Consider the following 230,686-nt stretch of genomic DNA (forward strand, 5'->3'; position numbering starts at 1 on the left):
GGGACGCCCCGTAGTCTATGGTCAGTTGTTTGGTAAACAGGACTGACTGTTTGGCAGCAGTCCACTGCTTGGCCCGTGGCGGGGCGTTATAACTGGTCGCGCCCAGATAGGCAGCAATGACCGCCGGATCCTGTTGAATCTGTAGTGGTTCACCCAGAGCGATCGGTTTACCGGCATCCAGCACCAGCACCTGATCACTGACACCCATCACCAGTTTCATATCATGCTCAACCAGAATGACCGCAATACCAAATCCGGCGATGGTCTTGATTAATCCGGCTAACTTGTCTGTATCCTCACGGCTCAGACCTGCCGCTGGCTCATCCAGCAACAAAACCCACGGACAGGTGGCCAGCGAACGCGCTATCTCGACCAGACGACGGTCGACATGGGGTAAGTCCTGCGCGGGAGTATTGATGGCCCCCTGATAACCGACCAGTGCCAGCAGATTCAGCGCCAGTTCACGCTGTCCTGGCTGCCGGGCGTAAAACGGATGGCCGATACTGCCTTGCTGCATCGCCGCCAACAGATTTTCCAGTACTGACATATCATCAAACAACTGGCTGGTCTGATAGGTGCGTGAAATGCCGCAGCGGGCGATACTATGAGCATTAAGGCCAACAAGCTCTTCATTCAGGCTGACCCTGCCCTGATCCGGGGTATAAAAACCACTAATCATATTCAGCACCGTGGTTTTACCCGCCCCGTTAGGGCCGATAATACTGGTCACTTTGCCAAGCGGCGCTTCAAAACTGACCCCTTGCGCTGCGACCACACCACCAAAAGTAATACCGATATTGTCGACCTTTAGTGCACTGAGGCCGTTATCCGCACGATCGTAAAACGTCGCAATCAGATGCCGGTTGACCGATTTGGGCGGTAACTCAATGCTCGTTTTACGCAATCGTGTGGTCATTTCGCCGATCAGGCCGCGCGGAGCGCCCCACAGCACGGCGAGCAGCAATACCGCAAAAATCAGCAGGCGGTATTCCGCCAGCGGCGCCAGCAGCTCAGGCAATAAAACTACCACTGTTGCTCCCAGAACCGGTCCCCATAATGTGCCTGTTCCGCCCAGGATCACCACCAGCACAAACAAAATCGACTGAGTAAACGGAAACGTGCTTGGGCTGATGTACATCATCAGTGGCGGGATCATTGCACCGGCAAGCCCCGCAAACGCCGCTGATAAAGCAAAAGCCAGGGTTTGTGTATGCAGTGGATTAAATCCGAGTGAACGCGCTGCAACCGGACTCGATTTTACCGCACGCATTGCTTTGCCCCAGCCACTGTAATAGACCTGCTGATACATAATTAGCGCCGCGCCGAGGCTCATCATACCGATAAGCGCAAGCAGACGTTCCGGTTCCAATTCGCCCAATTCCGGCATCGGGATCCCCATCAACCCATTGGCACCACCAGTTACGTCACGCCACTCCATCAAGCCGTGATGGACGACGAAAGAGAAGGCGATGGTCACCATTGCCAGATAAGGCCCGCTAACCCGCATGGCCGGGATAGCCAACAGACCACCCACGGCGCCGCACACCAGCGCGGCAGCCACAACGGCCAGCCCGAAAGGAACGCCATTCAACAGCAACAACCCGCTGACATAAGCGCCAATCGCATAAAAAGCGATATGGCCAAAACTTATCTGGCCACTCATCCCCATCAGGATGTTAAGACCAACGCCAACCAGTGCCGTGATAGCACAGAGGGTAAACACCAGTAACGAATAACTGTCGAGCAGAAAACAGAGCACGGAACCTGCCAGGGTAAAAAGCGTAATCCACAACCAGGATTTTGACTGAGTGATACTCATACTTTCACCTCCTGTCCTTTAACGAACAGGCCATTAGGTTTGACCGCTAATGCCAATATGACCAGGGAGAAGGTAATGATCTGAGTGAACGCGGAGCCAAAATAAACGGTGACTATCGCCTCCGCTAAACCAAAAATCAGCCCGGCACTGAACACGCCGGACGCACTGGTGATACCCCCCAGAATGGCGACCGCAAAGGCTTTGAGTCCGAACAGCGTGCCCATATCCGAATGCACCGCAAACAGTGGCGCGATCAGAATACCGGCGATCGCAGCGAGCACCGTCGACATGGCAAAACTGACTGCGACAACACGACTGACATTGATGCCCATCAGACGGGCCGAATCCGGATTCTGTACACAGGCCAGCAGCACCTTTCCTAAACGGGTACGACGCACCAGCATTGCCAGTAACAGCGCGATAATCACACCGACTACGGGAATCATGACCTGCAGTGCATACACTCCGCTGCCGAACAAGTCGACACTGGTGGTAGCAAATTCGTTGCTAAACTGACGCGGCTCTTTACCGAAAGTAAACAACACCGCATTATCGATTAAGATCCCTCCCGCAACCGTTGCCATCAGCCAGGCATCAGAGCCTTTATTGGCAAACGGGCGTACCAGAAAGCGCTCTATCGCTAAGCCATATAACGCACTGAGCAGCAAAGTGACACAGAAGGCAACCCAGTAAGGCATGCCCCACGTGATGCAAAAAGAGTAAGCCAGCACCGCCCCGAGCATCATGGCACTGCCCTGGGAGAAATTAACGGTTTTGCTGACGATATAAGTAATATGAAACCCGAGGGCAAGGAGAGCATACATGCTCCCCAGACCCAGCCCGGTAATAATGGCAGCGGTTAACATGATGTAACGCTCTCCTATCCGTATTGACTGACCAAATATTTGTATTGACTGACTACCGTTCAGTGCGAGTTACTGAACCGGTACGATTTGGTCATTGACGAAATGAGTGAAAACATAATCTTTGGCACCTATCGCATCATGTTGGGTTTCGGTGAAAGGCCGTTTAAAATCTTTAATCAAGCCCTGATAATCATCGATACGATAGAAACCGTCACGAATGGCACTGCCTTGAGTAGAACCTGCATTTTGTATCGCCAGCGCGGTCAAATGCATCGCATCGTACGCATTGGCAATGCCCACGGCCGGTGTCACATCAGCCACACTTTTGATTTCTGGGAATTTCGCCTGCAATTTGCCAAACACTTCACCGCCTTTCCCCGATTGAGTATCGGTAAACGTAAAGGTCTGAATAAAATGCACCCGATCCGCCGTCGGTCCGGCCAGCTCACCAAACCGGCCGCCCGCCGGCCCCCAGTGAGAAACAACAGGTACATCCCACCCCATACGCTCGAGTGATTTCACCACTTGTGCTGAAGGTGCTACGTTAGCCACCATCAGCAAGGTATCGGTGCCTTTTTCTTTCAGCCGGGTGAGTTGTGGCACTAAGTCAACATCACCAGACTCAATACGTTCTATCCCGCTGTATTCCAGACCGCGCGCCAGCAATGCCTTGCGGAATCCCTTCTCGTTTGACTCTCCCCAAGGGTTATTAATCAGCAACATACCCGGCTTTTTCATGGCATAGTTGTCAATGCCATATTGCACCAGCGCTTCATCAACCACTTCATCCACCGCCGAAACACGGAATACATAATTTTCTTTGGCGCCATTCTGGGTGATAGGCGTACCCGCCGCCCAAACCCCCATAAACGGCATTTTCATTCGGTTAGCAACGGGCACGATGGCAAGGGAAACCGGCGTATCCAAACCGCCAAACAGCACAGCGACATCTTCTTTTTGAATCAGCTCGCGGGCTGCCAGCAACCCTTTCGACGGATTACTTTCATCATCACGCCGCACCAGTTCCAGCGGGCGCCCCAACACCCCGCCCGCCTGATTAATTTCATCAATAGCGATCACCAAACCTCGGGTAATCGCTTCACCCGATTTGGCAGACTGGCCTGACAGCGCCGCGACCAATCCGACCTTGATCGGTTCGGCAGCATATGCAGCCAACGTACTCATGGACAGTGCTGCCGTGACACCCATCGAAAGTCCGTGTTTAACCAGTTTGTTGATTGTTGAACGTTTCATAAGATCCCTCTTTTCATTAATTGCTAGCCATTGCATAATTATTGCTAGCAATTTGAGTGCCAGACGAAAAGTACCGAATTTCGTGGAATTTGCCAAGAAATCTGCACAAAAAAGATCCAAATCAGATTCGTTTGCACCATTAATAACCAACCAAGGAGAGACGCCATGTCAGAAACAGACAAAGCAGTAGAAATCGTCAGCCAGTTTTTGGAGGCCTCAATGAAGCCGGATCCGGAAACCGCCGCTACTTTTATGGATGAGCAGGTCAAGATCACTTTTACCGGGCGCAGAGAAATGGCCAACGCACAGGCCATCACCGCCTTCAATCAACAGCGCTATCAATGGATAAAGAAAGATATTGTGCAGTATGACGCGGTGCAGAAAGCCGATCACTGCGTCGTCTATTCGATTGGTTATCTGTACGGACAATGGCCGGATGGCCGCCACTTTAATGGCAACCGCTATACTGACCGCTTTGAGGTGAAGAATGGTAAAATCACCAAGATGGATGTGCTTAATGACAGCGCGGAGTGGATCTTAACGCCGGAGATCAACCGCGAGCAGGTTTGAACTCACGGAGAGGTCACTTAACAATAAACGAGTCAGGAACAAGAGCAGACAGAGAGCAGAACACCAGGTTCTGCTCTCTATTTTGTTATCAGGATGAAGTGTCTACCATGACCACTTGCCGCTGTCCGCTGACCATGCAGGCCTGACGACTGCGCCCGGTCAGTTGGGGAAATTGCTGCGACAAGATAGTAACAATCCTATTAATATTAATCATCGTTTATCTTATAACGATTCATTCTAATTATTGACCTGCGTCACAAAACCACGCCATGTTAGTCTACGTGCCTTTTCTGTTCCAATTTCCAACTTGTTGGTAAGTAAGGTTTTACATATGAATAAAGTACAAGCATGGTGGGGAGCAGCGATTGCCTTCGTAGCTCTGCTGCTTGGCGCAACTCTGCTTAAAGACGCATCGCTGTTTATGCGCCTGCTCATGGGTCTGGCGCTGGGCTTCGCCCTGACCAAAGGTTCACTGGGGTTTGCGGGCAGTGTCAATCGTGCTTATCGCCGCGGCTCAACCCAGCTTTTGCAAACGCTGATGTTTATGTTTGTGGTTACCGCTGTGGTCAACGCAGGCATTCTGTTTAATGCTGATGCTGGCGACTACCGCCTCTGGGTTAACCCAATCAACATCGGTCTGCTGGTTGGCGGCGTCATGTTCGGCGCTGGCATGAGCTTATCAAGTTGCTGCGCCACTGGGGTAATGGTCGAGATGGTCGGTGACATCCCTCGCGCACTGATTACCCTGCTGTTTTTCGGTGCTGGTGTTTTCTTCGGATTCCCGCTGCAATCCACTCAGGAATGGATTACACACACCGTAATATCGAGCCAGAGCTACGCCGGTAAAGGGGTATTCCTGCCAGATCTGTTCAGTTGGGATCCGCTGAATGGCTACTTTATGTCAGTAGTCGTAACCATTGTTTTTGCTTCAATCGTGATTCTGGCTGCGCGTAAATATCAGGCGCGCCGTGAGCAAGCCGGTACCTTCTATGGTGTAGACGGTGAAATGCTGCGTGAACAGAGCGCGCAACAGCCAAAACCAAGCACTAACGCGACGCTTTTCAGCAAAGAAAACTACCAGCGCTGGTTAGGTAATGTTTGGCAAATGAATACCTCTGCTCTGGTTATCGCACTGGTGTTTGGTGTCATGATGGTCTCAACCGGATCTGGCTGGGGGGCGTCAACGCCATTCGGTATCTGGTTTGGTAAACTGCTGATGGTGTTTGGTGTCAGTTCAGCGGATATTGCTGCGTTTACTCACCGTCCGGAAGCGCTGTTTAACCTGCCGTTTCTCGAACACGGCGTCAGCGTGCAGAACCTGGCGATCATGATCGGTACTTTAGTTGCAGTGCTGTTTGTGGGTAAATTTTCCCTGTCACTGAAAACCAATTACTCCGTTCGCCACTATGCGTTATTTGCACTGGGTGGCCTGCTGATGGGCTTTGGTACCCGTTTTGCCAATGGCTGTAACGTCGGCGCGTTATTTACGCCTATCGTCAACTTCTCTCTTTCAGGCTGGGTTTTCCTGATTGTACTGTTGATCGGTGGCGTGCTGGGCAACCGTCTGCAAGCCGTTGTTTTAAAACAGTGCTGATTGTTCCGCGCCGCTAATCCAGTTCCCATCTAGTTATTTGGCAAAGCTAGGTGATGAGAAGAATTTAGAGATTAGCCAAAACTCCTTTAACGCCGCGTATCCCACGCGGCGTTTTTATTTTTGCCTGGGCAGATTGGGCTTTGTCAAAGCGTGTTTCAATTTCACGCGGCTCAATGTGTCTTAAAACAAGACGAAGTCGATGCTTGAACAAAGTCACTCTATGCTAAACCGCTCAAATGTCATCACAGTCTCGCCCATAAGCGGAGAGCGGATTCCAGCAGGGTCAATTAAGTGGTAATATTGCCAGATTAAAACGTGCTGTGGCGGCGGGTAAGCACAGGTTGTTCTTTTGGCAGGCCTGCGATTCTCATCCAATCGTCTGTTATTTCCAGCTTTTTACCACAGACAAAACCATTAAATTAAAAGGCAATATCTTCAAATGGTTAACAACAATATCCAATGGTTTCCTGGCCACATGCATAAAGCAAGCAAGGAAATCGAAGAAGCGATCCCTCAGGTAGACGTCATCATCGAGGTACTGGACGCACGTATCCCGTTCAGTAGTGAGAACCCGGTGATTTCACGTCTGCGTGGTGATAAACCGGTCGTTAAAGTGCTTAACAAACGCGATCTGGCCGACCCGGAAATGACGCAACTTTGGATTGAGCATCTGGAAAAAGAGCAAGGCGTTAAAGCCATGGCGGTCACCACCTCCAACGTGCAGGAAGTGCATAAAATTCTTGAATTGTGCCGTAAGCTGGCACCGCACCGTGAAGAGATCGGCAAGAACATTCGTACCATGATCATGGGCATCCCCAACGTGGGTAAGTCCACCATCATCAATACCCTGGCCGGACGTGTGATTGCGCAAACGGGTAACCAGCCTGCGGTAACCCGCCGTCAGCAGCGTATCAACCTGCAAAATGGCGTCGTACTGTCTGATACTCCGGGAATTCTGTGGCCAAAAGTTGAAAACCCGCACAGCGGTTTCCGCCTTGCCGCAACAGGTGCAGTGAAAGATACCGCGATGGAATATGACGAAGTGGCGTTCTATACGGTGGAGTATCTCGCCGCTCACTATCCGGAAAAACTCAAAGAGCGTTACCAAATCGATGAGTCGCCTGAGTCAGATGTTGAATGGATGGAAGCGATTGGCCGTAAGCGTGGCGCCTTGCGTGCCGGTGGCCGCGTTGACCTGCATAAAGCATCAGAAATTCTGCTGCATGAACTTCGCCAGGGAGTGATTGGCCAAATCACGCTCGAATTACCGGAAATGATCACGCAAGAGCTGATTGAGGTTGAAATCGAAGAAGCTCGTAAAGCAGAAGAGAAAGCAAAGCGCAAAGAAGAGCGTCGCAAGCGTTACCTACGTAACAAACGTTAAGCGCGCATGCAGAGATGGCGCTATCCATCCCTGTGACTGACTTTTTATGACACTGACTTTGTAAGACAAAGGGCGCTATCTAAGCGCCCTTTTCGTATTGGTATCAATGAGATTGACAGACTGATTCAGTTCACAGCCAGGAAGCTAAAAACTCATTCACTCCTGAAGATCTCCCCATTAGCGATTAATTCCCGCCAATTTCACCAAAATATCTTCCAGTTGTTGCCAGGGCATCAGCTGTGAATCAATCAATTCAATCCGCGACTCAAAACCTTCCAGGCTCATTTCATTGACGGAAACCACACCCTGAGACACATTGAACGCATAGCAGCCACGGTCTGTATTCACCACAGCCTTAATCCGTTCCGCTTTAAGATCGCTGAACAGAGAGAACAGCTCATCAAAGCCAAACGCAAATTCAGCGCCAAACAGCCAGCCACAACTGAAATAGCCCTGCCCCTGATTTTCACGGCGTACATAAGGTTGCTTCGGATCCAGTTCAAACTGTGGCTCCATCTCTGCGTGATGGTGATGATGGGCATCACGCGCGTCCACTTGCTCCGGCACCAAACGTTCAATATCCAGTATTTCCAGCGGCAGTTGCCCGCGCGATACCAACTTATGGAAGATTTTGGACGGAGACTGGTCGGTAACCCAATCGTTAAACGCATCGATATCATCCACATCGCATTCATCAACTTTATTACCAATGATCACCTCGGCGCTGCCAAGCTGATCATTAAAGTTCTGGTTGCTAATGTATTTTTCGTTACGCAGATTGCGCGGGTCAACCAGCGCAATCGTCGCTTTCAAATCCACATATGGCAGATACTGCTCGGACGTCAGAGTGGCAATCACTTGTTTCGGGTGGCCGAGCCCGGTCGGTTCAATCAGCAAACGATCCGGCTTTTGCCGCAGCAGTGCGTTGATTCCCACGGACATTGGCACACCGGCAGTGCAACACATGCAGCCGCCCGGCACTTCTTTTATCAGCGCCCCTTGCTCGGACATCATGGCACCGTCGATACCAATTTCACCAAACTCGTTAACCAGTACCGCCCACTTTTCATCGCTGGGTTTAGTACGAAGCAGGTTAAGTATGCTGGTGGTTTTACCTACACCGAGAAACCCGGTAATTATGTTGGTCGGAACTTTTGCAGTCATGGTTATACTCCCTTTTGTAATAGTATAACGTTCAAACCAGCTGCGAGTAAAAAACTATTACGAGATAAAAACTATTGCTAGATAAACGAGTTAGCCGCGCTTTTTATATCCACTCAATTTTCGACATCAAAACAAAATATTGATACACCTTATCAATATTTCTCATGCAGGCTGGCGACTGTGCATAGATAAAACAGACAAACAGAGTGAATAGCAAGCGGCAAAAAAATTCAGGTACTAATGAAATAACCAGAAACAGATACCGTAATAGAAACCGACGAGTCAGATAGAAACAGACACCGTAAATAGCAAAAGGCGCACTGACTATAGCGCGCCTCTTTTCCCCGGAACTCAATCGTGAGTCTGCGAGTCAGTCTGTTCTGTGTACCAAACTGACCATTGGCGAGGACATTTGATTTGAAGTACTTTTTGAATCCATCCAAATTGTAGGTAAGGCCTTTCAATTCCTCCATTTCGAAATAATCAAATCTGCCTTACTCTTTAAATATGGTTCATTACTCTGAAAAGACAAGTTTTTTCGCATATTTTTGATGATCATTGCATGGTTTTTAGAATTTTAGCGAAATCAATCATATATGAAAATCAATATTGCATTCTTGTCGCTATAGTTGAATGATGTGGCGAGTATAATTCAAGGCCACCCCCTGAATTCCCAACCCTTGAGGCCTTATTTTCATGACGAAGAGTGAGAAGTTGAAGTACAGTTTACTTTCCAAAGTTCCAAAAGATGCAATTAATCAATTTCTCTCTAAAGAAAAAACCCCCGCTTCCGTCCTGTTCCTCTCCCTTATCGTTGGTATTCTTTCAGGCATCGTCGGTACTTATTTCGAACAAGCGGTTCATTTTGTCTCGGAAACCCGTACCGACTGGCTGCGCAGTGAAATTGGTAACATGTTGCCGTTGTGGCTGGCCGCCTTTTTGATCAGTGCTGCCCTGGCCTTTATCGGCTATTTTCTCGTGCACCGTTTTGCTCCGGAAGCTGCCGGCTCTGGTATCCCGGAAATCGAAGGTGCGATGGATGGCATGCGCCCTGTACGCTGGTGGCGAGTGCTGCCGGTCAAGTTCTTTGGTGGTATGGGCGCGCTGGGTTCAGGTATGGTTCTTGGCCGTGAAGGGCCAACTGTGCAGATGGGTGGCTGCATCGGTCGCATGGTGTCGGACATTTTCCGCATCAAAAATGACGATACGCGCCATTCTCTGCTGGCTTCCGGCGCAGCCGGTGGTCTGTCCGCGGCATTTAACGCACCTTTAGCTGGCATTATGTTTGTGATGGAAGAGATGCGTCCGCAATTTCGCTATACCCTGATATCCGTGCGTGCGGTCATTATTTCGTCGGTCGCAGCCAACATTGTCTTTCGCAGCGTCAACAGCCAGGATGCCGTGATCACCATGCCGCAATACCACGCACCGGACTTACCTTTGTTAGGTTTGTTTTTACTACTTGGTGTTCTGTTTGGCATTTTTGGTGTGCTGTTCAATAAGCTGATCACCACAGCCCAGGATATTTTTGTTAAAATTCATAAAAATACCCGTAGTCGCTATTTGATTACCGGCTCACTGCTTGGCGGATGTTTTGGGTTAACTCTGCTGTATATTCCTGAACTGACCGGCGGAGGTATTGCACTCATCCCGACCATTACTAACGGCGGTTACGGTGCTGGCCTGCTGTTATTGTTGTTCCTGGGCCGTATTCTGACCACTTTGATCTGTTTCGGCTCCGGCGCTCCGGGCGGTATCTTCGCGCCGATGCTAGCACTGGGTACACTGTTCGGTTATGCGTTCGGTCTTATCGTGCAAAGCATGCTGCCGGAACTTGGGATTGAGCCAGGTATGTTTGCGATTGCTGGTATGGGTGCGCTGTTCGCAGCAACGGTGCGGGCACCGATCACTGGTATCCTGCTGGTGATTGAAATGACCAATAACTACTACCTGATTTTGCCACTAATCATTACTTGTCTGGGTGCAGGTACCTTCGCACAGCTATTTGGCGGACAGCCAATTTACAGCCAACTGCTGCACCGCACACTGAAAAACGACAAACTACGTCAGCAAGACTTACCACCACAACAAGCAACTCCGGTAAAAGAAGCCGCCACAGAATCAGCCTGATATACGACTATGACTAAATGCTTTCAGATAAAAGTGGTTCAGACAAAAATTGGTTCGGGTAATAATGCCACTCATTGCTACTTGTTCACGGTTTTGTGACAGTTATACATCTATTGTTACACACTGATTGCTAAAAATTGATAGAATCGCCGCGCATTAAATCTTTGCTGTGCGGCGATTTTTTCATTCCTTCCTCGTTCGCTGCAACTTGACCTTAATTAAACGGAGTCTGGCGTTGAACTGGAAAAGGCTGATTCAGGTACAAAGTGTTCCTCCTTCCCAAGCGGCCCTGGCATTAGGACTTATAGGGCTTGGCCAGGCATGGGATTTGTATCTGCCACAAATCGGCTCAGTATTACGCCCCTACATGGTAGTTGCCGGTGCCATTCTGTTGCTGCCGGTACTGGCGCGATACCTGACCAGTTATTCGACATTCATGCGCGATATCCGCGATCCGCTTTCCGGCAGCCTGATGGCACCTATGAGTATGGCGCTGTTGATTCTGTGCGATTATCTGGCATTGATTTCACCGCTGATCGCCTATCCTATCTGGGCTATTGCATTGCTACTGCACCTGACCATGATGGTGCTGTTTTTCAGCTTCCAACTGCTCAATTTCAGAATGTCGCACATTGTGCCGAGCTGGTTTCTCTATCCGGTTGGTCTGATAAGCAGTTCCCTGGCTGGAACCCAGTTCGGTCATACTCTGTTTTCCGAAACCCTGGTGTCGGTCTGTATTGGGATCTATTTCTTCATGTTGCCATTGGTATTGTACCGACTGGTGTTTGAAGGCATGCTGCCGCGGCGCGCCCGGCCAACACTGGCCATTATGGCGGCACCGATCAACCTGACGCTGGCGAGTTATCTGGTGAACTTTCCCCATCCGGATCCTATTCTGACCGGCGCATTGGCGGGGATAGCAATTACGATGACTCTGCTGATCTATTTATGTTACTTCCGCCTGCTGAAACTGAAATTTCAGCCGTCCATCGCAGCGGTCACCTTCCCTTCCGTCATCAGTGCCATTGCGATGCACCGCCTGACGACTTTTTTTCAACACGACTTTCCACACTGGCATTGGCTGCATAAGTTTGGGTTATTTGAACTGAGTGTGGCGAGCGGATTAGTTTTATGGGTTTCTATCGGTTACGTTAGAATGTACTGGCCTGAATTATTCCCGCCGAAGAACAACACATCAAATAACGGTCTACCTAAGTAAAAAATGACCACGACCATTACGTCTGGCAGGGCCAAATCACTGTACCCGAAACGGAAAACAATCACCTTACACTCTCTGAGTGTAAGGTTTCTTTCTTAATAGACAACTCAATATAACTCAGTTTGCCATCGCTTCCAAAATAATCAATTTACGTAGGTGACGTCGCTGCAAATATCATCCATATATCTCTTGTCAGCTGGCATTATTTTCACATAACAAGGATATTGATGATGAACACCAATGCCAAAATCCATTACCTGCCTGATTTTATTCAGCGTCGGTTAGAGTTCTTTATTGAAGATTTAATTCATCCCAACCAGAACGGTAAACATCTGGTATTGGGAACAAGGCCGCACGACGGAGATATTGTATTGCAAAGCAATGATTATCTCAGTCTGGCTAACCACCCTCTGATTAAAGCACGGCTGAAAAAGGCTATCGATGAGACACAGGACAGTGTTTTTATGTCAGCCATTTTCCTCCAGGACCAGGTGTCCAAACCCAGTCTTGAACAACAGTTGGCAGATTATGTCCATTTTGATTCATGTCTGTTGTCGCAGTCCGGCTGGAACGCCAACACAGCGCTATTGCAAACTATTTGCCCACCAGACAGCCACGTTTACATCGATTTTTTTGCTCATATGTCACTGTGGGAAGGTGCCCGTTACGCCTGTGCGAACCTACATCCGTTTATGCATAATAACTGCGATCATCTGCGTAAGCTGATACAGCGCAACGGGCCAGGGCTGATCGCAGTCGACTCCGTCTACAGCACCCTCGGCACTGTTGCGCCTTTGGTGGATATCGTAGCCATTGCGCAGGAAACCGGGTGCGCCATTCTGGTCGACGAATCGCATTCCATCGGCACACACGGTATTCAGGGAGCGGGATTAGTTGCCGAGCTTGGCCTTTCTTCCCAGGTCGATTTTATGACTGCCAGCCTGGCAAAAACGTTCGCATACCGTGCCGGCGTTATCTGGACCAACAATTGCGCGAACCAGTGTATTCCTTTTGTCGGTTATCCGGCCATATTCAGTTCGACCATTCTGCCGTATGAAATCGCGGCGCTTGAGGCTACATTGGACGTGATAAAAAGTGCCGACAAAAAGCGTGAGCAATTATTTAATAATGCCCGCATGCTAAACCAGGCGCTGAATAATATCGGGATAACGACACGCAGCCAGTCACAAATTATTGCGCTGGAAACCGGAGATGAACGTAATACGGAAAAAGTGCGTGACTATCTGGAGCAAAATGGCATCTTTGGCGCGGTATTTTGCCGGCCGGCAACGGCCAAAAACAGAAACATTATCCGTTTGTCGGTCACCAGTTCGGTCACCGAGCAGCAAATCGATAAAATCGTGTCTGTCTGCCATCAGGCGCAACAAAGCGGGGATGTTTATTTCTATTAATCAGGAATTGTTTCATTAAGAAGCAATCGTTTCATTACGAAATAATAGTTGCACTATTCAGGTTTATTTTTATTAACCTGGTGCGGTTAATCAGACGGGTATACAACAGGATCCGGCTCCTGATAAAGGAGCTAGATCCAATTGGCCAGTTTACCCAATAGCTTATCTTTATCAGCCGGTTTAACAATGTAATCGTTCATACCGGATTGCTGAATCTTTTCAATCGTCAGCGGGCTGTTATCACCGGTGTGACCCACAATCGGCACATGACGGTACGGTTTATCAGATTCACGAATCGCTTTGGTCGCGGCGAGGCCATCAATGACCGGCATCTCGATATCCATCAACACCAAGTCGAAAGTATTGTGTTCCATCTCATCCAGCGCCTGCTGGCCGTCATTGGCCTGAATCACTTCATAGCCCTGCTTTTCCAGCAGCAAGGCGGTGAAAGTACGCAGCGACTGATTATCGTCCACCACCAGAATACGACGTTCACATCTGGTTTTTTTCAGCGGCACCACATTGTGATCCGGCAACAGCGGTTCCGCCTCAAAAAACAGATGATCAAGCTGCTGATTGGTATCCATCAACAGTTGGCGTATCTCAAGCGGAAAGACTTTGAGATGACGTTCTATGTTGATTGGATAACGATTCTGCTTGTCGTACAGGTAGGCGATTTTGGCTTCAGTCGCATGTAACTTAGTTTCCAACTCCACCATCGACTGCCACTGACCGTTAACCTGTTCCAGATCGATCAGAATCAGATCATATTCCAGCTCATACTCTTCACGTTGTAACGCTTCCGCCAGGGTCAATAAATGCAGACGAAAGCCCTGATAAAAAGACTGTTCACTTAAATGACGGCTGAGCAAACCGTCATCGCCTACGTAGAGCACCGTTTTAGTTTTCATCAGGTCCAGCTTAATATGACCGACGACTTCAGAGTGATAGGCAGGAAAACTGAGGATAAATTCCGTCCACTCGCCCAACACAGATTCACAGCTGATATTACCACCAAACGATTTCATGACCTTGCGGCAAAACGGTAATCCGAGACCATAGCTGCCATTTTTGCCAAAGGTATAGAAGTCTTTAAAAATTTCTTCCAGCCTGTCCGGAGCAATACCCACTCCGTTGTCACGCACCTTGATCGTGTTGTGTTGCGCATCACGGGTCAGGGTCACATCAATCGCAAACTGTTCGCCATTCTGATAATAAAACGCATTTTTGAGTAAGTTATATAACGCGAATTTTAATAACGTATCGCTACCAAAAAAATCAAAATCTGCCTCAACGCTCAGGCTCACCGCCTGACGATCCAGCGATCGCTTGTACGAAAACGATTTGAGCGCATGGCTGACCACTTGCTCTGCGCGCTGCTTTTTAAACGTCGACGTTGAAACTCGGTTCTCATCAATAGATGTCAGCAGTAAATCAATAGTCTCATTACCCGAATGAATCACATCGTCGGCATTTTTAAGAATCTCGTACAATAGACTCAGATCCTGACCATCAATATGAGCGCCTTGACGTTGGTCAGTGGGCTGCGCCGGCAAGATGGTACGCAAAACGTCCACAGAAGACTTTAAGGCGCTCAACGGATTACGCATCTCGTGCGCGATCCCCGCGCCAAATGACTTCGCTATCGACACTTTGGACTCATGCGAACTCTGATTGCGGAAGTAGAACAGGTTACCAAACACATAGGTAAACAGAAAAATCGGTACATAAGGCCATAAGATCCAGTCTGTCAAAGACTCATCGCGTACCCAATACGTCACCAGGTAGGCTGCGAGGACAGACAACAACGCCTGCAGCAGCATCACTTTGGTCTCATGCACCAGCAGGATATGCAGAAAAATAGACGCCATAAACGACATCGCCCACACCGTCGACCAATCGTTCATCAGCAACATATAAGCAAAGAAGAACGGTAAGCAGAAGCTGATGCTGAGCAGATAATAACAAGGCATATAACGCTGCATCAGTTTGGGCAAACTGTTGCGAAATGCGATACCGGCAAACAGACAGGAACAGAACAACCGCAGCCAGATGTTTTCATATGGCTGCGGGAATAAAAACGCCCAGATGTAGTAGTACACCGGAAAGCCGACAAGCCCCATCCAACCGACCAGAGTCAGGTTTGGCTCAGCATACTGGTATATTTTCTTGACTACGTCCATGCACTCTTACCGAAAAAAGACCTTAGGATTATACGTACAATTGAATAATTTATACACAGATATTCATTCATTGAATCACTTTTATGCCACCTTTTTATATCAATTTCGATTACTAAATAGGTAGCACAATAGTATCAATCTGCCCACGTCACTATTTGGTGTTCCAACAGGCACTTATCGTACGTTACGCATTTTTGTTGCACCAGATCTTACTGTCACGGTAAAGCTTGTGGTGACATCAAGCTTTACCATGACATCCAACTTTACCGTGAGATAAAAACTGGCTGCACATAAAACGTTACCGTCAGGTCAGGCAACCAGGCGAATTTTACTGCCACGCCCTTCGGTTTCGACATCAAGACGCAACGCAATCTGTTCTTTGAGCTCAGTAACATGGGAGATGATCCCGATTGTGCGCCCCCCCTGTTGCAAGTCAACTAAGGTCTGAATCGCCAGATCGAGTGATTCCGGATCCAGGCTGCCGAACCCTTCATCGATAAACAGCGTATCGAGACGAATACCACCGCTATAAGACTGCACCACATCAGACAAACCCAGTGCCAGCGAGAGTGCCGCCATAAAAGATTCACCCCCCGACAACGTCGCCACATCGCGTGCTTTTGAGGTATAGCCATCTTCAACCATCAAATCAAGGCCGGAACCGGCGTTACCTTTGGCGCGCTCTTCTTTACGCTTTAACAGATAGCGACCTTTACTCATTTTTTGCAAACGTTGTGATGCCTGGATCAATACATCATCCAGCAGCACCCCGAGCACGAAACGGTGCAGACTGACTTTGGCACCGGTACGACCGTTGGCGATGTCGCTCAAGGTACCGTAAACCTGATACTCTTTTTCAAGCTGAGCATTTTTCTCATACAGCTTAGCCAGTTTTTGTTCCACTTGCTTGAGGCTATCCATGCGTGAACGTAATTCGGCCAGACGGTTAAAACTGTCAGTCACCACTTGTTGCTGTTCGGCAAGCGCTTTTTCGGTCAGCTCTGGTTGTGGCTGCTGTTTATCGGCCACAATCTGAGTGACACTCTCCAGCTTGCCACGCAGTGTCGCCAGCCCTTCATCATACAGACGAATCTGCTCATCAATGAGCGATAAAGCCTTATCATCCAAACGGGCTGACAGGTAGGCGGCACTGTCCGCGAAGCGGGTTTCAGCCAGCGACTGTTGCCACTGCTGCTCACTACGTACATGCTCTTTGTGCCAGGAGTCGAGCAGCTCTTTCGCACTGGTCAGCGAAGCCTGTGCCGATGAATACTGATTTTGCGCCTCCGTTAACGCTGTACGCGCTTGTAATTCAGCATCCGTCAGCACTTTTATCTGCTTTTGCACTTCACTGTATTTTTGTCTTACCTGATCAACATGACTGAATTCGGAGGTAATGTCCCGCTGCAGATCATCCACCCGGGTCTGAGCCTCTGTCACTGCCTTGTCACACGCCTGCTTGGCGGCCAGTCTGGACTCTAAGTCCAGCTTCGCTTGCTGAGATTGAACTTCCAGTGCACTAAGCTGCTGCTCAATCTGCGCCGGATTGATGGCCGACAAGCGGCTGATTTCATCGTTGAGTGTTTGTTGCTGACGCTGTAATTCGTCTAACTGCGGCAAGGATTTTTGCTCAATCTCAGCGATCAGTCGTTGTAAGTCCTGTTGCACATGCTGGCAGTCACTCTCCAGTACCTGCTGCGCTTTATAACGCTCAATTTCAGCGTGACTGGCCAGTTGCTGCTGCTCACGGGCAGACTGAACCTGCTCTTTGGTGACAACGTCACCTGAAAATTGCGCTAATTGCGGATGAGCGTCACTGCCGCACACCGGACAGGCGTCTCCCGGCTGGAGCAGGCGCGCCAGTTCAGCGGCCTGATTGGTGTGCCAGACATATTCCAGCTTATCAGCCTGCTGCTTTGCCGCCAGTGTCTGCTGCTTCGCCTGCTGATAAATGTCACTCGCTTGCTTGAGCTGCCGTGTTTTAACGTTGAGTTGCTCAGTCAGCTTTTGCTGGCGTAAGCGGCGCTCAATCTGGTCATTAACGGTAAGCAGCGAATGGCGCTTACCATCCAGCGTCGCGATCTGCTGCAGTGCCGTCTCGCGTTCAGTTCGCTTGAGCTGAATCTGACTATCCAGCTGTTGCACCAGCTGCTCCGCCTGTTGCAGAGCCAGAGTCGTCGTCTTTAGCGTATCACCCGCCGATTTCAGCTGTTTAACCTGCTCGTCGAGCGCCGCAAATTTTTTGCCGGTCATCTCCAGCTGATGTAATTGGGCCGACAAAGCTTCCGTTTGTGCGTAGCGGTTCACACTAAGCTGGTGTTGTTCCTTTGCCTGGTTAAGGCGTATTTGCGCCTTACTCAACTGTTCCGTTTTTGCTGTCAATGCAGTGTGCGCTTCAGCGCTCTGCTTTTGTGCGGTGATCCACTCGTTGTAGGGTAAATCAAGGCGAGACGCCTGTTGCGCCTGCTGACGTTTCTGACGCAACTGGTCGATTTCTGTTTGCTTGGCAACCTGCACCTTTAACTGCGCATCAAGCTGGCTTTTCTCTGCAAATTTGCTTTGCAGTTCCAGTGCCGCACTGTGTTGCTGCTTCAAATCGTCCCGCAATTTGAGCTGAGCCTGATAATGTTGCTCAGCTTCAGTGAGCTGCGGCGACAAGGTGTTTTTCTCTGCCTGCAGCTCCTCTTCGCTACTGACAGAGACCACATCCAACGCGCCTTTGATCTGGTTATCAAACTCATCTTTTTCTTTGCGAATACCCGCAGCGCGTTCAAACAGGGCTTTTTCAATCTGGGTATAAATATGGGTTTGAAACAGTTGACCGAAGATCTGCTCCCGATCTTTGGAGTTAGCAATCAACAATTCACGAAACTTACCCTGCGGGATCACCATCACCTGACGGAACTGTTTTACATCCAGACCAATCAGTTCAACCATAGCTTTAGCAACCGGATTCGGCCGGTTGGCGATCAGCTTTTCTTCACCGTCAATCCACTCACACAAGGTGGCGGAATGAGCTTTCTTGGTGGTGCCCTCGCCGCGTTTTTTCGGTACTTCCTGATCCGGACTGCGAGTCACCACAAACTGACGACCATTTAGTTCAAAGCGAAATTCGATTTCGGTTAACAGTTCGGGATCAGCATAATCACAACGCATCTGATCGCCGGTTCGCTCACTGCCCGTCGTCTCACCGTAAAGGGCGTAACAGATAGCATCCAGAATCGAACTTTTACCGGCCCCGGTCGGACCATTAATCAGAAACAACGGCGCGTGACCAAGCTCGGTAAAATCAACGACCTGGCGGGTTGCAAACGGGCCAAAACCTTGGATTGTTAATTGAATCGGACGCATGATTTAGTGTTGCTCCGCCTGTTTAATCGATTGAATCACATCTGACATAACTTGTTCTTGTTCACTGCTGAGCGGAGATTGTTTCGCTTCTAAGAAGAAATCGCGGAACATGTCCATTTCGCCTCTCGCCAGGCGAGCACGGCCCATTTCCTGGTCAACCCCGATCAACATGCCCGGCTTCTCCAGATGCAGGACATTCGGATACACTTTGCGCAGTTTCTCCATCGGGTCGAGAATGGCGTGTTTGTCTTGCAATCGCACCAGCAGATAATCGTGGTTATTCGGATCGGTTTTGCCCTGTTCAATCAGCTGTTCAAGCTCACCCTCAACGATACGCATGCCATGCGGGCAAGGTAAATCGATATGTTGTGCGCTGACAAATCCATCCTGATTCAATTCAACCAGAGTGACGCCTTTCTTCTGATGTTGCTCGGAGAAGCTGTATTTCATCAGCGAGCCAGAATAACGAATGAACTCTTCACCTTTCATTTGCGGCTGATGCAAATGCCCCAGCGCCACATAGTCAAACGGCAAAAAGTGCTGATGCTCGACCCGGTCAGAGCCGCCAATTGACAGCGGACGTTCCGATTCCGATTCCATCGCACCGTCAACGAAACAGTGGCTGATCAAAACGTGACGTTGTGACGCATAAAACTGTTCTGTGATGCGCTGACACAGCAACTGGTGTGCTTCATCATGAGTCGCAACCGGCTGCTGATAATGATAACGCACCAGCTCAGGATCGTTATAAGGCATGCCGTAAAAGGCCACCTCACCAGCTTCATCAGAGCGCAGTACGACTGGTTCGAGCATCTGGTCAAAATCACTAATGATATGCAGTCCGGAACCTTTCATCTGGCGCGCGGCAAACCCGAGACGTTTGGCGCCATCATGGTTACCGGGAATCATAATTACCGGCGTGTCGAGTTCGTGACAAATACGCGACACGACCTGGTCCAGTAGCTCAATCGCCATCGTCGGCGGTACTGAACGGTCGTAGATGTCACCAGCAACCACCAACGCATGCACCGGATTTTCGGTCAGGTATTGGATAAGATGATCAAGAACAGCGCGTTGGTCTTCGAGGAGAGAGACGTTATGGAACTGACGTCCCAGGTGCCAATCAGAGGTATGCAGAAACTTCATTCCCAGCCTGTTGAACGAATAGTTATGAGTGTTTTGAAACTATGATACTCGTTTTGCCAGGAATTGCGATGTGAGAAGGAAAAAGATCGAGCCAGATTCCACCGATTGATACCAATCAGTCAACAATTAGCCGGTAGTGCCCATTAAGGCATTAGCGGCTAATTTAGTTACTTACGGATCTGGCTTATCAAGTCGTCCCCATTAGGCTCAGGAGCGCACTTTTAAACGACGTGGTATCAGCTCAACACCTGACTGATAACGTTTGGCGGAAGCGTTGAGTGCCAGAGCCAGCGCACTGTCCGCGATCAACTCAAACTGCTGAGGCAGCGAGTTCACTTTCGTCGGAATAAAATCAAGCAAACGGTTATCACCAAAAGTAGCCAGACGAATCGTTTTCATGAGTTCCGGATGCATTAACAACACGTCAAGAATCCCTTCTAACAAGGTATAAGATGTGGTCACTACCGCATCCGGCACACTGCTCTCGGCAACCCAGCGCTCAAACACCTCCCGGCCGTCATCACGATGGAAGTGCTGACCATAGTCAACCTTGACGTCAATCCCCTTCTCTTTCAGTGCCGATTCAAAACCCAACTGACGCTCCTGGGAAATATTCAGCTCCGGTAACGCACCGATAAGGCCAACCGATTTCACCGATTTATCCAACAAGGATTCGGTCAGCTCAAAAGCGGCGCCGAAGTCTTCGCTGATCACGCAGGCAAAGTACTCGTCGTCTAAAGGACGGTCTATGGCGATGACCGGGGTGCCGCTTTTCTGAATGTTAAGATAGAAGCTATTGGCGTCCGGCATGGTACTGGCCACGAACAAGGCTTCAATCCGGCGCGACACCAAGGCATCCGCCACGCTCATTTCTGTCTCTGGATTATCATCTGAACAGGCAATCAGAATTTGATATCCCGCTTTACGCGAATTCTGCTCCAGCAGTTTGGCCAGACGAGCGTAACTGGTGTTCTCTAAATCAGGGATGATCAAGCCGAAGGAACGACTGCTTCCGGCACGCAGTGCCGAGGCCGCATGATCCGGACGGTAGTTGTGTTCATCAACCACGGCCATCACTTTCTGCTGGGTTTTCTCACTAATTCGGTATTTATGTGCTTTACCGTTGATCACATAACTTGCGGTTGTTTTGGAGACGCCCGCCAACTTGGCCACTTCATCTAGTGTCATATCAACTACTCTGTAATGTGCGTATGATCATAGAAATAACTTTCCGATCCTTGATGAAGTTGAATTATACGCTGAATCGATTCAGTATTGAAGCTGAAAGGATTCAGCAAAGTCTCAAATTGATAGCCAACTCGTGTTTTTTGGACTAAACCTTAAAACAAGCAAACGATGATTTCGCCAATCGACGATTTTGCTGAATTTTTTAAAACTTAAAGCTGAAACGATTCAGCTCAACGATAAAGCAGGGTAAATCCTTGCGCCGCATCTGAGGTGCGGTGACAACAAAAAAGCCACTCGCTGGCTGGAAAGGGGCCAAACATGCTGCAACTTACTACTCAAGACATTCAACTGGAACAAGCACAGGCCAACAAGCTGGATGCGATTCGTTCTATTGCTGCCGACCTGACTGCCAAAGGTCTGGTTGATGAAGGCTATGTTGAAGGTATGCTGAACCGCGAAGCGCAAAACTCAACTTTTTTGGGTAACGGCATCGCAATTCCTCACGGAACCACAGATACACGCGACCTGGTGAAACAAACCGGTGTTGCTGTTCACCACTTTCCTGCCGGCGTTGACTGGGGCGACGGTAACACGGTTTACGTTGCTATCGGTATCGCGGCTAAATCGGACGAGCACCTGGGTATTCTCAAACAACTCACCAAAGTGCTGTCAGCCGATGGTGTTGAACAAAAACTGAAAGAAGCCAAAGCAGAGAAAGACATCATCGCCCTGCTGAACGGCGAAGTTCAGTTTGATGCCGATTTCGATGCGTCACTGATTCAACTGCAATTCCCGGCCAGCGACATGATTCAGATGAGTGCCGTCGCCGGCGGCCTGCTAAAGAACACAGGCTGTGCAGAAGCTGAATTTGTCGCAGACTTAGTCACTAAAGAGCCGACTCACCTGGGTAAAGGCCTGTGGTTAATCAGCAGCGATAAAAACGTCAAACGCACCGGTATGTCATTTGTTTCAACTGCCAATGACTGTGAACACAACGGCGTTAAGGTCAAAGCGTTGATCGCATTTGCCGCTTGCAACAGCGCGCACGAGGCGTTCCTCGCTAAGATCTCTGAGCTGGTATTTGCCCAGCAGCAAGACAAACTGCTTAATGCCGACGCACAAGCCTTGGTCAATCTGTTTACTCAGGGTGAAGAAGAAACCCAGGCTCCTGCTGCTGACGGTAACGTAGCGGTCTTCAAAATCAGAAACTCACACGGCCTGCACGCACGTCCTGGCGCAATGCTGGTTGCTGAAGCGAAGAAATTTGAATCCAGCATCAAGGTATCCAATCTGGATGGTGACGGCAAAGTTGTGAACGCGAAAAGCCTGATGAAAGTTATCGCGCTGGGCGTCAAACACGGTCACCAACTGCAGTTTACTGCCGAAGGCCCTGATGCATCGCAAGCTCTGGAATCTATCGGTGCAGCGATCAACGCTGGCCTGGGTGAAGGTTAAGGAGCGCGATATGACCAATAAAGTTGTCACCATTACGCTTAACCCGGCACTCGATCTGACCGGCAGCCTGAGCACGTTAAATGTTGGCTCAGTCAGCCTGGTCAAAGAAGGCAATTTGCATGCTGCTGGTAAAGGCGTCAACGTGGCGAAAGTACTAAGTGACTTAGGTGCCGACGTGACGGTTACCGGCTTTCTGGGCCGTGATAACCAGGAAATGTTCTGCCAGTTGTTTGCTGACATGGGCGCAACAGACAAGTTTGTCCGCATCGACGGCGCAACCCGCATCAACGTAAAGCTGGTTGAGGCCAACGGCGAAGTCAGCGACGTCAACTTCCCGGGCATTCAGGTTTCGCCGGCAAACATTGCAGAGTTTGAAGCCACCCTACTGGCACTGGCCGAAGATCATGAATTTTTCGTACTGGCTGGCAGCCTGCCAACGGGCGTGTCACCGGAGCTGTGTGCGTCCTGGATCGAAAAACTGCACAGCCTGGGCAAAAAAGTGCTGTTCGACAGCAGCCGTGACGCACTGGCCGCCGGCCTGAATGCCCAGCCTTGGCTGATCAAACCTAATGATGAAGAGCTGTCTCAGTTTGTCGGACGCGAATTAACCTCACCGGCACAATGCCGCGAGGCCGCCCAACAACTGGCTGACAAAGGTATTGAGAACATCGTTGTATCCATGGGTGCCGAAGGCACCATGTGGCTGAATAACGGTGAATGGCTGCACGCCCAGCCGCCACGTATGAATGTGGTCAGCACAGTCGGTGCCGGTGATACGCTGGTGGCCGGACTTTGCTGGGGCCACATGCAAGAGATGGATAAACAACCACTGATTACGTTTGCTACTGCCCTTTCCGCCCTTGCGGTCACGCAGGTTGGTGTCGGCGTACCAGACATTGAGCAATTAAACACCCTACAACAACAAATCCAATTACAACCGGTTAGCGCAGAAACTAACCAATAAGGACAGAAGGTCGCATCTATGAATATTGCCATTATTACTGCATGCCCAAGCGGCGTTGCAAATAGCATTATCGCTGCTGGTCTACTTGAACAAGCGGCGAAATCACTAAACTGGACGGCCAGTGTTGAGTGCCACTCCTCCGTTCTGGCGGGTAAAACCCTGACTGACGCTGAAATCAGCGCAGCCGAGGTGGTGATTGTTGCTACAAACACTCCGGTTGATACCACACGCTTCGTGGGTAAAAAAGTTTACCAGAGCGAAATCTCCGCCCTTACCGCTGATCCGGTTGCTTACCTGAAAGCGGCAACCGAACAAGCGACTGAACTGTCAGACGCTGCCGCAACCACTTTTACTGCGCCTGTAGCCGCAGCCACAGACGGCGTGAAAAAAGTCGTTGCTGTGACTGCGTGCCCGACTGGTGTTGCACACACCTTTATGGCAGCTGAAGCACTGGAAGAAGAAGGCAAACGTCGTGGTTACCAGATCAAAGTGGAAACCCGTGGCTCAGTCGGTGCAGGTAACGCTCTGACTGAACAAGACATCGCCGATGCGGATCTAGTTATCATCGCGGCTGACATTGAAGTACCGCTGGAGCGTTTCAACGGTAAAAAAATGTACCGGACCAAAACCGGCCCTGCGCTGAAGAAAACATCAGAAGAGTTGGATAAAGCGATCGCTCAGGGTTCAGTGTACCAACATTCAGGTGCTGCGCAGAAATCCGGTGCAGAAACGGAAGAGAAGAAAGGCGTCTACAAGCATCTGATGACCGGTGTATCTCACATGCTGCCAGTGGTGGTCGCCGGTGGTCTGATCATCGCGCTGTCGTTTGTATTTGGTATTGAAGCATTTAAAGAAGAAGGCACTCTGGCTGCGGCTCTGATGTCTATCGGCGGCGGCTCTGCATTCGCTCTGATGATTCCGGTGCTGGCGGGCTACATCGCGTTCTCTATCGCTGACCGTCCGGGTCTGGCCCCTGGCCTAATCGGTGGTATGCTGGCAAGCTCAATCGGCTCAGGCTTCCTGGGTGGTATCGCAGCGGGTTTCATTGCCGGTTACTCAGCAAAATTCATTGCCGATAAAGTCGCCCTGCCTGCTTCAATGGCAGCACTAAAACCGATTCTGATCATTCCATTCGTTGCCAGCTTAATCACTGGCCTGGTGATGATTTACATCGTTGGTGGCCCGGTTGCCGGCATCATGTCAGCAATGACTGAATTCCTTAACAACATGGGTTCGGCCAACGCGGTTCTGCTGGGTGTTATCCTGGGCGCTATGATGTGTTTCGACCTGGGTGGTCCGATTAACAAAGCTGCGTACACCTTCGGTGTTGGTCTGCTGGCATCGCAAACTTATGCGCCAATGGCCGCTATCATGGCAGCAGGTATGGTACCGGCTCTGGGTATGGGTCTGGCAACATTCCTGGCAAAAGACAAGTTTGAACAAGGTGAGCGTGAAGCAGGTAAAGCATCATTCGTACTGGGCCTGTGCTTCATCTCTGAAGGTGCGATTCCATTCGCAGCGAAAGACCCGATGCGTGTTATTCCGTCTTGTATGATTGGTGGTGCACTGACTGGTGCCCTGTCTATGCTGTTTGGTGCAAAACTGATGGCGCCACACGGCGGTCTGTTTGTACTGCTGATTCCTAACGCTATCACTCCGGTACTGATGTACCTGGTTGCTATCGCGGTAGGTACTGTCGTGACAGGTGTCAGCTACGCATTCCTGAAATCACGTGCACAGAGCAAACAAGCTGTGACCGCATAAGTTACGCAAGTAGTAAGTTACTAAAGTAGTAAATTACGAAAGTAATAAATTGCGAAAGCAAATTGGAGCTAACTACCGATCTTGGCTCCCCTCGTAAAGTCCCCCGTGACTCTTGCCAGTGAGTGTATTCTCACTGGCTTTTTTATATGACTTTCGATTCAGGCTGTTGAATCGCAGCCAAAGTAAAAGCCAGCATGTGCTGGCTTTTTGTTAATTACCTGGATAAGGATCGTATCCGGAAGATGTTCATTCCTCGAGGATAATCAGTCCTTTTTGTGCTTTTCCTGCACGTATTTACGACCAACATCGACCACAGCCACATCTTTGAAGAAACTGCGTCCCAGTAGCAGCGGATAACTCAGATGAGTACGGTCTGCCAGCGTAAACTCGGTCTGCTCTTTCACGTCACCGATTTGAATCCAGGACAGGATGACCGGACGGCGGTGAGTGGTGTCTGAGGTCGACTGGCGGATCTTAACCCAACGCTCAACCGGTACACTCATTTCTTCACTTTTAATCCCTTCGTGCTCGATACGAAACTTAACCCAGTCTTTGCCGTCGCGTTCAAACGGTTCAATATCCACCGCACTAATCGATGATGTCGTCGCCCCAGTATCAACCCGGGCACGGAAATTCTCTTTTACACCAGGGACATAAACCCACTCCTGAGAGCCAAGAATCAGTTTGCCATCCGATGTTTTGGTGGCTTTGAGCACAACTGTGTCTTGTTTTGGCTTGTTGCTATCCTTTGCACTATTATTCGCTTCCTGCGAGTTTGTAGGTTGTTCAACTTGAGTCGCGGCTTCCTTATCTGCCGGAGACGAGGCACAAGCCACGATACCGCCACTAAGCATTAAAGGAATCAGGATTTTCCATTGTTGTTTCATGCATTCACCTAATCAACTTGCTGGATCTCTGTTTAAAAACGGGTGCTCTAACTTTATGAGACGTTAACAATCGCATCTGCCACGTAAGGAATATCTTTTTCTGTCAGACCGGCGATATTGATACGACCATCGCCAACTCCATAAATTCCATACTCTTCACGTAAACGTGTCATTTGCTCTGGAGCGAAGCCTAACACAGTAAACATCCCTTTGTGACTTTTGATGAAATCAAATTGTGCCGTATTGTGTTGATTTCTCAACTCATTACATAAGGTTTGACGAAGGTTTAACAAACGCTGTTGCATCTCTGACAGCTCTTGTTTCCATAAAGCGGTCAACGTTTGGTCCTGCAGCACGGTCTTCACCAGCGCTGCACCGTGGTCAGGCGGCATGGTGTACGTGGAACGTGCCAGGGTCAGTAACTTACCTTTTGCATTGGCGGCTTCACGGGCATTTTTGCCCATCACGATCGCCACACCGGTGCGTTCACGGTACAGGCCAAAGTTCTTCGAACACGATGCCGTAACCAGCATTTCTTCTACCTGATCTGCCATATAACGCAGGCCTTGTGCGTCTTGTTCCAGTCCGTCACCAAAACCCTGGTAAGCAATATCGACAAAAGGTGTGAAACCATTTTTCAACGCCAGTTCGGTGATGGCCTGCCAAGCCGCGAAATCGATATCAGCACCGGTCGGGTTATGACAGCAGCCATGCAGCAAAACGACATCCTTTGGCCCTGCCTTGGATAAATCGGCCAGCATGCGCTCGGTATCCACCATTTTGCTGTCGCGACTGAAGTAAGAATAGAATTTCACTGTCAGACCCGCCGCTTCCATTACTGGCTTGTGGTTAACATAGCTCGGGTCAGTCAGCCAAATGGTACTGCCCGGCTGGGCAACCTGAATCAGATCGCCCAGCATACGCAGCGCGCCGCTGGCGCCAGGGGTCTGAATCGCAATAGTACGCTCAAGTTGGGCAGCCTCACCCATCACCAGATTCAGCATGTCACGATTGAACTCTTCACACCCGGCAAGGCCGACATAAGATTTGCTGGTCTGAGTCGCGACCACGATATCCTGAGCCTGTTTTACAGCCTGCATAATTGGCGTAACGCCAGCGCTGTTTTTGTAAACGCCGATACCAAGATCGACTTTTTCCGGACGAGGATCGTTACGATAAGCAACGGAGAGAGAAAGAATGGGATCTAAAACTGGTGTTGGTAATTGGGATAACATGAAAGCCACAACCCTTTGAAATTCATATGTGGCTTTCAGTAAACACCAATCAGGCTCAAACCGAAAGGGATTTTTGCTGTGCCAGCCTGCTCGTGCAGGGTTTACGGCAGCAATGACAACATCCGGCCCTGTCAGGCACTTGTCGCCTTTCGAATACCTGTATTATGCCTGTTGAATAATGGCTTAGAGTGCAAAGCGATGAATTACCTGGTTACTGCTGCCACGCCACTCGAGTGCCGGGTCGGCCAGCGCTTGCTCAAACTTACCGTCAATCAGCACATCCACCAGCCTGACGATGTCGCGCTGAGCGTCCGTCAGCTCACTCAGTTGATAGCCACTCCATAGCCAGATGTCTTTATCCGGGCACTCGGCACGCACTCGCTTTACCAGTTTGAGCACCCCGCTCAGATTCTCCGGGTGCAGCGGATCGCCCCCCGACAAGGACAAGCCGCGCCGATAAATACGGCTGTCATTCAAATCAGCAATGATTTGGTCTGCGAGTTGCGGCGTGAACAGATGACCAGAGTCCAAACGCCAGGTACTCTGATTGTAACAGCCGCGACACTGATGTTCGCAGCCGGAAACAAACAGTGTGCAGCGTGTTCCCGGCCCGTTGACCACATCGACCGGATAATATTGCTGATAATTCATGGTTGGCTCGTGTGCATCATAAGTGCTTCACCCGGCGTTTGACCTCTTCCTGCTTACCGAAGTTAAACGGACGCGCATCCGGGCTGCCAAGATAGCCGCACACACGGCGTGTAACCGATACCTTACTGGAGTCGTGATTACCGCATTTCGGGCAGGTAAATCCTTTACTGGTACAATCAAACTCACCGCTGAAGCCACATTCGTAGCACTCATCAATCGGTGTATTAGTCCCGTAATAAGGCACCCGGCTGTAACTGTAATCCCAGACATTTTCCAGTGCTTCTACATTGCGCTGCATATTCGGGAACTCGCCGTAACAAATAAATCCGCCATTCGATACATCCGGATACGGCATTTCAAAATCAATCTTGTCGTACGGATTGACCTTCTTTTCGACATCGAGATGAAAACTATTGGTGTAGTAGCCTTTGTCGGTGACGCCCTCAATCACGCCAAACTCGGTGGCGTCAATCCGGCAAAAACGGCTACACAGGTTTTCGCTTGGTGTGCCATACAGGCTGAACGCATAACCGGTTTCCGCTTTCCAGCAATCGACCGCTTCACGCAGCTTAGCGATGATTTTCACCGCCTGCTCACGCAGTTCATTGCTGTCATAAACATGCTGCTGCGCGCCAAACAGGGCATTAATGGTTTCGTGCACGCCGATGTAACCAAGCGAAATCGACGCGCGGCCGTTTTTGAAGATGTCGGCAATGGAATCATTGGCTTTCAGCCTTACGCCACAGGCCCCTTCCATGTATAAGATCGGCGCCACACGGGCTTTAACATTCTCCAGACGGTGAATTCGCGTTTCCAGCGCGCGGCGTGCCAGCTTGAGCTTTTCATCCAGCAACTGGTAAAAGCGCTCGAGATTACCTTCAGCCTTGAGCGCAATGCGCGGCAGGTTGAGGCTGACCACTCCGAGGTTATTGCGCCCTTCGTGAATTAACTCGCCGTTTTCTTCATAGGTATTAAGGAAACTGCGACAGCCCATCGGCGTTTTGAATGAGCCGGTTACTTCCACCACTTTGTCGTAGTTGAGGATATCCGGATACATGCGTTTCGACGCACATTCCAGCGCCAGTTGTTTGATGTCGTAGTTAGGGTCCCCGACGCGATGGTTAAGGCCGTCTTTAATCGCGAACACCAGCTTCGGAAAGACCGCGGTTTTGTGGTTTTTGCCCAAGCCGGCAATCCGGTTTTTCAGAATCGAGGTCTGGATCAGGCGTGATTCCCAACTGGTTCCCAGGCCAAAGCCCAGTGTCACGAACGGCGTTTGCCCATTGGCGGTATGCAGAGTATTCACTTCATATTCGAGCGATTGAAAGGCATCAAAACACTCTTTCTCGGTGCGCGCTTTAGCAAACGCACGCGGGTCGTGAATGTCCCACTCACGTGCAACATTAAGGTGTTTGAGGTAACTGGCGGTGACATAGGGTGCCAGCACTTCATCAATGCGGTTGATAGTCGTGCCACCGTAAATATGGCTCGCAACCTGAGCAATGATCTGGGCAGTAACCGCGGTGGCAGTAGAGATGGATTTCGGTGTATCAATCTCCGCATTCCCCATCTTGAAACCGTGAGTCAGCATGCCCTGCAGATCAATCAGCATGCAGTTAAACATCGGGAAGAACGGTGCGTAGTCCAGATCGTGATAATGCAGATCGCCCTCTTCATGGGCCTGCACCACATCGCGTGGCAGAATACGGGTTTTGGCATAATGCTTGGCGACAATACCGGCCAGCAGGTCACGCTGGGTCGGGATCACCTTACCATCTTTATTGGCGTTTTCATTGAGTAAGTCGGCGTTGCTCTCCTGAATCAAACCTTCAATTTCGTGCGTCAGCTTACTTTGCTTTTCACGCGCAATATCGCGGTCATGGCGGTATTCAATGTATGAACGAGCTAATGCTTTATATGGGCCTTGCATTAGCTCGTTCTCTACCAGAGTCTGGATCTCGGCAATATGAACTTCTTGGTGCTCTTTCAGCTTCAGCTCGACGGCCAGCGCCACATTAAGCGCGTATATAGCCATTTCACTGCTGACTTCTTGTGCAGCGCTTTCTACTGCAGACTGGATACGATCACGGCTAAACGGGGCTTTGGAGCCGTCACGCTTGATTACGACAGGTTTCACTTTTTCTCCTTACCCAGCATACTCACAGAGTTATCTGCAAATACACCATATTGGGTCAACCTAGCGACCAACAACACTATATATAGTGCGGTATTAAACGAGATGCCCTACATATCCGTATTGATTTGGATCAAGCAAAATCCGTCTATGAGCAGAAACAAATCGATCTGTAGAACCGATCGCAAAGAGAGAAAAAACCGCTAAGAAAGCAAATTTATGCCCCCTTGCGTGACTTTTATGTGAAACACTCAACGTATCATTCTTCCGATAACCGACCGATATGAGACTAAAACTTGTCACATCACGCCTGCTGGCACTGATATTGTTGGGATCCTCAGTAACCGCTCAGGCCGAAAATACCGTGATCAGCAGCTGGAATCTGGAGTGGCTGACGCTTAACCCGGCCGTTTCTGCCAATCGTGGTAAACGAACCGCGCAGGATCTCGACGCTCTGGCCGGCCATTTTTCACGACTCAACAGCGACGTGGTTGCCTTTCAGGAAGTCGACAGTGCGCAAGCGATGCAGCGCATCGCCGGTAATCATTACCAGATAGTCATGTCGGATCGCAGCCTGGCTCGCAATCAGAAGCGTCAGTTTTCAGATAGCAATCAATACACCGGATTTGCAATACGCCGTGGTGTGCCGTTTGCCGATCCGGCCGATATCGACCTGACGCCACAGCAACACAACAAATTACGCTTTGCTACTTATATCGTGCTGTATCCAGACAGCAAACAGCCGCTGCATGTTCTTAATGTGCACCTCAAAGCCGGTTGCAGCGGCAAGTTTTCCGCATCGAACCGCAGTTGCCGCACCGTACGGCAGCAGGGCGAAGCGCTCAATCAATGGTTGAGCGCCCGAGCAGGGCTCCAACAAAGTTACCTGATCGTCGGTGATTTCAACCACAACCTGGCCTATCAGGGTGACTGGCTTTGGCAGGAAATCGGAGCCGGGCTACCACAAGCACCACAACTGACCACCAGGCAAACCCGCGCAGAGTGCAAAGTGCGCTCACGTAACCAAACCAACAAGCTGCATCAGTTCCGCTCACTGATCGATCACGTCATCGCCAGCCCGGATCTTGCGCTACCGCAACCACAACAGATCACGTTTGACCCGCCGCTGGTCCTGACATACAAGCTCAGTGATCACTGTCCGGTGCGGGCGGTGTTAACCCGCTAAGTCGCAAATGAGCTAACCCTCAGCATCGCAACAAACTGAGCGACGAGATACTAAGGTGAAAAAAAGCCCCACCAGAATGGCGGGGCAGACACAAGTAAAAGAAGTGTACTCTGTTTTTATGATTTATCGTGTCAACGCTTGCGTCATTCGGTCTTATCGTTAACGGCCGGTACCAAGCGTTTTCTCATCACTACATAGTATAGAACCGGAATAACCAACAAGGTTAATATTGTTGAAATAAAAATTCCGAAAATCAGACTGATAGCCAAGCCATTAAAGATAGGATCGTCGAGTATAAACATCGCGCCGATCATAGCAGCCAATGCAGTGAGCATGATGGGCTTGGCCCGTACGGCCGCTGACTGTATGACAGCTTCGCCAAACTCTGCCCCTGACTGACATGATCGTTGACATCCGCATCAACAAAGCGTAACGAGGTTAGCGGGCATGCGTTTTACTCTATCGAGCATTTTTGGCCCATATAAATACATTACCTACTCCGAGTCCGGCCAGCATGGCAATAAAAAATCCCCACACATCAGCGTTACCCAGCGCTAAGCTCGCCAATGCCGGGCCCGGGCAGACTCCCGCCAAGCCCCAGCCGAGACCAAACAGTGCGGCGCCGCCGATCAAACGGCCATCGAGCTGATGCGAACTCGCCAGACTAAACTGCTGCGCATTCACCGGCCGGCGACGGGGCCTGATCACCAAGAAATACGCCGGCATAAACACCAGCAAGGCGCCGCCCATCACAAACAGCAGGCTTGGGTCCCACGAAGTCTGAGCATCAAAAAGTGCCGCCACATTCAGAAATCCGATGACCTTAGCCGGGTCAGCCATACCGGAGATCACCATGCCAAGGCCAAACAGCAGGCCACAAACCAGAGACGTTAACCGAAACAATACGTTATTCATTTTTCTATCCTGCTTAGCCTGCTAAATCAGATGTAAACGCACAAAAACGGTCAGCACCGCAACCAGCATGAAAACCGCCGTGGCGACCAGTGATCGACGCGACAGACGGCCGATGCCGCAAATGCCATGGCCGCTGGTACAGCCATTGCCCAAGCGGGTTCCTAAACCGACCAGTAGACCGACCGCGGCCAGAAGTCCTCCGTTCGGCGGATAGTCGATAACCAGATTATCCGACAGCGTCAGAGCACCGAGTACCCCGCCGGCGACAACCCCTGCCGCAAACAGCATCCGCCACGAAAAATCGCCCCGCTCAGGCTTGAGCAGTCCGGAGAGAATCCCGCTGATACCGGCGATTTTACCGTTCATCAGGAGTAATAAAGTGGCAGAAATACCGAGTAACATGCCTCCCAACAGAGACGCCCATGGTATGGAAAATGTCATAAAGTCCTCTTATTCCAATGAGTTGCTCACGCGCCGCAAAAAATGTGCTGCAGGCTACCGATCAATTGTGCAACCCGGCCATCGGCCAGGGAGTAAAACACTTGTTGTGATTCTTTACGGGCTTTGATCAGTTGATGCGTTCTCAGCAGCGTTAAATGCTGTGAGAATGCCGACTGACTGAGTGATGAATTTTTCTGAAGTTGCCCGACACCAATCTCACCCTGCGTCAGTTGGCACAACACCATCAAGCGCTCCGGGTGCGCCATAATGCGCAGCAGCTCAGAGACTTCAGACGCACTGGATTTCATCTGCTCTATATCAACCATTGCCATCACTCCCCCTCAAAGAGACCAATCTCAAAACCACTTAAATCAGATAATACTAATAAACATAAATTAGTCAAAACTTATTTAGACAAATCAATATTAGACTTATCTAAATAATGGTTCTATAGTAACAACAGTTTATTGACGGAGGAAACGGTCATGACAGTCGACAATGGCGTTCGAGTAGTGGCAGGGGCAATGGTGTTACTCTCTGTGATATTAACCACACTGGTGCATCCTAATTTCATCTGGTTAACCGTATTTATCGGTGCAAACCTTATACAAAGTGCTTACACAGGCATCTGTCCGGCAGCTTACATGCTGAAAAAGCTTGGTTTTAAATAGTACGCCCAGTGTAAACTGTCAGTTGGGCTAAAAATTGGAGTGAAATGATGACTAAAATTGTGATTATCGGCGGCGTCGCGGGTGGTGCATCGGCCGCAGCCCGTGCGCGCCGTTTAAGTGAAGAAGCACAGATCATCATGTTTGAACGCGGCGAGTTTGTTTCATTCGCCAACTGTGGCTTGCCTTACCATATCGGCGGCGATATTCAGGACAGAAGCAAACTGCTGCTGCAAACCCCAGAAAGCTTCCTGGCACGCTTTAATGTCGATGTGCGGGTGATGAATGAAGTCATTGCCATCAACCGCCAGGACAAAACAGTGACAGTAAAAAACCTGCTCGATGACAGTGAATACACAGAAAGCTACGACTTTCTGCTGCTCAGCCCGGGGGCAGCCCCGGTAGTACCCCAAATTCCGGGCATCAATAACCCGCTGACCCATTCACTGCGTAACATTCCGGATATGGATCGCATCATTAAAACCCTGCAGATGAATAAGCCAGAGCACGCGACCGTGGTCGGAGGCGGCTTCATCGGCCTGGAGATGATGGAAGCATTCCAGCAACTGGGCATTAAAACGACCCTGCTTGAGATGGCTGACCAGGTGATGACACCGGTCGACCGTGAGATGGCCGGTTTTGTCCATGCTGAAATCCGTGACCAAGGCATCGACCTCAAACTGGGCACCGCACTCAGCGCGGTCGAGTACGTGCCGAATGACCACATCGCCAGCTTTGGTGCGGGCGAAAGCGATGAACACCAACACCTTGAAGGTGAGCTGAAATTGTCTCTCAGCAATGGTGAAACCCTGACCACAGATATTCTAATCATGGCCATCGGTGTCAAACCGGAAACTCGCCTGGCGCAGCTAGCAGGGCTGGAAATCGGTCAGTTGGGCGGCATCAAAATCAATGCCATGATGCAGACCAGCGATCCGAGTATCTACGCCGTCGGCGATGCAGTCGAAGAAACGGATTTCGTGACCGGCCAACCGACTCTGGTTCCCCTCGCCGGTCCTGCCAACCGTCAGGGCCGTATGGCCGCCGACAACATGTTGGGACGCAGCGAAAGCTATCAGGGCACACAAGGCACCGCAATTTGTAAAGTATTCGACCTGGCGGTCGCTTCCACCGGCAAAAATGAGAAGCAGCTTAAACGTGACGGTATCACTTATGAAAAAGTGTATGTCCACACCGCGAGCCACGCCAGTTACTACCCTGGCGCGGAAACCGTGTCACTCAAGCTGCTGTTTGATCCGCAAAACGGCAAAATTTTCGGCGCTCAGGCGGTCGGTAAAGATGGCGTGGATAAACGCATTGATATTCTCGCGGTCGCCCAGCGCGCCGGGATGACCGTCGAGCAACTGCAACATCTGGAACTGACCTACGCGCCACCTTACGGCAGCGCAAAAGATGTCATCAACCAGGCCGCCTCTGTTGCCACCAACCTGATCAAAGGTGACGGCAAAGCGATTCATTTTGATGAAATCGACAACCTGACTGAAGATCAATTGCTGCTGGATGTGCGCAATCCGGGCGAACTGAGCAATGTCGGCTACCTGCCGGGCGCGGTCAATATCCCGGTCGACCAGCTGCGCCAGCGCATGCACGAATTGCCGAAAGATAAAGAGATCATCATCTATTGTCAGGTCGGCCTGCGCGGCAACGTGGCTTACCGCCAACTGGTCAATAACGGATACCAAGCGCGCAACCTGATTGGCGGTTACCGCACCTATAAATTTGCCACTGCCTGATCAGTAGTCCTGCAAATACAAAAATGCCAGCGTTCGCGCTGGCATTTTTAATCCAGACAAACAACCTCACCTGGCATCGGCCCCGGCACTGCCAGCTTGAGCCACTGATACAGCAGATCGATGTTTTGCCGTTTAGCGCTGCCTTTCGGCCACACCAGATAATAACTTTCTCCGGTAGATACCGCTTCCTTAAATGGCAATGTCAGCAGCCCCGCTTCAATCGCTTTCAGGCTGAGTAACAAATCACCGACTGAGATACCGTGACCACTGATGGCGGCCAGATTGCCTTGCTCGAGTGTGTCAAACACCTTGCCCTGATTGAGATTGAGAGATTTAACCTGACCGGTACGGGCAATCCAGCGCCGCCAGTCACGGCGGTCCGTGGTCGGGTGAATCAGTTCGCAACGGGTCAGATCCTGCTGCGCTGCAGTGAGTAGATCCGGAGCACAAACCGGGATCAACCATTCAGCGAACAGTGGCAGACATTCGGTATTGGCGCCAAAACTGCCCTGACCGAGCAAAATCGCGCAATCATAAGGTTCACGGACAAAATCGACCGTGTCGACATCCATCCACACACTGGCAGTTTCAATCAGCGGCGCCGAGTGCTGCGCACGAAAACGACTCAACACATCCAGCAGCCAGCTCATGGTCAGTGTCGACGGCGCTTTCAGGCGCAGCTTGCGATTGTTGTGACCAAAGTGATAACAGGCATTTTCCAGGCTCTGGAATCCTTCAGCCAGTTGGGTTGCCAGCGTATTGCCAGCCGGTGTGATGGTGACTTTCGGGCCGTGACGCTGAAACAGCTCACATTCAAACCACTCTTCCAGTGTGCGCACATGGCGGCTGACCGCGCCTGGCGTTACGTTGAGCAGTTGTGCGGCTTTAGAAAACGAGCCTAAACGGGCTGCCGCTTCAAATGCGCGCAGCGCGTACAGTGGAGGTAAGGTCACTGCAATCATCCATTGTGAGTTTAACTCACAATAATATACAGATTTTTCCGTTTTTCACCAATGGACTGATTGAGGATAATCAGCCCATTAATTCCCAAGCCGAATCGTACTCACACTTGATAATCGTGAGTGCTGCTCATACAGATGTGCTCATAAAAAGTACGCCCGGCCCGATTCAGTCACAGGAAACCACGCCCGATGAACCTTTCTTTGCTCGCCAGTTACAGCCTGGCCGTGTTGCTTTTAATTCTCAGCCCCGGCCCTGTAGTGGCTTTAATCACCTCTACCGCGGCACGTCATGGTCAGCGCAAAGCATTTATGACCATGCTTGGCACCAATGGCGCGTCACTGCTGTTGCTGACCACCGCGGTATTAATGCTGGCTGGCGTGGTTCATTTGTCTCCCGCTTACCTGTACTTACTGGGTATTCTCGGCTCGCTGTACATTGGCTATACCGCCATCAGTGACTTGCTGGCAATGATAGACAATGCAGGCGCCCGGAACGCAGCAGCCACACATCCGGCCAGGCAAAACGCTCACCGTAGCGGCTTGGTCAAAGGCTTTGTGATTGGCATTGCGAACCCGAAAGACATCCTGTTTTTTGTCTCGTTTTTTCCACAGTTCATTGCCGTGACACACAATTTCTCCACCAGCGTGATGACGCTGTCAGCAATCTGGGTGCTGTTTGATCTGACCATTCTGTCGCTGTATATCCTCGGCGCAAAATGGTGGACGCAAGCCTTCAGCTCACGCTGGATTGAAGGGTTATGTGCCGGATTCTTATTGCTGGTAGCTGGCGGCGGCGTGATATATAACTCGCAGCAGTTACTCGGGTGATGGAATTTACACAGGTGATAGTATTCGCCGGGCAGATTACAGGCGTTACCTGAGCCTAAAACCTAAAAATTCGTCCTGAGTCCTGAATTTGCCGTTCTAGTATAAATGAGCTGTATCCTTCCCATCGGTCTACAGGGCAAGCATGAGATAAAGTGATACCGACAGGGCTTAACTCGATTAATGAGATTTCATATTGAAAATATTTCTAGGCTGGTACCAAGCCCTAAGAACTTGGAGCACGTTTTGCTGGTACTATTTCACTCAACCTCTCTATCCATTCTGTACAAAAATCCAGATATGCTCGTACCAGTGATGAAGGATGTTTATGATGGGCATAAACTAAGTGGACGGGGAGCTTCTGCGTAGCGATACCGGGTAAAACTTGTATAAGCTCACCGCTTTCCAGCCATGGTCTGGCTGAAAAATTCATGTATTCCCAAGCAGACTATTCCCAAGCACCAGTAACGCCTTTTTGACATTTTCTGTCTAGTAAAGAATCTTTCCCCGATTGCTGCAGCCAACTCACACAAACAGAATATAATCCTGTAAAATTCCCACTAAAACTATCAGGACTTTATATTTTGAGATATAACGCTTTCAACTCTTTACAGCAAATACACTACCTTTTGCATATGAACACTGATTTGAGGTAACACATGTCCATTTCACTCAAAAAAGAGCTCAGATTCGAGCAAAAAACCTTTGTCATTACCGCTCCATTTTTTCTGCTTACTTTTGTTTACATGGTTGCTTTTGGCTTTGAATGGACAGATTTGATAATCAATATTGGCTTAACCGTACTGATTGGCGTGTTAAACAAGCCAAAGTTTCGCCATATCATCTCGTACCTGCTGTATGGATATGTGGCGCTTCATATCGATCAATCCTCTGGCCTGACCATGCTTCATTTCGAGGTATTTATCCTGCTTGGTATGATGCTTTTGTTTAATGACTGGCTAATGGTTCTGAATAATCTGATTGCTGCTGCCATTCATCACTTGCTGTTTTTCTGGCTGCAGAATAATGGCTTCCCTGTTTATATTTTTGAGCCCAACGCACCGTTTATGATGGTGATTGAGCATTGTCTTTTTGCTACTCTTCAAGCCTCTGTATCTATGTACGGCTGCTATACACGAAGCCTGAGTATCAAACGCCTTGATTACGTTGAGGAAAAAATAAAAGAAATCGTACAAAAAGATAACCTCAACTTAAAAGTCACACTTCGGTCAGACGATGATTTTTGTCGAAAATTCAACCTGATAATCGAGAAATTTCAAGAGACTACCGCACTCAACAAACAAACTATCACTGATCTGCAATCGCTGACACATAACTTCATTGCTACGACCCACAGTATCAGTGATGAGATACAAGAGAATCTCGCGCACACGCATCAAATGGCCAAAATGATGGATACCATAAATACGGCGGTTGCGCAGGTCGACACTAATAGTAATCAGTGCAATGAAAATATTACGCTATCAACCAAGATGAATCATGAGATGTCGGATATTTCATCCGATACCGTCAATGCAGCGTCCCACCTGGCAGAAAAAATTGCCGATACTGGGCAAAATATTACCCGGGTTGCGGCAGACATCAGTAACATCCATAGCATTCTGCAAACGATTAACGATATTTCAGAACAAACCAATCTTTTGGCGCTGAATGCTTCTATTGAAGCTGCGCGTGCCGGAGAAGCAGGAAGAGGATTTGCGGTGGTCGCCGATGAGGTGAGGAACCTGTCACTAAGAACCAATACCAGCGTCGAACAAATTGGCAAGACGCTGACGGCACTTGATAAAAACATTAAGTCATCGACTGAGAGTATGCAAAGTGTCGAAGACTATTCCGCCGCACTTCAAGCACAAGCGGAGAAAATCCATACCATTGTCGCCGAAAATAACGCTAATATGGGTGAGACTGCGGCGATGATGAACGAAATCACAACCGCCCTTTCCCAGCAAAGTTTAAGTATTGAAAATGCCCATATGAATATGGCTAAAGTAGGTCAATCTGCTGAAAAAATGGCATTAAGTGCAAAACAGCAACAAGATGCGACCAATAAACTCCAAGTATCAACGCAGACTCTCGGCGAGTTGAGCAGGCAGTTTGTGATTTGAGCGGCTTTTACTCTGTGATTGTATTGAGTAGCCCCAAACTAAGCTGGGGCTATTTCATTCAGGTTCAACGGTCAGTTAATGTCAGCCCGTGCTCTCATACATCAACTCGTCCGTTGTCTGGTATGTGGTATTCCGTATTTATCCGCAGGCCATACCAGATGAAAAAGAGTGTATAACCATTCACTTCTTGATCAACTTCGCTAAATCAGCAAACGGTTTGCAGGTCATGCCCTGATTAAACCTAAAAATGCCAAGGCGCGACATACAATCCCACCCAAAGAGGTTTCTGTAGATAAAACTTTCGCACTAAGACTCAGGAATGTACTTCCTTTAACACCTCTTTCAAAGCAAACATCCCGTTCAGCGCCGCCGGGAAGCCCGCGTAACCTGACATCTGGATAATCACCTCTTTCAATTCCTCTTCCGTGCACCCGACATTCAGTGCCGCGTGTAAGTGAACCTTTAACTGCGGCGCGCAGTTGCCCATCGCGGTTAACGCAGCCACAGTCGCGATTTCACGAGTTTTGAGATCCAGACCCGGGCGTGAGTAAATATCACCGAACGGATACTCGATGGTGTAGCGGGCAAGATCCGGACAAATGTCCTGCAGGCTTTCAATTACCTTCTGCCCGGCTTCTCCGTCGATCTTAGTCAGTTGTTGCAGTCCGCGCTCAAATCGTGTGGTGTCCATTAAGGTCTTCTCCTGTGGTTAACGACACAGGCACCTTACAAGTTAGAGTGAACTCTAAGTCAAGACACTTTTCCGTTTTTGTATAATTCGATTTTGGCTTCCAGCGCTAACAGATGCTGAGTCTGCTGCTCGATATGCTGTTGCAGCGCTGTGCGGTGCTGCTCCAAAAGATGCTGCCGCTCACCGACTGTGGCTGCGCCCTGATCACGATAATTGGTATACTCAAGGATGCCTTCCAGCGGCATGCCGGTCTCTTTCAGGCGGATGATAAAGGTTATCCAGTCGATATCTTTGGCAGTGTAGCTCCGGTGTCCGCTTGCGTCGCGCCGGATGTTTTTCAGCAGACCGATTTTTTCATAATAACGCAGGGTATGCGGCGACAGCCCGACCTGATGCGAGAACTGTTTCATGTTCATCATGGCTTTCCTTCAGCATTGAAAAAAAATATGCACAGTAAACACTGTGCATAACAAAGAGTAATCTTCACTGCAGCAAATAAACACCGCCGTGTCGCTCGGAGCTGTCATCAGGAATGGTCGTTATCCATCACACAGGCCACTGCTCACCCAAATCCCACAACAGACCCGCGGCCGCGGCCAGGCCCTGCTCCGCCACATCCACCAGCAGGTGTTCATCCGGAGCATGTTGCTTACAGGATGGATACGAATGCGGCATCCATACCGTCGGCAATGCCAACACTTCAGCAAAACAGTGATTCGGAATGGTGCCACCCAGATTTGGTAAAACGGTGACTGGTTGCTGCAGTGAACGCTGCATCGACTCACGGGCAAACCCGACCCATGGATGGTTCGGATCCAGTCGGGTGGCGTTGTAACCGCCTTCCAGGATCACATCGATATCTTCAAAGCCGGCTGCCGCCAGATAAGCCCTCAGGTTCGGGATCAGGTTTTGCCAGTCCGTACCCGGCACCATCCGTAAATGACACACCGCTTCTGCAGTTTGCGGAATCGCACCAATCGGCTGAGCAACATTGCCTGCACCCAGCGCAATCACTTCCAGTGTATTACAACCAAACAGGCGCTCACCATCAGTTAAATGGCTTTCGCCCCAGTGCGGGTTGAGCTCAGGATCGCCCGCCTGACCGCCGACCGGCAGTTGCTGCATCATGCTGGCGGTAAGCCCTTCCGGTTGCGGCGCTTTCAGTGGCTCAGCCAGGATCCGGCCGTTGGCCGAAACCAGAATCGCCAGCGCATGCTGCAGGCGGATCGCCGAGTTGGTAATGATGCCGCCCCAGTTACCGGAATGGCGGTCACCGTTCCCGGTATGACAACGCAGACGAAACTGACACACGCCACGCGAGCCTAAAAACAAGGTCGGCGTGCTGGCGTTAAGGCGCGGGCCATCCGAGGCGAGAAACAGATCGGCAGCCAGTTTATCTTTCTGTTCGCGGCAGAACTGCTCAAGGCCGATGGAACCCACTTCTTCGCTCATCTCAAACAGGATTTTGACGTTGTAACCCAGTTTGCCGCCACGTGCGTCAAGCACCGCTTGCAGCGCCATCAGGTTAATGGTGTGCTGGCCTTTGTTATCCGCGGTGCCGCGGCCAAACAGCTGGTTACCAGATTGGGTCAGTTGCCACGGATGCGTACCCGCCTGCCAAAGCTCAGCCTGACCATTGGTTACATCGCCGTGACCGTACAGCAGTAAAGTCGGTAAAGCGTCAGCTTCCATTCGCTCGGCAATCATCAGCGGTGGCTTACCGTCTACCGGATTAGGATAAAACTCGGTTGCAAAACCCAGTGAGGCAAACAGCGGCGCCATTTCATCGGTCAGATAAGCCGATAACTGCGCAGCGGCATCCGGGTTCTGACTTTCAGTCTGCATCGCCACGCGACGCGCCAGTGTGTCAAAGAACTGTCCGTTATGAATGGATTGTGTTGCCGCGTGAATCGCCTGCTCGCGTCCTGAAGTCTTGCTCATCTGCTTTACCTATATGTTAACACTCGATTTCTTATCTCGGATTAGCTTAAGATGAGCTTACCGTTGCAACAATTATTAATAATGCAATTAAACGTTATAAAAAATAGAAAGCAAACATGCACGACATCACTCTTAAATACTTTCACGCTGTCGCTAAGACAGGCTCACTCTCCGCGGCATCGGACGAACTGCATGTCGCCGTTTCGGCCATCAGCCGCCAGATCACCCAGCTGGAAGAGCATTTGCAGGTCAATCTGTTCGAGCGCAAGCCGCGCGGCATGGCACTGACACCGGCCGGTGACATTCTCTATACTTATTCGCTGCGCTCAGCACTTGAGCTCAGTAACGTCGTGACCGAAATGAAAGGGCTTAACAGCGTTCAGCAACAAACCATCACTCTGGCCTGCCCCGAAGGGTTAGCGTGGGACTTTGTGCCCTACGTAACGGCGTTGTTCCATCAACAGCATCCGCAGGTAATTTTCTCACTGCGCGTAGTTGACTCAGGCAAAGCCTCGCAGTTGGTCAAAGAAGGAGCAGTCGATGCGGCGCTGACATTCAGTCTGCAACCCGAACAAGGGGTTGAAGTCGCGCTACAGGTGCACTCTCCGGTATGCGCCCTGTTATCCGCCAGTCATCCGCTGGCGCTGCGCAACCAGCTCAGCGTCCACGATCTGACTGGTTTTCCGTTAGCTTTTTCTGACTCCGGCACCACGCTCAATTATCTATTCGAACTCGCTTGTCATATCGAAGGGGTCAAAATCGTACCCGCGATGACCACCAATGCGATGGGCGCCATTTACACCTATACCAAGGAAAACCCTCACGCGATTGCGCTGTGCAGTGATATGGCGGTCAAACGCCGCGCGCAGCATGACGGCCTGGTGCTGCTACCGATGCGCGAACCCTCGCTCGCTCAGCGCAGTATTCAGCTCCAGGTGATGTCACACCGGAGGCAACCAGATCTGGTCACCCAGTTTATTCTGTTCCTGACCCGGATGTTGCAACAACAATCTGGCAGTAACGGATAGCAGTCGCTCAGTAACGGAGAGCGATCTACCAGCAACAAACCGTGGCCACCCAGCCACGGATAGACAGACAGCCAGCCAGCCAGCCAGCCAGCCAGCCAGCCAGGTAAATTGTGCCCTGAAACGAGACGCGAGCTTTCTAATTAAAGCAACAATGCGTTAAAAAATGAATAATTGTGTAAAAGGTTATCGAACCCTACTATCCCATAAACGGAATGATTCATTTAATGTCAGGGAGACTCAGTGTCAGACAGCGAACTCACCCTTGATGGTGCGCCTCATGCGCAGCATCAACCATCAGATAAAAAACTGTATAAACTGATCATCGCATCATCGATTGGTAATGCGCTGGAATGGTTTGACCTTATTGCTTACGCCTTTTTTGCCGCGACCATTTCCAAACTGTTCTTTCCGACCGACGACCCAACGCTGTCGCTGATGCTAGCGATGTTTACTTTTGCGATGTCGTATCTGATCCGGCCGATTGGTGCGCTGGTGATTGGTAGCTACGCCGACAAGGCCGGACGTAAGTCAGCCATGCTGCTGACCATCTGGCTGATGATGGCCGGCACATTTTTGATTGCCGTGATGCCAACCTACGATAGCATCGGCCTTTGGGCGCCGTGCGGTATTTTGCTGGCCCGCCTGCTGCAAGGCTTTTCGGCCGGCGGCGAATTTGGCAGTGCAACGGCGATGCTGGTTGAGCAATACCCGCAGCGGAAAGGGTTTATTTCCAGCTTTATGTTTGCCAGCCAAGGCGTGAGCGGCCTGCTGGGCGCAGGCTTTGGTCTGGTGTTAACCGCCTTGCTGACCACCCAGCAGCTTGAAGACTGGGGCTGGCGTATTCCGTTCTTTTTCGGACTGCTGATTGGCCCGGTCGGTTTGTATATCCGTCGCCATATTGAAGAAGCGGGTGAATTTACCGAGAAAGAGCACGTTAAAGTGCCGGTGGCAGAGCTTTTCAAAACGCACAAGCGTGGCATTGTTTACAATATTGGCGCGATGATGCTGTCGACTTCCGTCACCTATTCGATCATCTTTATGCCGACTTATGCGACCAAGTTTTTAGGTCTGAGCGGTTCAATCGGCTACGGGGGCACTCTGATCAGCTACGCGGTATTAACTGTGCTGACTCCCTTTATCGGTAATCTGTCGGATCGTATTGGCCGTACCCGCCTGATGATGATCGCAACTGGTCTGTTCTTTGTCAGTGTCTATCCGGCGTTTGTGTTCCTATCCGGCAATGCTACTCTGATGGCGCTGGCTACGGTACTGTTCTGGCTCAGCATTCTTAAGTCGTTGTATTTCGGCGGCCTGCCGGCTCTGATGTCTGAGATGTTCCCGACTCAGGTGCGGGCGACCGGTATGGCGCTGAGCTACAACATTGCCACCACGGTATTTGGCAGCTTTACTCCGGCCCTGTTGGTGTGGTCGATCAGTGCGAGCGGCGATCTGCTGGCACCGAGTTACTATATGCTGTTCACCTGCTGTGTCAGCGCCATTACCCTGCTGGCGATTCGCAAACATTTCCGTATTCGCTAATCGCACTACCTAAAGTCGAGAGTAACTCACCATACATTCATCTCACGAAACTTATCTCTACAAAAACAAAGCCAGCGCAAACACGCTGGCTTTGTTTTTTTCGGTCGAAATCAATCGGTCAATCGGTCAATCGGATCTCTACCCGCTCCTTGCCTTTACCGACGTTCTTACGTTTAAGGGCAATCCTACCCACTTCTGATGTACGGCGCAGATGGGTTCCGCCACAAGGAACCTGGGCGAATCCCGCGACTTTCCAAAACCGACGTTCAACCAGAGGATCGGAAAACTGACTTTCGATAGCCAGATCAGCATCAATCAATTGCTGTGCCTCGGCCCGAATGTCGTTCAGCAATGGCGTGATACTGTGCGGACAGGCAAAATCAATCCGGCTTTTATCGGCTGAAATATGAGCGCCAATTTTATCGAAATCAGCAAAACGCTGCATGAAGATTTCAAGTACCACTTCAGCCGCAAAATGTAACTTCATCAACGCATAACGTCTTGGCCAGTCAATTACGGTCACAACCTTGTCACCGACAGTAAAGGTCGGCTGCGACGCTAGCTGATAAATAATCCGCCTGCCGGATTTACTTGCCTTAACCACATCGATACCGCCGATGGTGCCCTGGTCACTCTCCTGACCACCGGATTCTGCATAAAAAATGGTGTGTGACAGCTCTACTTCACTACCGTCCACCCGCGACACATGCGAGGTGAGCTCAGCTAAATAGGGATTGGTCCAGAATACCTTTTCTGTCATGGTAACGTCCTTTTGCCCAAAAAACAGACTACAATCAATACGATAAAACATGCACCTAATTTCATCATTTCGAGAATAAAACCCGATGTAATCACACAAGCTTAGCAATATCTGTTGCTTTTGCTGCGCACAGGCGTGAATGGAAAGTAGATAATATTGCAAAAGTGTTAAGTTGTTCATTTTGGTTAATTAGTCGATAATCAGTTAATTATTCCAACCAAAATCAAATAATTAGAAATATCCACCATTTACTGGTTAAAGGGTTGCCACGTTATAGGGTATACGTTTATAACGGCGCCACACAGGAGAGATTAACTCTCCGGAACTTACTGTCAGCCAGGACTGAGTATGTCATTCGCCGCTACCACAATTTGTCTGTTGCACCGTTGCAAACAAGCGATTGCGTCTGATCGGCTCCTCCTGCTCTCACTGGGTCTATTACACCGGGGCTGACAGGCTATTTTATTTTTCTGTCGGTCGAAGTTGCTGGCAGAGACGCCTCCACGCTCACTCAGCAGCCGCTTCCCATCCGACATATTGAGGAAGAGTATGTTAAGTGCACGCAACATTGCCGCTTTGGGCTTTATGACCTTCGCCATGTATTTAGGCGCGGGCAACCTTATTTTCCCACCATTTTTGGGCTATCAGGCCGGTGAACATCTGTTTCAGGGCATGGCTGGCTTTTTGCTGGCAGGCGTAGGTTTACCTGCCTTTGCTCTGGTCATCGTCGCGCTGGTCGGCGGCTCTGATAACCTGACTTCTGTACTGCCACGCCCGATTGCGACCACTTTCTGGATTCTGGTATTTATCGTAATTGGTCCGGCGTTCGTGGTACCTCGCGCCATTACCGTCGCTTACCAGTTCGGCATCAGCCCGTTCTTTGGTGACAGCGCCCTGATCCCGTTCTCTGTTCTGTTCTGTATCGCAGCGATTCTGTTCTCGCTCTATCCAGGCAAACTGATTGACACGCTGGGCAAATGGCTGACGCCGGCTCTGCTGACGATTCTGGTTGTGATGTCTGTGGTCGCTCTGCTGTTCCCTGCCCATGAAATTGGCACGGCAACCGGCACCTACGTCAATAACGCGTTCTCTGAAGGTATCACACAGGGTTACATGACCATGGATGCTCTGGGTTCGATTGGCTTTGGCTGGGTTATCTTCCGCGCGATTCAAAGCATGGGCGTCAGCCAGCCGAAAGCGATTGCCAAATACACCCTGATTGCAGCCGGTATGTACGCGGTGGCGATGGCCTTAGTCTACATTGCGCTGGCCTACATCGGTGCAACCAGCGCTGGCGGTGCAACCACGTTCACCAACGGCGGCGATATTCTGACAGCCTTCACGACCATGCACTTTGGTGTGTTCGGTACGGTTCTGCTGGGCGCGGTCATGGTTCTGGCCTGTCTGACCACCATCATTGGTGTAACGACAGCCGGTAGTGAGTTCTACAGCAAAACGTTCCCGTCAGTCTCTTACCGTAACAGCGTGATTGTCAGCATGGTGATCGCTGCTCTGGTGGCTAACGTGGGCCTGGAACAGCTTCTGAAAATCACCCTGCCAGCGGTTGTGGCACTGCACCCGATCGCGATCGCACTGCTGCTGATTGCGCCGCTCAAGCGCTTCATTTCCGTATCCGGCGTACTGGTGACCGTAGCCACTGCACTGATCTTTGGCAGCCTGGATGCATTGCACATCCTGGGCAGCATGCCTGAACAAGCGGACTCAACTCTGACCAAGTGGCTGCCGCTGTACAGCTACTACGCGGGTTGGATTGTCCCAACCATCGTCGTTCTCGCTGCGGCAATTCGCCTGCACAAATTCACTGCGCAGTCCCGCTTAGCAACAGAGCGTTGATTGCGATACTCACACAGGCTCAGTTATTCTGCTGAGCCTGTTCGTGATAGAAACAACAAAGCGCAAAGGAGCCTAATGGCTCCTTTCTAATATTATAGCCGTAGTGATTTTTATACTCTGTACTTCATGAAAAATAATCCTTAGCACTTAATATAAAAGTTAAAGAAAATAGTAACCACCAAAAATTTAAATGGGTATTATTTTATATTTTTAAAATCAAAAACACACAATTTATTTTCTTGTGTCAACCCACATGGAAAATAGCCTGTACAGATCACATCATAAAACCTTTCTAACAAGCTATTTTCATCAAAACCAATTATATATCTTTGAATAGATAACATTTTCATTATATAGTATAAATCATCTATTACTTCGAAGTAAAAGTCCTCACTTTTATTGTTTATTTTTTTTACTTTTTTCTTTCTATATTTTACCATTAAATCACTAAATATCTTAGTTCGATACTGAGTAACATCATTTATATAATTCTCGGCCTCATCATAACTTTCATTTAAAGAAAACTTAGAAACTTCATCTTCAATTCTATCTTGAAAAACCACAAAACCACTTGGAACACTCTGAGAATAAAATAATTTTAGAGCCATATCTTGATCATAAATCGGAACTTGATCATCTTTTAAATATTCATGACTATCGAATATCTCATTATTACATATTTTTAAAATTGGCTCTTTAATGAATTCACCACTTAATTTATGCATATCAATTTCCTAAAACATTATTCCATAGTTTCAATGCTACTTGATTACCCTCTTCTCCACCATTACGAGAAAGATCTTTAGATCTTATTGGTAAACCATTTTGCATTTCTTGTTTGGCTACACTCTGTATGTTAGCAACTTGCCTCTTAATATCCTCAACACTTCTATTACAATCTATTTTATCTAAGGCATTTTTTATCGCTTTAGTGTAACCATTGTGATTACCTTGGTGTCTTGCCATAGCACTTGACATATCATCCGCTTTTCGTAAAAAAATACCATTTTCTGGAGCATCAATATCGTACTCTATCTTTTTAAGAATAGGATGGTCATTCAGCTGCTTAGGTATAACATGATGAGCTTGGTAACCTGCCCATTTAGTAGATCTAGGTAGTCCCATCGATTCCATCATATTTTTACCGAGTTTTGTTGAACACCCAGTCAACCCCAGCGGGTCCACCCACTCCATCGGGTTGTGGACGTACGCCTGAGGGCGCAAGCCACCCAGCATTCCTATTGGGTCTGAGCTGAGGTATTGGCCGCTATCCGCATCATAGTAGCGGTTGAGGTTGTAGTAAAGGCCGGACTCTTTATCTTCTAACTGACCTTGATAGCGCAGATCACACTGTACCGGATCGTTAGCGGCATCCTCAAATAACTGTTTGATATTGCTTTGCAATGTCTGATGGTGACCTTGCCATAAACCTTGCTCACCACGCCAGACAATTTCACCATGTTCTGAACACAGCTCTCTGGGTGTGCCTGCGTGGTCGGTCACCACATAGTGCAGCTTTTCCGTCTGTAATTGATGGTGAGTGTTGACCTGTGCCACCGGCCGGAATGAACCGGGCTCATAGATGTATTCGGTACTTTTCAGCGCCTCGCCATTGGCGGTTTTCAGCGTTTGCTGGATGACCTGCGCGCCGTCGTACAGATAATGCACCTGCTGACTGGCTTGTGCGCCGCGCTCACACTCTTTGGCAACCCGACGCCCGAAAGCATCATAGCGGTAACGCCAGCGCTCACCATTGGGCCGTTCAATCCGGATTAGCCGGTCGTGCTCATCCCAACTGAAGTTCGTTGCCTGCGGACGGAAGCCATCTTTACGTTCCACTTTCTGAATCGCACGGCCACATTCATCGTAGTGGTAAGTAAAACGCCCGACCTGAACCACACGCCCCGCGTTATCATACTGACGGGCGGCTTTGTTTAACGCAGCCTGGCTGATGGGCACCACAGTATCGGTATAGTGTATAGCGCTGGCCGTTTCATTTAAGTTCAGTTCGCTGTCATAGCCAAACAAGGTGACAAACTGATGCTGGCTGCCTTTTTGCGGCGTATGGGTACGGCTGGTTATCTGACCGTTGCGGTTCAACTCAAACCGCTCACTGCCCCAGTGGCTGTCATCAATACCGACTAAACGATCAAGCTTGTCGTAGTGATATTCTCTGAGCGCATCCGGCATACCCGTCAGGGTTTTGCTGCCCAGACGCTGGGCCTGCAGGCGTCCTCTGTCATCCCAGTCGTGATGTAGGTGGAACCCCTGCCCATTAAGGCGCTGTTGCTCCAGCCCCATCGGAGTGTACGCAAAGTTAAGCGCTTGGTGGTCACCAACCTGTAACCCGGCCAGCTGACCCTGCTGCCATTGGTATTGGCGCAGTGTGTGTGTCCCGCTGAGTTGCTGGCGATATCCTGCTTTATCGTATTGGTGTGTCAGCGCGACCCCACCCAGGCATTCCTGAAGCAGTTGCCCGCCGGGGCTGTACTCCATCACGACATCAATGTCGCCATTTTCTGCGCTGATTAAACGCCCTGCGTCGTCGTATTCATACCAGGTACGTCCGGTCTGCTCGCCAAGCGGATTCAAGCTGTGATTTTCGACCAGCTGACCATCGGCATTGTAGCGGTACGTTAAGGCATGCTGGTTGGGTTTAATGTGTTCAACCAGCCTACCGGCTGAGTCATAACGGTACGATTCAGTACGGCCGTCGTAATGACGTTCGGTATGAATTCGGCCACATTCATCAAACTCATAACGCCATTGATGCCCCTGGCTGTTGGTCACACCGGCAAATTCAGCCATCGGGTTGTAATGATATTGGGTAACGGCACCCATCGGGTCCGTCGCGGTCAGCAATTTATCAAATGCGCCATAGCTAAACGCCGAAGCGTTACCCATCGCATCCGTGACCTTAGTCAGATTGCCTTCAATGTCATACTGGAAACTGGCGTGCGTGCCATCCTCGTACACCACTTGCGCAGGTATACGCTTCGTGTCTTCATACCGCCAGCGGCGGGTTTGGCCGCCTATGGTCCGCGCCGATAAACGCCCTAAAGCGTCATAAGTGAAGGTCACCGCCTCGCCCATCTCGGGGCGCAGGCCAATCAGACGCCCAATATCATCATAGTCATAATGTACGGCAAGACCGTCAGGCCCACGGCTTAGTGTACGTAAGCCATGCTCGTTGTACTCATACTCCCATTGGTGACCATCCGGGTCAGTAACCGACTGCAGTGTACCGGCAGAATGGTAATCCAGCAGCCAGCTTGCCCCGAGAGGGTTAATATAAGCCGTCAGTTGCCCGCTTTCGTTATACTGATATTGATGCGCAATACCGGAAGGCAATGTCACCGAGGTGAGATTACCGAGTTCGTCGTGCGTGTATTCAGTGCGTTCACCGTTCGGATTGACAATCGCCGACAGCAGCTCACCTTGCCATTCTTGTAATGTCTCTGCGCCATCCGCCGCCACGACCTTAACTGCGCGGTTACGTTCATCCAGGTGATACTGAATCACGCCACCAAAGGCATCACGGTGGTAAGTAATATGGCGCTCATCGTCGTAACGCACTTTATCCCACCAGAAATCGCCCGAACAGCGGGTAGCGATTGCCCGGCCCTGCTGGTCAAAATCATGCTCAACCCAGGTATGGGCTAAATCATTCCAGCGAGTTAAGTAACCTTTATCATCATAGTGATAGTCAAAGTTACGACCCGGAGCCGCTCTCACTGCCGTCAGCCAACCCTTGCGGTCATATTGGTAAGTGACCAGGGTTTCCAACATCTTATCTTGCGAACTAAACAACACCAGAGCATCAACCCGGCGCTGTTGTGATTTGACTTTAATGTAACGTCCGTCAGGCAGCACAACGGCTTTCAGTATGTCTCTGTCGTAGAGAAACTCGATCTGATGACCGAACGCATCCCCCAGCGCACTGAGTTTTAATGCGTTCCCCTCAGCATGCCCAAAACGATATTGCATGCCCGACACATGGGTCAGAGTCAGATCGAACCCGTCACGTTGTAATGTCCAGCCGGGTTTCCTAATCGATCGGGTACGCTCCTGCTGATCCGCAGGCAATACAAACAAGGCTCTGGAATGGTCGTAATCCACAAACTCGACTTGTTCATCCTGAATCTCAAGCGCGATATCCCAGTTGGTACGCCATAGTGAGCCAAGAATGCCGGAGGTGCGTTCACCGGTTGACTGATAATAGCGGGTCAGTTCAAGCGCCAGCAGACCGTCGACACTAAAGTCTGTGCGCTGCTCAAACATTTTACCAGTGTTCAGATCGATAGGTTCAGTACCACACTCGTTGGTGCAGTTAGTGTTCTGTTTTGCATCCCGGCTTTGGGTATCGTTCGCACTTTGCTCATGACTGCCCGATTTTTGCTCAGGTTCCAGCCGCTGCGCAGGTTTTGCCGTCCCGGCGTTCATCGGCTGAGCGTCCCGGAGTGTATTTTTACGTGCCGGCGTACCGGAAACCCGGGTAACGACTTTGCTGATAAATTCATTCACCTGAGTAATCAGCCAGTCAACCATGGCATCCACTTTCTTAGCCAGCGTATCCATGGCGTTAATCAAGCCAAGGAAGGCATCTTTAGCTAACCGGATGATCCAGCTGTTGCTCTGGCTTACCAGGCGTTCTAAGCCTGCAATGATGTCTTCGAGCAATTGTATCGCTTTTGCACCGCACTCTTTCAGCGTGCTGGCTATCCCTGAAAGGTACTGCACGATATTGCCGTTAGACAGGCTGCGAATCATCTTGATCGCCAGTTGAATCGCTCGTGAATCCGATTTCTTTAACGCATCGATGATCGCCATACCGGTTTTCTTGGCCGCATCACCCAAGCCCGGAACAAAACCAATCGCCACCAGCGCACCTTCGCCCCAGTGCCAGTTATCGAGGTTATCACCTTCATAAGTGCGCCAGCCCCAATCGCCCAGGTCATAGAGATCCAGAGCCTGCCCGACCACAGGAACAAAGCCCAACGCAATTTGGCAAAACAGCAGAATGGCGCTGTTGTCCTGAGCCCGGCCGGCAATTTCTCCCGCCAGGCTGCTGTGCATTTTATTGACGGCCTGGCGCAGCGATATCGGGCCATTATTTATTTGCTCAGACAACTCCCAGAAGCGGTCATACGCACTTTCGTATTCATCCGGTACAAACCAGGTATCACGATCCACATCCACATGTTCATCACTGCTGTCATCCGCATCGTATACCAGGCAGCCTTCTTTCCTTAGCAGGGTAAACAGCGCAAAATATTCACCAGCCAACACCGCGTATTCCGGGTTGTCCTGCAAGACGGGGTTATTTTGCCATTTGGGTTGCGGCTCAAATTCATCGCTGCCTTCACCCAACATCAGGTCATAGGCTCCACATCCCATGTTCTGCACTTTAAACATGCCGTTGGCGTCAGTCTTCCCCGTAATCTCTGCCTGATTACTGTCTGTCAGTACAAACGAGGCATCGCTGATCGGCTGGCCATCATCGTAATGGTAATGCACAAACACTTCACAACCACACTCGACGCAGCCTCCGTCGATAACGTTGTCCGTTTGAAAGTTTTGTTTAGCCGCTTGAGCGCTCGATAATAATTCAGTTTGCTTACCCTGACTCATGATTCTGTCGCGTCCTCGCCTACAGCATTCACCGCTTCGGCCAATAATCGGTCCATACGACTCTTATCGCCGATGACCTGTGGAGATTGAAGAATGGACTGTGCCCAATCTGACTGATGAAACTGCTCACCCAGCAGCAACGAAATACTCAAATACACCACCACGTCGGCTTGTTGATAGAAGCCGAGTTGATGAGCGCTGTTCACATTACGCAGCAGGTACTGGTTGAACGTTTCGTCATCCCAGTTCTGGGTTTGCGGATGATGTTGATAGAGGTGGGTGCGATATTGCTGATACACATGACGATCTCCCCACGCGCTTAATGCCTGATATTGTCGTTCAGATAAACGATTCGGCATGACCATGGGTCTCGTTTGGCGCGGGGCGCTCATTTCCCGGACCGCGACTGCATCGTTACCCGCCTGCCAGTAAGCCACACGTTTCAAAGGCCCCTGTAAATCGGATAAGTGCGCCGGATCTGTTGAGCGCCATAACACATTAAAAATGTCCCAGTCCGTCAGGCGCATCAATACTTGCTGATCGTCAGGTAACACCACCAATGTCCAGGCGCGGAAATGTTTTTGAATCAAATCGATCTGATGGTCAGTGGTCAGCGACTGAAAATCATCATGCAGCTGCACAGCAATCCCCCAGTGAGCAACATGCGTGATGTTTTGCTCGGCCCGGAAAAAGCATTCAAGCGGTAGCAAAAAGGGAGAAATAGACGAATTTTGTTGACCCATTTCATCCCAGTAGAGGCGACGCTGGGCAAACTTTTCTTCAGGGACAGCACTTAACAGCGATTCATTCACCGCTGCCTCCGCCATTAAATACCAGCCCGGCTGTGCCAGCAAAGTCTGCAACTCTTGTTTGGTAATGGTTTGCGTCCCTTTCAGGTGCTCGTTCATGGTATCAATCTCGCCTTCCCTTCAATCCCTAACCAGCCCGCTGTTCGATAGGCGCTCATGTCTTCCTGATGCGCAAGGTAGAAATCGTAAAAATGACCAATGGCATCACGTAAAGAATAAAAACTCATCAGACGAATGAATTCCGGATGTTCATCAAAGCGATCGGCAATGTAAAACCGATACAGGGCATAGGTTTCCCGCTCCAATGACGTTGCTAAGTTGTAGCGCTGTCGGGCTAACGCCAATCCTTCATGAAATCGCAGGCGAACCATACTTTGTGGCAACAGCCATGCGTAATCTGGCGCTAGACGGCGAAATAGTTCATCCACCAGGCTTTCAATGCGTTGCGGATATAAAAACTGTTCATGTTGCGCCGCAGTCAGTTGCAGCGGATAAACCGAAGCGGCTTGAGGGTCGTCTTCATATGGCAGTTCTGGCCACTGAAATAATGACAAATCAATCGCATCACTGCGCTGGCAGAAAGCGATGGATTCATGTTTGCCTTTAAACTTTTGTTTTTGCGCTGGCGTAAGAATGTCGTACCAAAGGGGAAAAGCCGCAATATCGTAAAAACGCAACATCATTGAGCGTTGATTTTTGTCCCAAAAGTAAACCCAGTTCTGCCAGTGACGCTGCACCTCTGCCAGTGAACCATCATATACTCCGATAAAACCGAATCGCTCCGGGGCTTCCAGATGCTCACATAGCCAGTAATAAAGCGTCTCTCCGGGATTACCATCACTGACCGAGATCAGCACAGGTGATCCCTCTTCCAGGTACGCAAGTGGAGTACCTGAAAGTAAGTAATACCATTCTACATCACGTCGGTTTTTCATCGTGTCCCAGAATTCCCTGCCTTGCGTAAACTGGACTTGATCAAACAGTAAATACACTTGCTTGCCTTGCGCCTGAGACAACAAGGGAAACAGCGAGTTAGGATGTCTGGGAATAGGTGAAAATAAGCTCACTGACGTTTGTTCCATTAAAACTCATGCACGATTTCGTAACGCTCTTTCAGAATCATTTCATCCTGGCGTTTAATTTCTTCCGCAGGCTCTTTAACAAATCGGTTTACGCCTTCAATTTTGCATTCACTGCGCGGGCGATAACCCAAAGGCTCTTTACAGAAAACAATGTCCCGCACAAAGCGTTCGCCCCAGGGTGACAGCGCGGGAAACTTAACGCCTTGGGCAACGAGTTTTTCCTTGATGGTTAACATCGTCCGATAGGCTTCTGACTTTGGATCCAATTCACGCAGTTGGAATTCGACATTATATGCAACCGATTCACCTGAAGGGCTGACAAAATGTCCATTGGCACCATGATCGAGTAAATAAAGCGCATTTTTAAACTGAACCATTAGCATGTCGAAAATAGGTGGCTCTTGCTTTTCATTAAGCGCATTGACATCGGCGCCGTATTTCACCAACACAGGTAATGAATTAGATTCGTCAATATTGTGAGAGTGGAATATCAGCGCATCTCCTTCCTCCTTCAGATTTGGATCCATTCCTGCCTGCAGCAGCGCCTCTAAACTTTTTGCATCCGGATGCCACATCGCAATATAACCTGCGTTGCCTTGCTCCGGCACATCAATAGCAGGATCACTGCCCAGTTCCATCAACGCCTTGATGGACTCAGGTTTATCAGCGATCACCGCATACACCAGCAAAGTCACTCCGTGCTCACCCAGAGCGTTTATATCGTCCAACTGACCAGCCAGTTGCTTTACCCGGACAATATCATCGCGATCAACCGCCTTGGCGACTTCGAGCATAGAGCCGGAAAACAGCGCTTTAGGCTTTACCTTACTGTTCATACTTTTCATGTTCCCGGCTCCAATCACCCCAAGTAAAACCAACACACCAATAACCAGCCCCGTTTTGCTCATCGCAGTTAAAACTCATGCACGATTTCGTAACGCTCTTTCAGAATTATTTCATCCTGGCGTTTAATTTCTTGCGAAGGCTCACTGGTAAACTCATTAAAACCTACTATCTTGCATTCGCTACGCGGGCGATATCCCGAAGGCTCTTTGCAAAACACAATGTCACGCACGAAGCGCTCGCCCCAGGGTGACAACGCGGGAAACTTAACGCCTTGGGCAACGAGTTTTTCCTTTATGGTTAACATTGTCTGATAGCCTTCTGAATTGGGCGATAACTCACGTAATTGAAAATCGACCAAATAGGCCACCGATTCACCTGAAGGGCTTACAAAATGTCCATCAGCACCATGGTCGAGCAAATACAGTGCATTTTTAAACCGAACCATTAGCATGTCGAAAATAGGCGGTTCTTGCTTTTCATTCAGCGCATTAACATCAGCTCCATATTTCACCAGCATCGGTAACGAGTCTGATTCTTCCATATTGTGAGAGTGAAAGATTAAAGGTCGCTTACCGTTCTTGATATTTGGATCCATTCCTGCCTGCAGCAGCGCCTCTAAACTTTTTGCATCCGGATGCCACATCGCAATATAACCTGCGTTGCCTTGCTCCGGCACATCAATAGCAGGATCACTGCCCAGTTCCATCAACGCCTTGATGGACTCAGGTTTATCCGCGATCACCGCATACACCAGCAAAGTCACTCCGTGCTCACCCACAGCATTAATATCGTCCAACTGACCAGCCAGTTGCTTTACCCGGGCAATATCATCGCGATCAACCGCTTTGGCGACTTCGAGCATCGGGCCGGAAAACAGCTCTTTAGGCTTTACCTTACTGTTCATACTTTTCATGTCTCCGGCTCCAATCGCTCCAAGTAAAACCAACACACCAATAACCAGCCCTGTTTTGCTCATCGCAGTTAAAACTGGTGCTCGATTCCGTAACGCTCTTTCAGAATCATTTCATCCTGGCGTTTAATTTCTTCCGCAGGCTCTTTAACAAATCGGTTAGCGCCTTCAATTTTGCATTCACTGCGCGGACGATAGCCCGAAGGCTCTTTGCAAAACACAATGTCCCGTACGAAGCGTTCGCCCCATGGTGACAGCGCGGGAAACTTAACCCCTTGGGCAATGAGTTTTTGCTTTATTTCTGTCATGACCTGATAAACCGCAGATTTCTCATCGATGCGTTTCATTCTCAACTCATAAGAATAAGCAACCGAAACACCACTAGGACTGACCGCACTGCCATCAGCACCATGCTCTAACAGAAACAATGCATTTTTGGGTTGCGCTCTGATCATATCAAATATCGGTGTTTCGCCTTTTTCATTCAGAGAATTAACATCGGCACCGTATTTCACCAGTACAGGTAATGAATTGGATTCGTCAATATTGTGAGAGTGGAATATCAGCGCATCACCTTCTTCCTTCAGATTTGGATCCATTCCTGCCTGCAGCAGCGCCTCTAAACTTTTTGCATCCGGATGCCACATCGCAATATAACCTGCGTTGCCTTGCTCCGGCACATCAATAGCAGGATCACTGCCCAGTTCCATTAACACCTTGATGGACTTAGGTTTATCAGCGATCACGGCATACACCAGCAAAGTCACTCCGTGCTCACCCAATGCATTAATATCATCCAACTGAGAAGCCAAGTGCTTTACCCGGGCAATATCATCACGGTCAACCGCTTTGGCGACTTCGAGCATCGGGCCGGAAAACAGGTCCTGCGGGTTAATTTTATTACTCACTTTGGTCATAGCTCCTTTTGCGACTAATGCGAACACTATCACGACGACGACAATTATTATCCATTTAATCAATACTTAAGCCTCACTTGCCAATTTGTGTAAGTCGCCCACTTTACGCTCTTCTATCGATTCGCGCATTTGATCCATGCCATGCAGCGCGACCGAACCGCGCTTATCTTCTGTCGTTCCTGCATCAACATCCGGCATAAAGGTCGACTTGGGTAAGGTGGTTTCCAGCGCACCGTTTCGCACAGCCGAGGGAGCCAGGCGACGCAGGACAGGCGTTGTTTCTTGCACTCTGGTCAGAACCTCACCATCAACTCGATACCCGGTGACTAAGCTGTCTGCACTTTGCATCTCTGATGCAACGCCATAATTGGCTACAGTATTGCGGTGCAGACCGGCAGCATTAAAGGTTGTTGCGGGATACCCCGAGGCTTTTGACGCAGCGGAGGCTAACCCTCCCCCCAGTGAATGTCCCGCAATTTCAATATCTACCCCTTGATCTTGAATATTCAGTACAGTCTTCACTGCTTGCTTATAGTACGAAGATCGTCCGACAGCCCCCTGACTCAAATTCCCTTTAATCCAGTCACTGCCACTGTCCATTTCAGTACCTCGAAACACCAATGTCGGTTTAGCGTTTTCACCAAATACTTCGGGGTCCGGAATATAGACCTGTGATCGGAAGTTTGTACCTTTCACCTTCAGATCTTTTTGCTGTATACCCAACTCTGCCAAATCATCTTCCGTCGCCACACTCCAGCCCGAATCATTGTCAAAATCCTCCGCGACTTGCTTGCGATGTGGTTCCAATGTATTCCGCTCTTTATCTAGCGTGTAAACGTGGTCGGCCAACATGGCTTTTTCGGCTGCGTCCATATCCATACTAAAGCGCTGTGCTGTCTGCGGATCATTGGCAGACGCAGCCTGAGTAATCGCTTTTCTCGCCTCTCGGCGCTGTGCTTTGGTGGTGCCTGTTTCAAGTACATCCAGCATCTGCAATTTAGAGGCCCCGGACTGAACAACCTTAACCAGTGACTGCGCTAATGGCGGCAGAGTGGACACCGCTTTCTCCGCTGCGATATCGGCGGCGGTGCTCATTGCCTGAGAGCCCGCCAACGCAGCCAGTGCCTGCGGGGTAAATGTCGGGCTGTTCCACAAGGCTTCGACATTTTTCGCCAACGGCGTGATTTTCAAAAATGGCGACTGCCCAAGAACCGCACCTTCACCACAGGCGTGAGTATTGGATTGATAAGGCGTATCACCGATAATGACATCACCCGACCCGGAAGCCACCGAACCACCACAGTCTATGGCGTCACCGATACGTGCCGCCGGCTGACCGTTAATCGACACGGAGCCGGAACCGGCATTAATCGCCCGGCCATGCAGCCCGTGCGGTTTATAGGGGCAAGGGCAAGCGTGCAACAAGGCAGCATCACCCTTTCTGGCCGCCGGTTTGCCATTTATTAAGACATCCGGGCTACCAGCAATGATAGAAGTAGGCGGAAAACATCCGTGCCCACCCGCTGTATCGCCTAATCTCGCCGCTCCTGGCATTTACCCTCTCCTATCCGGCGCATCAGGTTGCTGAGGTTTGTCCGGCTCATCTGGCTGAGTGACGGCAGGCGCTGTCCCGGTTCCCGGAGAGCCTCCATCGTTAATTTTGACTTTAGCCCCAGAGATAGTAACGCCTGCACTGTCTAATTTAATAAAGCCTCCCGGCCCTTTAATAGTCAGTGAATTGCCGGCATCTAAAACAATGTCCGCGGCTTTCAGATAACTTTCATTGCTGACTGCAACACGTTGGTTTGCGCCGATTTGTTTCTCTTCAGATGCTGCGATCTGGGTGCTGACACCACCATCGATTTTGGAAATAACTCCGCCGGTTACCCAACGGTTTATCTTACCTAAAACTCGTTGCACCAGGTTGCGGCCCACTTTGATATGGTGATCTTGTCCCAACTCTTCGGTGACATTTTTTCCAATCGAGCGGTGGACATTCTCTGTCACCAGTTCGTACTGGTGTCGACCAATATGAGAGTGGAAATCCAGCCCGACAGATTCACGATGAATATTGTTAATCACCACATCCTGATCTTTCTGCGCGTGAATATAAATCTGCTCGATGGACGCCTGATCTTCGAAGCGAATTTCGTTTGAACCTTCCCCCTGATGGGTTTGGGTTTTTAACACTGTACGGGTCTTATGATTCGGCAGCAGATATGGTGCAACGTTGGTTGCGTGGTAGGTTCGGCCAGTGATAATCGGCTGATCCGGATCGCCATGCAAAAATGAAACAATAACCTCATGCCCGATACGGGGAATAGCAACAAAACCATACTGAGCACCTGCCCACCCCTGGGATACACGCACCCAGCAAGAGCTGTGCTCATCTTGTTGACTTTCACGGTCCCAGGGAAAATGCACTTTCACCCGGCCATGTTCATCACAAAAAATCTCTTCACCGGCCGGGCCGACCACCTCACCAATCATCGGGCCATCGACATGAGGTTTGGCGACAGGTGCAGCTCGCCAGGTCAGGTTCGCCGGGATGACCTTAAACTGGTTTGAATAGGATGTCTGACCGGAGCCCCCTTCTTCTTCAAGAGCCTGAGGCTGAGTGCCCTGATGAGAGACTTCAACAACCAGCCAGTCTCGGTTCGCGCTCGGCTCAAGATTGTCGGTGAGATCGAACTTTATTCCGGCCTGAATACCGGCATAATTACTTTTACCCACAGCATGCACGGCATCTCGTCGCAGATATTCCAACCGAATACGACTGAACGCGGCACCGCTGGTATCGTCTTTATAGCGACCAGGATAATCAAAATGCTCATAGGTCGATTGCTGAAAACTCAGATCCGTCCCTGACTGTTGCTGCAGAAAACCGTAGTCCGGCTTTTTAAAGCTGTAATCCTGCATCGTCAGATGGCTGGGCTCACTTTGATTGACCAAAGTGAATGAAGACACATAGCTGTCATCAACCTGCCCTCCGGACAAACCGTTGTATGGTACAGGTAGAGCGAACTTAGCAATCAAGGCACTGTCATCGCTGAAACATACCGTGTGTTTACCATCGCTTTGCTGAATGTGATAAACCAGACCTTCTTCAGCAGCAAGACGATGCACAAACGCCAAATCCGTCTCCCGGTACTGAACACAAAACTCTCTTTGCGAGAGCGTTCTCTTCAGTGAGAAAGAAAAGTTATCAATCCCCATTTCCTGCAAAATAGTGGTGATGATTTGTTCAACGGTTTTCAGCTGGAAAATCCGGCTGTTTTGTCTGAGTGACAAACGTTCCAGCGCTGGTACTAACGTCAGGTTGTAAAAGGTATGGTGATGACCAATATCCGCCTGTCCGAATTGACGCACGATGCCATGAACAAACTGAACCGGCTGGCCATTCCTTAACACGGTCAGTTGCGCCGACTTATCCACCACCTGGCTCGCTTTAATGCCAGATTGTCGGCTCGCTAAATCTATCTCATAACGGAAGCCATAACAGGTGACACAACCGCTCATCACACTGTCAGAGACCGATTCTTTGCCACGGTACTCTGTCACCACAAACGTATCTTCGGGCATTCCGTCCACAGAGAGAATAAATTGTAACTTTGCCATTTTAAACCTTATTACCTGTTGGCCCTGAACCAAGCCGTTAGCTTCGAAGCACGCAGTTAGCCCTAAACCAACCAAGTAGTTTTTAACCAACTGAGCTTCTAACAAATGAGTTTGCGACTACGTCAAATTCAACCTAAACGAATTTTCAACCCACTGAATTTGAAACAAAGCCCATAGACGAGCACGCGTAGCGTAGTCTACAGGCTTATTTCAGCGTGGTTTACGCTTCGATTGGTTTGCGCCAGTCGTCTGAACCCGATGTACCTGCATTAACGTGATCCCAGGTGATTTTGCGGTAAGACATGGCAACAGTCAGGTTTTGGGTGAAATCCGATTTGGCCGGATCCTGGCAATGTGGCATTTCACAGTGAATATCGACGATAGAAGCATTCTCAAGCTTGGTAGTGAAGAAGTTTTCTTGCTTACCTTCAATTGAGGTGCGGTACCATTTCAGCTCAACGCTGGTCATTTTTTCACCAGAAGCCAGTGCGTTATAAAGCAGAGGGACGGCTTTGTTCAGCGAGACCGTAAAAGTGAATGGTTTGTGTACACGCTGGCCTGATGGCTGACCAGACTGAGGATCGGTTGGCACAGTCACGTTATGGTCAAAATACTGCACCAGCATTTCGTCTTCGTGACCTTCTACAAAAGAATCGCCAATTGAATCAGCAGTACATGCACCAGCGGTGATAAGACCCTGAGTCTGGCCTTCAATAGAGATATAACATGGAGTTGGCATCACTTTTTCCTTAAACAGTGTGAGAACAAAGCATCATAAAATGCTGTTTCACTCACACAATTTTTGTGCCACCACCATGCTCTTTTTTACTCAATAACTTATGTAGACAACATTGTTAATAGGGTAAGGATTTACTTCATTCGAGCAACTTTTTACCTATCGCGAGCAAATTGTTGCCACATTTATATCATTTGTCAGAGGTCTGAATTTCACCCATATGACTTATGATAGTTCTTCGCACGAGTTAGCCCGCTCACAGCAACATCACCCCTTCCAGAAGCGCGACGGCGATCGCCAGCAGTGCGGTGGCTTTCCAGAACAGCTGCGGATTGCGCTGCAATACGGGTTTGTGTTTGAACTCTTTCTGTAAGCGGATGTTGGGTGTAAACAGGTCGAGAATAAAATCTCCCAGCGCCTGATAACGCTGTGCAGGTGATGGATGAGTGGCTTTGCGTAGCGCCAGATCGACCCATAACGGGATATCAGAGCGAAATTGTTCGATCGGCCGGTAGTCCCATTTGATGTGCCGGGCGGACTGCAAATGGGTAGACTGTCTGGCTTTATATGGCAATTGTCCGCTCAGCATCTCGTAAGCGATAACAGCGATCGAAAACAAATCTGACAGCACTGTCACCTCACTGCCATTGATGTATTCCGGCGCAATGTAGTTGACCGCGCCAAGCGGGGCCTGTGGCTCAGGAACAGCTTGCATCTCTTCCAGTCCCATCACTTTAACTGCGCCAAAATCGATGATTTTGACTTTACCATCGCTGGTCAGCATGATGTTTTCCGGCTTCAGATCGCGGTGCACCATATCAGCTCGCTGAAACACTCGTACCGCTTTCACCACTTCGCTCAGAATGGTACGCACCTGGGCCAGTGATGGTGCGGGGTTATCAAACATCCACTGCCGCAGGGTAATGCCTTGTACCCATTCGCATAGCTGGTAGATAAACGGTGAATCAGCCGGCGTCGGATACACTTTCATGACCCGCTCGCTGTTGATTTGCGAACCGACCCAAAATTCGTTGGCAAAATGAACCAGATAATCCCGATCATCACTGTATTGCAGCGAAGGAGCTTTCAATACCCTGCTTTCACCGCTCGCCACCTCGGTCACCCGATACACATGGCTGCGTGAACCGGCATACAACACCTCATCAACCCGATAACCATCCAGGCTCTGTCCGACTTCCAGCGCGGGCGGAATCACCCGCGTCAGGGTCATCACCTGGTGTTCCAGCAAAGTACGTTGCGGTAGCTGCCTGACCTTGAGCAGCAGACAACTGACGTTATCCTGGCTGCCGTTGTCCAGCGCCTGCTGACATAACGCCTCACTAAGCGCTTGCAGGTCCAGGCCGGACTCCTGGTTCAGCGCATCCAGCATGCGGGTTTCATCGACGAAATCATGTACGCCGTCACTGGTCAGAATAAAATAGTCGTCAGGTTTGAGAGTGACGGTCTGATAGTCGACATCGAGCCGGTTATCCATGCCCAGTGCGCGGGTCAGATAAGCTTGCTGACCAAACTGGGTACGTTGATGATCCCGGGTCAGCAAACGCAATTTGCCATCCCGCACCCGATAGATGCGGGTATCGCCAACATGAAACAGATGCGCTGTGTTGGATTTAAAGATAGCGGCACTGAAGGTCGTCACCAAACCGTTGTGGGTCAGATTCTGTTGGCAGCCCTCTTCATACAGCGAGCTGTTGAGCGCGGTTAAGATCTGGCCGGCGCTATGGCGAATGCTCCAGCTGTCCGGGGTGGCGTAATAGTCATTAATAAACTGCACCACCGCGGTATGGCTGGCTTTCTGACTCTGGTTGCTGCAACTTACCCCGTCAGCAATACAGGCCACAATACCTTTATGCGCCACAACATCGGCCGCGTGTGGCTGCTTCACCAACAAAGCGTCCTGATTGTGCTGCCGGGTTCCGGTCAGCGAGGTACCGGCATGATCAATCATCAGTGCCTGTCCCTGTTTCATCTGCCTTGCATGCATAGAGATCCCCTTCACTTGCTCTGCTTAGTCAGCCTGATAGTGACTTTACCAGTCTGACCGAACAAAAGCTCAACACAGCCAGGGAAAACAGAACCCGAGCAACATTGAGCTTTTGAACGACTTAATCACACGAGCTTCGCTGTGCGGGCGAAACGTCTCATCAAGTCTCCCGATAAATCCGCTAAAGGAGAGCGGCGATCTGCACCGCCACTCAAGCTACCTTTAGTGTGAAACATCAATCAGAGTCACGCTGCCATCTTCATTGACTTCTGCAATCTTACCGCTCGGCTCTTCCATCAACATCAGCGCTGCAAAGCCAACCACTGCGGTCGCGGCAATCACATAGAAGAAAGTTTGATAGTCGACAAATGACAGGATCGTCAGATAAGTCACCGCGCCGACGTTACCATAAGCCCCTGTCATGCCCGCGATTTGACCCGTCATGCGACGTTTAATAAGGGGGACAGTCGCAAATACAGCGCCTTCACCGGCCTGAACAAAGAACGAACACATCATCGCCGCAGCCACTGCCAGCCAGATTGGCCATTCGCTGCCGACTTGTCCCATCAGGAAGTAACCCACCGCCAGACCTGCGGTCAGGATAAGCAGGGTTGGTTTACGGCCGAAACGGTCTGAAATCCAACCGCCTCCCGGACGTGACATCAGGTTCATGAAAGCATAAGCAGACGCAACCATACCCGCGACAACCGGCGTCAGTTCGAAGGTTTCCGAGAAAAACAGTGGCAGCATGGAAACCACTGCCAGCTCTGAGCCGAAGGTCGCAAAGTACAGCACATTAAGTACCGCAACCTGTTTAAACTTGTACTGATGGACAGGCTCAACCGGTTTGTCAAACACCGTTTTGTTCACTTTCCATACCTGAGTCAGTTCAACCAGGTAGAGCGCGACCAAACCGGCGTAGATAGAGTTGACCGCGACATCCGGCAGCATCCCGATACCCGCTGAAGACAGTTTCCAGGCCAGCAGAGCCAGTACCGCATACATCGGGATTTTCATCAGCAGCAGGAAGAAGAAATCGCCTTTTGAGGTCACTTCCATTGCCGTCATATGCTTAGGTTTGAAGTAAGTCGATCCTTTCGGGGTATCTGTCACGCTGCGGTAAAACACCACGGAGAACAGCAGGCTCATCAGGCCGGTGATGGCAATGGCATAACGCCAACCGTCTTCACCGCCGAATAGCACAGCCGCTGTCGGCAGGGTAAACGCCGCCGCCGCAGAACCAAAGTTACCCCAACCACCGTAGATACCTTCCGCAGTCCCCAGCTCATTGTGCGGGAACCACTCCGACACCAAGCGAATGCCAATCACAAATCCGGCACCGATAAAGCCCAGCAGGAAGCGGGCAATCGCAGCCTGGATAAAGCTATCTGCAAAGGCGAACATAAAACAGGGAATCGAACAGACAGCCAGCAAAGCCGAATAAACCAGACGCGGACCATATTTATCGGTCAGCATACCAATCACGACGCGCGCCGGAATGGTCAGTGCCACATTGAGGATCAGCAGGGTTTTGATCTCCTGAGTGCTCAGCCCCAACGTTTCTTTCACCATCTGCAGCAGCGGCGCAAAGTTAAACCACACCACAAACGTGATGAAGAACGCAATCCAGCTCAGATGTAAGATTTTCATCTTGCCGCTGAACGAAAAAAGTGAAAATTTGCTGTTTTCCATGATTCAATCCTTTTAATCAATTCAAAGAGATTCACAACCGCCGCGTCACTGCAGCGGTGTGGAAACGTTACGATCAGGCCGCATTGGCCAGCGATGCGAGAACTTGAACGACGCCATCCTGCTGACGAACCGGATAGGTTTTCAGGCGGTATTGCGCATCTTCCAGACACTCGCCGCTCAGCAGATGAAAATGCTGTTTATACAGGGGAGATGCCACATAAGGTTCACCGCCAAGCGACCCCATCATGCCGCGCGACATCACATTCGCCTGGCCAATCGGATCGAAGTTGGATACGGCGTACAGCTGACCGCTGCGCTGACAACTGAAGATCGCAACCTGTTCCCCGCCTACCAGTGCACATACACCGACGTTAGGCACCAAGTCTTCTGCCTGACAAATGGTTATCCAGTTTTCCATTGCCCTTCTCCTGCTAATGGCTCAATTTATCACTGTTGAATAAGTCCGTGGCCGTTGTGGGTTATTCCACTTCCACGTTGTAGTTATTCCACTTCCACGATATCAATCTGCTGCTGGCGCTTGTCCACCTTTACCGCTTTGGGGAATCGCTGCTCGCGCACCGAGACAAACTGCAGACGTTCATCACGTTGATCACTGTTGATGAAGTGATTGAAACGCTTTAGTTTCTCTGGTGATTCCAGTGTGGTTTTCCATTCGCACTGATATTTAGCGATGTTTTCGGCCATGGCCTGTTCCAGTTCAACGCAGATGCCCAGCTTGTCTTCAATTACCACCTGTTTGAGGTACTCCAGACCACCGTCGAGGTTTTCCATCCATACTGAGGTGCGTTGCAGGCGATCGGCGGTACGAATGTAGAACATCAGAATACGGTCGACGTACTGGATCAGAGTCTGATCATCGAGGTCGGTCGCGAACAGGTCAGCGTGACGCGGGCGCATACCGCCATTACCGCACACATACAGGTTCCAGCCGTTCTCGGTTGCGATCACGCCGATATCTTTCGATTGCGCTTCCGCACACTCACGGGTACAACCGGACACCGCAAACTTGAGTTTGTGTGGTGAGCGCAGACCTTTGTAACGGTTTTCAATATCTATTGCGAAGCCGACACTGTTACCGACACCATAGCGACACCAGGTGCTGCCGACACAGGATTTCACCGTACGGACCGATTTACCGTAGGCATGACCGGTCTCAAATCCGGCCTCCACCAGCTGGTTCCAGATCTGCGGCAGATCGTTCAACTGCGCGCCGAACAGGTCGATACGCTGACCACCGGTGATCTTGGTATACAGGTCATACTGTTTAGCCACTTCACCCAGCACAATCAGTTTGTCCGGAGTGATCTCACCGCCGGCGATACGCGGAACCACTGAATAGGTGCCGTCTTTTTGCATGTTGCCGAGATAGATATCATTGGTGTCCTGCAGCTCCATGTGCTGGTTTTCCAGAATATAGTCATTCCAGAACGAGGCCAGAATCGAGCCCGCGGCCGGTTTACAAATTTCACAACCATGACCAGTGCCGTATTGGCTCAACAGTTCATCAAAGGTCTTAATCTGATTAACCCGCACCAGATCGCTCAGCTCCTGACGGGAATAAGCAAAGTGCTCACACAAGTCATTATTAACTTCGACCCCCAGGCTGAGCAGTTCGCTGTCCAGCACTTGTTTTGCCAGGGCTGAACAACCACCACAGCCGGTTGAAGCATTCGTGCTTTCTTTTAACCCGGCCATGGTGGTGCAGCCACTGGCCACCGCTTGTTTAATGTCGCCTTTGGTCACATCAAAGCACGAACAGATCACAGCGCTATCAGGCAGCGCATCAATTCCGGTTGCCGCCGTGTCATCCTCGACGGCATTGGGCAGAATCAGTACCGACGGGTTGGCAGGCAGCGGCATGTCGTTTTGTTTCAGTTGCAGTAAGGTGCCGTAAGCCTCGGCATCGCCGACCAGCACAGCGCCGACGATACGCTTGCCGTCGGCAGAGACGATCAAACGTTTATAAACCTGGTCAATTTCATCACTGTAGGTATAAGACTGCGCGCCTTCGGTGCGACCATGCACTTCACCGATGCTGGCCACGTCCACACCGAGTAGTTTGAGTTTGGTGCTCATATCCGCACCGGTGAATGCCAGCTCAGAGTCTTTATCCAGAATGTGTTTCGCGGCCACTTTCGCCATTTGATAGCCAGGCGCAACCAGACCAAAAATCTGGTTGTGCCACAGTGCACATTCACCAATCGCATACACATCTTTATGGTTGGTCTGGCAGTAGCTGTTGATAACAATCCCGCCGCGTTCACCCAGCGTGATATCGGAGCTGCGCGCTAGTTCATCCTGCGGACGAATACCGGCAGAAAAGACAATCATGTCGGTTTCGAGATGACTGCCGTCAGCAAAGTTCATCCGGTAGCGAGCCTCTTCACCGGCCACGATCTCACTGGTCGCTTTTTCCGTGTGTACCAATACACCCATGGCTTCAATTTTGCGGCGCAGCAGCGCACCGCCCCCATCTTCCAGCTGTACCGCCATCAGGCGCGAGGCAAACTCAACCACATGAGTTTCCAGACCGAGGTTTTTAATCGCGTTAGCCGCTTCAAGCCCCAGCAAACCGCCGCCAATCACCACGCCGGTTTTGCTCTGCTTGCTCGACAGCTCAATCGCATCCAGATCTTCCAGGGTGCGGTAAACAAAGCAGTGTTCGTGATCATTGCCCGGGATCGGCGGCACAAACGGATACGAACCGGTCGCCAGCACCAGTTTGTCGTACGCTTCAACGCGGCCGCTGGCGGTAACCACCTGCTTGTCCGCGGTATTGACCTGCACCACTTTCTCGTTGACCACGTATTTCACACCATTGCTCTGGTAGTAAGCCTCATCGGTCAGCGCCAGATCCTGTGCCGTTTTACCGGTAAAGTAAGATGTCAATTGCACGCGGTCATACGCGAGACGAGACTCTTCGGAAAAAGTAATGATCTCCACATCATCACGCTGGCTCTGGATCAAAGTGTCGATAAATTTGTGGCCGACCATGCCATTGCCTACCACCACGATTCTTTGCTTACTCATAGTAATCTTCCCTAATGTAAGTTTGTCTCTACGACTCATATTTGGTCTGTTGAGCCTGGTTTCCTGTCCTGCGCCAATTGCTGGCACGCAGTAAAATCTGAATTAAGCGGTTAATCTGAACGCTTGATGCTCGCTCGCCTGTGCGCGCTGAGAAAGTTGCTGTAACCATTCCATTTGGTTGGCAACACTCACCACTTCGCCAATCACAATCAGTGCCGGAGACTGAATTTGATGCTGAGTCTTGATCTGACTAAGCTCGCTCAGAACACCGGTAAAGACTCGCTGCTGCGCGGTACAACCGTTCTCAATCATGGCCACCGGGGTATCCCTGCTCATGCCATGAGCCATCAGTTCCGCGCTGATGAGATCGGTTTTACTCAACCCCATATAAATCACTAACGTCTGATTAAGCTGCGCCAGCGCAGACCAGTTAACCGATAACTGTTTGTCAGCGTGAGCGGTAATAAAAGTGCAGCCCTGCGCCAGTCCGCGATGGGTAAGCGGAATGTTGGCATACGTCGTGCAGCCTGATGCGGCAGTAATGCCGGGAATCACGTCGACTTTAATGCCCTTTTTAGTCAGGTAGAGCATCTCCTCAGCACCGCGACCAAATACGAATCCATCACCACCTTTCACCCGCACAACATTCACGCCAGACTGAGCGTACTTAGCCAGAATCTGATTGATTTCATCCTGAGTGGCACTGTGATGACCTTTGGCTTTACCGACATACAGCGTTTTCGCCTCAGCAGGAAACAGCGCGCGGATGTCTGCACTGACCAGATTATCAAACACAATAAAGCGCGCATTCTGAATAGCTCGTAGCGCTTTGACCGTCAGCAGATCCGGATCACCCGGTCCCGCACCCACTAAGGTGACGATACCTGTAGCGTTAAGAGCTGTACTGCTGAGCATTGTTTTCATGTCTGACTTCATGGTTGGCTCCCTGCACTGAAAATGATTTTTGCTAAATCCAACAACGCAATTTGAATGCCAAACTTTAAAAATTTGCAGGAGATATTTTATTTTCTATTTATTTTTCATATACATAAATTAAATAATCAATCAGAAACGCTGGCTAAAAACACGGCACAAAAAAGTAAATACTGTTATTTTATGAGCACTCACGGTGCATTTAATTCTTGAGTGGTGCAATACCTATACCTCCAAAGGGTAATACCTTAAAAACACACCTACCACTTTAGTGGTATAATAATATTTAAATTACTGTTTTTATTGATTTTAATTTAATTTATTCCAACTTTTCACATTCTGGTTTATTTATTGCACCTAACACAAACAAAGGAAATAAATCAGAATAGGGAGCATCTGCATGTCACGTGAGAATGATGGATGGATTAAGACAACGTGTGCGTATTGTGGTGTGGGCTGTGGTGTCGAAGCAAGGCCCAAGCTCAGCGGTGAATTGGAGATCAGAGGTGATAAAAGTCACCCGTCCAATTACGGTAAGTTGTGTACGAAAGGAATCGCCCTGGGCGATACGATTATTACTGACGGACGTCTGCTCACGCCGACTCTTAATCCCAATGACCAGCCACAAGCCCTCGACTGGAGCAGCGCAACGACATTAATCGCCGATAAATTCAGTCAGGCCATTCGCGACTATGGATCGGACTCTGTCGCTTTTTATGTCTCCGGTCAGTTGCTGACCGAAGATTATTACGTTGCCAACAAACTGATGAAGGGATTTATTGGCAGCGCTAACATCGACAGTAACTCGCGCCTCTGTATGGCCTCTTCCGTGGTTGGCCATAAACGTGCGTTCGGCTCAGATACCGTACCCGTCTGTTATGAAGATCTTGAACTGGCCGACATGGTGGTCTTGGTCGGATCAAATCTGGCCTGGTGTCACCCGGTGCTGTTCCAGCGCTTACGTGCTGCCAAGCAGGTCAACCCCGAACTTAACGTCGTCGTGATCGATCCGCGTAAAACGGACAGCTGTGACATTGCCGATCAGCATCTGGGATTACATTCCGGTTCGGACGTAGCGCTGTTTAATGGCTTGCTGACTTATCTCGACCAGCACCAGCATCTCGATCACACTTATATCAAGGCGCATACCCAAGGTTTTGAGCAAGCGTTGCAAGCGGCCAGTGCACAAGCGGACATCGCAGAGATTACCGGGCTTTCACATCAGCAACTCGACGAGTTCTATCACGCTTTTGCAACTCAGCAAAAAGTAGTCACCCTCTATTCTCAGGGCGTCAATCAGTCGAGCATCGGCTCAGACAAAGTCAACAGCATCATTAACTGTCATCTGGCGAGTGGTAAGATCGGCTACCCGGGCTGCGGCCCTTTTTCCGTGACCGGACAACCCAATGCCATGGGCGGGCGTGAAGTCGGGGCACTGGCCAATACCCTGGCCTCTCACATGGAGTTTGATAACCCGCAGCACCATCGGTTAATTAGCGATTTCTGGCACACCGACAACCTGGCAACTCAGCCCGGCCTCAAAGCGGTGGATCTGTTTGATGCAATGGCTGAGGGCAAAATTAAAGCGGTGTGGATTATGGCGACCAACCCAATGGTCAGCCTGCCGGACAGCGATAAGATCCGTAAGGCACTGCAAACCTGCCCGTTTGTGGTGGTGTCTGATTGTATCGCCGATACTGAAACCACACGCATGGCGGATTTAGTTGTGCCGGCTCAGGGCTGGAGCGAAAAATCCGGTACGGTGACCAATTCAGAGCGCCGGATCTCACGCCAGCGCCGTGTTATGCCAAGCCCCGGCATGGCTAAGCCGGATTGGTGGATCATCAGCCAGGTCGCAAGCAAAATGGGCTACGCGCAGCAATTCAATTACCGTCACGAGGGCGAAGTGTTTGCCGAGTACGCCAGGTTATCTACGCTGGGCAATCTCAGCGGTGAACGTGATTTCACTCTGATTGGCCTGACTCAGCTTGATGACCAGGGCTACAGCCGCCTGACGCCACAGCAATGGCCGGTGGTTGAACTGCAAACCGAGATAGTCAACCAGCGTCTGCTGACCGAGGGCCGCTTCTATACTCCTGATGGTAAAGCCAACTTTATCGCCACCCATCACAAAGCGCCGCATGACGGGACCAGCAACCGATTTCCGTTATTGCTCAACAGCGGCAGAACCCGCGATCACTGGCACACCATGTCACGAACCGGTTTATCGGCTCGTCTCGGCGAATACCGTACGCAGCCTTACGTGCAAATCCATCCGAACACAGCAGCTTACTATGGCATTACCTCCAATCAACTGGTCAAGATTCATAACACGCAAGGGCAAGCTCTGGCGCGGGCAGAAATTTGTGCACAAGTGCTTCCCGGCCAGTTGTTCATGCCGATTCACTGGAATAATGCCACAGCGAAACAGAGTAAGCCGTGCGCACTGATAGCGCCTTTTACCGATAAGCTTTCCGGCCAGCCGGAATTTAAACATACCGCAGTCAGCATCGCTCCATATGCGTTACAAAGCGCAGCACGTTTTGTAACGCGCACTATGGTCACGTTGGATGGGGTCGAATACTGGGCCAGGCAGAAAATCGAACACGGTTATCTGTACCATATAGAATCGTCTTTACCCGCACATCAGTTGGCGAATCTATTGAAGCAACAGCTACACTCCGGCTACGACCAATTACTGAGTGTTGACAGTGGTTCAGCAGGCTCACAGCAGCGCTGGGTGACCGTCTGTGGCGAGCAAGTGTTGCAGGCTCTGCATGTATGGGCGCAATCATTACCGGCTCCCGTCGATGACCTGAGCGAACTGCTCAAGTCTCCGTTCAGCGATGAACTGGCCGGTGCACTGTTAGCCCTGCCTACCGTTGCCTGAGCGCAGCCATCTAACCTCCATATCTTCCTTTACTCATCAATAATCCGGCTCAGTCTGTTTAGCCGGGTTATTGCCTGATCGAGACTAATCTCGCCCTCTTCTCAAGCGCTCACCTTATATTCAAACAAATTAACAGAACATCGTTTTATAAAAATGGTATCCTATCGCTCCGATTGTCCTTAGACCAACTATGGCTAGCGTTCACAGACTAACCGAGGGCAAAGAACATTTCGTAAAGCGCGGCAACGGTCAGCGCACCACTTATCATAAAATTGATACTGTCATTGAGATTACCAAATAGTTTTCACCCTAGATTTCCACATTAAAGAGGTTCCCTTGCAACGTCACTCCTTCTTAGCATGCACGCTGCTTGTTTTCTTAACCGCCTGTTCCGAAGACACGACTACTGCGGCAGAATCCGCACAGACTGCCGACAGCACATCCCTCCCGACTGCACGAGAAACCTGCGCTACGCTGGGCATTAGCTTTCAGCCGTTGAACTTGCCAGACAGTTCCAGTCTGATTTTAGTCACTAATTATGCGGATCTGCTGACGGCAATTAGTGCCGGCTATCGCTACATCAAGATCCCTGCCGGAGTCACCATAGAGCTTCCGAACCAATCCGGGGCTTTGTCACTTGGCCTCGGCCAGACGCTGTTCGGTGAACGCGGCCAGGTCGACAATCCGGGTAAGCTGGTGGTTTTGCCGCTCGAAACAGATTCAGATGACAAGTACCCGGTGATCACTCTGGCCAGCCACAGCCGAATATCCGGTCTGATCATTGAAGGTCCAGTGCAAGTCAGCAACAGTGATAAGCAGACTATCGGGATGCAGGCTGAGTCGTATTCGACCGATGTGATGGTTGATAACAACGAAATATACGGCTGGCCCTGGGCAGGCGTGTCGCTGAAACAAAGTCATCGGGCTTTTATTAACAACAACTATATTCATCACAATATCAAAAGTGAACTTGGCTACGGTGTGGTGGTGCAGAACGGTGATACCAGCGCCACTATCCAGTGCAACATTTTCTCCGCCAACCGTCACGCCATTGCAGGTTCAGGCAAGCTTGGTGAAGGTTACCTGGCTCAGTATAATCTGGTGATGCAGGATGGCGGCCGCGGTGCCTATCATCAGTTCGATATGCACCAAGGCAGCGAAGGATACGGCGGCAGCTATGTGCATGTGATGCATAACTGGTTCAACTATGGCGACTATGGCACCTCAAATCGCTCCTCGGTGGGTATTCGCGGGATACCGGAGCAAGGGCCGGCAACGGTAGAAAAGAATATTTTTAAATCGCAGTATCATCTCACCGCTACAACTACAACAGTAACCGGCGTCAGCGGTTCAATCCCATCAGAGCAAGATCAGCTAGCCAATAACACTTTTGGTGCGGTGTTTAATTTTTCACGCATTGATGATCAAAGCTGCGAAATGCAGGCCGCGGATGAGAATATAGCCGTGAGCTGTGCGGCTGTGGGCCTGGGAGAAGAGGTATTTTAGCGTCAGTACCTTTGGCACAGTCCTCAATCATGAGATAAAAAGGAGCCTTATCGGCTCCCCTTGATCAACAGATTTCCCGTTATACCGGCTATCAGAAGAAACGAATCGCGTTGCGTCCGCCCTCTGATTGGGCTGGGATGCTATCGGCGTTATTATCGACAGCCGCTTTATCTGGCGCAGCCTTTGCTTTGTTTGGCTTGGCAGACTGAGAGAGAGGGTGAGCTTTGTTCTGGCCTTTTTTACCAGCCTGAGCACCCTTTTTACTGGCTGCTTTGTTTTTGTCTGCCGACTTTTTCTTGTCAGCAGATGGCTGGCTGTTATTGTCTTTCTTCTTCGCAGCCGGTGCCGCTTTCTTCTCTGCCTGTTTCACAGGTTTTGGCTCGGCTTCGGTAACGGGTGCATCACAGATCACCAGGTAATATTCCTGATCAAACTCCACCAGGTCGCCATCGTACAGCTTGCGGCGCTTACGGGTTTCGATTTCACCGTTGACCGCCACATAACCTTCAGCGATCGCGTATTTCGCTTCACCACCGCCACTGACGACGTTGGCAATCTTCAATACTTTATAGAGTTCAATAGGTTGTTCATCGACTTCGACACCAATTGCCTCGATTTCGACTTCTTCTTCATCCCACTGAGCTGCTTCAAATTCATTCATGATCATTGTCTCTACAACATTTAGCGCTAGTGTACCGAAGCCACCCGCATTAATAAATCAAATCCTGCAGACTCACTGATTAACGGATAAGAAGCGTACTCTATACCAAGCACATCCCTGAGATATCCTTGCGTTTACTGAAATGACGGACGCTGAGCGATGACTTGCTGCCAGCGGGCAATATTGGCGAACTGACCAGTCACATCGATTTCCAGTGCTTTTTGCGCAAAACCCACAAAAATAAACGCGGTGATATCGACGATGGTAAACGCAGAACCGGCAACATAGTCACTTTGCGCCAGACGAGCATCCAGCAGGGGCAGAAATTCAGCTACGCGTGATTTGCTCTCTTCACCCCAGGCAGCGACACAGGTTTCACGATCCTGATAAATCCCGCTCAGGTTACGAAATGCCTGAAATCCGGCATACAGGCCCTGAAATTCGACCACGCGATGCCACATTTCGACCTGCGCTTTGCTCAGCGCATCATGGCCAAACAGATTTTTGTCGTTAGCTGTCGTTTCATCAAAATAACGGCAGATCGCGACACTTTCACATAAAGTTGTCCCATCATCCAGTTCCAGCATCGGCACCTTACCGTTGACACTCTTATGCTTGAAGGTGTCAGTCAGGTTATCGCCTTCACGCACATTAAGCGCAACACGCTCGACATCGACTCCCAACTCTTTGAGAAAAATGCTGACCCGGCGGCAGCTTGGCGTCATGGCGGTTTCGTATAGCTTCATTTTACATCCCTTTCATCTTTAACTGAACGATCGTTTAGGATAGACTTTAGCGGTAAACTAAACGATCAGTCAAGAATCATTTTAACCAGCCTGATAAGCTCGGGCGCACCAACGAGGCAGATAACCATGGCCAGAAAATGTAATTTTGATCGCGACCAGAAGCTGACCCAGGCCATGGAACTGTTCTGGCAACGGGGCTATGTCAATACTGCGATTTCTGATCTGATCGATGCGCTGCAAATCAACCGCTTCAGCCTGTACAACACCTTTGGTGACAAACAGCAACTCTACTATCAGGCGTTGGATAAATACCTGCAGTCGGTCTCTTTTCCGGCACTGGCGGAGCTGCAAAAGCCGCAGGCATCGCTGAGCGAGATAGAGCACTTTCTGCGCCAGTTCGCAGAACTCCAGCGCCAACGCAGCTGTGGCTGTTTTATGCAAAACGCGTTAGTGGAACATGCCGGAGAGGATGAGCGGGTACTGGAACGTGGTCACCAACTGTTTGATCACTTAACCGAGGTGCTGACACAGGCGTTAACCAAGGCGGTCGCGAGCGGCGCTGTGGCCGGCAATCTTGCCCCTGCGGCGCTCGCCAGCCTGATCCTGACCCAGATGCAGGGCATGCGCGTGCTGGGCAAAGCCAAACGTTATCAGGACCTTGAGCAGGCACTGGAAACCCTGCTGCAACTGATTAAGGGAGAGGCATGATGATCAATGTTATCGCCACCCGTCTGACCCGGGGCGCCGATCTGAAACAGTCGATCCTGGCACTGATCAGGCAGAACCAGGTGCAGGCAGGGTCTGTCGCGTCCTGCGCCGGATGCTTATCAACGCTCAATATTCGACTTGCGGACAGTCACAGCACACTGAGTATTGAAGCACCGTTTGAAATTGTCTCACTGATGGGCACCCTGACCCATGCTCACCTTCATCTGCATATTGCAGTCGCTGATGCAAAGGGCAAAGTCTGGGGCGGTCATTTGCTGGATGGCAATATCGTCAATACCACAGCAGAACTGATTATCCATCACTACCCGACTCTGCAGTTTGAACGCCAGTTTGACAGCGATACCGGCTACAGTGAGCTGACGGTCCATGAATCGGCTCAAACAGAATCGTCTTAAACCCCAGTCTGCTCAAACCTATTCGTATTGAAAACAAAGGCCCGGCATTGCCGGGCCTTTGTCTGTCACTCAAACATTGCAAGCAACACTAAAACGACGACAGGCTGACCAGCTGACGGGTATAAGGCTGGCCGGGATTCTGAAACAGGTCCAGCGTCGGACCCTGCTCTACAATTTCACCCTGCTTCATTACTATGGTGTAATGACACAGTGATTTCACCACGTTGAGATCATGGCTGATAAATAGATAGGTTAAGCCGTATTTTTCCTGCAGCGATTTGAGCAAATCCAGCACCTGCGCCTGTACTGTGCGATCCAGAGACGATGTCGGCTCGTCGAGCAGAATAAATTCCGGTTTCAACACCAGAGCCCGGGCAATCGCAACCCGCTGACGCTGACCGCCGGAGAACTCATTCGGATAACGATGGCGAGTTTGCGGATCGAGATCCACTTCGCGCATCGCATCACAGATCGCCGCATCAATCTGTTCGTCGCTGAAATCGGTATGCACGTACAGGCCTTCACCAATCACCTGTGCCACTGACATTCGCGGATTGAGCGCCGAAAACGGGTCCTGAAATACCACCTGCATTTTACTGCGGTACGGCAACATACCTTTACGATCCAAACCTTGCAGGTCGTGGCCGTCGTACTCAATCACACCCTGCGAATTCACCAGTTTCAGGATTGCCATGCCGGTGGTTGATTTGCCTGAACCACTTTCGCCGACCAAACCAATCGAATGACCTTTTCTGAGTTCAAACTGCATGTCCGTTACTGCTTTCACGTGGTCTACGGTGCGTTTAAGCAGGCCACCGGTGATGGGAAACCACACTTTGAGATCCTGAGCTTTGAGCAGAACCGGGCTGTTGCTGTCCACCGGTACCGGTAAGCCACGCGGATCAGACTGGATCAGCAATTGGGTATAAGGATGCTGCGGCGCCGCAAACAGAGTCTTACACTGATTAACCTCAACCAGTTTGCCTTCCTGCATCACGGCTACCCGATCGGCAATGCGGCGCACAATGCTCAGATCATGCGTGATGAACAGCATCGCCATACCGAGCTCTTGTTGCAGCGATTTGAGCAGATCGAGGATTTGCGCCTGCACTGACACATCCAGCGCCGTGGTCGGCTCGTCGGCAATCAGCAGCTGCGGCTCATTAATCAGTGCCATCGCGATCATCACCCGCTGGCGTTCACCACCGGATAATTCATGCGGATAAGCGTTGATCTTACTGGCCGGATTTCGGATACCGACTTTTTCCAGCCAGCTGATTGCGAGATTCTCCGCTTTTTTCTGCCGCATGCCGCGATGAATAGCCAGGGTTTCCACCAGCTGCTTACCAATTTTGTGCAGCGGGTTGAGTGACACCATCGGCTCCTGAAAAATCATACCAATCCGGCCACCGCGAATACCGCGCAACTGACGCTCGGAGCATTGCAGTGTATTCACCCCGGCAAAATTGATTTGACCTTCCAGATAATGGGCCGAACCTTTGGGCAGCAGCTTTAAAATCGCATTCGCGGTCACCGATTTACCCGAACCGCTCTCGCCCACCAGCGCCAGAGTTTCGCCTTTATTGATCGACAGCGATACCTGATGAGTCACCGCCTGCACCGCATCACTGCGGCCAAAGCCGACCGACAAGTTTTCGATTGTGAGTAATGCTTCGCTCATCAGCCTCTCCGTTGTAAATGGGGGTCAAACGCATCCCGCACGGCTTCACCGACAAATACCAGCAAAGTCAGCATCAGCGACAACACAACAAACGCCGAAATACCCAGCCACGGAGCCTGTAAATTGGTTTTACCTTGCGCCAGCAATTCACCCAGTGATGGTGAACCGACTGGCAGACCAAAACCGAGAAAATCGAGAGACGTTAAGGTGGTGACCGAGCCTGACAAGATGAACGGCATCATGGTTAATGACGCGACCATCGCGTTCGGTAACATGTGGCGCAAAATGATACGGGTGTCATTCACCCCCATCGCCTGCGCCGCGCGTACGTAATCAAAATTACGGCAGCGTAAGAATTCTGCCCGCACCACGCCCACCAGACTCATCCAGCTGAACAGCACCATAATGCCGAGCAACCACCAGAAATTCGGTTCGACAAAACTCGACAGAATAATCAACAGAAACAGGGTTGGCATGCCTGACCACACTTCGATAAAGCGCTGGCCGAGTAAATCCAGCCAGCCGCCGTAATAACCCTGAGTGGCACCAACTACCACGCCAATCAGCGAAGAAATAATGGTGAGGACAAAACCAAACAGCACTGAAATACGAAAGCCATAGATGATCCGCGCCAGGACATCACGCCCCTTATCGTCGGTGCCCAGCCAGTTGACACTGTCCGGTGCAGACGGTACGGATCCGACAATATCGAAATTGATGGTGTCGTAACTGAAATGGATCAGCGGCCAGACGATATAACCTTTCTCTTCAATCAAATCGACCACATACGGGTCGGTGTAATCCGCTTCGGTCTCGAATTCACCGCCAAAGCGGGTTTCGGCGTATTGCTCGGCTATCGGGAAAAACCACTGATGATCGTAAGAGATAAACAAAGGTTTATCGTTGGCAATAACCTCAGCAAACAAGCTGATAAAAAACAACAGCGAAAATATCCACAACGAATAGAAACCGCGCCGGTTGGATTTAAATCGCTGCCAGCGCGCCGCGTTGAGCGGATTCACTTTTTTACTTCTCAACACCATTTAGCGGGCCTCAAAATCAATACGCGGATCAACCCAGGTGTAGGTCAAATCCGAAATAATGCCGAGTATCAGACCAAGTAATGTCATGATGTACAATGAGCTGAATACCACCGGATAATCACGCTGAATCGTGGACTCAAAGCCCAGCAGGCCAATGCCCTCCAGCGAGAACATCACCTCAATCAGCATCGAGCCGGTGAAAAAGATACTGATAAACGCACTCGGAAAACCGGCGATGATGATCAGCATCGCGTTACGAAACACGTGCTTGTACAGAATACTGCCCTCATCCAGCCCTTTAGCACGTGCGGTGACCACATACTGCTTATTGATCTCATCCAGAAACGAGTTTTTGGTCAGCATGCTTAGGGTCGCAAAGCCACTGATCACCATGGCGCAAATCGGCAACGCCAGATGCCAGAAGTAATCGATGATCTGCTGATACCCGTTGAGCTGGTCAAAATTATCCGACACCAGCCCCCGCAGCGGGAACCAGCTGAAGTAGTTGCCACTGGCAAACAGAATGATCAGAATAATCGCAAACAAAAAACCGGGAATGGCATAACCGACGATCACCACCGCACTTGACCAGACATCAAAGCGTGAGCCGTGATGAATCGCCTTCATGATGCCGAGCGGAATTGAGATAAGGTAGATGATCAACGTACTCCACAAGCCGAGTGATATCGACACCGGCAGTCGGTCAACAATTAAATCAATCACATTACCGCCGCGGAACAAACTTTCGCCGAAGTTAAACGTGACGTAGTTTTTCAGCATGTCGAAATAGCGTTCGTGCAGTGGCTTATCAAAACCAAACTGACGTTTAATCGCTTCCACCACCTCAGGATCCAAACCACGAGAGCCCTTGTAGCCGGTCGGGTCACCATTGTCGACTTTCGACATGTCGACTTCCTGCCCCCCTCCGGAAAAGCGCTCCATGATGCCGGAGGTATGGCCCTGCAGGTTGGCAATCGCCTGCTCAACCGGCCCACCGGGCGCTATCTGGATGATGAAGAAGTTAATGGTAATGATGGCCCACAGCGTTGGTATCACCAACAGCAAACGGCGAATGATGTACGCAGCCATAACTTCCTCTTAACGACGCTTCTCAGGTAATTTTTCGGCCTTCTGTTTGGAGATCCACCAGGTATCCAAACCAAGATCGTACTTAGGCATTACAGCCGGACGCTCAAACTTATCCCAGCTCGCGACCCGGTACATACTGGTGTGCCACTGCGGAATGATGTAGAAATTCCACTGCAGGATACGATCCAGCGCTTTACCCAATGATTTCAGCTTTTCCGGATGTTCCTGATTCTTGGCGATATCCAGGGTTAGCTGATCAATCACCGGATCCGTCACGCCCGCGGTGTTGTAGGTCGAATCAAGATAATGCGAGTTCCACACTATCATCAGGTTCGGATTCGGGAACGGATTAGCAGCATAAGAAGACGAGACCATATCGAAGTCTCTGTCACGCAGGCGCTTGATGTACTGCGTGGTATCGATGTTACGGATCTTCATATCAATGCCCATCAGCTTGAGATTCTTTTGCAGCGGAATCGCAATACGTTCAGAGGTCGGGCTGTAAATCAGCAGCTCAAAAGACATTGGCTGACCGGTTTTAACATTGGTCATCACCTTATCTTTCAACTCCCATCCCGCCTCTTTCAGCAGTTTGAACGCCTGACGCATCTGCGGACGAATACGACCACTGCCATCGGTGACCGGTGGTTGATACTCTTGCGTAAACACTCGCGCCGGAATCTTATCTTTAACCGGATTTAACACCGTCAGTTCAGCGTCATCCGGTAAACCTTTCGCCTCGTATTCGGTATTCTGAAAGTAACTGCGAGTGCGAGTGTACTGACTGTAGAACATGTTTTTGTTCATCCACTCAAAGTCCATCGCATAATTCAGCGCTTCGCGAACACGCACGTCACTAAACACCGGACGCTGGGTATTAAACACAAAGCCTTGTGTTGCCGCCGGAGCATCGTGCGGAATTTCTTCTTTTTTAATGAAACCGTTATCAAAATTGGCGCCGGTGTAAGAGGTCGCCCAGTACTTAGCCTGACTCTCCTGGCGTAAATCAAACTCACCGGCTTTGAACGCTTCCAGCATGACGGTGTCATCACGGTAATAATCGTACTGCACCTCTTTGAAGTTATTACGACCGACATTAACCGGTAAATCTTTGGCCCAGTAATTATCATCCAGTTTATAGGTCACACTCTGACCAGGTTTGAACTCTTCCACTTTATAAGCGCTGCTACCAACCGGCGGCTGATTAAGCGGTTCTGACAGGCTCTTATCCTTCCAGAAGTGCTGCGGTAACACACGAGTTGACTGCGCAAAACTAAACAACTTTTCACGATTCGGCTCTGCCATTTCAATTCGCACTGTTTTGTCATTCAGCGCTTTAACCGATTTTATTTCTTTGTAGTAAACCCGGTACTGAGGCACGCCTTCAGTCATAAACTTGTTGAAGGTAAATTCCACGTCGTGCGCGGTAATAGGCACGCCATCCTGAAAACGCGCGTTGGGATTGATGTCCAGCTCCAGCCAGGCGTAATCATCCGAGTAACGCACTTTCTCTGCAATCAAAGGATAGTAAGAGTCAATTTCGTCAGCCGGTGAAAACATCAACGGATCGTAGAGCTCACCACTGGCTGCCGCAGCGACGCCACGCGAGGCGTAGCGGTTGAAGTTATCGTAGGTGCCGACCTGGCCATAAGTCACTTTGCCGTATTTTGGCGCATCGGGATTAACATAATCAAAGTGAGTGAAGTTTGGCGGATACTTTGCTGTGCCGAAACCCACCAGGCTGGTACTTTCGATCACATCAGCGAGAGAGAAATGGCTGGTCAGAGCTAATATCATCCCTAACGCCATTGGTCTTACTTTCCCCATTCAAAAATCCTTCTGCTTAATGTTGCGTCTGGCGCCGACATTGCGTCAGTCCGAGGACACGATCATTTCTTATCAATAATTCAGCTAGTTATGAGTATATACCCTTTAGATCCGAGATGCAGTATTCCATCGTTGACTGCGGGTCTGGCTGCAAAACTGTTCACCTTGCCAGACCGACTATCCACCCTGGCAGACAAGCCGGTCAGCTGTGCGTCAATCTCTTGCAGGGACTGATGCTATAGACAGCCCCGGCATCAGCAAAGTTCAAACAATTCAGCCACCTGTGAAACGGGATATGGATGCACCGAGCTAACCGATATGAGCACGCTACACCAGATACGCCAACCGAGGTTTACAGCAGTTCTCTGGCGATCAGGCGCAACAGGAAAGTCTCCCGCTCCACACTCATGCCCTTTTTATCGCTTTCGGTCATCGTCTTTTCATTGTGGCGTATCGCATCATTAATATTAATCCACACCGGCTTCATGCCATTTTTGACTTCATAATCTTCAAACCGCGTTTCGCCCAGTACTCGGTCAATTTTGCAGGTAAAACAATGGGAAATCATATGCATCACCTCGGCGTCATCACGATACCAGGGACGAAACTCCTCATAGATGCCATAGGGTTGAATATGATGAATATTCTTCGCACCCGTTTCTTCTTCCAGTTCCCTCACCAACCCCTGCAGAATATCCTCATGCGCATCGACCCCGCCGCCCGGCAGGGTGTAATCGTGATAGCGTGCGGTATACAGCATCAGAATATCTTCACCATCAACCACAATGGCCCGCGCCGCCTGACGCTGAATGATGCGATACTCGCTTAACGGTCCGAGTTCGGGATGGGTGGCAGTGTGTATATGTCTCATTTCGATTCCTCACCAGTTTTGCCGCCCACTTTATACCAAAACTCCCTGTTAACGCAGGGATTTTACCCACATGCGACGCCCTCTGGTTAAACCGTGCGCGGCGCATGCTCAATCCGGGCCTGATCTCCCTCAGGTGCCGGCTCTATCAGGATGTAACAGGTAGCGGCCGCGATATGTCCGCCTCTGCCGTAGCGCAACAAAAGCTCATTGATGTTGGCTCGTAAACGGCGATCAAAAATCGATTTTTCCGTACTGCATGTCTTTAGGTTCAACACGCTTGATGTCGTTAATCAGGTCGAGTTTTTGAGTAGTACGGCATACACCAGGATCAAAGCGCCGTATGAAATAACTCTAGACTGCATCAGCAGTTTGACAAATCTAAGCTGCTGTTTTCAATGTAGCAAAGCCACAAACTGCCAGGATGATCACGCCTTTTATTACGCCGTACAGCAGTGCATTTACAATGGTTCATTTGGTGTAGTTCGTAAATTTCAGTAAATGACAACAATTATCATTGCCGAATGACAAAATTAGCGTTAAGGTGAGTACACTTATCGGCTGCCAGACATCAGGTTACTATGCAAAACAAACAAAAATCCCGTCGCAATTTCGCGCTGACTGTTACTGAAACCCAACAAATTTCGCCAAACTTCCAGCGTATTACGCTGCAGGGAGATGAGATTGCCCATTTCGGTAAAGAGAGTGAAGGCGGATACATTAAGTTATTATTTACGCCTCAGGGCGGAACTGATATCGGTAGCCTGAGTGAAGAAGAGCGTCCATTGATGCGCACTTACACCATTCGTCAATTTGATCCGGCCAGCAACCAGATTGTGGTCGATTTTGTCCGTCACATTACCAGCGACCTGTCTTGTGGCTTCGCTGCCCGCTGGGCGGAAAGCGCACAAGTCGGCGATACCATTTCGATTGCAGGGCCGGGGAAAAGTCAGTCTCTGAACCAGGACGCCGATTGGGTATTTCTTGCCGCTGACATGACGGCTATCCCTGCACTATCTGTGACTTTGTCACAGCTCAATTCTGATGCTCGCGGTTATGCCGTGGTTGAACTGGCTTCCATCGCTGATAAACCAGAACTGCAGGCACCGGCCGGTATCGAGCTTATCTGGGCATGCAGCGACCAGGGAGAAACCCTTGCCGATGCAGTACAAGCACAGGCCTGGTTGGCCGGCCAGTGTTCGGTGTGGTGTGCGTGTGAATTTGAATCGATGCGGACATTGCGTCAATATTTCCGTAATGAAAAAGAGATCGACCGCGAACATATCTACATCAGTAGCTACTGGAAAAACGGCGTCAGCGAAGATGGTCACAAAGTTCTCAAGCGCGCGGATGCAGACGCAGACACCACCAGCTGATAAGGCTGCGATTCACGCCAATAATGTCGGTATCTGAAGTCAAAAAAGCCAGCGCATCACCGCTGGCTTTGGTTTATCTGGCGAACATAGCATCGCGATAAAGAGTTCAGATTTTGTCTGTCACCGCCAGTGTGGCCGCCAGTACATCCTGCCCAAACAAAATACTGCGCTCCGGTGACCAGCCATACAGCGGATCCGGATGATTGCTGTTATCCTTAAACGGCATTTCGATGGTGTAAGCCAGACAACCAAACTGCTCAGCCACCCAGTTGGATCCGACGGTCAGATTCGCTTTGCCTGGTTCATCTTTGTCGTAACCGACTTCGTCCTGAAACTCAGGCGTAATGGTCGATAATGCCTGCTTAAATGCCGCTTCCTTGGCTGCCAGTTCCGGGCTGTAGGAAGGAATCCCCTCAGAGCCGGCGACAAAGTTATAAGGCAAAGCTTCATCACCATGGATATCGAGGAACATGTCCACACCCGTTTGCAGCATACGCTCACGCACCAGGTAGACTTCCGGGCTCTTCTCCATTGAAGGCGACTGCCATTCACGGTTGAGGTTCACACCAACCGCATTGGTACGCAGGTGGCCACGAACCGAACCATCCGGGTTCATATTCGGTACCACATACAACACCGCTTTTTCCAGTAATGCACGCGCGACAGTATCATTTTCATCCAGCAAGCGGTTGATCAAGCCTTCCATAAACCACTCGGCCATGGTTTCCCCCGGATGCTGGCGCGCGATCAGCCAAATTGCCTTTTTCTCCGGCTCCGCTTCACCAAACGTCAACAGACTCATATCGTGGCCGTCTAGGGTCTGGCCTAAGGTTTCCAGCTGGCAATGATGGGCGCTTTGTGCCATGTGCAGCAAGTCGAGATGACGATCGTAAGAGTAAGGCGCAAAGTAGGCAAAATAGACCGAAGAACGCTCCGGAATTAAGCTGAACGTCAGTGTATCACCATCAAATTCGGCCGGAACACGAAACCACTCTTCACGATCATAAGAAGCCACCACATCGTAACCCTGCCACCCTTCCGGATAAGCAGACTTTGCCAAATCCAGCAGCTTAATGGTGTGCGACTGCTCCGCCTCGCTTTCAAGACGAAAATGGAACCACTGATAAAATTCCGACATATTGTCATTCGGAATTTTCAGCTGTATGTCCTGCCTGTCGTCTGCTTTGACTACGTCAATGCTACCACTATCAAAGTTACTGAATATTTTCATGATTTACTCACCTTATTCTTCTGAGTATGAATTTGCAGGCTAACACAATTTCATCGTCACTGCGCCCGTTTACGCGCTGACCGGAGTCAGAATCGCCTCGGATGCAAGGCAAATCGCATCATGACGCCACAGCTCTGTCTCTGCATTGAGCAGATTACCCTTATGATCATAGTGCTTACGTTCAATGACCAAAGCCGGTGTGCCGGCGGTGGCGCGTAATGCCAGCGCCACATCACCAAACAGCGCACTGGTAGTGACACGGTAACTGATTGAGTGGTACTCAAGGGCAAAGTGCTCACGCAAAACCAGGCTCATTGATTGAGCGAGATCGAAACGGAGTAAATTGGGGCACAGCTGAGGAGGAACGTAACTCGTCACATACGCGACCGGACGCTGCTCCAGATGAAGAAGGCGCTCAATACGATAGACATCAGCGAAAGGCGCCAGCGCCAGCAAACGTGTCGCCACCTTATCCGCCAGCATCGCTTTCGCATTGATGATGGTCATATCGGGCTGACGATTTTGCGCTCGCGCTGCGGTGACCAAATCAACTGCCTGCGACGGATTGTAGCGCAGCGGGGGCGGAGAGATAAACCAGCCGCGGCGATCTTCACGGTAGATTTGGCCTTCAGCCTCAAGCAAGGAAAGAGCCTCGCGCAAGGTTACGCGGGTGGTATTGAAGGATTCAGCCAGCTGGCGTTCAGGAGGAAGCTTCTGCCTTGGTAATAAGCTCCCGGCGTCAATCTGTTCTGCGATAGCCTCTTTGATTCTAACGTACTGCACTCTTGTCCTTAGCATCCGGCGTTGGGGCGGAATTGATATCCAAATAGTACCCACAACTCACCCGCTTTGCACCCGCGCATCACTCACATTCAAACAGATGTGACGTTGTTTTCTTATTCTTTTGCTACGCAAATAGTCGTGTCCTATGGATATATTGGGGTGCTACACATATGCGCGGGTGCTTCGCACATGACACCTCGTTGTTAGTTAATGGACATCCAGTAAAGCGCAGGTTGAACAACGGAAAAAGCGAAATCATTCATTAGCACTTTCTGGCTACCCTTCCCCTTGATAGGCAGCCAGACGCGACGAATCATCGATACGTTTAGCGTGACCACCTCGGCATTACTTACAAATACACACACTTTATAAGTATGAAATTGTGAGCATTTTGATTGCGTTTTTGTTACGTAGCCACTAACTTAAATTCAGTCGAAATGAATTCGGCCTGTATACCGCCCTGACTGTTCAGGGCGGTGTTTGTTTGTGGAGAAAATAAATGTTACACACTCATTCAATCGTCGTTTCCACACTGGACATGGACCGCATCAGCTCACTGATGGACAAAATGCCCAAGCTGTCACCGGAACTATTAAGGCTGGAAGATGAACTGGATCGGGCAACGATCAAAGAACCTCAGGAAATACCGCCAGGCGTGGTCAGTATGAACTCAACCGTACGCTTTAAATTTCAGGGGAAAGACGAAATCATGGAGAAACACCTGGTTTATCCCCATGAAGTCAAAAGTAATGACGATATTTCCATCTTTGCACCGGTAGGCAGTGCCTTGCTGGGATTATCGGCCGGACAAACACTAAGCTGGCCTATGCCAGGTGGCAGTGAGAAAGTGATTGAAATTATTGAAGTGACTTATCAGCCGGAACGTGAAGGTCGCTATGATCTGTGATGTCTAAATTCAGGTATCTGTGATACCTGAATTCTGGTGCAAAAGCCGTTTTAAATGAACACCCCTTTGCACCAGAAGAGCTTATCAGGCCAGCAAAATGCTTTGCAGCTCAGCTAACGAACTCACCTCGTAATGGGCATCAATGCCGTGTGGTTTTTCAGCTTGATGGATATTCAGCCAACAAGTTTCCAGACCGGCATTCAGACCACCCAGAATATCTGAGTGCGGGTTATCTCCGACCATAAGTACCCGCGTTTTATCCGGATCCCCCATGACGGTTAAAGCGTGATTAAAAATACCCGCATCCGGTTTCGCCACACCGACCTGCTCCGAAATCACCACGTGCTCGAAGTAATCCTTCATGCCCGTTCTGGTCAGGCGCACATCCTGCAGTTCGGTAAAACCATTGGTAATGATGCCGAGTTTCGCTTTGCCCTGCAGAGCCTGCATCAGTTCACGTGCGCCGGGTAACAAAGTACAGATGTCTGCCATCGCCTCAAGAAAAGCGCTGTTGAGCTCGGCCGTTGTGGTGCCAATTTTTTCCGCCCAGGATTGAAAGCGAATGTGTTTCAGCTCAGCCGCTGTGATCACACCATTTTGATAATCCACCCACAGTGGCTTATTCACTTGCTGATAATGCTGGTAATCCTGCTCGCTAAAGTCTAATCCCTTACGCGAGAACATCAGCTGCATCCCTTTAAAAGCATCGAAATGAAACAGGGTGTCGTCAGCGTCGAATAAGATCCAATCGTATTTCATTTTCATCTCCTCAAATCGCGCAAACAGTCTAGATTGTTTTCCATGAGATGTTAATCTAGTAGGTAGGAAACTTTTTGTTAAATATATCTCAACAATTATGGATAATACCTTTTCTGCAATCCCGGTCTTCGTGGCAGTAATTGAATGCGGTAACTTTTCGCTGGCCGCAGAGCGGCTGGGTATCACTAAGTCTGCTGTCAGCAAACGGATCACCCAACTGGAAGATGAACTGGGGCTGCGCCTGCTCAACCGCACCACACGTAAGCTTAGCCTGACCGAAGCGGGCGAACGTTATTATTATCACGTGTCTCAGGCGATGACACACGCCCGGCAGGGCAGTGATGCAGTCAGTGAACTGCAGGGCGAGCCGCGCGGCAAGTTAAAAATTACTGCGCCGATGTCGTTTGGTGTTCTGCACATCGCCCCGATTATCAGTGAATTTCTTGAGCGCTACCCTTACGTGGAAGTCGATTTACAACTGGAAGATCAGATGGTCGATCTTATTCAGGGCGGCTTTGACCTTGCGATTCGTATTGGCCACCTGCCCACCTCAAATTTAATCGCTAAACGACTGGTGCGTTGTCGCAGCATACTGTGTAGCTCGCCGGGTTATCTGCAGCTTCATCAGCCGCCACAAAAACCTCAGGACCTCATCCACCATAATTGTCTGGTTTACTCGTATTTCCGTGGCGGCAGTGAGTGGACGTTCAGCCAGAACGGCGCGGATTTTAAAATCATCCCCAAGGGTAACCTGACCGTGAATAACAGTGAAGCCATACGCCGCGCCCTGCTTGACGGTTTAGGCATCGGCCAATTGCCGACGTTCCTGGTCAGCAAAGATATTATCGCCGGTCGCCTGAAGCCTGTGATGCAAGAATTCAGCTTACCTGAACATGCCATCTACGCGGTTTTCCCTGAGCGTAAACACCTGCCGCTCAAGGTGCGCGCTTTCATGGATTTCGTCAGTGACAAACTCGGCGCCGATGTCCCTTACTGGGATCAGGACATTTTCTAAAACGACAACGATTCTCTTAGACGGCAACTTTGTTTGATAAAACAACCATTAGCTTTTTTTAAACAACCATTAGCTTCTTATATAACAGCAACTAGCACCGTAGCGGTCACTGTTTTAGCACGCTTCACATCAAAGATAAAATTCGCCACAATGATTATTAATCCGCAATGTTGAATAGCGATCCGTGATTAATGAACAATCATTCACGAGATTGAGCAAAAATCCCCCGCTATCAGTGACAACATAATGAAAGCCTTAAACTAAACTTAAAAGCGGATCGCAAAAATGTTGACGTCCCAGCTTAGTGCAAGCATGTTTTGCCCGAACAGATAAAGGAATGGATCGATGAAAAAAGTAGCCGTGATATTAAGTGGATGTGGTGTGTTTGATGGAGCCGAGATTCATGAATCCGTGCTGGCACTGCATGCCATCGAACGCCACGGTGCCAGTTGGCACTGTTTTGCGCCCAATATTGAGCAAATGCATGTTATCAACCATCTGACGGGTGAAGAGATGGCAGAGACACGCAACGTGCTGGTGGAATCAGCGCGTATCGCGCGCGGAAAAATCGAGGATGTGGCCAAGCTTAAAGTTGAAGAGTTCGACGCCTTGCTCATACCCGGTGGGTTCGGCGCAGCAAAAAATCTGACCGACTTTGCCGTGCATGGCTCGGAATGCAGTATCAATACCCATGTTGCCACCGCCTGTCGCGCTTTTGCCCAGGCAGGTAAACCGGCCGCCTATCTGTGTATTGCACCCACCATCATCCCGATGATTTACGAACACGGTGTCGAAGGCACTATAGGTAACGATCCGGACACCGCTGTCGCATTTCGTAAGATGGGCGGCGAGCATGTCTCCTGTCCGGTCGATGATTTTGTGTTCGATCAAAAGCACAACGTACTATCGACCCCGGCTTATATGCTGGCCGAAAATATTTCTCAGGCCGCTTCCGGTATCGATCGTCTGGTCGAAGAGCTGATTAAACTGGCCTGAACCATTGAACCCGGTAATACCCTCCGCTATCTATCTGGTGCCGGGTTGCCGGGTTGAAATTTTTTCCGTCTTCGACTGTTCTTATTGAGTATCCGTTCAATACATGAGTAAGAACTGTCATGAAACGTATTACGATAAGTTTACTAGCTTTACTGGTCGCGCTACCTGTAGGCCTGTCCTTTTTCAGTCAGGCATCCAATCATTCCTCTGCCTCTCACGCAGAACATGAGCAAGTGGCAACCCTCGCTGGGGGCTGCTTCTGGTGTACCGAGTCCGATATGGAGAAACTGGACGGCGTGATTGATGTTGTATCCGGTTATTCAGGCGGGACGGCAGATAATCCCACTTACAAACAGGTCTCTTCCGGCACCACGGGGCACATCGAATCGATTCAGGTCACCTACGACAGTGACAAACTGAGCTATGAGCAGGTTCTGGACCACTTCTTGCGCCATATTGATCCGACCGATGACGGTGGTTCTTTTGTTGACCGTGGTAATCAGTACCGCCCGGCTATTTTCTATCACGATGCGCAGCAAAAGCAGGTTGCTGAACGCTTTATGCAGGAGATTGACCAGGCAGGTATTTTCCACAAGCCATTGAAAACCGAATTAATTGCATTCAAAAAATTCTGGCCGGCCGAAGAGTATCATCAGGATTACTACAAAAAGAGTTCGCTGCGTTATAAATACTATCGCTACGCTTCAGGCCGGGACCAATACTTAGACCAGATCTTCGGCGCTGACCGTGAAGATAACCCGAAAACACTGCGTCAGTTGATTGATGAAAAACGGGCCATTAGTGAAGTTAAGGTGTATACACGGCCGTCTGAGGACCAAATCCGCGCTAAACTGACTGACTTGCAATACCGGGTTACTCAGGAAGATGCCACCGAGCGGGCATTCAATAACGAGTACTGGGACAATAAAGCAGAGGGGATCTATGTCGATATTGTCTCCGGTGAACCACTGTTTTCCTCAACAGATAAATATAAATCCGGAACGGGCTGGCCGAGTTTTACCCAGCCAATTGATCCGGCTTATATCGTTACCAAGTCAGATAACACTCTGTTTTACACCCGAACCGAGGTACGCAGCCGCTTTGGCCGTTCGCATTTAGGCCACGTATTTGAAGATGGCCCGGCACCGACCGGTTTACGCTACTGCATGAATTCTGCTGCGATGCGTTTTGTACCGAAAGAAGAGATGCAGGCACAAGGCTATGGTGCCTACCTGAAACTGTTCCAATAACCCGGTTTCTCGCCAACTGTACGCCGCACATTATCGTTGCGGCGTAAAACTTTTCACCAATGCGGCACGCTCATAGCGATCGGCACGATCACGAGTCTGGCTCGGGGTCTCGCCAAACAGCAGCTTGTAGTATTGGTTAAAGGTCCCGAGATGATAAAAGCCATACTGTAACGCCAGTTCACTGATGGTTTTTTCCTGATCAGTGACGATCAACGCCCGGCGCACCGCATTGAGCCTGCATTCACGTAAAAAGGCGATCGGGCTGACTCCAAGCTCCTGCTCAAAACAGTATTGCAGGGTGCGCTGGCTAACGCAGGCTATCGAGGCCATTTCCGCCACACTCATCGGATAGTCACCATTATTATCGAGGTGACGGTACAAACGTAACAGAGCCTGACGACGGGTGGCGTAACTGCGCGACTCATTGTGTTCACTGACCGCAAACTGCCCTAATCTGTCAATCACTGCACTGACCAGCACTTGCTGCAGTGCTGCCTGACTGTGTGACGACTGACCTTGCGACAATTGTCCAGACCGCGATTGTCCAGACGGCGATTGACCAGAAGAGAAGTGCAGCAAGCGTTTCCCCAATACCGACTCCGTATCCAGCACCTGCCGGATCAGTTCCACCAGCGACCAGCAGCCATGTTGCGGATTGAGGTTTTTCAGTAAAGATGTCGACTCCCACTGCTGCTTGTCATCACACTGGATATTTTCCAGCAACAGGTCACGCTCAATCACCACACCAAAAATATGAAAATTATCCGGGGTCGCCAGGTCAAAGTGCTGCTGTGCCGGACGAATCATCAATTGGTGCGGCGCTGCCTGCAAACCATTCACTTTCGGGCGTTGCGCGTCCATCGAAAAACCAATCCAAATGGCGTTCGGATTGACACTGCACTCCTGATGCACAGTATGACTGGTGAATTCCTCAAACAAGTGCAGGCCGGGCAGCTTAATCTCATCCAGATAGCCATGAAATTGCCCTGCACCATGTTGATTATACTTCTGTTCCCAGGCGTTGAGGCTTTGCGCTTGTTGGTTCACATCAAAGCTGTACTGCTTGCACCTTATTGGTGCGCATGAATTCCCTTCATGTGGCAATTGAATCAAATTCATTTTCACTCTCTTGCACCAGCTTTAGGCACGTAAAAATATATCTCATTGTTTTTATTTATAATTCTAACTTTGCGCATTGACGTCATGTTACCGGAACACAATTCGCACTATTTCTCTCAGTTCAATTTGCAATGTTCGGACCGCAGCGAAACAGATCGCAGCAAACAGGAATCTCCTCGGCTGCTATCCATCCGCTACAGTGCCCCGAAACCAAAAGCTGAGAGGTTTTATGAGTTCACGCTACCGTTACCAGATAGGCACCCAGACCTATCAGTTTGCTTCTCTGAAAGAGGTGATGGCCAAAGCGTCACCGCTGCGCTCCGGCGATCAGCTGGCCGGCGTGGCAGCGACATCCGCCGAAGAGCGCGTCGTGGCGCAAATGGTGCTGGCTGACCTGCCACTGAAAACCTTTTTAAATGAAACGCTCATCCCGTATGAAAGCGATGAAATTACCCGCCTGATTATTGATGAACATGATGCTCAGGCATTTCTGGAAATCGCGCACCTGACGGTGGGTGATTTTCGTAACTGGCTGCTGCTGGAAACCACGACCCATCTTGAACTGACTCGCGTCAGCCCGGGCATTACTCCGGAAATGGCGGCGGCGGTGAGCAAAATCATGCGTAATCAGGATCTGATTCTGGTGGCTAAAAAATGTCGCGTCACGACCGCGTTTCGCAACACGATTGGTTTGCCGGGCCGCTTATCGACCCGCTTACAGCCGAATCATCCGACCGATGATATGAGCGGCATTGCGGCCTCTATTTTTGATGGCCTGATGTACGGCAACGGCGATGCTGTGATTGGTATCAACCCGGCGACCGACAGTGTCAGCCAGGCGGTCAAACTGATGAAACTGATGGACGAAGTAATTCAGCACTATGAAATCCCGACCCAGTCATGCGTGCTGACCCACGTCACCAATACCGTTGAAGCGATCGAACAAGGCGCCCCGGTTGATCTGGTGTTCCAGTCGATAGGCGGCACAGAAGCGACCAACCAGGGCTTTGGCGTCAACATCAACGTACTGGCGGAAGCGTACGATGCCGCACTGAGCCTGAAACGCGGTACGGTCGGTGACAACGTGATGTACTTTGAAACCGGTCAGGGCAGCGCCCTGTCTGCCAACGGCCATCACGACGTCGACCAGCAAACCTGTGAAGTGCGCGCCTACGCCCTGGCACGTAAGTTCAAACCGCTGCTGGTCAATACCGTGGTCGGCTTTATCGGCCCCGAGTATCTGTTTGACGGTAAGCAGATCATCCGCGCCGGTCTGGAAGATCACTTTTGCGCCAAGCTGCTTGGCCTGCCGATGGGCTGTGACATCTGCTACACCAACCACGCTTACGCCGATCAGAATGATATGGATAACCTGCTCACCCTGCTTGGTGTGGCAGAATGCTCTTTTATCATGGGAATCCCCGGCTCTGACGACATCATGCTCAATTATCAGACCACCTCTTTCCATGATGCACTCTACGCACGTCAGGTACTCGGCTCGCGCCCAGCGCCGGAATTTGAAGCCTGGCTGCAAAAAATGCAAATCTTCAATCAACAGCAGGGTAAACAGCTGTCAGACGAGCTCTCTCCGCACTTCATCCAGCCGCTGGGCTTAATCAAGGAGGCCGTATGAGCGTTGTCCCTATCAACCATTTGATCCACGAGGATCCGTGGCACAAATTACGCCAGTTTACTCAGGCCCGCATCGGTATCGGCCGGGTCGGCACCAGCATCCCGACAGAGGAGCTGCTGCGTTTCCAGCTCTCTCACGCTCAGGCAATGGACGCCGTACACGTACCGCTCGACGAGCAACAACTGGTTAAGACAATGGCCTCCAGGCCAGAGCTGACACCTTATCTGCCCGCTTTGTCGCTGCACAGCCAGGCGGATGAACGCCTGACTTATCTGCAGCGGCCGGATCTGGGTCGTAAGCTGAGCGAGTCGTCTATTGAGCAGCTCAAAAAGCACGCGGATGAACACGCCAAACCTTACGATCTGGCGATTGTCATCGCTGATGGCCTTTCCTCTTATGCCATCAGTAATCACGCCACACCCTTTATTGAAGCGCTGATTGAACAGTTGCACAACGACAGCAAAAACAGCTGGCAGATTGCACCGCTGTGCATTGTCCATCAGGGCCGTGTCGCAGTCGGCGATGATGTCGGTGAAGCCATTAACGCCAAAGAAGTGCTGGTACTGGTCGGTGAACGTCCGGGACTGAGCTCCCCGGATAGCCTGGGGCTGTATCTGACCTGGCATCCGCATCGCGGCACGGAAGATTCGCTGCGTAACTGTATTTCCAATGTACGTCCGCAAGGCCTGCCTTATCAGGCAGCGGCGATGAAATGTTTCTATCTGTTGGCTGAATCACGCCGTCTCAAACTGACCGGTGTCGGCCTCAAAGACCGCTCGGATGACACCATCCTCGAGCATAAACAGACACAGTTTTTCTCTTTAACTTCAAAGTCATAACGTAAGGATAGTAGTATGACAACATCAAACGATTATCTGGCTCAACGCCAGCTCAAACGTGGCGCCGCAGGTTGGATTCTGCTGGCCGGATTGGGTATCTCATATGTGATCTCCGGTGATTTCGCCGGTTGGAACTTCGGTATCGCTCAGGCCGGCTGGGGCGGCTTTGTGATTGCCGCCGTACTGATGGGCATCATGTATCTGGCACTGGTGCTGTCTCTGGCCGAAATGTCAGCGGCGATCCCGGCAGCCGGCGGCGGTTACAGTTTTGCCCGTCAGGCCATGGGCCCGATGGGTGGCTTTCTGACCGGCCTGGCGGTTTTGATTGAATACTCGCTGGCTCCGGCGGCGATTGTAATCTTCATTGGTTCGGCGGTGAATGAGCTGACTGGCTTTGACGGCCCCGTGGTCTATGCCCTCTTCTACCTGGCTTTTGTTGGTATTCACATTTTTGGCGTAGGCGAAGCATTAAAAGTGATGATGGTGATCAGTGGCCTGGCGGTATTGGCAATCCTGGCGACCGGTGTTGCTCTGGTGCCTGAATTTAACAGCGCCAATCTATTTGATATCGAGCCGACTGCCAGCGGCGATCTGATGCTGCCGATGGGTCTGTACGGTGTCTGGGCTGCACTGCCGTTTGCGATGTGGCTGTTCCTGGCGGTAGAAGGTGTTCCACTGGCCGCGGAAGAAGCCAAAGATCCGAAAAAGGATGTGCCAAAAGGTATTATTGCTGCGATGGTATTCCTGTTGTTCACTGCCGTTCTGGTTGTCGTTCTGCTGAGCGGCGCAGCCGGTGCTAAAGTGATTGGCGACAGCGCGGTCCCTCTGGTTGATGCGCTTAATATTGCCGGCCACTCACAACTGGCGACCTTCGTGAACGTGCTGGGTCTGGCCGGTCTGATCGCTTCATTCTTCTCCATCATTTACGGCTACAGCCGCCTGGTATTTGCGCTGTCACGTGCCGGTTATCTGCCGAAAAACCTGTCACTGACCAGCCAACGCAAAGCGCCGGTCCGCGCTCTGATCTACCCTGCGATTCTGGGTTTTATAATCTCGCTGAGCGGTGAAGGTGACCTGATTCTCTCTATGGCGGTTGTCGGCGCAACCATCTCTTACGCCATGATGTCAGCCAGCCACATTATGCTGCGCATCAAGCGTCCTGATATTCCTCGTCCATACAAAACTCCGGGGGGCGTGGTCACTTCAGGTGTGGCTTTGGTCTTGTCAATTATCGCCCTGACTGGTGTGTACGCTTACGATGTGCGTGCCTTCCTGTTCACTCTGGTCCTGTTCGCCGTCGGTATGCTCTACTACTTCGTCGTCGGTCAGCACAATCTGATTGCTAAAAGCGCCGAGGAAGAGTTCGCTCTGCTCGATCAGGCGCAAGGTGAGCTGGAAGCTGCCTGACAGAAAATCGGGTAACAACAGCCATCCACTATCAACTCAAAGCAATCGCCATTCCTTACGGGATGGCGATTTTTTATATTCGCTCTGCACCGTTCATTGACAGCGCGAGCCCTGCCGAAGAGGGAAAAAACAGGCACAAAAAAAGCGCCTGCTCAGAGACGCTTTTCGAGTTAACTTTTATTTGGTTTATGCGTTAGATATATAGTTTATACGTTGGCGCTTAACGCAGGCCATGCAAAAACTCGGCGCGGGTCGCCGGATTGGACTTGAAAATACCACCCAGTGCCGTGGTGGTGGTCTCGCTGGTTGCATCCATCACACCACGTGATTTCACGCAGTAATGGGTCGCATCAATGGTGACTGCGACATCATCCGATTGCAGCAGAGCCTGCAGCGCCACCAGAATTTGCTGGGTCATGCGCTCTTGTACCTGCGGACGCTGGGCAAAGAAACGGACAATACGGTTGATCTTCGACAGACCGATAATTTTGCCGCGTGGAATGTAAGCCACTGCCGCTTTGCCGTCGATGGTCACTAAATGGTGCTCACAGGTACTGGTGACGGTAATGTCTTTAACCCGCACCATTTCACTCACGTTCATCTTATTTTCGATAACCGTAATCTTCGGAAAGTTCTGATAATCAAGGCCAGAAAAGATTTCGTCAACGTACATTTTGGCGATACGATGCGGCGTTTCTTCCAGGCTGTCGTCAGTCAAATCGAGCCCCAGCAGGTTAAGAATCTCACGCATATGGTGTTCGATTCGCTCTTTTTTCTCTTCACGACCCATCGTATTTGGCTGCATTGGCGTTTCCAAACCACGACGCTCCAATGCATCTTTAACTAACTTCGCGGATTCGCTAAGACCTGACATTACCTTACCTCTTAATTACCCCTTCCGGATGGCAGACAAGGATACTCGGATTTTTTAATAATTACATCCTTAATTTAAAGATGGGTTTAATTCACGCAAGCCAGCTGTCATCAGCACTGCGGGACGGTTCTCAACCCCACAACGCTGAGTGATAGTTACCGTTGTAACGATAATTCACACTTTCACTAAAACGACGATTCTAAACCGTATGAATCGTACCAAGAGACAGTTTGTCGCCTGATGCCAGTTGTGTGCTAAAGTAGGCCGAAAATACAAGATGATAGGATTAAAACATGGGCTGTTGTGACGCACCCGGCTTAATGCCAATCGAAGATGCGATGGAGAAAATGCTGTCGCGTATCCAACCGATTCAGACCACGCAACGACTTCCGCTGCCGGATGCTCTGGGCTATGTGCTGGCTGAGGATATTCTCTCGCCAATCAATGTGCCCCCTTTTGATAACTCAGCCATGGACGGTTATGCCGTGCGTCGTTCAGAGCTGGCGCTGGGCCAGCCACTGACTGTGGCCGGAAAGTCTTTCGCAGGCCAGCCTTTTGACGGCGAGTGGCCGGCGATGAGCTGCGTGCGAATCATGACCGGGGCGCAAATCCCGCCGGGCTGTGATGCGGTTGTGATGCAGGAGCAGGCCAGCGTGACCAATGCAGGCGTCACCTTCAGCGTGAGAGATGTACCGCATAATGACAACATCCGCCCGACTGGAGACGACATTCATCATAATGACGTCGTGCTGAGCCGTGGTGCCCGTCTGACACCACGCGATATTCCAATGATTGCCACACTCGGCGTTAGCCAAATCACCGTTTACCAGAAACCTAAAGTGGCCTTTTTTTCAACCGGTGACGAGCTCAAGCCACTGGGTGAACCGCTGCAAGCTGGTCAAATCTACGACAGCAACCGTTACGGTATCAAACCTTTGATTGAGAACTTCGGATGCGAAGCGATTGATCTCGGCGCCATTCCTGACTGCCCGCAAACACTCAAAGCCACGTTTGAGAAAGCGCAAAGTCTGGCCGATGTGGTCGTTACTTCCGGCGGCGTCAGCGTCGGTGAAGCCGACTACACCAAAGATATCCTTGAGCAGTTGGGTGAAATCGGCTTCTGGAAACTGGCGATTAAGCCGGGTAAACCGTTCGCTTTCGGTTCGCTGCAAAACGCGTGGTTCTGTGGTCTGCCTGGTAACCCGGTTTCCGCCGTGTTAACCATGTACGTGTTAGTACAACCAATGCTGGCCAAACTGGCGGGGCATACCGAGTGGCAAGCGCCGCAATCCATTCCAGCCACAACGCGCACCACCTTTAAAAAAGCACCGGGCCGCACCGATTATCAGCGCGGGATTTACAGCATCGAAAACGGTCAGTTTTTCGTGGAGACCACAGGTAACCAGAGCTCAGGAGCCTTCCGCTCAATGAGCCTTGCTAATTGTTTCGTGGTACTGGAGCGTGAACGTGGCCGGGTCGAAGCCGGTGAAACCGTCAATATCCAGCTGTTTAACGCAACCCTATACTAGGAGCCATGGTGGACATTCTCAGCGATGCAGAGATGCTGCGCTACAACCGTCAAATCATCCTGAAACAGTTTGATTTTGAGGGTCAGGAAGCGCTCAAACAGAGTTCAGTGCTGATCCTAGGCGCCGGTGGGTTAGGCTGTGCCGCCGGCCAGTATCTGGCGACGGCCGGTATCGGTAAACTGACCCTGATTGACGATGATAAAGTTGAGCTCTCAAACCTGCAGCGCCAGGTACTGCACCATGACGCGGATATCGGCCGGCTTAAAGTAGAATCGGCCGCGCAGTCATTGCGCGAACTTAATCCGCACCTGATGGTGGATACTCTGGCCGAGCGACTCAATGATGAAGCGCTGCAAACGCTCATCACCCGTCACACACTAGTGCTGGATGCCTCAGATAACGTCGCGACCCGTAATCAACTTAACCGCCTTTGCTATCAGAGCAAAACCCCGCTCGTTTCCGGGGCCGCGATTCGTATGGAAGGTCAGGTCAGCGTCTTTACCTACCAGCAGGACGATGAACCCTGTTACCAATGCCTGAGTGCTTTGTTCGGCGATGCAGCTTTGAGCTGCGTCGAAGCAGGCGTGATGGCGCCGGTAGTGGGTATTATTGGCGCAGTGCAGGCTCTTGAGGCCATCAAAGTCATCGCCGGATATGGCCGTTCAGTGCAAGGCAAAATTCTGCTGCTCGACGCGATGACCATGTCATGGCGCGAAATGAAACTGATGAAGCAGCCTAGCTGCCCGGTGTGCGGCAGCCAGCCCTAACCTGCTCTCCATTCTAAACAGGCGCGCTATTAAGCGCCTGTTTTCATTTATTTCCAGCGTTGAATTGAGTACCCTCTAAAGGTCAACCCATTGCGGGCTCCTGGCCCGCGCTCAATAAGGAAAGCGTCGCATGTCTCCTCTTGTCACTCCGGCCTGGCTGGCCGAACGCCTTAATGACAAACGCACTGTCGTGCTAGATAGCAGTATCGATTTTCAAATTCCTGCTGAACCGGAAAAAGACAAAATCAACACAATCCCAGGTGCACGCCGTTTCGATTACGATAGCGTGTTCTGCGATCCTGATGCGAGTTTACCGCACATGATGCCAAGTGAAGCGCGTTTCAACCGCTTAGCGCAAGAGCTGGGAATTAATCAAGATTCGGTTCTGGTCGTGTATGACAACAGTGGTACGTTTGCCTCGCCACGGGCGTGGTGGATGTTCAAAGCATTCGGCCATAATGAGGTCTACATACTCGATGGTGGTCTGACTGAGTGGAAAACACAAGGTTACGCTGTCGCGCAAGAGTACGCTCAGTCAGCAGAAAAAGGCGATTTTAACCGCCCGCTCGACCCGGCTTACTTTGTTGATGCCGGTTACGTGCTGAGCAAACTCGATGATCCAGCCAGCCAAACAGTCGACGCCCGCTCTCATGCCCGCTTTTCCGGTCAGGTACCAGAGCCGCGTGCGGGTGTACGCAGCGGCCATATCCCGAATTCATGCTGTCTGCCATTCGCCGTACTGATGAACGGTCATAAGTTCAAACCAGTTGCCGAACTCAAGCCGATTTTGCAGCAGGCGTTGCCGCAATCAGCCGACGAATACCTGTTCAGTTGCGGATCAGGTGTCACCGCCTGTATTGTCCTCCTGGCTGCTGCGCTGTGTGGTTATCACAACCTGGCCGTGTACGACGGATCCTGGACTGAATGGGGTTCAAATCAAGACCTGCCGATTGGTACTTTGACATCAGAATAGCGTTGAAATAACAAGAGTTCTGAAATAGCAATAGCAATAAGCGCTGTAGCCATCGTTTCATCATCGGGTTGCACAAGCGATAAAAAAATGCCGTTCACTGGGTGAACGGCATTTATCTTTTATTTGGAGCATTGAACGAAATTAACCACGTTTAACGCGAACACTTACCCTGTTATCACGATGCGTGGGAAGCCGGTTGTTCAGGCTGACGGTAATTTAGCAGACATACCGCAACAATCACCACCAGTGCGGCAAGACGGTATATATCCGACAAAAACAGCACGCATAATGCCATGACCAACAACACGGCACGTTGCCAGCTATGCAGTGGCGAGAACAGACGACCTTCAATACCGCCGGCAAAGGCAACAAACAGACTGATGGTTGAAATAACCCCGATAGCAAAATGCACCGGTTCGCCATCAATCCAGATCAGGCCGGAAAATGCCATCATGGCCGGGATCAGGAAGAAGCCCTGCGCCAGTTTGAAGGCCTGCACTGCCGACTTCATCGGTGATGCATTGGCAATACCCGCCCCGGCAAAGGCAGCCAGCGCAATCGGTGGCGTCACGTTAGAAGTCTGCGACAACCAGAACACGATCATGTGTGCGGTCAACATACCCAGGCCGAAATCCATCAGCGCCGGAACAGCCATAATGGACAATACGATATAAGCAGCCGTTACCGGCAGGCCCATACCGAGAATGACCGCAGCCACTGCTATCAAAGCCAGCGCCGACCATAAATGGCCGCCCGACAACGCGATCAGAAACTGAGTAAATTGCAGACCGATACCGGTTTGACCGACCACACCCACCACGATACCCGCTGTCGCACAAGCCACCGAAATCGGAATCGCCATCAGCGCGCCCTCTTTCAGGCCTTCGACAAACAATTTAAAACTGATGCGGCTGTGTTTACGGGTCATCGCGGCAAGCAAAATAGCCACACAGCCGATAACACCCACCAACACCGGTGAATAGCTCATCATCAGCAGCGCCGTGATCAGAATCAGCGGTAGCAGATAGTGCCAGCCATCCTTGAGCACTTTAGAAATTTGCTCGGTGACAGTCATGCCCTGCAAACCAAGCTTACAGGCCATTAGGTGGACGTAAAGCAAGGTACAAGCGAAATAAAGGATTGCCGGTGCAATCGATACCAGCAAGATATCGCTGTACGGAATACCGGTAAACTGCGCCATAACAAACGCCCCGGCTCCCATAACCGGCGGCATGATCTGCCCACCAGTCGACGCCGCCGCTTCAATCCCTGCGGCCTGCTCCGGCTTGTAGCCAAGCTTTTTCATCATCGGGATGGTTAACGAGCCGGTGGTCACCGTGTTAGCAATTGCTGAACCGGAAATCGAGCCTAATGCCGCCGAAGCGACCACGCTCGCTTTCGCCGGGCCGCCGCGGTATTTACCGGCCACGGCAAACGCCATATCGATAAAGAACTGGCCTGCACCGGTCACTTGCAGGAAGGCGCCAAACAGGACAAAGATAAATACCACACCGGCTGCAATTGCCAGTGGCGCGCCGTATACCCCATTGGTGGAGTAAATATGGAAACGCACGATCTCTTCGATACTGAAGCCTTTACTGGCGACATTATCCGGCAGGACATCACCAAACATGGCGTACACCAGAAACAGTGCCGCGATCACTACCATCACCAGACCGACGGTACGCCGGGTGGCTTCGAGCAGCATCACAATCAGCACCACACCGGCGACCTGATCGACGGTGCCTAACCCATCGAGCAGAAAACTAATATCATCATAATCAAACAAGGCAATCTGAGTGGATGCCCAGCAGGTTGCGATCACCAGGCCAAGGTCAATTACCCGCCCCAGCAGGTAAACCGGCCGTGAGTGTCTGGCATTAAATGTGGGATAAACCATAAAGGCTATCGCGATAACCCAACTGACATGGACCGGACGAAACACCGGTGCGGAAAGCGTGGCAACGATACCTTGCCAAATTTGAAAGACCGATAAAGCGATAGCCGCTACAGCGGCTATCGAAAGTATCACGTCAGTAATTTTCTGGTTACCAGGATGAATTTGACTCATCACTTACTCCGTGTAACGTTACTTTGTTATCAGTAATCACTCGTGAATGACTGATAATTTACTTCTGTTGTTCCTGCAGAAATTTCATTGCGCCAGGGTGCAGAGGAACACCATCCAGCTTCGTCATGTTTTCAATGGTGGTGAACTTAGTCACGCCCAGCACCTGACGAATCTCATCGATGTGGTCAAATGCCGCTTTGGTCATCTGATACGCCATGTCTTCGCTCAGGTTTTTGTTCACAACCAGTACGTTCCATACCGCAGGCACTTTAAACGCAGGAACCTTGTTGTAAGCCTCTGCCGGCACATCCAGTTCCAGGTAAGAAGGATACGCAGCGGCAATCTTGGCCAGCTCTTCTTCGCTGAAGCTCAGGACACGAATATCACGCGTCAGCGCCAGTTCAGTAATCGCACCAACACCCACGCTGCCGACGATTACACCAGCATCGATCTGGTTGTTAGCAATCGCACTGGTGGTCGCAGTGTAGTTTAGAGACTGAGGCTTGATGTCATCTTCTGACACGCCCAGGGTGTTAAGAATATTAACCGCACTGACACGGGTACCTGAGCCAGGCGCACCCAGGGAAACGCGTTTGCCTTTCAGGTCAGCAACCGAATGAATGTCCGATTTGGCCGGTACAATGAACTGTACCGCGTTAGGATAAAGCGCAAACAGAACCGCAACGTCCATCTTACGCGGGAAAGGTTTCGTTCCTTCAAAGGCTTGCAGTACAACGTTACCCTGTGCAATACCGGCTAACTGCTTGTTGGTTGAAACCTTAATCGTGTTTTCGACAGAAGCCGCTGTCACTTCCGCACGCATGTTGAAATCAGGCAGGTTTTCACTCCAGATTTTTGCCAGCATGCCGCCCAGCGGGTAATAAGTACCACTCTGACTACCGGTGCCTATGGTGTAGTTTTCAGCCATGCTTGAAGCAGAAAAAACAACAGCCAACGCCAGTAGCCCATTCCTTAGTGCCTGGTACATAAAAGCTCCTTATTATATTAACGGTATTATTATTCCATTATGTTATGAAATGTATGGTGTGAAATAGCAAATGTGAGTTAGGTGAAATGAGAGTTGGATACGTAATTTACGCAAACTCTTAATCTTGGTTGATTCGTTTTCCTTAACTCCACTCAGTCGCTAATCTGTGGCAGAAACGTCATGCTAGGCATAAAGATCCCGGACTGAATTTACACCAATAACGATGAGATTTTTCAGTCTCCCTTTCCTGGAGAACTGCAATTTCGCGCTCATATTTATACAAAATGACCGAATTTTCAATCTTTTAAGCGCATGTTTGCATCTTGCCCCTGCAACATTCAGGTCGGAACGATAAAGGGCCGCTTCGGGTTTACACCCATAAAATCAAGCAATTAGAATGTATAATACTGTTCTATATATCAATAAATGGTGTGCCATTTTCGCCGCTACAAAACTGGCACAACGGCTATCACTTCACCGTCCGGTCAGTCAAAGCTGCGACTTTGTATCCAGACCGAACATTTGTTCATCGAGGTTTAATACGGTCAGCGCGTTACTGACACTGGTGGCGACCACATCCACCGCGCCGGTGCGCAGCGCGCCCAGCAGTGCAAGCGGTTTACTGTTTTCCGCCGCAATCGCGATCACCTCAGCGATACGCCGAAACTCTTCAATCCCCAAACCGATAATCCGGTCACTCATCACGGTGTCGGCGATTTGACCATGCACGTTAAAAAAATCATAGCCGGCAAAGTCCCCGACCACCCCCTGCTGTAAGCGCGACTGCACCACTTCATCGGGAGTAAACCAGCCCAAATCGACCATATAGCTGTTTTCACTCATATCACCGATCCCAACCAGTGCAATATCCGCTTTTCGCGCCAGATCCAGGGTCTGTTTCACCGTTTCATTTTGCATAAACGCCAGTTTCTGGGCGCGGTTTTCCGCATAAGCCGGAGCATAGAGGGTTTCTGAGGTACCACCGTATTTCTTCGCCATCTGGCGACAAATATGGTCGGCATTGAACATACCGCCGCGCGGGTGAATACCACCAATACTGCAGACAAACTTACAATCGCGTGGCGTGATCACGCCGATGTGATGGGCGACCGCCGACACGTTACGCCCCTGACCGATACTGACCACCATACCATTTTTCAAAGTACTGTTGAGATAACTCGATACCAGTCCAGATACCTGCTGACGCTGTAACTCTTCTGTGGGCTGATCCAGCGCGACCAGGGCACGTTTAACGCCAAAGCGTTCTATCAGGCGCTGCTCAATTTTGGCGCTGAATACCGGGTGATACTTCACGGTGATCTCAACAATGCCCTCATCGCGCGCCTGTTTCAGCATCCGCCCTACCTTGGCACGTGAAATCGAAAATTTTCTCGAAATCTCTTCCTGAGTCGCACCGTCCTGATAATACGCGACGGCGACTTCGGTCAATAAATCACTGCTTTCAGACGAAATATCCTGGCTGGAACTGCTCATACCCGCTTACCCTTTTGTATAACCTTGATGATGTATGTGGTCATAATGCCGCTGTGGCGCAGCATCTGCTCATGGGTATAGCATATGTCAGGACACAATAGACATGCAACATTTGCTCACTATGGTTACATTTTCTCACCCTAAAGCGTGCGCTCTTTTTCATCACTCCAGGGCCGCTGCCGATCAGGCAAACGTTTCTTTTCTGGCTTGATCCAGCGCTGTGTAAAATAACTCGTCAAAACCCCTCACAATAGCCAAATCCCGATTGATTATTTAGGCCGGATACGTTAAATATGGGTACATCATTTACTCAACGAACGAGCAAATGTTCATTGCAGTTGCTCGGTCGCTGGAAAACATTGAGTTAGTCATAAGAAGTGACGTCAGAACGTGGCGCTGCGCTTAACTAACCCGCTTGCACCTGCCAGTTTTTGCTGGCTAGCCGAAAAGAAATAGGATGATCGAAATGAGCAACAAATTAGAGCAACTACGTAAACTAACGACTGTTGTCGCGGACACAGGTGAAATTGACGCAATCAAAAAGTACCAGCCTGAAGATGCAACAACCAACCCTTCTCTAATTCTTAAAGCCGCTCAAATTGCAGAATATGCACCTCTGATTGATCAAGCGATCGAATACGCAAAATCACAAACCAGCGACAAAGCAGAGCAAGTACAAGAAGCTTGTGACATGCTGGCAGTGAACATCGGTAAAGAGATCCTGAAAACTATCCCTGGCCGTATCTCTACAGAAGTTGACGCACGTCTGTCTTACGACACTGAAGGCAGCATCGAGAAAGCACGTAAACTGATCAAAATGTACAACGATGCAGGCATCAGCAACGACCGCATCCTGATCAAACTGGCTTCTACCTGGGAAGGTATCCGTGCTGCTGAAGTACTGGAAAAAGAAGGCATCAACTGTAACCTGACCCTGCTGTTCTCATTTGCTCAGGCTCGTGCTTGTGCAGAAGCTGGCGTATTCCTGATCTCTCCATTCGTAGGCCGTATCATGGACTGGTACAAAGCGAAAGAAGGTCGTAATTTCGAAGCTCAGGAAGATCCGGGCGTACTGTCTGTATCTAACATCTACAACTACTACAAACAGCACGGTTACAACACAGTTGTGATGGGCGCAAGCTTCCGTAACATCGGCGAGATCCTGGAACTGGCTGGCTGTGACCGCCTGACTATCTCTCCACAGCTGCTGGCTGATCTGGAAGCGGCTGAAGGTGTGGTTGAAGAGAAACTGGTTGCGACCACTGAACTGCAAGAGCGTCCGGCAGCCATGAACCACTCTGAGTTCCTGTGGGAGCACAACCTGGACCCAATGGCGGTAGAAAAACTGGCTGAAGGTATCCGTAACTTCGCAGTAGACCAGGGCAAACTGGAAGCGATGATCGAAGCGAAGCTTTAATCAGCCAAACTGAATCCCATTAGGGGAAGCGCCCGCTTCCCCTAATCATTTCTGACTTTAAAATCCTAACGATTACGGAATCTATTATGAACCGCAAACAACTGGCTAACGCAATCCGCGCGCTGAGCATGGATGGTGTACAACAGGCTAACTCTGGTCACCCAGGCGCCCCGATGGGGATGGCTGACATCGCTGAAGTGCTGTGGCGCAGTCACCTGAACCACAACCCGCAAAACCCGAACTGGGCTGACCGTGACCGCTTCGTGCTGTCCAATGGCCACGGCTCTATGCTGATCTACTCTCTGCTGCACCTGAGTGGCTACGAGCTGTCAATCGACGACCTGAAAAACTTCCGTCAGCTGCACTCGAAAACCCCGGGTCACCCTGAATACGGTTACGCACCAGGCATTGAGACCACCACAGGTCCGCTGGGTCAGGGTATCACTAACGCCGTGGGTATGGCGATTGCGGAAAAAGCGCTGGCCGCGCAGTTCAATAAAGAAGGTCACGACATCGTTGACCACTTTACTTATGCCTTCCTGGGCGACGGCTGTCTGATGGAAGGCATCTCGCACGAAGCATGTTCTCTGGCCGGTACGCTCGGTCTGGGCAAACTGATTGCCTTCTGGGATGACAACGGCATCTCTATCGACGGTCACGTTGAAGGCTGGTTCTCTGACGATACGCCAAAACGTTTCGAAGCATACGGCTGGCACGTTATCCCGGCAGTAGACGGTCACGATCCAGAAGCGATTAATGCCGCTATCGAAGCCGCACAGGCGGAAACCGGTCGTCCGACCCTGATCTGTACCAAGACCATCATCGGTTTTGGTTCACCAAACAAAGCCGGCTCACACGACTGTCACGGCGCTCCGCTGGGCGCAGACGAAATCAAAGCTGCGCGTGAATTCCTGGGTTGGGAATACGGCGCGTTTGAAATCCCGGCCGATATCTACGCCGAGTGGGATGCCAAAGAAGCCGGCGCAGCCAAAGAAGCCGCCTGGAATGAAAAATTTGCAGCCTACGCTGAGGCTTACCCGGCCGAAGCGGCGGAATACCAGCGCCGCATGGCCGGTGATCTGCCGGCTGACTGGGAACAAGTGACCAGCGCAGTGATTGCTGATCTGCAAGCCAATCCGGCCAACATCGCGTCACGTAAAGCGTCCCAAAACGCGCTGGAAGCGTTCGGTAAGATCCTGCCTGAATTCATGGGCGGCTCAGCCGACCTGGCTCCGTCTAACCTGACCATGTGGTCTGGCTCTAAGTCGCTGACTCACGAAGATTTCGCCGGAAACTACATCCACTATGGTGTACGTGAATTCGGTATGACCGCCATCATCAACGGTATTGCCCTGCACGGTGGTTTCGTGCCTTACGGCGCGACTTTCCTGATGTTCATGGAATACGCACGTAACGCGATGCGTATGGCGGCGCTGATGAAGATTCAGAACATCCAGGTCTACACTCACGACTCCATCGGTCTGGGTGAAGATGGCCCGACTCACCAACCGGTCGAGCAAGTAGCGTCACTGCGTCTGACACCAAACATGAGCACGTGGCGTCCATGTGACCAGGTCGAATCTGCGGTCGCGTGGAAACTGGCTATCGAGCGTAAAGATGCGCCATCGGCGCTGATCTTCTCGCGTCAGAACCTGGCTCAGCAAGCGCGCAGCGCGCAGCAAGTGGCGGACATCGCCAAAGGCGGTTATATCCTGCAAGATTGTGCCGGCAAACCTGAGCTGATCCTGATCGCGACCGGCTCTGAAGTAGAACTGACCGTACAAGCCGCAGCGCAACTGACTGCCGCAGGTAAGCAGGTTCGCGTGGTGTCTATGCCATCGACTGATACCTTCGACAAGCAGGATGCGGCTTACCGTGAAGCGGTACTGCCATCAGACGTCACGGCACGTATCGCGGTTGAAGCGGGCATCGCAGACTTCTGGTACAAGTACGTCGGCTTTGGCGGTCGTATCATCGGTATGACTACTTTCGGTGAATCTGCACCAGCGGGCGAGCTGTTCAAGATGTTCGGCTTCACGGCGGAAAACGTGGTCAATACGGCGAACGAACTGCTGGCGTAAGCCGGGTTTGATCCTGTCTTAGGATGGGACAAGCAAATGAAAACCAAGGCCCTGCTCACTGAGCAGGGCCTTTTTAGTTTATGACGCTCACTCTTCGCGCAACGTTACTTTTACGCCAAATCACGTTTACGCAAGGTCACTTGCTACAAAAAAAGCGGCGATACACCGTACCCCGGCATTTCGATCAGCAGTAGTCCCATTGCCAGCAGCAATAAGCCCGCGATACTTTTCAGCATCGTCATCACTACCCTGCTCTTTCCCGGGTCTATCCGACTGTAAAATTGCACCACACTGCGTCCTGTCACCGTTAAAAACGCGATCACTGAGGTGGTCAGCGCCGTTCCCAAAGACATCACAAAACTGCCCGCGACACCAACCCAATACAGATTGGCGAGATGAGCAAAAAATAGAACCAGAATCGCACCAGAGCACGGACGTAATCCGATACTGATGATAATCGCTGCGTATTCACGCCAGCCATTTGCCCGGTTGAGCTCCTCTGCATCCGCACCATGTTTGTGTCCGCAGCCACAGTCGTGATGGTGGTCATTATGATGATGATCGTCGTGATGAGGGTGATCGTGGTGATGAGGGTAATCGTGGTAATGGCTCTCCTGATGAACACGCGGCGACCGAGAGCCGAGCAACGATGTCAATGCTGCCAGCAACAGATAGACGCCAAGCGCCACCACAAACACGCCACTCAGCTCGATAAAATCGGATACAGTCGCATTCAGCTGATGCATGGTCTGATGCAGCACAAACAAAAACACACTGACCAATAGTACTGCAACCAAGCCCTGTAACAGCGCCGCGGCAATCGTGATATAGATTCCGGTACGCAGCTTAGTGGCATGAGTCGCCAGATAGGTGCTGACCACCACTTTACCGTGTCCGGGACCAAGCGCATGTAACACGCCGTACAATAGGCAGACGGCGAGAATCATCGCCTTGGCGTGCAGACCCGGCAAATAGAACTGCTCACTCAGATAGTCGAGGGACGCCTTTTGCCAATGCAGGCTCTGTACCAGGATTTGTGGCCAAAAATGCCACAGTAATGCGCCCAGGGCTAGCAACACACCCAGCACCAGCGCACCGTTCAACCATGGATTGAGTCTGGAGTTTACTTTCTCTGCCCCCTGCGCTGCGGACGTTCGCTTGGTTTGTTCAAACGACATGAGATATTTCTCCCTTACTTTTGTAATCATAAGCTTTTCTGGACCATAAGCTTTCCTTACCATAAAAAGTACCGGCTGGTTTTTGACTAACCTTGTTATTGCCAGCTCAGGCTTGTATTAACTCTGGGCCTTACAGCTCAGTTCGAGTGTCTGGGTAAAAAGTTGACCGAGTTTATTGTCAGGATCAGCATCCATCGGTAGCGACATGGCGTAGCTTATTTGAGCTGAAGTCGGATTCGGCTCGACCAGCTTCTGCTGACAATGATCCTGTAACCTCGGGGCGAAGCTGATGTCATGGCTGTCTTTCCATGACATATCAACGTAGTAAGTCGGGTCAAAAATTTTCAGGGTGAGTTTGTGCCCGTTGAGAGGATAAGGCTTGGCCAGTGGCAAGCTAAAACTCAACGTGGCTTTACCTTTCGCAGTGCTCAGTTGGCCGGTATCAACCGATTGATAACGAATCGGCGTCTGATTATCGTAGAAATAGGTAAAGTAGTGCTGCGATAACATGTTCGTCATCACAGATGCCGCCAGTTTGTGCAGCGTTTTTTCCTGCTGCGCCGGAGACATATCCTCGCCGTCAAACAAGTAGGCGGTGGTCATGGCATCAAAGGTCCATTCCATTTTCAGCCCGGTAATGGCCTGGTCACTGCCTAATATCCGGGTTTTGATATCAATCCATGAATGGGGATGCGCACGGCAAGGGAGTGCAATCAGCAAGGTCAACAAACCGGACACCAGCAGCCGCTTATTGCCAACGGCGCCGGGTAACGTTTTGCACACAGACAGAAAATACATAGCTTCGCCCGTCATCAGAGAGCTGGCAGTATCACTAAACATACCAGACATAGAACATATCAGGCAGAGACCTTATCGGATCTCTGCCCGGTAATGATATTTACGCAAACACAGTCGGAAACATGCGCTCAGACTTACTTCATGCTGTCGGCCATTACTGTCACGTTGTGTTTGAATGCCTCCAGATAAGTATCAGCGTCACCGCCTTTAGCCGTTAACGCTTCCGGATAGAGTTCACCGCCCGCTTTCGCTCCGGTTGCAGTTGCAATCTGTTTAACCAGACGTGGATCCGTTTGATTTTCAATAAAGTAAGCGTGAATGTGCTGTGATTTAATCTGACTGATCAGTTCGGCCACCTGCTTCGCACTGGCTTCCGACTCCGTAGAAAAGCCCTGCGGTGACAGGAAGGTCACGCCATACTCGGCACCAAAATAGCCGAATGCGTCGTGACTGGTCAGCACTTTACGTCCCTCTTCAGACACGGATGCAAAACGGGCTTTAGCCCAATGATCCAGCTTGGTCAGTTGTTCGATATAATCACTGCCGCGCTGTTCAAAATAGTCGGCATCCTGCGGGTCAGCCGCTTTAAGCGCATCCGTCACATTACGCGCGTAGATAGCACCGTTCGCCGCGCTGTTCCAGGCATGCGGGTCTGTGACCACCTCGCCGTCTTCCTGCATGGTCCGGCTCTGAACCCCATCAGATGCGACAATGAGCGGCCCCTTGTATCCCGAAGCGGTCACCAGACGATCCATCCAGCCTTCCAGACCCAGTCCGCTCATAAACACCACATCAGCCTGATTAAGTTTCACGCTGTCTTGCGGGCTAGGAACAAAGGTATGCGGATCACCATCCGGCCCCACCAGAGCTGACACGGTGACATGATCGCCGCCCACTTGTTTTACAATATCAGCCAGCACAGAAAAACTTGCCACGGTATCCACCGTTTTTGCCATTGCGGAACTGCTCAGTGCCAATAGCAGAGAACAACCGGCTGCTTGCCAAACTTTCATCTATTACTCCTTAATTTGAATACACCATCGATTTTGATCGGGTAAAAATGCCTTTCTGAGAGCCAAAAAGAACGGAAAAAAGAAACACCGCGGTCGCCGTCAGCACAATGGCCGGTCCGGCCGGAATCGACTGGTACCAGGACCAGGCCAGTCCGATGACTGAACTGAGCATTCCGAGCAGTACCGCGACTAACAGCATTACGCTCAGTCTGTTGGTCCAACAGCGAGCGGCGATGGCCGGCAGCATCATCAGACCAACCGTCATCAGGGTGCCCAACACCTGAAAACCGGCGACCAGATTGAGCACCACCAGCGCCATAAACAGACCATGCATCAGCAACGAGAAGGAGCGCGAATGCATGGTAAAGAAGCTTGCATTGAACGATTCGAACACGATGCCGCGATACAGCAGAGCAATAACCAGCAAAGTAAAACTGCTGATTGCGCCAATAAACATCAAAGAATCTGCGTCAACGGCAAGCAGTGAACCAAACAGTAAGTGGAGTAAGTCCACACCATTGCTGCGCAGTGACACCAGGGTAACGCCCAGTGCCAGTGAACCCAGATAGAGACCGGCAAAAGCAGAGTCTTCCTGCAAACGGGTCATTTTGCTGATCCAGCCTGATGCCATCGCCACCACCAAACCGGCAATAAATCCGCCCAGCCCCATCGCAAGCAGCGACATTCCCGAAAACAGGTAACCCACAGCGACACCGGGCAATACCGCATGAGACAAGGCATCGCCGACCAGACTCATACGGCGCAACAGCAAAAACACGCCGAGCGGAGCCAGGCTGAGTGATAACGCCAGGCAGGCCACCAGAGAGCGGCGCATAAAGCCGTACTGGATGAAGGCATCAATGATGTGTGTGCTCATACAAGCTCTCCTGATGAAACAGAGGAATGACCACACCGTCAGAACCGTATCTTTGCTCTGTCAGTAATTCATCAGTGGCTCCCCATCTGACCTGATCCGGCATTATCAGCAGCAGTTGAGGGAAATAGCGTCGCACCAGAGTGACATCATGCAGCACCGCTATCACTGTTTTACCCTGTTGGTTTAACGTAAGCATAAGCTGCAGCAATATCTGTTGCGTGGCCTGATCGATACCGGCAAAAGGTTCATCCATCATCATCACATCTGCATCCTGAACCAACATGCGCGCAAACAACATGCGCTGAAACTGACCGCCGGACAGTTCACCTATCGTACGTGCAGCCAGATCACCAATCCCAACGTCAGTCAAAGCCCGTTCAATTCGGATGTGGTTATCTTGCCCCAGAGCCTTACTTATACCTTGTTTGGGCCAGCATCCCATGGCGACCACCTCATACACACTGATGGGGAAATCATTATCCATTTCGGCACGCTGGGGTAACCAGGCGATGTGAGACATGCAAGCTGCAGCATCCAAACGGCCGGAAACCGGCGATTGCAAACCACATAAGGTTTTGACCAACGTCGACTTACCAGCTCCGTTCGGCCCCATAATGGCGGTCAGGGATCCCGGCTTAAACCGGCCACTGACCGGCAGCGTCACGGCTTGCCCGCGATAACCCACCACCAACTGATCCAGTGTCATCATGGCAGCAGTACCGCCCAGTAAATCGATAACCAGAGTGCCGTCAGCACAATGCCAGCCAAACCGATGCGAACTTGGGCCGACAGCAATAACAAACGCCTTCCTTGCAGCGCTGGTTGACTTTGTGAAACCGACAAGAGCGCTTTAACAGGAGTTCGCGCTATCTCTCCAACCACAGACTTCATAACGATAATTCCGTAACAACCCTAACAACTATTAATGTTATAACATAACAAATTATCACTTAGAAACAGTTTTTTACATTTCGAGTCACATCAGACCTATGGCGTATTGATCATGAAAATTTAAGGAAATAAGAAAAACAGAGGGAATCTTGAGGGAATATAAGACAAAAATGGCCGCATCATGCGGCCATTTCCTGATTGAGTTATTTTTCTTCGAATCGCTTAGCGAGCTGGCCAAAATCATCCACTCGCTCATTCATCTGCTGGCTGAACTCTTCAACCGTATTGGTTGCGGCCAGATTTTGCGTTGCCATTGAGGCGATTGAATGAATATGCTGATTGACCTCACTGGTCAGTTCACGCTGCGCCGTAGCTGAGTGAGCCATATCGCTGATGATACTCTGCATTTGTGCCAGTTGCTGCTCAACTTCCTGCAGGCGATGACCGCTCTCTTCTGCCACGGCACCACACGCCTGAGTCTGTTTCTGACTCTCGACAATCTCTTTTTGCCATGACTCAATCGTACTCAGCATGGTATCAATGCTGGACTGAATATGCTGAGTCGCCTTTTGGGTACGACCAGACAAAGCACGCACTTCATCGGCAACCACAGCAAAGCCACGCCCCTGCTCCCCGGCACGCGCCGCTTCAATGGCAGCATTCAGTGCCAACAGGTTAGTCTGTTCAGCGATGCCACCGATTTCTTCCATCAACTGACCCACTTTCTGCGCCTGCTCATTGAGTTCATAGGTCGTGCCGGTTGCCCGCTCAGCCTGATCACTGAGCACCACCAGATTATTGTGCGTTTGCTCTATGCTTTGCTTGGTATGCAAACAACTGGCCGATGCCTTTTCAATTAACTCATGAGCAGTTTGAGTATTACCGGATACCGCATCTGCCGCAGCTTCGACCGCGTCTGTAGCCTGCACCACACTGCGAATATCGGCGTTCTGCTGTTTCAGCGCCTGCACCACTTCCGCCGTATTAGCACTTAAATTTTCAGACAGGTCCCGCAGCGGGTGCGCTGAGTCAACCATACGCCCCAGCACTGTGCGAATTCTGGCTGAAGCCATTTTCAGATGATAATCCACCACAGAAAACGCACTGTTACCAGAGTAAATCAAACGACTGATACTGTCATACTGTGATTGCAAACGATGGATCTGCTTGGGTGTATCAATCAACTCCTGACGGAACAAGAGACCTAAGGCCGCAGCCGGCAATAAACTGGCCAACAGCTGCATATTACTGCTCTGCGCCAGGAAATAGGCAGCCGCAGGCGCCGCCAGCGACCCGAGCAGAATAGCATAACGCACCGAAGCGGAAATCTTGAGAGAGAAGCTGCGGCCGGACTGTTCAGCACTACGCAGTGCTTGGTACGCTTTCGACGCAATATCCACCCATTGACGCTGCGCCTGAACACGTACTGACTGATAGCCACATACTTTACCCTCTTCGTAGATGGGAGTGACGTAGGCATCAACCCAGTAATGTCCGTTGGTTTTGGTGCGGTTTTTAACTATCCCGCGCCAGGCATTACCCTGCTTAAGATGCTGCCACATATCGGCAAACGCCGCTTTCGGCATATCGTTATGGCGCACAATATTGTGGTTTTGTCCCAGGAGTTCATGCTCCTCGAACCCGGCGATACGACAAAACGTATCATTGCAGTACGTAATGACACCTTTGAGATCTGTGGTGGAGACCAACTGATCCTGTTCCCCTACCGGAACTTCATTTTGAGACGATTGAATCACTGACATGGCTTTAATAATTCTTATACATTGTAGACGCCTTATATACACAATTTTAAGGCGGTTTTCAAAACATCATACTCAATAAACCTCAGTTGCGTGAGTATAATCAACAACTCCACACAAGTAGTAACAAAGCATGTGCTTAAAGTCGCAACCACATCCAACTCGTCTTGCAACTCGCACGCAAACTAAATCAATTATTTGAGACGATAAGAAGTAACTCTACCCGGCGGTTACACGCCCGGCCCTGAGTCGTGCTGTTGGTGCACGCTGGGATAGATTCACCATAACCGCGGGTAAAAATCGCATTGCGTGCGACATTATTTCTGACCAGAGTATCTTTGACCGATTGAGCGCGCCTGACCGATAGACCATCATTCAGCGTGGTTGTGCCGGTATTATCGGTATGTCCCTCAATAACGATGTCGATACCGCGTTCACGAGACAAAAACTGGCTCATAATATTGAGCCAGTATGCGGAGTCTGAAGAAAGCTGCGCCGAACCGGTGGCAAACTGCATGGTATGTTTAAGCTTGACCATAATATGGTTGCCCGGCATCACTTCATAATCGATACCATTTTGCATTAAAAACTGCTCAAGTGAGCTGTAGCCGGAGGCAGAAGCCTGCCTCTGCGGCCTCTGAATCGGTGTCGCAACCGCTGGAACCGCCACAGATACCGGAGCAGGCTGAGGTGCATGACCCCACTCAGGGTAACGCACGTCCTGATCACTTTGCGGAGCCGTATCCAACATATTAGTATCCAACATCCCGATTGGATTATCGAGAGACAGGGAACTACATCCAGTCAGTAGCAATAATGTAAATAACGCAATAACCCTCATGAATCTCTCATCCATTTGTTGAAACGACTCTTTTATTATCGGCAGCCACACAAAAACTTTATGCAAAATTGGTAACAAATCCTGATTTCCTGGTTTGCCTCATCCGGTGAACCCGCTAGAATCAGCCTATCTTTATCAAGGCTTGGTTTTGTATAGCAAATATCCGATGAGCATTCTGATTACGCAGCAAAACCAGATTTGGTCGTATAACCTGACGTAAACTGAGTATTGAGACTATGTATAAAATTATTTTGCCTGTGGTTGTGTTTGTACTGGCGGGTCTGTTCATCTATCGCAGTTGGAATAACCACAAAGCGGCGGAACAGAATATCGAGCAGGGTCAGGCATTTATGACAGAAAACGCCAACAAACCAGGCGTCATTACCACCCACAGTGGCTTACAATACGAAGTATTAAAACCAGGTATCGGCACTGAGCACCCGAAAGCGAACAGCCGGGTGAAAGTTCACTATGAAGGACGTCTGCTGGACGGCACTGTGTTTGACAGCTCTTATCAGCGCAACGAGCCAATCGTGTTTGGGCTGAATCAGGTCATCAAAGGCTGGCAGGAAGGTGTGCAGCTGATGACTGAAGGTGAGAAAATGCGCCTGTATGTACCGGCCAACCTGGGGTACGGTAAAAATGGCGCAGGCCCGATTCCACCGTCGGCAACCTTAATTTTTGAAGTCGAACTGCTGGCAATTCAGTAATCGCTGCTCAATCCCTTTGATGTGGGAAAGCAAAATCATAAGGGCGGCCGAATGGCCGCTCTTTCTGTTTATCGTACGTTCCAGTAACAACACAAATCGCGGCGATAAATAACCGTGCACGCATTACTGCGGTAACGGATGAAATTGCAGGCCCTGCTCTGTCACCATAATACAGTCCATACCACCGGCATGTGCGGCCTGCTTACCTAAATGGGTATCTTCAAACACCACGCATTCACTGGGTTGCAGGCCAATCAGTTCACAGGCGCGCAAAAAGGTTTCCGGATGCGGTTTATGATTTTCAACTTCAGTGGCAGTCACTACGGCATCGAGTTTGTCCAGCACTCCAACCCGGCTCAGCAACTTCTCGGCACTGATACGCTGGCTGCCGGTACCAATCGCGATTTTTTTACTGCCCAGATAATCCTGAAATACCGCGTAAGTATCTGCGATTAATGCGCCACTGTCGTCAATCTCAGCAAACGCCCGCATCTTGTGTTCAGCAACCTCCATCGGCTCCAGCGCAAGACCAAATTTTCGGTTGATTTCACCCACGATTTTATAACTTGGCATCCCGCCCATACTGTGCAGCCAATCCCCGTCAAAAGGAAAGTCAAAAAATTCAGCGGTCGTGCGCCAAGCTTCAATATGGGCAGGCATGGTATCAATCAAGGTGCCATCCATATCAAAGATCAGCCCTTTATAACGTTCTAAGTTCATGAAAACTCCATCTCACATGACAGTGATTCGTGTGTGGTTGCTTCAATTGTTACATTTAGCCATTCTATTGCTTATTGCAGGTGATGCAAATGGAATCTAAACTCGCGCGCTACTTACGCTCCGCGCAGCAAGTACTAAGTGAAGTGGACAGCGTATCGCAGCAGGCCAAACAAATGGACGACGCGGTGTCTGAATTTCAGACTCGCTGAGCGTTGTGGCTGAATGGATAGAGCGAGTACCCGTTAAGCGGCAGCAGAGGCTTGCAACAAAGACAGTCGCAACAAAAAAGGGCCAGTCGGCCCTTTCGTCTTTTTAGCTTTGAGAATCTGTACACTTTGACCTGATGCCACACGAGCGCGGTTAGTTAACCGCCTGCATCAGCGCCTGTGGCGTTTTCCAGCTGTAGATCCACTCCGGCAGATCGCTCCCCCCCGGTGCATGCCACATTTTTTCAGCCAGACGTTCACCACCAATATGGTCATAGAAATCAATCGCGGGTTGATTTTGCTCCGCCACTTCCAGATATACCCCCTGCTCCGGGAAATATTTCTCCAGCCATTGTGCCATCTCTTTAATCAGCACTGAGCCCAAGCCGCGACCTTTGTAATCCGGGTCAACATGCAAAGATTCGATATTGGTGCCTTTTTCAAAGTCGTGATTACCAAATGCACAGATAAATCCGCACAGTAATCCAGCCTCTTCAATCAACAAAATATGCTGATTAAAAGGCGGGTTCGTCAATCGAGCCTGCCAGATAAGGCGGCGATCATCCAACACTTCATTATCCAGGTATTCTTGTTCCAGAATACCTGCATAGTTAATTTGCCAACTACGAGCATGCAAAACTGCAATGCGTTCAAAATCGCTATATTCTGCTACTTTGATTTCCATTTACTAGTCCTTATTACTTCCTGTAATGGGTTTTCACCCCCTTCATACTATGCATTTAGCGCAGAAAAGCAAAACATTCTGGTCACATTTCATTTAATGCTATTTGACATAACAGAGTTCGCTGATATTCTAGCGCACACTTGTAAGCTTAAGGGTCTGTAAATGACTAATAAACCGCCTCTGATTTGGCTAAATATAACAATATTTTCAGTGAGCTTTATTCTGGCGACGGTCGTTGCGCCCTGGTATGGCTGGCAATTTGGTTACGGCGCGGAACACTGGATCTGGCTGGTGGTCTGTTTTTCGTTCTGCAACCTGTCGATCACCACTGGCTATCATCGCCTGTGGTCTCACAAAGCATTTGAGGCTCACTGGCTGGTGCGCCTGATTTGCGCGCTGGGCGGTGCATTCGCGTTGCAAAACAGTGCTCTGCACTGGGCGTCCGATCACCGGGTACACCACAAGTTTGTCGATCAGAACGATAAAGACCCCTATTCCGCTAAACGCGGATTCTGGTTTTCACATATCGGCTGGATGCTGCGCAGCTACAATGCCGCAACCTATGACGATTACAGCAACTGCCGTGATCTGCAGAAAGATGGTATTGCGATGTGGCAACACAAATACTACGTTGCGCTCGCCATTCTCATGAACCTTGGTGTGCCGATTCTGCTTGGCCTTATCTATAACGATGTGTGGGGCATGTTGCTGATGATTGGCGCGGTGCGTTTAGTGCTCAACCATCACACCACCTTTTTTATTAATTCACTGGCGCATATCTGGGGTAAACAGCCTTTTACTGACCGTAATACAGCGCGCGATAATGGTATTCTTGCCTTCTTTACCTTTGGTGAGGGCTATCATAACTATCACCATATTTTTGAAAATGACTACCGTAACGGTATTTACTGGTGGCAATACGACCCGACCAAGTGGATTATCCGCTTGTGTGCCTGGCTGGGTCTGGCCACTAAACTGCGCACCGCACCTGCGATCAAAATTGAGAAAGCACGTGCCCAAATGAGCCTGAAGTACGCAACCAGTAAAGTGACTCAGCTACCCAATCAGCATGCGATTGTGGAGACGATTCAGCGTGAGTTCGATGCTTTTATAACCGAGTTACATAACTACTACGATGTCAAAAAGCAGCTACTGGAAAGCAAAAAGAATTCAGCAGCGCAGCGCTACGAGCTCTCTGTACTTAAAGCTCGCTATCAGCAAGTCAAAGCAGAATTGCTGGAAAAACGTAACCGCTGGCATCAGGTGGTTGCTCAATACGCATAACCATCTGTATTTACATAGTTAAGACAAAGGGCGCAGCAATGCGCCCTTTGTTGTTCAATCAACCGATTATTTGGTGAGTAACAGACCTCAGTTGACAGATGCTTTACCCGGCTCGGCGTAAGCTGACACAAGCGTCAAACGATGTACTTAACACCAGACTAAGATGGGATTAAAACGTACGCCTAGCATCAATATTGTTGCAAACTTCTCACTCGACAAACCCACATCGAAACAGTAAAGCTTAACCACCTTGAGCTCTTTGGCCTGTGGTCATATACTTGCGCCTCGCCTGTTACTGAGAGAAATCATGACCACCCAATCCACCGTCATTATTGGCCTGAACAATCCGAAAAGTCCGACCAACGTAGGCGCCGTGATGCGTGCAGCCGGCTGTTACCAGGCTTCCCAAGTACGCTTTAACGGCACCCGTTACAGCCGCGCAGCCAAATTTCAGACCGATACTCACAATGCACGCCAGCATATTGAACTGACAGAGATGCAAGATCTCACCGCCAACCTGGCTGATGATGTCAAAATTGTCTGTGTTGAACTGGCTTTGGGCGCAACGGCGTTACCGAACTTTATCCATCCGGAAAAAGCCATGTATCTGTTTGGCCCGGAAGATGGTTCGCTGCCACAGGAACTGGTTGATAAAGCCGACCATGTTGTCTATGTTCCAACCGTTGGTTGTATGAACCTGGCGGCAACGGTCAACGTGCTGCTTTATGACCGTCTGGCTAAGTCCAGCCTGGCGATTGATCACGAGCAGCAGGTACTGGCCAACCGTGACAACAAAAATCGTCTCGAAGTCAAACAGGCGTTACCCGCGGATTAACGATTGCTATTCAGTCACGATTTCTGTGCAGCCACGATTTCTATGCAGTCACGAACACTACTGGATATTATCGATACATCCCTCAATTAGCATCCTACCTAAACAAATCACAGGGCGTCATTCGCCAGTCACCCTGTGGTGATCTGCAACTTCCGTCCGGGTATCAGCCAATATCGCCAAAGCGCTCCAGATAAAGCACTGTCGCCGCAGTGCGGGATGGCACGTGCAGTTTTTTGAGCAGACTCTTCATGTGCACTTTTACCGTCGATTCTGAAATAAACAGACGATCGGCAATCTGCTTATTGCGGTAACCTTTCGCGACTTCACCCAGGATCTGCGCTTCACGTTCAGTCAGCGAATCAAACACATCTTGCTGATCTTTGCGCTCCAGCAAGTATCTGGCGACGACGTCACTATAAGCCTTGTTACCCCCAATCGCCTCTTTGAGCAAGGCGATCAACTCATCTGGTTCCGTATCTTTCAGCAGATAACCATCGGCACCGGCGCGCACTATGGCTTCGATATCCGCAGCGCTGTCGGATACAGTGAGTATCACAATCGTGGCGCCGGAGCCATCAGCGCGCAGCGCTTTGAGAGTATCCAGACCGGATAATCCCTTCATATTCAGATCGAGCAGAATCATGTCCGGATCAAACTCATGAGCCAGAGCAATCGCTTCGTTACCATTGCAGGCTTCCGTCACGACTTCGAACTCATCTTCCAGGCTCAATAACTGATTGATCCCGCGCCGCATCAAAGGATGATCATCCACCAGCATTATTCTACATTTCGTCATCATGTGTATCCCTTGATCTCATATATGTCAGTGTTACTTTGCATCCGCGTTCAGGCGAAGCTTCCACGCGCAATTCGCCATTCAGACGACCAGCTCTTTCCTGCATAATACTCATCCCGTAATGGTTGAGTTTAGCTTCTTGCTGATCAAACCCTACGCCGTCATCTTCGATGGTAACCACCACTTCATTGTCCTGTTCGTTACAATCGATGTTAATTTGCGTTGCGTCCGCATGTTTTATCGCATTCATGGTCGCTTCACGGATGAGTTGCATCAAGTGAACCTGCTGATGTGCCTCCAGCCCCATGGATGACAAATTGTTATTAAGCGTTATCCGCGCCGGTGTCTGATCCGCCAGTTGGTCCAGCATATCCACCAGCGCCTGACCAAAGTTTGCTTCCCTAATAGTTAGGCGGAACGTGGTCAGCAATTCACGCAGCTGGGTATATGCGCTGGACAATCCCTGGTCGATATCGCCGATGATATCGTTAGTTTGTGAGCTGTACGGGTTCTGCTCCAGTTTAGCCATCACCCGTTTAAGCAGCGAGACCTGAATTTTCAGATAAGACAAAGACTGCGCCAAAGAATCATGCAGCTCGCGCGCGATCGTCGCCCGCTCTTCCATCAGCAGCAGCTGCTCGGCCTGTTTCTGAGCCCGGTTGTAATACACTGCCCGGGCCAGCATCAGCGCGAAGTTTTCGATCAGCGCCTGGTCCGGGCAAGGTAATCCTGCTTCCCAGTACAGATGACCCAGCGACTGACCCGCCAAAATCAACTCGCGACTATTGGCATTTTCACCACAAATTTGTCCTTCCTGCAGCATCAGAGGCTTGCTAGCCTCCTGCTCAATCTCGATCTTAACGCCATTTACCCCCTGGATGCTGACCATATGACGCAGAATCGCCTGGTAGTTGTCCTGGGTAATCCGTGCTGCCGTCAACTGCTGGGCCGAGTTATACAGGACCTCCAACGACTGATTGGCTCGTTGCAACTTATGGGTTTTCTCATTCACGGCCTGTTCCAGACCACGATACAGCTTACCCAACTCTCCTGCCATCACATTGAATGTAGCGGAAAGAATACCCAGCTCGTTAGGGCTGTTGGTATCGAGCTGTACCTCAAAGGCGCGATTCTGCACTTGTTCACTGGCGATAACCAGAGCACGTAACGGGCGCACGACTTCTTTGCGGATGTAACGCACAACAAACAGTGAGATCAACAATACGCCGCCCAAGCCCAGCCCACCAACCCAAGCCAGATTAATCAGCTTCTGTTCAGAAAATCGTTGTAATTTAAGGACAAATCCGTCGATACGGCGGACAAAGTCTTCGACCTGGTGGAGATATTCTTGCTTATTATCTCCGGTTAGCTGCGCTTTAAGTATCTGCCAGCGCATGATCAATGCTTCGTAATCCTGGGCGATATTCTCCGGAACATTCCAGTTACGTACCGCCTGCATTGACGGTGCATTCAGTGACTGCTCGAACGCAGCGATATGTTGCATGTAACTGGCTGACTCGCTCTGAATATCGTAAGCAAGGCGATAACTCTGCATCCGCATTGAGCCTGAAACATTTACCGCTTCCGCGTCATTAAGCGATGAAGCCAGGGTGATAATTGCAAACCCGGTGATCAGAACTGAAAGCAGTACGATCAGCAACATCGATTTCGCAATCGTACTAGTGACCGATTTCTCAACTTGTATCGCCAAAAATATCTCCCTGACGTGCTGTTTTTTACTCTGCCGTTGCACGGCTATTCCTGCGCAAAATGGAATGCGCTGCAAATATGTGATGATACGCGCCTGAATTTATTGATCTAAAACAAGCCTACTCCGCTTTACCCCCTTAGGGGTATTTATACCACTATGCCAAAAACTACAATTTGCGTATGGATAATTGAAGTATATCAACTGAAATTGTGAGCCATACTCAATTGATAACCTTTAAAACAGTGGGTAATTCGCGTGGTGGACTTCTCTAAACGAAGACTTTTTACTCGTCAATTAGTTGATAGTGATGCAATTCGCCTGCCATGGATTATCAGTGCAGAAGTCTTGACCGATCTTTGTACTCGCTGCGGTCAGTGTCTTACAGCATGTGAAATGAACATCATCGTTCATGGTGACGGCGGATTTCCGAGCGTCGATTTTGCTCTGGATGAGTGCACCTTTTGCTACCAATGTGCAGAAGTCTGCCCTGCACCCATTTTTCTGCCCCAGTCTGAATCGCCCTGGCAGGCCACAGCATCCATAAGCCAACGCTGCCTGGCAACCCAGAACGTCGAGTGCCGCAGTTGCGGTGACAGTTGCGATGTGATGGCGATTCATTTTCATCTGGCAGCAGGAAAAGTGGCTCAACCGGCAATCAACACTGATGAATGTAATGGCTGCGGTGCTTGTGTGTCAGTTTGCCCGACCGACGCTATCAAAGTTACCCGTATTGAATAACGATAAGAGATCATTATGTCGCTGAATGAAGTGCATATTTCAAGTTTGGTGGTACATACCCACCCGCAACATCTCGCGAGCGTCAAGACTGCGATCGAGCAGTTCGATAACGCCGAAATCTACGGGGACAGCCCGGAAGGTAAAATTGTGGTGGTTCTCGAGACCGAAAATCAGGGTTTCGTGACCGATACCATTGATGCCATCAATAATTTACCGAATGTGCTCAGCGCAGTACTGGTCTACCACCAGATCGAAACGGATCTGGACGCACTGGATCAGAGTTCATTCACGACCGAATCAGAACAACCACAATCCCAATTTGAGGGTGACGTATGAAAATGACAAGACGCGCGTTTGTAAAAGCAAACGCAGCTGCTTCTGCTGCTGCAGTGGCAGGTATTACACTGCCAGCGACTGCCACCAATCTGATCGCCAGTTCAGACCAAACTAAGATCACCTGGGACAAAGCGCCTTGTCGTTTTTGCGGAACCGGTTGTTCGGTCCTGGTCGGGACTCAGAATGGCCGTATCGTGGCGACTCAGGGAGATCCGGAAGCACCGGTTAATAAAGGGCTTAACTGTATCAAAGGCTACTTCCTGTCGAAAATCATGTATGGCAAAGATCGCCTGACACAACCGTTACTGCGCATGAAAGACGGCGAATACAGTAAAGACGGTGACTTCATGCCAGTGTCCTGGGATCAGGCATTTGACGTTATGGCTGAAAAATGGAAAGCCTCGCTGAAAGCGAAAGGACCAACCAGCGTCGGCATGTTTGGCTCCGGCCAATGGACCGTTATGGAAGGCTACGCTGCGGCCAAAATGATGAAAGCCGGTTTCCGCTCAAATAACATCGACCCCAACGCCCGCCACTGTATGGCTTCGGCTGTAGGCGGCTTTATGCGTACTTTCGGCATCGATGAACCAATGGGCTGCTACGATGACTTTGAAAATGCAGACGTGTTTGTGCTGTGGGGTTCTAACATGGCTGAGATGCACCCGGTTCTCTGGACCCGCATTACTGATCGTCGCCTCAGTCATCCGCATGTGAAAGTGAACGTACTATCGACTTATTACCATCGTTCGTTTGAACTGGCCGATCACGGCTATATATTCCATCCGCAGTCTGATCTCGCCATTGCCAACTTCATTGCCAACTACATCATTCAAAATGATGCGGTGAACTGGGATTTCGTCAACAAACACACTCACTTCAAACAAGCCACCACGGACATCGGCTATGGCTTGCGTGATAATCACCCGCTGCAACAAAAGGCGAAGAACGCTAACTCAGGCGCGATGAGTGATATCAGTTTCGAACAATACAAACAGTCTGTGGCCGAATACAGCGCTGAGAAAGCCTCTGAGATGTCTGGCGTCAGCGTCGAAAAACTGATCATGCTGGCGAAACAATATGCTGACCCTGACACCAAAGTGATGTCTCTCTGGACCATGGGTATGAACCAGCATACCCGGGGGGTTTGGATGCAAAGTCTGGTCTACAACCTGCACTTACTGACCGGTAAAATTTCAACTCCGGGCAACAGCCCGTTTTCACTGACCGGACAACCTTCAGCCTGTGGTACCGCTCGTGAAGTAGGCACGTTTTCCCATCGCCTGCCAGCGGACATGGTGGTTGCCAATCCGCAACACCGTGCCATCGCGGAAAAAATCTGGAAGCTGCCGGAAGGAACCATACCGCCAAAACCTGGTTTTCATGCCGTTTTGCAGGATCGCATGCTCAATGACGGGGTACTTAACTGTTACTGGGTACAGTGCAATAACAACATGCAAGCAGGCCCGAATATCAATAGTGAACGCCTGCCTGGCTACCGTAATCCGGATAACTTTATCGTGGTTTCAGACCCTTATCCGACAGTAACTGCTCAGGCCGCCGATCTGATTTTGCCAACAGCGATGTGGGTAGAAAAAGAAGGGGCATACGGCAACGCAGAACGCCGTACTCAGGCTTGGTACCAACAGGTCTCTACCGTCGGTGAAGCCAAATCAGATCTGTGGCAGGTAATGGAATTTTCCAAACGCTTCAAGATGGAGGAGATCTGGCCGCAAGAGTTGCTGGCTCAAGCCCCAGAATACCGTGGTAAAACCATGTATGACATGTTATTCCGCAATGGTCAGGTCGACAAATTCGCTATCGAAGAAGCCCGCGAACTCAATGACGACGCACACCATTTCGGCTTTTATGTTCAGAAAGGCCTGTTTGAAGAGTATGCCACTTTTGGTCGCGGCCACGGCCATGATTTAGCACCGTACGATGTCTATCATCAGGTACGTGGTCTGCGTTGGCCGGTTGTTGACGGAAAAGAAACATTATGGCGCTTCAAAGAAGGCTCTGACCCTTATGCCAAACCAGGCAGCGGCTGGGATTTCTACGGTAAACCGGATGGTAAAGCGCTGATCATTTCAGCACCGTACGAAGCACCACCTGAAGTACCGGATGCCGAATTTGACTTATGGCTGTGTACAGGCCGAGTGCTGGAGCACTGGCACACCGGTACCATGACCCGCCGGGTACCCGAGCTGTACAAAGCATTTCCGGATGCTGTCTGTTTTATGCACCATGAAGATGCCAAAGCACGTGGTCTGCGCCGTGGTGACGAAGTTGTGATCAGCAATAAACGCGGTGAAGTACGTGCCAGAGTTGAAACTCGTGGCCGCAATAAACCGCCGCAGGGTTTGGTATTTGTCCCTTTCTTCGATGCACGTATTCTGATCAACAAACTGATCCTGGATGCAACGGACCCGCTGTCCAAACAGACAGACTTTAAAAAATGTCCGGTTAAGATCACCAAAGTGGCCTCAACCCAGTAAGACAGGCATAAGCCATCAACAGAATATGCCGGGCTGCACTCTCGCAGCCCGCTCAAAGACTCAAGCCATTGGGCGGAGAATGTAAGATGAAGAAACTACTCATGGTACTCATGACACTCTGTACGCTGATTGCAGGTATAGCACAGGCAGAACTGGATAATCCGGGTGGTGTTGGCGGACTGGAATCATTGCGTGGCAGTACTCTCCTGGAAGATACTCGTGCCGCAGATAATATGAAAAAGTACCCGCGTGAACATACTCTGGAGAGTGATTATGTTTATCAGCCGCCGCTGATCCCACATAACATTCGTAACTATGAAGTCTCGCTGAACGCCAACAAATGCCTGGCGTGCCATAGCTGGAAAAACGCCAAGGAAATGGGCGCAACCAAAATCAGTGTAACTCACTTTGTTAACCGTGAAGATGCTGTCCTGGCAGATGTATCGCCACGACGTTACTTCTGCCTGCAATGCCATGTACCTCAGGCTGATGCAAAACCTTTGGTAGAAAACAAGTTTGAAAGCGTCGACTCACTCCGCTAACCAAACCTGGTATTAATTTGAGAGGCAATGTATGAAATTACTCAAAGCGTTTTGGCAACGGTTAAAAAGCCCGAGCAAAGCCGCGGTTGGCGTGGTGCTGTTTATGGGCTTTGCCGGTGGTCTTCTGTTCTGGGGGGCATTCAATACCGGTATGGAAGCGACGAACTCAGAAGCTTTCTGCTCCGGATGCCATGCCCCTATCGTGGCTGAAATCCAGGAAACCATACACTATTCTAACCGTTCCGGCGTGCGTGCTATCTGTTCGGACTGTCACGTACCACATGAATGGACGGATAAGATAGTACGTAAAGTCCAGGCATCAAAAGAACTGTTTGCCCACTTTGTCGGCACCATAGATACACCGGAAAAATTCCAGGCCCGGCGGGCTCACCTGGCGGAACGGGAATGGGCGCGGCTGAAAAAGAACGATTCGCTGGAATGCCGAAACTGCCATCAGTTTGAATATATGGATTTTTCCGAGCAAAGCGAGCGCAGTGCTCTGCAGCACTCGACCGCACTGGCTTCAGGAGAAAAAACCTGTGTCGATTGCCACAAAGGCATAGCGCATAACCTGCCGGATATGCATGGCGTTGAAGGTTGGCAGTAAGGAGTACAACCCATGAGTACATTAGAATCTGTTATCTGGCATGTCCTGGGCTATAGCGCCATGCCGGTCATTATTCTGGGTGGCTTTGCGGCCGTCGCAGTGGTATGTGTGTGGTTACTGTCGCTAACCAAAGACAAAGACACGTAACGACACGCACTCCTGACTTTGCACAGGAGAAGCACGCAATCAAAAAAACCGGGGAGCAAAAACGGATGACTTTGCGCTCCCGCAGAGATACAAAATCGGCGTATTGCGCCGGTTTTTTGCATTCGGGCAATCATGCAGGAAAAGTCAGCGATTGCCGTCTCAGCCAGGCTCATCCGCCAGTTGAAAAAAAGCGCCATGATGGTGAGTCATGGCGCTTAACAGATAAGAAAATTTATTCAGTATCAACAACCGGCAGTACCTGTTTAACGTACTGTCCAGGCGCCACGTCGATAACCGGATACTCATCGTTACCCATTGCATACGGCGCGACTTTCTCTTTGTTGCTGAACGTTTGCAGCCACTCATCCCAGTGTTTCCACCATGAGCCTTCGGTACGCTGTGCACTTTCCAGCCACTCTTCAGCGGTTTCTTCCAGTGTATCGTTAGTCCAGAAGCCATATTTGTTTTTGTCCGGATGATTAACAATACCGGCAATATGACCTGACTCACCCAGCACAAACACCTTATTGCCACCCGTTTTTAACGCGCCGCGATAAGTTCCCTGCCAAAGAGCAATGTGGTCCTCTTTTGCCGAGATAAAGTAGCTCGGGATCTTGATTTTATCTAAATCAATCCACACGCCACCAACTTTCACGCCTTTGTCCTGAACCAGTTTGTTCTCCAGATACAGTTCACGCAGCATAAAGTTGTGCGTTGAAGCTGCAACGTTGGTGCTGTCGCTGTTCCAGTACAGTAAGTCGAAATCGACCGGACTGCTGCCTTTCAGGTAATTGTCGACATAGTAGTTCCAGTACAGGCTGTTCTCACGCAACAGGCTGAAGGTCACACTGAGTGAACGACCATCCATATAACCTTTGGCGTTGTTTTGCATTTCAATGGCACTGATGATGGTGTCATTGATGTATGCGCCCACTTCGCCAGGTTGCGAGAAATCAAGCAAGGTCGTGAAAAAGCTCGCTGATTTGATACGCTTTTTCATGCGCTTCGCTGCATAGTACGCAATAGTTGTCGCCAGAACCGTACCACCAATACAGTACCCCACTGCATTAATTTGTTCCTGGCCAGTGATAGATTCAACCGCAGTCACGGCTTTCACTACCCCATCCAACACATAGTTTTCGAAGTTCACATCGGCCTGAGCCTGACCCGGGTTACGCCAGGACATCATAAACACAGTATGTCCCTGTTCAACCAGCCAACGCACCAGTGAGTTCTTCTCACGCAGGTCAAGAATGTAATACTTGTTGATGAAAGGCGGTACGATCAGCAACGGCGTCGAGTTGACCGTTTCTGTCATCGGTTTGTATTGAATCAGCTCGAACAGATCATTTTTAAAAACCACGTCACCCGGCGTATTGGCGATGTCTTGACCGACTCGGAACGCATTGTTGTTGGTCATGCGAATTTTAAGAATGTCGGCACTGGACTCAACGTCTTCCTTCAGCAGCTCCATTCCCTTCAGCAGGTTCTCGCCGTTCTGTTCGATGGTCAGCTTCAGCAGCTCTGGGTTAGTCGCAATGAAATTACTCGGAGACAAGGCATTAATTGACTGGCGAGCAAAAAACAGGATGCGTTCCTTGGTCTTCTCATCCAGCCCGTCCACCGAGTTGATCGTGTCCAGATAATTTTTACTGTAAAGCAGGTAAGATTGCTTAATAAAGCTGAAAAATGGGTCCGTTTTCCAGGTTTCGTCCGCGAAGCGCTTATCGCCCTGCTCGCTTTCTACCACCTGTTTTTGGTTACCTTCCAAAACAACGTTCTGCCAGATTTTCAGCTGCTGCTCCCACCACTCAGTTTGCAATTGCAAAACCGCCGCAGGTTGATGCGCTGCTTTCTCAAACAGCTGCGCCGTGTCATCCCAGTTGACTTCCTGCAACGCTTTATTAAGAGGGGTATTCATGACCTCCTTGTTGACTTCGAAATCCCGCCACCAGCGATGGTTGGCCTCCTGCAGTTTCACAAGGTAGTCTGTAAAGGCATGTTGAAACATAAACTTACTCCTTAAAACAGAAAAAACGCCGCCCGTAGGCGGCGCAAAGCACAGTGTTACGCAGGAGTCACTGACTTAAGATTTTCTGAAGCAAGTTTGTCGATGTCTTCTTTAAATTCTTTGGCAACTGACTGCAGCTTGGTGCTGTCGTCCATCATTTGTTGAGACAGTTTAGTCAGCACACCCAATTGTTGAGAGCTGAACGCTGTCATAGATGCCACGTCTTTAACATCGCTGGCTGCTTTCATTTGCGCCAGACCCAGCTCGCTGTAAGTGCGAATTGAGTTCAGTTGCAGTTCAGTCAGAACTTCAACGTTTTTAGCAACCAGTTTGTTGAACTTCACATAAGGTTCTAATGTTTTTTCAGTTTGATCCGTGAAAGTTTTGAAAAAATCCGTATACATATTGTATCTCCTAGTGAATGAAATAAATTCTCAATTTGCTCTAAAACTTTTGCACTGCCTTTCAAACCGCCGAGTTCTCCAAGATAAATCGTTATCTGAGGAGTTACTTAGCTGCTTTAATAACCACTGCAGTTCCCAGGCCACCACCGACACACAGTGAGGCCACGCCGTAATCCTGACCACGGCGCTTAAGTTCATGAATCAATGTAACCATAATGCGGTTACCAGAGGCGCCCAGAGGATGCCCCAGAGCGATAGCGCCGCCATTCACGTTAGCCTTATCGAGAATCGACTCTGGCGTGACGTTATGTTCAGCACATAATCCGTGCACAACGCCCAATGCTTGTGCAGCGAACGCTTCGTTGAGCTCAAACAATTCAACCTGATCAATGTCAAGTTCCGCTTTTTCCAGTGCCTGCGTGACCGCATTCACCGGCCCCAGGCCCATGACACTCGGGTCAATACCGGTTTGTGCATATCCGATGATTTCCGCCAAAGGCGTTAAACCATAAGCTTCAACGGCGGACTGAGAAGCGACGATGATGGCACTGGCACCATCGTTAATACCGGAAGCGTTGCCCGCTGTAACCGTCCCTTCCTTGTTAAAGGCCGGACGGAGTGATTGCAGACGCTCCAGAGTCGTTCCCGATTTGGGATATTCATCAACAGAGAAGGTCACCGTTTCGCGGCGCTGCTTCACTTCAATCGGTACAATTTCGTCTGTGAATTTACCGGCTTCAATCGCAGCAACCGCTTTCTGCTGACTACTCAGGGCAAAACTGTCCTGCTCTTCACGGGATAACTCAAACTGAGCCGCAATATTCTCGGCCGTTACACCCATGTGGTATTGATTAAATACATCGGTCAGGCCGTCGGCGATGAGCAGATCTTTCATTTCAAAGTTGCCCATTTTATTGCCGTCACGCAGCGAACTCGGAGAGGCGAAAGGAATTTGCGACATCACTTCTACGCCGGCCGCCACAACCACTGAGGCATCTCCGGCACGAATGTGGGCCACGGCATCCATCACCGATTTCATACCACTACCACACACCATGTTAACGCCATACGCAGGTACTGATTCGGGAATACCCGCATATAATGCCGCCTGACGACCGACCCCCATGCCCTGACCGGCACTGATTACGTTACCCATAATCACTTCGTCTACCTGAGCCGGGTCCACGTTGCCTGCCAGCAAAGCACCTTTCACTACTTCTGCCGCCAGTTTACCGGCCGGAACGTCTTTCAATGAGCCGCCAAAAGCGCCAATCGGGCTACGTTTAGCCGCAACAATAAATACTTTTTCCATCCTGCATACTCCCTTACTGCATGTATAAGCCGCCGTTGACCGACAGAGTCTCGCCCGTGATGTATGCACCGGCATCACTGGCTAAAAAGCTCACTGCTGCTGCAATCTCTTCCGGCTTCGCAAGACGTTGCATCGGAACTTGTTGAACAATGGATTCGAGAACTTCAGCACGCATCTGCTCAACCATTGGAGTCGCGGTATATCCCGGAGCTACCACATTGACAGTGACACCACTACGAGCTCCTTCAGCAGCCAGTGCTTTTGAGAAGCCAATCATGCCCGCTTTCGCAGCAGAATAGTTGGTTTGCCCGAGCTGGCCTTTCAAGCCATTCACTGACGAGATGTTAATGACGCGGCCACCGCCTTTTTCGCACATCGCAGCAAACAGCGGTTGAGTCACGTTAAACACACTATTCAAATTCGTTTCGATGACATCCTTCCATGCCGCAGCTGTCATTTTCTTGAACATACCGTCGCGGGTGATGCCTGCGTTATTAACAATGACATCAACGGTACCTTCCTCCTCGAGCAATTTTTCCAAGCGCTCGGCGCACTCTTCCGTATTAGTAACGTCTAGCTCAAACAGACGAACCTGCTCTTCGGTAAATTGCTTTTCCTTGAACCAATCCAATGCGCAATCATATGCGCCGGTGTAATAGGTAGCGATGACTCGATAGCCATCAGCAACCAGTGCAGAAGAGATAGCGGAACCAATTCCACCTTTAGACCCAGTAATCAACGCGACTTTTTTCATTTATGACTCCATTCAAAAGAGTTAGCAGGTTTTATGCTTTTTTCATCCATAATTTAAGCCAGAGCTAAACCATTATCGATAATTTAATCTTTTATTCCTTTGCAAAGAATTTTTCGTGCGCTCCTTATTTAAATTAAACCTACTTTGTGACAATTCAAATTAAATCGGTGCCTTTTGTCATATTTTTGACTAACATCTCACTGAGGGTGAAATGTTAATTATTTGTTATACATAATATAAATTACTGATTTTAAACAATTTACTTAGATTTTACTCTTAACAAAAATGGCATAAGACATTGATTAACAAGACTTTCTTTGATTCAATTCACGTTTCATCAATCTTGATAAATATCAATAAGTTACCGGGAACATTAATTTATAGATTTGTTGCACACCAATTCATGACAAGCCGATTGCACTTTCATGGTGAAAGGGAAAATATTTTTGCACTTTATTGGTGATTTATGAGTTAAATTAATTTAAACATTATAAATTAATTAACCATTGCATATTAAAAATTTATTTTATCATTAAATAATAAATTCATTTATGTTTTAAATATTAATATAACATGTTTGATATTGATAATATTTAAATACCCCACCAATGTATTGGTAAGATCTCACCCTATCTCAATGTATAATAATAACTAAATTAGTATAAACTAATGATAAAATGGAAGTTCTCTACTCGAAGCAAGGCAATTATCAGAAAAATTTATGAATGACAAGCACAGAAAAAAGGCACTCAAACCAAAACCTAAGCTCAATTCAAACAAACACAGATAATTACCACATCAGTAAACATGATATTCGTGCATTGTTTTAGTGCATGTTTTGGTTGTTAATCTGCAGTAAATTTGTGCAATGCCCTGTACAGCCCCTAAACCTGGTTATGCTCAACGCACAAACGGCCCATGATTAAGACATTTGTACCTGCCCCCACGCTAAGCCCGGGCAAACAGTATCAAACCGGGAGAATTTCATGAGGTAAGGTGTAAGAAGATAAATTTTAGTGCGGAATGACGTGACAATGTCACTTAGTCTATCACTGTCGATTCAAGCCGTCTGGTGATCGTATGCTTGTCACCTGCTTGCCATTGGGAGGCTGTTGCAATCCCTGCAGAGATGTTACCGGTTCAAATCGTTTTAGAACCCGGTGCGCTCCAGAGCCACTCTCTTTTTGTATCGACCATTGGCTGGTCACAAGGTCATATCGACGACTGAGCGGCAGCTCGGAGCTACTCGATTGAACGCTATAAATGCTATTGGATACCCGAACTTCTGCTGGGTACTATTAATGCTACTGGGCGTTATAGAAGATCTCTCCAGTCTGGACATTGAGATAGATCTTATCAGCCTGACTTAAGCCACCGCAGTATATGAAATACACATCGCGATTCTGAAACTTCACCGAGCGCACCCAGCCACCCAGTTCGGCAAAATCATCCGGGTCGCAAGTGCCCTCTTTCAGCAATTGATCGGTCTTTTGTAAAAAAATACTTTCAAACTCAAGCAAGTCATCTGATTTGGCGATATAAGCAGCCAGGGTTTTGTTACGTTCGTCTGCGGTGATGACCGGCGCCTGCTCACTGAGACCCGACAAAGGGAGCCATTCAGCAATCTCAGGGCCGCCTTCCTGGTAAACGAAGTACTGACTCACCCGTCCCCAGCCATCTTTCTTTTCGTACAGATGTACTTTATCGCCCCGATACATCCAGCGTTCAACAAACGCGTCTTCATTCGGTGCTTCACGTACCCCTAATTTCGGCAATTCCACGAAGTAATCCATCACCTCCGGCTTAGGCACATCAGGCTGACCAGGTTGTGATTCCGTCTCCTGGGGGGCTGGCGTATCTTTCTGTCCGGCTTTGGCCGCCTCTGCCTGCTCATGCATCGGTTGATAATAGAACAGGTAATAACCCGCGCCGGCACCACCCAGTCCCAACAGCAACATCACAATCATCAGTATTTTTTTCATTGATGCAGAGGCTCCGTGTCTCAACCAGAATAAATGTGACACAGCGCTCATTTATCCTAATCTATACTAAATTAACACTCACTAATGACCTATCACCATGACCGGAAAGCGAGCATGCTTATTGATTATAACGGCCGTTATTTACATGACTTTACCGCAGCAAAGTCATGCGGTGCAGTGTAACGAACAAGAATGGAATAAAGCACTCAGTTCTCAACAAACTTTAGACCAGCGTTACAATTTACTCGCCTCCCAATACAACCTGTGGCTACCTAACTTCCAACACGCGGTTTTTCTGCATCAGGAATTTACCCAAAGTGAACTGCAATTTCTCTGGGACAGCAATCGACATGACATTCGCACTAAAATCGCCATGCAGCTAGAAAGCGCGCAGAAGGCGAGCAGAGATGTGATCAACCTGCTGTTTTTACTCGATGAGACGCCAAAATATATCGTCATGCAAACCGAGCAGTGGTTTCAGCTGGGAGAAAAATGTAAAAATGAAGGGCTGATGAGCAATTACTTTTCAGCTGAGCTCTATTTGAAATCAAACCAGGAGCTGAAAGGCTCACTCGATGTTCTGCGTCGTTCTTTGCAAACGATGCAAAATTACTACGACTATGAGATTTCCGCCTTATCTGCTCTGACCGAGATCACCTCCAGCCCTTAGGAAAACTAGGGTTTACATTGTAAATCCCGAATCTCCATTCGATTGATTAACTTTATCTTATTGTTTATCCCTTCGAGCGTACACGTATTGAATGGTGTTTCCCCATATTTCCTGCAACTCCCTGCTTCGTTAGAGCTACGGTCAAACACCAGCTCAAGAATACGACATACTTTAGTTTGAACTAACGCACGAACCGGAAATTTTGGAAGCGACATCTCATTATGAAACGCTATACTGTCGCAGTCATTTTTTAGTTAAGTTGCTATGCCGTCAACGTTCACCAAATACATCGGTCAATTCGTACTCGTCTTGTTCATCATCGGATTTGTGCCGGCACTTTATTTCGCTCAGGAATTTACCAAGCTTGAAGGGCAGGCTTTGGCATTGGAGGAACAAAAACAGAGAGTGAAGCTCGACTTTAGCAAGCGTGAACTGGTGTCTTCACTCAACGAAGCTTACAAAACCTTTACCACTCTGACCAACAACAGCCTTTTTCACCGGGCGGTCAGTAATCCGAATGAATTCAATATCGAGGCCGTGCAGGACTTTTGGTTATTGGTGGCCCGTACTCTGGGAGGCTATTCCAGCCTGAGTTTTATTGACCGCACAGGACAAGAAACCATACGTGTTGATTATATCCGGGGGATGGCGGTAGCCATAACCGATACGGGGTTAATCAACCGTAGCCAGTACGATGAGTTCCTGACGGCACAACACCTTAAATCAGGGCAAATCGTGGTGGTCGGCGGCAATCAGTTTCACGCTCTGACCGCAACTTCAAAACAACCCGTTTTGCATTTCGTGACACCGATAGACTCTAACGGTGAACGGGCTGGTTACCTGGTCGCTGAAGTCAGCCTGGAATACATCTATCAGCAAATGCTCGGAACCGATGATCCATCAGCCGGTTTGCCCAGCCTACTCAATAGTCGTGGCGATGTTTTGATGACGTTAGACAACCATCAGAACATTGAAGTCTTCCCGGCAACCAACCTGGCCCTTACAATGCCAGAGTTATGGCAACACATTGAAAGTTCGCAGCAGGGAACACTGTTTACTAAGGATCAGTGGTTCAGTTTTGTTACGATTTCACAGAGCCAGACGTTAGCAAACGTTCAGCCGTTGATTCTGCTGGAAAGCTTTGACGTTCAGGCATTACAGCCACTTATCCGCAGCAGCAAAAACCGCTTGTTGTGGCAAATGTATGCCATGTTCTTTGTGATCACCTTAATCGCATTAGGATGCATCTGCTGGAATCGTAATCATCACAAAAACAGTATCGAAAGTAAGCTCGCCCGCGCCGCGATGAATGGTATGTCTGCGGTCTTGATTACCGACAAGAACAACCGCATCATCAAAGTGAACAGTGAATTCACCAACCAAAGCGGCTATTCATTTGATGAAGTTAAGGGTAAACAACCGTCTATCTTTGCCTCGGGTAAACATAACCAAGAATTCTATCTCAATATGTGGAAGTCTTTGCAGGAAGATGGCTCCTGGGAAGGTGAAGTCGTTAACCGGCATCGTGACGGCCATGAAATCACTGAAATCCTGCGTATCCAGACTATTCTCGATGATGACGGTATAATCCAGTTTTATGTCGCTTCCTTCGTTGATATCAGCCAACGTAAAGAACTGGAAAACCTGCTGCGCGATCAAAGTGAAAAAGACGGCCTGACGGGGATCTGGAACCGACGTAAATTTGATCAGGAGTTCTCATCCGAATGTATGCGGGTCAAACGTTATCCCGAGCAGGAACATTCTTGCCTGGCTATCGTTGATATTGATCACTTCAAACGGATTAACGATAGGTTTGGCCACGCTCGCGGTGATGAGATTCTCCGTAATGTTGCCGTTTGCCTGCGCACCGAACTGCGCGAATCGGATTTTATCTCACGCATTGGTGGTGAAGAGTTTGCCATCATAATGCCCCACACTTCGCTCGAAGAGGCCGATAAAGTGTTGAACCGCCTGCGGGTCGCGATTTTTGACCAGTACAAAGGCGAGCTTTCTATCAGCAGCGGGATTACAGATGTGACGGAATCTACCGGCGATGTCTATCAGAGAGCCGATCTGGCCCTTTATGAATCAAAAGCATCGGGACGCAATTTGGTCTCGGTGCTCACCAGCACAGAAATGGTGCATTTTGCCTGAGCACCAAGTTGATGCATATAAAATCACAATATTGCATCAAACTAGTGCATTAGTGAGAACTTATGTAACCCAAAGCCCATATTCGACAGTGTTTTCAATATTGGCGTGAAACTTGTACTACTCTCTAAGATGGTTATGAATTGCACATATTTAGGGAGAAATAAGATGCAAGATACCTTAGCAGTCGTGCTTGCCGGTGGTGTCGGCTCGCGACTATCCCCGCTAACCGATGACCGCGCTAAACCTGCCGTACCATTTGGCGGTAAATACCGTATTATCGATTTTACACTTACCAACTGTCTGCATTCCGGGTTACGTCGCATCTTGGTGTTGACGCAATACAAATCGCACTCGTTACAAAAGCATTTACGCGATGGCTGGTCCATATTCAATCCTGAATTGGGCGAATTCATCACTGTGGTCCCCCCACAAATGCGTAAAGGTGGTAAATGGTACGAAGGGACGGCCGACGCCCTGTTCCACAACATGTGGTTACTGTCGCGCAGCGATGCCAAACACGTCGTTGTTCTGTCCGGCGATCATATCTATCGCATGGACTATGCCGCGATGCTGGATGAGCACCGTGAAAAAGGCGCGGCACTGACTATTGCCTGTATGGATGTTGCACGCGAAGAAGCAAAAGCGTTTGGTGTCATGGCGATTGATGACGAACACCGTATCACGTCATTCATTGAAAAACCGAGCGATCCGCCATCTATGCCAAACCGGCCTGACCGGAGTCTGGCATCCATGGGGATCTATATCTTCGATATGGCTGTGTTACAACAAGTGCTGAAAGAAGATGCGGAAAATGATGCTTCCAGTCATGATTTTGGTAAAGACATCATCCCGAAACTGATCCCTGACAATAACGTCTACGCTTATCAGTTTGGTGACGAAAAAGGTCGGGTTGCCAAAGATAACTACTGGCGCGATGTGGGTACCATAGATTCGTTCTATGAAGCCAATATGGATCTGCTGGAACCTGTTCCGCCAATGAATCTGTACCAGAAAAACTGGGCGATTCGTACTTATGAACCGCAGTTGCCACCAGCCCGGACCGTCTCCTCCGCCACAGGTAATGAGGGCATTTTCATCAACTCCATCATCGCCAACGGCGTAGTCAACTCTGGTGGTTCCGTGCAACACTCGGTCATTTCATCCGGCGTACGTATCAACGATAGTGCAACCATTGTTGATTGTATTCTGTTTGACGATGTTGAAGTCGGTGACGGTTGCCAGTTGGTCAATTGTATTATCGACAAACACGTAAAAATTCCGCCGCATACCCAGATCGGACTGAATCCGATTGAAGATGCGAAACGTTTCCGTATTTCCGAAAAAGGCATAGTGGTCGTTCCGGAAAGCTACCAGTTCTGAACCCACGAATCGCCGCTGTTACTAAAATGGTAACCGGCCATCAGTCGAGAGGAGTCACGCAAGGTGATTCCTCTTCACCGCCGCCCCATCTGCCCTACTCTGCCTATAGGTATAACACGTAACACTCAGTGCCTCTTAATCACTGCGAAGCCATTTCCACGATTCCCCAGTTAACTGTTTAACTGTTTAACTGTTTAACTATTTAACTGTTTAACTATTTAACTATTTAACTATTTAACTATTTAACGGTTTATCATTCTTTCCTTGACGGTAAACGGGTAAACAGCTTGCGACAATTCGCTCTAAGTGACGGGTGTCGGTACCACAACACCCCCCGACAATGTTAACGTGGCGCATTGACTTACTGAGCAGCTGTGTGTAGTCAAGGCTGAGCTGGTGCGGATTACCATCGTCCAGCTTGGTACACTGTTCCAATTCAGTGTGACTCAGTGCGGAGGCATTGGCCCTAAGGCCATGTATGCGCCTAACCCAAGGTTCACCACCACTGACGGCGGCCCTGAAATGACTTGGATGAGCGCAATTGATCATGTAGTACGACGGATAAGCATCGGTATCGAGTTCAACCTGACAAATCGCTTCACCTAACGGTTGACCTGACGGCAGACGGCCATCAGTTTCAACTGTAAACGAAATCACCACCGGCATGGCGTGCCGCCTGGCCGCCATAGAGATGCCAATCGCTTCCTCGGCATAAGTGAGCGTCAGCGCGGTAACCAAATCCGCAGCTGCGGTGGTAAAACTGTGGATTTGAAAATCGTGATAATCATCGGCTTCCTGAGCGGTCATCCGTTGCTGTGCGATGTAACCATCCCCACGGGGACCGAGACAACCACTGATCACCACCGGAGTGTGCGGCGATTCATACTCCTGACGAATATCAAGTAACAAACTGACGGCTTTGCGTATTTCCGTTTCAAGCTGTGCAAGACTGTATCCCAGACGTCCAGCGTACTCCGGATTGGCCCGCCAGGTCGCCGTTTCCAAAATTAAACCGACATCATTGCGTCGGGCTATCTTGGCGTAAGAGGCATAATAGCGTCTTAAGGCTCGTTCTCCCTGTTCATTTTGCAGCAAAACAAAAGCGGCAAATACAGGTAAATCAAAATGTTCCAGATAGATCAGCGTCGTTTCCAGGCCACCATCAGTCATAAAAAATCCACCTTGAAGCTGGGGTAATGCATATCTATATTTAGCCATCTCCCCTCCTAATCGGGGAACCCATCCCTGAAAGTGTGGACAAACCATGCTTATACCTTCACTGCTATGCTGACCATCCTCTATTCATCGGAGCAGCGTACGGCAGGAACCATAATGACAATATAGTCAACACAATCATTTATTTCTTTAAGAAAGGTGAGCCTTAAGGGACTATTTAGATCTCGTCCCAAAAAAGGAACAGATAAAAAAACCCGTATTCAACATGAATACGGGTAAATACATCAGAAGCATAACGATGCTTTTTGTGTCCAAGGCACTTGTCTACAAAGCACTAGGTAACGCCTGGCTTGAACATAAGTCGCAATCTAAAAGCGAGTCGTAACTTGCCTTCAAATCAATAGTTACCAGCCAACCGATAGTTACTATCAAGAAACTTACTATCAAACAGAAAGTTACCGACTTTCGCTGACCAGTGACTTGTACGGGGGAGTTTTAGTATCTCGTTTTAGATAGTGCACGAAAAGAGTAAATCTGAACCAATTTTATTCCTCTTTTAGGCGGCTTGTATGCCGCGAGGCGTTTCATTGAAATGACGTTTGTACTCACGGGAAAACTGTGAAGTACTGGTGTAGCCCACCAAATGCGCAGCATCATTCACCCGTTTCCCTTCAATATGGATAAGCTCTTTGGCTTTATTGAGGCGAACCTTTTTCAGATACTGCAACGGTGATTCCATTGTGACCCGTCGAAACGCCTGATGAAAGGCTGAAATACTCATATTGGCCTCTTCAGCCAAAGCCTGCACCGTCAGCGGTTGAGCATAATCCCGATGAACCTTACTCAATGCTTTCGCTATCCGGGCGTAATGGCCCTCATGGTAAGCCAGTTCAAACAGCACGTGCCCTTCACAACTGGTCAATGCCCTGAAGATCATCTCTTCTAACAAAGACGTACCCAAAACCTGAGCTTCAAGACCATCAATCAGAGCCTGCATGATTCGCTTGCAACTGCTCTGCATCTCAGTATTCATCGCTACCGCCTGAATACCACACGGATTGGCTTTACATTGTTGTAGCGGCGTAAATTCGGCCTGTTCGAGTAAATCGATCTGTTTCAGCAAGATAGAGTGATCAATATCGATACTCAGTCCGAGCAAAGGCTTGCCAGGTTCAACGAGCGCCTCGCACTCGAGCGGCATGGGCACCCCAACCACCAGATAGTCATTGGGTCCGTAATGCACAGCATTACTCCCGATATGAATATCTTTGTGACCCTGCCCCAAAATGATAATACCGGACTGGTAAACAAAAGGCTGACGTGGGTTACCCTTCTCACTGCGGTAAAAATGCACGCCGGGAATATCGGTTTGAATGGCCCCTTCCAGATCAGACAACGAGTACTGCTCTACATACCTTTGCATCAGCTCTGCCAGTTCAGTCATAGATTACCACTCACTCCCTAAATAAACGGCCTCCAATCTGCCACAAAATATAGAATCAGGCAATTTAATTGCACAAATCAAGCTTCAATAGCCGTAAAGTGAATATTATTATGCACACTTTAATTTTACGATCCGTATCCGGTTCCAAGTCCACTGTTTTGGGGACAAACGTGTTTCCCCATTTTTCCCGCTGAGTGTTCGGTCACCCTTTGCACGACCATGACGCAATAGCTCTACTCTGATAATTGTATTCCTGTTATTATTCATGTGCTTATTCGCGCCGTGTCTTAACCGGGAAATATTTATGTGGCCAAGTATTCTGATCGTATCCTGTATTCAACTGTTTTCTGACGAGCGTGGGCCACGCTGGTTGTGTTCACTGACTAAACCACTGCCACTGCTGCTGATGGCAACGGCCATTTTATTCAGCTCAGCCACCCGTACCCCATTAGCGTTATGGGTCAGCAGCGGTCTGCTGGTCTTCGCCTTGGCTGACAGTGTTATCTCCCTGACAGGAGATACCAGCCGACTCGCCTCCGCCGGTTATTTACTCGCCCACGTCTGCTATGTGATAGGATTTATCAGCATGGTCGGCTCGGTGACCTGGTGGATCCCTGTGGTCATTTTTGCACTCGGTATCCTGACGTTCCTCCTGCTGCTGCCCAATCTGGAGCGCTTGATGGTACCGGTTCTGATCTATCTGGTAGTGATTGCAACTTTGGGTTCTTCGAGCGCCGAGTATTGGCTCAGCAGCCAGTCGACATCGGCCAACCTCGCTATCATGGGTGCTTTCATGCTGCTGTTGTGTGATTTAATGTGGGCCAGAAACCGTTTCTTAACTTCGACGCTCCTCACTCGTCAGGCGGTGCTGGTGAGTTACTATCTCGCGCATGCCCTGCTGGCGTGGTCAGCCATTGTGCTATAGCCATCATTTCGTGCCCGGAACGGGCGCGGAATATTGAATTCGTTATCTGTGACCACCTCAAGCGCACCTTTTTTGATAAAAGCCATTGAATAGGCAAACCATTTTGGTTATTAACATCTGAGTTTAATAACAGACGTATCAAACATTAGGAAGGTCATCAATGAAAAAGACCACGCGTACTATGTCACAGCGCAAGCATGTGGCTCTGGTTGCTCACGATAACTACAAAGGCGAACTGCTGCGCTGGGTGAAAGAGAACCAAAACAAGCTGGAACATCATGCCTTGTACGCAACCGGTACAACCGGCCATATGCTGAGCAAAGAAACCGGCCTTGAAATTACCAGTATGATCAGTGGCCCGATGGGCGGTGATCAGCAGATCGGTGCTCTGATTTCTGAAGGTAAAATTGATGTCCTGATTTTCTTCTGGGATCCACTCAACGCCGTCCCGCATGATCCGGATGTCAAAGCTCTACTGCGCATCGCCAGCGTGTGGAACATTCCGGTTGCGACTAACCGTGCGACCGCTAAGTTTCTGTTTAATTCAGAGTTAATGGCGCAGGATGTCGATATTGAGATCCCGGATTATCAGGCTTACCTGGCTGAACGTATCTGAACCTAACCACAAGGAATTTAAATGGGTAAGGTGACTTTAAGCGGCTATATTGTGGTTGAGAATGAAGATTTAGCCGCAGTAAAACAAGCATTAGCAGAACATAAGTGCCTGACCCTTGCCGAAAGCGGATGTCTGGTGTTTGATGTCACACCCACGCCAGGCAATCCAAATCGTTTTGATGTGTATGAGGAGTTTGTCGACCGTAACGCCTTTGAACAGCATCAAGCCAGGGCCAAAGCCTCACCATGGGGAAAAATCACCGCCAATGTCGCCAGACACTACCAAATCAGTGGCGATTAAATCCTGTACCGGCTCTGCCTGAGCGCTGATGCCACAGTCGCCTTGCAGATACAACAGTCACCTGCAGATACACCAGTCACCTGCAGATACAACAAAGCTGCCCAACGGCTTTGTTGTATTCTGGCTGCGAGCAACAGAGATTCATCTATCGTCTTCGCTGGCTACATCTGCTGCGCCAAGAATACCGACGATGAAATCACTTCACAGCCGGCATCCTGCATAGCCTGAAAAGCATCGTCGCTATCTTGCGGGGCAATATTGACGCCCCGGCATGCATCTTTGAACACCCAGGTACGAAGACCCAGCGAGACCGCATCTAATGCAGTGAACTTGACACAATAATCGGTCGCCAGACCGACAACATACACTTCATCGATTCCCTGCTCAGCGAGGTAGTCACTCAGACCTGTACTTTGCAAACGCTGATTATCAAAAAAGCCGCTATAACTGTCGATAGCCGGATTGGTCCCCTTCACAACCGTGTGTGTAATCGCCTCACTGTTTAAGCCGGCAATAAATTCTGCGCCGTGTGAAAACTGCACACAATGATCGGGCCACATAATTTGACTGATCCCTTTTAAATCAATCACGTCTCCAGGTTGCTTACCCTGAACAGAAGCAAAACTGGCGTGTCCGGCCGGGTGCCAGTCTTTGGTTGCAATCACATGCTCAAAATGAGGGATCAGTTGGTTGATGACCGGTACGATTTGATCACCTAGCGGCACCGGTAATGCTCCACTGGGGGAAAAATCATTTTGAACATCGACTAAAATCAGTGCCTTACTCATAAAATGCTTCCTTACTCACAAAATCGTTCTTTACCAACAAAGTGGTTCCTGACGAACAAAGTAGTTCCTTGCTAGCAAAGTGCTTCCTTGGTTACTCATATCGATACCAGGATTATTTTTGCTTAACAACTGCATAGTTTCCGTCTGCTAACTCCTGCGCAAATGTCGAGCCACTGCCGTTAAACGTGACCCACACTTTTTCTTTGGCCCGGGTCATCGCAACATAGAACAGACGTCGCTCCTCTGCATAGGCAAAATCGTGCGCCGATTGCGTTAACGCGCCATCAAGATGTATGGCTTTAACCCTGGCCGGGAACTGACCTTCATCGACCGCCAGGACAATAACGTAATCCGCTTCTTTACCCTTACTGGCATGGCAGGTCATGAATTCCATTTTGAGTGACAGGTAGCGATTCTGCCAGTCATGCAGTAACTCAGGTTTATGGTAATGATTGCGTCCCAGTAACAGCACGCTCTTGATACCATTGGCCTGACGATTAAGCTGATCCAGGATCTTCTCCACGTTACTGCTCGGTGCCAGATAGACCGCCTTTTGTTTCTGGGTCTTAAAGCTGTTAAGCGTCTTCGGTAACTGATGTGGATTCTGCTGAACGAACTGATTCGCTACCGAACCTATCTGATCGTTAAAACGATAGGTCGTATCGAGATAATGTACCGTTGAGTGTGGGAAACGGGCGGAAAAGTCCGTCGTTAAGTCCACATCCGAACCGGCAAACTGGTAAATAGACTGCCAGTCATCACCGACAGCAAACAGATTGGTTTGATCGGCATTCTGTTCACACAACGCCTGAATCAACGCCAGCCGGGGTGGTGAAATATCCTGGTACTCATCGATCATGATAAATTTCCACGGACAGACGAATTTACCTTTCTTCACGTAGTCAGTGGCGCGACTGATCATCAGGTTGAAATCGATATGATTGGTCTCTTTCAGCATCTGCTGCCAAGCCTGGTAACACGGCCAGGTCAGTGCCAGTTCGCTGTTAAGTCGCGTGTAATCAGGATGTTCGACCAACTGTTGCTGGATCTCTTTTTTCGACAGACTCAATTGAGCCAGTTGATCCAGCTGACGCTCCAGCCAGGCAATCAATTTAGGATTCTCAACATGGCTGCCCAGTTCATCGTCACCTGCCAAATAAGCAATCGGCCATTTAGTGAGGTGTTTTTGCCAACGTTTAAAGTTGGTCGGAGTCATCCAGTGACGTTTTAACCAGTCAATACACCACGCCTTTTTCAGCTTGTCGTCCAAAACGATCGGAGATATCACCACGCTTTCGGTTTCAACCCGGTTAAGAATGTAAAGCCCTAACTGGTGGAAGGTATTGACCCGCGCCTGCTCGGCCGCCAGACCAATTTTATCACTCAGTCGCGCTTCCATTTCCTTAGCGGCATCGCGGCCAAAGGCAACCAGCAAAATCTGTTCTGCACGAGCCAAATGGCTCTGCAGCAGATAGGCAACTCGCGCGGTGAGAACACTGGTTTTACCGGAGCCGGCTCCGGCCAGCACCAGGTTATGATCATCATTGAGCAACACCGCCTGTTGCTGGGACAAGTTAAGCGCAGAAGATTCCAGCGTCGAAAACAGGACTTCCCAGTTGCGACGTTCGGTTTCGATCCAATCGTGATTACGCTCGGTCAGCGACTGTGTGGTGTCGAGTAACCAAGGCACCAGTTTTTCAATATGTTCAGGCAGGCGCTGATGAGCTTCTTCTAACGTCATCCCTATTTTAGCCAGATCATCAAATACACTGGTGACCCAGTTATCCACTGCCGAATGCGGCAGAAATGAAGGTAAGCGCTGCAACTGAGTCAGTTTCTGCTGCCAGTCAGGTAAGTATTCACCCAGCATCTGGCACTGACGGTTGTGCCATTGCTGATACAAATTGACCAACTGATGAGCAAAATGACGGCAATCGGGCCAGGGCAGCCCCTGCACCATCCATGAACGCTGGATCCCTTGCTCTTCATGGGCGAAAAACTGTAAAGCGCCCCACAGCAAACCGCGATGGACTTTGATCTGACCATTCCAGATATTAAACGGGATCCGCTCTTCACTCAGATGGGACGAGAGAACAACCAGTTCGTCCTCCAGTTTTACCTGATGATATTCGTTAGAAATAAAAAATTGTGCAGACTTTTTTGCACTTAGCTGCATGGATATTTACTCACCTGTTTCGTTGCGGCCATAATAACGTAAACCACTGTCGCTATGAAAAATTAATGTCAAAGTTGCCACACGCAACGCCGCCAGGTTTCTGTTCCTGCCTGTCTGGCGGACAATTCACCGCTTCACGGGCAAAATTCACTCAGCCTTTGTCTCACATTATCAGCAAAACTAATGATTTTTTATTTTTGATCAGATTCTTAGCATCGGGTTCTGCTACACTCTCACTTTTCCGTCTGGCGTGTAGATCAACAGTGCAGTTAACCAATCAACTTCGTCTTTACTGGGCCAACAAAACCATCAACTACAGTGTCCTGATTCTGGTCACCTTACTCGGTGTTGTCATTCCGGCCTGGCATTACAACCTCAATACCTGGGTCACGCCGCTGATCCTTGGCGTGATCGCCGCTGCATTGGCAGAACGTGATGATAGCTTTACCGGACGCTTGAAAGCCATTTCGCTGACATTTGTCTGTTTTGCTGTAGCCTCTTTCTCAATTGAAATTCTGTTCGACACACCGCCATTGTTTGCGCTCGGCCTGTTTATTTCAACGTTTGGCTTTACCATGCTCGGCGCAATGGGAGCCCGTTACGCCAGCATTGCGTTCGGCTCTCTGCTGATCGCCATTTATGCCATGCTCGGCGCAGACCAAAGCACCAACATCTGGTTCCAGCCTTTACTGTTGCTGAGCGGTTCTGCCTGGTATTACCTGGTTTCTATGCTCTGGCACGCACTGTGGCCAACTCAGCCGGTGCAGCAGGATCTGGCGAATGTATTTGTCCAGTTAGCCAACTACCTTGATGCCAAATCCAAACTGTTTCATCCGGTGTCGAACCTGGCGCCACAACCGCACCGCATTACCGAAGCGAACCTCAACGCATCGACCGTCAGTGCCTTGAATCAGTGTAAAGCGACTTTCCTGACCCGCTCCAAGCGAGGCCACGTTGACGGTGCCAGCGACCGCTTTCTGAAAATTTATTTTGTTGCCCAGGATATTCATGAACGGGTCAGCTCCACCCACTATCGCTATCAGGAGCTGGCAGACCATTTTGGCCGTACAGACGTCATGTTCCGCTTCAAACATCTTCTCGAGACTCAGGCCAAAGCCTGTCGCGACATTGCTCACTCCATTCGTATCGGTGCTCACTATGAGCACGCCAGTGACTCGGTACTGGCCTTGGATGAACTTCAGCTTTCACTGACCTATCTTCAGCAGCAAAAACAACCGGAATGGAAAATGCTGCTTGCACAGCTCGGTTATCTGTTCAATAACCTTGCCACCGTTGAACGCCAGTTAAGTAACGTGAGCAACCCGGACGTGAGCAAACCGGAAGACGATGAACTGGACGATACCGAAGCACATACACTCAAATCAATGTGGCTGCGTATTAAAGCCAATATGAATAAAGATTCGCTGCTGTTTCGCCACGCGGTGCGGATGTCGATAGCGTTAACTCTCGGTTACGGCATTTTACAGGGACTGGGCCTGGAACGGGGCTACTGGATCCTGCTGACGACTTTGTTTGTCTGCCAGCCCAACTACGCCGCCACGCGTAAAAAACTGACCTCTCGTATTATAGGTACTCTGGCCGGTCTGCTGATCGGGGTACCACTGCTTACGTTTTTCCCGTCTCAGGAAAGCCAATTGGTCTTTATTGTCTTCTCCGGAGTCATGTTCTTTGCGTTTCGTCTTAACAACTATGGTTATGCGACCGGCTTTATTACCCTGCTGGTGCTGTTTTGTTTTAACCAACTGGGTGAAGGTTTTGCGGTGGTCCTGCCCCGTCTGGCCGATACACTTATCGGCTGCGGATTAGCGGTCGCTGCCGTGGCTTTTATCTTACCGGACTGGCACTCAAAGCGTCTGCACAAGGTGATGGCTGATACTATCCAGGCCAATAAGACATATCTGGACCAGATTATCGGTCAGTACCGTATTGGTAAGAAAGACAACCTGACCTATCGTATCGCCCGGCGCAACGCACACAATCAGGATGCTTCTCTGGCTGCGGCCGTGAGTAACATGTTGGCTGAACCGGGTAAGTACCGCGCGGCTACCGATGAGAGCTATCGCTTTCTGACCCTGAGTCATGCGTTACTGAGTTATATCTCCGCGCTCGGCGCGCATCGTACCCGGATTGATGATGAAACCGTGCATCAACTGGTACTCGACTCGCACCGTGCCATTCATAAACATCTGGACGTCTTGTATCAACAACTGTTTACCCGAGAGGGAGAATGCGACATCAGTGCGATTAATTCTGAAGGGCTGGAAAAACGTCTGTCAGAATGGCGCGAAGAGGATGACAGCTCGGCACGTATGGTACTGCAACAGTTGCATCTTATTTATCGCATGTTGCCCGAACTTCATTCACTTGCCAGCAAGTTCGCGGTGCGGGTTAACTGACCTCACCGCTCAATATATAACCAACTCATAATTAAACATATTCCGTTATTAAAGAGGCCAAACTGGGCCTCTTTTTGCGTTTTATTAACACATTTCGGACAAAAAAACCGCTGGCAAATACTAAATTTTATTCATGCCGTTCTTACCTGAGTAAGACCATTATGGAAGAAGAACACCAAAGATTGTTGCGCCACCACAGACCCGTTATCCGGAATACAGCAATGAACAGTATCCAGTTTGAACAACTTAAATCACAGCTTAAACTCCTGACACCTCAGCAGTTGAAATCTTTACAAGGTGAAATCCGTCACTCACTAAGCGATGAGCCGGCGACGATATTAACTGATGAAGAGATGGACGCAATCGTCAGTCTGTTTTCCTAAGCGTCAGGTTTTATACTCCTCTGCTGCTTTAGAAAGCCAACTGATGATTTAGAAAACGCACTTCTGTTTTGAAAAGCTATCGGTTTCAAGCCTGCTCAGTTGACAGGCAGCAACAGATGTCAACGTGATGTTCTCAAAATGCTTGCATTGGTTAATTTATCACCATACGCTGCGATCAGCAGAGAGGAACGCCTATGTCAGTGTCATCCGTACAACCCGGTTATTCGATTATTCAGCAATCTTCAAAGATGGCTGACGATGCTGCGCGTGACATTCAGCGTAACCAAGTTGTCAACCCTGCCAATACCAACAACGATGCCCTTGCCTTCAATAAAGTGGAATTGGATAAACCTCAGCCGGCTCCTGACAACGTCGATGCATTGGTGCAGCTCAATCAGGCTCAACAATACAACCGAATTGGGACTCATGTTTTACAGCGCGATCAGGATATGATCGGCAGCCTGCTTGATATCAGCGTTTAATTTAAGCATTGACTCTCCTCCGGTATTAATTTGTCACCGGCTGTGACAAAACATTGAGTTTGTTCCTGTCAGCGGTACAATGCAGTCCAATTTTGACTGATGCTCTCTAATCGCCATGCCTAAATTAAACTCGCTTCGTCACGATGCCCCACTTGATCTTCACCCTGCGCTGACGAACGAACAGTTTAGTGCCGCCCTTGACCCCAAGCTCACTCCCACCACGTCTTTACCTCTTAGCGCAGCGCTGAACCACAAGCAAGTACAAAAGCGTTGGCAGCAAATAGATATCCGTCACGCCAGAGATCACCTGCTTGATCCCCAGACGGCACAAAATATGGCGCGTTACGAGAAGAACATTGAACACTTTATCGGCACGGTAAAAGTGCCGGTCGGTATAGCCGGACCACTGCGGATCAACGGCTTACACGCCAATGGTGATTATGCGATTCCTCTTGCCACCACAGAAGCCGCTTTGGTTGCCTCCTATCACCGTGGATGCCGCCTGATTACCGCAGCGGGCGGGGTGAGCGCGATGCTGCTCAATGAAGGAATAACCCGAACACCGGTTTTTTCCTTCTATAACCTGGCCGAAGCCGGACAATTTGTCGCCTGGATTACTACCCAATACGACCAATTTAAGTCGATTGCACAGTCCACCACTCAACATGGCCGCCTGCATGACATCAACGTTTCGATTGAAGGCAATCACGTCTATTTGGTGTTTGAGTACACCACCGGCGATGCATCCGGCCAGAATATGGTCACGATTGCTACCAACGCGGTGTTTGAATTCATTCTGGCGCATGCTCCGGTCAGTCCGCAGCAGGCGTTTCTGGACGGCAATCTCTCCGGTGATAAGAAAGCAAACAGTCACGTTCTGCGCAGTGTGCGCGGTAAAAAAGTGACCGCTGAAGTCCATCTGCCAGCCACGTTGGTTAAAAAATATTTGCACACCACGCCAAAGAATATGGTGGAGTTTGGCCACATGACGACGTTAGGCGCGACACTCAGCGGCGGAATCGGCGTTAATGCGCACTATGCCAATGCATTAGCTGCGCTCTATATTGCCAGTGGTCAGGATGCTGCCTGTGTTGCCGAATCAGCCGTCGGCATTACCAGAATGGAAGTGAATGCACAGGGTGGCTTATACGCTTGTGTCACCCTGCCGAATATTATGGTGGGTACGGTGGGTGGTGGCACCGGACTGCCGAGTCAGAAAGCCTGTCTGGATATTCTCGGCCTGGCCGGAAAGGGGAATGCACGGGCACTGGCAGAGGTTGTGGCTGGTTTGTGCCTGGCAGGCGAACTGTCTATTGTCGGCGCATTCAGTGCCGGCCACTTCTCCCGTGCGCACCATAAACTGGCTCGTTGATTGTTTTTTCGACGAAAGCGCGGCTTAGATAAGCGTTGTAACGAAACTCACTTTATCGAGATGCGTGCTCGCCATCTCTCTTACACCAACCCCCAGTAAAACAGGCCCTCACAATGGAGGGCCACAAGAAACGCAGCACAGTATTGCAACAGATTCACACCTGACTCAACACCATATCACGCTGGGACACACTGACACCTTTGATCTGCGCGTAAACCGACATCCCAACCTCAAGCTGGAGATCTTCCAGCGCCCACTCGGTAATCACCGCCCATAAATAGCACTCTGGCGCCAGTTCAAGCTTGAGAGCGATACTCTTTTTATCCTCACCCTGCTGATGGTATTCAATGTCAGCAATGGTAGCGGCGAGAATGTTGCGAATCGAAGTTTTACCCGGATCATTTAATGTCACCGATACATCGTTGGCGCGAATCTGCAGCCTAATCGCAGCGCCCGGTTCACCGCTGACTTGCTGAACCCACAAACCAACCCCTTTGGCGAGCTCAATCTGAGTCAGGCCATAACGAGACTGGTGCCGGCTAATGGTCGCAGAAAACAAAGTACTCTGCTCGCTAAACGACTGCCAGGGTCGCATACTGCGCGATGACCAGACTTCTTCAATCGGCCCTGATGCAACAACCTTACCGCCATCCAGCACGACCAGGTGCTGCGCCAGACGCAGAATTTCATTCATACTGTGGGTAACATACAAAATAGGAATCTGCACCTGTTGTGACAACTGCTCAAGAAACGGCATCACTTCCCGTTTACGCGGTAAATCTAACGAGGCCAGAGGCTCATCCATCAACAACAAATCCGGCTTGGACAACAGCGCGCGGCCAATCGCCACCCGCTGTTTTTCCCCTCCGGACAAGGCGTTCGGATAACGCGCCAGCAAAGGCTCCAATGCCAGCAATGCCACGACAGAATCGAAATAACCGTCATCTTTAACCCGCACGCCATAATTCAGGTTACCGCGCACCGTATAGTGCGGAAACAGCCGGGCTTCCTGGAACACATAGCCAATACGGCGGCGCTCGACTGGCAGACTGACCTTCGCCGCGCTGTTGAATAACACCCGTTCATTAACCGTAATCAAACCTGCATCCGGTCTGATTAAGCCACTGATCACATTGATGAACGAGGTTTTCCCGGCACCAGAACGGCCAAACACAGCAGTAATGCCTTGACCAGGTAAAACCAGGTCGACATCGAGCATTGTGCTGCCCAACGACTTTTGGAACTGCACCTGTAACTGGCTCATTGACTGACCCCCAGTTTTCTCTTCATTCGCCGGCTAATCAATTCAGAGATAAACAGTGACAACAAGGCAATCACAATCGAGATAACACACAAGCGTGCCGCCTGCAGTTCTGCTCCCGGCGTTTCGAGGAAGTTGTACATAGCCAAAGGAATCGTCTGGGTTTGCCCCGGAATATTGGACACAAAGCTAATTGTCGCGCCAAATTCACCCAGGCTGCGGGCAAATGACAACATCACCCCAGTGATAATACCGGGCAACGTCAGCGGCAACGTCACAGTGACAAACACCTTGAGTGGCGAGGCACCTAATGTGCGGGCGGCCTGCTCAAGTTTAGGATCAACACTTTCCAGGCTAAGGCGTATCGAACGCACCATGAGTGGCAAAGCAATCACCACACACGCCAGGACCGCACCGCGCCAACTGAAACTGAACGTGATACCAAACCAGTCATGAAACCACTGCCCAATCAGTCCCTTTTTGCCCATTGAGATCAACAGCAGATAGCCGATCACCACCGGAGGCAGCACCAAAGGTAAATGAACCAGGCTGTCTAACGCACTCTTACCAACAAACTCTTTACGAGCCAGCAGCCAGCCGATGATCAGACCAACCGGGAGCAACCATAACACTGCATACCCGGCCACTTTCAGGCTGAGCAGCAGTGCAGTCCATTCGTATGGGGTCAAAAAGCTGTCGCTATTCAACAAATTTTTCATTTCCCATGTCAGTGCGGAAACCATATTGCTGCATCACGGCTTTCGCTTTGTCTGATTGTAAGAATTGAACGAAATTGGCGCTGGCCTGAGTATCAGAAATCTGCACCAGCGGGTAATGGATAGCGCTGTGCAACGTGGGTTTAAACGTTGACAGAATAGCGACTTTGTCAGTCAGAATCGCATCGGTTTTGTAAACCATCCCCAAAGGCGCTTCTCCGCGTTCTACCAGTGCCAGAGCTAAACGGACATTGGCAGTTTGCGCCAGCTTAGGTTCAACGGTTTTCCATACATCAAGATTGGTCAGCGCTTCTTTAGAGTAGATACCCACCGGCACAGCGTCGGTGTTACCTACCGCCATGCGGTCGTTTCTCAGCAAAGTTTGCCATTGCTGTTTGTCCGCCACATCAAAGGCCGCCTGGTCGGAGTCTACCGGCTTAATCAGCACCAGTTGGTTACCAGCCAGCAATTTGACATGGTCAGCCTGAACGATGTCGTTATCAACCAAGTGATGCACCCACTTTTCATTCGCCGACAAAAACACATCCGCAGGAGCACCATGCTCAATCTGACGAGCCAGAGAAGATGAGCCGCCAAAGACCGGCACCACATCGACATCATGATCGGACTCATACGCTTTGATTAAATCCTCGACCGCATTGGTCATCGATGACGCTGCGTAAATATTGACCGTATCTGTAGCCCACGCCGGTGTTGTCGCCAACATAGCGCTAATTAATAAAGCCCTTTTTTTCATGTTAATTCTCGTCAAGTTGCGGCCACAAAAGTGCAAGATCCAGATGCGCCTCGATTGCATCGGCAATGCGATCGATCGCCTGCTCTTTGGCCTTGAGATGATCGTGTGTTTGAATACCCTGAGCTCCTGCCCATTGACAGATAAGCCGGGCGGCAGAGAATGTATCGAAAATACCGTGCAGATAAGTACCAAGTATCTGATTACATTCACTAACAACACCATCTTCAGCCCCATTAGTCAACGTGATCAGCGGATTAATTTTCGTTTCGTTTGACACTGAGACAGTACGACCGACATGAATTTCATAACCAGTTACTGCCACCGATTCACCATCTAAATCCAACTGACCAGAGACATTGGTGAGCTGCTTCTCTTGCGTCAGAGTGGTCTCTATATCTAGTAGCCCTAATCCTGCTGTACTGCCGGCTTCTCCCTCCACACCATCAGGATCATGTACCCAATGTCCGAGCATCTGATAGCCACCACAAATACCCATCACTTTGCCTCCCAAACGCAAGTGGCGCAGGATGTCTTTGTCCCAACCTTGTTCACGCAGATGTTTTAAATCGGCTCGGGTTGATTTGCTGCCGGGCAGAATAATCAGATCTGCGCCGTCGAGACGTTCACCTTTACCGACATAGCGCAGATTAATGTCCGGGTTTTGGCGTAAGGCATCGAAATCGGTGTGATTGCTGATCCGGGTGAACACTGGCACCACAACATTCAGCTTAACGTTATCGTCCAATACCTGTTTGGCTGCAATAGCATCCTCCGCTTCGAGATCAAAACCATGCAAATACGGCAAGACACCAATCACCGGCTTACCGGTTTTTTCCTCCAGCCAGTCAAGACCAGACTGCAGCAAACTAATGTCGCCCCGAAAGCGGTTAATGACAAAGCCTTTGACGCGCAGCTGCTCCGATTCTGACAACAATGCCAGCGTGCCATACAGATGGGCGAACACACCGCCACGGTCAATATCCGCAACGATAATCACCGGCACATCGGCAGCCTCAGCAAAGCCCATATTGGCAATATCATTAGCACGCAGGTTGATCTCCGCCGGGCTCCCGGCCCCTTCAATCATCACGCTGTCATACTCACTCTGCAGGCGGGAAAAGGAGTCGAGCACCGTGTGCATCGCTATTTTTTTGTAATCGTGATAACTGTTAGCTTCCATATTCGACAGTGCGCGCCCCTGTAAAATCACCTGGGCGCCGGTATCCGAATTGGGTTTGAGCAGAACCGGATTCATATGCACGGTCGGCTCGATACCACACGCGATCGCCTGCACTGCCTGCGCGCGGCCAATTTCTCCGCCATCGGGTGTGACGGCACTGTTGAGTGCCATATTCTGGGGTTTAAATGGGGCCACCTTGATATTACGCCGTTTAAGCACCCGACACAGACCCGCCACCAGCACGCTTTTACCTGCATCTGACGTTGTACCCTGAACCATTAAATACATACAATTCAATAACCTATATAAAATTTAACAACAAAGTATAATTTTAAAAACATACTAAGACCTAACGGCCACCCTGTACCTTCGTTATTTGTACCAAATATTTGGTACAAAATTTGGTACAACTCTTACTTGGTACATGCATAACCGGAGGCATCCATACCGAACATTAAAGCGTGTCATGCCGACACGTCATTACCTTAACGATATGCTGCCGTACCTGCTTAACACAATGACATCATAATAAGATAACAACGTAATAAAGTAACAATGTAATAAGGTAATAGGGTAATAAGGTAACAAGGTGATGGAATTGGTCACGCTGGATTAATCAACATTGTTCATAGTATGCTTGAACAATATTCAATGAGAGGGAGCGACTATGAAAAGAATATGTGTGCTTTTGGTGGGATTGGCGTTACAAGCACCAGCATGGGCCGACTGTTATGGCCCTGAGTCTTTCCAAACCTGTTTCGATGATGCGGGTAACTCGTTTACCGTACAGAAGTATGGCAACAATACCTACGTAGAAGGAACGGATTCTGACGGACGCACATGGAACGAGGACAGCTACACCAGCGGGTCAATGACTCAGACCTACGGCGTAGATAAAAACGGTGGGGCATGGGTAGGAACAACAATCACGTCACCAAATGGTTCAAGCACGACTACAGGAACCGACGCTTACGGTGAAGTGTTCAGTTGGGCTTGCGATTCATCAGCAAACTGCAACTGATCAATATCGTTATGCTACTTAACTTCTATGAAATCACGCTTATAAGCTGTTGATTTTAAATGCTTGTGCGGATTCTTTTAGGCTGTTATGATTTTTGGCGTGAAGGTGACACCGTAAGTTTCCACTTTCATACTAGCCAACTGACGTTGTAAAGAGCTTCTATCGAGCCGCCCCGAAACCTTAAATTTCGGGGCTTTTTTTATACCTTAGAAAAAGTCGTACTCTCTTACTAGGCTTTGCAGTTTAGGGTTAACCTGGATACCGTTCTGAGACTTCGCCAGGTTGTTTTGACGGGTCTTAATCGACTGACGCAAGCCCTTAGTGGTGATTGGGTTCAATCGACCGTACTGAGAGTTGTTGTAGCGCGCGATCTTCTTCATCACCTCTCGCATTGCTTCCCCATCTTTCAAGCGGGTTGCTGTGTAATACGCATTCATCAGACTCTGACGACGCTTGTTAACGTGCTGTTCGTAGTTTTTGATGGCGTTGTTTTCGTCGTACTGAATATTGGCGCGACCAACGGCAAAGCCGAACATCTGACCGGCCAGTTCTGGATACGTCAAATCAGAAACCACCTCTGCGCCGGTTCGCGTCGTAACCCCTTCCTCGTTGATGAAACGCGCCGTTTTCAGCATATCCCTTACCGCTTTAGGCGGGAATCGCTCGATACCGCGCGCCCAATTGTCATTGGAGATATCAGACATACCCTGAGCCCAGGACACGCCGATACCACCCAGGACAGGGCCGAGCGCTTGCTTCATGTATTCCATGTAGGCGTCGTCGGCGTCCACGTCGCGGTTGATACTGCGAACCCATAAGTCATTCAGCGAAATACGGCTACCAATGCTTGGCAAGGTGCCGTGCCAGATAGTCGCGGCCCACTCTTTACCAAAAGCACCGGCTAACATGGCTTTCATTTCGGTTTCTGCATCAAACGGATCGTCATCATCCCCAAAAGCACCCTGAGCGGCGTTGATGGCCGTGGTCAGCGCCCAAAGAGGAAGCGCACCGGCACCACCGACAAAGAACGTCGTCGCCAGCGTACCGAGCAATTGCTTTTGCGCCATGCGTCTTACTTCCGGCGTTTCACCTTTGACCGACTTCGCCAGGTTAGACCACAAGTAATACGTCATGTTCTGACTGTACTGCTTGAACTGCAGCGCCACAGCGGCCATATCGCTTTGCATGAAGCGCGCGCGGTTAATGGACGAGTAATCAAAGTGGCTGTCCCAGGTATCTTTGATCGCCTGGTTAAGTGCTCTTTCGTGATCGCCGTGCTTTTGCTTCTCTAAGCGGTACGCAGCCAGGAATGTGACCTCACGGTTGAATACTTCCGCTTGGTGGAACATCCACCCTACGCGATTCATCCATTTGTTCCAGGCACCGGAATACTTCGCGTTCGGGTTTTCAGCAAGACCGGCCAGGTCTGCCGCCTGGGTTACATCGATGACGCCCTGGTCAATGGCGCGGCGCATCGCTTCTTTTTCAGAGCCGGTCAGAGTACGGCTTAATACGCCCTGACCTTCCGGCCCTTTCTTGGTCGCCGCTTTCAGGAATTCACCGCTCGCTTGAAGCATTTCTTTACTGGCTGCAGCAAAGGTGTGGCGAGAGCCCAAGATAGGCAAAGCGACCTGCAGGTTTTGTGACAAGTTCACCAGCGCTGCTGCCGGTGTTGCGCCAAGCATCCATACAAAGCCCAGGCCGGTCAGTTTCTGTGCCCAACCGGAGCGAGCCGGATTGCGCACCCACTCATGGCGCTTGTTGAGTTCTTCGACAACGCGGTCAGCCTCAACGTTGTTTGGCAGCTCCCCTACATACTTCTGAATGGTATCAAGGTGATTATCCAGGATATCCATGTGATCCAAACGGGCCTGTTGGCGCGATTGCTTAAAGCCTTGTTCAGCGAGTGCGCGCACCGCATCCTGGCTAAAACCGGCTACCCCTTTTCGGTGAATGAAGTTACGGCGCATCGAGCGCGCTGGCAGGGTACGCAGATACATCTGGTAGATTTCATCACCCAATGACTGCTTAGCAGGGTCGCTGATATGGGCCTCGTCCACCAGCTTAATTACATCTGCGACAAACGGCAGAGAGGCTTTCTGGACGGCGTTAGCTTGCGCTTTCATGCCGGAATTAATCTCGAAACCGGCGCGGGTTAGCTTCTCTGCGGCCAGCTCCATTTCGCCCTTGGTTTCAAACATCATGAACTGACGCTCACCGTCCTGGTCAGCAAAGTCAATCCAGTAGTCACCATGACGTGACAGAGGGAAGTACAAGCCCTTGGCCGCTCGCTCATTGCGCTGGCGCAACTCTGCAAGCATGGCCTTACGGATTTTCGCATCCTGTACCGCTCGGATAATGTTATCTTCCAGGGCTTTATTCATCCGGTCGCTTTGCTCGCGGTAATGGTCGCGCATCTGGCGGTATCGCGCCTTCTGCTCCTTGTTCAGTCGCGCAAACTTAGGTCGAAGCTCCACATGGCGCTGTCTGCGGTAAGGCTCTTGCTTTAACAGCTCGCGTTCTTCCTTGAGCGTGTTAAAGGCTTTACTGCCCCGCTCTGAGTTAACGCCGCCTTCCTCTTTCAGAATCCGCTCTTGTTTGGCAATGCTTTCTTCCAGCTCTGCCTGGCGTGACTGGAACGCTTCTGATGGATCCACGTCGGCCAGCGTGGCCTCATGCGCCAGAGAGAACAAGACATCAGCATCTTTTGCATTGGCTTTTGCCCAATCACTCATATCCTGAGCAATGCTCGCCGCTTGCTCTGCCAGCATATTTTGAGTGACCACCATTGAGTTAATTTCGTCCTGGTAGCCGTCGATCATGTTGCCGAGTGGCTTGTTAATCACATGCGCCACTTCCCCCATCTGGCGCAACGTCAGCATGGCGTACTTATTACGGCCCATCGCATCGAGCGTCTGACCGACTACAGGCGCACTGTACAGCGCCTGTTTGATTTTACGCACCAGGGCGCTTTGCTTCTGATTCAGCGCGGCGTCAACACTCATGGTTGCGTTCGACCTGGTTTGCGTGTCATCCCCTTGTGTTTGCTCGCGTGAACGGGACAGGAATAACGGGTCATTACCAGGCGAAGTCATGCGATCTTTTGGCGGCGGAGTGCTGAGTTTTTGCTTGGCACGGAATACCAGGTCAAGCAGCTCCGTGTTGTTGAATTCTGGCAACCAAACAAAACTCATGCGGTCGCGGAAGAACCGCCGGATCTTTGCCAGCAAGCGCTGAATCGGGTTGGCGAATTTCTTACGTTCTGCCAGGTGCGCCACCAGCTCATGCACCAGGATATTGTTTGCCTGGTCTTTGTTCATTGCGCTTGTGCCATCGATATACGGGTCAAGGTTGATACCGTTATCTTGTGCAAACTTACGAATACCATTGCGGCCACCAAGCATGATGGCTAAAGTATTTAAGTCAGGTTGGCCTTTTGCCTCCGCTAACAAACGCGCCAGTCCAATGTGACCGGCCACTTCATGATAAATAGTTTCTTCTACTTCTGAGGCGTAATTATGCTTATCAGCGACGAGCCAAACTTTGTTGCCTTCTGGATCATACAGACCATAAACCTCACCTTGTGCATCTTGGCCGGCTATTTTTTGTTTAAGGTTTGCAGGCAGATCAGACTCCGTATCCGCAACTTCAAACGCGACCGTAAAATCCTTGAGGCCAAGGCTGCGCAAAGCCGCCTGAGCAATGTCACTGATAGCACTCCGTTTCGCAGTGATCCCGCTAACTATCTTGCCGGATTTCACCCCGCTACGCCCTGCATCCGAACCACTCCGACTAAGAAGGACTGAACCAGGTTCCTCCCCTGCATCTTCCGGCGACTCGATATCTCGGGTCGCCTCTTGCTGCTGGCGTTCGTTATAACGCTGCTTGGCTTCCCCAATGAAATCATATTCCGGCGCTGGCGTGTTGGATGGCTGTTTCACCACACCGGCCACCACCGGCGCATCTGCATCGCCATCGTGAGAAGTCAGCAAGTGAACGTACTCACCACCATCGTTAAGCGCTGGCATCACACCGCTGTATTCCCATCCTGGGTAATCCATTCGCACACCGAAGGCATGATAGTTGTCGCCCTGGTACTGCAGCGTTTTAGGCTGAATGCTGTTGGGGTTGAAACTGGAACGTTTCACGCGGCGTTTAGGCTCGCTATCGATAAACTTGTTCGGCGTCTCGCTGCGGCGGATGTTCTCTTTCAGATCAGCCATTGACGTTTCGACCGATAACCACTGGTTGCGCGCCTGGGCCTCGGTTAATTCACTGCGTAAAGCGCTCAAGTCAAGTTTAGATAGCTGACGCGCCTCTTTCACACTGGTTTCCAGGTCGCGCAGCGCGCTTGTCAGGGTGCGTTGTGAGTCATTGAGTGACGTAGCAATGGTATTTAAGTGCATGGCGCTCATGAGGCGCTGAGAGCCTGTAATCGTGGTACTGGCTACCGATACCGGCGCGCTACTTAGTGGCCGTCCATTCCCATCCACCAGCGACACGGTAACGTATGGCGCGTTATTTGTGTCGGCGCTGCTCATGTCCTGCACTTCAACATTCAGTGCTAAGTGCTTGCCTAACTCCAACTTACCAGACCAATCCCGCTTTTTATCAATCGCAGCCAGGGCCGGTTTGATAATCTTGCGATTAAGCTCCGCTGAGTAGTCGGTATCCAGTTCGTTAATGGTTGGCCTTTTAGGCTTGACCGGACGCTTCAAGCCCAGGGCTTTACGTTCTTTCGCATCGAGATCCTGATAGCGCGCTTGCTCGGCTTCGTAAGTGTCATTGGCAGATAAATAGTCTGCAGCCGCCTGTGTGGCCACATCGGTAAATTCAGCCGGATCAAACTCAGTAATATTCGCTTTTTTAAACCGTGCCAGGCGAACCTCGGCCTCGGCTTTCTTATCCTGGTAAGTATCCAGAATGCGTTGCGCCGACGATTTGGAACTGGCTTGCGCGGTATATGTGCTATCCAGGTCAAGCAACTGAGCGTCAGATTCTAATTTAAGGCGGTAAATCGGATTGCCGGTTGACGCGGCTTTAAATTCCGCATAGCTATCGGCGTCAGAGTTACTGGTTTCTACGTATTCATCCAGCTCACCGTTGCGGAACTGCTCAATAGCACCGGCTTTGCGTTCCAGGATCTGCCACATAACCGGATCGCTTGAGCCTTGCGTCGTGTAAGCGGTGATTTCGACTTCAAACCCATCAGGATTACCAGCCTTTGCCGCGCGTTCGTATAGCTCGTTGCCCTGGCGAATAATTCGACCTTCACGCTGCTCCATATCTGACGGACGCCAAGGCACATCCAGGTGATGGAGCGCAACCAGGCGACTCTGCACGTTCGTACCGGCCCCCATCTTCATTGATGAGCCAATCAGCACCCGCACATCGCCCTTGCGTACCAGGTCAAACAGCGCCTCCTTTTTCATCGTGGTGTTGTAGTCATGGATAAAGGCTACCTCACCTTCTGGAATGCCTTTTTCCACCAGCGCGGCTTTCAGGTCATCGTAGACGCTGAACCCCATATCCGCCGTTAGAGTCGAGGCCGCTAACTCACGAATGTTATCTTCCAATGCTTCCAGGCGGTCGGCGTCAATCTGGTCTGTCTCTGCCAGCGCATAAATACGGTCGGTAATATCACCCAGGGTATCGCCGTACGCGGCAGATCCTTCATTCATCTGCAGACGGCTTTCAACAAATTGCTTTGCCTTTGCCTTGCCGACCACATTCTCTGCCAGAGATTGAAGGCCCGACTTCACGTTAGAAATCGCATACTTCACCGGCGTCCCCATATCGGAGAAAACCAGTTGAGCGCCTTTGTCGGCTTCCCACTGGTCGTACTGACGCTTGATGTTTTCTGCAGCGCGCGCGATTTTTCCGGTCGGGTCGCGTTGACTGGTTGGGTCTACCATTCGAACGTCCAGGGAGGCTTTCTTAGCATCCGTCAGTACCCAAAGTGGATTATCAATCTTGGCATAAGCAAGGCGATCTTCTTTGGATTTTAGGCCGTCGAACGCTTCCATTCGGGCAATCAGGTAGTCGTTGTACTCTCGCTGTGCCTCTGTGGCCGGTGCTACGTCTATCTTGCGCTTGCCGCCTTTCACATTCGGGATTGGGAAACGGGTCGATTGTTCCTGGCCGGTACGCTTGTTCTTCGCTTCTACATCCTGGCGATAGATATTCACCATATCCGCCTGAGTGATCACATCAGAAAAGCCTCGATACAGCGTAGAAAGTTGCTGCATGTTGTTGAGCCCTTTCAGGACGCTACGTTCTTTCACGGTGCCGGTCGGCGTGTATTCCAGGGTAATTTCCGTATTGAAAAAGCCACCAGCAAACGCATCATAGAATGACATATTCTTTTCGGTGAGCGTGTCATGCCCCAGGTAATACATCATCGTGTAGACTTCAACCAGGCTGTTTGAGATCGGCGTACCGGTCATAAACGTCACGCCGCCATTGTCCAGCCCCTGGATATGACGTGTTTTGATTAGCAGGTCGAGCGCTTTTTCTGAGCCTTTCGGGTCATTCATGCCAACGACGCGATCAGAGCGAGTAGCGTAAGTCAGGTTTTTAAATTCGTGGGCTTCATCCACTACCAGATAATCAACGCCCAGGTCACTAAAGTTGATACCGATTTTATCGGCGTTCTCACTCAGTGCCTTTTCTTTGTCTTTAATCTTGTTGCTCAGGCGGGTAATGGATTCTTCAATCTGAGAAACGCTGGATCCACGCTGGCCGGAATCTTTCGCTTCGCGGCGCGCTTCTTCCAGGGCACGGCGCAGCTCCGCAATTTTCTCATTTATCACTTTACGGAACGTCTCAATGTCGTTCGGCATTGCGCGTAAATGACTGTGACCAATCAGCACCACATCATAATCACCGGTCGCTATGCGAGAGAAGAATTGCTTACGCTTCTTCGCACTGAATGACTTGTCATCGGCTACCAGAATCTTAGCGCCTGGATACAGCTTGGTAATGTCTTTCGCAAAAGAGCCCAGGATATGGTTGGGAACAGCAGCCATCGGTTTCTTGCTCAAGCCCAGGCGCTTACGCTCCATCATGCCGGTGATCGCCGTAAAGGTTTTACCGGCCCCGACCGTGTGATCCAATAGCGTGTTTTTGCTTTGAATCATGCGCAACGCGCCGTCCAATTGCGTCTTACGCATATCGACCGTCGGATTCATGCCTACCGGCTGCAGATACAAGCGCCCGTTGTATTTACGGTTAACGTTAGTGTTGATTCGTTCATTGAAGTTATCCGCGATACGCCGCGCGGCGTCGGCATCGTTACGCGCCCAATTGACAAAGGTAGAGGCCATCTTGTTTGCCAGGGCATTGACTTCTCGTGTGGCCTTCTCGTTCTTCGTGCGCTGTTTACCGGCGTCATCGTAAATCACTAATGACTTGCCGTTAGCGACAGAGTTGAACATATCTGCAATAGTGGCGCGGTCGTGGCGGAATTGCGCGCCCAGGGGACTTGGAGCTCCGCGACTGGTGCTCATTCGAATTGAGCCCAGGCTACGGTTAATGTGAACCTTCGACTCAAAGCCGAGCGCCTGAGCAAAGCCCTCAAACACTTCTGGATCAATCCAGGTTGCACGGATAGACGGCTTAACCTGGTCAGGCGCTTTGTCTTCTGGCAAGACCGATTCAAGCAACTTAATGTTGGTATCCAAACCCGCGTTTTTGGCGTCCTGGTACTTGGCCTTAACGTTGCCTGACAGGTAATCATCAATGAACTCGAACTGTTCGGTTTTCGGGTTCATCAGCAGGTAAGGTTTATCGCCGGTCGTGAGTTGTTCCAGGACGGCGGCTTTATCCTTCCCAAGTAACTGGCTAATGTATTCCAGGTTGACAGCGCCATGCTCGCGCATCGAGTAATTCACCGCATCATCGACGTTACCTGCCGAGGTCGCGCGCTGGTATGGAAACAGCATCCGGCGCTCAAAAATGGCGCTTTTTGTTACTTCTCCGGTCGGACTGACCGAATCCAAACCGGACTCAATACCCACGTCGCCGGCTAAAACGTTCATGTTGGCAGAAATGCTCGCCGGTGCGCCATTTTTGCCTTTGCTGGCGAACGCCTTGCTGAACTCGTTATATTGATTGTTGAGACGCTGGCGCAGCGCCTCCATGTTATCGGCACTGGTCTTTTCCGCCTGGATCAGTTCAAGGGCCGTGTTGCGGATTGCCAGCAGACCTTTTAGCTTGCGGAATGGATTCTTCCCTAAACGCGTGTTGTCGATGGCTGCATCGAGCGCAGACAACGCCTGAGCCTTGCTGCCATTACCGTTCAGGTAGGCAACGGCGGATTTTGATGCAGATTCCCGTACCTGAGAGCTGCGGAACTCGCTTTTTATCTTACCGCTCGCCGCGCTTAATACTTCCTGCTCAATCAACTGCTTTAGACGCGCTTTGTCGCCGGTGTTCACGAGCTGGCGAATATGATCGAACGTCATACCTTCATCAGACCAAATGGTATCCGGCGTCACTTCATACACTTGCGCACCATTCATCGGATGATCCATGCCACGACGCATTACCTTGCCTTCGTCGTTCAGCATCATGCCATCAATAGCCAGGTCAGACTCAGATAGCATGACCTGGCTTGCCATCGTATCTTTTATTTCCGGCGTCAGGCTCAAATCCTGGCCTCGGGACAAAAGATCCAAGGCATCAGTGATTGATTTTTGCAGGTTCGCGTGTTCTGCCGTCGGATTAACCGTCGATTCCGTTTCATCCCCTCGGTACATCTTTCCTTGAGCAACTTCGCCCAGGATGAATTCGGGGTTTTGTTCAAACCATTTATTGATGCGAAAACCGTTCACTTCGCCGTTGGTATCCGTCCAAATAGTGTTCTTAGCCTTCTCACCAGCTTTCAGTTTACGGAACACCACAATGTCGGTTGTCACTTCGGTTGCCGCATTCGCTTTAAAGGCATTATTCGGCAGACGCAACGCACCGATAAACTCTAAGTCATTGCTCAGTTGGCGGTGATTTTTATTCGGCGTATCGAGGAAGCGGCTAGTAATGACTTGCATCATTAGCCCGTTTTCATGCAGTAACTTGGCCGACTTGCCGATAAAGTAGTTGTGAATGTTCATCCCTGACAGGTCAGGATTTTTGCGGTCGTTAATGGGCGTTGAACCGAACGGCGGGTTGCCAATCGCCAAAGAAAAAACGCCGGTTTTAAACGGCGTTTCTTCGAATCCTGCGACATTAATGTTGGCTTCTGGATAAATCAGCTTGGCAATATTGCCGGTCACGGAATCCAGTTCGGACGCAAACCAAGTGGAATTATCACGCATCCCTTCCGGTTGCCAGCCAATGAAGTTTCCTGAACCAATCGATGGCTCCAACACGTTCATTGGCGCATCGCCCAGGCCAAACGCTTTAACGCCATCCCACATCGCTTTAACTACCGACTCACTGGTGTAATGCGCATTACGGACACTACCACGCACAGTGTTGTATTCGTCGTCAGTCAGCATGGCTTTTAGGGTCTGGTGCGCTTCGATTTGAGACTTGCTGGCATTTGTGCCGTCAAACACTGAACCCAAACCGCCCCAACCACTATATTGTGCCAGCACCTGCTTTTGCTGCAGAGTGGCGGGTTCGCCGGTGCGCATCAGGTTCTTCAATAAGCGAATCGCCGCAAGGTTAGCGGCGATTCGTTGGGAGGTGGTTTTGCTGGAAAGGTCGTTTACATCATCCAGGCTTAGGCGTTCATCAGGGCTTCCCTGTACGCTTCGCTCTCCGCCATCTGATAGTTCGTCCCCGCCTGGATTTTGATCATTGTCTGTTCGACTATCTGTTTCGCCATCGATCGCGCGATTGGCGTTAGTTGTTCCACCGGCATCCGTTTGTACTTCGGATTGTCCCGAAGGTCTTTCATTAGGTCGGCTTGTACCTGCCCTTTCCCTGCCATTGCCTGATTCTCCGCTGTCATTTTGATTTAATTTTAATTCAGGGCTATCCGAATTGGTATTTTTCTCGCCTCTTTGCTGCTCACCTTCTGGCTTTCCCGCTTCCGCAACCTCATTGCGGTAATCAGAGTTATCTTTGTAGTAACGCTCGAACTCATTGAGGCCACCGAATGAAGTCGTAGCTTTGATCGCTTGCTCTAACTCCTTGGCTGTAAACCCTGCCTTTCGGTATGCCTCTCGAACGCCTTTCAGGCTGGCTTTTGAACGCGGCTTGCCACTGCTATCACGGTTTAGCTGCACAACTTGACGAATCACCGCTTGGGCCTCATCCAGCATCTTTTCCTGGCGTGAGCGTTGAGACGGCTGGCTGTCTTGTGCGCTGCGTGGTTTACGCCACAATGCGTATGGGCCTCGACTGGTTTGCGTGGTGACATAATCGTTGGGATTGTTCCTGGCATCGGAGTATCGAGCATCGTCAAAGCCGTCTACTCCTGACGCAATCATTTCGTAACCGTCACTGAGCATGCGGCTCATTTGTGGTTCTTCTCGGTCAGAGTCTCGCCCTAAATGCTCAACACCTGGCACTACCTCAGTGACCGCCGTTTGCTCAAGGCCACTCTCGGTCGATTCTTCCTGGCTACCACGGCGCGGTGCCTGAGAACGGTTACGCGCATCTGAGTACGCGTAGCGTAAATCGCCTTGCCGTTCTTCGCGCTGACGGTCGTTAACCGCTTCCATTGTATTCTCAGCACGGCGCAAGCGGGTACGCTCATTGAGCGCTGCCGTTTTGCTGATAAACTTGTTCGCCAGGCTGCGAACGCTACCGGCCATTTGGGCTTTTGCCTCTTGCTTGCTGACTTGCTGGCCGTCAATTTCAACCGTTTCACCAGGCGCACGATCAATTACCTGGTTGATGCGGCGGATAGATTGCGTGATGAGGTTTTGTTTGAACTCAGTAGCAGAGCGGGATTGCATGCGCTCTAAGATTTCGTTGGCCTTCTGCCTGGTATTATTTTGCTCTCGTTCGTTCGGAGTATTAAAACGCGCGGCCAGGTCTGCAACGGCATCATTCAGGCTTTCACCACGGAGCACCCTCCCATCCTGGGCATAAGCGCGCAACCGCTGCTCGTTGTTCTGGAATTCTTCTAAGACCGCATCAGAATCGAACCCTTTTGAGCGTCGTAACTTGCGACGCAGACGTTTAGAGATACCTTCTTGGCCCAACGGCTGCGGGAAGAAAGTGCGCTCTAACTCTCGTTCCTTATTTTCACGCTGCAGTTGTTCTATTTGACCCGGTGTTCTGCGGCCACGCGCGTTGGTTTCTGCAGTAGACAGTTGATCGAGGCGATTGCCAGTCTGTCCCAATGCACTACGGCGAGTCTCGATATCTTCCTGGCGGCGGTCGTTCTCCTGCTGCTGCAGGCGAGCGGGTTCATAATCCTGGTCACGCTGTTCTTGCTCCAATCCGGCGCGCGCTTGCTCATCTTGGCGGCGCTGCCAGGCTTCGGTCGGCAGCTCCTGGCGTTCGTTCCAGCCTTCCGGCTCCTGGCGCGTACCCCAAGGGCCGGTATTGAGTGACCGTGCCGATTGGTATGCCTCATCGCCTAATCGTGAGATAGCCAGGTTTGCGCGCGCACCACGCGGGTTATCAATCACTCCGGCGTCCGAATAACGGTTAAGGCGCTGAGCGACCCGCTGTTCTTCGGTCGGTGCTGTTCGGTTACGCTCGATGGCTCGATTCACAATTCCGTTCTGAGCGGAGCCGGTACTTAGTTCGCCTTGGGATGCCATTACATCCAGCTCACCGTAAGCGCCTTCGGCCTCCGCATCAGTACCGGTGGCAATGGTATCGAGCAACTGATCCACGCGCTCTGAGTCAACACTGCGCGCATTGGCAATCATATCGCGGTCGGGCTGGCTGGCTGTCAGTGTGCTTTCTGCCAGACTGCGGTTAACCGGTCGGCCATCGCGTTGCAGGGCTCCGAGTAGGTTCTGACGTGTTTTAGAAAAGTGGCTGTATCTTGCCGCGCGCCGCTCGTCATCAGCTTGACGCTCCGCCGCTTCTTCTCTGAGCTGTTCAGCCGTCTTAGGCTCCGCCTGACCCTCAACCGGCTGCTGAGCATCGACCGGCGCTGCGTCTGTAACGCCACCTTGTACGGGTTCACTCCCATCTACCGGCGCGTCAGGCTCTGCGTCTGCAGTTGGATCAACTTGACCTGGATCCGTCGCTGTATCTTCGGTCGCTTGAGTTTGCTCACCTCGATTACGGAATCGACCGAGAGCCCCGCCACCAGCACCAAGCGGCCCACCTGTACCCACACCGACGGCCATACCTTCTAAGGCATTGGTTAAAGCGCCGGATGTAGGATCGACATTGGTGCCTGCCGCTTCATTAAGTACCTGGTTTTGAGCCACAGTTTGCCCGTAGCCTTCAATGAATTCCGTACCACCTTCGGACACGGCACCTTTGACCGCGCCAGACACAATACCTTTGCCCATTTTGCCGAGCAACGCATCAAACAGGAACTTGTCACCCATTGCACCAGCGACCGAGGCAGCAATGGCTGTAGGGTCAGTGGACATTTGTGAACTCGCGTAACGAGCGGTTTCTTCTTTGGCTTTATCAAACAGAGCGGTTGCGCTTAGCCCTTCGTTTTCCGGTTCATCAGCCAGGCGCAGCAAAGAACTCTGGAAATATGGCGATTGGTCAGCCAGCGTGGAGGAATCCATTTGCATGACCGTGTTATAGGCATCCATACTCGCACTACCTAGCGAGCTACCTACGCCTGCAGCCATTGCTCCGGCACCACCAACGCGCGCGATAGCCTTGTCTGCGACGGCGGCGGCGGCTTGTTCCGTTGCGCCCTTTTTGACCATTGAACGCATGATAGTGCCACGAAGCGCCACCTTAGCAGCGGCACCGGCACCACCACCGGCGGCAAGGTTTGGCACCAGCGAACCCAGGCCGTTAGCGATCTTCATTGCCCATACATCGATATCACCGGCACCGTCAGCGAATACAGCATTGCCATTTTCGTTTTCATCGAACAATCGGGCATTCAGCGTTTCTCGGCCTTCCGGCGTCATACTTTGTTCAACAAAATCTGCGCCGGAATTCGCCACATCACGCAGACTTTCACCCACGCCTAACGTGTTTTCCGCCAGCTCACCAATGCCCGCAATTCCCCGCAAGGCTCCACTGCCAAATGCTTTAGCTGTATCACCTAATGTTGCGGTGTAGTCCTTCGCTTTGGCGTTGGGATCTTCGAACTTAAAGTTACTTGGTAGGAATGAACGTTGTTCATTGCTCATATCCGTTGTGGCGTTAACGGTCGATTTTGTCGAAAGATCATCGCCTAAAATTTTATTGTCTTGCATGCGCGCTCCAAATTGCAGACATAAAAAAACCGCCACCCCATAAGGGCAGCGGTTCATTAGAGAGACTGGTTTTAGTATGGGAAAATCTACCACACTTTGATTTCATCGCCTACCGGCAGATTAAAATGGCCGTGCAGTTCCGCTATAGCCTGAGTAATCGACTTCTTTATTGGAAGTCGCGGATGGTGGGCGAAAAACATCACGCAAGCCGGATGATAGATTTTGTTGCCATTGTGGCGAACGTGCCAGGTATTCACGGTTAGCGCGGTCATAATCACTTTCACCACCACCTTGCTTTTCAGATCGTAACTTCGCCAGTTGTTCCTGCCTTTTCTTTTCGCCTTCGGCATCTTGCCGCATTTTGACCGCTCTCTGATAGTTCTGCTCTAACGTTTCTGGCGCGATGTTCGACACATCCAAACTCTGACTGAGTTCAGCGATAAACTGCTGCTTTTGTGGATCCTGCGCTGCCCACTGCTGAGCCGGAGTCAGGCGACTGCCTTCTCTCGGGCCTCCAGCTTTACCAAATACCTGGTCAATGGCTGCACGACGCTCATCAAAGCGCTGGTTAACCGCATCCTTTTGCTCTGGCGTCGCATCAAGTAAGTTACCAAGCGCCTCACTTCGGTCTTGCTCAAGCTCAGTTACCGCGTCACGCCATTGCTTTGCCACTTCGGATTGAGTCTTTTTATCTGAGCCGCTAAACAGCTTCGCGTAGTTATCATTATTAAAATATTCCTTCGCTAAAGTTATTTGACCGGTTACGTCCTTCATGAAGTCTTCCAGGGGAATGACTTTCACCGCCTGGTCAGCACCTGCCCCACGCCCCTCGGTGACGGCAGCGTTACGGGTTGAGCCGTCGTCATACGTCACCTTAAGGCCGACGACAACGCCTGGCTGCTCACCTTCTCGGTTTGGGTCAATATCCGCTACAAAGTCATGCCGCAGGTACTGCTTATCAGTGATCACTTTACCGGTTTGCGGGTCTTTTTCACCAATGCCTTGCTTCGCGTTTCGGTCTAGCAATGTCCCCACTGCTTTGGTGAATCGCGGATCTTGGTAGGACATAGAGCCATTCAATACTTGAGGCATGGCCGACTCTACTTCATAAGCAGCTTGGACAACGCGAGGTGAGTAGCGCCTTGGGTCATACGCACTGCCTTTGACGTACTCATTATCGAATATCGGATCAATTTCTCCACTCTCAATAAACTTCTGCGCACCGGCTTGGATAAGCGGCATATTCTCCGTCAAATACCCGAGCTTCTTCTTCTGAGCAAGATCCCATTTGTGTACATCACGCTGAGCGGCCTGATTCTCCATTTGAATGCTCTGCAGAGCGCTTTGCTTTTTCTGAGAGGCTTGATAACGCCGTTCTTCTTTCTCGTCTTTTTTCTGCCGGTAGTCTTGCTCTTTCTGATAACGTTCTTCATTGCGCTCATCGATATCAGAAAGACGTGCTCGTTCATTCTGATAACGTTCTTCATTGCGCTCATCAAGCATCTGACGGCGCTCATTGTCTTCTTGACGCTGATAATGGCGCTCTGCTACGTCGAACCCGCGCAATGCACCATCCATAAACCCTCTGGTATCTAAAGCCATTAGAACAACTCCCCGACAACAAAACCTGCAGCCGCGCCGACTGCAGTACCAAACCCTGGCGCGATTGCCGTGCCGATTCCGGCACCGGCCCCGATGGCCGACAATGTTTTTTGCCGCTTGGCGTCCTTAATGTTCTGGTTCACGTTGTCGCGCTCAACTTCACGCTGCGCTGACGAACGCAACCCCGCTAACGCCTGTTTGCGCGTATCAGCGCCAAGACTCATTAAACTGTAACTCATGCTTTACCCCACATTCATTTGCGCCAGCGCACCGCGAGGACTGCCGCTTAATACACTCATGGCGCGATCTTGTTCGTTCTCACGCAAGCTGTTTTTTGCCGTGACGGCGGCTAATGACGTTTTGGCCTGGTTATTTTCATCATCCGTTGCCTGGACACCATAGCGGCCCATCTGATTGACATTGGCTAACGTTGCGCTGTTCTGAGCGCTGGAAAAGTTGTCGTCTACTCGCGCGAGTTGCTGGTCGAGCAGTTCGCCGCTTTGGGTCTGATCCAACAACTGCTTTTGCTGCGGATAAAACCGTGTCAACCAATCCTGATACTGCTGATTCGTCACCGCTGCGTAGTTGTTTTCTGCTGAGTTGCTGACTGAAATATTGCCGGATGACGAAGTAGAAGACGATGTGTTCAGCACACCATTGATGATACCGCCAAAAGACATTATCGACCTCCAAGATGCGTTGCCGATTGCGGGTTATAAACACGGTTGTCAGCCAAGGATAATGACCTCGATTGGTCAGAGACGAATCCTGTGTCCGGCGTTACCGTATCACGATTTAAATACATGCTGGTTCCAATGCCGGCCAATGTTCCCACGGTTTGGGCGGTCGCTGCACTGCGGTTAAAATCGCTGTACGCATCATTGGTTGCACGTTGTGAAGCCAGGTTCGCGGTATCATTGATACCGGCCAAACCTTCTGCTTTTTGTCCCTGGCCAATCGCAACGATATCCTGCTTACCGGTGACGTACTTGTCTTGTTCAGCACTTTGCGCTCGGTTGACCGTATCCCCTTGAGCAATTGCCTGATCGGTTGCCAGGTCAGAGAGCGTAGATTGGAACTTAGCGGAACTCGGGTCGATACCGGCTTGCGCCAGGTTCTCCGCAGTTGCTTCTCTTGCCTTGCCGTACTCTCGGTTGTAACTCAGGTCAGTCGATTGCTTCACGTCTGCCATATTAGAATCTGAGTTAATGTTATCCACTCGCTGCATGAATAGATTCTCGAACGGCTTCAACTCCTTGTTATAGATATTCCATTGCTTGACAGCAATTTGAGACGCTGCCTTTTCTGCTGCTGTTTCTTTGCGTTCGCCGCCGCCTGGATCACCTGCCATTAAACTAACTCCTTCAACCAGGTACTGATATGACCATTTTTCTCAACCAACTGGTAGCCGAGCCTTTTACTTACCCTGGCAAATGCCTTGCCGAGAGCGGTACAGAAAACAAGCTGCTTCGCCCCTATCTGGCGGCACAGCCGTTCAATTTCGGGTTGGTACTTTGTGGTGGCACCTTGCACAAACGAATACGCGAACATAATGCACACCTTGTCACCATCAAACGGTTTCAGCACCAGGAAACCATCCGGCGACAGAAACAAAAACGCCTTACGGTTAAGTAAGGCGCGATCAACGTTCTCTGCAAAAGCATGACGGTTTTTATGTTCTGTTTTCAAAAGTATGGGGTAAAGTCTACCTCGCCACTTATCGTAAGGCTGCAATGATAACTGTGTATTCATACAACTCTATCATATATTAATCGTTCTATTCTTGTATAAGGCAAAGTCAATATCTTGAGCATTGAATGTAAAAGTAAAGCCGCTTACGTTCCCCCAAAGAGTTCCAGCAACAACCAACTCAAAGGGTATCATCCTTGGGGTCACTTCGGCTGGTAATTCAATATATACGTTTCCACCAGTACCAGGGGCGTATTGAACACTCTGGTAAACTTGTTCGTTAGCAAGGTTTCGATATCTTACCCAAACGTAAACGTTGCCGCCTCCTGTGCTCCAGTCCATCGGCGGCACCCTTAGCAATCTATCTATATTGGTGCTTTCGATCTCCCAAGTTCCAATAACGTACTTAGTGCCATTATTGCTTGAGTTTACATACCGATTGTAATTACTCGCCTTGTGAACTCGAATGCCCGTATAAATATCGCCCTTAATCTGATTGGCCTCCAGCATTCCTAGCACCTGGCAACTTTCATCAATCACCACATTTGAAGCGGTCAGGTTCTTAATTGAGCCGCTTGTTGCCTCCATGTGGCCTTTCATCCACATGTTACCGGAACCATCGACATAAACATTGTAGCCATTAAACGGGCCACCAGGGCCGAGCATGAGCCGTGCACCATTGATGTCACCACCATTTATTACGGGCGCGGTCATTTCAATGCCAGCCTTAACACTATCAGCCACAATCTGTTGAGCGGCCAGAATCTGTATTGTGGCTTCTTCAATCATCGCTTGCTGCATAATGACGTTGCCATTTTGGACGGCAAATAATGGCTTAACCTGACCAGGTGAGTTGGGATCATAAACAAAGAACTGTGTCGCACTGACCACCACTTGGCTAGTACCTTCCGAATCGGCCAGGATACCAATACCTGCGGAAATGTCACCGGCCTGAGCTTTCGCTGCCCACAGAGCGCGAAACGCTTCGCTTCCGTCATCATTAATTTCAGCAATAGCTTGTGCATTAGTCTGCGCGGCGGCACTCGCATCACCGGCAGTGGCTTCAACCGTGTCTACACGCTGAGAAATGGCCTGATTGTTACTGCTCACTGTTTGCTGTAAGGACGTGAGACTGGCATTAGTAGCGGCGTCGGCGGATTGGTAATCAGATTCAAGACCATCTACACGTTGCGCCATCGCCTGATCGTTATCGCTGACGGTTTGTTCAAGGGCCGTCAGGCTGGCGTTCGTCGTCGCGTCTGCTGCCTTGTACGCGGTATCGAGAGAACTGATCTGCTGAGCCAGGGCCGAATCGCCATCCGCGACCGCTTGTTCCAGGGCAGATACATTCGCGTTGGTGGTTGCATCTGCCGCCTTAAACGCTGCATCGATATCATCCACTCTTTGCGACATTGCCTGGTCGTTGGTACTCACCGTCTGTTCTAACGTGGATAGACTCGCATTGGTCGCCGCATCAGCGGCTTTATATGCGGTATCCATTGCGCTAATTTGTTCGGTTAGCGCTTGTTCTGCATCTGCCAGGGCTTGGCGAGATTCAGTAAAATTCGCTTCACTGACGGCGGATTCTGCGTCGCTTGACGTTTTGTAAGCCGCATTCAGTTGGCGAATTTGCAGGGCCAGGACGTGCGCGGATGAGGCGATAGTCTGCGTTAGTTGCTGCAGCTCTGCAGAGTTTTTCTGATCGCCTTGTTCCACGCTGGAAGAAAGCGAATTGATTTGTTGCGAGAGCGCTTCGTCTGCAGCACTTACAACTTGCTCAAGCGTATCTATCGCCGCGTTTGTGGCGCTGTCTGCTGCCTTATAGGCCGCGTCCAGGTCATCCACACGCTGGCTCATTGCCTGGTCATTGTCGCTCACCGTCTGCTCAAGCGTACTTAAATTGGCATTGGTTGCAGCATCGGCCGCTTTATAGCTCGCATCGAGAGACGCTACTTGTTGTGCAAGAGCTTGATCGCCATCTGTCACCGTTTGCTGCAGCGCGGTTAACGTGGCGTTCGTCGCCGCATCTGCCGCCTGGTAATCGGATTCAAGACCATCCACACGTTGAGACATCGCCTGATCGTTATCGCTGACGGTTTGTTCAAGGGCCGTCAGGCTGGCGTTCGTCGTCGCGTCTGCTGCCTTGTACGCGGTATCGAGAGAACTGATCTGCTGAGCCAGGGCTGAATCGCCATCCGCGACCGCTTGTTCCAGGGCAGATACATTCGCGTTGGTGGTTGCATCTGCCGCCTTAAACGCTGCATCGATATCAGCCACTCGTTGAGACATCGCCTGGTCATTGTCGCTGACGGTTTGCTCAAGGGCCGTCAGACTGGCGTTCGTCGTCGCGTCTGCTGCCTTGTACGCAGTATCGAGAGAACTGATCTGCTGTGCCAGAGCGGAATCCCCATCCGCGACCGCTTGTTCCAGGGCAGATATATTCGCGTTGGTGGTTGCATCTGCCGCCTTAAACGCTGCATCGATATCAGCCACTCTTTGCGACATCGCCTGGTCGTTGTCGCTGACGGTTTGCTCAAGGGCCGTCAGGCTGGCGTTCGTCGTCGCGTCTGATGCCTTGTACGCGGTATCGAGAGAACTGATCTGCTGAGCCAGGGCTGAATCGCCATCCGCGACCGCTTGTTCCAGGGCAGATACATTCGCGTTGGTGGTTGCATCTGCCGCCTTAAACGCTGCATCGATATCAGCCACTCGTTGAGACATCGCCTGGTCATTGTCGCTGACGGTTTGCTCAAGGGCCGTCAGACTGGCGTTCGTCGTCGCGTCTGCTGCCTTGTACGCAGTATCGAGAGAACTGATCTGCTGTGCCAGAGCGGAATCCCCATCCGCGACCGCTTGTTCCAGGGCAGATATATTCGCGTTGGTGGTTGCATCTGCCGCCTTAAACGCTGCATCGATATCAGCCACTCTTTGCGACATCGCCTGGTCGTTGTCGCTGACGGTTTGCTCAAGGGCCGTCAGGCTGGCGTTCGTCGTCGCGTCTGATGCCTTGTACGCGGTATCGAGAGAACTGATCTGCTGAGCCAGGGCTGAATCGCCATCCGCGACCGCTTGTTCCAGGGCAGATACATTCGCATTGGTGGTTGCATCTGCCGCCTTAAACGCTGCATCGATATCATCCACTCTTTGCGACATTGCCTGGTCGTTGGTACTCACCGTCTGTTCTAACGTGGATAGACTCGCATTGGTCGCCGCATCAGCGGCTTTATATGCGGTATCCATTGCGCTAATTTGTTCGGTTAGCGCTTGTTCTGCATCTGCCAGGGCTTGGCGAGATTCAGTAAAATTCGCTTCACTGACGGCGGATTCTGCGTCGCTTGACGTTTTGTAAGCCGCATTCAGTTGGCGAATTTGCAGGGCCAGGACACGCGCTGATGAAGCGATAGTCTGTGTTAGTTCCTGCAGCTCTGCAGAGTTTTTCTGATCGGCTTGTTCCACGCTGGAAGAAAGCGAATTGATTTGTTGCGAGAGAGCTTCGTCTGCAGCACTTACAACTTGCTCAAGAGTATCTATCGCCGCGTTCGTGGCACTGTCTGCCGCCTTATAGGCCGCGTCCAGGTCATCCACTCTCTGCGCCATCGCCTGGTCATTGTCACTCACTGTTTGCTGCAGTGTTGCCAGGTTCGCATTCGTCGCCGTGTCTGCTGCCTTGTACGCGGTATCGAGAGAACTGAGCTGCTGTGCCAGGGCGGAATCCCCATCCGCGACCGCTTGTTCTAGGGCAGATACATTCGCGTTGGTGGCGTTGTCGGCGGCTTTGTAATCGGCGTCTAGTTCATCAACTCTCTGCGTGATTGCCTGTTCATTATCACTGACCGTTTGAGAAAGTGACGTGAGGCTTGCGTTTGTGGACGCATCCGCCGCCTTGTACGCCGCATCCAGATTTAATATCTGCTGCGCTAACGCTTCATCACCATCACTTACTGTTTGCTGCAGCGTGGCTAGACTGGCGTTCGTTGCTGAGTCTGCTGCCTTGTAAGCGGTATCGAGTTCATCAACACGCTGAGATATCGCTTGTTCATTATCGCTGACCGTCTGCTCCAGTGTTGCGAGACTAGCGTCTGTTTGCGCGTCTGCGGCCTTATACGCGGTATCGAGATCCGAAATCTGTTGCGCCAGCGCACTGTTCCCATCCGTCACCGTCTGCTGTAGCGTGGTGAGAGTTGCATTGGTAGCCGCATCGGCGGATTGATAATCCGCTTCTAAGCCATCAACCCTTTGAGCCATTGCCTGGTCTTTATCCGCTACCGTTTGTTCTAACGCAGTCAGGTTGGCGTTCGTCGTGGAGTCAGCCGATTTATAAGCGGCATCGAGAGCATCAATTTGCTGAGCCAGAGCCGAATCACCGTCTGTAACAGTTTTCTGCAGGTCAGAAATGTTGGCATTGGTCGCTGCATCCGCCGACTTGTAGGCTGCGTCCATATCATCAACACGCTGCGTCATGGCTTGTTCGTTGTTCACGACAACCTGCTCTAGTGACGAAATCTGCGCCGTTAATGCTGTTTCATTGGATTGCAGCGTCGCCTCTAACGACGCCACTATCTCAGCTAATGCTTGATCAGCTTCGGTAAGCAGCCGTTGCGATTCCGTGATCTGCGCGGTGGTTGCTACCGCCTGGGCCTCGGTTCTTGTCTCATAGGCCGCGTTCAGTTGTGAGATCTGCATTGCCAGGACTGAACTGGTATCGGCTAACACCGTTTCCAACGATTTGATATTGGCCGTAACCAGTCCGTCTGCAGATTTGTATTCCTGCTCAATGCGCGCTAGCTCACTATCAATCGTGGTCTTGGCGAACGTGAGCGCATCGTCCAAATCAACGTCGGCTTGTGACAGATCGCTAACAGCCTGGTTTAACGCATCAGAAATCTGTGTGATACCGGCCTGCAGGTCTGCACTGGCGGCTTGTTGGTCAGCTTTAGCCTGATCAATCGCAACATTGGCCGCATCGATACCGGCTTGTAAAGTCGCATCTGACTGGGCTTGATCAACCTTCGCCTGGTCAATGGCCTGGTTGGCCGCATCGATACCGGCTTGTAAAGTCGCATCTGACTGGGCTTGATCAACCTTCGCCTGGTCAATGGCCTGGTTGGCCGCATCGATACCGGCTTGTAATTCCGCATCCGCTAATTGCAGATCAGTTCTGGCTTGCGCCAGGGATTGGTTGCTTGCATCGATACCGGCTTGCAATGCTAAATCGGCTTGCTCTAAGTCATTCTTAGCCTGAACGACGGCGGAATTTGCGGCATCAATGCCACTTTGCAACGTGGCATCGGCGGCGGTTAAATCCAATTTTGCCTGGTCAATGGCATCGTTAGCAGCATCGATACTGGCTTGCAGCGCGGCATCACCGGTGACCTGATCGGCTTTTGCTTGCTCTAACGCTTCGCGCTCCGCTTTCGTGTCAATATCGGCTTGCAACTCAGCCACAAGCGCTGACTCTCTCAACTGTTCAGCCAGGTCATCAATGATACTGCCAACATCAGGCGACGTTTCTGCAAGAACCCCATTCACATCTTGGTATGGCCCTGGGGTATCTGAGCGATTAACGAATCGCACCCAATAGTAATAGGCACTACCAGGGCGAACGACATCACCGAATACAGTGGCCGGTGTGGTGGCTATCAAAACTGCTTGAGATAAATTGTTCTCCGTGGCGCGCCATACTTCAGCATGAGCAAAACCACTAAACGTGGGATTATCCCACTGGATCAAGATTGACGAAAATCCACCAAACACTTTCACGTTTTGCGGGGCGTGAGGTGTTTCAACTATCTCACTGTCACCCTGATTGGATGTAGAGCCGACCATGATCCGGTTAACGGTTCCTTTTAATGTGGCCACATCGGTTTCGGTGACAGCTCGGTGAGCCCCGTTGCCTCGTTGGCCGGTGAGTATTTCAACGTTCTCGTATAGCGCCTCTAGGGTGCGTCCGGCTCGGAAAGGGTTTTTCTTTTTTGCCATCAGTACAATTCCACCATTGCGTCTGCCAGTATAATTCGCTCTACCTTGCTCGCGCCTTCAATCTTGACCTGCCACTTGGTGCCACGCATAGCCGGTAGCCGGAAAGCTATGTCGGTCAATTCTCCCGGGCTCAGCTCATAAACCGTCTCGCCATCCACAAAGAAGGACACTTTTAGGCGTTCGGGGGATTCTGCCTGGATACGCGCACAGGTGATCATTGAGTCTTGAGGGATAAGGAACTGCTTACTTTGCCAGGCCATAGAAAGGTGTTCAGAGCCACGCCGCCAGGAATTGAGGTAACCACCTTGTGCGATATAAAGAGTATCGTCTTGCAGGTAGTTGTAGGCCGCGTCCCAGGTCGCAGACAAGCGGGTGAAACTTTGAGTGCCAGGGTCGAAGATAAATGCGCCGCCATCATATTGAGCGATGTATTTGCCGTCGTTCGCCCAGGCCCGAATGGTTTCAGGTTTAAAGGCTTGCCAGCTCTCTCGGTCGATAATGGTTTCTGTGATCACCACGGCGCTGGATGATGAAATCGCAACTAAGCCATCCGGCGAAGCATATAATGCCATGCCATTGATAACGGCTAATGAGTCAGGGCTGACACACGCTTGCTCTACGTTCAGGCGCTGGCCGGTGATGGTTTCAGGATTGATACCCGAAAAAAGAAAGGGCTTGCCTTTGGTCGCTACAACTAATGACGTTTCTATTGGCGCTATCGCAACAATATCATCGTCAGTCACGCCCGTATTAGCACGGTTCCAGGCGTAAGGAAGGTACGCCTCTGAGAACATTACCTCGTTGCCAGCAAATCCGGCACATATCCCGTTTGCCATTGAGCACAGACCGCGCATGGATTCGTCAGGTACATCGTAATCCCAGGTATCCAGCGTCGGGCCGTTAATGTCACGCTCCGAATCAACATACTCTGACTGACTGATAGGCAGCTCTGCCACAAGCAAGTAATCACCTTCACCACCAGATGTGACCGACCGGTAAAGGCGTGTATGCGTGATATTGTGGGTATTCACTCCTGGCGTCGCTAAGCTGACCGTCACGGTAGAGCCTGGCTTTTCAATCAACACCGAAGCGCTGGCATCACCTGGGCCACCTTCCTCACCAAAGGCTGTCACGTAAGTCTGGATGTATAGCCGGTCTTCATCGTCATAAGACGGCAGCTCTCCCTCTAGCGGGTCTTCTCCGGTCGAATCATCCACATTAGTCACAATCGGAGGGCTTGACGGTCTTGGCACTCCAAGGTCATACCATGCGGCAGGCATAACGCCACTGCCGGTCGCAATATCTTGGGCCGTCAGCTTAGGCTTTTGCTGCCCTGTCCAGTAGACACGCTGATACTGGTCTTGTGCCATCGGGTTAGCGATCACATCCACACGCTCAGCAAACGTAAACCAGTGTGAATGTGCGTATAAAAACAGGGTTGCCGGAGCAGAGATAGCAAGCTCAGGGCCGTCTGCATCGTTTCTTAATGGCGAAACAATGCCACGTTCGAATTCACAGTTTTCAGCCAAGGTCGCGGCTTCGTTCGGCAGTAAATGGGGTTCAAGTCTAGGGACTTCCCCTTTCATCGTGGGTACGTCAATTCGCATTTTCAGACCTGTAAAGACAAAAAAAGCGGCCAAGGGCCGCTTTAAAAGGAAGGGGACGATTATTCAGCGCTATAAACAAAGGGCTCTAGCTTTGAACCTTCTCGCCAAGCTGTGTATGAAACATATACGGCGTCAAGGCGCTCGGTGTACGCATTGAGCACAGATTTCAGTTCAGAAACCGACGTTTCTCGCACTGAGTTGTCTGCGAGGATCCACTGCCGAACAGTATCTTCGGGCATTCCCAAGCGTTCAGCATACGCGATAGCAGAGGTCATATTATCCCGACCAGACGCATCAACTTGCCAAACGACATTAAACAACTCGATGTTGCTTTCAACCACGCTTTCTCGGGTCGATTTAGCGAGTTCCTGATGATAGTCCGCCACTATCTGGCTCTCATCCGATATTGCTAAAATAGGCTCATCAAGTTGCCACGCATCGATCGCAGCATCATAAAGCGCTGGCGAAAACACCGGTTCAGACTCCTCATCGATGCGCTCCAGAAATGCGCTGTCATCGAGTACGGGGGTTCGTTCAAGCCAGGCCAGATACTCATCATGAAACGCCCATTTCTCCGCTTCACACGCTTTGCTGATGGTGTATTTCACAAATTCAGGATCACCACGCTCTTTTGCTAATGAGACAAAGGCCCAACTTTTAAGGTCATCACGCGGGTTCTCAACTAGGAATGACACATCAATGTATTCATCAACTAAACGTACGGATTCTTGCTCTACACCATCCTCATCCTGGTATTTATATACCGATGAAATTTTATTTCCCGTAGGCAATGTCCTCAGTTCTTCGTGATAGAAATTACGAATGGGATCTGGTAGGTCGAACAGCGTTCCTTGAGTATTATCAAACATTACAAGTCGACTCCTTTAGTTTGGAAACCAGCGCGCGCACGATTATCAATAAATCCATAGGGAATGGCTAATTCAGAGCAGCCACATAACAATGTGTTATTGTTTAAATCAGTGTATGAACTTATCCCATCGACGATGGTCATTACATTGCTATCCCCCCAGTCATTCCCAACAAATCGCAATTCATTCCACTGGAACTGCAATGTTCGCACCCCATCTTTAGCAATAGGATATGTGAGAACTTTTCCGGCGATTGAGCTGTTATTGGGGGCACCTAAAGGCACTTTTGCGTGGCTTGGCCCCGGAACATTTCGTATGACTCCACTATTGCCAGAGGAATTACAAGACAACACGGAAAGATGATCATATTGAACGCCTGATGAATTAGAAGAGCAGACTTTATTAATCATTGATGCTAATAAATTTCGTCCATTCATGTCCTTAGAATCGCAAGAAACAAACACACCAAGATTACATGTCGGCCCCCCTAACATTGGCATCCTTGCACTACTTGGCCGAGTGATAGCCGCCCACACATCGTAGAACAAAAGACAGATTGAGCCCTCAGCTAACGTAGCCGAGTATTGATTCAATTCTGTGTCTGTAGAACTTAATGTAACCGGTCCTATGACCCAGGTTGTCCCATAATTATTAGACCTTGCATATGTGATCGCAGGTGCTGATGCAGGGCGTGATAATGGGAACGAAGAATAGTTACCATTCGGTGCAACATGGACGAACCCACCAAGCCACCCCTCCGATAATAAAGGGCTGTTGATTATAGACTCGATACTCGCTACTACATCCATCATTTTAAATGTGCCGGAAACGGAAATGCCTGCGCTTTCAAGTGCCAGAATGTACAATTCGCTGGTTGAAGCCATTGCTGTAGCAAATCCCCATTGACTCGCGGAATTCTCAACATATTGGCACCAAACATTATCGCTAGCCACATTAAATACTATTGCCTTAACAACTTCATTCAAGCCGGAATGATATAGGTATATAACATCACCTACCTTCAAAAATGACGTGTAGCTGCGTCCTAGCGTATCGTTTCCATACACTTGTACCCTTGAGCTTGTCGTATACACCCCGAATGTATTTCCATTCCGACCAGACTCATTTCCGCGAGTTAAACGGGCCTGCTTTAGCTTTTCTAACCCACGGTAAGAGCTGTTTTTACATTTCTCCAGGACTTTAGCATCATCAATAACAGAAGATGGATATGCTGGCTTACGCCAATCAATGACACCCCCAACGCCACCACCAAATATAATATCGTGCAATTTTCCATCAGGCCGTATTGCGTTGTAGTTACTCGGTTCATTAACGGAACCAGTATCCACGTATCGCCCTGGAACAAATTCTTGGCCATAGGTATTCCCTGTTTTAAACAAATAGGCTGCCGTTCTATAGTGCGCCAATGCTATCATCTGTTGCTGTAAATTTGTGGCTACTTTGGAACTTGGATTGATACTCTCTGGTACCGTGGCTGTCGCTGTACCGTGTGGGTTCTTGGTCGGGTGCCATACTCCCTGATTAAGACGAGGCACAGTAGATAATACGTAAAGGTAGCACTCTCCATTTACAGCGACCCCAAGATCCTGAGCACTTCGAGAAGTAAACATTCCGACTTCTGGCAGAGTATTGTAACCGTTGCTCTCATTATCATAATAAGCAGACGGTGATGGCGAATCGAGCTGACCTCTCGCCGTGACTAATCCTGAAGAAAAGGTAGAATAACGCACTCCCGTAACTGCGTTAGATTGGAGGTTTTGCCAGTCACCATTCCCGGCACCTCTAATCGTGCGTTGTGATACTGTCCATTGGACAATTTTACCATCGCTTAATCGATAAACTTTATGCTTCTTGTTCTGGAAAATTTGAGCTAATTGTTCCTCACTCAAGCTACCGTTGAGAATATTGAAACCTCTGCCTGCTGGAGCCCCTTGGCCTGGGTAGGCATCGAAATGACTACGTGGTCGAAAATCATTAACAACTGTAGAAATACCATCAACTTGCGTCAGGGCGCATTGCTGCATCCCGTATGGATAAAGAATCGGATCATCCGTATTTATTTCGCGCAAGTAAATCTCAAGAGCGACAAGGTCTACAGGATGAGTTACTACACTACGAGACACGGGCGTTAGAGTAATACTATTTATAACCATAGTTCCTCCCGTATTATTGTCGTCTCTTATGCGTAGCTGAATCTTATCTCCTGAGTTTTCAGGGACTTTAAAAGTTTTAGTATGAACTCCTGCTTCGGATACCCTTAGATAATCATGTGCAGAAGCTCCCGCATACGCCATCTCAGCATAGAACGTGCAACCAGGTTGCAGTTCTTCTATATCAACTTCAAATACGAACTCTGTACCGTCTGGAATGTCCATCCATTGATGGATGTATGAGTCTCCTGATGATTGGTAATCTTCAATTAACAGTGCACCATCAATAACTTCGGCTCTCTTTAGTAGGGTATCCTGACTCCAACCGTCCAAGCCATATTGGAAGAATCCATTCTTTACCAAACCTTCATGAGCACGCAACACTGCTTCGTCTCTTGTCAAAGCAACGTTCCCGTAACGAGGGTCTAAATCTGTCTCGTAATTGATGTGCTCCCCTGTTGAGGCATCATATACTTCCGTTCCTTGCGGCGCGGGAGGTAGGCTAAAATGAAACTCATCTTCAACATCCCGCCCTATACCTTTTAGTGCTATTGAAACGCCCGACAAATTAAACTCAGCATAATGGGTTTTCGATGTTCCGCCAGAGTCGGCTCCGAAAGGTCTACCGACGATTATTTTGTTCGCAAACGATGATTGATTGTTTATTGCCCACATCCCCTCGTTAACTGTTACTGCATTACTCCGATCCGCATGCTTACCTGCATGAAGCATCCCACTACCAGCATATTCTCTCTGCATGGCCTCTCTGTCTGCGATCAAGTCAGATTCTGAGCGCAAGTACGCGGCGGCGCTCAGCCAACGCGGGTCAATTTTTCCTGACGCGTCTGCCAGCGGAATTTTACCTGGTTCTGGTTCTACTGTAGCCGTCCCACCAGTGACAATCGCGGCTGCATCATCACGAAACTGCTTAGTTTCGTTTGCATGCGCCCCTGCTTGTATACTGAATGCTTCCGATTCACCTGCACTGCTCTGTGCGCGATCAGCGTGATCGCTGGCACTTTCAGCCGAGTCAGAGGCTTTCTGCGCATTTTCCTGTAAGCCTGTATTAGCGGTAACGTACTCTTGGAGAAGGGCCGTTGTTTGCGCTGTCAGCGCGTCAACACTATCTGCGAGTTCCTGGCTCATTATCGGGCTCCTTCACTGCTTTTGATCATTTGGGTTTTGGCGCTGTCAGAGGCCGACTTATCGCCCAGGGCGGTTGCAAAGGCTTGCAAATGCAGTTGTGCCTTGTTGCCGTCAGCGACGTTCAACGAGTCTTTGTTGTAGGCTCGGTACATTACAAAGTCGGCTACAACGCCTTCATAGATATCCGTTAACGGGAATGCTTCCGCTTCATCACTGACTTTCAGATTGCGCGAGTAAACGATTTCCACATCGACCTGTTCCGCCGGAGCCGGATATAGGAATAGCGTGGTTTCATCCAATTCATTACGCGCCCAACACGTTGGAATGCCGGTCTTTACTCGCCAGTCAGGGTAAAGCTGATTGAGTTTGTTAATATCTACGAACTGAGCAGCAATGTTGTTGATGTGGTTGACCGCCAGAATTTGATAGGCGTCTGCAGGTAACGTGACGTTTACACTGGCTGTCGGCACCGTAGCCGTGGTGCGGCTTAGGTCGGGACGACGAATCAGTATGGCCGCAATCGCATCATTGAGAAAATCGGTCAACTCTGCTCGTGACCAACGAACGTTACGAATATCCACCAGGTCACGCGAAATGCGGTCGATCAGGGTTTGAACAGTTATAGCCATCAGAAGAACTCCCGTCTGCGAGTCGGATTATGGAAGGATTGGAAGTCGCCATTTTCCAGGGCGAAACGCTTTGCGCTGCGCATGGCCTCAACGAACCACTGGCGGTACTCAAAAGCCAATTGCGGGTTATGCCAGTCACTGTCCGGCTGCAGCATGAGAAGATGCGCCGCGCCATAGCAGATCGCTTGCTGGTATTCATCAAAGAGAACCTGGGGAACGTGCGTCGAGTTCAGAGTGGGCTCAATACTGCAGTGAACTACGCCGCTCACGATATCAACACCGAACCATACAACGTCACGTCCTTGCAGCTTGTAGTCATCGCCTTTGGTCAGAATGAGCGTTTCCTGCGGGGTTACGCTCGTGATTTTCATTATCTCACTGGCGATATAACTGCCTGAGCCTGCCCCGTTTAACTCAGAGCTACCGACCACCGCGAGCACCGAACCGGATTCGATAGCTTCGATTGGCCTGGTATAACGAACGACGCCGGATTCTCGGCAAAACTCCTGCGCGGCCTGCACTAATACCTCGTTCATTAACGGAGCAAGAGGAACGTTCACCAGTTGACGCAGCTTTGGGATAAAGGTATCGACTAAGACAGTTTCCATGATTAAGCCTCGCTGTCAGTGGCAGGCTCAGCATCCATAGCACGAATGCCGTCACGGATACGGACGCGGTACGCGTCTACATCTTCTTGCGCTGACTTGGCAGCAATGTCGAGTTCATGGGCCGCAACCAGCGTTTTTAGCTTGGCTGAGTTGAGCTTGGCAAGGTCGATAGTTTCACCTTTCAGTTCCACTACCATTGATGCGGCCAGTTGTTCCGCTTTTTCGGCTTGCTCTGCTTTCGCCCGATCAAGCGCGGCCTTCTGTTCTTTCTCCTGGACAATCTTCAAGTGATTTTCCAGATCAGATTCAGGGATCCAAACGGTAGGGTAATCAAGCAACTGGTAGCCGATATCTTGTGATACCTCAACCGGTTGGTGGCGCGGGAACACCAAGCGAGAGTTGGTGATAGTGTCTTTCTTCTTCGGCTTCGGCCCAATATAAACTACGGAAATTTTGTCGCTCATTATGCACTCCAAAAAAAAAGAAGGGAGCCATTGGCTCCCTTATGATCTGTAGTCAGCTTAGAAGCCGACGTTGACGTATTCAGGCATCACAATCAGTGAGCCGGTTGCTTCGCCACCTTTAATCGTGACAGACAGCACTCCTTTCTCCGCCAGGTATTCCGGCGCGATAGGGATGTGCTTGGATACCGCATCGGCTACCGCTTCATCAGCCACCAGCACGGTATCATTCACCTTCACATCAATGGCTACGGCGTTACCCAGGCCAGCAGTGATCAAACGAACGCCGGTCAGCTTGAGGCCAATCGGCAATTCCAGCACCTGAAACTCATCGCCAATGGCTGCGGCCACTGCAACCACGCGGCCTTCCTCTAAAGAAAGGTTACCGTGCGCGCCCACATACACAGTGTTATTAAAGCTCGCGCTTTGTCGGATAGTCATAGTTCCCTACTCCAATGGTTAGAAGTTAACGGCGGTATCAAGCGCGATAACGCCGTGGTCATTGACGCGACCGGTCTTGTCTTTGAAACGGATTTTCTTAGAGCCGTTCATCCAGTACACGGTCACTTCGGTGCGGTTGCCAGCATCCACCTGTTCTTCGTGGTAACGGAACTCCTGGCCACCCTGGGTCTTACCCCATGCGTAAGCCAGCGCCTGACCGCCAAGCAGAATCGCACGGTCAATCGTCGTACCCGCCGTTTTCTGTGCGATAGTTGCGGCTTTGTCGTTGTTCGACACATCGACTGTTGAACCGGTGTTGAATCGCACTGGCATGCCTTTGTACTTACGCACCAGGATGTTGCCACGCATCGCACAGTCACCACGGAATACAGGGTGATTGAAGTCACGCGAACGAGACAGCGCGTTAGCGGTCAGGTTCTGCCAGTCTTTGCCTGAGCTGGATGAATAGAAGTCAGCCCACTGTCGTGGCGTTACGTTCAGCAAGTAGAACGGCTCATCACCGGCCATCTTGTCGTCTGCAAAGCGGATTGGCTGCAGTGGGTGCGACATTTCTTCCAGGTACAGGTTGAGGTTATCCAGCGTCTCAATCGAGAAGATATCCGCTGAGTCCAGACCTTCAAACGACGTCGCATCGCCGCCGAAGAAATGGCGATCATAGGTTGGTGGTAAAACGTCGTTGACCATGATCTCGCTGAACTCTGAATCACTATCCAACGGCAGGATAATGTCATCCGAGATATAGTTACCGCGCGCGCCGGCCAGGTGCGCGGTGGTGATTTGGTCTTGCAGCGTACACACGTAATCAGGCATCAGGGTACGTGCCAGCTTACGCAGTTGGTGACGGGTACGTTGCTGCGACATTTTACCGCCGGAGTCTACCTGGTGACGGCCCTGGTCAATTTTCAGGGCAAAGTCTGCGAATTCCAGACCTTCACCACGGCCAGTGATACGACGGTCGCCCATCGTTGGCTTTTTGGTCAGACTGTGAACAATCTGCATTTCAACTTCATCACCGTTCGAACTGCCCAGGTCAGAGACGCGAACAATCGGCGCGTGTGGCGAAGTTTGCTCGTTACCTTTCTTGTTGGTGGTAACGTTCATGGTTGAGTTTTCCGTTAGCATGTTCGTGAAAGAACGGTTGCGTAACGTGGCTTTAAAGAGCGCGGTTTCCTGTAAGGTTACGCCCTTGGTAATGGTCGTCATACTCTAACTCCAATAAAAAAGCCCCAGCATTTCTGCCGAGGCTTTTATGTCATAACGAATGGTTAAAACCCTGCGTTAGCGAGTACCTGTTCAATTTGAGCTTGTGTCATATTGTCAAACATCGCAGATAGTTCCGCTGCGCTGGCGTTCTCTACACGGGTCATCAGGTCGCTGTTACCCGGGCGATTGGTATTGCCAAGCTCGCTTGGTGAGGCGGGTAAAGAGCCTTTCGCTTTATCACTGGCTTGCTGTGCCGCCTTCTGCGCTTCTTGCGCGGTCGGCTTTGGCTCATCACCAAAAGCTAATCGAACTCGTTTACTCACTTCATCAAATCGCTCAGCGTAAGAGCGGCCTTGCCACTCAGGGCTGGAAGAAAGATGATCATCAATCTGCTGCGCCATGCTCCATCGCTGACCGCCTTCACTCGCCCAACCTGTTAGGTCTGAGTTTGCTTGAAAGGCGGCCTGGACTTCTGTGTCTACCGCGTTGCTTGATTCTTGGGCCGCTATCTCTTTAGAGGCTGGCTGTGACGCATCGCTGGTCGAACCCGCGACCTCGCCACTTTTCACCATGCCGTCAATTTTGTTACTCAGCGCCTGAAAGTAATCAGCCAGTTCGGGATAGTCCTCTTTGAGACTGGCGAGCTTTTCATCGTCGAATTGAATGTCTTCCGGCAAGTCGGCAGGGGCTACACCAAGTTCTTCAAGTTGCTTGTTGCGAGCTTCGATGATTCGATTCGCTTTCGCGTACTGTTCGCTAATCGCGTTCGAAGCCTCTAGCTCTTTGCGTAGTCGGGCGTTCTCCTGGCGTTCTTTTTCCAGCACATCCATCGGGATGATGTGTTTCTGGTCTTTAGCCAGGATGCCCTCTGGTGTGGCATCTTGTTCCGCAGGTGGCGAGGCTGCGTCCGTATCGCCTTCTGAACGGTCTACCGTTGTCCCTTGAGTTTCATTGCCGGTCGGCTCGTCAGCCGTACCGTCATTCAGATCAGCGAATTCATCTTCGCCGCCCTCTGCTGCAGCGAGCAGAGCCTCAATTTCTTCCAGTGATTCGTTGCCGGTGACTTCAAATTCGTCGTTGTGATTAGTGCTCATGCTTTCTCCTTGGGTTAGACGTATCGCTGTCTGTGCGGGTAAGGGCTCTCGCAAAAACCCTTAACCGCGCATACAAAAAAGCCCCACCAGATGGCGGGGCAAAATCGAGGTAATGTCGGATGTTGTTATAGGTAGTTTCGTTGCTGCATGATGCTTTGCCGGACGTGATAGATATCCGTCTGAGAGCTGTAAGCGATAAAGTCACCGGCGTACACTGGTTCAAAGTGCGCAAACTGGTACTTCTTACCGTGGATCTCAATTTCGCTTATCGCAGGGCCACCTTCGGTGAGTGGATGGCCGATATCACTGGCGCGCTCGATTGGCTTGATCACATCATCAAGTTGGATTTCATACGCGATGCGGTTGATCGCCTTGCCTTGGTAAACATTGAACCCTTTCAGTTCCTGGCAAGGTCTTGGCTTATGGTCGGGGATTCCAGCGGATGCAGTGCTGCATGGAACGTATCGGTCGCTCGTTTTGCCGGTTACTTTCAGCAAGTAGCCTTCAAGCATCCACAGCGTATTGATTGCGTCTGCGATTGCATTCTCTTTAGCGGATTCACAGCCATATTCGTAGCTGTAATTGGCAGGGTCTACACACGCGTCATCGCCTCGTCCGACACTAAACCCGTTCGGCAGGAAGGCGTAACACACGGTTGTGGTCGTCGTGCCAATGCGCTCAAACTCAAATGTCAGTGAAGCTATTAACGCGTCAATGTGTGACTTTGATACGCTATTAACTTGTTTGTCTATCATCTTGATACCTTAACAACATGGTACGCTGTTATGTTGTTACGCTATCACGCTGTTAAGTTGTTATCGTAACCAAATAACAGCGTGTTAGTGTGTTAGTGTGTTAGCGTAATGGTTTGTTAAATCGCTTCAAAAAGGGCTTTGAACTCAGCCAGCCGGATAGCTGAACTAGGATCGAGGCAGATACCACCACCATCGAGTTCAGTCACGTTCAGATTGGTCGGCCAGGTCGGCGTAGGATTTGGAGCTATGCTGCACCCTGCCGCCGTTAGCGATAGTGTCAGCAGGGTTATTCGCCGCATCTTTCGCGCGCTTGCGGTTAATCGCATCCATCGTTGCATTGATAAGCCTCCCTAATGCGCTCACTACGGCCTTCATGGTGCGATAACTTCGTCGCACTGAACAACCGCACAAGTCAGATCAACGATGCCTTGCTGGAAGTCAGGTGTCGTATTAAAGCCGTATGTGGTAGCAATGGCCGCAACCAATACGATTAACGCCTTGATCACCTTTTTACTTTTCAAAACTGCCGGTACTTTCATAATGTGCTCCTAGTTGTCCTGAGCCACGTAGCGCAGGTTATTTGCAATACGCCGCGCCCATCCGCGCCCGTATTCGTCAAAGGTTTGAATGTCGGTCATAAATTCCAGACGCTCGGCCAGGAACAACGCCAACAAGTCATCAAGGCTCGTCGCTTTCACTGCCGTCATAGTATTAGGGCCGATAATGCCGTCATCTTCCGAGCCTACCGCGCGCTGCAGCATCTTGGTGGCATTGTGCATACCGTGATTGATTGCGGCGTCGAACATCTGGAATTGCATAGCGGGTCTGAATCGTTCCATGCCAAACGCTACCCACCAATCTTCGTAGTAGATCGCCTTGGCCTGTTCGATAGTCAGGTTCTCGATATCCAGGAGCGGATAACTCATGGCCGCAATGCCGAACTTAGTTCCCTTGAGCTGGCCTTGGCCAACAATGCCGCTTGTCCAGTTGCCTCGGTCAGAGAACGATTTTTGAAACCGGCCTTCGTGACCAATCACGCGATCAAATGAACTATCAAACATAACGAGCATCCTTCGAATAGTGAGAATGACTTGCCCCACCAGCCCGACTCGCCAGAATCGAACTGCGGGAGAATGCAGGGCAAATCATTCCAACCTGGTAATGAACTGAAACTAAAAAACCCCAAGGCCCGAACTAACGGACATTGGGGTTCTAATCAGAGTGGTGCTGGAATTAAGAAATGGTGGAAAGGAACTTCTTTTCAAATACAGCCAGGGCTCTAGAGCCTGCTAAGCCACTTATGCCACATGCGAAACCCATTAGAGTAATGGGCCATTCGTAGTACATAGCAGCGAGCATGCAAAGCATGCCAGCAAAGCCAGACACTACCACCTGCATGAAGGCATCCAGCCAGCGAAACTTGCGGTTATTCTTTCGTATATCGAGAAGATAGGTCACTAAACCTCCCCACATCGCCATCAAAGCGAGCCCGATAATCTCGAAATAGTTCCAGTTCTCTGGGTCTTTTAACGGCATGTTCACTCCAACACCAATAAAAAAACCCCGCCTATCGGCAGGGTTCGGACGAAAAAAAAGCCGCCTAGAGGCAGCTTTGGTATTGTGGAGAAATTTACCGCAAGTTAGACGTCAATTCAACAAGTGCTTATTGTATCTGGTCAATCATTGCCTCAATGTTCTGCAACATCTGCCCCTGCATCGCGTTCATTTCAACGTTAACCTGCTCAATCTCTTGCAGAATACGTTTGGTTTCCGCCTGGGTCTTGGCATTGTCGTAACGCTGCCCTTCCGTCATACCGGCCTCACGCTGAGCTTTTTCCATGATGTTCTTGGCTTCGCTTTCCAGTTTGACAACCTTGGCTTCCATTTCACGCATCTGCAGTTCAAGCTGGCGCTGCTGAATTTGTTGCTGCTGTTGTTGCTCCTGCTGCAGTTGGGCCTGTTCTTCTTCGGTCATATCTTCGGGGTCTTTCTGAATGTTCAGCGCCCCGCGTACACGATCCATAAACTCTTGCTTATTCGGCACATCACTCAATTCAAGTACCAGGTCGATAACAGATACCTGAACTTCTGCCGGCAGTTGCGCCGTTATCGCCATCATGCGCTCAGCAAGCTGTGACTTGTACGCCGCCGTCTGCTGGATTGGCGCAAGGGCGATATGGGCGCGGAGTCGCGTTAGGTCGTTATTCTTTTTGCCATCTTCCAGGATCTCATTCACAACGACCGTTTTGCGCTTACGCCGGTCATCGCGGTTGATGACGATGGCATGGTTTTCTTTATCACGCATATCCACCAAGATGTAACCAAGCAGCAACTCACCAAGCAACTGAGAGCCGAAGTTATAGTTGTCGTTGATTTCGGCCAGGGTTGTTGCGCCCTGCTCCACCAGGTTCGCAATGGCAACACCACTGGATGCGTTGGAGTCTTGCCCCAGGAAGGCACCATAAACGCCCATCGTATCCTGGATAAGTTTCATGGAATCCTGCATCACGTTGAACTGTTGAGCCGCGATATTGAAATCCTGCTGCACCTGGAACACTTCACTGATTGACTTCTGGTTCTTCCGTTGCGGGTTCAGCTTAATCAGACCATCAGGACGCTCGACTTCATCCAGCACTTGTTCCTGGGTCATGTTCGTTGCGTCCTCATCCATCAGAACGCGCTTGGCTTGCAGCAACCAGGTCAGCTTAATACGACGGAAGTTAACTTCGTCCTGGGCCGGAATTGCCCGGGCAATCAGACCGTAAGGCTCACCACTTGAATCCTTTCGGAATCCCCAAAACGGTACCACCGGAAACATCCCCATCGGCGCGTCACAATCACGGCTCATGATGTGGTACATGCCAGCATACCATTCCTCTTTGATGCGGCTGACCTGAGCCTGGCGCACCGTCGCTCGCCCCATCGCAATTGCCATCGCCTGGATTAAGTCGTTCTTATCGAACTCCACGACACGTCCGTCCGGCGTCTCGACTACCGGCTTGCGCTCGATGTGGCGGATATAAAGTATCTGCAGTCGGATTCGGTCACGGTTGTGAGACAGGTATTCAGAGTGTTCACGCGACCAGCCGTTAAACGCATCGTGTGCCGCAACAAGATCTGAATCAATGCCTTCAATGTTTTCTACATCGACAAAGCCACGCCAGTCTTTCTTTGCATAATCCAGCATTTCTTTCTTGCCTGGGACAAGTGACGCCAGTTCATCGATATCAATCCACCGGCAGCGCATCACCCAACGGCAATCACTCCAATCTGGTTCAATCGAAAACCAGTCCCAATAGATTTCATCCCGCGGCACCAGTTTGATTTTGTACTTCGGCCCGAACGGGTTCGGGTTGCGGTACGCTTCAACGAACCCAACGCCTGACTTAATCTGCGACGCATAAGCATCAGACCGCGCTTTATCGAGACGGCCCAGGCGCGCGGCATCAGCAAATTCAGCGTTTACCGCTTCGGCCATCAGCTCCATTTGGTCATCTGGATCATCTGCACTCACCAGTAAGTCTGTGCGGGTCTTTGCCTCCATACCCAACACGCCGTCAATCGTCGGTGCAATCAGGTTGTGAATGGTTGTCGGCTGGCCGCGTTCCTGCAGCTTCTCTTTGACTTTCGGGTCAAGTTGGTCGCCGTCGTAGTATGCATTGGCAACCTTGGCAGCGGTGCGCCAGTCGGGTTGCCCATCAATATCCGCGAGGATGCGGAACATGAAATTATCCAAGGTTGCTACTTGCATTATTTTGTCTGCCAATGATTGTTTGATGAATTACGTTTGAGGTCTTCTGATTTCACGCGGCTAGGCATACGGGCTCGGGCTTCTTGCGCTAACATGTGGCTCATTACCTGGTCATCGAAACAACCCTCCTGAGCGTTCATCGCGCCTTTCTTGTCGTACACGTAACTGTGATATTCAGATATGGTTCCTATCCAGCGGATGCCGGACACGCCGCCCTTAAACAGCATCTTCATGCCTTCGGATAGGATTGGTTTGGATTGTTTGGTGGTCAGCCAGCCTAGCTTTACCGTCTCGTTATCGTTATCGCGGTCGAGGTACTGCTCCGCGTAGATAAAGTTTGTCGGGTAAATCTCTCTTAGTTTCTGGATAAACGCGTGGCCGTGGTTATTTCGCTCCGGCATCACGTAAGCATTGCCGTACATTTCGGCTATGTGCTTAGTGATATATGCCAGTAGCTCTGCATCGATGTGACCGAACCAGTGCGCTACCTGCTCACCGTCTGACTTCTTGACTACATCGATACTGCTTCGGTCGCCGTGCTCTAAGCCTTCCGCAATATCAACGCCGATGGCGTATTCCTCGTCCTCGTCGTACATTTCCCACATCAGCAGCAGGTTCATAGCATTTCGCTGCAGTCTTAGCGGGTCGGGTGCGTCAATGCTGTTCACTCGGGTCATACTGCCAGTGATTGGTTCCAGGTCATAAACCAGGAACGGGGAAAGCACGTCGCCCTCTGCAGTCATGATGTGGGCAGGGTTAAACACTTTGCGGCCTGACGTAAGGAATGCTTCAAGCGGTGTTGACGGGAATTCTTGCTTCATATCCTCGCCTAGCGTCGCTTCCTTCTCGATGTACCATTGCTTTTGCTCGTCATCGAGCTTGCATTCCATCGAGCGTTCGACACCGGTAAAGTATTCGGCCATCGCTTTCGGTACCACCAAACCGTTCATTGGAACGGTTGAGCGGTACTTAGGATCTTGCCACCAGGCAAAGAAATGAAAGTGGTAATCAACGGGGCTCAGCTCAACGCCGCTCTTTGCTTGTTCCATAGCGCGCGAACACATCGTGTAGAAGTCACCGCCTACCCCTTCTGCCGTGGATTCAATGAAGCAGATCGCGTTCTTGTGGATAGCGTTGAGCGTACCGGTCTTAACTTCCTTGGCTTTCTGCGGGTACTTAGCACAGATTTTACCGTGCTCTGAGATATGCAGACGCTGGACGGTTCCCGAACGGAACGACGTGGCCACCTGGATGCTTGAGCCATTCTTAAACACCATTCGGCCACCATTGGCACCGCTTTGGCGTTCGCTTGTTGGAATGGCAGCTTTAAGCCAGGCTGGTAAGTTGTCGTAAGGTACTTCAATCTTGGTTCGGAATATCTCACCGGCTGCGCCTTTGTCCTGGGCGACGATGCCGCACTTCAAACGGTTGTTGAAAAGCGCTTCATCGAGAAGATAGATATCAATCGCGGTTGAGAATCCAAGCTGGCGCGCTTTCAAGATGATGTTGCGATTGCCCATCAATCTGAATAAAAGCGCCTGCGCCGGTCGCAGCTTAAACGTAACCAGGTCGCCGTCCTCGTTCTCTATCTTGTAGAGATTGTTAAGACGCCACCACTTATCGCTGAGTTTAGATAAAATAAAAGCGCGGTCTTCCGCGCTTATGGTCTGTTCTTCCACAATGGGCGTGTTAGCCATTCAACACAAACCCGTTTGATTCCATATCCTGGATTTCTTTCACGATATCCGCAATCGCAGTGCCAAGTCCTGCCGATTCCTGGGCAAGCTTCTCAGACTCAAGTTCTGTCTTGCGCACCTGGGCCTTTGTTCTTAGCAGGGATTCAACGCGAGCCATGTTTCGGTCTACTGCAATGTCCGTTTCTTTGTACAATTCAAACAGGCGCGCCTTGTCTGCCGTCGCCAAGCCTTCTTTCGCCAGTTCCTCACCAATCTTGTGATACATATCCATCGCTATCATCACGCGCGCTCGACCAAACTCAATCTCATGATCGATATCAGAGTTCTTTGCATCGAACATCACATCAGGATTATTGAGGCGCTGAGCGTAAGCATTGTGCTTCGCTGAGAATTGATGACCAGGCCCAAACCGGCCGTTGGCCTGACGGCCACCGGCCTTGTTTATGTTCAGCACACGGTCAAGAAACTGCGCATTCGTCTCGCCGTCTTGAATGTGATCACTAAATTCACTGGTTAACTGATCACTTTTACTGATCACTTTCCCTTTTTCGGCCTTAGCCTTTGAGTTCGTTGGCTTTTCTTTCCCTTCCCCCTCAAAGTGATCACCACGTTCCGGCCATTTCGCAGAATCAGGAGTTGTCCCTGGTTGCGCAGAATCATCAGAATTTGCGCACTGATCACTATTTTCTGCGTCGGAAATGATCACTTGGATGTAGCGACGCGCAGAGTTGTAGTTAATGCCTTTCTCAACACACCAAGCCTTCACCGAGATTCCGGTTTCTTCGAACGCTTGCGCGTATTCTTTCTTCAAAGCCTTCCAGTCGCGCTTTGCCATCGCTATTCTCCGAACGCAGGAAATAAAAAAGGCCCAACCAAAAAAGGTTGAGCCTTGCCATCGTGGGAAAATTTACCGCAAAAGCGTGGTTTTATCAATCTGAGTGCTTTGCTTGAGCCTCCAAGTGGTGCCTCAAAGGCGCTGTTAACCAATCCCAACGCTTATGACGCCAAATGTCACTAATCGTACATTGAGCGACTCCCAGCTCTTTCCCGACTGTAGCTTGAGTCTTTTCTTTCATAAAGATGGCAGTGTAAGCATACATGACCTGGCTCGGCGTTAACTTTGTGCCTCTCTGGCAGTATCGACGGTCTTTTAAATCGGCAACCGCATCTTCTGCACTAGCACCGGCATTCAACCGGCGCTTGACAGCTCGATGGTCTGATTTTGCGATGCGGCATATATGGCTTACCGCTACCAGCTCGCCCTGGTACTCGACACGCCATCCTCTTACCGCCTCAATCAGCCCTTCACTGGTTCTGATCCCTTTGTGATAAGCACGATATAATGACGTTAAAGGGCATCCTGTCAGCTTGCCAAACTGACTGATACTCACCAGTTCGCCCTGGTACTCAATCTTCTCTTTCATACTCAGCACCGAGCCGCCGCTCTATAATCGTGGTCGCATCTAAAACGTGACGTTGTAGCAATTCCTGAGCGCGCTTCATTTCCAGCAACGACTCCGGCCAATGCAATTTGAACTGCTGTGCTTCTTCTGGACACGCGTCCATCAGCGATTTACGCCAGTCTGTATCCTTAACGCGGAACTCACCGACGCCGTTACACGTCGTGCAGACGCGCTGCGTTTTCTGAATGATGCCGGTTGACCGGCAGCGAGGACACTTTAAAGACTCCGCCGCTTTCTTCTGCGCGTATTCGTCCAGCTCACGTAAGTGGCCGTTGATTCGCTCCTGCAGCCCATTCACCTGTTGCTTTAGCTGATAGATTTCACTGTCAGAGGTTTTGGTATTGATGGCGCGCTTGAGTGAGTTAACAGCCTTGGTCAGCGCTTCAATCTGTTTCTTGGTTCGGTCGCCCTTCATGCTGTAGCGCTTCCAGGCACTGACAACACGCTTCATCGTTACATCGATAGGAACACTCATTGCGTCAGCAATCAGAAGGTATATGGCGTTACGCTTTTGCGTTTCAGTGAAGTATTCAGGTCTAAGATGGGAATCTAACGAGAAAAGGTAGTTCTGAATCAACTTGATGGATGGCTTGTCTTTGGCATACCTGGCATTCAGTATTGCCACGCCGATAGGCTTATCACGCTGAGCTAATCCAAGCGCACCGAGCAACTGCTCTTTCGTTGGCCCGTTCCTGGATGAACTATCTTCCCATTTCATCGTCCTTGCTGCGCTCAGTGTCGTTAACAGCTCCAACTTTTTCCCCATCTTAGAGATTCCCCACGTTAGAAAAAGAAAAAGGCCCACTGTTGCACCAGTGGGCCTATCGGGTCATTCAGTGTTTATCAGCGAAGCACCTGAATTAACGTGAGAGTAATCAAGATATCACTGCAAAACTGTGACTTTAATGCCGTATATTGTATAAATACATTATTCAACCTGTTGTATTAAAAGGTTATTTTTAGGCGTTTCTACAGAAAGGGCGGCTTGTTTGGTCTATCACTCCGGTGCCAGTGTGGAAGCACCCAAGCCGCGAATCGCTTACCGATTACCGCATGTGCTAACGATTTTGCTCTCTACCTGAGAATAATCATGACCTCCACCAGCAGTCAACTAAACTCATTTAAATCAGACAAATAATCAGAGATTACTGCCTTTGCTTCCTCCGCTCCGTAGCAGACCTCTACCCGATAGCCCATAGACCTAAGCATTATGTGACATTCTGCCTGGTTCTCAGTGACGTAGCTTTGTCTGTCTTTCGGGGCTTTCATTTCGATTCTTAGTCCAGGATAACGCGGCGTTGGCACATCGAATATCAAGTCGGGATAGCCTGAGCGGCCACCAAGCTCAATAAAGTCCTTCCTGGCCTGCGGCCCTCGCTTGCCCTCGTTGGGAACATGAGTCAGATAGTCACCGACACGGATGCCATTAATCACCGTGTGAGAGGCCCACACAATCACTTCCGTTTGTTCTGCTCGTTCGTAGTACACCACTTGGCGCTTGCCGGTGTTCTGATAACCGCCCTGGCGCTTGCTTCCTCCACCCTTACTCAATTTCTGCAGCTCCAATGCGGCTGCTAGGGTCATCCTCATCCTATCGCTCCCACATCAAACGCTTTCTTGAGCGTGTTCTTTAAGTGCAGAAGCTGAGAGCCGTGCTTTTCCTCCCAGGCGTTGGGATTGTCATGAAACTTACGGTGTTCGCTGGCGCGCATTGGGATGGTGAACAAGTCATGTGCCTTACCGGCCATCTTGCCCTCACCGTGACCAATCAAGTGGTGAGCAACTATAGGATCTCTTTCTGTACCGGCCCCATTCACGACGCAAGGCAGCTTACGCACGAATGCCAGGTAACTATCACTGGTGTAGGTAGTTGGCTTAGGCTTGCGCATATAGAGCAATGGCGGGTCATCATCGATGGTCAGCTTGAGTACCGGCTTAGAGAGTCTTTCCATAACGTCAGCGGCTGGCGGCTGCGTGTACCTGGCGTTCGTGTCCTTGCTGCCAAGCTGGCCTACCCTACGGCGGGTTTCTTCCTGGCCCAATACCTTGGCGACCATTTTCTCAGGCAGAGCGTGATACACCTCGTTTCGTACCGCCCACCAGAATAACTCCTGCATCGTTAGTGCCAAGACTCTGCCGTGTAGCTGAGCGCTTATGGCATTACACCGGAATGTGATTAGGTTCTTAGCGCCGATTTCATCCAAGTTCGCTATGTCTTCCCTGTGAAGGTCATGATGCCAACACAAACGAACGGCACCGCCATTGTCCAGGGAAGCTGTAACCAGGTTGTGGTTGCAGTCCTGGTTCTTTGCCTGGCACCGGCCAATGTGGTCAACGTGTTTGTCGATCGGACTGAATAGCTTCGCAACATCGGGATGCGTGAAGAACGGCAGAAGCGCAAGGTCACGCCTTACCGTGTCTTTGTCCAATGATGCCAACACTTCGGCGTCTATCGGGCCGTCTGGTCTATGGGCAATGGCCCCTGGTAGCTCCTGCACTAAGATGCGCTTATCCACCAGCTCTACGAACCGGTGTGTGTGGGCGTCTGTTTTCAGGATGACAATACCAAGCTCGACCAGTGCAGTAAAACTGGCTATGAGCATCAAGGCGTCTCCAAAGTTAACTGCACTCTGGCTGAGCGGCCATCCCCCTTCTTCTCAAGTTTTCTTACAAAGTACCGCTCTCCCTCGTACTTCATAAGTTTATTCTGCTGATAGCAGTAGCTGGCATGTGTAGCGAGGCTGCTGCTCGCGTCTATGCTGATTTGTCTCATATTGCCCTCACAAGCTCTAAAAATGGTCACGTAGCCAAACGTGCTAATTTCTATACGTCATCCAGGCGGCAGTTATTTTGATCCCGTCTTTGCGGGGTGCCGCTCTGGTCTATCTGATTTGTTCATCCTGACGCCACACTACCCTTTGGGTTTTGCGTGGCCTGGTTCCCTGGTAATAACAGGTATCGCCCTCAATGACCGCTAAATCGACCTCTGTTGCGTTTTTGCAGAACCTCCGTACAAGTTCATTGGTTATATCCGTTAAACCGTTTCTGGATAGCACTGAGGCCGTAATTTCGGGGTCATTGATGAATTTCATAGCCCTTACTTACCACCAGCGAGTTCATTAAGCCGTTTTCTGCATGCTTCAAGCTCCTGGTTGTACGCTGCTAGTTTGCGTTCGCACGACTCTTTGATGGTTTCTCTTAGCGGGTTATTGTCTTTGATAGACAGCATGTAGTTTGTCTCGCTCGATATGCTGCCCTGCAGTGAAGTTATCATACCCCGTAGCCGTTCTTGCTCTGACGGTTTCCCTGTCGGCTGGCTGGCGTCTGCATATCCCCCCTGATCTTCCCACCGGCGGTTTTTGAGATAAGTTTTAGGGTGCATGTTGTCAAAGCCTTTCTGTGCCACTTTCACTCTGTGCTTAATGTCCCTGGCAAGCTCCTTAGCGAATGATTCTGCTTCACGCCCCTCGACACTGACCAACGCCTTAAACAACGCGAGGCATTCGCCCCTTGCGTGTTTTCTGCGTTCCCATAGCGGCCAGAATATCTTTTGAAAGGCCTCTGACACCGGATCGATACCAGGCGCTGGCGACTGGATCGATCTAGATAGATCCTGTGTTAGATCCTGATGATGATCAATTTGCAGATCTGCAGAATGTACATCCTGCAATTCTGCAGAATGCATTCTGCAATTCTGTAAATTGCATTCTTCATTTTTGCAATATGCAGAATTACAATCACTTACATCATCTTTCGGCTGATTTGCGTTCAATTTTGGCTCTGAGTTATCCACAGCATCGATCTTGAAGTCAGGCAGTGTGTACCAGCGTTCCTGGTTCCAGCGATTAGTGTTGTGGTTACCGACGATAATTAAGCCGTCCTCGGCCATCTTTCTCATTAGCCGTCCACACTTATGCTCAGACCAATAAGGGAAAATAGCGTTTAGGTTTTTGGCGGTATTGTAAGTCCAGACATAACCGTCTTTGATGTTTCGCTTGTCTGCATAGTTCTTACGTAGCCAATATCGAATCGTGTTGAGGATAATCGCTTGCTCGACACCGTAATTAACGGCGTCTGCCACGTTAAATGAGTGAGTTTCACCAGCTATAAGAGCCAAAGACATAAGTCGCCCTCTTTCACTGCTGATTGCTCACCTTCCTGGAACAAACAGGAAACAATGGGAATCGTATTTTTTTCGTCCATACGTTTACTCTCCCGAGGAAATTCCGCTATACTTTCCCCGTTGCTGCTTTACTTTAGGCGTAAAAAAACCTCTCCGGTTTAATTGCCCAAAGATTGAGTGGTAACCAAGCTAAGGCGAATAGCTTGGTAGTTTTGCGTGAACCGACCTTCCGAGGTCGGTTTTCTTTTATTCGCACAAGCATCTTCAACCGTTAACTATCCATAATCATTCCTTCTCAGTTGTTTCGCTGACTAACACCGGCGCAGTGCAATACGCCGCTCGTTGAGATAGAAGCCCAGGTGCAACTAGGCGACGTCCCTTATTTCCTCTTTCAAAACCAGTTCAGGCCAGATTTCTTGCCAATCGTCAGGGCGTAACACTTTCCTACTTACCCGACCGTGCGATTCTCTTTCCAAGAGAGTGCAAGTTTTGGGATGGATAGTGGTGCTCTTTAGGGAAACAACCTTCCGCAAGTAGCAGAGCGTGGTTCCGGCACGTATGGCGTAGTCCTTTTTTTCTGGCATCGACAGGCTAGAAAGGTAAGTTTTTAGTTCGTTCACAAACTACCCTCCGTCTTTACGAGCACCATAAGTTTACCTCAAGGAATACATTGATCAACATTACTATTTCCAACTCAATACCAAAGTCAGTATTGCAATACTTATTTCGATCATTCCAAAGGCTTATAATGAAAGGAATTTTTGAGGAAAAGCCCGTTATAATGGATAAGTACACAATCAGGCGTAACAACCTACACAAAATAAAGGCTGACTATTGCCACAACAGCCAAGTTGAGTTGGCCAGAAGGATAGGAAGGACGCCCTCGTATGTTTCCAGAATGTTGTCTGATCCAGAAAAGACAGGCCACAGAAGGATTGCAGACGATATGGTTGATGTGATTACCGCTGCATTCAACCTTCCTACAACCTGGCTCGACACGATGAATAATCATGCTCAACAGCTCAATGGCTGTACGATAGCAAAAGTCACCCTAGAAGCTTCATTTACACAAGACGGAGTGGCTTACATGATAAACAGTGAGTATCTTGGAGAACTCTACATCCCCGCCAGCTTTGGCGTTGTAGATATCATCAAGGTCAAAGGAGAAGGACTATTCCCGAGAATAAAAAACGGTGAATCACTGGTTTTATCACGCACAGCCCAACCCGCACCTGGCGATGACGTTGCAATATGGCTTAGGAATGACGAAAGGCTTATGATTAAAACTATTACTGCAGATCGCGGAGGGCACTATCAGGTGTTCGACGTTAATAATACAACCCGACCCGAAACGGTCGAAAAATGTGACATTGAGTCAATTAAAGTGGTAGCCGCTATCTTCAGCGAGACGTTCGCAGTGGTTTAACACACTTCCTCTTCAAATTTATCCCGCACTTTTTATGACGCAGATCACAAATCTTGCGTCATTTTTTGGTTAACTAAGTTTACCTCTAGGAAAACTATTGATTACCCGCAGGGTTATTAACTAGTATCTCGTACAACTTCAAACAATATTGGAATATTTCGGAGTGCTTTGAGTTCCGCCTTGGTAATCATAGGTAGGAAATCAAGTTTCCTTGAAAGCGCCACGAAGGGCGCGGGCAAGTTAACCCAAGAAGGCTGAAAACCTTCACCGGCAATACCCGGGAAATACGAAACGCCATAGCTGGGCGTTGACTGAATCTGAAAGGGTCAGGAGTACAGCTAATTGCACACGTCGTTTACGAGCGGCGTGTGCAATTACTACAGGGAGTCAACATGTTTACCACACAACGTCAGGCCGAACAGGCGCTCAAATATCGGTTGCAAAACTGTCGCAAGGAAGTTTACCCATTCACCGAACAAGCAAAAATCAAAGCAAGAGCCGCTATCCGCAGTGGTGAGTTATCAAGGAAACAGATTTGTGAGGCATATCGAATGACTTACAGGCAATTACAGCAAGCATTAACGATGGAGCAAAAATGAATACACGTACAGAAATAAAAACCGACATTGGTTTATCAATAGTCGACGGCAAAATATACATGGATTGCGGCCCGTACCAAGCCTTCTTTGAGGGTCTACACCTCAAAGTGTCTCAAGCATCTGAACGTAATTTTCATGCGCAGGTTTCATCTGAGTGCGATACCGACAAGTTAATGATGATGGCCCGAAACCGCGACAACCTGAATTTCATGATCGACCATCTGGTTTTTGGGGCGATAGACATAGCAGCCGATAGTTTCAGCAAAAATATCTACGTCATACCAGACAAAGACCTTCAAGCGATGAACCACGAAGAAAGCCAACAAATTATTCAAACCCTGCTTGCTAAGGCGAAATCTGAATTTTTAGCCGTTACAGAAAAAGCTATCGCTAAGTCAGCCAGAGATCTTCGTGACCCAATGCTTAACCAGGCTTGGAACTTCATTAAGGGCATCATTGATTCCATCGAATTCGGCGTCCAGCACCACACAGAATCATCATCACAAGGAACAAATTGAACATGGCTTTACCACATCTACTTCTTACCGAACTCCTTAACTCTCAGAGCGGCGAAACCGGCTATGACTTAACAAAACATGTGGTTCGGGGCCGACTTTCGTTTATGTGGCATGCCAGCCACCAGCAGGTTTACCGCGAACTGGGCAAGCTAGAGGCCGCTGGCCTGGTCGATTGCACACACGAACCACAACAAGGCAAACCAGACCGAAAGCGTTACAACATCACACCGGCAGGCAAAACTGAGTTGCAATACTTTACCGGTAAGACTCCTGCCCTAAAGACAGTCAGAGACGAACTATCAGTGAACGTATTAGCACGGAAAGCTTGTAACGCCTCTATCAATGCAATGATTAACGTGCACCTGGAGCTGTGCCAGCTCAAACTAGAAAAGCTGAGAGCGAGCGAACAACTCCTTTTGAACGATACCATGTCGGTATCTCTACTACACCGTCAAATACAGATGCTGGAAGCAGATATTGTCTGGTCAGTGTCCATGCTCAATGAAACTTATGATCAATCAGAAAAAATAGTCGAGGAAGCGATGGTTTAGACCATTGCTTACCAAGTATTTAATAACGGGAGAGCACTATGATCATTACTGTTGGGGGCTGTAAAGGTGGCCCTGGAAAATCAACAACAACTGTCAATCTTGCAGTCGGCTTGGCCCTGCAGGGGCGTGACGTGCTTGTTATCGATGCAGACGACCAGCTAGCCACCAGCAAATGGTTTTCTTATCGGAGTGAACACCAGAGTGTCGTTGAGATCAATCACGCGATTGCAGAAGGCAACATTAGCCAGAATCTGACGAGCTTTCATAAGAAGTACGAGGTCATAATCGTTGACGTAGCCGGTGGCCGGACTATCGAGCTTGAAGCGGCGCTTAAAGTCAGTGACCTGGTGCTCTGCCCTTTTGAACCTTCACAACTTGATTTAAACACGTTCCCTGACTTCATAGACATTATTGAGTCGGCCAAAGTGTACAACCCCACACTAAAAGAGCGCTTCTTTCTAAACCGATGCGCTCCATTGATTACCCTGGATAACCAGCAAGAGGTGGTACAGGCATTGAGTGAAATGCCTGAAATCACCCTTCTAAAGACTCGCATGTATATCAACAAATATTTTGGCAAAACCTTTCCTCTCGGCTTAGGCGTTCTGGAAGTACCAGAAGCCACGAAGGCCCAAGACAATTTCAATGAATTGCTTCACGAACTACGCGAGGACTTAGCCTGATGCGTAAAGGTACTGACAGCAAAGACATTCGTGGCAGCGCCGGAACTGGCGTCAACCGCGCGCCGGCTAATAAGAAACGTCAAGGCGGCAGCGTGAGCCTGACTACTGCAATGTGGAATAGCCTTACATCAACGAATGAGGCACTGCTTTTTCAGCATCAAATAAAAGGCACTAATGTGTCAAAAATCGTTGAGCTGGCTATCGCTGAGCTATTCAAGAATGAAACACCGGAAGAAATAGCTAAACGCATTGCTAACGATATCCGCAAGCTAACTCGGTAAGGGGGGGACTATGACCGCAGAACAAGACCAGGCGAGCAACATGCCATTACCTAAGAAAAATACGCTACTCATTACCCGCAAAGAGATCATCGAAATCATTGGCCGTTCTGCGGGATTTGTGGACAAGTTCATTAAGAACTCCGACGACTTTCCTCAGAAGGTATCGCACGGCTGCTACAAGCGTAAAGAAGTCTACGATTGGCTTGAAAAAAACAACTTCATGTAACACGGACAATTATGAACACAGAAACACTAAACAACGAACAAGGCACCCAAGAGCCGGTGGTCAGCATGCCGGATGCTATTAGCGCATTAGCTATCGCCGTTGATAACAAACTACCTCACGCGGCCTTAGCGCCCCTGGTTCAGCAACTCTCGGAATCCTGGAACCATGAGTGTGATGAATCCGACCGTCTTTTCGACGCGTTTGAAGCCGTTCAGGGCAAGCTAGATAAGGTCACAGCAGAACGGGATCATTTAAGCGGACGCGCCAACATGTGGCAAACGCAAGCAAAGCTCCATTCTGGCAATCATCAGCGCGCGGAGGCGTTGCTGCGCAACGTCCGTACCGACCTCGATATCGAGAAAAAGGCGCATGCGAAAACCAAACAGGCATTGGCGGTTGAAGAAAAAGACCACAAGCGCGCCAAAGACCAGGTGAAGCGCCTAAAAGCGTCCTCGGAGAAGTTTCAGACCCGCGCCGCTTCGCTTGAGAAAGCGACCATCGAGCTGAGAGCCGACGCGAAGGTCGCTAACGATAAAGCAAAAATGCTGCAACGCGACAAGATGGAACTGATCAACGACCTGGCACGGTACAAAATGGTAACGGTTTGGGCTGAAAACGGTGAAGCGTTGTTGGTGTTCCCTACCCGACTAACCATAAGTATCGAAGGCCAAAAGCGCCCGAACAAGGCGTTTACACTGCTTTATACCGATTCGAGAGGTATCTGGCGTCAGGTTGCTATTGATGCCGACCATCGCGTGTCATTCAGCAAGTTCGCTTACTGCGAGGAAACAGCTAAATCAACGACGGACGCCGCGAACAGAGCGCTGTTAAAGCCGAGCAACCATGCCGTAGCTGTCGCTGAACGATGGCTGTACAAGGTAAACGTCGTACAACACGGAGTGTTAGGCGAGGAAGATTTAGATATCCGCAATACCGCTGAATATCTAAAGATGATTGGAGAACAACAAGAGTCTGCATAAATGGAACGTGACTACTCTGACCCTTTTAACCCTTACATTTACCGGCCCAAGCCCAAAGCGAGAAAAGATAGCCGCTTTCCCTTGGCAAGCGGAAAAAAAGCCAACCTACATAAAACCAGACGGAGGATTGAAGATCTACTAGACGACCAGAGAATTGAGCGGGATTTCTCGCTCTAAAAGAAAAGCCCCATTAGTCGTTGGAGCGACCTGGGGCTCAATATCCATTCGAACACTGATACCCAAGCAGGTAACAATTATGGACAAGCTAAGTTTATCAAACTATGAAAAATTGCGCAAAGCACTTGCTAACGTGCCACGCGGCCAAGTTTGGCGCATTTGCAAAACACTCGGCTACTACAACGGTCACTCAAGAGGGCGAAGATAATGTTGGAATCACTTTCTCATGCTGAATGGACTGTCATTAAAGGCGTCGCTAACGGCGGAGGTTCCACCAGCGAAACCCTGGCCTATGCGTTCGTTACCGGCAAGCTGAAATCCTTTAAAGATGCCGGTTATACCCGCTTTGAGGATGCCTGGAACAGATTGGATGGCGAGCAGCAGGACGCGATAATCGCTGTCCGTGCTATATGCCACTACTTTAGCCAAAACAATCCATCAACTCGGGATACGTTTGTGCCGGATTTCATTGAATCGGTGCGACGCTCGCTCTTTAACCAAAAAGAGCAGAAGTATTGGGATTCGCACCGCCAGGACGATATCGACGACTTACCCAAGGCAGAACTGAAAAAGATTACCTTAGCGGTTAACCGGCAACTCAAACCACATTTATAAACCTATCAGGGGCGCTTCGGTGCCCTTTCTTATAGTTAACGTCCCGCCAACACCACAAGGATAAATAAGATGAATATCCGCATTAACAACGTAACCACTCACCGGCTGACCAAAGATGAAAACGGAGAGCTTGAGCTGACCATGCGAACGGCCCCGCTCGATAGCAAAGCCCAAAGCAGCGAAGAATTTGTGAACCAAGTGAACCGAGCGTATGTGGACAAGGGCAAGGGCTTTGCTCAGTTCGCCCAGGACAGTGAGTTTTATGCCAACCTGGTTAAACTGCGCTCCAAGGAAATGCCATTCCAGGAATTTAGTTGTTGGGCTGCAAAGCGGCTGCAAAGCGAACTATCTAAGTATCCTTTTGCGGATACCGGCATCCTGGTTTTTGCTGAGTTTATGTCAATGGCAACTGAGTACCTACTTATTGCCATTGTTCCCAACGAGGAAAGCATTCGTCTCGATGCCATGCTCGATATCAGCGCAACAGATCACGTTGATTTCTCAAAGGTCACAATCGCCGCCAGAATCCATCTGTCAGACCTGGAATCGGAAAACTCAGACCGATACGTTACTTTCATCAAAGGGCGCGTTGGCCGTCGTGTGGGCGATTTCTTCCTGGATTTCCTGCAGGCAGAAGTCACGCTAAACCCCAAGATGCAGAGCCAGGTATTAGTCCAGGCTGTTAAAGACTTTTGTAGTGACAACATACCGGAACGTGATGAACGGTTGAGCTTTAGCAAAGCGGCGGCGAACTACTGCAAAGACCAATCCAAATTCGGCGAGGAAGTATCAATAAAAGAACTGTCCGGCGAGTTACCACCAAGTACCGAGAACGGGCAATCGTTTCTCGATTACACCCAGGCCCAAGGCTATGACCTGGCTGATAGCTTCCCTGCAGACCAAAGCACCATCAAAAGGCTGACTAAGTACGTCGGGGCCGGTGGCGGCATTAACATTAGCTTTGATGCCCTACTGCTTAATGAACGCGTTCACTATGACCCACAGACTGACACTCTTACCATTAAAGGCACACCACCTAATCTACGCGACCAACTGAGTCGGGGTTAACAATGAAGCAAAGTATTACCTTATTACGTTGTTACGCTAATACGTTGTTACGTTATTACGCTATTACGTTGTTATGTGGTTACTTTGCGATGTTGGCAGGCTGTTATTTAGCCATTGAGTTACTTTATTAAGCCGATACGAATAGGTGAACTATGGAAATCGTTACACCCTATGTAGTTGAGGATGAATGCACACGCTGCTATGAGGCTATTTCGGTGGAGTTCAACGCTCCACCAGCCAGAACAGCAAGAGCAGACGGCAAACGTCCCTTTTACCCCGATACAGACGCATCACAGACAACAATGGTATTCCGCTGCAGACAATGTTTAGAGCCGGTACACATCACCGTGCCTTCGGCTAAATTTGAGGATCTTGATTAATGAACAAACGAATTCTAGACCCTTGCTCCGGCTCTCGCATGATGTGGTTTGACAAGCAAAACCCTTGCGTGGAGTTCGGTGACATTCGGCAGGAAACTATCACCGTCACAGACCGAACCCACAGAGAAGATGGAACTCGGTCAGTGATCATCGACCCTGATACGTTGATGGATTTTCGTAATCTTCCTTTTGCTGATTCGAGCTTTAAACTCGTTGCCTTTGACCCACCTCACTTGGTGCGAGCTGGCCCTAAAAGCTGGCTGGCAGCGAAATATGGCAAATTGGGCAATAACTGGCGGGAGGATTTGGCTAAGGGCTTTTCCGAATGCCTGAGAGTGCTAGAGCCAGGCGGAACCCTAGTCTTTAAGTGGAATGAAACTCAGGTAAAGGTTAAAGAGGTGATTGAGTTGGCCCCTATCGCCCCACTGTTTGGGCAAGTTTCTGGCCGCAAAGGGATGACTCACTGGCTTGTTTTCATGAAGCCAGTGCCGCCAGCCAACTTTGAGCAATGCTTTACCTGCCCTGACTGCAACCGGCAGTCATACCATCCAAAGGATATCGAGCACAGTTACTGCGGTGCTTGCCAAAAATTTGTTGAGGGATAGCAGTATGTATGACGTTTCGTTGGAACAAATCAGGAACGAACTGAATAAGCTAGTTCAAGAGGAACGTGAGGGCGTAGCTCATTCGGTGGACTATTCCGACTTGCAGACCGCAATTGAAGCGACCGCCAAACGCTTATTCACGGAGATTAATGAATTCGCTGAGCTTGATCAGGATACGTTCGAGCAACAAGAATCTGAGTATCCAGACATGCTCACTGGCGCGAAGGTGGGTGATTTGGTTTGGGGGGAATCAGAGTGTTGGGTATCAGAGAGCATCATCAGCGATTGGACTACAGAGGCTGACGACTCGCTCAATGACGAATACAGCAACGACCTGGACGACATTGCTCGCTATGTTCAATTCAGTCTTATCCTGGGCGTTCTGAGCGCTGCTAACAGTACCGGAGGCAGCCATCATGAGTAACTTTAACCCTTTCTCTGCTGCGCTCGCGGCCACTAAAAAGGCAATCAAAGCCAGAGAGGACAAGATAACGGCTCAGCAAGAGCTGGAAAACCTGGCGCTAGACTTCGATAAGCGCGGCGAAATGGCCTACGAGTCCGGTTGTCTTGAGGCCCAAGTCATGATGACACGCGGGGCAGAGAAAAAGGCCGTGCAAGCGAAACTCACAGCGCTGAAAAAGCAGAGAGCGAAGATAGACAAAGCTTTTTCATCGTCTGGCACCGCTCGGATGCTAAAGCTCCAGGGCGAGATTATTGAATTAAAGTCTAGCCTCAGCCAGATAGAGAATCTTTTTAAGCAGTGGGAGGATAGAGAGGCGAGAATCAGGGAAATGTCATGCTAAAGCCACCAGCAAGCGCAATCAATGTCGGCACCATTGGATACGTTGACTTTGGCAAGAGCACTTTGCAACAAGCTATCAAGGCAGCTATTGACAATAATCGTGGCAACAAATCAGACCGGAAACGAAACCGAAAGAATAGATGGAGGTAATTTTGGAGAGATACTTTGACCCCTATAGCGGCATAACCTTTATCTGCGTTGCGCCTTACAAGGTCACCCAAAAGCGAGCCATGCAAGCCAAATCAAAAACGGGCAAACGATGGATTTTCGTTGTGAGTCACCAATACCGTGACGCCATAGGCGAACAACTCGTTGTAAACCGTCGGGAGCGCACAGTGTTTATGGATAAAAGCCGGTTCGACCGTTTTGTTACCGAACTTAGGAATCAAGCCTGCAAGAGCGCATACGCCAAAAATCACTAACAACGGAAAATAATCATGACCAAAAAAGTAAAAATCAGTTCAGGGACTTCGCAAAAAGATATGGAAATGACGATCACAGTCGTTGATGAAGCCAAGTTTAATAAGGAATGTGAAGAGATAAATAAATTCTTCATGGACTACGAGTATAGAGCGAGTCAACACGGTAGTCATATTAAAGCGGGTTTAGCTATGTTTGCCGCTGAATGTTTTCAACAAATGGCTTTCAATAATTTCAAAGACGAGAAGTGGCTAACTGAACAATTCGACTGGTCAAAAGGCAAAGGGGTCGAGGGGTATCCATCAATAGACGACTTGGGGATCACCATTGATGATGTTGAAAGTTGGTTTGTTGATTCAGACGAGATTGAAATCTCAGGTCTATAACTAAAACGGAAACTTTTCCATGCAGACAATAGATTTCACACTGCAGAATTTTACTGGTTTTGACTGTGGGAAAAAGACAACTGTTCGCTTAGGACAGAAGTCTTATCAACTTGGGCCGGTAAAACTCATTTGTAGCGAAGAACAATTGGAATATGACTCAGAAATTATTGAAATTCGCGTGATCAGGTTCGGTGACATTGGATTACTTGAAGCTAACGCTGATGGTTTTAATACAGTTGAGACTTTGCGGAATGAACTAGAAAACATCCATCAAAAGTACGTTTCTGACTATGAACCAGTAACTATTTTAAGATTCAAAATCTAACGACAACTCACAAATGATTAATTGGCCTGATTCAGCAATATTATACGGAATGTTCTTCCAGCACACGAAACAACTTGGCTTGAAGTGGAGAGATTCAGATCGCTTGTTTGCCATTAACCTCAAAGCGAAAACCGCCCAACAAACAATGCAACTTGCTACTTCCGGCAAGCTGGCAACCTAACACGGAAAATCACTATGACACCAGAGGAATTTGATAACACCGGATTCGGCGGCAACATGTACGCCATGCACGGTGGTGAGCGTAAGTTTGTTGTTACTGCTAGCTTTCCAGAGCGTCTTTTGGGATTGCTGCCAGAGAAACCAGAGGGTGAGTTTGATGCGTGGGATATTGAGTGGGTTCGCTGTGAGAACGTCACCGAGATCATCAGACCTCAACTTATACAATTCACGTAACGGAAACGGATAAAAATGGATCAGGTTATGGGCTGGCGTTTGCCAGCCTCCTTTCAGATATTCACGACCTTCCTTTCGGCCATCATGACTACGCTCTTAGCCTTGTCCTGGTACTCGTCGGCCATTTCAAGAATGTATTCACACCATCGTTCATAACACTCCCTTTGTTCATCCACATACGCATAGTCAAGATAGTGCGCCTGTGTTCCCCTGTGAACCTTGTGCCCTAACATCGTTTCACTAACGTGATACGGGAACCGCATCATTTCCCACGCGTTACGCGCGGTACGCCGCATATCGTGGTTACGAGAGCCGGTGAACCCTTCATCTTCCATAGCCTGTGCCAGCGCGATTGACGGCCTGTATGGCGTCTTGGGATCGAATGGCACATCCTTATATCGATAGTATCGAGGAAAGAGGTATTCAGCTTCTGGAAACATGGCGATTTGACGGCGTAGTATTTCCTCTGCCAGCTTAGGGATTGGACGCACGATTTCGTTACCTCCGCGACCGCGAATCTTGTTGTTCTCCACTGGCACTGTCCAGATCTTCTTAGTCCAGTCGATGTGCTCTTTCTTCGCCAGCCGTAGCTCTGCAGAACGGGAAGCAAATATCATCGTTAGCGCGAGGAAGTTGATCATACTATTGTGATAAGGCAGTGAATGGATTTTAGTCCAGAACGCGCCCACTTCGATTTCTGACAGCTTGGTTTTCCTTGGCTGAGACTTTTCCCCTACATCACGTTGCGTGAGCGGTGCCAGCGCGTTGTATTTAATGAAACCATTGCGCACCGCGTAGTTCATCACTGTTTTTAAACGCGGCAGCAAACGGGCTGAATGCTTTTCCCCTGCCCTTTGTCGCTCACGCCGGAACAACTCCACGAAGTCAGACAGCTCTATTTTTGCCAGTTCGTATTCTCCGATGTGCGGCTTAACCGAGACATTGAGCGCTTGCGCCACCTGTGGCCACTGCTGATTGGAGTGTTTAAGCTGATTCTCAATATAGTGGTCAATGACTTGTGACACGGTAACGGCTGCATTTTCACCTAAACGGATGGCCTGTTTGTTACGCGGGTCTACGTTCTGAAATACCAGTTCAGCCAGTCGATCACGTTCTTCCTGGGCATCCCTGATTTTCATCGCCGGATACTCACCAATCTTCATTTTGGCCGAACTGCCTCTCAGTACAAAACGGTATATCCAGGTAATCTTCCCCTTGGGGCTTACCCGAATTCCCAACCCGTTCTTATACGTGATCTCCGACTTGCCACTGTAGGGCCGACCGGCATTTGCCCGTAGCCATGCGTCCGTAAGTTTCATTGTTATTTTTCTCGCTGACGTTGTACCAAAAAATTGGTACAAGTTTGGTACAAAAATTTGGTGCTACAAAGGATAACATTAGATAATTTTAAATAAAATAAGACAACAATAGACAAAAAGTAACTCACAATAAATTATTGTTTTTAAATGAATTTATATATCAATATGATTTATCGTGAGATTATAGACAATATTTCGCCATATTCTGCGGTTTAAATGGGGCCACCTTGATGTTACGACGCTTGAGCACTCGGCACAAACCTGCCACCAAAACACTCTTACCTGCATCTGACGTTGTGCCCTGCACCATCAGCGCCTTTAATGTAGATTCCATAATTCTGCTTATCGTGAAGTTTTCACCATTGTATACGTAACTGGTCCATGAGTGCAGCCAAAGCACAAGCGGGGGACGGCAGATATCTGAATCAACGCCGAATCTTTCCTCATTCCGCCCAGCGCACTGCGCAAAAGTACGCTCAATATGGATAAAATTGTGCCTTTGGGTCCAGTTTGTACAATATTCATCCGCTACGCTATTGATTTATCGCATGATTTGGCCTGTAATTTGCCTGCCTTTTTAAATTTCCATTTTAGGACTCAAGTGATGATAAAAAGAACATGTCTGGCCGGTCTGGTGGCATTTGCCACTGCCCTGCCAACAACGGCGTTGGCGAACAACTTTAACTACAACTTTTTAGAACTGCGCACTGGCGTGAGTCCGGAATCATTTGGCGGAGAATTCAGCACATTTTTCACTGAAAACACGCATTTAGTCGCGCGAATTGATTCTCGCATGGAAGGAGACTGGGATGCGGCGGGCGGCATTGGTTTCAACGGCCCGATTAATGCGTTCGCTGACATCTATGGCCAGTTTCTCGCGCACCATCTCCGTGGTAATGGCGACGAGAACCACAATACTGACGTCGTTATGGAGTTAAACGTAGGCTCACGCCTGTGGCTGACCAATCAGTTAGAAGTACACGGACGCATTGGCCGGACTGAAGAGCACTCTATTATCATCGCTGGTGTGCGTTTCCATTCCACGCAACAAATGTCGCTGAACGCTGAAGCGCGAAATGCAGGAGTGTGGGGCCCGCAATTCAGTATGGGTGTCCGTTTTCAGTTTTAATTCATCGATCAGGTTGAACATATAGATCATGTTGAATACATTGAACATAGAGATCATATCGCTGTCACTAAGCCCTGCTTTGCATTGTCGATACTGCTAAAAAATGGAATATAATCAAATGTACAATTTGAAGAAGCCATTGAACTTTCTGACCAGCTGAAAATGTCTCTGTTCGAAAAGTTGTTCAGGAATAATTCTTTTTAACCGGCGCGTTATACCCTGAACGATTGAGCTGGAAATTCACCAGTGCCTGATGCAGGGTATCTTCTTTGATCGGTTTTACAATCACGTACTCGGCGCCCGCCTGCATAAACGCTTCTTGTGTCTCCAGCATTCCATCCGCAGTACAGGCATAAACCGGGATCGGTAAACCCATTTCATGTTTGATGATCCGGGTAGCATCGACCCCGTCCAGATAAGGCAGTTGGTTATCCATCAGAATCATATCGTAATGCTGCTGTTTGACCCTCTCTATCGCTTTGAGGCCATCGGTCACCCACTCCACATTCATGCCGTATTTATTACAAAAAGCTTTGGCAATGAAGGCGTTGGTATGGTTATCTTCCACCATCAATACCTGAACAGTATCGTCAAAAAGATCATAGCGGGATTTACCAACCTGGGTGTCAGCTTCCCGCACTTCATTGGCAACAATCTCTACCGGTAATTCGATATCAAAACGGGTGCCGACGCCAAACTGAGAAGAAACCTCAATGCTGCCGCCCAACATTTCAATCAGACTGTGAACAATAGTGAGCCCCAGGCCGCTACCGCCATATTCGCGGGTATTGGTCGACTCCGCCTGCACAAAAGGTTCGAAAATAGCAGCCAGATCCTGATCGCGTATCCCAATACCGGTATCGAGCACGACGATTTTCAGCTTGGTCGGTGACACATCCTGATTCAGCTCAAGCTGAACGGAGATAGAACCATCATGGGTGAACTTCACCGCATTGTTGAGCAGGTTAAACAGCACCTGATTTAAGCGAACCTGATCGCCATTGATGAAAATGTCTTCATCAATATTACTCTCAAGTTGCAGTTCCAGCTGTTTCTCTCTGCATAGCGGCCCGTAGATTCTCTCAATCGCTGAAACCACATCAACCAGCCGGAAATCCACTTTTTGAATACGAAACTTGCCTTGCTCAATCTTGGAAAAATCGAGGATGTCGTTCAGTACCGCCAGCAAATGTTCACCACTGCTGCACAGAACGTTGACCTGCTCCGCTTGTTCTTTTGATTTCACCGTGCGTTTCAGTAACTGAGATACACCGAGAATGCCGTTAAGCGGCGTGCGCAATTCATGGCTCATCTTGGCCAGAAAATCGGCTCGTACTCGCGCGGTCTCTTCTGCTTCATTGCGGGCAATGCGGCTCTGTTTTTCTGCCTCAGCAATCGTAGTGACATCCTGGCCCTGAGTAATGATGGACTCGACCCGATTCTCCACAATAATCGGCGACAGGTTCCACAAGAAAACCCGACCGTCGACTTCGGTGTTCACCTCATTGAGGATTTCACCTCGTGCGGCTAGCTTTATCTGTGGTACCAGTTGTGCCTTTAACACATTGAACAGAGACAACTGATTAGCATCCTTTGGCCTGAAGTGAGACTCAGCAGCCGGATTCATCCGGATCATCTCACCATCGCTGGTCCACAAAATGGTCGGAGATAAAGCGAAAGTAAACAGATCCTCAAATTGCTTTTCCTGCTGTGACAAACGCTGGAAAGTGTGTTCCAACGTGCGGCCAAAATGGTCAAATTCGTAAATTTTAGAACCGGGAAAGAATCCGTCCAAACCGCGCTCAGCAACGTTGTGGGTATAGGTCATCAAGCCTTCAATTTCAGATTCAATACGACGTTGCAACCACCAGCGAATTAGCATAGAGACCGCGATCATCGCCACCAGAGCAAAAATCATCCAGAAATAGTAGTTGTCGCGTAAGCTCAGCGCATTTTGATTGCTCTGTACCGAATACACCTCAAGATAAGTAGGCACACCTTCGACATCTAGTACCGCTTTACTGACCATGTTTTTATCGTACAGCCCTTCACTCAGGCCATCTTCAATCACATCAAACGCCGAGTAGGACTCGTCCCCGTTGAGAGTTGACGCTAAAACTTCAGTGCCAACAGCCAGAATTAAATTCTGTGAATTGCTGCTATCACGAATGGTTTCAATCAGGGCAAAATTATTGTTAAGCACTATGCTAACAAACAGAAAGCCTATCACTTCACCTGTCGTGCTGTTGACGACGGGAGAGCGACGTACTAACAAATAAGTCATACCCAGTAAAGACGGGGTCTGCACCAAATGCCAATTGTTACTCACCGAGACCCGACGGATAATTTTATTCATTTCTCGGCTTTGAATGCCGTAAAACTGGGCGTTACCGTCTTCCCAGACCAACTCTTTCAAATCAGTGATAAAACGGATGTCCGGAGTATTACTCAACTCCAGTTGGTCCACGCTGAGAAAATACTGATCAAGTGCAGCGCCAGAATCGCTGCTTAACGCATCAATAAAACTGCTGTTTTTAGCACTACTGTCCTGGTGAATCTGCAACGTAGCAAGACGGTAATTAAACAGATTCTGGATCAAGCTCGCGGTCTGGGTAGCACTGCGTGCCACTTCCTGTGAGATTAACCGGCTGCTGATTTGATAGCTTTGGAACAGCACAGCCAGCGTGAGGGCGCCCAGCACCGCCACGATGGCACGACTGATAAAGGTCGCAATTCTTCTTTTCTGTTTTACTGTACTGGACCGGATGTTCACTCAGTGTTCCTTGGGCTAATTAACGATCGGAATACCGAAACGCACGTTGTTTGAATAAGCTGATCTGCTGCTTATCATCATGAGAAACGAGCTCAAAATCGCCGGAAAAGACCGTCGGGACAGCCAGCCCTTCGAGATCACGTTTAATCACTTCGGCCATCGCTATACCAGTATCATCATTCATGCGCATAATGGTGACATCCAAAGTGCCATCCTCCAGCGCCTGCAGCTCTGCCGAACCGCCGCCCCAGCCGTTCACCATAATGTCGTTCCGGTTGAGTTCTTTCAGGGCCTTCACCGCCCCCAAAGCCACATCTGTCGAACAGGCGTAGATGAATTTAATATCGGGATCATTTTTGACAATATTCAGAGCAGCCTCATAACCACTCTCTTCTGTCGCCTTGGTGTAATACGATGAAGCAAGATGATAATCACCGCTGCGCTCCATATTCTCAATAAAGGTATCACCACGCGCATCGCTCACATAGCCCTCGGAGAAATACAGTACAGAATACTTGCTGCCTTTGGGAACATGCTCACGATAATAATGGGCCAGTTGCAGTGCACCCATTTCATGATCAAAGCCAACATACATCATCGGCTGTCTGCCGTCCCAGTCGCGGACTGGCGTCGTAATATTTTGCAGGATCAACTTAGTTGGCGAAGAACTTAGTACATGTTCAATAAACTTTCGGTGCCGTGTCGTATCCAGGGTAAAAATTAAATAGTCAGAATTGTTTTTTAACGCTTCCATCAGAGAGAGACTTTGCTGACGTGTGTCCAGATTTGGCCGGGTAAAGACCTGATTGATCTGATATTCAATCCCCAGCTCTTCCATACGCATTTCGAACGCTTTTATATTGCGAACCCAATAGTCTGAAACCTGCTGGCCGGGAAAAACAACGGAAATGGATACGGGCTTTTGTTGTTCCCCTGCCATTGCAACTGGTGCCTGGCGAACGGCGCGTGACAACTGGTCAGTCAACTGCTTTTGCTGTGGGTTAGCATTTAAGAATTCCTGATAATGCCAGTATCCGCTCAACAATTGAGATGAATAGGACGTAGCTACCGGGGTGAAACCAAGTAAAAAAGAGAGAAAGAGCGCCTTCTTCATTCCACACATTCCGCCTGTTGGTTGATAATCACACCATCAACGCATTGTTGAGACGTGCTTGTTTACAAAGCAGCGCCGTAATATCAGCAAATCAATATTGCCTGAGAATTATTAAGCATACAGCGTACAATTAACAGCTTGCACGGCAAATAAAGCATGAATTTTTTATGCAAGTGATTAAATTAACAACATTTTCTTGGTTGTATATACAATAAATAATCTAAGTTATAACTGTTTCCTATTTCTGAAACAGTGCTGTGTTTGCAAAACCGCTTGCGAGGGCACAGATAACTGTCATTGAGTACAGCCCCTAAATACCCCTACAAAAACAGCAGTTATATCAATAATATGGACACAACTTAATCATAGACAGAGTGTCTGACATCAACAAGGCCGGAAAATCAGCGGGATCACAAAACCAGCGACAAACGGGAATCATCCATTATCAGGCGCTCTTTCTGTGCTTTGGTTAGCTGTTTTATTTTATATTCCAGACGCAGTGCTTCGCCCTTTAATGGGCCAAGTTCATATTGCCAGGCCAGGGTTAATGGCCCTTTACCCCGTAACGCTTTCGCCCCCTGCCCTTTCTCATGCTGACTGAAGCGTCGCTCCACATCAGTGGTGATACCACAGTAAAGGGCGTTGGAGGAAGTCCGAATCAGATACACCCACCAATTCGGACTTGAATTTTCACTGCTCACGAGCGTCATCAGGCCAAAGCTTGTTCAACCAGAGCACGCAATTCCGCAACTTCTTCACGCAGTGTCGCCACTTCCTGCTCCAGTGCTTCAATCTGTGAGTTGGCCGCTGGAGCGACAGATGCGCTTAGCAGAGATTCTAAATCGACTTCTCCACAAAACAGGTGCTGGTAACGAGATTCACGTTTACCCGGTTCACGCGGCAGTTTGACCACCAAGTCACGTTGCGCCAAGGCATCCAACACTGCCTCGGTCTGCTTTACATCAGAAAAAGAACAAAGACGGTTAGTTCGGGTACGTAATTCGCCCGGAGTCTGGGCACCGCGCAGTAACAGGCAACATACCAGGCCGAGCTCTTGTTCACCCAGCTTCAAATCACCAAACTCAGTGTTACAAAAACGGTGCTGATACTTAGGCGTACGACTGTTAAAACCACTTTCATCGCTGACTAAACGGCGACTGATCAACCCTTCAACCGCATCTTGTACTTCTGCATCAGACAATGACAAGACAGGCTCACGATTACTTTTCTGATTGCAGGCGGTGGTTAAACTATTGAGCGTCAGCGGGTAATGATCCGGCGTGGTTATTTCTTTTTCTATCAAGCAACCGATAACTCGTGCTTCAAGGGGAGATAGTTCTTGATTCATTGTTCTTTTCCTTAATTATTATTGTTACGGCTCACTGCCGAACTCACGTTCTTAGTGCTCAGGCGATAGGGACATGCGCAGAATACGCCCGTTTTCATCCATCACAATCACTTTAGAACGATGTAATTCTATATTCGTCAATTCCTGCTTGTGACGTTCTCGTATATAAGCTTGACCTAGTTTAGCCCGTTGAGAGTCTACCCGCTGCTCTATCGGAACAGGCTGCGCTTTCGTGCTGGGGGCTGACTCTTCGCCTGGGGGAACAATAATCTCTGAAGGCTGCATAATCGATCATAGGTTCATCATTATTGAATCCATGTTATAGCGTATTTTCAGGCATGTACAATCCACCCGTATATCGAGTGGTGATTTATTAGTCAAGGTGTTGTCATGTTTGATCTAAAGGCTGTTATGAGCTGGGATGTTATGCTTTAATCAGCCACAGTTGCTTTAATTCATTTTAGGGAAAGGGACCTATGAACAGCGTATTTGAAATTGTGAGTCTGGCTCGCCGTAAAAACAAACTCAAGCGTGAACTGTTGGATAACGAAAAGAAAGTTCGTGACAACCGTAAGCGTGTTGACTTGCTTGAGAACCTGGTTGACTACATCAAGCCAGACATGACTCAGGAAGAGATCATCGAAATCGTGAAAAACATGAAAGCGGACTACGAAGACCGTGTTGATGACCACATCATCAAGAGCGCGGAAATCTCCAAAGAGCGCCGTGAAATCAGCCGTCGCATCCGTGACCTGACCGAGCAGGACAAACTGGCCACTCAGGGTAAGAAATAATCCTGTCCTGAGCTAAGTTATCTATTGCACAAACCCGCCACCCGGCGGGTTTGTTATTTTACCGACGCCGTTTCTGATAGACGCCCATTTGGGCGTACAGATCAGTTTTGGCTCACACGTTAGTTTTGGCTCACACGTTAGTTTTGGCTCATACATTAGCGTTCTTGGTCATCGTGATGTAATTCCGACCAGGCGCGGGCGCACTGGATAGCACGTTTCCAACCACGGTAGCGCCGTTGACGCTTAGCTTCATCATGATACGGCTCGAAGCAGCGCTCGATTGCGGCTTTGCGCTGCAACGCTTCCAGACTTTGCCAATACCCGACTGCTAATCCGGCCAGATAGGCAGCACCCTGTGCGGTCACTTCCGTTTCGACCGGCCGCTCAACCCTGGTATCGAGAACATCCGCCTGGAATTGCATTAAAAAGTTGTTGGCAACCGCGCCGCCATCGACCCGTAACGCTGCAAGACGCATGTTAGAATCGGCCTGCATCGCATCCAGTACATCACGGGTCTGGTAGGCAATACTTTCCAGCGTGGCACGAATCAGGTGACTGGCATTCGTCCCCCGCGTCAATCCGACGATGGTTCCCCGCGCGTACGGGTCCCAATAGGGCGCGCCCAGTCCGGTAAATGCGGGCACAACATAAACCCCCTCAGACGATTCCACTTTGGTGGCGAAGTATTCGGAATCCTTTGCATCGCTCAGTAACTTCAGCTCATCGCGCAGCCACTGAATTGCCGCTCCGCCCATGAAAACGGAGCCTTCCAGCGCGTAACACGGCTTTCCATCCGGACCGCACGCGAGAGTGGTCAGTAATCCGTTGTCTGAGCAGACTTTTTGCTGGCCGGTATTCATCAGTAGAAAACAGCCGGTACCGTAAGTATTTTTGGCATCACCAGGGTTCACACATAAGTGTCCAAATAGCGCTGCCTGCTGATCACCGGCAATACCAGCAATCGGAATACGGGTTCCGCCTTTGCCACCAATATTGGTCTGGCCGTAAATCGCCGATGACGCTTTCACTTCCGGCATCATCGCGGCAGGAATGGAGAACAACTCAAGCAGCGACTCGTCCCAGCACAACTGGTTAATGTTGAACAGCATGGTACGGGAGGCATTGGTGTAGTCCGTCGCATGGACTCTGCCCTGAGTCATTTTCCACACCAGCCAGCTATCGACTGTGCCAAACAGCAGTTTGCCCTGCTCTGCAGCATGCCGGGCCCCGGGCACATTATCCAGAATCCATTTAATTTTACTGGCAGAGAAATAAGGATCCAGCACTAAGCCGGTTTTAGCGCGTATATTACTTTCCAACTGCTGAGCTTTCATCGCGGCGCACATATCCGCCGTCCGGCGACACTGCCATACAATCGCATTATAAACTGGCTTGCCGGTTTCCTTATTCCAGACAATCGTAGTTTCACGCTGATTGGTGATGCCGATAGCCGCCACATCATCGCTGCGGATCCCGGCTTTACCCAGGGCTTCAATCAAGGTTGCGCTTTGCGTGGCGTAGATTTCCATTGGATCATGTTCAACCCAGCCAGGGTGAGGATAAATTTGGCTGAACTGGCGTTGTGCGACGCTGACAATATTAGCATCGTGATCCAGTACCACCGCCCTGGAGCTGGTTGTTCCCTGATCCAGAGCGACGATGAAGTTTGGTCCGGCTGATTTAGGCTTGGTCATAAACACCCCTGACACTGCTGCTACGGTTCTTTTGAGCATATGCCATATTCCGCCCATCAGCTGAATCAATCTGGACTGAATCAAGGTGCGACAAAATGATTGCGGTACTGAATTCACGTCATGCTGAAGCAATAAAATGAAATCAAAATGAAGGATCGCTGGCCCCGCAGCCAGCGAGTGAATACGTGCGATTTATACCTGCAGAGCCGCGTGGTGCTGACAATGTTCAATCGCCGCCTGCAGCAGTTCTAACGCGGTTTTTTCCGATGGCGGTAGCTCGCCATCACTGCGCCCCAACGGTGTCGTGCGCTCGCCCCATTTGATATAACCCGCCCCCCAGGTCAGGCCTGCGCCGAACGCAGCCAGCAGCAGATTATCGCCTGCTTTTATCCGGCCTTGTTGCAATGCTTCGCACAGCGCAATCGGTACAGTAGCCGCTGACGTATTACCATAGCGCTGAATGTTAACGAAAGCTTTACTCTGTTCAATGCCCGACAGTTCGCATAATGTCTGGATAATGCGGATATTCGCCTGATGGGGAATGACCACATCAATATCATCTTTCGACAGACCGCTTTGTGCCAACACACTCTTGGCCGCTGCGCCCATGCCTTTCACCGCGCGCTTAAAAATTTCCTGACCAACAAACTCAAACGCCCAGAAGCCGTTCTGCTCATCAAAACGATCCATGGCCGTACCAAACTCAGGCACCGCCAGAATGTCGCGGCCGGCGGCATCACAACCAATCTTGGCATCCTGTAGCCCGACCGGTTGCTCGGTGCGACTGAGCGTTACGGCACCGGCACCATCGCCAAACAGCACCGCGGTATCGCGTTTAGTCCAGTCGAGGTAAAAAGACAGACGTTCTGCGCCTATCACTAATGCGTGCTGATAATTACCAGCCTGAATAAGCCGCGTCGCGGTTTCCAGGCCGTAGACAAAGCCGGTACACGCGGCGTTGAGATCAAACGCAGCAGCACTGCGAATGCCGAGATTCTGTTGTACTTTGGACGCGATATTAGGAATCAGCGAATCCGGTGAACAGGTCGCGACAATAATCAGATCGATGTCAGCGGCATTAAGCCCGGCACAAGCCAGTGCGTGGCGCGCCGCAACGGTGGCCAGTTCAGAGGTATTCACATGGCTGATTCGGCGCTGTTCAATGCCGGTGCGACTGCGAATCCACTCGTCATTGGTATCAAGAAAGGTACTGAGGTCGTCATTGGAGAGCGTTGCCGGGGGCAGACATTTCCCCCAGCCAGTAATGTCCGCATAAAACTTAGTCATGGTCATCCTGTTTTTTGTTGTTGTTATCATTGTAATCATGCGACCTGCCCCAACATTTGACTCATCAACTGCGATAATGACAAGACACATGCAGGTCAGAGCATGGCAAATGTTCAATACGGCCGCAATCGAATAAGGTTCGCATATCGCATCAATGCAAGAAAGTATACGCCGATTTGGCTGCCAAGGCGAAATCACAGGGGTGACCCGGGCGTCACATTTGAGAGGAAGTTATGACCACATTTAATACCCGCTGTCCCGCATGCCATGCGATGAACCGCGTTCCAGAAACCCGTATTTCAGAAAACCCGAGCTGCGGCAAATGCCAGGCCTCGCTGCTGGACGGCGCTCCGCTTGAAGGTACTATCGCTAACTTCAGCGCCCTGCTTACCAGCGATGTGCCTGTCGTAGTCGACTTCTGGGCTCCCTGGTGTAACCCGTGTGTCGGCTTCGCACCGGTATTTTCCGATGTGGCTGAAGAGCGCAAAGGAGAAGTTCGCTTTGTCAAAATCGATACCGAAAGTCAGCAGCAGTTAGCCGCGCAATTTCAGATCCGTAGCATCCCGACCATCATGGTGTTCAAAAAGGGGCAAAGGGTCGATATGATCAACGGTGCGTTGCCAAAATCGCAATTTGATCAATGGCTGAACCAAGCGTTAGTTAAGTAACTTATTCCTATAAATTTAGCTAAAAGTTGGTGTTTTATGCTAGAGAACACCAACTTTACTTCCCTTTTTGCTAAATGACTCCTTGATAAAATTTATTAATCGTCAAGGTCACAATTTTTCATTTTACCTTTCAAATCATAAGTTTCATATTCGCCGCGAAATCCCCCTGTCCTGCTTATTTTCGAGGCTACTCCGTGAGTACTTCTGCTGTTTCTGTCCAACGAATTTCTGTACCAGTGATCGCCCTGTCACTGTATGCGGTAGCATCCGGCTACCTGATGAGTCTTATCCCTCTTATGCTTTCTGATTATGGGCTTGAAGCATCTCTGGCCAGCTGGATGGCCAGCGTATTCTATGCAGGTTTACTGCTGGGTGCGGTGATTATGGAACCGTTTGTTAACCGTCTCGGGCACCGTCTGGCGTTCCTGGGTTGTCTGGCATTACTGATTATTTCGATTGTTGCGCTACCGGTGTTGCCGTATGCCGCAGCATGGCTTGTTGCTCGCTTTGTCGCCGGCGTTGCCGTTGCGGGCGTCTTCGTGGTCGTTGAGTCCTGGTTACTGCATGGTAACGAATCTGGCCGTGCCAAACGTCTGGGCATTTACATGGCGGCTCTGTACGGCGGCACTGCAATCGGTCAGCTTGGTATCGGTGTACTGGGCGTTTCCGGTGGTGTTCCTTTCTTTGCCATTATCACACTGCTGGTTATGGCATCGGTGGTACTGATTTACGGTAAAACCGATCAGCCACAGACACAGCACGGTGTCAGCCTGTCATGGAAACAAATTTTTAAACTCAGCCACGCGGCGATTATCGGCTGTCTGGTGTCTGGCCTGACACTGGGTGCAATTTACGGCCTGATGCCGGTCGAGTTGGCAAAACGTGGTATCAGCCATAGCCATATTGGCACATTAATGGCGTTGATCATTCTGGGTGCAATGGCAGTCCAGCCAATGGTGCCATGGATGTCAAAATTCATGGGACGTAAATTACTGATGGCTTTGTTCAGCTTAGTCGGTGCCGGTGCTACGGTTTTACCACTGATCAATCCGGGCGCAGACATGTTAGCGATGGGTTTATTCCTGCTCGGCATGGCAACTTTTGCTATCTATCCGATTGCGATTAACCTCGGCTGTGACAAGCTTGACGCAAGCTACATTGTCTCTGCAACTCAGGTGATGCTGTTTAGTTACAGTATTGGGTCCGTACTGGGTCCGGTCCTGGCCGACAGCTTTATGCAAGATACGCAAGGTCTGCTGGGTTACCTGTTCGTTATCCTGCTGGCAACTTGTATATACATGCTGATGTCGAGTGTAAAAACCAAGCGCCAATGGGTGGCCGGAGAATAAGACAGCTTGGCGGCGAATAAAGTCAGCCAAAGCTCAACGACTCTAAAAAGATGAAGGCAAGCCACGCGGCTTGTCTTTGTTATTTCTGCGCTTGTCTGAGACGGCGGTTAGACTGTTCTCTGGGCGGTTTATCTGGAACGGGTTTGCGCTCATGCAACAAGTGCCGGATGGCCAGCAGCGGATGCGGCAGTAACATTGTCCCGCCATTGCCGCCAGTAAATAACCACTCGGTACAGTTGAGCTTCACATCGAAAACCAGTAAGCTCCGCACCTCAACACCTAGACTCACAGAGCCTGAGATGAACCGTAAAAAACGCATTAACCAGATTTTAAAAACCAAACTGAAAAAACAGAACGCTAAGCTGCATAACAGCAACAAGCCGCGCTACATTTCCAAAGCGGAGCGCGCCAAACTTGAAGCCGAACAGGCACAAGGTGAGCAAGCAGCACAAGCGCCTGAGCAGCAAGAGAGCGCAGTGACCGAGCCTCAGTCAGAGCAGTAAGTCACCCTCGATAGCCACGTAGTGGTTGGCGGCATCAATCAGACTTTTAGCCGTCAACCCCGGCACACCGTATACCTCGACTTCTTTCCCGTATTTGTCCTGAATACGTTTAACCAGAATATCGAAATCCCCGTCACCGGAGACCAGCACGATTGTGTCTACTTCGGGTGCCAGTTCAATCGCATCCAGTGTGATCCCTACATCCCAGTCGCCTTTGGCACTGCCATCAGAACGCTGAATGAAAGGTTTAAGCTGCACCTCAAAACCGATACCACGCAGAATGTGATGAAACTGACGCTGGCGGCTGTCGTTGGAGGCTATGGCATAGGCGTTGGCCCGATGAACCTTGCGTCCCCGAGTCACGCTCTGCCAAAAGTGATTATAGTCAAAGTGCTGCTGATAACGTGACTTGCAGGTGTAGTAAACGTTCTGAACGTCGACCAGAATGGCGATGGTTTGCATAGTTTATGTCTGCTTTAAGTGAACTTAACCGTGCCCTGCGCGTAAAAACGTGCAGCAAGGGCTGGCTTATGTGTGGAAGGAAGACCTTAACACATTCGGCCCATGGAATCCTTAGCCATTCACTGCCCCGGCAGCACAGGAGGTAAACCATGAAATCTGCGCTACTTGCTGTTGTTGTGCTTATTGTCCCTGTTGTTGCTCAGGCTTACCCACTTTATTCTAATCAGTGGACTCATCGCAGTGTGCTCTACTTTGCCCCCACTCAGGATCGCTACGTGCGCCAGTTCTTAGTAGAAACTCTGATGCACCAGTGCGAACTGACAGAGCGTGACGTTGTCACCATAGTCATCACTGAAGATGGTTTCAGCCAGCCTGAGTGGCTGAAACATGAGTTTGACCTCAATGATATTCTGCTCGCTTACCGTGTGTCCCCTGGCCAGCACACCGCTGTTTTGGTTGGCAAAGACGGCAGCGAAAAAATGCGCTGGGGAAAAACCACGGACTGGGACGCTCTCAAGCAAACCATTGATGCTATGCCCATGCGGAGGCAGGAGATGGCACGCTCATCCAGCCGCTGTCAGATTTAGCGATCATATTCAGCTTTCATATCTGGTTATTCACCAAACCAGGCCAGTTTGTCGTGCAGAGCGGTCACGCTGCCAACCACGATTAATGCCGGGCTCTGCGCCTGGGCCGCCAACTCAGGCAACTGAGCTAATTCACCTCGCAATACCCGCTGCTGTGGCGTGGTGCCTTTCTCTATAATCGCACACTGAGTCTGCTTCGCCAGGCCGCCGCTGATCAGTTGCTCGGCGATGTGCTGGCTCTGCTTGAGCCCCATATAAAACACCAGGGTTTGATTACTTTGCGCTAAGGCTTGCCAGTTAATTGGGGAGCCATCTTGTTGCAAATGCCCGGTGATGAACTGGACACTTTGCGCGTGCTCGCGATGAGTGAGCGGAATACCGGCATAGGCCGTTGCGCCCGCTGCCGCCGTAATTCCAGGCACCACTTCATAGGCGATGTGATGATCTGCCAGTACTTCCAGCTCTTCACCACCGCGACCAAAAATAAATGAATCGCCGCCTTTCAGACGCACCACATGTAATCCTTGCCGCGCTTTATCTACCAGAATCTGGTTGATTTTCTGCTGGGGAACGCAATGAAAATCGAGCTGCTTACCCACATAAATGCGCTCTGCCTGGGCCGGCGCTAAGTCCAGGATGGCCTGCGAAACCAGACGGTCATACACCACAACCTGCGCTTGTTGAATAACTCGCAGTCCTTTCACTGTCAACAAATCTGGGTCACCGGGTCCGGCACCGACCAGAGAAACAAAACCACAAGGTTGCGGATAAGATTGAGTCACGCTCATCGTTTAGCCTATAAAGTAAATTCAATTATCAAAAGTCACTGATGCCGAGGCATCACCCTGATGACCTTTTATAATTAAACTGATGTAAAACATTGGACTGCAATGCCACAAACTAGCCTGCAACGCCTCAAGACGACCTAAAACAGCAGCAGAGAGGAGCAGGCCCTACTCACACGCAGAGCCTGCAGCGGATTATTTAGCATTCAATACCGGTTGCGCGGCTTGTTCAGTTTCATCATCCAGCTTAGGTGCGGTTTTGGCGTGGGTCAGGTAAAGAGGAAGGCAGGTAAACAGCAGACCACCAATAATATTACCCAGAATAGTCGGCACCAGGTTGAAATTCAGCCAGGTCGCGATGCCAAAATCGGCGCCCAGTAACATACCGAGCGGGAACAGGAACATATTCACCACAGCGTGTTCAAATACCAGAGCGAAGAAGATAAAAATCGGCAGCCACATGGCGACAATTTTACCCGCCACTGAACGAGAGGTCATATTACCAATCACGCCCAGACACACCATCAGGTTACATAAAATACCGCGCACAAAACAGGTGAGCCAGCCATCAGCACCCAGATTTTCAAACCCGATGGTACGCGCCGTGGCGACTGCGATAAATTTCTGACCCACCGCATTCGGCTCAACACTGAAGTTCATGGTCAGCGAGAGTGCAATCAGGCCCGCTACAATCAGAGAGCCAATCAGGTTACCCAAGCCGACCAGGCCCCAGCAGCGCAGCACCCGTCCCCAGGTGACTCCCGGGCGGTTATCCAGTTTTGCTAAAGGTGCCAGACCAAACACGCCTGTCACCAGGTCATAGCCCATCAGGCTCAGAATACAAAAGCCGACCGGGAACACCAATGCCCCGACAATACCCAGACCGGTTTGAGTAATAGTAGTGATGGCAACAACGACCGCCAGAGACAAAATGATACCGGCCATCATGCCGCGCAATATCAGATCCCGGGTGCCGGTTTTGATTTTTGCTTCGCCGACATCAACCATGGTTTGAACAATTTCTGCAGGTTTCAGTGCTGACATAGAGGAATCCCCATCGAAAAGTTAAATTGAAAAAATTGAAGATTGAACAGGTAAAGGGATCAGAGATACAAATCCTTTGCCTGTGCAATCTTGGCCACCCCGTTGTTGAGCAGGTGGCCAGGTAGTATTACAGTGCGACTTCTACCATGCCGTCACAGACTCGCGTCTGATACGTTTTCACACTGAAACGCTCATCTTCCAGACACAGACCTGTGCGCAGATTAAAGCGCTGTTTTTTCAAAGGACTGGCAACCCACAGCTCCCCCTGATGTTCACCGATAAGACCGCGGGACAAAACGTTCGCTTTCGCAAACGGATCCAGGTTAGCAATCGCCGCCACGCAGCTTTCTTGTCCGGGACGAAACAGGGCAACCTGCTCGCCATTGACCAGCGCACACACTCCGGTTCCCGGTACAATCTCGTTGATGTCACAAATTTTTAGCCACTGACTCATGCTTCATTCTCCAAAGCCACATGTAAAATGTCACCACGCTGAGCAATTGCACTGTCGGCGTGTTTCTCCGCCCACGTCGCCGGACGATGCTGATCGCGCTGTGTGACAAACAGCACATTGTCATCACGTAACTCACTGTTAATGAAGTGAGAAAAACGTTTCAGCTGCTGAGGATTGTCTAGGGTTGCCTGCCACTCACACTGATACTCATCCACCAGGCGCGCGACATCGGCTTCTAACTGATCGTTGATACCCAATTTATCCTCGACAATCACCTGACGCAGATAGTCGATACCACCTTCCATGTTTTCCAGCCATACGGAGGTTCGCTGCAGTTTGTCTGCGGTGCGGATATAGAACATCATAAAGCGGTCGATGTAGCGCAGCAGCGTAGCCTGATCCAGGTCGCTGGCCAGTAAATCGGTGTGGCGCGGCTTCATCCCGCCGTTTCCGCACACATACATATTCCAGCCGGCATCGGTCGCGATAATACCGAGATCTTTACCCTGCGCTTCCGCACATTCGCGGGTACAGCCAGACACGCCGAATTTCATTTTATGCGGCGTACGAATACCCTTATAACGATTTTCAATCAGTACACCGAGGCCAACGCTGTCTTGGACGCCGAAACGGCACCAGGTTGACCCCACACAGGTTTTTGCCATGCGCAGCGCTTTGGCATAGGCCTGACCTGTTTCAAATCCGGCCTCCAGCAGTTTGCGCCAGATAGCCGGTAAGTCATCTTTTTGCGCGCCGAACAGACCAATCCGCTGAGCACCGGTCACTTTGGTGTACAAATTATATTCAGCAGCGACGTTTGCCAGCGCAGCCAAAGCCTGAGGTGTCACCTCACCACCTGCCATACGCGGTATCACCGAATAGGTGCCGTCTTTTTGCATGTTGCCCAGGAAGTTGTCATTGGTATCCTGCAAAGCAACCAGAGACGGTGACAATACATGCTCCCCCCAGCAAGAAGAGAGAATCGAACCAATCGCGGGTTTACAGGTTTCACACCCATAACCATGGCCGTGCTTTTCCAGTACCTCGGCAAAACTTTTCAGTCCTTCAATGCGAATGAGATGAAACAGCTCCTGACGCGAATAAGCAAAGTGCTCACAGATATCACGTTTCACTTCGATACCCGACTTAGCAAGCTCAGCATTCAGCACCGAAGTCACCAGCGGGATACAGCCACCGCAGCCAGTCCCGGCCCCGGTTTCTGCTTTGACCGCGGCCAGGGTATGGCAGCCTTGCGCGACAGCATGGGCAATCTTGCCTTTCGTGACATCAAAACAAGAACAAATCACGGCGCTGTCCGGCAACGCATCAGCGCCGAGCGCTGGTTTTTCTGCTCCGGCATGGGCAGGTAAGATCAAGGTGTCCGGATGTTTGGGTAATTCAATATCATTAAGTTTAAGTTGCAGCAGATCGCCATAGTCCGCGGTGTCGCCGACCAGAACAGCACCGAGCAGTTTCTTACCATCTTCCGAAACGATAATGCGTTTATAAACTTCCTGCTCTTCATTCTGATAGACGTAACTTTTACAGCCCGGTGTACGCCCGTTAGCGTCACCAATCGAACCGACTTTAACACCCAGCAATTTCAGCTTGGCGCTCATATCCGCGCCGCTGAAGCTGCTGTCGTTGCCGGCCAGATGATCAACCGCCACGGTTGCCATCTTGTAGCCCGGTGCAACCAGGCCAAAGAACTGTTGATTCCAGGAGGCACATTCGCCAATGGCATAAATGTCGGGATCCGATGTCTGGCAGCGATCATTAATCGCAATACCACCTCGCGGCGCAATGTCGAGCCCCATCTGACGAGCCAGCTTGTCCTGCGGACGAATACCGGCAGAGAAGACGATGAAATCCACCTCAAGATGAGTGCCGTCTGCAAACACCATGGTATTACGCGCCGCTTCGCCACCTGCAACGATTTCCAGCGTGTTTTTACTGGTGTGAACCTGCACGCCCATCCGCTCGATTTTGTTGCGCAGCTGCAAGCCACCCTGCTGATCCAACTGCTCCGCCATCAGTACCGGAGCAAATTCGACCACATGAGTTTGCATACCCAAAGCTTTCAGTGCACCGGCCGCTTCCAGTCCCAGTAGTCCGCCGCCAATAACAACACCACTACGGCTTTTCTTGGCGCAGGCTTCAATCGCTTTGAGATCTTCAATCGTACGGTATACAAAACAGTCTTTACCTTCATTGCCTTTGATAAGCGGAACAAAAGGATACGAGCCAGTCGCCAGAACCAGTTTGTCATAGTGAACCTCACGGCCCGCACTGGAATACACTATCTGCTGCTCACGGTTAATATTGACAGCGCGCTCACCAACATGCACTTGGATACCATGTTTCTCATAGAAGCCCGTAGTGACCAAAGAGAGCTCTTCTGCGGTATGGTGAGAAAAATAAGAAGATAGGTGAACTCGGTCATAGGCAATGCGTGGCTCTTCACAGAACACAGTTACCTCTAATTGAGTGGCGTCCATTTTCTCCACAAGATCTTCAAGATAGCGATGGCCTACCATGCCATTACCTATGATGACCAGCTTCAATTTGCTCATACGGATTCCCAGATAATTGTCTTAAATCGTTAATCCGGATTGTTATTTATGAAAGAAAATGAATTAATGATGTAAATCAATTACAGAATTGAACTACCCCAAAGGGGTAGATAAGAAGTTAACAACTGTTCAACAACTGATGTGTAAAGGTAACCCGTATCCGGTTCGCGCCGATTTCTCTGCACCTTTGCTTTCAGAGTTGGAAAATTACAACAAGTCGCCGTTGGGCTTTACAAACCAACCAGATTGATTCAACGCATCAAGATTCAATACAAAAAATGTAACATCTGTCACTTGCTAATGTTACAGGTGTTACACCTTTGAGAGTCTAAAAGCATTTATCCTAACTATATATACAATAAGATTATTTCAAAAAAATCGCCTACATATTGTTTCCCGGTCTGTACACAACGTGTCACATCCCAAGTTGTAACGTGGACAAATCGTCCATTCTCCCTTTTAAGGGTTTTCAATAAATTATGATCTGGATCAATATTTGCTCCGTACAAATGAGCAGCTTTTCGGCAGGACTGTATCAAAGCTTTTACCAACCGGTATTTGATTCACTTAGACGTTTTTATCACCTGTCATTAAGGCGTGTAATGAAAACGCGACGCGCTAAGGTCGCGAGAATCTAGGAGAT

General features: G+C 50.0%; 193 protein-coding genes and 3 pseudogenes (1 of these 196 only partly in view). 77 read left to right on the forward strand and 119 right to left on the reverse strand.

The window, feature by feature from the left end:
* The 3 genes from J0X00_RS05220 to J0X00_RS05230 form a co-directional block, all read right to left on the reverse strand.
* Positions 1–1,819, reverse strand: partial view of a branched-chain amino acid ABC transporter ATP-binding protein/permease gene (locus J0X00_RS05220; protein WP_282476537.1) — the 5' portion only. It extends 665 nt beyond the left edge of the window; the window shows 1,819 of its 2,484 coding nt (coding positions 1–1,819); the start codon lies at positions 1,817–1,819; the stop codon falls past the left edge of the window.
* Positions 1,816–2,685, reverse strand: coding sequence for a branched-chain amino acid ABC transporter permease (locus J0X00_RS05225; protein WP_282476538.1), 870 nt, complete (start codon positions 2,683–2,685; stop codon positions 1,816–1,818). Before J0X00_RS05225 ends, J0X00_RS05220 begins: the two co-directional genes overlap by 4 nt.
* A 69-nt stretch (positions 2,686–2,754) precedes the next feature.
* Entirely contained in the window at positions 2,755–3,939 is a 1,185-nt protein-coding gene (locus tag J0X00_RS05230) for an ABC transporter substrate-binding protein (protein ID WP_282476539.1), read from the reverse strand.
* A gap of 165 nt (positions 3,940–4,104) precedes the next feature.
* Between J0X00_RS05230 and J0X00_RS05235 the strand changes: the two genes are divergently transcribed.
* The 3 genes from J0X00_RS05235 (at position 4,105) to ylqF (ending at position 7,487) form a co-directional block, all read left to right on the forward strand.
* Complete coding sequence (locus tag J0X00_RS05235) at positions 4,105–4,509, forward strand: nuclear transport factor 2 family protein (protein WP_218561956.1); 405 nt, start codon at positions 4,105–4,107, stop codon at positions 4,507–4,509.
* A 331-nt stretch (positions 4,510–4,840) separates the two neighbouring features.
* The gene (locus tag J0X00_RS05240; RefSeq protein WP_282476540.1) at positions 4,841–6,103 is read left to right on the forward strand and encodes a YeeE/YedE family protein; all 1,263 of its coding nucleotides are present in this window, start codon (positions 4,841–4,843) and stop codon (positions 6,101–6,103) included.
* Between the two features lie 439 nt (positions 6,104–6,542).
* Positions 6,543–7,487 (forward strand): ribosome biogenesis GTPase YlqF, encoded by a 945-nt coding sequence (ylqF, locus tag J0X00_RS05245; protein ID WP_136485669.1) that lies wholly within the window; start codon positions 6,543–6,545, stop codon positions 7,485–7,487.
* Positions 7,488–7,664: 177 nt separating this feature from the next.
* Here the strand turns inward: ylqF and J0X00_RS05250 are convergent, their stop codons facing one another.
* Positions 7,665–8,651 (reverse strand): GTP-binding protein, encoded by a 987-nt coding sequence (locus J0X00_RS05250; RefSeq protein WP_136485667.1) that lies wholly within the window; start codon positions 8,649–8,651, stop codon positions 7,665–7,667.
* 696 nt (positions 8,652–9,347) lie between these two features.
* On the opposite strand from J0X00_RS05250, the gene clcA reads away from it, so the two are divergent.
* From clcA to cqsA, 3 genes are all read left to right on the forward strand, one after another.
* Positions 9,348–10,781 (forward strand): H(+)/Cl(-) exchange transporter ClcA, encoded by a 1,434-nt coding sequence (gene clcA / locus J0X00_RS05255; RefSeq protein WP_136485665.1) that lies wholly within the window; start codon positions 9,348–9,350, stop codon positions 10,779–10,781.
* A 235-nt stretch (positions 10,782–11,016) separates the two neighbouring features.
* Positions 11,017–12,000 carry a TDT family transporter gene (locus tag J0X00_RS05260; RefSeq protein WP_136485663.1) on the forward strand — a complete coding sequence of 328 codons (984 nt, stop codon included), beginning with the start codon at positions 11,017–11,019 and terminating at the stop codon, positions 11,998–12,000.
* Positions 12,001–12,230: 230 nt separating this feature from the next.
* Positions 12,231–13,412: an alpha-hydroxyketone-type quorum-sensing autoinducer synthase gene (gene cqsA, locus J0X00_RS05265; RefSeq protein WP_282477004.1), complete on the forward strand. Its 1,182-nt coding sequence runs from the start codon at positions 12,231–12,233 to the stop codon at positions 13,410–13,412.
* A 131-nt stretch (positions 13,413–13,543) separates the two neighbouring features.
* On the opposite strand, the gene J0X00_RS05270 is transcribed toward cqsA, so the two are convergent.
* From J0X00_RS05270 to cra, 4 genes are all read right to left on the reverse strand, one after another.
* Positions 13,544–15,595, reverse strand: coding sequence for a hybrid sensor histidine kinase/response regulator (locus tag J0X00_RS05270; RefSeq protein WP_282476541.1), 2,052 nt, complete (start codon positions 15,593–15,595; stop codon positions 13,544–13,546).
* 309 nt (positions 15,596–15,904) lie between these two features.
* The gene (locus J0X00_RS05275) at positions 15,905–18,946 is read right to left on the reverse strand and encodes an SMC family ATPase (RefSeq protein WP_282476542.1); all 3,042 of its coding nucleotides are present in this window, start codon (positions 18,944–18,946) and stop codon (positions 15,905–15,907) included.
* A gap of 3 nt (positions 18,947–18,949) precedes the next feature.
* Entirely contained in the window at positions 18,950–20,092 is a 1,143-nt protein-coding gene (locus J0X00_RS05280) for an exonuclease SbcCD subunit D (protein WP_282476543.1), read from the reverse strand.
* A gap of 207 nt (positions 20,093–20,299) precedes the next feature.
* Positions 20,300–21,280, reverse strand: a complete 981-nt coding sequence (gene cra, locus J0X00_RS05285) for a catabolite repressor/activator (RefSeq protein ID WP_136485655.1) — start codon at positions 21,278–21,280, stop codon at positions 20,300–20,302.
* A gap of 318 nt (positions 21,281–21,598) precedes the next feature.
* Between cra and fruB the strand changes: the two genes are divergently transcribed.
* Genes fruB through fruA form a run of 3 tightly spaced genes read left to right on the forward strand, consistent with a single transcriptional unit; the run spans position 21,599 to position 25,463 of the window.
* Positions 21,599–22,735, forward strand: coding sequence for a fused PTS fructose transporter subunit IIA/HPr protein (gene fruB, locus J0X00_RS05290; protein ID WP_136485653.1), 1,137 nt, complete (start codon positions 21,599–21,601; stop codon positions 22,733–22,735).
* A 10-nt stretch (positions 22,736–22,745) separates the two neighbouring features.
* Positions 22,746–23,699 (forward strand): 1-phosphofructokinase, encoded by a 954-nt coding sequence (gene pfkB / locus J0X00_RS05295; protein WP_218561959.1) that lies wholly within the window; start codon positions 22,746–22,748, stop codon positions 23,697–23,699.
* Between the two features lie 18 nt (positions 23,700–23,717).
* A complete protein-coding gene (fruA, locus tag J0X00_RS05300; protein WP_282476544.1) occupies positions 23,718–25,463 on the forward strand; it encodes a PTS fructose transporter subunit IIBC in 1,746 nt (581 codons plus the stop codon).
* 263 nt (positions 25,464–25,726) lie between these two features.
* Here fruA and J0X00_RS05305 read toward each other — a convergent pair whose 3' ends face one another.
* The 4 genes from J0X00_RS05305 to nrdD form a co-directional block, all read right to left on the reverse strand.
* On the reverse strand, positions 25,727–26,350 hold the full coding sequence (locus J0X00_RS05305; RefSeq protein ID WP_282476545.1) for an ATP-dependent zinc protease: 624 nt from the start codon (positions 26,348–26,350) through the stop codon (positions 25,727–25,729).
* Positions 26,351–26,403: 53 nt separating this feature from the next.
* Positions 26,404–27,585 (reverse strand): amino acid aminotransferase, encoded by a 1,182-nt coding sequence (locus J0X00_RS05310; RefSeq protein ID WP_282476546.1) that lies wholly within the window; start codon positions 27,583–27,585, stop codon positions 26,404–26,406.
* Positions 27,586–27,768: 183 nt separating this feature from the next.
* The gene (gene nrdG / locus J0X00_RS05315) at positions 27,769–28,236 is read right to left on the reverse strand and encodes an anaerobic ribonucleoside-triphosphate reductase-activating protein (protein ID WP_282476547.1); all 468 of its coding nucleotides are present in this window, start codon (positions 28,234–28,236) and stop codon (positions 27,769–27,771) included.
* A 16-nt stretch (positions 28,237–28,252) separates the two neighbouring features.
* Complete coding sequence (gene nrdD / locus J0X00_RS05320; protein ID WP_218561961.1) at positions 28,253–30,373, reverse strand: anaerobic ribonucleoside-triphosphate reductase; 2,121 nt, start codon at positions 30,371–30,373, stop codon at positions 28,253–28,255.
* A 280-nt stretch (positions 30,374–30,653) separates the two neighbouring features.
* On the opposite strand from nrdD, the gene J0X00_RS05325 reads away from it, so the two are divergent.
* On the forward strand, positions 30,654–31,556 hold the full coding sequence (locus tag J0X00_RS05325; RefSeq protein ID WP_218561962.1) for an endonuclease/exonuclease/phosphatase family protein: 903 nt from the start codon (positions 30,654–30,656) through the stop codon (positions 31,554–31,556).
* Between the two features lie 143 nt (positions 31,557–31,699).
* On the opposite strand, the pseudogene J0X00_RS05330 reads toward J0X00_RS05325, so the two are convergent.
* The 4 genes and pseudogenes from J0X00_RS05330 to J0X00_RS05345 form a co-directional block, all read right to left on the reverse strand.
* A pseudogene (locus J0X00_RS05330) lies at positions 31,700–31,942 on the reverse strand (efflux RND transporter permease subunit); the annotation flags it as partial.
* Positions 31,943–32,015: 73 nt separating this feature from the next.
* Entirely contained in the window at positions 32,016–32,471 is a 456-nt protein-coding gene (locus J0X00_RS05335) for a YeeE/YedE family protein (RefSeq protein ID WP_282476548.1), read from the reverse strand.
* 21 nt (positions 32,472–32,492) lie between these two features.
* Complete coding sequence (locus J0X00_RS05340) at positions 32,493–32,912, reverse strand: YeeE/YedE family protein (protein ID WP_282476549.1); 420 nt, start codon at positions 32,910–32,912, stop codon at positions 32,493–32,495.
* Positions 32,913–32,938: 26 nt separating this feature from the next.
* Entirely contained in the window at positions 32,939–33,244 is a 306-nt protein-coding gene (locus J0X00_RS05345; protein ID WP_282476550.1) for a metalloregulator ArsR/SmtB family transcription factor, read from the reverse strand.
* 153 nt (positions 33,245–33,397) lie between these two features.
* Between J0X00_RS05345 and J0X00_RS05350 the strand changes: the two genes are divergently transcribed.
* Both J0X00_RS05350 and J0X00_RS05355 read left to right on the forward strand, forming a co-directional pair.
* Positions 33,398–33,583 carry a DUF2892 domain-containing protein gene (locus J0X00_RS05350; protein WP_282476551.1) on the forward strand — a complete coding sequence of 62 codons (186 nt, stop codon included), beginning with the start codon at positions 33,398–33,400 and terminating at the stop codon, positions 33,581–33,583.
* A gap of 47 nt (positions 33,584–33,630) precedes the next feature.
* Complete coding sequence (locus J0X00_RS05355) at positions 33,631–35,334, forward strand: FAD-dependent oxidoreductase (RefSeq protein WP_282477005.1); 1,704 nt, start codon at positions 33,631–33,633, stop codon at positions 35,332–35,334.
* Between the two features lie 47 nt (positions 35,335–35,381).
* Here the strand turns inward: J0X00_RS05355 and J0X00_RS05360 are convergent, their stop codons facing one another.
* Positions 35,382–36,287, reverse strand: coding sequence for a LysR substrate-binding domain-containing protein (locus J0X00_RS05360; protein WP_282476552.1), 906 nt, complete (start codon positions 36,285–36,287; stop codon positions 35,382–35,384).
* Positions 36,288–36,485: 198 nt separating this feature from the next.
* On the opposite strand from J0X00_RS05360, the gene J0X00_RS05365 reads away from it, so the two are divergent.
* Both J0X00_RS05365 and J0X00_RS05370 read left to right on the forward strand, forming a co-directional pair.
* Entirely contained in the window at positions 36,486–37,124 is a 639-nt protein-coding gene (locus J0X00_RS05365; protein ID WP_282476553.1) for a LysE family translocator, read from the forward strand.
* Positions 37,125–37,780: 656 nt separating this feature from the next.
* Complete coding sequence (locus J0X00_RS05370) at positions 37,781–39,247, forward strand: methyl-accepting chemotaxis protein (protein WP_282476554.1); 1,467 nt, start codon at positions 37,781–37,783, stop codon at positions 39,245–39,247.
* A gap of 313 nt (positions 39,248–39,560) precedes the next feature.
* On the opposite strand, the gene J0X00_RS05375 is transcribed toward J0X00_RS05370, so the two are convergent.
* From J0X00_RS05375 to J0X00_RS05385, 3 genes are all read right to left on the reverse strand, one after another.
* Complete coding sequence (locus tag J0X00_RS05375; RefSeq protein WP_282476555.1) at positions 39,561–39,938, reverse strand: carboxymuconolactone decarboxylase family protein; 378 nt, start codon at positions 39,936–39,938, stop codon at positions 39,561–39,563.
* 59 nt (positions 39,939–39,997) lie between these two features.
* Positions 39,998–40,354, reverse strand: a complete 357-nt coding sequence (locus J0X00_RS05380) for a MerR family transcriptional regulator (protein ID WP_282477006.1) — start codon at positions 40,352–40,354, stop codon at positions 39,998–40,000.
* Between the two features lie 130 nt (positions 40,355–40,484).
* Positions 40,485–41,879 (reverse strand): M20 family metallopeptidase, encoded by a 1,395-nt coding sequence (locus J0X00_RS05385; protein WP_218561971.1) that lies wholly within the window; start codon positions 41,877–41,879, stop codon positions 40,485–40,487.
* A 116-nt stretch (positions 41,880–41,995) separates the two neighbouring features.
* On the opposite strand from J0X00_RS05385, the gene J0X00_RS05390 reads away from it, so the two are divergent.
* Both J0X00_RS05390 and J0X00_RS05395 read left to right on the forward strand, forming a co-directional pair.
* Positions 41,996–42,907 carry a LysR family transcriptional regulator gene (locus J0X00_RS05390; protein WP_282476556.1) on the forward strand — a complete coding sequence of 304 codons (912 nt, stop codon included), beginning with the start codon at positions 41,996–41,998 and terminating at the stop codon, positions 42,905–42,907.
* A gap of 240 nt (positions 42,908–43,147) precedes the next feature.
* Positions 43,148–44,446 carry an MFS transporter gene (locus tag J0X00_RS05395; RefSeq protein WP_218561973.1) on the forward strand — a complete coding sequence of 433 codons (1,299 nt, stop codon included), beginning with the start codon at positions 43,148–43,150 and terminating at the stop codon, positions 44,444–44,446.
* 118 nt (positions 44,447–44,564) lie between these two features.
* On the opposite strand, the gene J0X00_RS05400 is transcribed toward J0X00_RS05395, so the two are convergent.
* Entirely contained in the window at positions 44,565–45,257 is a 693-nt protein-coding gene (locus J0X00_RS05400; RefSeq protein ID WP_282476557.1) for an alanyl-tRNA editing protein, read from the reverse strand.
* A 498-nt stretch (positions 45,258–45,755) separates the two neighbouring features.
* Between J0X00_RS05400 and brnQ the strand changes: the two genes are divergently transcribed.
* Positions 45,756–47,060, forward strand: a complete 1,305-nt coding sequence (brnQ, locus tag J0X00_RS05405; RefSeq protein WP_282476558.1) for a branched-chain amino acid transport system II carrier protein — start codon at positions 45,756–45,758, stop codon at positions 47,058–47,060.
* Positions 47,061–47,257: 197 nt separating this feature from the next.
* On the opposite strand, the gene J0X00_RS05410 is transcribed toward brnQ, so the two are convergent.
* From J0X00_RS05410 to cobA (J0X00_RS05480), 15 genes are all read right to left on the reverse strand, one after another.
* Positions 47,258–47,785: a hypothetical protein gene (locus tag J0X00_RS05410; RefSeq protein ID WP_282476559.1), complete on the reverse strand. Its 528-nt coding sequence runs from the start codon at positions 47,783–47,785 to the stop codon at positions 47,258–47,260.
* A 1-nt stretch (position 47,786) separates the two neighbouring features.
* Positions 47,787–52,691, reverse strand: a complete 4,905-nt coding sequence (locus J0X00_RS05415) for an AHH domain-containing protein (protein ID WP_282476560.1) — start codon at positions 52,689–52,691, stop codon at positions 47,787–47,789.
* The gene (locus tag J0X00_RS05420; protein ID WP_282476561.1) at positions 52,688–53,599 is read right to left on the reverse strand and encodes a DUF4123 domain-containing protein; all 912 of its coding nucleotides are present in this window, start codon (positions 53,597–53,599) and stop codon (positions 52,688–52,690) included. Before J0X00_RS05420 ends, J0X00_RS05415 begins: the two co-directional genes overlap by 4 nt.
* On the reverse strand, positions 53,596–54,582 hold the full coding sequence (locus J0X00_RS05425) for a DUF4123 domain-containing protein (RefSeq protein WP_282476562.1): 987 nt from the start codon (positions 54,580–54,582) through the stop codon (positions 53,596–53,598). The genes J0X00_RS05420 and J0X00_RS05425 overlap by 4 nt, the downstream gene beginning before the upstream one ends.
* Positions 54,582–55,376, reverse strand: coding sequence for an ankyrin repeat domain-containing protein (locus J0X00_RS05430; protein WP_282476563.1), 795 nt, complete (start codon positions 55,374–55,376; stop codon positions 54,582–54,584). Before J0X00_RS05430 ends, J0X00_RS05425 begins: the two co-directional genes overlap by 1 nt.
* Before the next feature lie 119 nt (positions 55,377–55,495).
* Positions 55,496–56,404: an ankyrin repeat domain-containing protein gene (locus tag J0X00_RS05435; protein ID WP_282476564.1), complete on the reverse strand. Its 909-nt coding sequence runs from the start codon at positions 56,402–56,404 to the stop codon at positions 55,496–55,498.
* A gap of 5 nt (positions 56,405–56,409) precedes the next feature.
* Positions 56,410–57,246 (reverse strand): ankyrin repeat domain-containing protein, encoded by an 837-nt coding sequence (locus tag J0X00_RS05440; protein WP_282476565.1) that lies wholly within the window; start codon positions 57,244–57,246, stop codon positions 56,410–56,412.
* Positions 57,247–57,321: 75 nt separating this feature from the next.
* On the reverse strand, positions 57,322–58,809 hold the full coding sequence (locus tag J0X00_RS05445) for a PAAR domain-containing protein (RefSeq protein WP_282476566.1): 1,488 nt from the start codon (positions 58,807–58,809) through the stop codon (positions 57,322–57,324).
* Positions 58,810–60,873, reverse strand: a complete 2,064-nt coding sequence (tssI, locus tag J0X00_RS05450) for a type VI secretion system tip protein TssI/VgrG (RefSeq protein ID WP_282476567.1) — start codon at positions 60,871–60,873, stop codon at positions 58,810–58,812. It abuts the gene before it with no gap.
* A gap of 220 nt (positions 60,874–61,093) precedes the next feature.
* Positions 61,094–61,612, reverse strand: a complete 519-nt coding sequence (locus J0X00_RS05455) for an Hcp family type VI secretion system effector (RefSeq protein WP_136485598.1) — start codon at positions 61,610–61,612, stop codon at positions 61,094–61,096.
* A 253-nt stretch (positions 61,613–61,865) separates the two neighbouring features.
* Positions 61,866–63,614, reverse strand: coding sequence for a bifunctional protein-serine/threonine kinase/phosphatase (locus J0X00_RS05460; protein WP_282476568.1), 1,749 nt, complete (start codon positions 63,612–63,614; stop codon positions 61,866–61,868).
* Positions 63,615–63,836: 222 nt separating this feature from the next.
* Positions 63,837–65,306: a NarK family nitrate/nitrite MFS transporter gene (locus J0X00_RS05465; protein ID WP_282476569.1), complete on the reverse strand. Its 1,470-nt coding sequence runs from the start codon at positions 65,304–65,306 to the stop codon at positions 63,837–63,839.
* 73 nt (positions 65,307–65,379) lie between these two features.
* The gene (gene nirD / locus J0X00_RS05470; protein ID WP_282476570.1) at positions 65,380–65,724 is read right to left on the reverse strand and encodes a nitrite reductase small subunit NirD; all 345 of its coding nucleotides are present in this window, start codon (positions 65,722–65,724) and stop codon (positions 65,380–65,382) included.
* 83 nt (positions 65,725–65,807) lie between these two features.
* Complete coding sequence (gene nirB, locus J0X00_RS05475; RefSeq protein ID WP_282476571.1) at positions 65,808–68,357, reverse strand: nitrite reductase large subunit NirB; 2,550 nt, start codon at positions 68,355–68,357, stop codon at positions 65,808–65,810.
* Between the two features lie 102 nt (positions 68,358–68,459).
* Positions 68,460–69,293: a uroporphyrinogen-III C-methyltransferase gene (gene cobA / locus J0X00_RS05480; RefSeq protein WP_282476572.1), complete on the reverse strand. Its 834-nt coding sequence runs from the start codon at positions 69,291–69,293 to the stop codon at positions 68,460–68,462.
* Positions 69,294–69,690: 397 nt separating this feature from the next.
* Between cobA (J0X00_RS05480) and J0X00_RS05485 the strand changes: the two genes are divergently transcribed.
* Positions 69,691–72,180: a nitrate reductase gene (locus tag J0X00_RS05485; RefSeq protein ID WP_282476573.1), complete on the forward strand. Its 2,490-nt coding sequence runs from the start codon at positions 69,691–69,693 to the stop codon at positions 72,178–72,180.
* Positions 72,181–72,681: 501 nt separating this feature from the next.
* Positions 72,682–73,686, forward strand: a complete 1,005-nt coding sequence (locus tag J0X00_RS05490) for a hypothetical protein (protein ID WP_282476574.1) — start codon at positions 72,682–72,684, stop codon at positions 73,684–73,686.
* Between the two features lie 91 nt (positions 73,687–73,777).
* Here the strand turns inward: J0X00_RS05490 and J0X00_RS05495 are convergent, their stop codons facing one another.
* Both J0X00_RS05495 and J0X00_RS05500 read right to left on the reverse strand, forming a co-directional pair.
* The gene (locus J0X00_RS05495) at positions 73,778–74,347 is read right to left on the reverse strand and encodes an RNA-binding S4 domain-containing protein (RefSeq protein WP_282476575.1); all 570 of its coding nucleotides are present in this window, start codon (positions 74,345–74,347) and stop codon (positions 73,778–73,780) included.
* A gap of 134 nt (positions 74,348–74,481) precedes the next feature.
* On the reverse strand, positions 74,482–75,093 hold the full coding sequence (locus tag J0X00_RS05500) for a glutathione S-transferase (protein WP_282476576.1): 612 nt from the start codon (positions 75,091–75,093) through the stop codon (positions 74,482–74,484).
* Positions 75,094–75,219: 126 nt separating this feature from the next.
* Between J0X00_RS05500 and J0X00_RS05505 the strand changes: the two genes are divergently transcribed.
* Together J0X00_RS05505 and J0X00_RS05510 are read left to right on the forward strand one after the other, a co-directional pair.
* Positions 75,220–75,801 (forward strand): TetR/AcrR family transcriptional regulator, encoded by a 582-nt coding sequence (locus J0X00_RS05505; RefSeq protein ID WP_282476577.1) that lies wholly within the window; start codon positions 75,220–75,222, stop codon positions 75,799–75,801.
* Positions 75,801–76,217: a DUF296 domain-containing protein gene (locus tag J0X00_RS05510; RefSeq protein WP_218562114.1), complete on the forward strand. Its 417-nt coding sequence runs from the start codon at positions 75,801–75,803 to the stop codon at positions 76,215–76,217. The genes J0X00_RS05505 and J0X00_RS05510 overlap by 1 nt, the downstream gene beginning before the upstream one ends.
* A gap of 88 nt (positions 76,218–76,305) precedes the next feature.
* On the opposite strand, the gene J0X00_RS05515 is transcribed toward J0X00_RS05510, so the two are convergent.
* The 5 genes from J0X00_RS05515 to J0X00_RS05535 all read right to left on the reverse strand — a co-directional run bounded on the left by J0X00_RS05515 (position 76,306) and on the right by J0X00_RS05535 (position 82,728).
* On the reverse strand, positions 76,306–77,898 hold the full coding sequence (locus J0X00_RS05515; RefSeq protein ID WP_282476578.1) for an ABC transporter ATP-binding protein: 1,593 nt from the start codon (positions 77,896–77,898) through the stop codon (positions 76,306–76,308).
* Complete coding sequence (locus J0X00_RS05520) at positions 77,898–78,941, reverse strand: ABC transporter permease (RefSeq protein WP_282476579.1); 1,044 nt, start codon at positions 78,939–78,941, stop codon at positions 77,898–77,900. Before J0X00_RS05520 ends, J0X00_RS05515 begins: the two co-directional genes overlap by 1 nt.
* A complete protein-coding gene (locus tag J0X00_RS05525) occupies positions 78,942–80,030 on the reverse strand; it encodes a microcin C ABC transporter permease YejB (RefSeq protein WP_218561999.1) in 1,089 nt (362 codons plus the stop codon).
* 9 nt (positions 80,031–80,039) lie between these two features.
* Positions 80,040–81,857, reverse strand: coding sequence for an extracellular solute-binding protein (locus J0X00_RS05530; protein WP_282476580.1), 1,818 nt, complete (start codon positions 81,855–81,857; stop codon positions 80,040–80,042).
* A gap of 352 nt (positions 81,858–82,209) precedes the next feature.
* Positions 82,210–82,728 (reverse strand): NUDIX hydrolase, encoded by a 519-nt coding sequence (locus tag J0X00_RS05535; protein WP_136485563.1) that lies wholly within the window; start codon positions 82,726–82,728, stop codon positions 82,210–82,212.
* Between the two features lie 578 nt (positions 82,729–83,306).
* Between J0X00_RS05535 and J0X00_RS05540 the strand changes: the two genes are divergently transcribed.
* A complete protein-coding gene (locus J0X00_RS05540) occupies positions 83,307–84,101 on the forward strand; it encodes a siderophore-interacting protein (protein WP_136485561.1) in 795 nt (264 codons plus the stop codon).
* Between the two features lie 106 nt (positions 84,102–84,207).
* On the opposite strand, the gene J0X00_RS05545 is transcribed toward J0X00_RS05540, so the two are convergent.
* Positions 84,208–85,332, reverse strand: coding sequence for a M14-type cytosolic carboxypeptidase (locus J0X00_RS05545; protein ID WP_136485559.1), 1,125 nt, complete (start codon positions 85,330–85,332; stop codon positions 84,208–84,210).
* Between the two features lie 69 nt (positions 85,333–85,401).
* A complete protein-coding gene (locus J0X00_RS05550) occupies positions 85,402–86,115 on the reverse strand; it encodes a UTRA domain-containing protein (protein WP_282476581.1) in 714 nt (237 codons plus the stop codon).
* A 499-nt stretch (positions 86,116–86,614) separates the two neighbouring features.
* Here J0X00_RS05550 and rnk point away from each other — a divergent pair, with 499 nt between their 5' ends.
* The gene (gene rnk, locus J0X00_RS05555; RefSeq protein ID WP_136485555.1) at positions 86,615–87,022 is read left to right on the forward strand and encodes a nucleoside diphosphate kinase regulator; all 408 of its coding nucleotides are present in this window, start codon (positions 86,615–86,617) and stop codon (positions 87,020–87,022) included.
* An 84-nt stretch (positions 87,023–87,106) separates the two neighbouring features.
* Here rnk and yjjG read toward each other — a convergent pair whose 3' ends face one another.
* Positions 87,107–87,781 carry a pyrimidine 5'-nucleotidase gene (yjjG, locus tag J0X00_RS05560; protein ID WP_136485553.1) on the reverse strand — a complete coding sequence of 225 codons (675 nt, stop codon included), beginning with the start codon at positions 87,779–87,781 and terminating at the stop codon, positions 87,107–87,109.
* A gap of 97 nt (positions 87,782–87,878) precedes the next feature.
* On the opposite strand from yjjG, the gene J0X00_RS05565 reads away from it, so the two are divergent.
* The 3 genes from J0X00_RS05565 (at position 87,879) to msrB (ending at position 91,042) form a co-directional block, all read left to right on the forward strand.
* The gene (locus tag J0X00_RS05565; protein ID WP_282476582.1) at positions 87,879–88,796 is read left to right on the forward strand and encodes a LysR family transcriptional regulator; all 918 of its coding nucleotides are present in this window, start codon (positions 87,879–87,881) and stop codon (positions 88,794–88,796) included.
* Between the two features lie 345 nt (positions 88,797–89,141).
* The gene (elbB, locus tag J0X00_RS05570; RefSeq protein WP_136485549.1) at positions 89,142–89,792 is read left to right on the forward strand and encodes an isoprenoid biosynthesis glyoxalase ElbB; all 651 of its coding nucleotides are present in this window, start codon (positions 89,142–89,144) and stop codon (positions 89,790–89,792) included.
* A gap of 119 nt (positions 89,793–89,911) precedes the next feature.
* Complete coding sequence (msrB, locus tag J0X00_RS05575) at positions 89,912–91,042, forward strand: peptide-methionine (R)-S-oxide reductase MsrB (RefSeq protein WP_282476583.1); 1,131 nt, start codon at positions 89,912–89,914, stop codon at positions 91,040–91,042.
* Positions 91,043–91,072: 30 nt separating this feature from the next.
* Here msrB and J0X00_RS05580 read toward each other — a convergent pair whose 3' ends face one another.
* Complete coding sequence (locus J0X00_RS05580) at positions 91,073–92,161, reverse strand: helix-turn-helix domain-containing protein (RefSeq protein ID WP_282476584.1); 1,089 nt, start codon at positions 92,159–92,161, stop codon at positions 91,073–91,075.
* A gap of 229 nt (positions 92,162–92,390) precedes the next feature.
* On the opposite strand from J0X00_RS05580, the gene J0X00_RS05585 reads away from it, so the two are divergent.
* The 3 genes from J0X00_RS05585 to eat are packed head-to-tail and all read left to right on the forward strand — an operon-like array spanning position 92,391 to position 96,040.
* Positions 92,391–93,794, forward strand: a complete 1,404-nt coding sequence (locus J0X00_RS05585) for an ethanolamine ammonia-lyase subunit EutB (protein WP_282476585.1) — start codon at positions 92,391–92,393, stop codon at positions 93,792–93,794.
* Complete coding sequence (gene eutC, locus J0X00_RS05590; protein WP_282476586.1) at positions 93,791–94,633, forward strand: ethanolamine ammonia-lyase subunit EutC; 843 nt, start codon at positions 93,791–93,793, stop codon at positions 94,631–94,633. Before J0X00_RS05585 ends, eutC begins: the two co-directional genes overlap by 4 nt.
* A 15-nt stretch (positions 94,634–94,648) precedes the next feature.
* A complete protein-coding gene (gene eat / locus J0X00_RS05595) occupies positions 94,649–96,040 on the forward strand; it encodes an ethanolamine permease (protein WP_136485541.1) in 1,392 nt (463 codons plus the stop codon).
* Between the two features lie 220 nt (positions 96,041–96,260).
* Here the strand turns inward: eat and folE are convergent, their stop codons facing one another.
* Complete coding sequence (folE, locus tag J0X00_RS05600; RefSeq protein WP_136485539.1) at positions 96,261–96,914, reverse strand: GTP cyclohydrolase I FolE; 654 nt, start codon at positions 96,912–96,914, stop codon at positions 96,261–96,263.
* 293 nt (positions 96,915–97,207) lie between these two features.
* Here folE and moeA point away from each other — a divergent pair, with 293 nt between their 5' ends.
* The 3 genes from moeA to J0X00_RS05615 all read left to right on the forward strand — a co-directional run bounded on the left by moeA (position 97,208) and on the right by J0X00_RS05615 (position 100,183).
* A complete protein-coding gene (moeA, locus tag J0X00_RS05605) occupies positions 97,208–98,443 on the forward strand; it encodes a molybdopterin molybdotransferase MoeA (protein ID WP_218562003.1) in 1,236 nt (411 codons plus the stop codon).
* An 8-nt stretch (positions 98,444–98,451) separates the two neighbouring features.
* On the forward strand, positions 98,452–99,210 hold the full coding sequence (gene moeB / locus J0X00_RS05610) for a molybdopterin-synthase adenylyltransferase MoeB (RefSeq protein WP_218562115.1): 759 nt from the start codon (positions 98,452–98,454) through the stop codon (positions 99,208–99,210).
* A 130-nt stretch (positions 99,211–99,340) separates the two neighbouring features.
* Positions 99,341–100,183 carry a sulfurtransferase gene (locus J0X00_RS05615; protein ID WP_282476587.1) on the forward strand — a complete coding sequence of 281 codons (843 nt, stop codon included), beginning with the start codon at positions 99,341–99,343 and terminating at the stop codon, positions 100,181–100,183.
* A 175-nt stretch (positions 100,184–100,358) separates the two neighbouring features.
* Here the strand turns inward: J0X00_RS05615 and J0X00_RS05620 are convergent, their stop codons facing one another.
* From J0X00_RS05620 to J0X00_RS05630, 3 genes are all read right to left on the reverse strand, one after another.
* Positions 100,359–102,254: a TRAP transporter fused permease subunit gene (locus J0X00_RS05620; protein ID WP_282476588.1), complete on the reverse strand. Its 1,896-nt coding sequence runs from the start codon at positions 102,252–102,254 to the stop codon at positions 100,359–100,361.
* Positions 102,255–102,312: 58 nt separating this feature from the next.
* On the reverse strand, positions 102,313–103,242 hold the full coding sequence (locus tag J0X00_RS05625) for a TAXI family TRAP transporter solute-binding subunit (protein ID WP_136485530.1): 930 nt from the start codon (positions 103,240–103,242) through the stop codon (positions 102,313–102,315).
* Between the two features lie 489 nt (positions 103,243–103,731).
* Complete coding sequence (locus tag J0X00_RS05630; RefSeq protein WP_218562005.1) at positions 103,732–104,736, reverse strand: sugar-binding transcriptional regulator; 1,005 nt, start codon at positions 104,734–104,736, stop codon at positions 103,732–103,734.
* Positions 104,737–105,202: 466 nt separating this feature from the next.
* Between J0X00_RS05630 and tal the strand changes: the two genes are divergently transcribed.
* Complete coding sequence (gene tal, locus J0X00_RS05635) at positions 105,203–106,153, forward strand: transaldolase (RefSeq protein WP_282476589.1); 951 nt, start codon at positions 105,203–105,205, stop codon at positions 106,151–106,153.
* An 86-nt stretch (positions 106,154–106,239) separates the two neighbouring features.
* On the forward strand, positions 106,240–108,234 hold the full coding sequence (gene tkt / locus J0X00_RS05640; RefSeq protein WP_282476590.1) for a transketolase: 1,995 nt from the start codon (positions 106,240–106,242) through the stop codon (positions 108,232–108,234).
* 143 nt (positions 108,235–108,377) lie between these two features.
* Here tkt and J0X00_RS05645 read toward each other — a convergent pair whose 3' ends face one another.
* The 8 genes from J0X00_RS05645 to J0X00_RS05680 form a co-directional block, all read right to left on the reverse strand.
* Complete coding sequence (locus J0X00_RS05645; RefSeq protein ID WP_282476591.1) at positions 108,378–109,412, reverse strand: hypothetical protein; 1,035 nt, start codon at positions 109,410–109,412, stop codon at positions 108,378–108,380.
* Positions 109,413–109,529: 117 nt separating this feature from the next.
* A complete protein-coding gene (locus J0X00_RS05650; protein WP_256611802.1) occupies positions 109,530–110,261 on the reverse strand; it encodes a DUF1007 family protein in 732 nt (243 codons plus the stop codon).
* Positions 110,262–110,344: 83 nt separating this feature from the next.
* Positions 110,345–111,223: a metal ABC transporter substrate-binding protein gene (locus J0X00_RS05655; protein ID WP_282476592.1), complete on the reverse strand. Its 879-nt coding sequence runs from the start codon at positions 111,221–111,223 to the stop codon at positions 110,345–110,347.
* A gap of 10 nt (positions 111,224–111,233) precedes the next feature.
* Positions 111,234–112,100, reverse strand: a complete 867-nt coding sequence (locus J0X00_RS05660) for a metal ABC transporter permease (RefSeq protein WP_282476593.1) — start codon at positions 112,098–112,100, stop codon at positions 111,234–111,236.
* Positions 112,081–112,809 carry a metal ABC transporter ATP-binding protein gene (locus J0X00_RS05665; RefSeq protein ID WP_282476594.1) on the reverse strand — a complete coding sequence of 243 codons (729 nt, stop codon included), beginning with the start codon at positions 112,807–112,809 and terminating at the stop codon, positions 112,081–112,083. Before J0X00_RS05665 ends, J0X00_RS05660 begins: the two co-directional genes overlap by 20 nt.
* On the reverse strand, positions 112,806–112,991 hold the full coding sequence (locus J0X00_RS05670) for a hypothetical protein (protein WP_218562011.1): 186 nt from the start codon (positions 112,989–112,991) through the stop codon (positions 112,806–112,808). The genes J0X00_RS05665 and J0X00_RS05670 overlap by 4 nt, the downstream gene beginning before the upstream one ends.
* A 203-nt stretch (positions 112,992–113,194) precedes the next feature.
* On the reverse strand, positions 113,195–114,754 hold the full coding sequence (locus tag J0X00_RS05675) for a methyl-accepting chemotaxis protein (protein WP_282476595.1): 1,560 nt from the start codon (positions 114,752–114,754) through the stop codon (positions 113,195–113,197).
* 187 nt (positions 114,755–114,941) lie between these two features.
* On the reverse strand, positions 114,942–115,592 hold the full coding sequence (locus tag J0X00_RS05680; RefSeq protein WP_218562013.1) for an OmpA family protein: 651 nt from the start codon (positions 115,590–115,592) through the stop codon (positions 114,942–114,944).
* A gap of 236 nt (positions 115,593–115,828) precedes the next feature.
* Between J0X00_RS05680 and J0X00_RS05685 the strand changes: the two genes are divergently transcribed.
* Entirely contained in the window at positions 115,829–116,302 is a 474-nt protein-coding gene (locus J0X00_RS05685; RefSeq protein ID WP_282476596.1) for an FKBP-type peptidyl-prolyl cis-trans isomerase, read from the forward strand.
* Positions 116,303–116,425: 123 nt separating this feature from the next.
* Here J0X00_RS05685 and J0X00_RS05690 read toward each other — a convergent pair whose 3' ends face one another.
* The gene (locus J0X00_RS05690) at positions 116,426–117,022 is read right to left on the reverse strand and encodes a beta-phosphoglucomutase family hydrolase (protein WP_136487697.1); all 597 of its coding nucleotides are present in this window, start codon (positions 117,020–117,022) and stop codon (positions 116,426–116,428) included.
* A 113-nt stretch (positions 117,023–117,135) separates the two neighbouring features.
* On the opposite strand from J0X00_RS05690, the pseudogene J0X00_RS05695 reads away from it, so the two are divergent.
* Positions 117,136–117,231 (forward strand): annotated as a pseudogene (locus tag J0X00_RS05695) (methyl-accepting chemotaxis protein); the annotation flags it as partial.
* Positions 117,232–117,382: 151 nt separating this feature from the next.
* Here the strand turns inward: J0X00_RS05695 and J0X00_RS05700 are convergent.
* On the reverse strand, positions 117,383–117,913 hold the full coding sequence (locus tag J0X00_RS05700; protein WP_136487696.1) for a GNAT family N-acetyltransferase: 531 nt from the start codon (positions 117,911–117,913) through the stop codon (positions 117,383–117,385).
* A 162-nt stretch (positions 117,914–118,075) separates the two neighbouring features.
* Between J0X00_RS05700 and J0X00_RS05705 the strand changes: the two genes are divergently transcribed.
* Positions 118,076–119,197, forward strand: a complete 1,122-nt coding sequence (locus J0X00_RS05705; RefSeq protein WP_136487695.1) for a fatty acid desaturase — start codon at positions 118,076–118,078, stop codon at positions 119,195–119,197.
* A 307-nt stretch (positions 119,198–119,504) separates the two neighbouring features.
* Positions 119,505–120,032, forward strand: a complete 528-nt coding sequence (locus J0X00_RS05710; protein ID WP_136487694.1) for an RNA methyltransferase — start codon at positions 119,505–119,507, stop codon at positions 120,030–120,032.
* 163 nt (positions 120,033–120,195) lie between these two features.
* Here the strand turns inward: J0X00_RS05710 and J0X00_RS05715 are convergent, their stop codons facing one another.
* Complete coding sequence (locus J0X00_RS05715) at positions 120,196–120,828, reverse strand: response regulator (RefSeq protein ID WP_136487702.1); 633 nt, start codon at positions 120,826–120,828, stop codon at positions 120,196–120,198.
* Complete coding sequence (gene narQ / locus J0X00_RS05720) at positions 120,815–122,539, reverse strand: nitrate/nitrite two-component system sensor histidine kinase NarQ (protein WP_282476597.1); 1,725 nt, start codon at positions 122,537–122,539, stop codon at positions 120,815–120,817. Before narQ ends, J0X00_RS05715 begins: the two co-directional genes overlap by 14 nt.
* Positions 122,540–122,794: 255 nt before the next feature.
* On the opposite strand from narQ, the gene napF reads away from it, so the two are divergent.
* The 6 genes from napF (at position 122,795) to J0X00_RS05750 (ending at position 127,404) form a co-directional block, all read left to right on the forward strand.
* Entirely contained in the window at positions 122,795–123,277 is a 483-nt protein-coding gene (gene napF / locus J0X00_RS05725; RefSeq protein ID WP_282476598.1) for a ferredoxin-type protein NapF, read from the forward strand.
* 15 nt (positions 123,278–123,292) lie between these two features.
* A complete protein-coding gene (locus tag J0X00_RS05730) occupies positions 123,293–123,613 on the forward strand; it encodes a chaperone NapD (protein WP_136487692.1) in 321 nt (106 codons plus the stop codon).
* Positions 123,610–126,108 (forward strand): periplasmic nitrate reductase subunit alpha, encoded by a 2,499-nt coding sequence (gene napA, locus J0X00_RS05735; RefSeq protein ID WP_136487691.1) that lies wholly within the window; start codon positions 123,610–123,612, stop codon positions 126,106–126,108. The genes J0X00_RS05730 and napA overlap by 4 nt, the downstream gene beginning before the upstream one ends.
* An 86-nt stretch (positions 126,109–126,194) precedes the next feature.
* Positions 126,195–126,650 carry a nitrate reductase cytochrome c-type subunit gene (locus J0X00_RS05740; protein WP_136487690.1) on the forward strand — a complete coding sequence of 152 codons (456 nt, stop codon included), beginning with the start codon at positions 126,195–126,197 and terminating at the stop codon, positions 126,648–126,650.
* A 31-nt stretch (positions 126,651–126,681) separates the two neighbouring features.
* On the forward strand, positions 126,682–127,257 hold the full coding sequence (locus J0X00_RS05745) for a NapC/NirT family cytochrome c (protein WP_136487689.1): 576 nt from the start codon (positions 126,682–126,684) through the stop codon (positions 127,255–127,257).
* A 12-nt stretch (positions 127,258–127,269) separates the two neighbouring features.
* Positions 127,270–127,404 (forward strand): TIGR02808 family protein, encoded by a 135-nt coding sequence (locus J0X00_RS05750; RefSeq protein WP_218562018.1) that lies wholly within the window; start codon positions 127,270–127,272, stop codon positions 127,402–127,404.
* A gap of 232 nt (positions 127,405–127,636) precedes the next feature.
* On the opposite strand, the gene J0X00_RS05755 is transcribed toward J0X00_RS05750, so the two are convergent.
* From J0X00_RS05755 to J0X00_RS05775, 5 genes are all read right to left on the reverse strand, one after another.
* Positions 127,637–129,415, reverse strand: a complete 1,779-nt coding sequence (locus J0X00_RS05755) for a class I poly(R)-hydroxyalkanoic acid synthase (RefSeq protein WP_282476599.1) — start codon at positions 129,413–129,415, stop codon at positions 127,637–127,639.
* A gap of 56 nt (positions 129,416–129,471) precedes the next feature.
* The gene (locus J0X00_RS05760) at positions 129,472–129,819 is read right to left on the reverse strand and encodes a phasin family protein (RefSeq protein WP_136487686.1); all 348 of its coding nucleotides are present in this window, start codon (positions 129,817–129,819) and stop codon (positions 129,472–129,474) included.
* A gap of 103 nt (positions 129,820–129,922) precedes the next feature.
* Positions 129,923–131,131 carry an acetyl-CoA C-acetyltransferase gene (locus J0X00_RS05765; RefSeq protein ID WP_282476600.1) on the reverse strand — a complete coding sequence of 403 codons (1,209 nt, stop codon included), beginning with the start codon at positions 131,129–131,131 and terminating at the stop codon, positions 129,923–129,925.
* Positions 131,132–131,144: 13 nt separating this feature from the next.
* Positions 131,145–131,885, reverse strand: a complete 741-nt coding sequence (locus J0X00_RS05770) for an SDR family oxidoreductase (RefSeq protein ID WP_136487684.1) — start codon at positions 131,883–131,885, stop codon at positions 131,145–131,147.
* 1,304 nt (positions 131,886–133,189) lie between these two features.
* Positions 133,190–133,867: a hypothetical protein gene (locus tag J0X00_RS05775; RefSeq protein ID WP_136487683.1), complete on the reverse strand. Its 678-nt coding sequence runs from the start codon at positions 133,865–133,867 to the stop codon at positions 133,190–133,192.
* 97 nt (positions 133,868–133,964) lie between these two features.
* Between J0X00_RS05775 and J0X00_RS05780 the strand changes: the two genes are divergently transcribed.
* The 3 genes from J0X00_RS05780 (at position 133,965) to glgC (ending at position 138,071) form a co-directional block, all read left to right on the forward strand.
* The gene (locus tag J0X00_RS05780) at positions 133,965–134,537 is read left to right on the forward strand and encodes a hypothetical protein (RefSeq protein WP_136487682.1); all 573 of its coding nucleotides are present in this window, start codon (positions 133,965–133,967) and stop codon (positions 134,535–134,537) included.
* Between the two features lie 264 nt (positions 134,538–134,801).
* A complete protein-coding gene (locus tag J0X00_RS05785; RefSeq protein WP_282476601.1) occupies positions 134,802–136,691 on the forward strand; it encodes a diguanylate cyclase in 1,890 nt (629 codons plus the stop codon).
* A 135-nt stretch (positions 136,692–136,826) separates the two neighbouring features.
* Positions 136,827–138,071: a glucose-1-phosphate adenylyltransferase gene (gene glgC / locus J0X00_RS05790; RefSeq protein WP_256611817.1), complete on the forward strand. Its 1,245-nt coding sequence runs from the start codon at positions 136,827–136,829 to the stop codon at positions 138,069–138,071.
* A gap of 234 nt (positions 138,072–138,305) precedes the next feature.
* On the opposite strand, the gene J0X00_RS05795 is transcribed toward glgC, so the two are convergent.
* Complete coding sequence (locus tag J0X00_RS05795) at positions 138,306–139,289, reverse strand: homocysteine S-methyltransferase family protein (RefSeq protein WP_282476602.1); 984 nt, start codon at positions 139,287–139,289, stop codon at positions 138,306–138,308.
* Positions 139,290–139,803: 514 nt separating this feature from the next.
* On the reverse strand, positions 139,804–140,691 hold the full coding sequence (locus tag J0X00_RS05800; protein WP_282476603.1) for an AraC family transcriptional regulator: 888 nt from the start codon (positions 140,689–140,691) through the stop codon (positions 139,804–139,806).
* Between the two features lie 304 nt (positions 140,692–140,995).
* Here J0X00_RS05800 and J0X00_RS05805 point away from each other — a divergent pair, with 304 nt between their 5' ends.
* The 3 genes from J0X00_RS05805 to J0X00_RS05815 all read left to right on the forward strand — a co-directional run bounded on the left by J0X00_RS05805 (position 140,996) and on the right by J0X00_RS05815 (position 142,532).
* Positions 140,996–141,616 (forward strand): lysoplasmalogenase, encoded by a 621-nt coding sequence (locus tag J0X00_RS05805; protein WP_282476604.1) that lies wholly within the window; start codon positions 140,996–140,998, stop codon positions 141,614–141,616.
* 160 nt (positions 141,617–141,776) lie between these two features.
* A complete protein-coding gene (locus J0X00_RS05810; RefSeq protein WP_136487676.1) occupies positions 141,777–142,232 on the forward strand; it encodes a methylglyoxal synthase in 456 nt (151 codons plus the stop codon).
* Positions 142,233–142,253: 21 nt separating this feature from the next.
* Positions 142,254–142,532, forward strand: a complete 279-nt coding sequence (locus J0X00_RS05815) for an antibiotic biosynthesis monooxygenase (protein WP_136487675.1) — start codon at positions 142,254–142,256, stop codon at positions 142,530–142,532.
* 161 nt (positions 142,533–142,693) lie between these two features.
* Here the strand turns inward: J0X00_RS05815 and pncA are convergent, their stop codons facing one another.
* Together pncA and helD are read right to left on the reverse strand one after the other, a co-directional pair.
* Complete coding sequence (pncA, locus tag J0X00_RS05820) at positions 142,694–143,320, reverse strand: bifunctional nicotinamidase/pyrazinamidase (RefSeq protein WP_282476605.1); 627 nt, start codon at positions 143,318–143,320, stop codon at positions 142,694–142,696.
* 112 nt (positions 143,321–143,432) lie between these two features.
* Positions 143,433–145,496, reverse strand: a complete 2,064-nt coding sequence (helD, locus tag J0X00_RS05825; RefSeq protein WP_282476606.1) for a DNA helicase IV — start codon at positions 145,494–145,496, stop codon at positions 143,433–143,435.
* A gap of 263 nt (positions 145,497–145,759) precedes the next feature.
* On the opposite strand from helD, the gene yccS reads away from it, so the two are divergent.
* From yccS to J0X00_RS05845, 4 genes are all read left to right on the forward strand, one after another.
* A complete protein-coding gene (gene yccS / locus J0X00_RS05830; protein WP_136487672.1) occupies positions 145,760–147,913 on the forward strand; it encodes a YccS family putative transporter in 2,154 nt (717 codons plus the stop codon).
* A gap of 161 nt (positions 147,914–148,074) precedes the next feature.
* Entirely contained in the window at positions 148,075–148,296 is a 222-nt protein-coding gene (locus J0X00_RS05835) for a hypothetical protein (RefSeq protein ID WP_218562140.1), read from the forward strand.
* 194 nt (positions 148,297–148,490) lie between these two features.
* Entirely contained in the window at positions 148,491–148,778 is a 288-nt protein-coding gene (locus J0X00_RS05840; protein WP_282476607.1) for a hypothetical protein, read from the forward strand.
* Between the two features lie 115 nt (positions 148,779–148,893).
* Positions 148,894–150,150: a hydroxymethylglutaryl-CoA reductase gene (locus J0X00_RS05845; protein WP_282476608.1), complete on the forward strand. Its 1,257-nt coding sequence runs from the start codon at positions 148,894–148,896 to the stop codon at positions 150,148–150,150.
* Between the two features lie 154 nt (positions 150,151–150,304).
* Here J0X00_RS05845 and modC read toward each other — a convergent pair whose 3' ends face one another.
* The 4 genes from modC to J0X00_RS05865 are packed head-to-tail and all read right to left on the reverse strand — an operon-like array spanning position 150,305 to position 154,352.
* On the reverse strand, positions 150,305–151,414 hold the full coding sequence (gene modC / locus J0X00_RS05850; RefSeq protein WP_218562030.1) for a molybdenum ABC transporter ATP-binding protein ModC: 1,110 nt from the start codon (positions 151,412–151,414) through the stop codon (positions 150,305–150,307).
* On the reverse strand, positions 151,411–152,130 hold the full coding sequence (gene modB / locus J0X00_RS05855) for a molybdate ABC transporter permease subunit (RefSeq protein ID WP_136487668.1): 720 nt from the start codon (positions 152,128–152,130) through the stop codon (positions 151,411–151,413). Before modB ends, modC begins: the two co-directional genes overlap by 4 nt.
* Positions 152,111–152,884, reverse strand: a complete 774-nt coding sequence (gene modA, locus J0X00_RS05860; RefSeq protein WP_282476609.1) for a molybdate ABC transporter substrate-binding protein — start codon at positions 152,882–152,884, stop codon at positions 152,111–152,113. The genes modB and modA overlap by 20 nt, the downstream gene beginning before the upstream one ends.
* 1 nt (position 152,885) lies before the next feature.
* Positions 152,886–154,352: a cobyric acid synthase gene (locus J0X00_RS05865; protein WP_282476610.1), complete on the reverse strand. Its 1,467-nt coding sequence runs from the start codon at positions 154,350–154,352 to the stop codon at positions 152,886–152,888.
* A gap of 379 nt (positions 154,353–154,731) precedes the next feature.
* Here J0X00_RS05865 and J0X00_RS05870 point away from each other — a divergent pair, with 379 nt between their 5' ends.
* Complete coding sequence (locus J0X00_RS05870; RefSeq protein ID WP_282476611.1) at positions 154,732–155,085, forward strand: hypothetical protein; 354 nt, start codon at positions 154,732–154,734, stop codon at positions 155,083–155,085.
* A 206-nt stretch (positions 155,086–155,291) separates the two neighbouring features.
* Here the strand turns inward: J0X00_RS05870 and J0X00_RS05875 are convergent, their stop codons facing one another.
* The 29 genes from J0X00_RS05875 to J0X00_RS06015 all read right to left on the reverse strand — a co-directional run bounded on the left by J0X00_RS05875 (position 155,292) and on the right by J0X00_RS06015 (position 199,704).
* Entirely contained in the window at positions 155,292–168,395 is a 13,104-nt protein-coding gene (locus J0X00_RS05875; RefSeq protein WP_282476612.1) for a PLxRFG domain-containing protein, read from the reverse strand.
* 120 nt (positions 168,396–168,515) lie between these two features.
* Positions 168,516–169,997, reverse strand: a complete 1,482-nt coding sequence (locus tag J0X00_RS05880) for an ATPase (RefSeq protein ID WP_282476613.1) — start codon at positions 169,995–169,997, stop codon at positions 168,516–168,518.
* Complete coding sequence (locus J0X00_RS05885) at positions 169,997–170,236, reverse strand: bacteriocin (protein ID WP_282476614.1); 240 nt, start codon at positions 170,234–170,236, stop codon at positions 169,997–169,999. Before J0X00_RS05885 ends, J0X00_RS05880 begins: the two co-directional genes overlap by 1 nt.
* A gap of 3 nt (positions 170,237–170,239) precedes the next feature.
* Positions 170,240–170,677 (reverse strand): hypothetical protein, encoded by a 438-nt coding sequence (locus tag J0X00_RS05890; protein ID WP_282476615.1) that lies wholly within the window; start codon positions 170,675–170,677, stop codon positions 170,240–170,242.
* Positions 170,677–171,348, reverse strand: coding sequence for a hypothetical protein (locus tag J0X00_RS05895; RefSeq protein WP_282476616.1), 672 nt, complete (start codon positions 171,346–171,348; stop codon positions 170,677–170,679). Before J0X00_RS05895 ends, J0X00_RS05890 begins: the two co-directional genes overlap by 1 nt.
* Complete coding sequence (locus J0X00_RS05900) at positions 171,348–171,749, reverse strand: hypothetical protein (protein ID WP_282476617.1); 402 nt, start codon at positions 171,747–171,749, stop codon at positions 171,348–171,350. The genes J0X00_RS05895 and J0X00_RS05900 overlap by 1 nt, the downstream gene beginning before the upstream one ends.
* Positions 171,750–171,758: 9 nt before the next feature.
* On the reverse strand, positions 171,759–177,665 hold the full coding sequence (locus J0X00_RS05905) for a hypothetical protein (RefSeq protein ID WP_282476618.1): 5,907 nt from the start codon (positions 177,663–177,665) through the stop codon (positions 171,759–171,761).
* Complete coding sequence (locus tag J0X00_RS05910) at positions 177,665–179,272, reverse strand: hypothetical protein (RefSeq protein WP_282476619.1); 1,608 nt, start codon at positions 179,270–179,272, stop codon at positions 177,665–177,667. The genes J0X00_RS05905 and J0X00_RS05910 overlap by 1 nt, the downstream gene beginning before the upstream one ends.
* Before the next feature lie 59 nt (positions 179,273–179,331).
* Complete coding sequence (locus J0X00_RS05915) at positions 179,332–180,141, reverse strand: DUF4376 domain-containing protein (protein ID WP_282476620.1); 810 nt, start codon at positions 180,139–180,141, stop codon at positions 179,332–179,334.
* Entirely contained in the window at positions 180,141–183,458 is a 3,318-nt protein-coding gene (locus J0X00_RS05920; RefSeq protein WP_282476621.1) for a hypothetical protein, read from the reverse strand. The genes J0X00_RS05915 and J0X00_RS05920 overlap by 1 nt, the downstream gene beginning before the upstream one ends.
* Positions 183,458–184,087, reverse strand: coding sequence for a DUF6682 family protein (locus J0X00_RS05925; RefSeq protein ID WP_282476622.1), 630 nt, complete (start codon positions 184,085–184,087; stop codon positions 183,458–183,460). Before J0X00_RS05925 ends, J0X00_RS05920 begins: the two co-directional genes overlap by 1 nt.
* Positions 184,087–184,695 carry a hypothetical protein gene (locus J0X00_RS05930; protein WP_282476623.1) on the reverse strand — a complete coding sequence of 203 codons (609 nt, stop codon included), beginning with the start codon at positions 184,693–184,695 and terminating at the stop codon, positions 184,087–184,089. Before J0X00_RS05930 ends, J0X00_RS05925 begins: the two co-directional genes overlap by 1 nt.
* 2 nt (positions 184,696–184,697) lie before the next feature.
* Positions 184,698–185,159: a hypothetical protein gene (locus J0X00_RS05935; RefSeq protein ID WP_282476624.1), complete on the reverse strand. Its 462-nt coding sequence runs from the start codon at positions 185,157–185,159 to the stop codon at positions 184,698–184,700.
* A 57-nt stretch (positions 185,160–185,216) separates the two neighbouring features.
* On the reverse strand, positions 185,217–185,597 hold the full coding sequence (locus J0X00_RS05940) for a hypothetical protein (protein WP_282476625.1): 381 nt from the start codon (positions 185,595–185,597) through the stop codon (positions 185,217–185,219).
* A gap of 18 nt (positions 185,598–185,615) precedes the next feature.
* Complete coding sequence (locus J0X00_RS05945) at positions 185,616–186,821, reverse strand: DUF4043 family protein (RefSeq protein WP_282476626.1); 1,206 nt, start codon at positions 186,819–186,821, stop codon at positions 185,616–185,618.
* A 62-nt stretch (positions 186,822–186,883) separates the two neighbouring features.
* Positions 186,884–187,915, reverse strand: coding sequence for an ATPase (locus J0X00_RS05950; protein ID WP_282476627.1), 1,032 nt, complete (start codon positions 187,913–187,915; stop codon positions 186,884–186,886).
* Between the two features lie 125 nt (positions 187,916–188,040).
* The gene (locus J0X00_RS05955) at positions 188,041–188,670 is read right to left on the reverse strand and encodes a Gp49 family protein (RefSeq protein WP_282476628.1); all 630 of its coding nucleotides are present in this window, start codon (positions 188,668–188,670) and stop codon (positions 188,041–188,043) included.
* A 198-nt stretch (positions 188,671–188,868) separates the two neighbouring features.
* Positions 188,869–189,033 carry a hypothetical protein gene (locus tag J0X00_RS05960; protein WP_282477020.1) on the reverse strand — a complete coding sequence of 55 codons (165 nt, stop codon included), beginning with the start codon at positions 189,031–189,033 and terminating at the stop codon, positions 188,869–188,871.
* A gap of 8 nt (positions 189,034–189,041) precedes the next feature.
* Entirely contained in the window at positions 189,042–189,209 is a 168-nt protein-coding gene (locus J0X00_RS05965) for a hypothetical protein (RefSeq protein ID WP_282476629.1), read from the reverse strand.
* Between the two features lie 9 nt (positions 189,210–189,218).
* Entirely contained in the window at positions 189,219–189,731 is a 513-nt protein-coding gene (locus J0X00_RS05970; protein ID WP_282476630.1) for a glycosyl hydrolase 108 family protein, read from the reverse strand.
* A 172-nt stretch (positions 189,732–189,903) separates the two neighbouring features.
* On the reverse strand, positions 189,904–190,206 hold the full coding sequence (locus J0X00_RS05975; RefSeq protein WP_282476631.1) for a phage holin family protein: 303 nt from the start codon (positions 190,204–190,206) through the stop codon (positions 189,904–189,906).
* Between the two features lie 127 nt (positions 190,207–190,333).
* Positions 190,334–192,421 (reverse strand): portal protein, encoded by a 2,088-nt coding sequence (locus J0X00_RS05980; protein WP_282476632.1) that lies wholly within the window; start codon positions 192,419–192,421, stop codon positions 190,334–190,336.
* Positions 192,421–194,118 (reverse strand): terminase, encoded by a 1,698-nt coding sequence (locus J0X00_RS05985; RefSeq protein WP_282476633.1) that lies wholly within the window; start codon positions 194,116–194,118, stop codon positions 192,421–192,423. Before J0X00_RS05985 ends, J0X00_RS05980 begins: the two co-directional genes overlap by 1 nt.
* Positions 194,111–194,953, reverse strand: coding sequence for a hypothetical protein (locus tag J0X00_RS05990; protein WP_282476634.1), 843 nt, complete (start codon positions 194,951–194,953; stop codon positions 194,111–194,113). The genes J0X00_RS05985 and J0X00_RS05990 overlap by 8 nt, the downstream gene beginning before the upstream one ends.
* A 94-nt stretch (positions 194,954–195,047) precedes the next feature.
* Positions 195,048–195,542: a hypothetical protein gene (locus J0X00_RS05995; protein WP_282476635.1), complete on the reverse strand. Its 495-nt coding sequence runs from the start codon at positions 195,540–195,542 to the stop codon at positions 195,048–195,050.
* Positions 195,526–196,347: a TIGR02642 family protein gene (locus tag J0X00_RS06000; RefSeq protein WP_282476636.1), complete on the reverse strand. Its 822-nt coding sequence runs from the start codon at positions 196,345–196,347 to the stop codon at positions 195,526–195,528. Before J0X00_RS06000 ends, J0X00_RS05995 begins: the two co-directional genes overlap by 17 nt.
* 341 nt (positions 196,348–196,688) lie before the next feature.
* Entirely contained in the window at positions 196,689–197,165 is a 477-nt protein-coding gene (locus J0X00_RS06005) for a VRR-NUC domain-containing protein (RefSeq protein WP_282476637.1), read from the reverse strand.
* A 2-nt stretch (positions 197,166–197,167) separates the two neighbouring features.
* Entirely contained in the window at positions 197,168–198,184 is a 1,017-nt protein-coding gene (locus J0X00_RS06010; protein ID WP_282476638.1) for a DUF968 domain-containing protein, read from the reverse strand.
* Positions 198,185–198,678: 494 nt separating this feature from the next.
* On the reverse strand, positions 198,679–199,704 hold the full coding sequence (locus J0X00_RS06015) for a hypothetical protein (RefSeq protein WP_282476639.1): 1,026 nt from the start codon (positions 199,702–199,704) through the stop codon (positions 198,679–198,681).
* 748 nt (positions 199,705–200,452) lie between these two features.
* Between J0X00_RS06015 and J0X00_RS06020 the strand changes: the two genes are divergently transcribed.
* The 16 genes from J0X00_RS06020 (at position 200,453) to J0X00_RS06095 (ending at position 210,160) form a co-directional block, all read left to right on the forward strand.
* A complete protein-coding gene (locus J0X00_RS06020; protein ID WP_282476640.1) occupies positions 200,453–201,130 on the forward strand; it encodes a LexA family transcriptional regulator in 678 nt (225 codons plus the stop codon).
* Positions 201,131–201,522: 392 nt separating this feature from the next.
* Positions 201,523–201,729 (forward strand): hypothetical protein, encoded by a 207-nt coding sequence (locus J0X00_RS06025; RefSeq protein WP_282476641.1) that lies wholly within the window; start codon positions 201,523–201,525, stop codon positions 201,727–201,729.
* A complete protein-coding gene (locus J0X00_RS06030; RefSeq protein ID WP_282476642.1) occupies positions 201,726–202,247 on the forward strand; it encodes a hypothetical protein in 522 nt (173 codons plus the stop codon). The genes J0X00_RS06025 and J0X00_RS06030 overlap by 4 nt, the downstream gene beginning before the upstream one ends.
* 2 nt (positions 202,248–202,249) lie before the next feature.
* On the forward strand, positions 202,250–202,798 hold the full coding sequence (locus J0X00_RS06035) for a PadR family transcriptional regulator (protein WP_282476643.1): 549 nt from the start codon (positions 202,250–202,252) through the stop codon (positions 202,796–202,798).
* Positions 202,799–202,836: 38 nt separating this feature from the next.
* Complete coding sequence (locus tag J0X00_RS06040) at positions 202,837–203,481, forward strand: AAA family ATPase (protein ID WP_282476644.1); 645 nt, start codon at positions 202,837–202,839, stop codon at positions 203,479–203,481.
* Entirely contained in the window at positions 203,481–203,762 is a 282-nt protein-coding gene (locus J0X00_RS06045) for a hypothetical protein (RefSeq protein ID WP_282476645.1), read from the forward strand. The genes J0X00_RS06040 and J0X00_RS06045 overlap by 1 nt, the downstream gene beginning before the upstream one ends.
* Before the next feature lie 10 nt (positions 203,763–203,772).
* The gene (locus J0X00_RS06050) at positions 203,773–203,988 is read left to right on the forward strand and encodes a hypothetical protein (RefSeq protein WP_282476646.1); all 216 of its coding nucleotides are present in this window, start codon (positions 203,773–203,775) and stop codon (positions 203,986–203,988) included.
* Between the two features lie 11 nt (positions 203,989–203,999).
* Positions 204,000–204,968, forward strand: coding sequence for a hypothetical protein (locus J0X00_RS06055; RefSeq protein WP_282476647.1), 969 nt, complete (start codon positions 204,000–204,002; stop codon positions 204,966–204,968).
* Between the two features lie 384 nt (positions 204,969–205,352).
* A complete protein-coding gene (locus tag J0X00_RS06060; protein WP_282476648.1) occupies positions 205,353–205,760 on the forward strand; it encodes a hypothetical protein in 408 nt (135 codons plus the stop codon).
* 69 nt (positions 205,761–205,829) lie between these two features.
* Entirely contained in the window at positions 205,830–206,828 is a 999-nt protein-coding gene (gene yejK / locus J0X00_RS06065; protein ID WP_282476649.1) for a nucleoid-associated protein YejK, read from the forward strand.
* Between the two features lie 379 nt (positions 206,829–207,207).
* Positions 207,208–207,813, forward strand: a complete 606-nt coding sequence (locus J0X00_RS06070; protein WP_282476650.1) for a class I SAM-dependent methyltransferase — start codon at positions 207,208–207,210, stop codon at positions 207,811–207,813.
* A 4-nt stretch (positions 207,814–207,817) separates the two neighbouring features.
* Entirely contained in the window at positions 207,818–208,237 is a 420-nt protein-coding gene (locus J0X00_RS06075; protein ID WP_282476651.1) for a hypothetical protein, read from the forward strand.
* A complete protein-coding gene (locus J0X00_RS06080) occupies positions 208,230–208,616 on the forward strand; it encodes a hypothetical protein (protein WP_282476652.1) in 387 nt (128 codons plus the stop codon). The genes J0X00_RS06075 and J0X00_RS06080 overlap by 8 nt, the downstream gene beginning before the upstream one ends.
* A gap of 436 nt (positions 208,617–209,052) precedes the next feature.
* Entirely contained in the window at positions 209,053–209,421 is a 369-nt protein-coding gene (locus tag J0X00_RS06085; RefSeq protein WP_282476653.1) for a DUF2528 family protein, read from the forward strand.
* A 19-nt stretch (positions 209,422–209,440) separates the two neighbouring features.
* The gene (locus tag J0X00_RS06090) at positions 209,441–209,746 is read left to right on the forward strand and encodes an ASCH domain-containing protein (RefSeq protein WP_282476654.1); all 306 of its coding nucleotides are present in this window, start codon (positions 209,441–209,443) and stop codon (positions 209,744–209,746) included.
* 195 nt (positions 209,747–209,941) lie between these two features.
* Positions 209,942–210,160, forward strand: a complete 219-nt coding sequence (locus tag J0X00_RS06095) for a hypothetical protein (RefSeq protein ID WP_282476655.1) — start codon at positions 209,942–209,944, stop codon at positions 210,158–210,160.
* A 53-nt stretch (positions 210,161–210,213) separates the two neighbouring features.
* Here J0X00_RS06095 and J0X00_RS06100 read toward each other — a convergent pair whose 3' ends face one another.
* Together J0X00_RS06100 and J0X00_RS06105 are read right to left on the reverse strand one after the other, a co-directional pair.
* A complete protein-coding gene (locus J0X00_RS06100) occupies positions 210,214–211,479 on the reverse strand; it encodes a site-specific integrase (protein ID WP_282476656.1) in 1,266 nt (421 codons plus the stop codon).
* A gap of 196 nt (positions 211,480–211,675) precedes the next feature.
* A pseudogene (locus J0X00_RS06105) lies at positions 211,676–211,813 on the reverse strand (hypothetical protein); the annotation flags it as partial.
* A 270-nt stretch (positions 211,814–212,083) separates the two neighbouring features.
* Here J0X00_RS06105 and J0X00_RS06110 point away from each other — a divergent pair.
* Positions 212,084–212,608, forward strand: coding sequence for a hypothetical protein (locus tag J0X00_RS06110; protein ID WP_136487665.1), 525 nt, complete (start codon positions 212,084–212,086; stop codon positions 212,606–212,608).
* Between the two features lie 184 nt (positions 212,609–212,792).
* Here J0X00_RS06110 and luxQ read toward each other — a convergent pair whose 3' ends face one another.
* The 4 genes from luxQ to J0X00_RS06130 form a co-directional block, all read right to left on the reverse strand.
* Positions 212,793–215,381 (reverse strand): quorum-sensing autoinducer 2 sensor kinase/phosphatase LuxQ, encoded by a 2,589-nt coding sequence (gene luxQ / locus J0X00_RS06115; protein WP_282476657.1) that lies wholly within the window; start codon positions 215,379–215,381, stop codon positions 212,793–212,795.
* Between the two features lie 19 nt (positions 215,382–215,400).
* A complete protein-coding gene (locus J0X00_RS06120; RefSeq protein WP_282476658.1) occupies positions 215,401–216,495 on the reverse strand; it encodes an autoinducer 2-binding periplasmic protein LuxP in 1,095 nt (364 codons plus the stop codon).
* 410 nt (positions 216,496–216,905) lie between these two features.
* Complete coding sequence (locus tag J0X00_RS06125) at positions 216,906–217,205, reverse strand: GIY-YIG nuclease family protein (RefSeq protein WP_168797065.1); 300 nt, start codon at positions 217,203–217,205, stop codon at positions 216,906–216,908.
* On the reverse strand, positions 217,205–217,843 hold the full coding sequence (locus tag J0X00_RS06130; RefSeq protein ID WP_282476659.1) for a YceH family protein: 639 nt from the start codon (positions 217,841–217,843) through the stop codon (positions 217,205–217,207). Before J0X00_RS06130 ends, J0X00_RS06125 begins: the two co-directional genes overlap by 1 nt.
* A 476-nt stretch (positions 217,844–218,319) precedes the next feature.
* Between J0X00_RS06130 and J0X00_RS06135 the strand changes: the two genes are divergently transcribed.
* Positions 218,320–218,637: a DUF496 family protein gene (locus J0X00_RS06135; protein ID WP_136487659.1), complete on the forward strand. Its 318-nt coding sequence runs from the start codon at positions 218,320–218,322 to the stop codon at positions 218,635–218,637.
* A 155-nt stretch (positions 218,638–218,792) separates the two neighbouring features.
* On the opposite strand, the gene glpK is transcribed toward J0X00_RS06135, so the two are convergent.
* Both glpK and J0X00_RS06145 read right to left on the reverse strand, forming a co-directional pair.
* Positions 218,793–220,331, reverse strand: coding sequence for a glycerol kinase GlpK (gene glpK, locus J0X00_RS06140; RefSeq protein ID WP_282476660.1), 1,539 nt, complete (start codon positions 220,329–220,331; stop codon positions 218,793–218,795).
* A 192-nt stretch (positions 220,332–220,523) separates the two neighbouring features.
* Complete coding sequence (locus tag J0X00_RS06145; protein ID WP_282476661.1) at positions 220,524–221,618, reverse strand: ketoacyl-ACP synthase III; 1,095 nt, start codon at positions 221,616–221,618, stop codon at positions 220,524–220,526.
* Positions 221,619–221,851: 233 nt separating this feature from the next.
* Here J0X00_RS06145 and trxC point away from each other — a divergent pair, with 233 nt between their 5' ends.
* Together trxC and J0X00_RS06155 are read left to right on the forward strand one after the other, a co-directional pair.
* Positions 221,852–222,286, forward strand: a complete 435-nt coding sequence (gene trxC / locus J0X00_RS06150; protein WP_136487656.1) for a thioredoxin TrxC — start codon at positions 221,852–221,854, stop codon at positions 222,284–222,286.
* Between the two features lie 194 nt (positions 222,287–222,480).
* Positions 222,481–223,635, forward strand: coding sequence for an MFS transporter (locus J0X00_RS06155; protein ID WP_136487655.1), 1,155 nt, complete (start codon positions 222,481–222,483; stop codon positions 223,633–223,635).
* Between the two features lie 79 nt (positions 223,636–223,714).
* Here J0X00_RS06155 and J0X00_RS06160 read toward each other — a convergent pair whose 3' ends face one another.
* Positions 223,715–223,882, reverse strand: coding sequence for a hypothetical protein (locus tag J0X00_RS06160; RefSeq protein ID WP_282477021.1), 168 nt, complete (start codon positions 223,880–223,882; stop codon positions 223,715–223,717).
* Positions 223,883–223,934: 52 nt separating this feature from the next.
* Here J0X00_RS06160 and J0X00_RS06165 point away from each other — a divergent pair, with 52 nt between their 5' ends.
* Positions 223,935–224,138, forward strand: a complete 204-nt coding sequence (locus J0X00_RS06165) for a DUF2986 domain-containing protein (protein ID WP_136487654.1) — start codon at positions 223,935–223,937, stop codon at positions 224,136–224,138.
* Here the strand turns inward: J0X00_RS06165 and J0X00_RS06170 are convergent.
* The gene (locus J0X00_RS06170; RefSeq protein WP_282476662.1) at positions 224,127–224,600 is read right to left on the reverse strand and encodes an NYN domain-containing protein; all 474 of its coding nucleotides are present in this window, start codon (positions 224,598–224,600) and stop codon (positions 224,127–224,129) included. The genes J0X00_RS06165 and J0X00_RS06170 overlap by 12 nt on opposite strands.
* A 149-nt stretch (positions 224,601–224,749) precedes the next feature.
* Here J0X00_RS06170 and J0X00_RS06175 point away from each other — a divergent pair, with 149 nt between their 5' ends.
* Positions 224,750–225,187, forward strand: a complete 438-nt coding sequence (locus J0X00_RS06175) for a DUF4174 domain-containing protein (protein WP_282476663.1) — start codon at positions 224,750–224,752, stop codon at positions 225,185–225,187.
* A 26-nt stretch (positions 225,188–225,213) separates the two neighbouring features.
* Here J0X00_RS06175 and cobA (J0X00_RS06180) read toward each other — a convergent pair whose 3' ends face one another.
* From cobA (J0X00_RS06180) to nirB (J0X00_RS06195), 4 genes are all read right to left on the reverse strand, one after another.
* Positions 225,214–225,975 (reverse strand): uroporphyrinogen-III C-methyltransferase, encoded by a 762-nt coding sequence (gene cobA / locus J0X00_RS06180; protein ID WP_282476664.1) that lies wholly within the window; start codon positions 225,973–225,975, stop codon positions 225,214–225,216.
* Between the two features lie 192 nt (positions 225,976–226,167).
* Entirely contained in the window at positions 226,168–227,016 is an 849-nt protein-coding gene (locus J0X00_RS06185; protein ID WP_282476665.1) for a formate/nitrite transporter family protein, read from the reverse strand.
* Between the two features lie 127 nt (positions 227,017–227,143).
* On the reverse strand, positions 227,144–227,470 hold the full coding sequence (nirD, locus tag J0X00_RS06190; RefSeq protein WP_282476666.1) for a nitrite reductase small subunit NirD: 327 nt from the start codon (positions 227,468–227,470) through the stop codon (positions 227,144–227,146).
* Positions 227,467–230,043 (reverse strand): nitrite reductase large subunit NirB, encoded by a 2,577-nt coding sequence (gene nirB / locus J0X00_RS06195; protein ID WP_282476667.1) that lies wholly within the window; start codon positions 230,041–230,043, stop codon positions 227,467–227,469. Before nirB (J0X00_RS06195) ends, nirD (J0X00_RS06190) begins: the two co-directional genes overlap by 4 nt.
* Positions 230,044–230,686: the final 643 nt, after the last annotated feature.

This window comes from Vibrio sp. ABG19 (assembly GCF_029962385.1).
GTDB classification, from domain to species: Bacteria; Pseudomonadota; Gammaproteobacteria; order Enterobacterales; family Vibrionaceae; genus Vibrio; species Vibrio ostreae.

Excerpts from the sequence above, each read along its gene's own strand:
- J0X00_RS05975 (WP_282476631.1), bottom strand. The coding sequence starts at position 190,206 with ATGCCGTTAAAAGACCCAGAGAACTGGAACTATTTCGAGATTATCGGG.
- cqsA (WP_282477004.1), top strand. The coding sequence starts at position 12,231 with ATGAACACCAATGCCAAAATCCATTACCTGCCTGATTTTATTCAGCGT.
- J0X00_RS05545 (WP_136485559.1), bottom strand. The coding sequence starts at position 85,332 with ATGAAAATATTCAGTAACTTTGATAGTGGTAGCATTGACGTAGTCAAA.
- J0X00_RS05845 (WP_282476608.1), top strand. The coding sequence starts at position 148,894 with ATGCCTAAATTAAACTCGCTTCGTCACGATGCCCCACTTGATCTTCAC.
- J0X00_RS05715 (WP_136487702.1), bottom strand. The coding sequence starts at position 120,828 with ATGACGAAATGTAGAATAATGCTGGTGGATGATCATCCTTTGATGCGG.
- J0X00_RS06145 (WP_282476661.1), bottom strand. The coding sequence starts at position 221,618 with ATGACTAAGTTTTATGCGGACATTACTGGCTGGGGGAAATGTCTGCCC.
- J0X00_RS05615 (WP_282476587.1), top strand. The coding sequence starts at position 99,341 with ATGTCTCCTCTTGTCACTCCGGCCTGGCTGGCCGAACGCCTTAATGAC.
- J0X00_RS05505 (WP_282476577.1), top strand. The coding sequence starts at position 75,220 with ATGGCCAGAAAATGTAATTTTGATCGCGACCAGAAGCTGACCCAGGCC.
- J0X00_RS05270 (WP_282476541.1), bottom strand. The coding sequence starts at position 15,595 with ATGGACGTAGTCAAGAAAATATACCAGTATGCTGAGCCAAACCTGACT.
- J0X00_RS06055 (WP_282476647.1), top strand. The coding sequence starts at position 204,000 with ATGAACACAGAAACACTAAACAACGAACAAGGCACCCAAGAGCCGGTG.
- J0X00_RS05745 (WP_136487689.1), top strand. The coding sequence starts at position 126,682 with ATGAAATTACTCAAAGCGTTTTGGCAACGGTTAAAAAGCCCGAGCAAA.
- J0X00_RS06010 (WP_282476638.1), bottom strand. The coding sequence starts at position 198,184 with ATGCTCATAGCCAGTTTTACTGCACTGGTCGAGCTTGGTATTGTCATC.
- J0X00_RS06070 (WP_282476650.1), top strand. The coding sequence starts at position 207,208 with ATGAACAAACGAATTCTAGACCCTTGCTCCGGCTCTCGCATGATGTGG.
- J0X00_RS05885 (WP_282476614.1), bottom strand. The coding sequence starts at position 170,236 with ATGAGTTACAGTTTAATGAGTCTTGGCGCTGATACGCGCAAACAGGCG.
- J0X00_RS05225 (WP_282476538.1), bottom strand. The coding sequence starts at position 2,685 with ATGTTAACCGCTGCCATTATTACCGGGCTGGGTCTGGGGAGCATGTAT.
- J0X00_RS05945 (WP_282476626.1), bottom strand. The coding sequence starts at position 186,821 with ATGACGACCATTACCAAGGGCGTAACCTTACAGGAAACCGCGCTCTTT.
- nirB (WP_282476667.1), bottom strand. The coding sequence starts at position 230,043 with ATGAGCAAATTGAAGCTGGTCATCATAGGTAATGGCATGGTAGGCCAT.
- J0X00_RS05955 (WP_282476628.1), bottom strand. The coding sequence starts at position 188,670 with ATGATAGACAAACAAGTTAATAGCGTATCAAAGTCACACATTGACGCG.
- J0X00_RS05235 (WP_218561956.1), top strand. The coding sequence starts at position 4,105 with ATGTCAGAAACAGACAAAGCAGTAGAAATCGTCAGCCAGTTTTTGGAG.
- elbB (WP_136485549.1), top strand. The coding sequence starts at position 89,142 with ATGAAAAAAGTAGCCGTGATATTAAGTGGATGTGGTGTGTTTGATGGA.
- J0X00_RS05565 (WP_282476582.1), top strand. The coding sequence starts at position 87,879 with ATGGATAATACCTTTTCTGCAATCCCGGTCTTCGTGGCAGTAATTGAA.
- J0X00_RS06035 (WP_282476643.1), top strand. The coding sequence starts at position 202,250 with ATGGCTTTACCACATCTACTTCTTACCGAACTCCTTAACTCTCAGAGC.
- J0X00_RS05380 (WP_282477006.1), bottom strand. The coding sequence starts at position 40,354 with ATGAACATGAAACAGTTCTCGCATCAGGTCGGGCTGTCGCCGCATACC.
- J0X00_RS05755 (WP_282476599.1), bottom strand. The coding sequence starts at position 129,415 with ATGTTTCAACATGCCTTTACAGACTACCTTGTGAAACTGCAGGAGGCC.
- modC (WP_218562030.1), bottom strand. The coding sequence starts at position 151,414 with ATGAGCCAGTTACAGGTGCAGTTCCAAAAGTCGTTGGGCAGCACAATG.
- J0X00_RS05230 (WP_282476539.1), bottom strand. The coding sequence starts at position 3,939 with ATGAAACGTTCAACAATCAACAAACTGGTTAAACACGGACTTTCGATG.
- J0X00_RS05530 (WP_282476580.1), bottom strand. The coding sequence starts at position 81,857 with ATGGGGAAAGTAAGACCAATGGCGTTAGGGATGATATTAGCTCTGACC.
- J0X00_RS05980 (WP_282476632.1), bottom strand. The coding sequence starts at position 192,421 with ATGCAAGTAGCAACCTTGGATAATTTCATGTTCCGCATCCTCGCGGAT.
- J0X00_RS05335 (WP_282476548.1), bottom strand. The coding sequence starts at position 32,471 with ATGAATAACGTATTGTTTCGGTTAACGTCTCTGGTTTGTGGCCTGCTG.
- J0X00_RS05495 (WP_282476575.1), bottom strand. The coding sequence starts at position 74,347 with ATGAATGAATTTGAAGCAGCTCAGTGGGATGAAGAAGAAGTCGAAATC.
- J0X00_RS05325 (WP_218561962.1), top strand. The coding sequence starts at position 30,654 with ATGAGACTAAAACTTGTCACATCACGCCTGCTGGCACTGATATTGTTG.
- J0X00_RS05240 (WP_282476540.1), top strand. The coding sequence starts at position 4,841 with ATGAATAAAGTACAAGCATGGTGGGGAGCAGCGATTGCCTTCGTAGCT.
- pfkB (WP_218561959.1), top strand. The coding sequence starts at position 22,746 with ATGACCAATAAAGTTGTCACCATTACGCTTAACCCGGCACTCGATCTG.
- J0X00_RS05355 (WP_282477005.1), top strand. The coding sequence starts at position 33,631 with ATGACTAAAATTGTGATTATCGGCGGCGTCGCGGGTGGTGCATCGGCC.
- J0X00_RS05310 (WP_282476546.1), bottom strand. The coding sequence starts at position 27,585 with ATGTTATCCCAATTACCAACACCAGTTTTAGATCCCATTCTTTCTCTC.
- J0X00_RS05510 (WP_218562114.1), top strand. The coding sequence starts at position 75,801 with ATGATCAATGTTATCGCCACCCGTCTGACCCGGGGCGCCGATCTGAAA.
- ylqF (WP_136485669.1), top strand. The coding sequence starts at position 6,543 with ATGGTTAACAACAATATCCAATGGTTTCCTGGCCACATGCATAAAGCA.
- J0X00_RS06015 (WP_282476639.1), bottom strand. The coding sequence starts at position 199,704 with ATGTCTTTGGCTCTTATAGCTGGTGAAACTCACTCATTTAACGTGGCA.
- J0X00_RS06085 (WP_282476653.1), top strand. The coding sequence starts at position 209,053 with ATGACCAAAAAAGTAAAAATCAGTTCAGGGACTTCGCAAAAAGATATG.
- helD (WP_282476606.1), bottom strand. The coding sequence starts at position 145,496 with ATGCAGCTAAGTGCAAAAAAGTCTGCACAATTTTTTATTTCTAACGAA.
- J0X00_RS05700 (WP_136487696.1), bottom strand. The coding sequence starts at position 117,913 with ATGGAAATCAAAGTAGCAGAATATAGCGATTTTGAACGCATTGCAGTT.
- J0X00_RS05740 (WP_136487690.1), top strand. The coding sequence starts at position 126,195 with ATGAAGAAACTACTCATGGTACTCATGACACTCTGTACGCTGATTGCA.
- J0X00_RS05805 (WP_282476604.1), top strand. The coding sequence starts at position 140,996 with ATGTGGCCAAGTATTCTGATCGTATCCTGTATTCAACTGTTTTCTGAC.
- J0X00_RS05445 (WP_282476566.1), bottom strand. The coding sequence starts at position 58,809 with ATGCCAGGAGCGGCGAGATTAGGCGATACAGCGGGTGGGCACGGATGT.
- J0X00_RS05345 (WP_282476550.1), bottom strand. The coding sequence starts at position 33,244 with ATGGCAATGGTTGATATAGAGCAGATGAAATCCAGTGCGTCTGAAGTC.
- J0X00_RS05760 (WP_136487686.1), bottom strand. The coding sequence starts at position 129,819 with ATGTATACGGATTTTTTCAAAACTTTCACGGATCAAACTGAAAAAACA.
- cobA (WP_282476572.1), bottom strand. The coding sequence starts at position 69,293 with ATGAAGTCAGACATGAAAACAATGCTCAGCAGTACAGCTCTTAACGCT.
- J0X00_RS06100 (WP_282476656.1), bottom strand. The coding sequence starts at position 211,479 with ATGAAACTTACGGACGCATGGCTACGGGCAAATGCCGGTCGGCCCTAC.
- J0X00_RS05690 (WP_136487697.1), bottom strand. The coding sequence starts at position 117,022 with ATGAACTTAGAACGTTATAAAGGGCTGATCTTTGATATGGATGGCACC.
- J0X00_RS05650 (WP_256611802.1), bottom strand. The coding sequence starts at position 110,261 with ATGTCTGGTATGTTTAGTGATACTGCCAGCTCTCTGATGACGGGCGAA.
- nrdG (WP_282476547.1), bottom strand. The coding sequence starts at position 28,236 with ATGAATTATCAGCAATATTATCCGGTCGATGTGGTCAACGGGCCGGGA.
- J0X00_RS05940 (WP_282476625.1), bottom strand. The coding sequence starts at position 185,597 with ATGACTATCCGACAAAGCGCGAGCTTTAATAACACTGTGTATGTGGGC.
- tal (WP_282476589.1), top strand. The coding sequence starts at position 105,203 with ATGAGCAACAAATTAGAGCAACTACGTAAACTAACGACTGTTGTCGCG.
- J0X00_RS05920 (WP_282476621.1), bottom strand. The coding sequence starts at position 183,458 with ATGAGCCAGGAACTCGCAGATAGTGTTGACGCGCTGACAGCGCAAACA.
- fruA (WP_282476544.1), top strand. The coding sequence starts at position 23,718 with ATGAATATTGCCATTATTACTGCATGCCCAAGCGGCGTTGCAAATAGC.
- eat (WP_136485541.1), top strand. The coding sequence starts at position 94,649 with ATGACAACATCAAACGATTATCTGGCTCAACGCCAGCTCAAACGTGGC.
- J0X00_RS05365 (WP_282476553.1), top strand. The coding sequence starts at position 36,486 with ATGAACCTTTCTTTGCTCGCCAGTTACAGCCTGGCCGTGTTGCTTTTA.
- J0X00_RS05935 (WP_282476624.1), bottom strand. The coding sequence starts at position 185,159 with ATGAGCGACAAAATTTCCGTAGTTTATATTGGGCCGAAGCCGAAGAAG.
- J0X00_RS05995 (WP_282476635.1), bottom strand. The coding sequence starts at position 195,542 with ATGAAAGAGAAGATTGAGTACCAGGGCGAACTGGTGAGTATCAGTCAG.
- J0X00_RS05730 (WP_136487692.1), top strand. The coding sequence starts at position 123,293 with ATGTCGCTGAATGAAGTGCATATTTCAAGTTTGGTGGTACATACCCAC.
- tkt (WP_282476590.1), top strand. The coding sequence starts at position 106,240 with ATGAACCGCAAACAACTGGCTAACGCAATCCGCGCGCTGAGCATGGAT.
- J0X00_RS05675 (WP_282476595.1), bottom strand. The coding sequence starts at position 114,754 with ATGTCAGTGATTCAATCGTCTCAAAATGAAGTTCCGGTAGGGGAACAG.
- J0X00_RS06075 (WP_282476651.1), top strand. The coding sequence starts at position 207,818 with ATGTATGACGTTTCGTTGGAACAAATCAGGAACGAACTGAATAAGCTA.
- J0X00_RS06025 (WP_282476641.1), top strand. The coding sequence starts at position 201,523 with ATGTTTACCACACAACGTCAGGCCGAACAGGCGCTCAAATATCGGTTG.
- trxC (WP_136487656.1), top strand. The coding sequence starts at position 221,852 with ATGACCACATTTAATACCCGCTGTCCCGCATGCCATGCGATGAACCGC.
- J0X00_RS05900 (WP_282476617.1), bottom strand. The coding sequence starts at position 171,749 with ATGAATACACAGTTATCATTGCAGCCTTACGATAAGTGGCGAGGTAGA.
- J0X00_RS05620 (WP_282476588.1), bottom strand. The coding sequence starts at position 102,254 with ATGAGTCAAATTCATCCTGGTAACCAGAAAATTACTGACGTGATACTT.
- J0X00_RS05710 (WP_136487694.1), top strand. The coding sequence starts at position 119,505 with ATGACCACCCAATCCACCGTCATTATTGGCCTGAACAATCCGAAAAGT.
- napA (WP_136487691.1), top strand. The coding sequence starts at position 123,610 with ATGAAAATGACAAGACGCGCGTTTGTAAAAGCAAACGCAGCTGCTTCT.
- J0X00_RS05750 (WP_218562018.1), top strand. The coding sequence starts at position 127,270 with ATGAGTACATTAGAATCTGTTATCTGGCATGTCCTGGGCTATAGCGCC.
- glgC (WP_256611817.1), top strand. The coding sequence starts at position 136,827 with ATGAATTGCACATATTTAGGGAGAAATAAGATGCAAGATACCTTAGCA.
- J0X00_RS06110 (WP_136487665.1), top strand. The coding sequence starts at position 212,084 with ATGATAAAAAGAACATGTCTGGCCGGTCTGGTGGCATTTGCCACTGCC.
- glpK (WP_282476660.1), bottom strand. The coding sequence starts at position 220,331 with ATGACCAAGCCTAAATCAGCCGGACCAAACTTCATCGTCGCTCTGGAT.
- J0X00_RS05685 (WP_282476596.1), top strand. The coding sequence starts at position 115,829 with ATGTATAAAATTATTTTGCCTGTGGTTGTGTTTGTACTGGCGGGTCTG.
- J0X00_RS05370 (WP_282476554.1), top strand. The coding sequence starts at position 37,781 with ATGTCCATTTCACTCAAAAAAGAGCTCAGATTCGAGCAAAAAACCTTT.
- J0X00_RS05625 (WP_136485530.1), bottom strand. The coding sequence starts at position 103,242 with ATGTACCAGGCACTAAGGAATGGGCTACTGGCGTTGGCTGTTGTTTTT.
- J0X00_RS06000 (WP_282476636.1), bottom strand. The coding sequence starts at position 196,347 with ATGGGGAAAAAGTTGGAGCTGTTAACGACACTGAGCGCAGCAAGGACG.
- J0X00_RS05655 (WP_282476592.1), bottom strand. The coding sequence starts at position 111,223 with ATGAAAGTTTGGCAAGCAGCCGGTTGTTCTCTGCTATTGGCACTGAGC.
- msrB (WP_282476583.1), top strand. The coding sequence starts at position 89,912 with ATGAAACGTATTACGATAAGTTTACTAGCTTTACTGGTCGCGCTACCT.
- folE (WP_136485539.1), bottom strand. The coding sequence starts at position 96,914 with ATGTCAGGTCTTAGCGAATCCGCGAAGTTAGTTAAAGATGCATTGGAG.
- J0X00_RS05915 (WP_282476620.1), bottom strand. The coding sequence starts at position 180,141 with ATGTTTGATAATACTCAAGGAACGCTGTTCGACCTACCAGATCCCATT.
- J0X00_RS05400 (WP_282476557.1), bottom strand. The coding sequence starts at position 45,257 with ATGTTTTATCGTATTGATTGTAGTCTGTTTTTTGGGCAAAAGGACGTT.
- J0X00_RS05585 (WP_282476585.1), top strand. The coding sequence starts at position 92,391 with ATGAGTTCACGCTACCGTTACCAGATAGGCACCCAGACCTATCAGTTT.
- J0X00_RS05815 (WP_136487675.1), top strand. The coding sequence starts at position 142,254 with ATGGGTAAGGTGACTTTAAGCGGCTATATTGTGGTTGAGAATGAAGAT.
- J0X00_RS06005 (WP_282476637.1), bottom strand. The coding sequence starts at position 197,165 with ATGACCCTAGCAGCCGCATTGGAGCTGCAGAAATTGAGTAAGGGTGGA.
- J0X00_RS05540 (WP_136485561.1), top strand. The coding sequence starts at position 83,307 with ATGCAAAACAAACAAAAATCCCGTCGCAATTTCGCGCTGACTGTTACT.
- J0X00_RS05910 (WP_282476619.1), bottom strand. The coding sequence starts at position 179,272 with ATGCGAATTGACGTACCCACGATGAAAGGGGAAGTCCCTAGACTTGAA.
- J0X00_RS05375 (WP_282476555.1), bottom strand. The coding sequence starts at position 39,938 with ATGGACACCACACGATTTGAGCGCGGACTGCAACAACTGACTAAGATC.
- nirD (WP_282476666.1), bottom strand. The coding sequence starts at position 227,470 with ATGAGTCAGTGGCTAAAAATTTGTGACATCAACGAGATTGTACCGGGA.
- J0X00_RS05425 (WP_282476562.1), bottom strand. The coding sequence starts at position 54,582 with ATGGAACAAACGTCAGTGAGCTTATTTTCACCTATTCCCAGACATCCT.
- J0X00_RS06130 (WP_282476659.1), bottom strand. The coding sequence starts at position 217,843 with ATGAATCAAGAACTATCTCCCCTTGAAGCACGAGTTATCGGTTGCTTG.
- J0X00_RS05890 (WP_282476615.1), bottom strand. The coding sequence starts at position 170,677 with ATGTCTTTTGGCGGTATCATCAATGGTGTGCTGAACACATCGTCTTCT.
- J0X00_RS05870 (WP_282476611.1), top strand. The coding sequence starts at position 154,732 with ATGAAAAGAATATGTGTGCTTTTGGTGGGATTGGCGTTACAAGCACCA.
- J0X00_RS05670 (WP_218562011.1), bottom strand. The coding sequence starts at position 112,991 with ATGAAGTCTGTGGTTGGAGAGATAGCGCGAACTCCTGTTAAAGCGCTC.
- J0X00_RS06020 (WP_282476640.1), top strand. The coding sequence starts at position 200,453 with ATGAAAGGAATTTTTGAGGAAAAGCCCGTTATAATGGATAAGTACACA.
- J0X00_RS06175 (WP_282476663.1), top strand. The coding sequence starts at position 224,750 with ATGAAATCTGCGCTACTTGCTGTTGTTGTGCTTATTGTCCCTGTTGTT.
- nirD (WP_282476570.1), bottom strand. The coding sequence starts at position 65,724 with ATGGAAAACTGGATAACCATTTGTCAGGCAGAAGACTTGGTGCCTAAC.
- J0X00_RS05250 (WP_136485667.1), bottom strand. The coding sequence starts at position 8,651 with ATGACTGCAAAAGTTCCGACCAACATAATTACCGGGTTTCTCGGTGTA.
- J0X00_RS05835 (WP_218562140.1), top strand. The coding sequence starts at position 148,075 with ATGGAAGAAGAACACCAAAGATTGTTGCGCCACCACAGACCCGTTATC.
- J0X00_RS05280 (WP_282476543.1), bottom strand. The coding sequence starts at position 20,092 with ATGAAGTTTCTGCATACCTCTGATTGGCACCTGGGACGTCAGTTCCAT.
- J0X00_RS05795 (WP_282476602.1), bottom strand. The coding sequence starts at position 139,289 with ATGGCTAAATATAGATATGCATTACCCCAGCTTCAAGGTGGATTTTTT.
- eutC (WP_282476586.1), top strand. The coding sequence starts at position 93,791 with ATGAGCGTTGTCCCTATCAACCATTTGATCCACGAGGATCCGTGGCAC.
- yejK (WP_282476649.1), top strand. The coding sequence starts at position 205,830 with ATGAATATCCGCATTAACAACGTAACCACTCACCGGCTGACCAAAGAT.
- J0X00_RS05840 (WP_282476607.1), top strand. The coding sequence starts at position 148,491 with ATGTCAGTGTCATCCGTACAACCCGGTTATTCGATTATTCAGCAATCT.
- clcA (WP_136485665.1), top strand. The coding sequence starts at position 9,348 with ATGACGAAGAGTGAGAAGTTGAAGTACAGTTTACTTTCCAAAGTTCCA.
- J0X00_RS05875 (WP_282476612.1), bottom strand. The coding sequence starts at position 168,395 with ATGCAAGACAATAAAATTTTAGGCGATGATCTTTCGACAAAATCGACC.
- J0X00_RS06120 (WP_282476658.1), bottom strand. The coding sequence starts at position 216,495 with ATGAAGAAGGCGCTCTTTCTCTCTTTTTTACTTGGTTTCACCCCGGTA.
- J0X00_RS05950 (WP_282476627.1), bottom strand. The coding sequence starts at position 187,915 with ATGAGCACTAATCACAACGACGAATTTGAAGTCACCGGCAACGAATCA.
- J0X00_RS05665 (WP_282476594.1), bottom strand. The coding sequence starts at position 112,809 with ATGATGACACTGGATCAGTTGGTGGTGGGTTATCGCGGGCAAGCCGTG.
- J0X00_RS06050 (WP_282476646.1), top strand. The coding sequence starts at position 203,773 with ATGACCGCAGAACAAGACCAGGCGAGCAACATGCCATTACCTAAGAAA.
- pncA (WP_282476605.1), bottom strand. The coding sequence starts at position 143,320 with ATGAGTAAGGCACTGATTTTAGTCGATGTTCAAAATGATTTTTCCCCC.
- J0X00_RS05780 (WP_136487682.1), top strand. The coding sequence starts at position 133,965 with ATGACCGGAAAGCGAGCATGCTTATTGATTATAACGGCCGTTATTTAC.
- J0X00_RS06030 (WP_282476642.1), top strand. The coding sequence starts at position 201,726 with ATGAATACACGTACAGAAATAAAAACCGACATTGGTTTATCAATAGTC.
- J0X00_RS05515 (WP_282476578.1), bottom strand. The coding sequence starts at position 77,898 with ATGAGCGAAGCATTACTCACAATCGAAAACTTGTCGGTCGGCTTTGGC.
- J0X00_RS06080 (WP_282476652.1), top strand. The coding sequence starts at position 208,230 with ATGAGTAACTTTAACCCTTTCTCTGCTGCGCTCGCGGCCACTAAAAAG.
- J0X00_RS06170 (WP_282476662.1), bottom strand. The coding sequence starts at position 224,600 with ATGCAAACCATCGCCATTCTGGTCGACGTTCAGAACGTTTACTACACC.
- J0X00_RS06040 (WP_282476644.1), top strand. The coding sequence starts at position 202,837 with ATGATCATTACTGTTGGGGGCTGTAAAGGTGGCCCTGGAAAATCAACA.
- J0X00_RS05930 (WP_282476623.1), bottom strand. The coding sequence starts at position 184,695 with ATGGAAACTGTCTTAGTCGATACCTTTATCCCAAAGCTGCGTCAACTG.
- J0X00_RS06135 (WP_136487659.1), top strand. The coding sequence starts at position 218,320 with ATGAACAGCGTATTTGAAATTGTGAGTCTGGCTCGCCGTAAAAACAAA.
- J0X00_RS05630 (WP_218562005.1), bottom strand. The coding sequence starts at position 104,736 with ATGAGCAGTTCCAGCCAGGATATTTCGTCTGAAAGCAGTGATTTATTG.
- J0X00_RS06185 (WP_282476665.1), bottom strand. The coding sequence starts at position 227,016 with ATGTCAGCACTGAAACCTGCAGAAATTGTTCAAACCATGGTTGATGTC.
- J0X00_RS05460 (WP_282476568.1), bottom strand. The coding sequence starts at position 63,614 with ATGCATGCAAGGCAGATGAAACAGGGACAGGCACTGATGATTGATCAT.
- J0X00_RS05680 (WP_218562013.1), bottom strand. The coding sequence starts at position 115,592 with ATGAGGGTTATTGCGTTATTTACATTATTGCTACTGACTGGATGTAGT.
- J0X00_RS05435 (WP_282476564.1), bottom strand. The coding sequence starts at position 56,404 with ATGAGCAAAACAGGGCTGGTTATTGGTGTGTTGGTTTTACTTGGAGCG.
- moeA (WP_218562003.1), top strand. The coding sequence starts at position 97,208 with ATGGGCTGTTGTGACGCACCCGGCTTAATGCCAATCGAAGATGCGATG.
- J0X00_RS06060 (WP_282476648.1), top strand. The coding sequence starts at position 205,353 with ATGTTGGAATCACTTTCTCATGCTGAATGGACTGTCATTAAAGGCGTC.
- modA (WP_282476609.1), bottom strand. The coding sequence starts at position 152,884 with ATGAAAAAAAGGGCTTTATTAATTAGCGCTATGTTGGCGACAACACCG.
- J0X00_RS05455 (WP_136485598.1), bottom strand. The coding sequence starts at position 61,612 with ATGCCAACTCCATGTTATATCTCTATTGAAGGCCAGACTCAGGGTCTT.
- J0X00_RS05970 (WP_282476630.1), bottom strand. The coding sequence starts at position 189,731 with ATGTTTGATAGTTCATTTGATCGCGTGATTGGTCACGAAGGCCGGTTT.
- J0X00_RS05905 (WP_282476618.1), bottom strand. The coding sequence starts at position 177,665 with ATGGCAAAAAAGAAAAACCCTTTCCGAGCCGGACGCACCCTAGAGGCG.
- cobA (WP_282476664.1), bottom strand. The coding sequence starts at position 225,975 with ATGAGCGTGACTCAATCTTATCCGCAACCTTGTGGTTTTGTTTCTCTG.
- J0X00_RS05390 (WP_282476556.1), top strand. The coding sequence starts at position 41,996 with ATGCACGACATCACTCTTAAATACTTTCACGCTGTCGCTAAGACAGGC.
- J0X00_RS05340 (WP_282476549.1), bottom strand. The coding sequence starts at position 32,912 with ATGACATTTTCCATACCATGGGCGTCTCTGTTGGGAGGCATGTTACTC.
- J0X00_RS05865 (WP_282476610.1), bottom strand. The coding sequence starts at position 154,352 with ATGTATTTAATGGTTCAGGGTACAACGTCAGATGCAGGTAAAAGCGTG.
- J0X00_RS05430 (WP_282476563.1), bottom strand. The coding sequence starts at position 55,376 with ATGCTCGAAGTCGCCAAGGCGGTTGATCGCGATGATATTGTCCGGGTA.
- J0X00_RS06090 (WP_282476654.1), top strand. The coding sequence starts at position 209,441 with ATGCAGACAATAGATTTCACACTGCAGAATTTTACTGGTTTTGACTGT.
- J0X00_RS05985 (WP_282476633.1), bottom strand. The coding sequence starts at position 194,118 with ATGGCTAACACGCCCATTGTGGAAGAACAGACCATAAGCGCGGAAGAC.
- J0X00_RS05800 (WP_282476603.1), bottom strand. The coding sequence starts at position 140,691 with ATGACTGAACTGGCAGAGCTGATGCAAAGGTATGTAGAGCAGTACTCG.
- J0X00_RS05525 (WP_218561999.1), bottom strand. The coding sequence starts at position 80,030 with ATGGCTGCGTACATCATTCGCCGTTTGCTGTTGGTGATACCAACGCTG.
- modB (WP_136487668.1), bottom strand. The coding sequence starts at position 152,130 with ATGAAAAATTTGTTGAATAGCGACAGCTTTTTGACCCCATACGAATGG.
- J0X00_RS05880 (WP_282476613.1), bottom strand. The coding sequence starts at position 169,997 with ATGGCTTTAGATACCAGAGGGTTTATGGATGGTGCATTGCGCGGGTTC.
- J0X00_RS05965 (WP_282476629.1), bottom strand. The coding sequence starts at position 189,209 with ATGAAAGTACCGGCAGTTTTGAAAAGTAAAAAGGTGATCAAGGCGTTA.
- J0X00_RS05705 (WP_136487695.1), top strand. The coding sequence starts at position 118,076 with ATGACTAATAAACCGCCTCTGATTTGGCTAAATATAACAATATTTTCA.
- J0X00_RS05500 (WP_282476576.1), bottom strand. The coding sequence starts at position 75,093 with ATGAAGCTATACGAAACCGCCATGACGCCAAGCTGCCGCCGGGTCAGC.
- J0X00_RS05990 (WP_282476634.1), bottom strand. The coding sequence starts at position 194,953 with ATGGCAAAGCGCGACTGGAAGGCTTTGAAGAAAGAATACGCGCAAGCG.
- J0X00_RS05535 (WP_136485563.1), bottom strand. The coding sequence starts at position 82,728 with ATGAGACATATACACACTGCCACCCATCCCGAACTCGGACCGTTAAGC.
- J0X00_RS05420 (WP_282476561.1), bottom strand. The coding sequence starts at position 53,599 with ATGAACGAGCACCTGAAAGGGACGCAAACCATTACCAAACAAGAGTTG.
- rnk (WP_136485555.1), top strand. The coding sequence starts at position 86,615 with ATGTTACACACTCATTCAATCGTCGTTTCCACACTGGACATGGACCGC.
- fruB (WP_136485653.1), top strand. The coding sequence starts at position 21,599 with ATGCTGCAACTTACTACTCAAGACATTCAACTGGAACAAGCACAGGCC.
- J0X00_RS05775 (WP_136487683.1), bottom strand. The coding sequence starts at position 133,867 with ATGAAAAAAATACTGATGATTGTGATGTTGCTGTTGGGACTGGGTGGT.
- J0X00_RS05350 (WP_282476551.1), top strand. The coding sequence starts at position 33,398 with ATGACAGTCGACAATGGCGTTCGAGTAGTGGCAGGGGCAATGGTGTTA.
- J0X00_RS05385 (WP_218561971.1), bottom strand. The coding sequence starts at position 41,879 with ATGAGCAAGACTTCAGGACGCGAGCAGGCGATTCACGCGGCAACACAA.
- J0X00_RS05410 (WP_282476559.1), bottom strand. The coding sequence starts at position 47,785 with ATGCATAAATTAAGTGGTGAATTCATTAAAGAGCCAATTTTAAAAATA.
- J0X00_RS05520 (WP_282476579.1), bottom strand. The coding sequence starts at position 78,941 with ATGGTGTTGAGAAGTAAAAAAGTGAATCCGCTCAACGCGGCGCGCTGG.
- J0X00_RS06095 (WP_282476655.1), top strand. The coding sequence starts at position 209,942 with ATGACACCAGAGGAATTTGATAACACCGGATTCGGCGGCAACATGTAC.
- J0X00_RS05415 (WP_282476560.1), bottom strand. The coding sequence starts at position 52,691 with ATGAGTCAGGGTAAGCAAACTGAATTATTATCGAGCGCTCAAGCGGCT.
- J0X00_RS05925 (WP_282476622.1), bottom strand. The coding sequence starts at position 184,087 with ATGGCTATAACTGTTCAAACCCTGATCGACCGCATTTCGCGTGACCTG.
- J0X00_RS05765 (WP_282476600.1), bottom strand. The coding sequence starts at position 131,131 with ATGGAAAAAGTATTTATTGTTGCGGCTAAACGTAGCCCGATTGGCGCT.
- J0X00_RS05465 (WP_282476569.1), bottom strand. The coding sequence starts at position 65,306 with ATGGAAAACAGCAAATTTTCACTTTTTTCGTTCAGCGGCAAGATGAAA.
- cra (WP_136485655.1), bottom strand. The coding sequence starts at position 21,280 with ATGACACTAGATGAAGTGGCCAAGTTGGCGGGCGTCTCCAAAACAACC.
- J0X00_RS05660 (WP_282476593.1), bottom strand. The coding sequence starts at position 112,100 with ATGAGCACACACATCATTGATGCCTTCATCCAGTACGGCTTTATGCGC.
- brnQ (WP_282476558.1), top strand. The coding sequence starts at position 45,756 with ATGTTAAGTGCACGCAACATTGCCGCTTTGGGCTTTATGACCTTCGCC.
- J0X00_RS05810 (WP_136487676.1), top strand. The coding sequence starts at position 141,777 with ATGAAAAAGACCACGCGTACTATGTCACAGCGCAAGCATGTGGCTCTG.
- J0X00_RS05275 (WP_282476542.1), bottom strand. The coding sequence starts at position 18,946 with ATGCGTCCGATTCAATTAACAATCCAAGGTTTTGGCCCGTTTGCAACC.
- J0X00_RS05770 (WP_136487684.1), bottom strand. The coding sequence starts at position 131,885 with ATGAAAAAAGTCGCGTTGATTACTGGGTCTAAAGGTGGAATTGGTTCC.
- J0X00_RS06165 (WP_136487654.1), top strand. The coding sequence starts at position 223,935 with ATGAACCGTAAAAAACGCATTAACCAGATTTTAAAAACCAAACTGAAA.
- nirB (WP_282476571.1), bottom strand. The coding sequence starts at position 68,357 with ATGAGTAAGCAAAGAATCGTGGTGGTAGGCAATGGCATGGTCGGCCAC.
- J0X00_RS06125 (WP_168797065.1), bottom strand. The coding sequence starts at position 217,205 with ATGACGCTCGTGAGCAGTGAAAATTCAAGTCCGAATTGGTGGGTGTAT.
- J0X00_RS05580 (WP_282476584.1), bottom strand. The coding sequence starts at position 92,161 with ATGAATTTGATTCAATTGCCACATGAAGGGAATTCATGCGCACCAATA.
- J0X00_RS06045 (WP_282476645.1), top strand. The coding sequence starts at position 203,481 with ATGCGTAAAGGTACTGACAGCAAAGACATTCGTGGCAGCGCCGGAACT.
- J0X00_RS05305 (WP_282476545.1), bottom strand. The coding sequence starts at position 26,350 with ATGAAACAACAATGGAAAATCCTGATTCCTTTAATGCTTAGTGGCGGT.
- J0X00_RS05785 (WP_282476601.1), top strand. The coding sequence starts at position 134,802 with ATGCCGTCAACGTTCACCAAATACATCGGTCAATTCGTACTCGTCTTG.
- tssI (WP_282476567.1), bottom strand. The coding sequence starts at position 60,873 with ATGGCAAAGTTACAATTTATTCTCTCTGTGGACGGAATGCCCGAAGAT.
- J0X00_RS05895 (WP_282476616.1), bottom strand. The coding sequence starts at position 171,348 with ATGGCAGGTGATCCAGGCGGCGGCGAACGCAAAGAAACAGCAGCAGAA.
- yjjG (WP_136485553.1), bottom strand. The coding sequence starts at position 87,781 with ATGAAATACGATTGGATCTTATTCGACGCTGACGACACCCTGTTTCAT.
- J0X00_RS05645 (WP_282476591.1), bottom strand. The coding sequence starts at position 109,412 with ATGTCGTTTGAACAAACCAAGCGAACGTCCGCAGCGCAGGGGGCAGAG.
- J0X00_RS05485 (WP_282476573.1), top strand. The coding sequence starts at position 69,691 with ATGTCACGTGAGAATGATGGATGGATTAAGACAACGTGTGCGTATTGT.